A 230,686-nucleotide genomic window follows, 5' to 3' on the forward strand; every position below is an offset into this window, starting at 1 on the left:
TAAATCATTATCACATTTTAAATTTACAATTATTTTTCTTTTTTCTATATTTTTACTTAAAAATGCATCTACAGAATTATTTATTAAATTCAGAAATACTTGTTTTATTTCACTTTCAAAAGATAAAATTAAAAAACAATTTAAATCAAGTTTATGTGAATATTTAATTTCATACTCTATATTTTTATCTTTTAATCTAACTTCTGATAATTCAAAAGATTGGCTAACAGCATCTAAAAAATTAAATTCTGTTTTATTTTTAGAAGGTTTGAAAAAGTTTCTAAAATCATTTATTGTTTTTGACATATAATTTAACGTATTTTTTATATTTGTAGTTGCAAAATTAAATTGTTCATCATCTAAAATATTCATCTCTTTTTTTATTTCTATTTCTTGAATTAATACAGAAATTCCATTTAATGGTTGTCTCCATTGATGTGCAATCATCGCAATCATTTCTCCCATTGCTGAAAGTTTTGATTGTTGTAAAATAAATTTTTGTTGACTTTCTAATTCATCAAATAATTTTTTTGGTATTTTTGCTAAATAATAAGCCAAAATAAATGAGATAATAAATATTACAAAAATTAAAATAATAATTTTGCTATTTACAAATTCAAAAAAACTTAGAGCCCAATCTTTTGGAGTAAACCCAATATGTAAAACTTCATTATTTATATTATCAATTAATATATCTTCTAAAATAAATTTATCTTTTTCTAATATTGGAGTTTTTTCTAAATCTTTAGTCCATTGAGGTCTATTTTCAAAACTTGAAACTAAAACTTGATTATCTTGGTCAAAAACATCAACATTAAAAGTATTTGATTGGATAAGTTCTTGCAAAAATTTATTTGCAAAAATATTTACAATTAAAATTCCACGTCTTTTATTTTTATATACGATGGGTATAGCAAATCGCCAAACAGGTTTTATAGGTTTCTCTATTTTTCCATTTTCGATATTTAAATTTAGTTTTGAAACATATATCATATTTTGTTCTAAAGCCATCGTTTCTATGAAATAATCTCTCTTACTTTTATCTTGTAAAGATACTTCTGAAATTATATTTGGAATCTCACCATAAAAGTTTCTATCTATTCTAATCTTTTCTTTTCCTGTCTCATCTAAATATCTAAGTTGTGTAACCTCTGGTTTATCACTCATTAAAGTATCAAAAAGACTCAATAAATTCTCATGATTTTCTTCATTTGGATTTGTTAGATATTTAAGAAATATTGTATTTTCATCTAAAGAAATTAAAAATCTTTTATATTGTTCATAAAATTTTGTAATATTCTTTTTCTTTTGCTCAAATTCAAATTTTGCTTTATCTAGATTTGATAATTTTTGATAATTTGACAATTCTGCAAAAAGAATAAGAAGTATTAAACTAGATAAACTGATTCCTGCTAAAATGAATAAATAAGTAAATCTACTTAAATAATTAACTCTACTTAAAAATTTCATTTTTTCTCTTTTAATAATTCATCTAAAGATTTTGCTTCACTAAAATAGTAACCTTGGAAATAATCAACTCCTAAATTTTTCAAAATATTAAAAGTTTTTTCATCTTCAACAAATTCTGCAACAACTTTTATATCACATTTTTTACAAAAAGTAATAATTGATTCAATTAAAATAAAACCTCTATATTCACCAACTTTCTTTACCAAAGAACCATCTAATTTTATTTTATCAATAGGCAAAGATAGAAAATATTCATAATTAGAATATCCACTACCAAAATCATCAATTGCAATTCTTGCACCATAACTTTTCATTAATGTACAAAATTTTATAGTTTTTTCCATATCAATTAAACCTTCACTTTCTAAAAGTTCAATAGTTATAACTGATTTGTGTTCTTTTAATATTTTTTCTAAATAATCAATAATTTCTGGATTTATAATATCTTCATAAGAAAGATTTATTGAAATTTCTTTATGTAAAAGTGATTCTCCTTCCATAGCTTTTTTAATAATAATCTTTGTAAATTTTGTATAATTTTTGGAATGTTGAATATTATTTAAAAAAGAATAAGGTGTTAAAACTTTTTTTTCAAAACTATCATATATTCTTGCAAGAGCTTCGTATTTTATTATATTTTTATCTTTATCAACTATTGCTTGAAAATAAGTGATAATTTCATCATTTAAAAATGCATTTTTTATCTTTTTTTCAAGTTCAATATTTTTTTGAAAAGCTTCTCTGGAATCAGTAACATTTGAAAAATCAATATAGTTTAATTTTCTATCTTGAGCCACATCTTTAGCTATTAAAGCTTCTGTTAAAATGTCAAATTGTTCAAAATAAGCTCCACCAAAAGTAAACGATAAATCTAAATTTATCGTTTCATCTATCAAAAATGTTGAAGATTCTAAAAAACTCAATAATTCATTTGAAAGTTTTGCTAAATCTTGTTCTTTAATTTTTATTGAAGATTTTAGTAAAATTGCAAATTTATCACTATCTAATTTGAATAAATGTAAATTTTGTCTTTTATTTAATTTTATAAATTCTTCTAATTTAGAAGAGATATCTCTTAAAATCTTATCTCCAACTTCATAACCATACATTTTAATATATCTTCCAAAATTATCAATATCTATAATAATTAAAGAATTTAGAGAATCTTTACTCTCATTTATATTTTTAATTAAAGAAGATCTATTTTGAAGTTTAGTAATTGGTTCAAGATATAATGAATTTATTATCTCTTCTTTTTCTCTTACAACTAAACTTATATCTTTAAATATAAAACTAATTGAACTAATTTCATCATAATCAAATTCTAAAGCAAAAGCAGTCAAATTTACAATATATATTTTATTTTGAAAATTTATATTTATTGTTTTATTGTAAACTTCATACTTATTTACAAATTCATAAATTATTTTTAAATCTTTTTCATCTATTAAAGAAGAAATATGTTCTATTTTATATTTTGAAATTTGATCGCTTAAATCAGAGAATAAATCAAAATTTATATCTTTAATTAAACCATCTTTAGTTGTACTTATTATTAGATTGCTTTTACTAATAGCTTCTTTAAAATGTTCAATTTGAATTTTTTTTCTTTCTAGTTCCCGTTTTGTTTCTACTCTTTGAGAAATTTTTGAAACTGTCTGTAATAATTTTCGTAAATCTATAGGTTTTTCTATAAAACTCTCTATACTTAATTCTATAGCTTTTTTTAAATAATCTATTTCGTTAAAAGCTGTTGTAATTATTACAGGAATATCTAAATCTTTCTGCCTTAATTTTTCTACTAAATTTATACCATTTAGTTTTGGCATTCTAATATCAGTAATAATTATATCAATTGGATTTTTTTCTATGATACCTAAAGCTTCTTCACCATCATATGCTGTAAATATTTTTTGATTTAAAAGTTGTAAAGTCCTAGAAACAGAATCAGCCACTATTTTGTCATCTTCTATGTATAAGATATATATTTTTTCTGACATTTGAGATTCCTAAAATTAAAGAATTTATTTTAGATTATATGTTAATTGAAATAATAATAGTATAAAAGAAAAATTATTTTTAAATAATTTACGGAAGAATTTTAAGTGGAGGAGGTAGTCGGACTCGAACCAACGCATGTCGGATTTGCAATCCGAGGCATTACCAGCTTTGCTATACCTCCAACAAAATATTGGATAAGTTAAATCAAATAATGATAAAAAGTTAAATGATTTAATTTTAAAAAATGGCAGAGAGCAAGGGATTTTCTTTGTAATTCCTCAACAATCCCTAAAATAAGGGTTTCTCTATCATTGGCAGATAATGAAAGTATCATAAATAATCCTTAAAGTATCATAACCAGTGTTGGAATTATAGCACCAAAAACTTAAATTGCACTTATCTAGAATTATTCACTTAAAAGAAAGCTTTTATTTAATGTGTTTTAAAAACTTTCCATGCAGATATTAGTAATATTACACCTAATAAAATTGATATATATTGTGAATTTATATAGTTTAGTAATAATGAACCTATAAATACACCTATAAAAGAGCCTACAATCATAAATGTTAAAAATCTTTTTTCATTCATAATTTGATTAAATTGTTCACTTTTAGAATATCTAAAAAATGCCATTAACATTGTTGGTAAACTAATACATAAGGAAATACTTCCAGCTAATTTTGGGTCTAATCCAAATAATAAAATTAAAGTTGGAATAATAAATTCTCCACCAGCAACACCTAACACAGCAGCAATTATACCAATCAAAATTCCAGCTATAATGCCGACTACAAATAATAAAATTTGATTTTCAAAAAGAGGAGTTCCTCCAACTAAATAATTATGCCCCAATAACATTGATAATGCCAAAGTAATAAGCATAACAAGTATTATTTTATTTAAAAGATTTTGATTAATTCTCATTGCATAATTAGCACCAATATAAGCACCAAATAGGCTACCTATTAAAATATTCATAATAATAAAGGAATGAGGAATAATCTCTTCAAATCCAATAGTATTACTTCTAAAAAATATTGAAAATATAACAACCACTAAAGATACAATTTTATTAATTATAATTGCACTTAATGTTGTGAATCCAAAAAATCCAACTAAAATTGGAAGTCTAAATTCAGCTCCACCTAATCCAATTAATCCACCTAATGTTGCAACACTTCCACCAGTTAGGAAAGAATATAAATTCTTATTTTTCATTATTTACCTTTAAATATATAGTAATTCTATTGTATGCAATATTTATACCTTATTATAAAGTATAAATATATAAAAAAACGATAACAACTTCCTAAATTATTAAAGGAGCTTATCTTTTTTCTTTTCGTGTTTAGAGTCCCACTACGACCTGAAGGTCTTTCTACTTGCAGTAGAAGTGGTTTAAGGGTTAAAACCCTTAAAAACCCAAAAGAATGCTAAGCTCTCGAAAAGTTAAAAGGTAAGTTGTTATCTTTATCTTCTATTTTCCCAAAATTTTCAAAATTTTTATTAAGATTGTTTTGTAAAATAAAATCTTTGTATTTGTTATTTTCTTGTTCTATTTCTATAAATTTTGTCTTAAAATCTCCAAAATTCTTTACAAAATTCTCTTGTTGTTCTTTCAAAATTTTGTTTTCTTTTTCCAATTTTCGATTATCGTTGTCTAATGTTTCAATTACTTTTACAAGTTTTGTTTTATCATTCATTAATTCTTTTTCAAAATTTTTTATGTTGTTATAATCCATATTTTGAATGTCGATTTTTTTCATTTTTTCAAATTCAGAAATCAAATCTTTGAAAAGTTCATTTATATTTTCAACTTTAGTAATAGTTTCTTTTTTTAAAATTCCAAACTCTTCTTTTTTTAAATGTTTTTGTAAAACACTTTTTAAATTACTACTTATAAAACCTCTTTGTTCTTTGTCGTTTTCAAACTCAATTTTGTTTTTGTCGGCCCTTTCTTTTTCCTCTTGTCTAGCAACATTTAACAAATTTGTTAATTGTTCAAATTCGAACGAATCTCTTTCAAAATTTTGTCTTAAGTCTTTAATGTCATTTTTTACACTTTTAGCAAGATAATATTCTTCTTTTCTTCTTTTTTGTAATTGTTCCAATTCGATTTTTTGTTTTTGTAAAGCAAATTCTAATGTTTCCAAATGTTCTTTTTTAGTTATGTTTTTACTAATTCCTCTTTGAAAATCCAATTCAACTTGTTGAAAAGAAATCGCTGCTAAATCTTGCAAATCTCTAAAATCTTGTTTTGTAAAACTACCCAAGATTGATTTTTCTTTTTCCAGATGATAATTATATGCGATAATATGGTAGTGCAAATTTTTTTTTGCCTCATTTCCCTCATAGTGCCCCTCATCAAAATGCTCAGAATACATTAAAGTTTTTATTCCATAATTTTCGTTTAAATTCTCAATAAATTTTTCGATACCTGTACTTAAATCTATATCATTATCAAGATAATAATTCGATTGTTCTTCAGACAAAGCAACTACAAATTCAATTAAATGATTTTGAAGATAATCTCCAGAATTTTCTCTTTTACTTATTAGTTGTTGTCTTTGTTCTTCTAATTTATCCAAGTTCTCTTTCACTTGATTAAAACTCTCTAAATTGATGAATTCATCACCAATTAAGATTTTTGACCTATTCCCTAGACTATCCTCTTTATTTAATAAATAATCTATCTCTTGACCTTTTTTCAATCTATTTACATTATGCTCATAAATTAATTCCAAAAAATTTTTATTAACACCTCGAGAGGTTACAGAACTATAATTTCTCATCTATCAAATCCAAAAGTTTCTTCTTCTATTTCCAAACTTTTTACATTGTCATAAGACAATTTTTTCATTTTTTCAATTTGATTTTTAAAGTCGTTTAAATTAATTTCTTCAGCAACTTCAACAACTCTTGTTGTTTCTTCTTCTTCGATAATTTCGACTTTTTTTCTTCCATTTTTTGTAAATTTAGATTTATCTTCTTTAACTTCTTTTAAAGTTTGTTCAAATGCAGCCAATTCTTTTTTTAAATGATTGTATAACTTATCAATTTTATTTTGTACTTTTCCAATTTCAACCAAATGACCTTTAAATTCGTCATTAAGTTGTTTTAATGTTTTAAACTTTTCCATTAGTAAAACTCCTTGAAATCTTGGTTTTCTTGTTGTTTTTGTTTGTTAAGTTGTTTTTCTATTTCCAGAATAATTTTCTCATTTTCGATATTTTGAGATTTTTTTCTATCTTGATAATCTTCGAAATCTTCTTTATCTTTTTTTAAAAGTTCTTTTGCTTTTGCCAATAAAATTTTTTGTACTTCTTCTCTATTTTTTCCATTTTTTAACATTGTGTAAATTTCTAATAAAATTGATACTATCATTTAACACCACCTTCAAAATTTTCAATTCTCAACATTTTCATTTTTTGTTTTAAAGTTAAACTTTCATAATGTTTTTTAACTATTTCATTAACTAAATTTGATTTATTTCTACACTCAATTTTAGATAACTGCTCCAAAAAGTTTACGACACTTAATTCTAAATTCACACTTATAACTTTTCTCATTTTAGACCTTTATTTTTTTAGTGTTGATTTTTTAAACTTTATGTTAAAGATAACCAACAAACTTTATAATTTATGGAATGATAAGAACGACTTTGATACTTTATAAGGAGTATATGTTGTTGTATTCTATTTATAGAAACGACAAGATAGACGAGTTAGAAATATTAAAGCAACGATGAATTATCATTATTTAATTTGGGAATAAGTTTTTAATCTTTTTCCTATATCATTTAATTATAATAAGAAATTTTATTTTTATTAATTTTTATTAACTTTTGATAGGAAATTTTCTCTTTTCTTTAATTTCCCAACAAAAAGTTTTTAATTTGTTCTCTTTTTTAGTTAAATTTGTAACCAAATATTCTTCTTTGTCATATTTCAAAAGTGTTGTTGTGTCTATATGTTCAAAAATTTTTAAATCAATAACTCTATAAGAGCTAACATTTTTCACGCAGTTATGTAATGTAAATTCTAAATCTTTGAAAAATGTTTTGAAGTTAAAATCATCAATAAAATTTTTTACATAAAATTCATTAATAACTTTTAAAAATTTTCTATTTGTTCCAAATCGATTAAATGTAAATAAATCAAATTTACCTGTATTCAAAAAGCAATTATCAAAATCGTTTTTCTTAGCACACTTCCAAAAATCATTTTTTAAATAATCAACATAATCTTTTACTAAGTCTAACTCTTTTTTGTCTTTCGTTTGTACTCTCTCTTTTTTTACTTCAATCGAATATTTTGGACTTTCTACAATATGATTTTTGATTTTTACTTCTTTAGTCGTTTTGCATTTTGTTGTTATTTTAATATTACATTCGTTCAAAATCTTAACAATAGGATTTTCTTTCAAATCTTTAGTTATTGATGTGTTATTCTTAATTTTTTTATATAAAAATCTCTCTAATCCATTAAGAATAGAACAAGTAAAAATTCTAATTTTATGAGATTTTTTCCAACCATTAAAAACCCTAAATTTCTCACAATCTTCCACATTTGTATTTTTTCTAATGTATTTCAAAAGATAAGAACTAGAACGACTTAAATCTTTTATTTCTTCGATTTCGAAAGATTTTCCCAGAGAATTTTTCTTAATTGTGTTTTTAATATGTTGAATTAAATTCTCTTTAAATTCACTTTTTACATATAGAATACTATGAAGATGAGGAGTAAAATTTTTATGAGGTTCGAATACTTTTGAATAATATACTTTTTTAAATTCTCTATTAACTCTAAAATTTTTGTAAATATCTCTAAAACTTGAATTTAATAATTTGTATCCAGATTCGATTGTATTATTTTCGTCAAATTTAGGATTATATCTCTTAGTCGTTTTACTAAATTTGTGATAACTACTTGGTAAAGTTAATGTTAAAAATAGAGTTGAATATCCTTTTTCTTCGATGATTTTATTTTCCAAAATCTTTTGATTGTACATAAACCAATAATAATCATCTTTTCTAAATTTAGCTTCGTTATGTTCAAAACTAATTAAATCTTTTTGACCCATTTTTTCAACAATTAGAAAATTATTAAGAAAACGATTTATATCAATTTCTTTTTTAATAGAAAAATTTTTATATTCAATATTTTTAGTTTTTACATATCTCTCAAATTTAGTCATCAACAACCTTTTTATTATTGATTCTTAATTATAAGTTATATTTTTATTTTTAATAATTTTATTAATTTTTAATAGATGAATTTAATTATTTTAGATTATTTTTATATATTTAATTAATTTTTTAGTTAGATTTATTTGTTAGACACTTTTTTTATATAGAGTCAAGCAATCTCTAAAACTGCCATTTTAGAGATTGATAAAAAAAGCTTTAACATACTTTTTAAATTAAATTTAATTGAGTAAAATAAAGATGTTGTGTTGTTTGGTTATGTAAATATAGATAGTCTTAATTTGAAATTGAACTAATATTATTTATATTTTGTTTAAAATGTATTATTCATTAAAGAATTATATATTGGAAATATGAATCACAAATATGCTTAAATAAAACTTAAATGTTAAGCTATATTTCAGTTGTTTTATTATATAATTGCATTTAATTAAATATATCCAACTATATTTAAAGTTCTTTTTACATAATAGACTTTACTTTTTAAATAAAAGTATTTAACAATAAGATTATATATACAAAAAACACAGGAACTATAAAAGATGAAAAGCATAAACATAAAAGATTGTATATCACAACAAAGAAAAGAATATTTGATAAAATTGAATTATCAAATTGAAATAAATAAAAAACTATTACCAGAATTAATTGATTTATCTTCAAATGAAGTTGAAAAATTAATTCATACTACTAATAATAAAGATTTTATTAACAGATTAATTCTAAGCAATGATCAAGAACATTTAGTAAAACTATTAAAAAATCAAAATCTTACTAAAACCATACTAATTAAATTATATAACATATTTGAATCACTAGATAAAAAATATATGTATCAATATTATTTTTTACTTAATAAAAATACTCCATTATCAATTTTAAAATTAATTTTTAATTCTAATATATCTATGGGAGTAGGAACTAATAAATATTTAGAATATTTTATTTGTCATCCTAAAACTACAACTTCTTTTTTAAAACAAATTTATAAAAAATATCCAAAAGAATTTTTAAAAGATTTATTAACATCAAAAAATATATATCTATAATTAATGACATTGATTTCAATAAGCCTATAAAATAATTAATTATATTTCTTTAACAAAAAAAAATTTTATTCTTTAAAACTACCAAAAATGGAATATCAACCTTTTTAGATTGTTCTTCCATTTTTCTTAGTGTTTTCTTATTTATCTTTGGTGGTTTTGACATACCTAATAGCTCTTTTAGATAATAGAAATGCTATCTATAACCTCTTTTTTAACTTTTGTACTAAAACCTTTACCATAAATATTTAAAGTTAGTTTTTTATCATCATTTTTTGAATGTCCTACTATTTCTTGTATTAATTCCACTTTGTCTGGGTGTTGATTAATTAATTGACTAACAAAATTAGCTCTAAATGTATGTAATGATTTTGTACTATCTTTATCAATAACCATATATAATTGTTTTAACATTTCTTTATTAAAAGCATTATCAGTTTTAATTGATAATGGAAAATCTAACCCTAAAACCATATCTAAAATGTCTTTGTGAATTGGTATTTTTCTAACACCAGTTTCAGTTTTTGATTCTTTTAAATCAAAACAATAGATTTCATCATCTTGGATAATATCTTCTTTTTTAATACTCCATAGTTCACTAATTCTCATTCCAGTATGTGCAAGAATTTTTAGTATATTCTTATGATATGAACTATAATCATAGTTAAAAATATTTTCTAAATCTTTTTTAGTAAAGTTTTCTTTTTTCTTAGTTTCTTCTTTGATAGATACCATTTTAGAACAATTTTCACTTATTAATTTTTTAGATAGTGCGAAATCTAGGAACTTACTAACATAAATCATATTGTTATTAATAGTTTTTGGGTTTAAACCTTTGTTTTTTAAATGTGTTCTAAAATCTTGAAAATCATCATTGCTTAAATTATTAATATTAGTATCTTTAAAATAGTTTTTAAGCTTATCAAAAGTGGTAGCATAGGCTTTATAACTTGCTTGACTAACACTTCTATTAGTTTGTTCTTTTAATGTCTTTAAAGAGTCTATAAATTGTAATTCTAATAGTGCAAATGTTATATGTTCTTTTTTATCTCTACTATTTGTTAGAGCTTCATCAACTTTTGTATATTGTTTCTCTAGTGCTATAATTTCTTGATGTGTAGCAGTTGTAATAGCTAATTGTTCTCTTAATTCTTCAATAGTGTCATATTCAAAGATATAACTATAATCACCTAGTGTTAGTGTGTACAAAAAATCTTCCTTACTCATAATATCAAATAATTTTTTTCTTTGTAAACAAGTTTTTAAATTATTTGTGTGAAGTGATATTCTATACAATTTATTATTAATTTTTCTTCTGTAATAAAAAGTTTCATTTACTTTGTAAATTCTTTTAGTATCATAAGTTTTATCAAAAGTATCATAGAGCAATTTTTTTTGTTTGCCAAAAGACTTTGAAGCTTGATTTTTAGGGGATTGTTTGTCATTTGTAGGTAAATGGCAGAGAGCAAGGGATTCGAACCCTCGGAGGCGTGAACCTCGCCGGTTTTCAAAACCGGTACAATCGACCAACTCTGTCAACTCTCTACTCATTAATAATGGTGCGAATGATCGGAATCGAACCGATACTCCCAAACGGGAATTGGATTTTAAGTCCAACGCGTCTACCTGTTCCGCCACACTCGCTTTTTATAGGTAAGACAATTTAAGTCTTTTACTCAAATTGGACTGGAATTATAATAGGTTTTTTATTTATTGTCAAGAGTTTTTTGAATAAATTTCTAAATTTCTAAAAAATACCTCATTTTAATGGAAATTGAACAGCAATAAATGTATAATTTATTCATATAATTTACGTATATTTAAAAGGATAATACATTGAGAAGTGATGAAGTAAAAAAAGGGTTCGATAGAACACCTCATAGATCATTGTTAAGAGCAACAGGACTTAAAGATGAAGATTTTGATAAACCATTTATTGGTGTTGCAAACTCTTTTATTGAATTAATTCCAGGACATTTTTTCCTAGATAAAGTATCTGCTATCATAAAAGAAGAGATTCGTGCAAATGGGTGTGTACCATTTGAATTTAATACTATTGGTGTTGATGATGGAATTGCAATGGGACATGATGGTATGTTATTTTCTCTTCCTTCAAGAGAATTAATTGCAAATTCTATTGAAACAGTAATGAATGCACATAAACTTGATGCAATGATTGCTATTCCAAACTGTGATAAAATCGTACCAGGTATGATTATGGGAGCTTTAAGAGTTAATGTTCCAACTATTTTTGTATCAGGTGGACCAATGGAAAAAGGTTACACAAAAGATGGAACTCCAATTGACTTAGCGACTGCATTTGAAGCTGTTGGAAAACATGAAGCTGGACAAATGAGTGATGAAGAGTTAAAAGATATTGAGTGTAATGCATGTCCAAGTGGTGGTTCATGTTCAGGGATGTTTACAGCTAACTCTATGAATACACTTATGGAAGCTATGGGTATTGCACTTCCTGGAAATGGAACTATCTTAGCTTTAACGCCCCAAAGAGAAGAGTTATATAGAAAAGCAGCTAGAAGGATTTGTGAAATTGCACTTGATGCGTCATCAAGAGAAAAATATAAATTAAAAAATATTTTAAATGAAAATGCAGTTAAAAATGCTTTTGCTGTTGATATGGCAATGGGTGGAAGTTCAAATACAGTTCTTCATATGTTAGCTATTGCAAAAGAAGCAAATGTTGATTTTAATTTAGAAGATATAAATAGTATTTCAAAAAAAGTTTCTCATATTGCAAAAATTTCTCCATCATTAAGTACAGTTCATATGGAAGATATAAACAAAGCCGGTGGCGTAAATGCAGTTATGAAAGAGATGACAAAAAGAGGTGATGATATTTTATTAGATAACCTTACAATCTCTGGTGAAACTATATTAGAAAAAATCAAAGATGCTTATATCAAAGATACAAATATCATTCACACTATTGATAATCCATATTCACAAGTTGGTGGATTAGCAATTCTTTATGGTAACTTAGCAGAACAAGGTGCTGTTATTAAAACTGCTGGAATTACTGGTTCAAGAGTTTTCACAGGGAAAGCTGTTTGTTTTGATGGACAACCTGAGGCTATTAAAGGAATTGTTTCTGGAAAAGTAAAAGCTGGTGATGTTGTTGTTATCAGATACGAAGGTCCAAAAGGAGGACCTGGAATGCAAGAAATGCTTGCTCCTACTTCTTTAATCATGGGAATGGGACTTGGAGATAAAGTTGCGTTAATTACTGATGGAAGATTCTCAGGTGCAACAAGAGGTGCTTCAATTGGGCATGTATCTCCAGAAGCTGCTGAAGGTGGAATGATTGGATTATTAAAAGATGGTGATGAAATTCACATTGATGTTGACCAATATATTTTAAGTGTAAATCTTACATTTGAAGAGATTGCTCAAAGAAGAGATGAATTTGTACCTCTAAAAAAACCTCTTAACTCTTCTTGGTTAGGACAATATAGAGCACTTGTAACAAACGCAAGTTGCGGAGCAGTTCTAAAAACTGATTTATAATAAGTAGGGCTTTTGCCCTATTTTAAAATATTAACCCTCTATTAACCATTGATTGGAAAATAGTTTACTCTTATACTTTAGAATGTTAGAATAATAAATCGAAAAAAGGATATAAAAGTGAAGAAAAAACTTTTAATTATTTCTACAATAATTGCAACTCAATTATTTGCTAAAACTATAGATTTTGAGATGATGGATAAAAATCCAGTAAGAGTTACTCCTAATTCTACAACTGAGATTATGTCATTTAACAGCAGTATTAAAAATTCTTTAAATTCAATTGTTAATATTTCTGCTAAAAGACATGTGGATTCGACTTTAGATACTTTGCCTCTTCAAATGTTTAATGATCCATTCTTTAAAAGATTTTTTGGAGATCAATTTGGAAATCAACTAAAACAAAATAGAGTCCAAAGATCTTTAGGTTCAGGTGTAATTGTTTCGAAAGATGGTTATATAGTTACAAATAATCATGTTATTGAAAATGCTGAAGAAATAACAGTAACTATTGGTGATGATACAACAGAGTATAATGCAAAACTTATTGGTAAAGATGCAGATAGTGATATTGCTGTTATAAAAATTGAATCAAATGTTGCATTAAATCCTATAAAATTAGGAGATTCAAATAGTTTATTAGTAGGTGATGTAATTTTTGCTATTGGTAATCCATTTGGTATAGGAAGTACAGTTACTCAAGGTATCATTTCTGCACTTAATAAAAATAAAGTTGGAATAAATAGATATGAAAACTATATTCAAACGGATGCTTCTATAAATCCTGGAAATTCAGGTGGTGCATTAGTTGATAGTAGAGGGGCATTAATAGGTATTAACACAGCAATTATCTCTAAAAGTGGTGGAAACAATGGTATTGGATTTGCAATTCCAGTTGCAATGATAAAAGATGTTGTTGAAAAACTTGTAGCTGATGGAAAAATCACTAGAGGTTATTTAGGTGTTGCTATTGCTGATTTAGACAATGAATTATCAAAAGTTTATAAAAGAAAAGAAGGTGCATTAGTTTTAGATATATCTGCCGAAACACCTGCTGCTAAATATGGTCTAAAAAGAGGAGATTTAATTTATGCAATAAATGGAAAAACTATCAAAGATAGAAGTTCTTTACAAAATACAATTGCATCATTTAAACCTGATGAAAAAATTAAATTAGACATAGAAAGAGATGGAAAAGATATGTCATTAAACATTGTTTTAGGAGATAGAACAAGTTTAGTACAAATTCAATCAGACAACAATACTTTCCTAGGTGGTTTAAAACTTAGTCAAATTGATGCAGAAACACAAAAACAATTTAGATTATCTTCTGATATAACAGGAATTTTAATTTCTGATGTAGAACCAAAATCTAAAGCTGAAAAAGCTGGTTTCCAAGCTGGTGATGTTATTATTCAAATAGAAGATGTCGAAATTAAAAACTTTACAAATGTTGAAACAGCATTAAAAAGATATAATAATAAATATAAAAGAGTTTATGTAAATAGATATGGACAAACTATAATGTTTGTAATTCAATAAAAGGATAGACCATAATAAAAGTACTTATGATAGAAGATGATTTAGAGTTAGCCCAAATCATCACAGATTATTTAAAATCATTCGACATAGAAGTTATAAATACTGATAGTCCATATAATGGACTATCAATGCTTAATGTGCATAAAGATTATCAACTTATTATTCTTGATTTAACCCTTCCTGAAATTGATGGATTAGAATTAATCCCAAAAATTAGAGAAAAATCAAATATACCAATTATCATTAGTTCAGCTCGTGATGATATTTTAGATAAAGTTATGGGTTTAGAAAGAGGTGCTGATGATTATCTTCCAAAACCATATAATCCAAGAGAATTGCAAGCTAGAATAAAAACTATTTTAAAAAGAGTAGAATCAAAAGATGAACCTAAAAAAACTGAACAAAACTCTTTATTTGAAGTAAAAGATAGTGATATGCAAATACTTTTTAAAGGTGTTGCCTTAACTCTTACATTAGCTGAATATGATATTTTAAAACTATTAATTCAAAGAAATCATGGAGTTGTTGCAAGAGAAGATTTTATCTATGCAAGTGATAATATAGAAGATGATTCATCGCTTAAAAATATAGATGTAATTATTTCAAGAATTAGAACAAAACTATCAAAAATTGATGATAGTCAAACTTATATTAAATCAGTAAGAGGTATTGGATATCAGTTAATATGATAAAAAATATCTCTATTTCTACTTTTGTAAATATCATATTTACATTGGCTTTTATCTCTATTTTTATAACTTTTGCAATGTTTATTAATTACGATAAACAAAAACATGAACTATCACTTCAAAATAGATACGAACTAATTGCAGAAAATTTTTTAAGTTCATTCCAAAATCAACCAACTGTTGAATCACTTATAGCTTTATATAAAAAGTTCCAAGTTATGCCTATTGAAGATAGAGACAAAAAATTAGAAATTATTAAAAATGCTCAAGAGTTAACAATCACTCAAAACTATTTAGGAACTTATAGAGTTTATAAATATAATGACATATACTATATTTATGTTCAACAATATGGTTACAATCTAATGTTAAAAGACTCTGCAAACCACAACTATAGTATGGCTTTTATAATCGTTGGATTTGCTATATCTTTATTTACCTTTTTATTTTTATATGAAATTTTAAAAAGAAAATTAAGACCTTTAAATACATTAAATAAACAAATTATTGAATTTTCGAATGGAAATAAAGACATAAAACTAAACTATACAAGCAATGATGAAATTGGAACGATTGCTAGAAATTTCAATGAAGCTATAAACATTATAAACAATCAATCTAAATCAAAAGATTTATTTATGCGAAATATGATGCATGAATTAAAAACTCCTATCACAAAAGCTATGTTCATCGCTGAAACACTTGAAGATGATAAAACAAGAGAAAATCTTCAACGTGCATTTAAAAGAATGGATGATATTATCAAAGAGTTAGCAACTGTTGAAAAACTGACTTCTAAAAATACAATGATTTATAAAGAGGAAACTAACTTTTTTAATATTTACTCTAAAACTTTAGAATTAATGATGATAAATCCAGAAAATATTGCAGCTAAAATAAGAGACTTCAAATTTGATGTTGATATTTATATGATGTCAATTGCTTTAAAAAACTTAATTGATAATGCGATAAAATTTTCAACAAATAAAAAAGCAATAATCAATGCAAATAAAAAACATATCGAAATAATCTCTTTAGGTGAACCACTTAAAAATGAATTATCCTACTATACAGAAGCATTTTCACAAGAAGAAAAAAGAAGTGATGGTTTTGGATTAGGGCTTTATATTGTAAAAACAATAGTAAGTTTACATGGATTTAAACTTGAATATAAATACGAAGATGGGAAAAACTACTTTATCATAAATATGGAAAAGTAGTTTTCTAAGTTTCTAATTTCTCACATCTTTCATAACTTCAAACCAATTTCTATTAAAATGTTTTTTAATATATTTAGCTCTATGTGGCACTATACAACCTGAACAATTTTGATGAATATAATCCTCACCAATATATTGTGCTCCATCACGAGACTTGATATTACAAACTGAAAATAGAGTTTTTCCATCTTCTGTTTTTTCAAATCCATCCATTTTAAATCTAAAATTTGGACAGGCACATAAATAGCAATTTAAATCTTCCATATCATGACATTTTTTATTATCTTTATAAAGTGGACAAAAATCTGGTTCATTTTTTACCATATTTTCAAATCTAAAATACTCTATTACCTCATCAACTGATTTATCAGTTAATTTTTTCATTACATTTGCATGAAGATTACCCTGTTGGATAAACCACTCTTCATAAGTCATCATAAAACTCCTAAAACTAATACAATTATTATAAAAATATCTAAACGGTTTCTAAGAGATAATGCCTTTAATACATCATCTTTTTCTATTATCTCTTTTCCATCTCCAAAATATGGTTTATCTTTCAACTTACCAAAATATGAAGTAGGACCGCCAAGTTTAACATTTATAGCTAGTGCTAAAGCTGATATTGGAAGCCCAGCATTAAAACTATCATGTTTTTTCCCATATTTTTTAAACTCAAGCAATGCTTTTAAACTAAAAAATAGTATTGAGATTAAAATTGCAGTTATTCTTGCTGGAATAAAATTTAAAACATCATCAACTCTTGCACTAAATTTTCCAAATTTTTCATATTTCTCATTTCTATAACCAACCATAGAATCAAGAGTATTCACAGCTTTATAAATAAACGCTCCAACTATTCCAAAACATAAAAGATAAAATAGAGGTGCAATTACTCCATCACTAAGATTTTCTCCATAAGTTTCAATAGCTGCTTTATTTATATCACTATCACTTAATTCTTTAGTATCACGACTTACAAGCATTGAGATTTTTTCTCTTTTAATATTTATATCATCACTTGAAACTACATCTTTTACACTATCATAAAGTAATTTTGAAGACAAAGTAAAGGAAGCTAAAAATCCTTGAACTAAAATATTATCAAATAAAGATAATAGATATGAGACTATAAATACAATAAACAAAAGAGAAGAAGTAAGTAATACTCCTCTAAAAATAGAATCTTTATAAAAATATTTTTGAAACCAAGAGATATAATTCCCCATCAAAATAATAGGATGTTTAAAAAACTTCAATTCTTCAAACTCTCTAAAAACTCTATCTAAAATATATGCTATTAATGCTACTTCATAATACATTGAACTTACAAATCCTACGATTTTAATTTTTTAATAAATGTTATAATTTCTAAATAAAATGGAATAGTATCATAGTTTATTAAAAGGAGTCAAAAGTGAAAGTATTATTAACCGGCTCAACTGGATATATTGGAAGAAGATTAAAACAAAAACTTCTAGAAGATAAAAATATAGAATTAAAACTCCTTGTTAGAAATAAAAATAGTGTACGTTCAAACTTACAAAATAAAATAGAAATTATTGAAGGTGATACTTTTAACAAAGACTCTTTAAAAGAGGCTCTAAAAGATGTTGAAACTGCTTATTATTTAATTCACTCTTTAAGTAATGAAAACTATAAAGACCTAGATAAAATCTCTGCTCAAAACTTTTTAGATGTAGCTTGTGAATGTGGAGTAAAAAGAATTATTTATCTTGGAGGTTTAGGAGTTAAAAATAAAAATACAAGTGAACACTTATTAAGTCGTATTGAAACTGGTGAAATTCTAAGTTCAAATAAAAATGTTCAAACTATTTGGCTTCGAGCAGGAGTTATAATTGGTTCAGGAAGTGCAAGTTTTGAAATAATAAGAAATCTTACAGAAAAACTTCCAGTTATGACAACTCCCAAATGGGTAACTACAAAAGCACAACCAATAGCAGTAAATGATGTACTTTCATATTTATATAATGCATTATATTTAGAAAAAAAAGAAAATCTAATAGTTGATATTGGTAGTGAGCAATTAAGCTATAAAGATATGATGTTAAAAACTGCAAAAGTTTTAGGTTTGAAAAGATGGATAATTCCACTTCCTTTTATGAGTATAAACCTTTCATCTTATTGGTTAAATCTTTTTACTCCTGTTCCTTTTTCTATTGCAAAAGCTTTGATTGAAGGATTAAAATCAGAAGTTGTAATCCAAAATCAAAATGCTAAAAAATATTTCCCAAATATTGTTCCTATTTCCTATGAAGATGCTGTAAAAAATGCAATAAAAGAGATAGAAGAAAATCAAGTAATAAGTAGATGGAATGACAAAGGTGATGAAGTTTGGGATAAAATAGAGAATAAAGAGATTTCAAAAGCAATTTTTATAGATAGAAAAGAGGAAAATATTTCAGATATTGATGCCTCTAAAATTTATAAATCATTTATTAGTATTGGTGGAGCTAATGGATGGTTTGATTTTGACTTTTTGTGGGAATTAAGAGGAATAATTGATAAACTAATTGGTGGTGTTGGACTAAAACGAGGAAGAAGAAGCCAATGTGATTTAAGAATTAGTGATTGTTTAGATTTTTGGAAAGTTGTTGATTTAAAAGAGAATGAAAGACTTCTTTTATACGCACAAATGAAAATCCCAGGTGAAGCATGGCTTGAGTTTAAAATCAAAGATAATAAACTAATTCAATCTGCATATTTTTATCCTAAAGGAGTTTTAGGAAGATTGTATTGGTATGCTTTGATTCCTCTACACTATTTTGTATTTAATAACATGATAAAAAGTATAATCAAAAAAGCAAAAAGCTTTTAGCTTATACTTTTTACTAGATATTCAACATCTATCTTTTCTTTTAAAGTTGAGATAAAACTATCAACTGTTTGCTTTTTATAAAGTGCAAAATCAAATCCTATATAATCACTTTTTATAGATTTAAAATATTTTGTTCTAAACTCATCATTATCAAAAATCTTATGTACAAATGTACCTTTGAAGTTTTTTTTCTCATATGACAAAGGATATTTTTGACACATTCCATGATGTATTTCAAAACCCTCTATTTTTGTTCCAAATAACTCATAACTCTTTTTCTCTAAGATTTTCTCTTTTTCAAAAACTATCACATCATCAATCAAAGCAAAGCCATCTTCACTAATAGCTTCTTCATTTTCTAAAGAGTATCTATCTTCAAGGGTTTCAAACATCATCTCATATCCACCACAAATGGCACAAATATCTTTTTTGTAGTTTTTGATTTGTTCAAATAGACCAGTTTGCTTTAACCATAATAAATCTTTGATAACTAGCTTACTTCCTGGAAGAATCACTAAATCAAACTTTTCTAAAGAGACATTTGAACTAACAAACTCAACTAAAACTTCATCATCAGCAATCAATGGTTCAAAATCATTGTAGTTACTCATATATGGATATGAAATCACTGCAACATCTAGTTTTTTGTTTTTTGGATTTTGAACAAAATTTTTCAAACTTGCACTATCTTCAAACCCTAGATTAAATGGAATATATGGTAACACTCCTAAAACTTTGATTTTAAAATCTTCTTCGATTATTCTAATTCCCTCATCAAATAATGACAAATCACCTCTAAATTTATTTACTATTACACCTATTACATTTTTTCTAAGTTTTTCTGGTAGTAGATTATAAACTCCCCAAATTGAAGCAAAAACTCCACCCTTTTCTATGTCTGCTACAAGTATGATTTTTGTGTTGTATTCGTTTGCAATAAAAATATTTGATAAATCTTTATCCATTAGATTTAGTTCAACTGGACTTCCAGCCCCTTCTGCAACTATACAATCATATTTTTCATCAAGATAATCAAAACATCGCTTAACTGCAGGTTTCAACAAATCTAAATCCCTATAATATTCTCGCACATCTTTGGAAGTTACAACTTTTCCCTCAACTATAAGTGAAGCAGAACTTCCTCGACCTGATTTTAGTAAAATTGGATTTAGATGATATGAAGTTGGAACTTTTAAAACCTCTGCTTGAAAATATTGGGCGATTGCTATCTCACTTCCATCATCACAAACATGAGAATTATTTGAAACATTTTGTGCTTTAAATGGAACTACATTTACTCCTAAATCTTGAAGGATTTTAGCAATTACAAAAGTTATTGTTGATTTTCCAGCATCGCTTGAAGTTCCAAATATCGAGATATTATTCATTTATTTATTATCCTTATAATCTGATATACCATTATTTGCAATATTCTCAATGATTAATTTATCAAAAGGTTTTTTTAAATTATTTATGCAAAAAGTGTTTAACTTATTTCTTGAAAATTCTATTATTTTTAATAATTCATCTGAATAATAAACTTCATCTAAATCCTCAAACCAAAGAATAAAATGGGCAAATATTCTCAATTCCATTTCTTCAATATACCATTTTTCTGTTGGACAAATTTCTTCCATTAAATATTCAACTATATAATAAATATATAAAAGAATATAAGGCAATCTGCTATATAAATAAGCCCATTGAGTTAATTTTGAATTATCATCTGAAAAAATAAAGTTTATATTGAATTTATCCGTCTTTATTGCATCATGTTCTGTAAATAAATGCATCGCGTGATTACAAATTCCATCAAAATTATCTTCACATCTTTTGTTATATCTTAAATTAGCAAGATATGAAAATGAAAATAAACTAGTCAATTCTAATTTATCAAGTACAATATTTATTCTTTCTTCATGTCCTTTTATTCCAGTTTTTTTCATTGTTATACTAGGTCTTAATTCCAAAGGATTATTTGCTATACTTTTTCCAAACTCTGTTTCACTAATTAACATTGATTCTAATAGATATAAACTTTCTTGAATTGGTTTTCTTATTAACATATATGTGATATTTAATTTAGCCTTTTTTGATGAATTAAGTGCTTCATAAATACAATGTAAAGTATCACTTAATAATGCAGGTAAAATAATTGTTTTTAATACTTTATCCCGATGCTTATAAAATTTATTTTCATGAAGAAATAAAAGAATATCTTCATCATTTTCAAGATTATTTGTAATTTTTTCATCTAAACTAAATTCATAATCAAAAATATCCTGATTTTCACCACTTACTAATGTGTTTACTAATAAGTCATGAATAAAAAAGCATAAGTCATGTGCTGAAATAAATTTTTCTGGTAAAAAGTTATTCTTCATTTTAAATTTTCCATCAAAACTCCTAAACATAAATCATTTTTTTAGTCATTCCACCATCAACAACAAAATCACTTCCAGTTATAAAACCTTTATTTCTTAATAAAAATTTAACTACATCAACCACATCATCAGGAGTACCAACTCTTCCACTTGGATGTTGAAAATTATCATCTTTTGTTGGTAGATAATCTTCATTTGTATTTATCCAACCAGGAGTTATTGAGTTCACTTTTACATCTGGACTTAAAGAAATTGCTAAAGCATGAGTTAAAGAGCTAATTCCACCTTTTGAAGCACTATAAGCTTCTGTTCCAACTTCACTCATAATTGCTCTTGTCGAAGAGATATTTATAATATGTCCTTGAGACTCTTTTAAAAAATTTGAAAACTCTTTTGATAGAATATAAGGTGCAGTTAAATTTGTATTTATTATATTTTCCCACTCTTCGATAGTCTGTTTTTCTAAAATCTTTGAAGAAAAAATCGCTGCATTATTTACAAGAGCATAAAGTGAATCAATATTTGTTTTTATTTTTTCAATAGTTCTAAGAAGTTGTCCTTTATCTGATAAATCACATTTATAAAAATCTACTTTATCCATTTTATTTTCAACAATATCTATATTTATAATATGATATTTTTTTCTTAAATTTTTTGCTATAACTCTTCCAATACCATTTGAGGCACCAGTTATAATGATATTTTTCATTTAATCTCCTAAATATTATTTATATTCTAATTTATTAATTACTAATTTTTTATTTTGAAATGGGTCAACTATTGCTTCTATTTCATCTAATTTATATTTCAAAGGAAAACCTATTTTTGAGTTTGTTGCTGTACTTTCTAAGATGTAAAATTTTTCATCATTCACATATAAAGCTTTTCTTTTTAAATCTATTTTTTCAAGATTAATTATCACAAAAATATGTTCAGGAACTAAAACAAAATATATATCTTTGTAACCTTTTACTTTTAAAAGTGAAATTAAAAGATTTGATTTATCATCACAATCGCCAAAATTTTGTTCAACTACTTGTTTTGCACTTCTGGCAATACTTTCATTTATTTTATAAGGAATTCTTGTAACAAAATCAAGCATAGATTGTACTTCACAAATTTTGTTACTGTTACAATCTTTTGTTAGAAAATTTGCAAGTTTTATAGTATAGTCATCAGTTCTTACTTGGTTTACATAAGTTGCATCACAAATATCAATAAACTGATTTTTAACTATAAAAAAGGAACTAATAATCAGATAAATCACATAAGCAAGAAATATAAAAGATATAAAAAAAGAAAAATATTTTAAAAATCTATTTTCAATCAACATATCTCTTCAAGCGCCCTTTTTAGTACTTCATTTGCACTTGAAGATTTTACAGCAACTCTTATAAATCTATCATCTAAAAAATCAAAGTTTGAGCAATCTCTAACCATGATTTTAAATGGTTTTAATTTTTCTTGAAACTCTTTTGCATTTAGACTTTTTAGTTTTATTAAAACATAGTTTGCACTGCTTTCAAAAACTTTATCTATCAAATTAGAACTTTTTAGAATATTTTCTAACTCTATTTTATTTTTTATATTTATGGCTTTTGAAATAGATTTAAAAAGTTTATCATCAAGTGCAGCTTGCAAATAGTTCGAATCAAATTGTGATAATTTCCACATAGGTTCAAACTCTTTTAGCTTTTCTATATTTGCTTTTGTAGAAACAATAGTCCCTACTCTAATACCTGCACTTGAATAAAATTTTGTCATTGATTTTAAAATATATAAATTATCGTAAGTTTCTAGATATTTTATAGCACTAGATTTATCACAAAAATCTAAAAAACTCTCATCAATCAAAATCGTACAAGACTTTTCTATCCAAGTTTTCATCAACTCTTCTAAATCATAATATCTTCCATCAGGAGTTGAAGGATTTACAAAAATTACAAAACTATTCTCTTTTACTTCTTGATTAATATTTTCAAATCTATTTATTAGATTTAATTCATAGCCAAAATTTAAAGCAGCTTTTTTATACTCTAAATAAGCAGGCGAATAAATAGTACAAGTTTTTAAAGCTAAATGTCTAAATAGAGTAAAAATAGCGCTACTTCCACCATTAAAAAGCTCAATTTGAGAACTATTAACTCCATAATTTGAAGATATTTTTTTATATAACTTATCATAAGTTGGATATGAAGATATATCTAAAGTGTTAAAATCTATATTTATTTGAGGTTTTACAAAATTTATATTTGAGGATAAATCTATGATTTCATCAACTCTACAATTTAACTCACCTGCAAATTTTTCTATTTGTCCACCATGTTCAAAAGTTTTCATAATATTAAAAGTAATCCTATATTTAAAAGTATTAATTCAGTATGTTCAAGAGTAAATCCTAAACAATCTCCATTTACAAAGCCAAATTTATTGTTTAAAATTTTTAATACAAAATAAAAACTCAAAAGTGATAAAACAAATAAAACTAAAACATTTGTTCCAATAAAAAGTGCGATTATTAGATAAATCAAAGCAAAAAGTTTAAGTTGAGAAATCCCAGAATTTGCAAAGGCTAAAGATAAAAAACTATCTTTACTAAATTTAAAATATCCAAGAAGATAAATAAGATTTAATCTAGAAATTACACAAATAAGTAAAAATAGAACATACTGTTTTTCATATAAAACATAAGTAATTATTCCAACTTTTAAAAGTACAAATGAAAAACCATATAAAGCTCCAATTGCACCAATAGTTGACTCTTTCATTATCTTATAAGCATCTTTTCCACTATAAGATGCAAACCAAGCATCAACCACATCTATAATTGCTTCTGTGTGTATAAACCCATAAAGAGCAAGATAAATAACCGCACATACAAAAGATGCATATAAAGGATGGAAAAAATCAACTAATACATAATTTAAACCTATTACTATTGAAGCTAAAATCGCTCCAACAAGTGGCAATAAAACTAAAGTATATTTATAAGTTTCGTTGTTAATTTGCATATTTTTCACAAAAACTGGAATAATTGAAAAATATGAAAGAGCAAAGAAAAAGGCATTTAATAGTTGTTTCATTTTAATCTTCTTTCTAATCCAAATTTTACTTCATAAACCTCATCACAAAGTTTCACAAGCTCTTGTCCAATAAGTCCCGTAAAATCTACAAATTTTCGTGATTCTTTATCAAAAGGTATTATTCCATTTGATACATCATTTAAAATAAAAATTATATTTGCTTCTATTTTACAAATCTCTTGAAGTTGCTTTTTTAAAATCTCTTCATCAACTTCAAGATTATTAAAAAGCCACATAGAAACACAATCTATTAAATATGTATTATTCTTTTGTACAACTTTCTCTAAATTTTTTGCTTCTTCAATAGTGATAAAATTTTCTTCTCTTTCAAGAATGTGTTTATTTATTCTATTTTGCATAGAATCATCACCAAATGAATTATCATAAGTTGCCACATAATAAGGTTTTTTTTCACATGAGAGTTCTAGTGATTTTTTTATTCCAGCTTTTGTTTTGCCTGATTTTTGTCCACCAAAATATAATATCTTCATCATAATCCTAAAAAGTTTTTAATACCTGTAAATACAATTTGAGCTGAAAGTGCAGCAAGGAATAATCCAGTAATTTTTGAAATCACTAAAAGTCCATGTTTTCCTATGATTTTTTCTATGAAACTTGAACTATAAAGCATAATTCCTATTACTAAAACAGCACTAATTAAAGCTAAACTTCCAACTAACATTGAAGATGTATTTTCAAAAGTTGCACCCATTACAAGTAAGATACCAATAGTTCCAGGACCAATAGTAACAGGAATTGATAAAGGTACCACTGCAAGTTGCGAAATATCTTTATCTCCTACTTTTGTACTATCTTTATTTCCTTTTACTAATTCAACAGCTGTTATAAATAGTAATGCACCCGCACCTATCCTAAAAGCATCAAGAGTTATTCCAAATATTGAAAAGATATTTTTCCCAAAAAAAAGTAAAATCATACTCGCAACTACAACGGAAATAGTAACTTTTATAGCTAATGCTTTTCTTTGTTTTATTGTTGCTTCATTTGTAACAGTTAGAAAAACTGATAAAACAAAAAAAGGTGTCATAATGAAAAACATTTTCAAAAATGTAGAAATAAATAAATCCATAAAAATCCTAATTTAAAAATATTTTTTAATCTCTTTTGCCCAAAGTTCATAAGCTGAGCCATTTAAGTGCAAATCATCAAAAGTGAATTTTTTCTCTAATACTTTTTTTGGAGCAAAAATTGGATTTAGATTTATAAAAGTAATATGATTTTCTTTTGCATACTTTTCTAATCTTTTGTTTAACTCTTCAACTTTAAAGTTGAAATTTTCCATTCTTCTTTCACCAATAAAAAGTGTTGATTGAATATAAACTTTTATATTTTTATCTTTAAAAGTTTTGATGATTTTTAAATAGTTATTATAAACTTCATCTACTTCTTTTCCTCGCATAATATCATTTACACCAATCATTATAAAAACTTGTTTTATATTTTTATTTATTGAATCTAGTCGTTCTAACACACCGTTTGTTGTATCACCACTAATTCCCCTATTTTGTACTTTGTCATTATTAAGTAATTCATCCCAACGTCCTTCATCAGTTATAGAATCACCTAACATCATAGTTTCATATTTATCATTATTTTGTAACATTTCAAATTGACTCTTTTTATGTTTATAATATGGATCATCTTGTATTTGCCAAGCTTGTAACATCAAAACTCCACTAACTAATAATAAAATTAACTTTTTCATCTTTTATCCTAAAAAACTCTCAATTTTTTTTGTAACTACTTCTTTGGATAAGCCATTTATTGTTGCATAACAAAGTGCTCCACCACAACCAACACCCTCTTTTGCTTCACCTTCATCATAAAGTTTAAGTGCAGGATGATTTGATAAGCTAAAATCAAAATCACTTGCATAAGCATTTATTGGGAAATCTAATTGTTCTAATATTGCTTTTAGATTTGAATCTTTATCTTTATTTATCCATTTTGTTGTACAAAGTGCAAGATTTGAAGAATCAATTTCGCCATCCATACTTTGTAAAATAGAATTAACTACAAGTAAAACACAAGCCATTTGTGTTCCACCTGCAAGGATAACTTTTAAGTCATTTACTCTACTTCCTAAAATAAATCCCGCATTAAAAATAATCATATTATCACTAACTTTTGATAAGATTTCAAAAATATCATCATTTGTATCTAAATTTTCTAAAGCTTTATTTATTGTTTCATTTTTTATATCATTTGGAGAATTTTTAAATGAACTAGAAAAATATCCTTCACATTTGTATCCAAGAGCTTTTGCAGTTGCATTTGCTGTTGTAGTTCCAGCTGGAATTGTTTCAGCTATTATCACATAATCATCTTTTGTTTCAAAATTTTGACCAAATTCTATTCCTTTTTGAAATATTTCCATAGCAGGTATTTTTGCATTTTTATCAATACTTTCACTTGAATTTATATCAAAATTATAAATCTTAAAATAATCTATTTGAGGAATTACATCTAAGCCCAAATTTAAAATCTCGATATTTGAATATGGTTTTAATTCATGAATTGCTCTAGTTATAAGAGCAGGTGTTGGCACACCTTTTGGTGTTTGTGCAATATCAGGAAGTGAACGAACTTCTTTTGTACATAAAAATTCAGCATCAAGAGTGGGAGTAAGATAGAGTTTTCCAGGTATTCCAGCTTGCGAAATATTTGGTATTTCACATGTTTTTGTCACACTACAGCTAAGTAAAAAAGTTGCTCTTTTACCTCTTAAGAACTCTAAAAAATCAACTTTTCCTAAAATTGTTTCAAAATTCATTTGAAGCCTTTTTGTATAATTTTTGGGAAGTATAACAAATATTAGATAAATGCATATTTGTTTTAATTTTAGCTTATATTTATTTTGTAACTAAATTATATTATAATAACATTATAATTTCAAAAGGAGGATTTATATGTCAAATCAGACTATAAAATATATTGTCCCTGTTGCAGTATTATTGATCTTATGGTTCATTCCAGCACCAGAAGGTTTATCAGCTAATGCATGGCATTTTTTAGCAGTATTTTTTGCTGTTGTTGTAGGACTTATTATTGAGCCAGTTCCAGCTGCTCTTGTGGGTTTTACTGGTATTTCATTAGTTGCACTTTTAGGGTTAGTAGGAAATCCTAAAGAGAGTATTACATGGGCTCTTTCAGGATTTTCAAATAGTGTTATTTGGTTAATCTTTGCAGCTTTTATGTTTGCACTAGGTTATAAAAAAACAGGTTTAGGGAAAAGAGTTTCACTTATTATGATTAAATATATGGGAAAAAGTTCACTTGGTCTTGGATATGCAGTTGCATTTTCGGATTTAGTTTTAGCTCCATTTATGCCATCAAATACTGCTAGAAGTGCGGGATCTGTTTATCCAGTTGCTATTAATATTCCACATATTTTTGATTCTTATCCAGATAAAGATCCAAGAAAATTAGGTGCATATATCTCTTGGGTTGCAATTGCAACTACTTGTATTACAAGTTCTATGTTCTTAACTGCACTTGCTCCAAATTTACTAGCAGTAGATTTAATCGGAAAAAGTACAGGACATGTTATTAGTTGGGGAGAATGGGCAGGAGTTATGTTACCACTTATGATTCCATTATTCTTACTTACTCCTTGGTTAACTTATGTTGTTTATCCACCTACACAAAAAAAATCTCCTGAAGCTCCTGCTTGGGCAGCAGAAGAGTTAAAAAAATTAGGTGCAATTACTTTTAAAGAATATCTTATGGCAGGGCTTGCAACTGTTGCACTTGTTCTTTGGATTTTTGGTAAAGAAATTGGTGTAGATTCTACAACTGTTGCTATTTCTGTTGTATCAATTATGGTTTTAACAAATGTAATTACTTGGGATGATTTGATTTCAAATAAAGCTGCATTTAACGTACTTATTTGGTTTGCATCTTTAGTTGCTATGGCAGCTGGTCTTAAAAAAGTTGGTATTTTAGACTGGATTGGAGCAAATACACAAGAAATGTTAGCAGGTATGAGCCCAATTGCACTTATCTTATCATTACTTGTTCTTTTTTTCTTATTACACTACTTTTTTGCTAGTGTTACAGCTCATGTTACAGCTCTTGTTCCAATATTTATGACTATTGCTGCAAGTTTACTTGCACCTGAACAATTAGTTCCATTTACTGTTATTTTAGCTGGAAGTCTTGGGGTTATGGGAATTATTACTCCTTATGCTACTGGACCATCACCTATTTGGTATGGAGCAGGATATATTTCACAAGCTAGATGGTGGGGATTAGGTGCGATATTTGGTGCACTTTATCTTGCTGTTATTATCTTAGGTGCATTTATATTCATCTAAAAAATTTAAAAGAGGTTTTCCTCTTTTAAAAAATTGTTTGAATCACTAAAAAACAAGCAATTATAAATAAAACTACTTTTATAACTTTTCTATAAATTTTTTGTGGAATTATATTTTTTATTTTTAAACCTAAAAACATTGCTATTATAACTACTACTAAACTACTAAAAGATGTAAAAAGTAACTCTTGATTAAATGAACCATGAATTGAAAAAAGAATGATTTGAATAATTTTTCCAAATAAAAAACATAAATTTGTTGATTGGATTATCTCTTTTTTTGTATGTTTTGATTCAAGCGAATATATGATTAAAATCGAAGCCATAACATTTGTTAATCCACCAATAATTCCTGCAACTAAACCAAAAACTATCATAGAAAAAGTTTTTCTTTTTTGAATCCACAACATCTCAATTTTAAATTTTTGAATAAACAAATATAAAAATATAGATATAGCTAGCAAAAGTTTAAAAATCTCAGAATTACTATATATTAGTATTTGTGTTCCAATTGCACTTCCTATCATTCCAATAATTGCCAAAGGAAAAAATCTTTTTAATGCTTTAAGAAACTCTCCTTCACTAAATATACTTATTAAATTTATAAGCAAAGTAGGAATAGCTATATATAAAATAGCTGTTTTCATATCTGTAACCATAGCTAAAAGGGGAGTTGCAAGCATAGGAAAACCAAAACCGATACTTCCATGAACTAAGGAAGAGATAAAAAGTATAATGGAAAGAATAAGAAAGAAGTCTGAAGATGATTCCATAATAAATCCTAAAAAAGACTTATTATAGAAAAATTTGATTTAAGTTTAGAAGTTTTTATTTATTATTTCTAAAAACTCTTTTGGATTTTTATATCCAACAACTTTTGAAGATGTAACTTCATTTTTATCTTTATCCCAAAAAATTATCCCAGGAGGTCCTACTATTCCAAACATTTTTTGTAAAGCTTTATCATCATCATTATTTTGAGTTACATCTGCTTGTAAAAGTGTAAAACCTTGTAATTTTTTGATAACATCTTCATCTTTAAAAGTTATCTCTTCAAACTCTTTACAAGCTACACACCAAGAAGCCCAAAAATCTAAAATTACTGGTTTATCTGATTCTTTTATTGCTTGTTTTAATTCTTCAATATTTTTTATTTTTTTAAATACTAATTTTTCACTTGCAACTTGTGTAACGATTCCAGAAGTAAACTTTTCTAATGGATTTAAAGGATTAGTAGCTCCACTAATTGCTGCAATAAATAATATTCCACCTAAAAGGAATAAAACAACAGTTATTAATTGAGCAATAATATGTTGATAAATCTTTAAATATATAGCACTTCCAAGAAGTAATAATGCCCATAAATACATAATAATAGTTGCATCTAAAACTCTATCAAGAAGCCAAATTGCAACTCCTAACATCACTATTCCAAATATTCTAGTGATTCCTTCCATCCAACCACCAGGTTTTGGCATAAATTTACCTGCGCCTAAACCAATAAGAAGTAAAGGAACACCCATACCTAAACTCATAACAAATAAAGCCATTCCACCAAGAAGCGCATCACCTGTTTGACCAATATAAACTAAAGCTCCTGCAAGTGGTGGAGCAACACAAGGTCCAACAATTAATGCTGATAAGAATCCCATAATAGCAATTCCAACTATTCCTTGTTTTTCTTTTCCATCTGTTGTTTTATTTACTTTATTTTGAATAGCTTGAGGAAGTCTTATTTCAAAATAACCAAACATAGAAAAAGCTAGAGCTACAAATATTAAAGCAAAAACAACTAATACATAAGGATTTTGAAGTGCAACTTGTAAATTTGCGCCAAAAACTCCTGCAATAATTCCTGCAATAGTATAAGCAACACTCATAGAAAGTACATAAACTAAAGATAAAAAGAATCCTCGACTAGCTGTCATACTCTCTTTTTGTGAAGCACCTACAATTATAGAAGATAAAATTGGAATCATTGGGAAAACACATGGAGTTAAAGATAAAAGCAATCCGAATCCAAAAAATGTTGCTAAAACTAAAAGTAAATTCCCATCTTTTAAACTATTTGCAATAGTATCTGTTTCATTTAAATCTTGAGTATTAGAAACTTTTTGCTCAACCTCTTTTTTAACTTCTTCTTTTTTTGCACTCTCATCAAAAGTTAGAAGATATTTTTCACTAATTGGTGCATAACAAAGTCCTGCTTTTGAGCATCCTTGAAAATGAAGTTCAATTTCATATTTGTTTGTATCAATTTTTGATTTTAATAATTCAAATGGAATAGTTAAATTTAAACTATTAAAATGAACAATAAACTCTTCATAAGATATAGGTTCAGGAATATTTATATTTTGTGTAATATCAATTTTTTGTGGTTTTGATATAAATATTTTTATTTTATCATCATATAAATATATATTATCACCTAACTCCAATTTTATGTTTAAATTATCTTGATTTTTTATAAAAGTAGTTTTAAATGCCTCTTCAGGTTCTAAAATCTTCGGGTTTAAATCTAAAGAAAAAGAATAAACAAAAATCAATAAAAATAGTAAAATCTTTTTCATTTAAAATCTTCTTTTGTTGTTTGAAGTAACTCTTCTTTACTTAAAACTCCAACATATTCTTTTATTGCTTTACCATCTTTGAAATATAATAATGTTGGCAATTTTGAAACACCATATTTTTTTGCTAAAACCAGCTGTTCATCAATATCAACTTTATAAATTTCAATATTATCTGGTTTGATTACATCAAAATCTTCTAAATTATTTGCTAATATTTTACATGGTGGACACCAAGTAGCATAAAAATCTACAATTACATTTTTATCTTTTATTTTTGACTCAAAATTATCTATTGTCAAGTTTTCATATGCAAAAACTGAAATAGCACTAACTAATATTGATAAAACTACTTTTTTCATTATTTACCTTATTACTCTTAAAATTTTTGATTTATTATATTTAATCTTTATAAAGAGTTTGTTTATAAGAAATTTATAATTTTCTATTTATTATCACTTATAAGATTTTATTATAAATTTTATGTTAATATCCAATTTTAATAAAAGGAAATTTATGAATAATTTAGTAGATTTACAACCAAAAATTGTTGAAAAAATGATAAATGATAATATAGTTATGATAGATGTTAGACGACCTGATGAATGGGCAAGAACAGGCGTTATAAAAAATGCTCACTTATTAACTTTTTTTGATGAATTTGGTGATTATAATATAGAAAAATGGATGGAAGAGTTTGAAAAGCTTGTAACTTCTAAAGACCAAACTTTTGTATTAATTTGCGCTCATGCAAATAGAACTAGAAACATTGGAAATTTTTTGATAGAACAAGGATATAAAAACTGTGCTCATTTATTTGGAGGAATGGCTTTATGGGAGCAAGAACAAAGAGAAACTGTTCCTTATAAACTTTTTTCAAAATTAGGAGTTTAAAAAACTCCTATGCTCCAATATTATCTTTTTTAATTTTTCTTTTTTTAGGATTAATTGAGCATCTTGGTTTTATACTATTTTCAATATAATCCATTATTTTAGCTGCAATATTTATATTTGTAGATTTTTCTATTCCTTCAAGACCTGGACTAGAATTTACTTCCATTACAAGAGGTCCTCTACGTGATGGTATCATATCAACTCCACAAACTCCAAGCCCCATTGCCTTTGCTGCTGCAATTGCTGTTGCTTTTTCTTTTCTATTTAATTTATATGATGTTGCACTTCCACCTTGATGTAAGTTTGATCTAAAATCTCCTTCTGCACCTTGTCTTTTCATTGCACCAACTACTTCATTATTCACAACAAAAGCTCTAATATCTGCACCACCTGCTTCTTCAATATACTCTTGAACAAGTAAGTTTACATCCATTCCATAAAAAGCATCAAGAACTGATTTAGCAGCTTTTTCACTATCAACTAAAACTACTCCTACACCTTGTGTTCCTTCTAAAATTTTTAAAACTAAAGGTGCTCCACCACTTAAAGCTATTACATCTTTCGCATTTGATTTATTTGAAGCAAAAACTGTTCTTGGCATATCTACACCATTTCTTGATAAAACTTGTAAACTTCTAAGTTTATCTCTACTTCGTGTAAGTGCTAAATTTCCTGTTGTGCTAAATACATCTAACATCTCAAAGTGTCGCACCATTGCAGCACCATAATAAGTTCTACTTGCACCAATTCTAGGAATTATAGCATCAGGAGTTGGCAAAACTTTTCCTTCATAGTTTACAACTAATTCCCCTTTCATAATTTCAATTGTACATTTTAAATAATCTATTACTCTTACATCCCAACCTTTTATATTTGCTTCTTCAACTAATCTTTTTGTTGAAAATAAATCTTTATTTCTTGACAATATATAAATTCTCATATAATCCTCTTTTTATATAGCTTTTGTTAGATATTCTTTAGAAACATCAACTAAAAAACGGTTGGCTAAAAACTTTCTTCCTATTAACATCGGATATTTCATATCTGATCTATCAGTTAAGGATATATCTGTTTTATATTTTTTTCCAAAAAAAGAGACACTTACTTGGATAGTTGCTCTTAATTGAATAATTCCATTTGAACTTTTGACTTTTTTTATTTTGTAAAGTGGCATCTTTATTTTTTTGCCATGGTAAGCAGGATGAACTTTATCTAATAATGTAAAATAAACAAACTTATTGTCATTATCTATAAAAATATCATCACAGTGTAACGAATTTGAATCTGCACCAGTATCAATTTTAGCATCTAAGTCAAATAACTCTAAATCTAAAATATCAACTATTTCTCTTCTTCCTATAACTTTTTTTTGTGACATATTTTACCTCTTAAAAAGATAATTATATCACAAAAAAATTCCAGAAAAACTACAATAAATTACTTTTTGGCATCAAGTGCTTTTTGTAATATTGTAATCACCTCTTCTAAGTTTTCATAAGGGATATGTGATTTCCATTGAATATCTTGTCCATTTAATGAAATACCGATACTAATAATATCAGGAGTATCTTTTCCATAAGGTTCAGTCACATTAGATATAGAAATTTTTCCTTTTTTTGTACCTGCTAGTGCTAGTGTTCCTAATTCTGTAATAGTAGACATGTTAATCCTTTATTATTTTAATTTAAATTGTACTTAAATAAGCTTTTGATTAAGTAAAACTACTCAATTTTTAATGAAGGTTCACCTAAATAAAAACCTTGAAACTCATCAACACCTAAATCAAATAGAGTATTATAAACATCTTTTGAGTGTACAAACTCTGCAATTACTTTTATATTTAAAGCTTTTGAAAAATCTATAATTGATTTTACCATTTCATAAGAATTTTTGTCGTTATAAATATTTTTTATTAAAGAGCCATCAATTTTTATATAATTTGGTCTAATTTTCAAAATATGTGCAAAATTCGAATATCCTGTCCCAAAATCGTCAATCGCAATTTTTACACCTTGTTTTCTATATTTTAAAATAAACTCTTCTAATAAACTATAATCTGAAATATAATCACTTTCCAATATTTCAAAAACAACTTTTTCCCTATTTTCACTATCTAATTTATCAATATTTTTATCTAAAGAAATTATAAAATCTCCATCTAAAATATCTTTAAAACTTAAATTAAATGATATTTGTCTTTTTGTTTTTGATAAATCTGCAAATGCTTTAGATATTATTTGATTTGATAGTTGTAAATACTGTTTTGTTTTTACAGAAATATCAAGAAATAAATAAGGACTTAGATAAACAGTTTCACCTTTTTCATTTATATCTTTTATTCTCATCAAAGTTTCATATTTTACAATTTCATTATTTCTATTATAAATTGGTTGATAAAAAGGAATAACATCATCTTTTTCTATTGCTATTTTTATTTTTTCACGCCAATACATAGATTTTTTTATCATCTCTTTTGTATCAATTTCATTGTTATATACAAAAAACTTCATATTAGATTTTTTTGCTTTTTTTAATGCAATACTTGCAGCTTTTATAGGTTCTTCTTGAGCGATTGAGATACCTAAAGTTATATTTATAAATACATCTATATCTAACTCTTCAATATGTATTGCTCTATTTTTAAATATTTTACAAAGTTCACTTATAAACTCATCATATCTTGAAAAGCCCATCATTTTTTTATCTGCTAAACAAAAAACATTTCCATAAATTCTATATGGACTAACACTAAATTTTGTAGCAAATTCACTTAAAACTTTTGCAATTTCAATTAAAACTAAATTTCCTGTTGAAAACCCATAAAGTTCATTTATATCACCAAAAGAATCAACATCGATTAAAGCAATTGAAACAAAATCATTATCTTTTATATCATCTTCTAAAGCTGTTCTATTCTTCAAGTTTGTCAATTCATCATAATATAATCTATCTTGAATCTCTTTAGTTTTTACTTGAACTTGTTCTTCAAAATTTTTTCTATTATTTTCAACTTGATCAAGTAAGGTATTAAATTGAGTTGCTAAAAAACCTATTTCATCTTTTGATTTAACTGCATTTTCTAACTCATTTGATGGAACATTTGCTTTCTGAACTTCTTCAAACATTTTATTAATTGGTGTAATTATTTTAATTGTAATAAAAATACCAATCATTGATAAAACTATAAATAAAACCATAGAAATATTTAATATTAAAGAATTAGTTCCTTCAATAAAAGTATCAAAATCATCTTTATAAATATTTGAAACAATATACCAATCTAATTGTGGATTGTATTGTATCCAAGATAATTTTTTATAAGTATAATTATATGGATCATAAATTCTATTCCATTCATATTCAAAAGAGTCTTTTTTTAAATATGCTTTTTTTAGTTCCTCATATAAATATCTTTTTTCTAATCCAGGAATTACTATTTTATCAAACTCTTTTGATGAAAATTCACCACTAGGATCAAAAACAATTTTCCCTGTATTATCAAAAATGAAAGCATAACCAGCTTTACCTAAAGTAACTCCTGAAAGCAATAATTCAATTTCTTCTTTTAAGACTTCTTTATCAGTAAGTGTTCTAGATTTTTCATTTATTACTGAAACTATCTTATCAAATTGAATTTTTGTATTTTTTATTTCAGTTTCACTTAAAAAATTATTTATTTTAGGAGATAGAAAAAAAACTACAAAAACCAAATAAGTCAAAAGACCTAAAATAAACAACCAAGCAATTTTTAGAAAAATTTTTGTATTCATTACTTACTTCTTTAGAATTTACATTTTACCTATTCTCTGACCAAATTTAATATTTTTATTCAATAAATCATCTATTTGAACAGAATCTTTTTCCCAAAGCATAACAACAGTTGAACCCATTTTAAAATATCCTAAACATTCACCTTTTGTTATTTCAATATTATCATAATTATAAACTTTTATCTCTTTTGCATCAGTATTTGTTTCTACTCTATTTTCAAATTCAAAAACCATTTGTCCTACATTTAATGCACCTACAAAAACCATATAAAATAGTTTTCCATTGTTTTCACACTCTAAAATTACTCTCTCATTTTGAACAAAAAGTTCGAACTCTTTATTTAGATATTTTAAATTTACAGGATAAAGTTTCCCAGGAACATGAATTAGTTTATTTAATTTAAAATCACAAGGGGCATGATATCTGTGATAATCTTTTGGTGATAAATAAAAATTCATAAAAGAACCATTTTTTATTTTTTCAAAATTATCTGTACAGTAAAAAGTTAGTAACTCTTCAACACTATATTCCATACCTTTTATTTGTAAGGCTATATCTTCACTTAAAATTCCACATTCTGTGATTAAGCTATCTGCTGGAGAGATTATAATATCACTTGATTTATCAATTTCTCTTTTTAAAATTAATTCTCTAGTAAATAAATCATTCAACGATTTATAATACCTAGAATGTTTAAATTCACTCATATCAAGTCCCATTAATTTTACATAACTAGCATTTATTATTTTTTGAATAAATGTTGGGAACTCTTTTTTCGCAAATTTTCCAAAGTATTGAGAAATTAGATTTGTGATATGCATTATTTTCCTTTTTTAATCAGTTAAGTTATTATTTTATCCTTTTTTTCTTCTTAAATTGCTTTAATAAAAAATTAGCTACTCTTCCATAATAATTTATAAAATTTTTAAGGATATTTTTATGTATAAAATAGTTGTGGCAAATCAATGTTCTTGCTTCAAAGAGAGTAATTTAGAAAATAATTTAACTTTTGATTCAAAAGAGGAAGCATTAACAAAAGCAATTGAAATGAGAGATATAATGAATAGTAAATTTTGTAAAAAGCACTCTTTTGAACTTCAAGAGATGTTTAATAACTTTGTAATCTCATTTTATAAAGAAGAGCTAAAACCTGATTGTTGTGGAAATGGTTGTTGCATGTAAGCAACAACTATTTTTTAGGCATTAAAATATACATTTTTCCTTTTTCTTTCATTCTTCCTGCATACTCAAAAGCAGTTGAACCAAATCCCCAAAAGAAATCTGCTCTAATTTCACCTTTTATTGCGCCACCTACATCTGCTGCAACCATCAATTGATTTATAGGTTTTTTTGTTATAGGATTTTTTGTATTAATAAAAACAGGAATCCCAAGTGGAATATAACTTCTATCGACTGCTAAATTTCTTTTTGCAGTTAGTACACTACCAAGACTTCCTTTTGCCCCATCTTTAGAAATTTTGAAAAAAATATAACTCTCATTTATATTTAATACTTCATCTATTTTTGTAGGATTATTTATAAAAAATTTCTTCATACCTTGAATTGATAAATCATTTTTAATTAAATAGCCTTTTTCAAGCATATAATTACCAATTCCTGTATAAGGCCAACCATTTTGTTCTGCATAACCTATATTTATTAATTTTCCATTGTCAAGTTGAATTTTTCCTGAGCCTTGTATATGAAGAAAAAATAAATCATATTTATCATCAACATAAGCAATTACTTCTAAATTTGGATTTTTAGGATTGTCTTCTATCTCTTTTCTTGTATCATACGGAACTATCTTATTATTTACAATTTTTCCTCTAGATTTGTAATTTTGCAGATTTGGGTCATCAGAAACAATCAAATTTTTTGGAATTTTATAAACTGGATATTTATATCTTTTTGTTTTTTTCAAACTTCCATGTAAAAGTGGTTCATAATATCCTGTTATAGTACCTTCATCACTTGATTTACTATTATATAGTTTATAAGGCTGAAAATTTGTTATAAAAAATTCTTTTCCATTACTTTGAAATTCAGCTTTTTGACAAACTTCTTTAAATAATTCATATCTTTTTGATCTTTTACAATCTTTTTTAAAAATATCTAATGCATAATTTAAATCATCATCAAAAAAACCTTCAATTTCATTAAAAGATATTGGTTCTGTTTTATTTAAAACTTCTTTTTGGGGAGTTATTTCTTTTTTTTCAATTATCTCTTTTTTAGAAGAACATCCTGCTATTAGAATAAGTAAAAAAAATATAAATATAAAATTTTTCATTAACAACAAGATGAAGAGTTTATAGAATGAATTTCTTTTAGACCACAATTATTACAAGAATATTCTATTTCTACAACTCCTGAACAGCCATGATTTCTTAAAATTCTACTATTTATAACTTCTGAAGTAAAAGTTGTATTTGTATTTTTGTCAAAAAAAGTTTTTGTTTTTGCTTTACAAGTTGGACATTCTCCACTATTTAATAAATCTAATCTACTTTTTTTAGTTTTAAAATATAAAAGAACAGAAAAGATAGAAATAAGGAAAAGTATTAATATAAAAATAAGAGTTTGCATGAAGCAGAGTTTGTTACTCTACTTCTGCATCGATAACGTCATCGTCATCTTTTTTAGCTTTTTGATTTGGTTGACCTTGTTGTGCTCCACCTTGTTCTTTTGCATACATAGCTTCTGCTAATTTATGAGATTTTTCAGTTAAAGTTTTTAATTTTGCTTCAATCTCTTCTTTAGTTGCATTTTCATTTTTTAAAGTTTCTTCTAAATCAGCTGCAGCATCAATAATTGCTTTTTTCTCATCTTCAGAAACAGCATTTTCATTTTCTTCTAAAGTTTTTCTAGTTGAATGTAATAATGCATCTGCTTGATTTCTTACTTCAATTACAGCTTTTTTCTTAGCATCTGCTTCTTTGTTTGCTTCAGCTTCTTGAACCATTTTTTCAATTTCTGCATCACTTAATCCAGATGAACCTGAAATTGTAATTTTATTTTCTTTTCCAGTTCCTTTATCTTTTGCTGATACATTTAAAACACCATTTGCATCAATATCAAATGTTACTTCAATTTGAGGAACACCTCTTGGAGCAGCTGGAATATCAGAAAGTTCAAACATACCTAAAGATTTATTATCTTTTGCAAATTCTCTTTCACCTTGAACTACGTGAATTGAAACTGCTGGTTGGTTATCATCTGCTGTACTAAATACTTGAGATTTTTTAACAGGAATTGTTGTACCTTTTTCAATTAATTTAGTCATAACTCCACCTAAAGTCTCAATTCCTAAAGATAATGGAGTAACGTCTAATAATAATACATCTTTAACATCACCTTTTAAAACCCCTGCTTGAACTGCTGCACCAGCTGCTACAACTTCATCAGGATTTACACCTTTATTTAACTCTTTACCAAAGAACTCTTTAACTACTTTATTAGCTTTTGGAAGTCTTGTAGATCCACCAACCATAATAATTTCATCGATATCACCTTTATTTAATCCAGCTTCTTTTAATGCAATTTTAATATGGTCTAAAGTTTCATCAATTAAATGCTCAGTCATAGATTCAAATTTTGCTCTTGTTAAAGATTTAACTAAGTGAATTGGTCCTGCACTTCCCATAGAAATAAATGGTAAATTGATTTCTGTTGATTCAGCTGAACTTAACTCTTTTTTGGCGTTTTCTGCTGCATCTTTTAGTCTTTGTAATGCCATTTTGTCATTTTTAATATCAAAACCATTTTCGTCTTTGAACTCTTTTGCTAACCAATCAATGATTGCATTATCAAAATCATCTCCACCTAAGAAAGCATTTCCATCAGTAGCTAAAACTTCAAATGTTCCATCACCAATTTCTAATACAGTAACGTCAAAAGTTCCTCCACCTAAATCGTAAACTAGAACTTTTTCTTCACCTTTTTTATCTAAACCATATGCAAGAGATGCAGCTGTTGGCTCATTGATAATTCTTAATACATTAAGACCAGCAATTGTTCCAGCTTCTTGAGTAGCTTTTCTTTGTGCATCATTAAAATAAGCTGGTACTGTAATAACAGCATCAGTTACTGTTTGTCCTAAATATTCTTCAGAATCAGCTTTTAATTTTGATAAAATTTTTGCTGAAATTTCTTGTGGAGTATAAATTTTTCCAGCGATTTCAACTGCTGCTGCCCCATTTCTATCAACAATTTTATATCCAACTTTACCTTGTGCTTCTTGAGCATTTTTTTCATTCATCATAAGACCCATAATTCTTTTGATTGAATAAATAGTTTTTTCTGGATTTGTAATCGCTTGTCTTTTAGCAGGATCTCCTACTAATACTTCACCTTTATCTGTAAAAGCAACAATTGATGGAGTTGTATTTTTTCCTTCTTTATTAGGGATAATTTTTGCTTCCCCATTTTCATAAACTGCAACACAAGAGTTTGTTGTTCCTAAATCTATACCTATTACTTTACTCATTTTTAATCCTTTATCAAAGTTTTATTTTTAATTTAATTTATATTTTTTCAAATCTATCTAGTTTTATGACATCACGGTCAGAAAATTATCTAAGACTAATTAGCTATACTAACCATTGAAGGCCTTAATAACCTATCTTTTAACTTATAGCCTTTTTGTAATTCCTGAACAATCTGTCCTGATTCATGATTGTCACTATCTACTTGCATTACTGCATTGTGAACATTTGGATCAAACTCACCATCTGTTTCAACTTTTGTAATATTGTGTTTTTCAAAAGTAGTATTGAAATTTTTAATAGTAAGTTCAATTCCTTCTTTTAATTTTCTTAAAAGTTCAGATGCATCAAGTTCAGCATTTGCTGAATGTAAAGCCATTTCAAGAGTATCAATTGGAGCTAATAAATCTTTAGCAAATTTTTCACTTGCATAATCTATAGCTTGATATTTTTCTCTTTCAAGTCTTTTTTTGATATTCTCAAAATCTGCATGAACTCTTAGATATTTTTCTTCACTTTTCTTTAGTTCATCTTCAAGCCTTGCAACTTTTTCTTCTAAACTCTCTTCTTTTGAAACTGTTTCTTCTGTTGTTTCAACTGATGACTCTTCTTGTTGAATCTTTTCTTGTTCTACTAATTCTTCTTTTTTTTCTTCACTCACTGTTATCTCCTAAAAAGTTGTAATTTTTTCATAAAAAAATTCATAATCTTTGGGCAATTCACCAACAACCAACATCTTTACATCTTCATTGTTTATTTTACAATAATTACAAACACCTATGTAATTTATTGGCAATAAATTTTCAAAATATAATCCTTCTTTCAAATCATCTAATACTTGTCCCTTTAAAAAACTATTTATTGTATATTCATCAAAATTGTAATTTAAAGCCAAATTTAGAAATTCTCTATAATTAAAAATTTGAAAATCTGTATTTTGTATATTTTGGTTTATTGCTTCATAAACCTCATAAGCACCCACATCTTTTGAGATTTTTATAATATCTTTTAAATCTATATCTATCATATCTCTCAAAAATCTATAAAGAGCATCGGAATATTTAACACTAATTGCAAATGAAGAAAATTCTAATATCATATATTTATTTTCTACATTCAAAATATTTTTTAATATATCACTTTTTTCTTTTTTTATAAAAACAGACAGTCCTATTTGAGATGCAAAATATTCTAAAGCTCGTAAATTTATCCCTTTTAGCTTAAAATTAAGTTTTGATTTCCAATACTGTTTTAAAGCTTCACTTGTAGGAGTTCTTCCACTACTTATATGTTCTTGAGCTAAATATCCTTCTTCACCTAGTTTTTTAAAATAACCTCTAATAGTTGCAGGTGAATAAGTTATATCGTACATAGATTTTAATTGAGTTGAACCTATTGGCTCTAAATGCTCAATGTAAGCTCTAATAATTGATTGTAATAAAAACTCTTTTTTATCTAACATAAAATGTTACTCCAGTATTTTAGCACTCTATCTCTTAAACTGCTAAAGAATTATAACCTATTGAGTCAATATTTGTCAAGTATTTTTATATTATCTTTTAATTTTTTATTTAATTCTTAAAATTGAAAAGATTTTTAAAATTTATTCATAAAAAATTGCAATTTTTATGTAATTTATATATAATTTATACACTATTAATATAGAAATCATTTTATTTTAAAGATATAATTGTTTCGATATTAAATAAATTTAAAATATGGAGAGTAAATTATGAAATTTAATGGTAAAAAAATTGCAACTGCTACTTTGATTGGAATGTTATCAATCCCTGCATTTTCTGCTGAGTTTGTTACAATTGGAACAGGTGGAGTTACTGGAACTTATTATCCAACAGGAGGAGCAATCTGTAGATTAGTTAATCAATATAAAAAAGATACTAAATTAAGATGTTCAGTTGAGTCAACTGGTGGTTCAGTATACAATGTAAATACTATTAAAAATGGAGAATTAGATTTTGGTATTGTGCAATCAGATGTTGTTTATCAAGCAAGTAAAGGAGAAGGTGCTTTTGAAGGTGCTGCTATTCCAAAACTAAAATCAGTTATGGCTATTTATCCAGAATTACTTACTTTAGTTACTAGAAAAGATGCAAATATTAACTCTTTAATAGATGTAAAAGGGAAAAGAATTAATATTGGAAATCCTGGAAGTGGAAATGAAGCAACTGTTTTAGGATTATTTGAAGAGAGTGGAATCAAAAAATCTGACTTAAAATTTGCAGGTGCATTAAAAGCTTCTGAAATGCCTGATGCCTTAAGAGATAATAAAATTGATGGATATTTTTATATGGTAGGACATCCAACAGCAAATATCAAAGATGCATCAAACTCTGTTGATGTAAAAATTACTCCAATTGAAGGTGCAAATGTTGATTCTCTAATTAAAAGATATCCATATTTTGCAAAAGCAAATGTTCCTGGTGGAATGTATAAAGGAAATGATACTGATATTCCAACATTTGGGGTAAAAGCTGTACTTGTAACAAGTGATGATGTAAGTGTAAATGCTGTTTATACTGTAGTAAAAGCTATATTAGAAAATTTTGATGAATTTAAACAATTACATCCAGCTTATGCAAATATCACAAAAGAGTCTTTATTAGATGGATTATCTGCTCCATTACATGAAGGTGCAAAAAAATATTACCAAGAAATTGGATTAATAAAATAACTAAACTAAGGAGAAAACTCCTTAGTTTTTATTTTCATACTTCATTTAAAGAATTTTAGATGAAGTATGAGAACAAAAATATTATTTAAAATATACAAAGGATATAAACCTATGGCGATTTATGAAGAAAAACCCCATAAAATTTCCCAATTAGAAGTCGAAGAGGCTAATGAAACAGAAGCTAGATTAAATGAAATGGAAGGACAAAGGGTATTTGGAAGAGAACACTATGAATTTTGGTTAATTTCTATTATTGCTCTTGCTTGGTCTTTATTTCAATTATATATTGTTGTTGAGCCAACTAACTCTACAATAGTTAGATCAGTGCATCTATCATTTGCAATGATTTTAGCTTTTTTAATTTATCCAATGATAAGAAAACCATATTTTTTATTAAAAATTAGATGGTTTGGATATACATTAGCAACTATTGGTTTAGTTACTGCTGCTTATATTGCTTACTTTTATGAAGAGCTCTCGTTAAGACCTGGTGATTATACTTCTTTAGATATTGTTATGGCTGTTATTGCTGTTATAATCTTATTAGAAGCAGGAAGAAGAGTTTTAGGACTTGCTTTAAGTATAATTGCTATTTTTTTCTTAGCTTATGATTTATTAGGTCCATATATGCCTGAGTTAATTATTCATAAAGGTGCTAGTTTAAATAAACTTGCTGGGCATATGTATCTTACAACAGAAGGAATATTTGGTGTTCCTCTTGGAGTGTCTGCAGGATTTGTATTTTTATTTGTTTTATTTGGTTCTCTTTTAGATAAAGCTGGTGCTGGTGAATATTTTATAAATTTAGCATTTTCAATGCTTGGTAAATATAGAGGAGGTCCAGCTAAAGCTGCTATTGTAGCTTCTGGATTTACAGGAATTATGAGTGGAAGTTCAATTGCAAATACAGTAACAACAGGAACATTTACAATTCCACTTATGAAAAGAACAGGGTTTAGACCAGAGCAAGCAGGAGCAGTAGAGGTTGCAGGTTCAACTATTGGACAATTAATGCCACCTATCATGGGAGCTGCTGCATTTATTATGGCAGAATTTTTGGGTATGGCATATACAGATGTTATTATTAGTGCATTTATTCCTGCTTTTGTTTCTTATTTTGCACTATTTTATATAGTTCATTTAGAAGCTTTAAAACTAGGTCTAAAAGGTTTAAAGAAAGAGGATTTACCTGAAAAACTAAAAACTTTTTTACAAGGTATTCACTATTTAATTCCTATTTTTTTCTTATTATATACATTAGTTGTCTTAAGACAAAGTGCTGCTAGTGCTGCTTTTAATGCAATTATGCTTTTAATGATTTTAATGATTGTACAACATCCTTTTAGAGCTTTTTTAGCAAAAGAAAAGATTACTAAAGATATTTGGCTTTCAGGATTTGTTGATATTTTAGCTGGAATGATAAGTGGTGCTAAAAATATGATTCCAATTGCGATTGCAACAGCTCTTGCAGGAATAGTAGTTGGTTCAATAACACTTACAGGATTAGGACAAGTTTTACTTGATGTTGTAGAAACTTTAGCAGATGGAAATATTTTTGCAATTTTATTACTTGCTGCACTTATTTCATTGATTTTAGGTATGGGTCTTCCAACAACAGCAAACTATATTGTTATGGCTTCATTAACAGCACCTGTTATTTTAACACTTGCTGCTGATAATGGATTTTTAATTCCTGCAATTGCTGCACATCTATTTGTATTTTATTTTGGTATTTTAGCAGATGTTACACCACCTGTTGGGCTTGCAGCTTATGCAGCAGCTGGAATTGCAAAAGCAGACCCTATAAAAACAGGAATTATTGGATTTATGTATAATATTAGAACAGCAATATTACCATTTATGTTCTTCTTTAATCCAGAATTACTACTTATCTCAGGAGTTGATCCTTTAAATCCAAGTGATCCTCACGGTTGGATATGGATTACAAATCCAATTGATATAGCTGTTATTTTTACAACTGCATTTATAGGAATGATTTCTTTCTCTTCATTTATGATTGGATATTTTGTAACAAAAACTACATTATTAGAAAGATTATTATTTTTAGTTCCTGTTCCTTTTATGTTTTTACCAAAAGTAATAGAAACATATCTTCCAATACCAAACCATTATGTTTCATATTTAATTGGTATTGCTATCATCGTTGGAATTTATTTAGTTCAAAAAAGAAGAGTTAAAAAAGAGGCTTCTATATAAAAAAGAAAAGAGAAAAGAGAAATTCTCTTTTCTTTTTACTTCAATAACACTTTTTCTATTATATATCCATAACCTTTATGAGAAATAATAAAATCATTATCTTTTATTTTATCTTTTAATCTTTTCATTACTGTTCTAAAAGATGAATCATTTATTGAAATATCATTCCAAATTTCTTTTTTAAATCGTTCAATTGGGATTAATGTTCCAATATTTTTTATCAATACATCTAATACTTCTGATTCTTTTTTTGATAATTTAACAATTATATTATTGTTATATAATTTACTTGTTTCCATATCATACATATAACTATTATTCAATTTAATTAAATTACTTATTTCATTAAGAACTTTTGGTTGTTTATCCAAAAGAACTTCTTGTTTTGCTTTTTGAAGCATTTCCATCATATTGTCAATATTTAAAGGTTTTACAAAATATCCACTTACTCTTAAATTTATAAGCTTTAATAAATCTTCTTCATTTTTATGAGCACTTACAATGATAAATCTCTGATTTGGAATAAGTTTTAATATTTCATCAATCATCTGCATGCCATTTATATTTGGCATATTTAAATCTGTAATTACTAAATCGAAGTTCTCTTTATTATCAAAACTTTTTTGAATAATTTCAAGGGCATCTGCTCCATCACAAGCAACAATAACTTCATCAAAAATTGTATTAAGATAAAAAGCTAAAGTTTTTCTAGCTAACTCTTCATCTTCTACTAATAAAACTTTTGTTTTAAATTTCTGCATATTTTCTCTTTATTATGTATTATAAATAGATTATATCAAAATTGCTTTTAAGCATTTAGTTTTATTAAAAACTCTACTCCATCATCTTTATTTACAGCTTCAATTTTACCATTCATATTTTTTTCAATGATTACTTTTGTCATATAAAGTCCAATTCCTGTACCTTGATTTTCAAATTTAGTTGTAAAATATGGTTCAAAAATTCTTTCGATAATTGTTTCATCTATATTTCCACAATTATTAAAAATTGATATGAATATATTTTCTTTTTCTTTATAAATTTTTATTTCTATTCTTGCTTTAAACTTTATAGTTTTATCTTTTATAATTTTGGCATCAATTGCATTATTTAGAATATTTACAATTACTTGTTCAAACTCATTTTCATAGTTTTCTATTTCAATATTTATTGCATCTATAAGCAATTCTATTGAATTTTTTTCCAAAGATGATTTCACTATTTTTGAACTTTGAATAATTGAATCTTTTATATTAAAGACTTTTTTTTCTTTTGATGGTTTATAAAAATTTCTAAAATCATCAATTGTTTGTGACATAAAATCTATTTGTAATTTTGCATTTTTAATTGTTTCATTTAATTCATCTTTTGAAATCAATCCATAAGAATCTCGTATATAATAAATCAAAAGATTTATATTATTTAGTGGTTGTCGCCATTGATGAGCGATATTTCCAAGCATTTCACCCATTGAAGCTAATTTATTTTGCTGAACTAATAATCTATCTTTTTCAAGATTTTTTTCAACTTCTTCTTCAATTTTTTGTTTTAACTCTTCTTCATTCATTTTAAGTTTTGTTATATCATTTAAATAACCGTAAAAACCTATAACATTTGAATAATCATCTTTGATTAAAATAGCTCTTGTATAAACCCATTTTATATTACTTTGTTTATCTATAACTCTAAAAATACAATTAAATGAATCGCTGTCATCTTTTACTGCTTTTTTAATAACATCTTTTAATGGTTTAACATCATCTTTATAAACAAATTTAAAAAAATTGTTTTTATTTTCAAAATCATTTACTTCATAACCATAATCATTAATACTTTTTGAAACAAATTTGACAGTTAAATTTTCATCATTTTCCCATCTGAAAATTACAATTCTTCCATGTTCAGTTAAAAGGTCTACATCTCTTAATTCTTTTGTTAGTTTTACTCTATCATCAATATTCATTGACATCATTAAAACTCTATTTGAGTTAAAAACTTTTCCTCGAACTAAAATCCATTTATAATTATTCCATTTGTCTTTTAATCTGTATTCACAAATAAAATGCTCACTTTGTTTATTTATATGTTTTTCAAACTCCTTGATAACTTTTAATTTATCATCTTTATGTATTAAACTCAACCATTCTTCAAAAGTTTGAATATCATTTCTTTTATAACCAAACATCTCAAGCCATTTATTTGAAAAGAAAATTTCATTTGTTTCTAAGTCCATATCCCACAAACCATCATTTGAAGCAATGATTGCAAGCTCATATCTCTCTTTCCATTTTTTAAAAAGGAAATTTTTTCTCTCTAATCTTTTGTTGTATCTATTAAAAATTGTATTAATAAATTTTCCAAAAATATTAAAAGAAGTAATAAGTAATAAAGCAATAAATGTAACTAAAAGATAAAATCCAACAAGTTTTGTTTCATATTCTTCTTTTATATTTTTTAACTCTTGGTTCTTTTCACTTGTTCTTACAAAAATTTTATATTGATATTTAGGAAATGTATATGAAAAATCATTTGCACTTTTTTCTTCGAAATCTTTTATATCCTTTATATCTTCAATTTTTCCACTCATTTTGTAGTTAAAAACTCTATTTTCGTGAAAATCATAAAAATAGAAATATGAGTTATTTAAAGTTTTACTTTTTGCAATGATTGAATCAAAAATCGCTTTTTCTGTAAGAACTTTCATATCATCAATTTTTGAATAAGCTCCAATATAAATATTCAAAAAATCTATATATTTTATAAAACTTAATTGTATGTTTCTTTTTTGATTATCAACACTATACATTAAATTATTATCACCAATATATTCAATATTTCGTAACATATAATATTTAAATTTCGCTGTTTTATTTTCAGAATTTGTAAGTTCTGTTAAACTCTCTAATAATTTCTCACCATGTAATAATTTATAATTAATATTATCAAATAGTAAAAAATTTATATTTCTTTGTCTTTCTACTTCATTTAGATATGGTTCTAAAAAACTCATATTAAAAGGTTTTCCATCTTTTAGATTTGCTTTTATAAATCCAATAATCTCATAAATTGAATTACTTAAATCATTTTCAATATCATCAAAATTTGCACTTGTATTATATTTTATACTTGAAATATAAGTTTTTAAAACATCATTTTTATAAAAATTTTCATTTTGAATAAGAATATTTATCCTATTTTTTTTCTCATATTCTAAAAACAAAAATATAGAGATAAATGAGATAACAGAAAGAAATAAAACAAATATTAAAGGTGTATAAATTATCTTATTTTTTATATCTAAAAGTGTATAAAACTTCTTTTTCTTAAAAAACATTTTAACCCTTAGTATTTTATTTTAGCTAGGTATAATCCATTTGCCTTAATAGGAGTTTTAAATAAATTTTTCTCACAATTCAACTGTTTTTTCAAATCTTCGATAGTCAATCTTTTATCATTAATTGCTAATAAAAATCCAACCATTAATCTAATTTGAGAACGCAAATAAGAGTTTGCAACAAATTTAAAAACATAAATATCTTTATGTTTATAAAAAGCTGTTTCAAAAATTTCTCTTATTGTAACATCTTTATCACTTCCTGTTTTATGAAAATATTTAAAATCATAAACACCAATAAACTCTTTTATTGCTTCTTTTAAAAGTTTTTCATCTACAGATTTTACGAAAGTAATAAATTTATCATTAAAAGGTGTTGTTGGTTTAGTTGTGATTATATATCTATAAACTCTTTTTTTTGCATGAAATCTTGAATGGAAATCTTCATTTACTTTTACTATATGTCTTATTTGTATAGAACTAGGTAATCTTTTATTTAAAATTTCTTGTAATTTAAAAAAATCTGTCCAAAAATCTGGAATTACACAGTTAAAAACTTGTCCTGTTGCGTGAACTTCTTTATCTGTTCGCCCACTTAGAACTATTGAAGTATCAATATTTAGAGTTTTAAAAGCTTTAAGTAATTCATCTTCTATTGTATTTTTATTGGGTTGCTTTTGACTTCCTAAATATGAACTTCCATCATAAGCAACAATAAATTTTAAATTCATAAAAATCAATACTCTTTTTTGATTGTTTTTGAATATAAAATATATGTTCCTATAAGCCAAATAGTTGGAATTATATAAAGTGTATGTAAAAGTAATTTATCACCTATTGCTTTTATTAAAACATAATATAAAACAACAGCAATAAGAGAATAAACTATCGCTCTATTTTTTTCATATCTTGGATTAAAATATCCAAAAGTTATTACTAAAAATAGCGAAACTAAAGGGAATAATGAAGTTAAAATATAAAATGTCAAATCATCAATATCAATATTCTTTTTTATATTATTTTTCCAATATTCATAGGTATTTGTAAAAACTCCTATTTTACTATCTGCTATTGAATCATTTATATACATTGATTTATAATCAATTTGATTAAATTCATTTTCATCAATAATAAAAGCTTTTCCATTTAATAATTTAAAACTTAAGCTTCCTTTGTCATTATCTAAAATAGCTGTATCACTTACAATAAATTGGTCTTTTTTATCTTCTGTTTTAAATAATTTTACATTTTCATAAACTTTATCTTCTTTACCACTAATATAAATAAGCCAATCACCAAATTTTTGTCCAAATTCACTAGCTTTTATATTAAAATTTGCCTCTTTCTTTTTAACATCCAAAAACTGTTTTGTTAAAAATTTTGTTTTAGGAATAAGTCCAACAGAAACAATCAAGAGTAAAGCTGATAAAAGTAACGTAATAGGTAAAAATATTTTTAAAATATTTATTGGATTTAATCCAAAAGAAGTAATAACAGTCAGCTCATACTCACTTGCAAGTTTTGCTAAAGTTATAACTAATGAAATAAAAAAAGATATTGGCATAGTATAAAATATAATTTGAGGAACAACATAAGCATATAAAGTAAATAATTCAATAAAATTTATAGTAATGATTGATGTTAAAGATGCAATTTTAACTAAAAATACAATTGATGTGATAAAAAATAATCCTAAAAAAATAGGGAAAAACGTGACTGCTAACTGGGAATATAAATACTGGTTTAATTTCAAAAAAAGACCTTTATAAATGTTTTTAAATTAAAAAAATATTCAGTATAAAATCCCAAAACTAAATAAGGAATAAATGGAGTTTGAATATCTTTTTTTATTATATTTGAATAGATTGCAGGTATTATAGCAAAAAAAGCAGCTAAAAATATAGCAAATACACCTGCATCTCCAAGGATGACTCCAATCATTGCAATGATTGGAATATCTCCTTCTCCTAAAGCTTCTTGCGTTTTTAAACTTTCATCTTTTAAAAGTTTTGATTTTATATTTTGAATATAAAAAGTTATTACAAAATTTAGTAAAACAACTGCTCCACTAAATAAAAAAGCATTATAAAAAGCTTCTGTCATAGAAAAATTTGTGGCAAAAAAAGACAAAATTAAAGCCACTAAAAGTAGATAATCAGGAACTGCTTTGTATTTTAAATCAATAAAAGATAAAACAATTAACACATAAGATAAAATCATCACAAAAACAAATTCTAAATTTAATCCTAATTTTAAAAATAATAATAAAGTAATAATTCCACTTAACAATTCAACTAAAAAATATTGGAATGAGATTTTTACTCCACAATAAGCACAATGAGCTTTTAAAAATAAATAAGAGAATAATGGGATATTATGATACCAAAGAATTGTATGATTACATGAAGGGCATTTACTTCTAGTTTTTGTAAATATAGATTCATTTTTAGGAAGTTTTATGATTAAAACATTTAAAAAAGAACCTATACAGATACCAAAAATAAAACTAAATACCTCCAAAACGTCTCTCTCTTTTACTAAAATCACTTAAAATATCATCTAGTTCAGATTCAGTAAAATCAGGCCAATAAGTTTGAGTAAAAAACATTTCTGCATAAGCATTTTGCCATAGAAGATAGTTTGAAAGTCTAATTTCTCCACTTGTTCTTATTAAAATATCAACATCTCCCATACCTGCTGTATCAAGACAAGATTCTAAATTTTTTTCATTTATTTCAAGATTTAAATCATTTAACTTTTTAATAGCTCGAATAATTTCATCTTTTGAACCATAATTTAAAGCTAAAACTTGGGTTAAACCCGTGCAATTTGAAGTTTTTATTTCTGTTTCAGTTATCGTTTTTTGTAAATTCTTTGAAAACTTACTTAAATCTCCAATTGCTTTAAATCTTATATTATTTTCTAAATAAACATTTAATTCATTTTTTAAATATCTATCAAGAAGTTTCATCAAAAATTCTACTTCAAGTTTTGGTCTTTCCCAATTTTCAGTTGAAAAAGCATATAAAGTTAGATATTTTACGCCAATTTTTGCACAATATGAAGTGATTCTTCTAACTGTTTTAGCTCCTTCTTCGTGACCTGCTGTTCTATTAAATCCTCGTTCCGTTGCCCATCTTCCATTTCCATCCATAATTATTGCTATATGAGATGGAATTTTTATATCATTCATATTGGCTAAACTCTCTTTGTAAATTTTCTAAAATTTCTAAAGAAACATCTAATTTTGAACCTTTAAATTCATAAGAACTATTTTTTAAAATTAATTCTATATTATTATTATCACTTCCAAAACTATTTTCATCATTTAAAATATTTAAACATACACCATCAAGATTTTTATTTTCAAGCATTTTTGTAGCACTATTCATTGCTGTAGTTTCATCCATCTCTGCTTTAAATCCAATAGAAACAATCTCTTCTTTATCAAGTGATTTTAAAATATCCATATTTTGTTTTAACTCTAAATTCCATAGTGTTCCTATTAACTCTTTTTTTAGTTTCCCTTCTTGTGGATAAGAGGGTAAGTAATCACTAACAGCAGCTACCATAAATAAAAATGGTCGCTTCATAATCAAAGTAGGAGTTGAATTATCCATCAAAGTAGGTTTTGTAAGAACTCCTTTTTTAGCAACTCTTATTGAATCAACTAAATATTCATACATTTCATTTGAGCTTTGAACTTTTATTAGGTGAATATCTTTTGGTAAATTTTCATAACCTCGTGTGCTAACCAAGCAGACATCTGCACCTTTATAATACAAAGCTTTAGCCAAACTTGAAGCCATTTTCCCAGATGAAAAATTTGAAATATATCTAACATCGTCTATCTTTTCAACCGTTCCACCACCACTTAAAACAACTCTTCTATTTATCCAATACTCATCTTTTAAAAGTTCTTTACAAGTAACATCAAAAATATCAGTTGGCTCAGCCATTGCTCCATCACCAACATCTTTACAAACTAACTCTTTTGTTTGTGATGAAACAATCTCATAATTACAAAGCTTTAACATTTTTAGACTTGCTTGTGTAATTGGATTTTTTAGCATATTTGTATTTGCTGCTGGTGCTATTAGTTTCATTCTTGGATAGGCAAGCGCAGTTTGAAGTAAAAGATTTGTTCCAAACCCATTTGCTAAAGCATTAATTGTATTTGCACTAGCTGGCGCAATTACAAAAATGTCAGACCATTTTCCAATATCTATATGATTATAATCTTGACTTTTATCCCAACATTCACTACTTTCATCTAAAACTTTATTTTGTGAAATTGCTTCAAATGTGATTGGATTTATAAACTTCTTTGCACCCTCGGTCATAATAACTCGAACTTGTGCACCTGCTTTTACATAAAGTCTAATTAACTCTAAAGTTTTATAAATAGCAATTGAGCCACAAACTCCTACTAATATTTTTTTATTTTTTAAAAGCATTTTTTACTTCTTTTTACTTGAAAAATGTTTGTAAAAGTAACCATCAATAACTTTTGCTTTTGCACGAGTAAGATATAACTCACCTTTTTTTACATTTCCAGTTACTGTTGAGCCAGCACCAATTAAAACATCATCTTCAATATTTACAGGTGCCACAAATTGTGTATCACTTCCCACAAATACATTTTTACCAATAATTGTTTGATGTTTATTAACTCCATCGTAATTACAAGTAATTGTTCCACAACCAATATTTGTTCCCTCATCAATAGAACAATCTCCAAGATATGAAAGGTGTCCAGCTTTTACACCATTCAAAATAGCTTTTTTTGTTTCAACAAAATTTCCTATGTGAGTTTTATTAAGTTCACTTCCTGGTCGTATTCGTCCCATTGGTCCAACATCGCTATCTTTTACAATTGAGTCTTCAACAACACTGTTTGTTTTAATATGTGAGTTTATAATTTTTGAATTTCCTAGAAGTGAAACACCATTTTCAATAATAGATTCACCCTCAATTTGCACACCATCTTCTATATAAATAGTATCAGGTAATCTCATGATTACGCCAGCTTTCATAAACTCTTTTTTAATTCTATTTTGATGAATCACTTCAGCATCAGCTAATTCAACTTTTGAATTTACACCTTTAAAATTTTCTTCATTTACAACAAGTGGTTTTAAAACTTTTCCTTGAGAAATTGCCATTTCCACTAAATCAGTGATGTAATACTCTTTTTGAGCATTGTTATTGTTTAATTTTGGAAGATTTTCAAGTAAAAATTTTGTTTCAAATTGATAAATTCCTGCATTTGCAGTTGTTATTGCTAACTCTTCAGGTGTTGCATCTTTTTGTTCAACTATTTTTTTAACATTTCCATTTTCAATAATTACTCTTCCATATCCATCTGCGCTATCTAACTCTAAAACTGACATTACAATAGTTGCATTTATTTCAAATTTTTCTAATTCACTTGCTTGAATAAGTGGCATATCACCATTTAAAACCAAAACTTTTTCATATTTTGGAGTTATTCCCATAACTGCTCCACCAGTTCCAGGATAATTTTTATGGTCTTGAATTACAAAATTTATATTTGAAAAATATTTTTCAATCTCTGCTTTTACCTTTTCAAATTGATGGAATAAAACCACTGTAATATCATCACTTAATTTTAAAGCCTCTTTTATTGAATAATATAACATTGGTTTTCCAGAAATCTTATGTAATACCTTTGGAGTATCTGATTTCATTCTTGTACCTTGCCCAGCAGCAAGTATAATTATTGATTTATTAAACATTCTTTTCCTTCTTAAACTAAAGCTTCATTTATCTCTTTTTTTAAATTTTCTACAACTTCTTCTAAAGCATTTTTCATTTTTGTATCACTTATATTTGCACTTACCAATTTATCTAAATTTTTCTGTCTATCTTTGAAAAATTGTGCAACTTTTCTATTTTTTGGATTTCTATTATACATTAAAACTCCAGAAGCCACCAATGCTACAACCAATCTTGCATGTCCAAAAATTGCCGCATAATTAAGTAAAGTAAAACCTGAATTATCTGGTTGATTCATATCTGCACCAGCAGCAATTAACCAACGTGCAATTTTATAATTCCCATGCCATTGAGTATGATGAAGTGCTGTTCTTCCATGAATATCTTTAATCGTTAAATCTGCTTTTTTTGTAAGCAATTTTTCAACAACTGTTAAATCATTTGCAATTACAGCTTTATGAATAACTGTTCTTCCATCATTATCTTGAATATCAATGTTTATTCTATATTTTAAGAAATTTACTAATCTTTCAACAAAAGCTTCTCTATCTTTTTTATCTTTTAGTTTCAATCCTTCTTCAACCATATACATCAAAGGTGTACAACCATGTTTATCTGAAATATTTAAATTTACACCATAATTTATAATTGTTCTTAATGTATCAAAATCATTATATAAAACTAAATCAAATAAAATATTTTTTCCATCTAATCTCTGTGTTTCAATATTTGGTCGATAGGTTAGTACTTTTTTAAGTAAAACATCATACTTTTCATCTTCTTTTATATAAAGTGTTAATTGAGGATTTGGTTTTTTAAAACCTTTATTAATTGCAATAATTTCTACGATATCATCAACTACACTTTTTTCATCTAAATCTCTAGCATCAAGATTTGCACCTTTTAATACTAAGAAATCCATCATTTTGTAGTTTGAATAACCTTTTAAAATCTCTTTGTAAATGATATTTTTATTATTTTCATCACTTACATTTACATTTGCACCACAATTTACTAAAAATTCTGCATTTGAAAAATTCTTATTTTCTATTTCTCTTTGGAGTGTTGTTTTTCCATCTTCATGAATTTTATCAATTTCTAAACCGTTATCTATAAATAAAAGTGCTAAAGGTAAATAATCCTTATCAGGAGTAATTAATTTATATTTACCTTCTAAATCTTTAGGTCCATTTTTTTGTAAATCAACAATATGTAAAAGTTCATCAATAATATTTTTATTATGATTATCGACAATATTCATATTTATATTTTTTTTAGCAAGAAGTTCTATTAAAGGTATATTTTTAGCCCCTTGTAAAATAGCATTAAAAAGAACATTCTGTCCATCTTTATCTAAAAAATTTACATTGATACCATTTAAAATCAAAGTTGAAGATATATTTATATCATCTTTTAAAACTGCCCTGAAAAGTGCGGTTTGATGATTTTCATCCAATGTATTTAAACTGTCTAAGTTATTTACAACATCTTTTAAAATAGTTAAATTTTCACCTTCAACAGCATCAAATAAAACGGTTTTTCCATAACTATCTTTTATATCAAAATCAGGATTATATGTCATTAAGATTTGGAACATTTTTTGATTGCCAAGTAAAGCAATATCTTGTAAAATTGTTCTACCTGAACTATTTTTTCTATTTATATTAAAACCATTTTCAATTAAAAATCTAACCATCATACCGTCAGATCTTTCACAAGCTTCATCTAAAACAGTTTTTCCATAAGTATCTTCTAAATTTATATTTGCACCATTTAACAATAAAATTTTAATTGCATCTAATTTTTTCTTAGCAACTAATGAAAAAAGTATAGAACGCCCTTTTTCATCTTTTTTATTTAAATCAATTCCTCTATTTATGTATCTTTGAATTTTGCTAACATCTAAATTTTCAGAGAATAACTCTTTATAAAAAAGGTCTTCATTTACCTTAAAAAAATTAAACACTAAAATATTCCTTTATATCTTTGCAACTTTTATTAAACTTTACATTTTAGCTAATTTTTTATTAAATTGTTTTTCTACTTCTTGGTTTATAATTTTTTTTCATATTATTTTCTTTTTTCTCTTTTGTAAATCTTTTTTTAGGATATGATTTTTCAGAATTATCTTCTTCAATCAAATTTCCTTTTAAAGATTTTTCAATAAAACTATTAAACGAATTTCTTAAAATATAAGCTTTATCATGGTCTGGGAAAAGTTCAGGCATTTTATATGAAAGCCATAAATATAAAGAGATTTTTTTAACCTCATCTTCTACTAAAAGCAAATCCTTTTGAGTGATTGCTTTTTTGGGTAGTGTAATTGAAGGTTTATAATGACAAACTCTTTTTTTAATCACGCTTGCAATATATGATTCATAAGCTTGTAAAATAATTGTTGATTTTGTAGTGATTGGAGCTTGTGCAAGAAGATATTTATCTTCAAGTTTTAAATTAAATCTTGTATCAACTATCTTTGCAGCTTCAAGCATAGATGAAATATTAGCAGCTCTAAAAGGTCCTGAAAAATACATATTATCTGCAAAAAATTTTAATACTTTTGTTAAAGAATTAGTTTTTATATGACTTGCTAAGCTTTCTAGTTGATTGTTATTTATTTTTACTTTAAATGGCGGTTTTATAGTTCTAATTGGAGATTCAAATTCTTGAGCTATATAAGCTAAAACATCTCTTCTTGTTGCACCTAAATATCCAGCTTCAAAATGTCCATATCTTCCTGCTCGACCAGCTATTTGTACTATTTCATTAACTGTTATTTTTCTTCTACTCTTTCCATCAAATTTTTCATCTGTTGTAAATAAAATAGTTTTAATTGGAAGATTTAATCCCATTGCAATTGCATCTGTTGCAATTAGAATTTGTGTTTTTTTCTCTCTAAATCTTTTTGCTTCATCACGTCTTACTTCAGGAGATAAATTTCCATAAATAACAGAAACAGAATATTTCTTTTGCAATTTTTGTTTTAATTTTAAAACATCACTTCTTGAAAAAGCAATCAATGCTGTTCCATCTTCAAGTTTTTCTAAAGAAGTCCATTTTGGTAAAACTTTTAACTCATTTTTTCTTTGATGTTTTATGATTTCTAATTCTTCACCCAAATAAGTTGCAATTCTTTTTATAGCATCAAGAGCATTTACACTTCCTGTCATAATGATTTTTTTTGCAGGACATCCAATAATAGCATTTACCCATGCCCAACCTCTATCAGGGTCTTCTAGCATTTGAACTTCATCAATAACAGCAACATCAACATCTAAGTCAAAATCTAACATTTCAATAGTTGAACAAACATGTGCAGCTTCTTCATCTAACATTTGTTCTTCACCAGTAATAAGTGAAGCATTTATTTTTGATTCTTTTAAATCCTCATAACCTTCTAGTGCTAAAAGTCGTAAAGGTGCTAAATAAAGTCCAGAATTTGCCTCTTTTAATTTTTGCATTGCATTATATGTTTTCCCACTATTTGTAGGACCTACATAAAACTCTAGTTTTCGATTTAGACTTCTTGCTAATGGATATAAAGTTTTTAAATCACAGTTTAATAAGGTTTGTAGTTGTTCTTGCCAATTTTCTTTCATAGGCGTATTATATACAATAGAATATAATATCAGATTAAACAAAGATCTTAAGTGCAACTCGTTGCACTCTTTAGGATTTTGCTACTTTTAACAAAATTTATTTTTGTGTGAAAAAGTAGATAAAACAATATTGGTTCCCTTAAAATTAGGGAATCTAATTTTAAGGAACATAATGAATTGTAAATATTTTGGTATTTGTGCATCTTGTACACTTTTTGATAAAACTTATGAAGAACAACTAAACTACAAAATTCAAAGGAAAAAAGAGAGATTTTCTAACTTTACAACAATGGAATTTGATATTATCAAAAGTAGTGAGTCAAATTTTAGAAATCGTGCAGAGTTTAGAATTTGGTGGGAAAAAGATGCAGAGGGAAATGAGATTTTATCTTATGCTATGAATGACTTCAAAAAAAATATTTTAAAAATTGATTCATGTGAAATGGTAAGCCCTCATATAAAAGAGCTTATGCCAAAACTTATAACAAAGTTAGAAAGTGATTTAGAACTCTCTTATAAACTTTTTGCCGTTGAATTTTTAGGAAGTTCAACAAATGATATGTTAGTAACTTTGATTTATCATAAAAAACTTGAAGAGAATTGGATAACAAAAGCAAAAGAAATTGAGTCAGCATTAAATATAAAAATCATAGGAAGAAGTAGAAAACAAAAAATTGTTTTAACAAATGACTACATAAATGAAACTTTAAATATCACTAATCAAGATTTCTTTTTTGCTTATGAAGAAAATGGTTTCACTCAACCAAATACAAAAGTAAATATCCAAATGATTCAATGGGTTTTAAATAACACTCAAGCTTCAACAAAAGATTTATGTGAGTTATATTGTGGTGGTGGAAATTTTACAATACCCTTATCTACAAAATTTAGAAAAGTTTTAGCCACAGAAATTTCAAAAACTTCTATAAAATCAGCTTTGAGAAACTGTAAATTAAATAATATTTCAACTATTAGTTTTATACGTATGAGTGCCGAAGAGTTTGTACAAGGACTAAATAAAGTAAGAGTTTTCAATAGATTAAAAGATATAAATTTAGATGATTATGAATTTGATACTATTTTTATGGACCCACCGCGTTCAGGTCTTGATGATACAACAAGAGCATTAGCAAAAGATTTTTCTAATATTATCTATATTTCATGTAATCCAGAAACTTTACATAGAGACTTAGAAGAGCTAACAAAAACACATGAAATCGTAAGATTTGCACTATTCGACCAGTTTGCTTTTACAAATCATATTGAAAGTGGTGTGATTTTGAAAAGAAAATAGGAACTTGAAACTTGTTTCAAGCCCTATAACTTCAAAGCATTAAAAAATCTTCTAAAAGTATTTTATTTTATTCCTTACAAAGAAAAAAAACTATAAAATCTTCTTTATGAAAAAGAAACAACTACTAAAACAGATTATCAGAGATTTTCATTTAAGTGAAAATTTTGATGTAAAACCTAGAAATATACAACCACCAATTGATACAAAAAAAATAATTACCTTAATTGGTGTAAGAAGATGTGGTAAAACTTCAATTTTTTATCACATGATAAATCAACTTATCGAAAAAATAGAAAAAACAAAAATACTATTTTTGAATTTTGAAGATGAAAGATTTGAGTTAAATAGTGATGAATTAGATTTAATATTACAAGCTTATATGGAATTGTATCCATCATATAAACTAAGTGAGTGTTATTTTTTCTTTGATGAAATTCAAAATATTCCTAATTGGGAAAAATTTATTCGAAGAATGTATGACACTATTAGTAAAAATATTTTTATTACAGGTTCTAACTCAAAACTTCTAAGTTCTGAAATTGCAACTAGTCTAAGAGGAAGAACTTTAAACTTTGAGATATTTCCTCTCTCTTTTAAAGAATATTTATCTTTTAAAGATATAGAAGTAGATTTTTATTCATCAAAAAGTTTAGCCTTTATAAAAAATGCCCAAGAAAGTTTTCTGAAAAATGGCTCTTTCCCTGAAATTCTATTTTTAGAAGAGATTTATGCAAATAAAACTTTACAAGAATATTTTAATGTACTTTTATATAAAGACTTAGCCGAGAGATACAACATAACAAATACTGTAGCTTTAAAGTTTTTTCTAAAACGAATAATATCATCAAGTACAAAACAAATTTCAATTAATAAAATCTTTAATGAATTAAAATCAAGTGGAATTAAAATAGGTAAAAATACTCTATATGAGTTTTTAGAATATGTTCAAAATATATATTTAGCATTGACTTTACAAAAATATGACAATTCTTTAATAAACAAAGAATTGGGAGAAAAAAAAATTTATAGTATAGATATTGGATTAAATAATGCAACAGAATTTAGATTTTCTGATGATATTGGAAAATCACTTGAAAATGCTGTATTTTTAGAGTTGAAAAGGAAAGAGTTTGATATTTACTATTATAGAACTTCTAAAAGTGAATGTGACTTTTTGGTATTTGATAAAAACACTATCAGTGATGTTATTCAAGTGACATTTGATATGAGTGATGAAAATACAAAAAGTAAAGAAATAAAAGGTTTAATTGAAGCTTGTAAAAATTTTGATCTAAAAAGTGGAACAATAATCACTTTTGATAGTGAAGATGAACTAATAGAAAATGGTATAAAAATAAAAATCATACCTTTTTACAAATGGTCGATAATTTAATCTAATTTTAAGAAATGTTATACAATAATTCTCTTATAACTTTAGGGTTCAAGAGAATCCGAAAAGAGAAAAATTTTCTCTTTATGCTTGCTACTTTTATAAGGAACAAGAACGTTTAAGGCTGTGATAAACTCTTATCACAATGTGTCATAATCAAAAAGGATTTATTATGAGAATTAATACTAACGTTTCATCTTTAACAGCTCAAGAAGCTGCACAAAATACAACTAAAACTATTACAAGTTCATTAGAGAAACTTTCTACTGGTCTTAGAATTAACAAAGCTTCTGATGATGCTTCTGGTTTAGCAATCGCTGATAAGTTAAGAACTCAAGCAACTTCAATTAACCAAGGTATCTCTAATGGTAACTCTGCTGTTTCATTACTGCAAATTGCAGATAAATCAATGGCAGAGCAATCAAACATCTTAGATACAATTAAATCTAAATTAATTCAAGCTAATACAGCAACTACTTCAGATGATGGTAGAGAGTCTATTAGAAAAGATATTAGTAAACTTTTAACGCAGTTAGATAATATTGCTGGGCAAACAAACTATAATGGTACATATCTTTTACAAAGTGGTGCGGGAAGTGCAGGAAATGCTGCGTCTACAGCTTTAGAATTCCAAGTAGGGGAAAAAGCTGCAGATATAATAACAAATGAAGCTGTTCAGTCAAATACAACAGGATTAAGTCTAACTTCTCTAACTGCACTTACTACTAGTGGAAGTTTAACACTAGCATTAGCTAGTAGTGAGCAAACGACAATTGATAATGCGATTACAACACTAAATGGGTATAGAGGAAATATAGGTTCTACTCAAAACCAAGTTGAATCTGCGGTTAGAAACTTAATGACTCAAGCAACTAATGTAAAAGCTGCTGAATCTATCATTAGAGATGTTGATTATGCACAAGAGTCTGCAAACTTCAACAAACAAAACATCATTTCTCAAGCTGGTTCTTATGCAATCAGTCAAGCTAATGCTGTTCAACAAAATGTTTTAAGATTATTACAATAATTTTAAATATTAAATAAAGGAAGATTGAAAACAATCTTCCTTCTCTCTATTTTATAACTCTTTCTAAAAAAATTATATAATCTTTTACTAAATCACTTATTTGTTCTAGAAAAATTTTTTGTATTATTTTTGTTTTTTTAGTTTCTTCTTTTATTCTTTCATCGTTAAAACAATAATTTAAATATGGAAAAATAATATTATAATAATTTGTTAAAATATCAAAAAAAACAAAATCTTTTTGTTTATAAAAAATATTTATAAAATCTACAACTAAAGATAAAAAATCATCAAAGAATCTAATTTCATAATTTTCAAATTCTAAAATTTTTTGTTCAATCTTATTATTTAAAAAGTCCAAATGTAATTTAAAAATATCTTTATTCTTATCATTTAAATTTATTATTGAATATTCATTTAAAGAAGCAATCAATTTATCAGTATTTAAATTAAGTTTTTCTAATTCTTTTAATCTAGAATCAGTAATTTTTAATGGAATCGTTGAAACAAAGTAAGCTCCATGGATTGAAAGATTATATATATTTGTACTTATATTTTTTGTAGATAAAATATATTTTTCCAAAAAATTTATGCTAGTATTAAAAAGTGCTGTTGTAAAGACTTCATCTAAAAAATTACCCTTAACTTTTAAAATATTTTTTCTTAGTCCAAAAGTATTTCTATCTTCACTTGAATATAAATGGAAACTATCAATTCCAGAATTACTATTTTCTGAATGAGTTAATCCTGTATTCTGATTTAATGCCATATCTAAACCTATTAAATAAATATTTTTTGCATTCATTTTTATTAATATATCCAATGTAACCTCTCCTACACTTGGTCCATTAAAAGCTATATTGTCTTGAATTAATGAATGAAAAACTTCATATAAAAAAAGATTCTTTTGATTAAATTTTTTTAATACTCTTTCATGAGTCATCGTTGAAGCTAATATTATTGTATTTGAAGAAATCTTATTTATACTTTCATCATCAAATTGTAAATCATTTAATATAGACAATTGCTCATCTAAAGTTATTATCATATTAATGGCAATATCATTTTCAATTAATTTTTTATAAATTGCTCCAATTGTTACAATAAAGAATTTATTCTGATTTGTTCGAATCCATTCTAAATTATCATCTAATGATGGTCCTGCTGCTATATATAAAATTGGTTTATCTTCAAAAAAGTCAAAGTTTTTATTTATTTCATTGAAATTTAATATCTTGTAACTCTCACTAATATATTTTGTTGTTCGATTAAGATATACGTACATTTTTCTATTATAATCATATATGGATGATTTTTTTGATATTAATTCTAATAAGACCTGATCTATGAATTGTCCTATATTTATATTTGTTGTCGATACTTTTATTAGATAATTATCTAATTCATAAATATTACAAAAAAGTTCTATCTTTTTCTTTTCATCTTCTTTTTTATCCATAATAGAAAAGATTACTCCTCTTTTTGCTAAAACAGAATAATCAACACAAAATAAAGAAAGTCTAAATATTTCTAAGTTTCTTTCAAAAACTAAATACAATTTAGCATCTAATTTATTAGCAATTTTAGGTATATGTCTTCCTAATAAAGTCCCTGCAAAAATAAGTTTTTCAACTTTTTTTAATCTTTTTTTATTACCATTGGGGAAATCTTTTGTGATTTTTTGATAAGCTTTCATTTGATTATTTGTTAACAATAAAGACTGTTCTAAATTTTCTATATTAAATCTATTTTCTATATTTATGTTATTATCTTCTTTTATAGTAAAAAGTTCTTCTATATTAAAAATTGAATTTTTATTATCTTTTTCCATTTTTTTAACAAGTTCATCATTTATCTTTTTAGCTTTTCTATTATAAAGATACTTATTATTCAATATATCAAATATATCAAAATCTCCATTTTCCATTATAAATTCTAATACATATTTTTCTATATAAGTTCCATTTTCTATCATGCGTGACAACTCATCAATTCTATGATAAAGTTCATTATCATATTCACTTAAAAAAGCTAAATTAGCTAAAAAAGTTGTAGTAAGTGCATTTTGTAATTCCAATTGAGTTTGAGTCATAATTCACCTTTATTTGTAATTTAATTTTAGAATTGTTTAAATCAATAATCTTTATTATAGTATAATCTTATTATGATAATAGTACATGCAAAAGGCAATAGCCAATTAGGAATAGGAAATCTTTCCAGATCATATGAATTAATAAAATATTTATCTATTACTAAAGATGTTATTGGTATTTTTGAATGTGATGAGAATATTTTCAGAAGATATGATATAAATAATATCTATAGAGTAAATAATTTAAATGAAGCATTAGAATTAGTTACAAAATATAAATCTTTTATTTATATTAGCGATTTAGTATCTCCAAAAAAAGAATTAAGTTCATTTTTAAAAGAAAATGGAGCTAAACAAATTTTACATTTTAATGGAATAAATTCTGGTTTTGAACCTGATATTCTATTTGTGACTGATGGTTTTGACTATGAATTCTTTGATAATCGATTTAAAATTTATCGAGGATTCGAATACTATATTGTTGGAAATGAAGTAATTAAAAATAGAAAAAAAAAACTAAAGCATATCAAATCTATAAAAAACATTCTAATTTGTTTTGGTGGAGCAGATCCTGCTTTTTTTACTGAATATTTTGCTAAAAATATAAATGATTTTAAATATAATTATAAGATTGTACTAGGTCCTGCTATGCCTAAAAATCGAAAAGAAAATATTTTAACTATAAAAAAAAACAATATAGAATACATAGATAGCCCAAAAAATATGATTGAATTACTTTTAAATAGTGATTTATTAATAACTCTTGGAGGAATGACTACATATGAAGCAATGTGCTTAGGAGTTCCTGCAAGTGCTGTGAGATGGAACTATTTAGAATATATTGTAAAAAGTTTTGGAGAAAAAAATATGATTACAGATTTAGGAAATATAGATGAAGCTTATGAAAACTTATTAAATTTAAATTTAGATAATGTAAATAAAGTTTGTAAAAATGCCTATAATATAATCGATGGAAGTGCTTTAAAAAATATTGAAAAGGTTATTAATTCAATAAATGGAGAGAGTTTATGATAAAAATTGGTAGTAAAATAATCTCAAATGATAGTCCTACATTTATAGTTGCAGAAGTTGGAGCAAATCATAATGGAGATTTAGAACTTGCAAAAAAAAGTATAGATGCTGCAGTAGAGTGTGGGGTTGATGCAGTTAAATTTCAAACATATACAACAGAAGAATTATTGTCAAATGAAGATGACATTATAGGCTATGGTAAAGATGAAGAGAGTATCATAAGAGAACCTTTAAAAAATCTATTTGATAGAATATCTTTAAAAAGAGATTTTCACAAAGAGATCTTTAATTATGCAAAATCAAAAGGGCTTATTTGCTTCTCCACTCCATTTAGTACACAAGGAGTTATCTTTTTAGAAGAAATTGATAATCCAATATACAAAATAGCTTCATCAGATGTAAATTATGTAGACATGATAGAGGTTATTGGAGCTACAGAAAAACCAGTTTTTTTGTCTACAGGAAAATGTACGCTTTCAGAGATGGATATGGCTATTGAATTGTTACAAAAAAGTGGAACCACGGATTTGTGTCTATTGCACTGTATTGCAAACTATCCATCTAAGATGGAAAATATGAATTTAAATGTGATAAAAACTTTAAAACAGATGTACCCAGAGTGTATCATAGGATTTTCAGACCATTCATTAGGTATTACTGCTTCTTTAGGAGCTGTATGTTTTGGAGCAAAAATTATAGAAAAACATTTTACCATCGATAAAAATTTAGATGGTCCAGATCACTGGTTTAGTATGGATCCAAACGATATGAAAAATCTTGTTACTGAAATAAGAAATTTAGAAGTAGCATTTGGAACTCAAAGAAAATTTTTATCCCAAAATGAAGTACCAGAAAAGCATTGGGCTACAAGATCTTTACATGTCAATAAAAATTTAAAGGTAGGAGATATTATAAATAAAGAAGATTTGGATATGTTAAGACCAGGATATGGAATATCTCCTTTTGACAAAGATAAAGTTATAGGAATGAAGCTAGAAAAAGATATACAAGAAGGGACTGTATTAGAATGGACTCATTTCAAATAAAGGGTAAAATTGGAACTTATAGTTTGTAATAATAATGAAATAGGTATAAATAGCTATATTCTTAAAGTTGATAATAGAGTAGTAGTTATTGATCCTAATGACTATGAAGAAATTGTTCATACTATTGGTGAGTGTAGTTTAGATTATATTCTTTTAACTCATGAGCATTTTGATCATATAATGGCAGTTGATAAATTAAGAGATACGTATAAGGCTAAAGTGATTGCACAGAAATTTGCGAGTGAACATATACAGTTCGCATCAAAAAATTTATCAAAATTTTCTAATATCATATTGGATTTTATGAATAAGACTATTAGTTCTCCCATCAAAGAATTTGTAGTTAAAGAAGCAGATATTACATATGAAGATTTTTATGAGTTAAGTTGGGAAGGATATGATTTTTTATTTACCCATACACCAGGTCATACAAAAGGAAGTTCTTGTATATTAGTAAATAATTGTTTGTTTAGTGGTGATTCTCTTTTTGAATGTTGCGAGACTGATACAAAAGGAGTTGGAACTAGCAGAAAAGAATATGAACAAATAACTATATCTTTTTTTAAATCACTTGAAAATACTATAACTGTATATGCTGGACACTATCATAGTTTTATTTTGGAAGATAAATTAAAAGCAAGAGAAAAAGCTATTCAAATTTTTAAAAGTAGACCAAAATATACAAATTTATTTTTAAATTATAATGATTTTTTGAACATTCTAGATAATTCTAATTTTTTTGTCAGAAATGATAGTATTTTTATAATGAAGAAGTATTCTGGTTTTTACAAGTTTTATTACTTTGTAAATGATTATAAAAATTTAAATAATTTAAATGATTTTTTTGGTTTATATAAACAACCTGTTATTATTGAAATAATTTCATGTAGAGAAATAGATGAAGGTATTTATACAAAAATTGGATTTAAACCTTATAAAATTTATTCAAGATATAGAACAGACAAGAAAAATAAAAATTTTGATATAGTAAAAATAGCAAATATAGAAGATATGGAAGATATATCAACATTAATTAATGAAACTTTTGATCCTTTAGGTGATTATATTCCAAGTAATGATGAACTTATTGAGTTAATTTTAAAAAAAGAAGTTTTTATTATAAAAGTTGATAATAAGTTAGCAGGTGTATCAATTTATGAAAAAAGACATAAAAATTATTACTTTAGATTATCTTGTGTTCATCCTAATCATAGACCAGGATTAATAGGTTATATGTTGGCTTCAACTTCTCCAAAGGATGGAAATATCTATTCTGCTTGGGTTGATGATAAAAATTTAGAAGCCATAAAGCTAAATACTTTATTAGGTTATAAAATAGATGGAACTAAAAACTATATTTTTATTAAAAATAAGGAAACAATATGAGTTTAGAAAAAATTGAGAATATAATAATAGAATCTTTAAAAGAATATAATCAATCGTTAGGAAGTAGTGAATTAAAGAATTGTACAGCACAAACAAGACTTTATGGTGAAAAAAGTGTTTTAGACAGTATAGGTTTGGTTTATTTAATAACAGATATTGAAGAAAAAATATCAGATAAATTTTCAAAAAATATAGTATTAGCAGATGAGAAAGCGATGAGCCAAAGAACTTCACCTTTTAGAGATGTAGAGACTTTAGCAAAATACATTCAAAATCTTTTAGAAGAATGATATGAATAAAGTTGTAGTTATAACTGGTACAAGTAAAGGTATAGGTAAATTTTTAGTTCAATATTATTTATTAAAAAACTATATTGTAATTGGTTGTAGTAGAACAAAAAGTTCAATTAATGATAAAAACTATAGACATTTTGATTTAGATGTTTGTGATGAAAAAGCTATTGTTGAGATGATTAGAAGCATAAAAAAAGAGTTCGGGAAAATTGATATTCTGTTAAATAATGCTGGAATTGCTTCTATGAATCATTTTATAACAACATCATATCAAAGTGTACAAAATATTTTTGCTACAAATTTTTTTGGTACTTTTCTTTTTACAAGAGAAGTTTCAAAAGTAATGATGAAACAAAAATTTGGAAGAATAGTAAACTATACAACAGTTGCAAAACCTCTAAGACTTGAAGGTGAGGCAATTTATGCTGCAAGTAAAGCTGCTATTGAAAACTTTACTCAAACTATAGCTAAAGAAGTTGCTTCATATGGAATTACTGTAAATGCAATAGGTCCAACACCAATACAAACAGATTTAATAAAGGCTATTCCAAAAGAAAAAATAGCAGAGCTTTTAAATAAACAAGCTATAAAAAGGTTTGGAACTTTTGAAGATATAATAAATGCTATTGAATTTTTTTGTGATGAAAAAAGTGATTTTATAACGGGGCAAATAATATATTTAGGCGGAGTAAATAATTGATAAATTGGATTTTTGATAATTTTAAAATATTTGGAAATAAAATAGCTATAAACTATAAAAATAGAAGTTATACATATTTGCAACTTTTTTTACAAATTAAAAAAATAGAAAAAGAGATAATCTCAAATGTTGCTAAAAATGAAGTTATAGCAATAATTGGAGATTATTCTTTTGAATCCATAGCCGTACTTTTTGCTTTATCTAAAAATAGAAATATTATTGTACCAATTACATCTGTAGCAGAAAATGAGATAAAAGATAAAATTGAAGAGTCTTTTTGTGATAAGATAATAAGAATCGTTGATGAAAAATATGTTGTTGAAAATAATATTCCAAAAGAAAAGCATCAGATTATAAAAGATCTTCAAGAAAAAAACAGTTCTGGACTTATATTATTTTCAAGTGGAAGTACAGCTAAGCCAAAAGCTATGATACATGACTTTGATATCTTATTAAACTCTTACAAAAATAAAAAAAAGAAATCTCTTAATATGATTGTATTCCTAATGTTTGACCATATTGGAGGATTAAATACTTTATTAAATATTCTTTCAATTGGTTCTACTATGATAATTCCAGAAAATAGAAATCCTGATGATATTTGTAAATTAATTCAAGATTATAAAATTACAGTTTTACCCTCTAGTCCAACTTTTTTAAATCTTATTTTAATGAATAATTCACATAATAAATATGATTTAAGTAGTTTAAAAATGATTACTTATGGCACAGAAACTATGCCAGATAGTCTATTAATTAGATTAAAAAATAGTTTTCCTAAAGTAAAGTTTCTACAAACATTTGGCACAAGTGAAACAGGAATTGCAAATACAAAATCAAAATCTTCAAACTCTACTTTTATGAAAATAGAAAATCTAGATTTAGAGTATAAAATAGTAGAAAATGAGCTTTGGCTAAAAAGTAAAACTCAAATTTTAGGATATTTAAACTCATCAATGGATAGTTTTACTAAAGATGGTTGGTTTAAGACTGGTGATTTAGTAGAAACTTTAGATGATGGTTACATAAAAATAATTGGAAGAAATAAAGAAGTTATAAATGTAGGTGGGCAAAAAGTTTTACCAAGTGAAGTTGAGTCTGTTATTTTATATATGAAAGAGATTGAAGATTGTATAGTTTATGGAGAAAAAAATTTAATTACAGGACAAACAGTGATTTGTGATGTTGTATTAAAAGAAGATATATCAAATATAAAAGTTTTGATTAGAAAATTTTGTAAAGATAAACTAGATAATTACAAAATACCTACAAAAGTTAATATTGTAGATAAAATAAATTTTACAGATAGATTTAAAAAAATAAGAGGAAGTATTAAAAAATCTGTGTCAATCTGATAAAATATATAGGAAAATTTAACAGTCTATTTTCAATATCCAGAAAATATAAGAAAAGTAATTTACACAACAAATCTAATAAAATCAGTTCATAGACAATTTAGAAATTTGACTAAAACAAAATGTGGATTTCCAAATGATAATAGCTTAAAACTACTTTTTATCGGGATCCAAAGTACTTCAAAAAAGTGTACAATGCCAGTTAGAAATTAGAGTTTAACAATTTCTCAATCTCTCAATATACTTTTTGAAAGAAAACTAGATAAAACATTAAAAAATTACTAGATGCTGACACAAAATCTTGAACTCTCCCTTACTTAATACAGATTTTTAAACCGTCTCAAAAATAAAAAAAATAATCCTCTTACTTTGGAATAGCATAGATAATAGTCTCTTCTTGAGTACACTCATAATGTCGCATTATTAATCTGTATTCAGGTAACCACTGTTTTAATAAAAGAGGTATATTCCATAAATCATCAAATTTATGATAAATTGAGATTGCTAATTTAGGTTTATATTTTATAATATTATTTATTCCGCCTAATAGAGCTTGAATTTCAAAAGTTTGTATATCCATTTTTATAAAAGTTGGAATATGATTTATTGTTTCATCTATTGAGACAACTTCAGTTTTTCTATTTGTAACTTCATTCGTACAAGATACTCCAACTCCTTCTCCATGAAGATAAAAAGTTTTATTCTTATAGTAAGTTCCAGCATTAATTATTGTAATTTTATCTTTTTGTTCTAACGTATCTACATATCTTTTTAACTCTTCAAAAGTATTTTTTTCAGGTTCATAACTATATATATGTTTAAATTTTTCATTTGTAACTTTTAAAAAAGATGCTATTGTATCACCAGTATAAGCACCACAATCAATAAAAACTTCATCTTCACAAAGAGTTAAAACTTCTTTATCAAAATATTGTAATGAAGTATCATCTTTAACTAAAATTGGGTAAAAATAGTCTTCAGTCAATTTAAATTTTAAAATAGCAGCAAAAACCTCTTTTGACTTTTTATCTTCTAATAAATTGTATAGAGTTATGATATTTACTATTTCAGAAGCAGTAAATTTATGGTTTAATTTATTTAAATCATATTCATCAAAGCCTTTTTGTTTTTTTTCTATAAGATTTAATGATAGAAGGTTTTTTGCCAAACTTCTCATACAATACATATGTTTAAATCCACTTCTATAAAAAGTATGAGTAAGATATGCGTAAGAATCTGTATTAAGAAAAATTACAACATCATCAGGGTTTTCATAAAATTCTTCTTTACTTATTAATTTTACTTTATCTCTATATTTATAGTATTTTTCTAAATCTAAGTATTTATAATCTAAACTATTTGAAAATACTCCACTTTTAGTTTTTATCTCTTCTTCTACCCAATCATAAGCTCCATAAACATCAACACCAAAATTTAGTTTAAAATATTTTACTATTGATTTTAAATAGTATCCCGTTCCAAAAAAAATAAACTTTTTTGTTTTACATAACTGTTTAAATCTTTCAAGTTTCTCTTCTTCGAATTTATGGTCAAATTTTTCATTTTGTGTATCAAATAGAACTTCAATTATCTCATTAAAATTTTTATCAATATTTAACATCTAATTCCTTTTAAACTAAAAATTCTTTTAATCTATTCCTATCAATTTTACCATTTATATTTAAAGGCATTGCCTCAAGTAAAATAAATTTTGTAGGAAGCATATATTTTGGTAATTTACTATGAAGTTCTAATAATATGTCTCTTTGAGTATTTTTCATTGTAGACTCATAAATCAAAACTATATTTTTATTTTCATTATCATATAAAACACAAGCATTATCAACTCCATTTATAGCCAAAATTGCTGTTTCAATCTCACCTAACTCTATTCTATATCCCATATGTTTTATCTGAAAATCTTTTCTTCCTTTATAGATTAATTCACCTTTTTCATTGTAGTAAACAATATCTCCCGTTCTATAAATCTTCTCTGGATAAGCTTTATTTAATGGATTTTGAGTAAATGTAAGAGCAGTTTTTTCTGGATCATTATAATATCCAAGTGCTAAAGAGCTACCTCTTACACAAAGTTCTCCTATTTTATTTGCTTCTATTATAAGCTTATCTTCTTGGTCAAGAACTAAGATATCTGTATTTTTACAAGCAAAACCAATAGGAAGTGGTTCATCATCTTTAAAATCTCTATTCACTATAAAATATGTACAATCAACTGTAATTTCAGTAGGTCCATATAAGTTTACAAATAGTGCATTTGGAATATAATTTTTCCAATAATTCATTATTTTTGTTGGCATTACTTCACCTGCAAAACTTACAAATCTTAATTCTAAATTTCTATTTTTTAATAAATCTAAAGTAACAATATTGGCCATAATAGAAGGAACCCAAAAAATAAAATTAATTGACTCTTTTTCAAGATAATCAACTAATTTCACAGGAAACATAAATAGATTTTCTGGAATTAAATTCAAAGTAGCTCCAGTCGATAACATTAAATAGATATCAAGAACAGAGTTATCAAAAATAAATGGAGCTTGATTTCCAATTTTAAAACTACTATCTATTTTAAAAGTATCAATAGCCCAATCTATATAATCTATTATAGATTTATGAGAAACAACTACACCTTTAGGTGTGCCAGTTGAACCTGAAGTATTAATTATATACGCAGGATTTGTATCTATTGATAAATTATAATTTGTAAAATTAAACCCTACTTCATTTTCAATTTCAATATTATCCAATAAAATTATTTCTATATTAAGATTTAAATCTTTTAGTAATTTTGCACTATTTATATTTGTAATAACATATTTTATTTCTAATTTTTTTATAATGGCTTCAACTCTTGAAATAGGATTTTTTATATCTAAAGGTACATAGAAATCTCCATTATAAACTATTCCTAAAAATGATTTAATTGCTTCAATAGATTTTGGTAAAAATACACCAATTGGTAAATTTCGATCTATATTCTTTAATTGTAAATATGAAGCAATATTTTTAGATTGTTTTTGTAAACATTTAAAAGATATATTACCTTTTTCATCAATTATTGCTGTTTTATTTGGGTATGTTTTTACTGTATTTTCTAAATACTCCAAGATATTTGTTTTCATATATTTCCTTTTAAATTATCTCATCTTGGAATAGCATATATAACTGTCTCCTCTTGAGTAGAGCCATAATGTCTCATTTTAAATTTATAATCAGGTAACCACTGTTTTAATAAAAGTGGAATATTCCATAAATCATCAAATTTATGATAAATACATATTGCTAATTTTGGTTTATGCTCTTTTATATTTTTTATTGCTCCTAAAAGAGCTTGAATTTCAAAAGATTCTATATCCATTTTTATAAAAGTTGGAATATGATTTATTGATTCATCAATAGAGATAACTTCTGCTTTTTTATCTGTTATGGTTTCTGTACATGTTGTAGCCGAGCTTTGTCCACTTAAATAAAAAGTTTTATTTTTATAATAAACTCCTGCTTTAATTGTTGTAATTTTATCTTTAGATTCTAATGAAGAAATATAATCATTTAATTTTTTAAAATTAACCTCTTCAGGCTCATAACTATAAATATGTTTAAATTTACCATTTGTAAATTTTAGAAAAGACGCTATAGTATCTCCATTATAACCACCACAATCAATGAAAACTTCGTCATCACTTATATTTATAACTTCTTTATCAAAATATTGCGATGATGCTTTATCTTTTGTAGAAATAGTGTAAAAATAGTCTTCAGTTAATTTGAATTTTAATATATCCATAAAAACATTTTTAGATTTTTCATCTTCTAATAAATTATATAAAGTTATAATATTCGCTATTTCTGAAGTAGTAAATGAGTAATTTAATCTATTTAATTCAAATTCATCAAATTTTTGTTTTGTAAGAATTTCTATTGGCAAAAAATTTTTTAACAAATTTCTTATTGTATAGATATTTTTAAATCCTAAACTATAAAGAGCCATTGGAAGAGAAGGATAAATATCTGTATTTATAAATATTACAATATCTTCTGACTTTTCATAAAACTCCTCTTTTGATATTAATTTTACTTTATCTCTATATTTATAGTATTTTTCTAAATCTAGATATTGATAATCTGCAATATTTGCAAATTTACCTTCTTGTGTTTTCACCTCTTCTACCCAATCATAAACTCCATAAACATCAACATCAAAATTTAGTTTAAAATATTTTACTATTGATTTTAAATAATATCCTGTTCCAAAAACAACTAGTTTTTTTGTTTTACATAAGTTTTTAAATCGCTCAATCTTCTCTTTTTCGTATAAATTATCAAATTGATTATTTTGTGTATCAAATAAAACTTCAATCAAATTATTAAAATGTTCATTCCCAAACATAAATTACTCCTCGTATAATTAATTTTATGAATATATCATCTAGTTTTTAACTAAAAAATATATTCTTCTAAGATTGAAGTACTAACTTCAAATCTTTTACTTTTTACAGTCTATGACTTTAGATATAACAACATTTTTCTCCTTGTAGCAATGATGAATTAAATTAATATTTCTTCTAACCAAACTACATCATTTAAGCCTGTTGATATCTTTAGTTGTTAATCATTTATTAAAAGCTGTAGAGGTAGCTGTATAGCACTTACTACTTATAGATTAACGAGGCTGTGAATCTAGCTTAGGCTAGAACAACTAAAGATTATTATAAACTGAGGTATAAAAAGATGTATTATGTTGGAATTGATATTGCTAAAAATTTTCATGTTGTTACTATCATTGATGATAGTGAGAAAAAAATTACTACTAAACCTATAAGGGTTACAAATTGTATTGATGGATTTTCAAAGTTTATTGTTAAACTTGAAGCTATCTCATCAAATCCAAACGATTTTATAATTGGTCTTGAAGCAACTGGAATTTATGGTGAAAATCTTTTAGAGTTTTTAAATGCTCATGGGTTTAATGTTAAACTATTAAATCCATTTCAAACAACCAGATATAGAGAACAACACACAATGAAAAAAGTAAAAAATGACAATATTGATTCTTGGATTATTGCACTCTTCCTAAAAGATGGCAAATTTAGTTCAGGTTATGTAACTGATGATGAATATCAAAGTTTAAGAACTTTGTATCGTAATCGTGCTTCTATTCAATCAGATATGAAAGAGGTAAAAAAACGAATTATTACTCAAGTAACAGTTACATTTCCCGAACTTGAAAATTTTATTGATATATTTAGTATCACAGGACTTGCACTTTTGGATAAATATCCAACTGCACATCATTATAAACATAGTAGTGTTGATAGAATACTTAAGATATTTAGACATATTCAAGGAAATAGCTTTAATAGTGAAAAAGCCCTAAAAGTTTTAGAACTTGCAAAAAATTCTATCTATTCTGGTAAAGCCAAAGATGCAAGAGCCATAGCTATTAAAAGTTCTATTAGACTTCTTAAAATCTATCAAGATGAGTTATCTATTTTAGAAGATGAAATATTAGCTTTACTTGAAAACAATGGTATTAAAGAAGAAAAAGATGTTCCAACTAATTCATTGATTGAGAACTTAAAAACTATTCCAGGTGTTTCATCTAAAACTATTGCTGCAGTTATTAGTGAATGTGGTGATTTATCAAGATTTACAACACCTATTAAATTTATAGGGTATCTTGGACTATTTCCAACAGAAAATAGTTCAGGTAATTCTAAATCAACAGGTCATTTAAGTCGTAGAGGTTCATCACTAGCAAAACATGCTCTTTATATGGCAAGTGTAAGTTGTATGATACACAATAAAGAGCTCAAGCAATATTATGATACTAAAAAATCTCAAGGAAAATCTAAACAAGAAGGACTTATTGCTGTTTCAAGAAAACTAGCAACTATTATCTATTCCATTTTTAGATACAACACCCCTTATGATCCAGCTCGTGTTTTTTCTAAGTCATAAACAGTAAATTATAAAAGATCACAAGTTAGTACTAAAATCTAAAGATAGCATTCAAAAAAGCTATCACTATACTAATTGCCAACCAAACATTTAAACTTGTTTGATCATAGAAACACTACTAGCAAAATTCTAGATAATTGCATAAAAATAGTGCTTCCAAAATCAAACATCAGCAAGTTTTTTAAACTTGCAATGTTCTTAAAAAATACATTGTTAAAAAACTATTGTCTTTTTAAAATTTTCCTTTAATTTAAGTTATTCTTTATAAAAAGGCTTACAATTATTCTTTGTAGGATTGTAATATATTTTATATTATTTTGATATAATTAATTAAAAAATATTGGGGATTATAATGAATTTAGAACATAAAATAGAACTTTTAGCAGATTTATTTGAATTAGAAGTAACAGATTTTACTCCAGAAACTTTATTAGATGATTTAGAAGAGTGGGATTCTTTAGCTGCTATTTCCTATGTTGTTATGATGGATGAAGAATTTGGTGTAGTTGCTAATCCGAATGATATAAAAAACTTTAGAACTGTTCAAGATATATTAGATAGTATGAAATAATTAAAGAGATTAGATGTTTAATTTAGTAAATAAAAAAATATTGATTATGGGAGCAACTGGTTATATTGGTAAGCAAGTTGCACTTACTTTAGACAGTTTGGGAGCTAAATTAATACTTAGTGGGAAAAATGAAGCTATTTTAAATGAAATATTATTTGAGTTAAAAGGTAATGGACATTATCTTTTGCCATTTGATGTAGAAAATATAGATGATATTTCAAATTTTATGAAAAAAATTGTTGCGATAGATGGAAATAAATTATTTGGACTAGTTTACTGTACTGGTATTTTTCCAATAAGACCTTTAAAAAATACAAAAATAGATTTTTTACATAATTTAATGCTAATAAATTTTTACTCTTTTATCGAAATTGTTCGTTGTTTTAGTGATAAAAGAATTTGTGAAGAAAAAGCAAGTATAGTATCTTTATCCTCTATAGCTTCTATAAACGGAGAAAAAGGACAGTTAGCATACAGTGCAAGCAAGGGAGCTATGGATAGTAGTATAAAAGTTTTAGCAAAAGAACTTAGTTCAAAAAATATTAAAATAAATTCTATAAGACCAGCTGCTTTACTACCAGAAGATATACTTTTTGATAACTTACCAGAGGCTATACAAGATACAATAAATCGAATGCAAACAGGACCGATATCAAACAAAAGTATTGCTACACAAATTGCTTTTCTTTTAAGTGAATACTCAAATAATATTACAGGACAATGCTTTGATGTAAGAGGTTGTTTAATATGATATCTTTTAAAAATAAGAAAGTTTTAATTATAGGAAATAATTTAGGTTTTGAAAAAGATATAGCTATTAAATTAAATAATTTAGGAGCTAATATTTTACTGATAAATGAAAATGAAAGCTTAGCAAAAGAGATTTTATCTCTACTTCAAGGAGATAATAATAAATATTTGAATTTTACAAATATTAAAGATATAGAAAATTCAGTTGAAAATACTGATATTTATATACATTTTGCAGATGAACAAATTGATAATTTATACCTAATTGATCATAATAAACTTCAAAATATATTTAATAAAAATGTTACTTCATATATAAACTTTATTAAAGCTATATCTTCAAAAAAACAAAATATAAATAATTTATCTGTTTTATATATATCATCAAATTCAAATCAAATATCTGCTTTAAATATGTCAAAAACTTTATCTTTAGAGCTTTTTGAACAAAATATAAGAGTAAATAGCCTAGCTATTGACAATAAATATAAATATGATTTTAATGAAAATAGTAATGAATTGATGCAAAGGATTTCTTCTATGGCAAGTTATATAGTGAGTGAATATGCTAAATTTATAGTAGGAGAAATTTATAAAATAAATTGAACACAAAATAAGGAGATAAAAATGGAAAAAATAAGAGGAATATTGATTGATATTAGACCAGAATATGATTTTTTAGAAGATATAGATTTTATTGAAGCAGGTATGCTTGATAGTTTTGATATTATAACTTTAGTAACTGATTTGGAAGAGAATTTTGATATTAGAATAGATGGAAGCGATATATTGCCAGAAAATTTTTGTAGTATAAAAGCTATAGAAAATCTTATAGAAAAAAGTGGTGGAGTCTTATAATCATGATGGATAATAATGAGACTATAAAGATTAAGGATATTATTTCATCAAGGAATAAAAAAACAAATTGTTTTTCATTTTTTAATGAAATTTGTGATTGGATAGAAGATAGTAAAGCAGATTTTTATTTAATAAATACTTGTGTTTTTGTATTTTACAAAGCAAATAAATTTTATAAATTTTATTACTATGTTGATAATTTAGAAGATATAATATTTGCTAAAGATTTATTAAGGGAATACTCTTTATCTAATAAAGTAGTTTTAGAATTTACTACAAAAAATGATAAAGGATTAAGTCAGATATCAAATACTTTACTTGAAATAGGTTTTGAAATTTATTCTGAATTAGTAAGGCTTATTCAAGGTAAAATTATATTTAAAGAAGATAAAGAAGATAAAGAACAATATGAGCTAGCAACTTTAGATAATAAAGATCAACTTTTAGATATTATGCACAAAGAATTTGATATTTTAAAAGATGATATACCTACAGAAGAAGAGTTATTAAAGCTTATTTCCAATAAATCTATTGTTATCAAAACCTTAGATAATCAAATAATTTTAATACAGATTTATGAATATTTAAAAGGTGCTTTATATTCAAGAATGACTTGGATAAAAAAAGAGTATAGAAAGCCAAAATACACTATAGATATACACAAATCAATTGATAGCTATTTACAAGACTTAAATATAGAAAATTTTAAGAATTTCAAATCTTATGGTTGGATTGATAAATCAAATAGAAACTTAAAAGTAAATTTAAAAATGGGTGCAGTTCTAGATGGAATAACTTGTACAATATTTTTATATAAAAATAATTAGGAGTAAATCATGAAAACAACATTTTATGGTAAAAAAATATCTGGTATAGTTACTTTGTTACCTGAAACTGAATATACATTTGAAGATGATATGAAATATAATAACTTATCAGAAAAGCAGAATAGAAAGCTTCAAAAAACTATGGGTTACGATAGACATAGATTTTTTAAGCCTGATACATATCTTTCAAAAGTAGCAATTTATGGTTTAAAATTAATGTTTGAAAAAAAACTTTTAATTAAAGATGATATATCTGCAATAGTTGTTTCGACTTCTACCCCAGACTATTTAATGCCAGCAACTTCTAATTTAATAATGAGTGAATTGGATTTGGATAATAGTGTTTTTTGTATGGATACAAACCAACAATGTGCAGGTTTTGTAAATGGTTTATTACAAGCTTTTATGCTTTTAAATAATGATAATATGAAAAAAGTAGTTTTAATAACTGGTGATGTGATGGTTAGAAATCCTGATAGAAGTAATACAAGTGGATACCCACTTTCAGGGGATGCTATTTGTATAACGATAGTAGAAAATTGTGATAAAAAACTTCCTATTTACTATCATTCAATTGTTGATGCAAAATCTTATGATGCTTTAGTTTTTCCTGGCTTAGGATTTAGGGAAATAACGCCAGAAGATAAAATTAGATTTAGTAGTGAAAAATATAGTTTTAATAATAACTTAAATAGTATTCATATGGACGGTCAAGCTGTTTTTCAATATGTTATGCAAGATGTACCAAAATATATCAATGAAACTTTAGAATTAGCTCAAACCAACAAAGATGATTTAGACTACTACTTTTTTCATCAACCAAATAAATTTATGGTAGATAAATTAGCGCAAAAAATTGAAGTCTCTGAAAATAAAGTTCCAAGTAATGTGGTTACCTTTTATGGAAATTCTAGTAGTTCTACAATTCCAGTTTGTATTTGTCATAATGTAAAAGATACAATTTTAAAAAATAATTATAGATCTATGTTAGCTGGATTTGGTGCTGGATTATCTTATTCTGGAATAGTTATGAACTTAGGAGAATTTGATTTTTGTGAAATGATAGTAACAAATTTCTAAAATAATACTTTATATGGCTAGTATAAAAATACCTGTGTAAATTTATTTAAATGATTTACAATTAAATAAAGAAGAACTATGAAAACAAGTAAAAGAAGAGAAAAAATATCATTAGATAGTATTTTAGAAAAATTTACTTCTCATCTCGGTTATGAAAAATATCAAGAATCAAAAAATTCAAACTATGGAAATGGATATAATAAAAAATCACTCTTCTACTCTCCTTGAGAAATTATAAGCTCTTTAAGATTTGTATCTTTTAAAGGCAAAAAAGAAATTTTTCGTAATCTAAAAACAATTTATATTACAAAAACAGAAAAAGATGTACAATTATTACTGATAGAATTTAATGATATTTGATCCAAAAAAATATCCTCATATTTTACAATCTTGGTTAAATAATTAGAATGAATTAACTACATTTCTTAAATATCTCAAATTTATCCAAATAATAATTTATACTACAAATATTACAGAATCTGTTCATAACTGGAGCTTAATAATCTCTCAACTTGCTATATTTTTTGAAAGTAGATTAGATAGTGAACTTAAAATTTAAGTTCTGGTGTGATAGGATTTTTTCTATTAGAATTACTTTGAGATGGAATATTTAACGGTCTCAAATTTTTTTATACTCCTTCTATATTTGACAATCTTTTATATCATAAAGCTTGTCAAATAAAATTCTTGATTTAGAGTTAATGATGCTTTCATCATAAAAATTATCTACTACAACTCTTATCTCATTAAAGTCACTATTTTCACATCTGATAATTTCAATAGTTTTAACACCTCCTAATCTATTTCCCCTTGTATTATCTATAAGTTGCTTAGACTTTAAATATTTTATGTTCAATATAGTTGATATATAACTAATACAAATTCTATTTACTATTCCTCCCCCTTCAAATTTATACTCTTCTTTTACTAAATAATCTCCAATATAATAAGTATCATCTGTAATCTTTTTTAAACTAATAACCCCATAATCTTTTTCATTGATTGTAATTAGAAAAGAGAAATATTTATCTGCATTTTTTAATAATTCAAAATAATTTTTATGTTCTTCTTTACTTATAATATTCTTGTTAACAGATATTTTTCTAATAAATTCTTGATTTCTATACTCTAAGATTTGATTATATTTATCTTCATTTAAATATATAAAATTGATTATTCTTAATTCTCTTTTTTTCATAATATACTACTTGCTTCCTGATTTTAAAATAGCTTCATACATATATTCAGCTCTTACCCAATCTTCAAATGTATCTATGTCCTGTACCAAGTATCGTGGTAATATTATAGGTACAGAATCTTTTCCAAAAATAATCTCATCTGATTTGATATTTAAATTCGTCCAATAAAACTGCCCAGCATCTTGATAAGCTTCTTCTAGGTCTTGACTACGTTTCATAAAATTTTCAGGCCAAAACATTTCACATCTTTCATCTTGCGTGATTTTAAAAGTTCTTTGAATTGGAAATGGCATAGATGTACCTGAAAAAGCACTTTTTGCATTTGATTTTTTTAGTTTTTCAAAACCTTCAATCAAATATTTTTCATCTAAAAAAGGTGCTGTTGCATAAATAGTACAAATAAAATCGTAGTCTTCACCAACACTTTTTAAATACTCTAAAGCATGATTTACAACTGCACCTGTTCCTGTAAAGTCATCACTCAACTTTTTAGGACGTAAAAAAGGTACAGTTGCACCATATTTTTTTGAAATTTGTGCAATTTCTTCATCATCGGTTGAAACAATAACTTTATCAAAAAGATTTGATTTTAAAGCAACTTCTATGCTGTAAGCTATCAAAGGTTTTCCAAAAAAATCTTTTATATTTTTTCTAGGAATTCTTTTACTTCCACCTCTTGCTGGAATTATTGCAACACAACTATTTTGCAAAATATCCTCCTGTTTTTGGTATTCCTCTAAATTCTATTTTATTTTCATCTTTAAGTTGTTTAATGTATCTTTCTATCGTTCTCTGTGTTATTTGTGGAAAATAATTTGATATTGCCTTTGCTCTTATAGGTTGATTTTGTTTTATATACTCATATATTTCATTTACACCGACATTTACACCGACATTTACACCGACATTTATACCGACATTTATTGTTTTTCTATCAACTCTTTTATAAAAAGTTGTTCTAACAGCCTCCCACTCATACTCAAAAGTTGGTTTTGGAAGACCATATTCTAAACATTCATTTATAATATTTATAGTTCCTTTTCCCCAGTTTTCTATAAATCCACACTTGTAAAATACAGATGCCATAGTTGGATTAAATGGTTTTGATTGATGTGGTTTATCAAATTTTTCAATTGGAACTTCAGGATTTAATGTTGCACCATTATAAAGAACAAGTTTATCATCATAAACTCTTATTTGTAAATTTGAGGTATTTGTATAGTCTCTATGAATCAAAGCATTTATAACTGCTTCTCTTAAAGCTTCATAGGGATATTCTAGTTTTTCCCTTCTATGAACTCCCTCATAAGAGATATAAGCTTTTAGATATTTAAGTCTTAAAATATCAAGTATCATATCTACTTGATTTATCAAATTTCCCTCTACTATATCACTACTTTGTATATCTGTTTCACTTAAAAATCTTCCTATTTTTGAGTGTGATTGAATATAATACTGCTGTGGATTTTTAGAGAAAAGCAAAATAGCTGCTCTTTTTAGATAATTTCCCTCATATAAATTTAATTTTCGTAAAAGCTCTTCTAAATTATCTTCATTTATTATATCAGGAACTCTATCTTTTGCTAGTTTTTTAAACTTCTCAATAGTTTTTAAATCTATCTCATCTAAAGTAAATCTCTCTTCAACCACATCGTCCCAAGTTTTACCATACTTTTTGAGTAAAAAATTTGTAAGATTTCCACCATTTAACTCTATGGTATTACTTCCACTTCTTATATAAAATTTACCATTGTGTGAAATTGGTGCATAGGTTTTATTCACTTTTATTTCTAAATAATTCTTATTTTCTAAATTTTTTTGAAAAATATCTACAACTAATCCCAAACGATTATTTATTTTATTTGGAAGTATTTCTATTAATTCTTCTATATTTTCAATCCCTAAAACCACAGCAGCATCATTTAAACCGATATATAAAACTCCACCCTCACTATTTGCAAATGCACAAATTGTTTTTAGATATTCATCTTTCCATATTTGTTTAAATTCAACTGCTTGAGATTCTATAAGATTAATATTCACTTTAAGATTTCCAATATTTTTTCACAAACATAATTTTGTTCTTCATGGGATAAATTTGGATAAATAGGTAAACTTATAGCTTTTTTATAATATTCATCCATAACAGGAGTGATTTCATTTCCAAACCCTAAATTTTTATAATATGGTTGTTTGTTTATAGGAATATAATGAAGTTGTAAACCGATATTACTTTCTCTCATTTTTAAAACTAACTCTTTTTTATCTATATTAAATTTTTCAAAATCTATTTTTATTACATATAAATGATAAGCACTATTATTTGTAAATTCATAAAGAGGAATTATAAAATCTGTTTTTGAAAAAAAATCATCATATCTTTTTGCAATAGAACGTCTAAGATATAAAAAGCTATCAAGTTTTTTTAATTGAGATAAACCCAAGGCACATGAAATATCTGTTAATCTATAATTAAATCCAAGTTCAACCATATCATAATGCCAAGGAGCAATATCAGCTCTTGGACTCATACCATGTCCCCTTAAAAGAAGAAGTTTTTCATAAATCTCTTTTGAATTTGTAGTAATTGCACCACCCTCACCAGTTGTTATATGTTTAACAGGATGAAAAGAGAATATTGAACAATCACTGTTAGTGCAGCTCCCTGCTTTTATACCTTCAAAACTTGCACCTATACTATGAGCACAATCTTCTAATATTTTAATATTATATTTTTCTTTTAAATATTTTAATTTTAGTTGATTTACAGGATTCCCAGAAAAATGAACAACATAAATTGCTTTTATTGAAGAATCTTTCTTAAGTTCTTCTTCACACAAATCTAAATCTATATTTCCATCTTCTTTAATATCAACAAAAATAGGTTTTGCATTAACATATAAAATAGAGTTTGAAGTTGCTAAAAAAGAGTTTGGAGTTGTTAATACTTTATCATTTTCATTTAATAAAACTATTGAAGCTAAATGAAGAGCTACTGTTCCATTTGATACAGCAACACAATATTTTGCGTTGCAATAAGAAGCGATTTTTTCTTCAAACTCTTTTACTTTTGGACCTGTTGTCAAAAAATCAGATTTTAAAACTTCAACAACAGCTTCAATATCATTTTCACTAATTGTCTGTTTTCCATAAGGTATAAAATTCATTTATATCTCTTTTATTAGTTTTATTAACTCTTCTTTTTCTAACCACTCTTTATTATTTCCAGAGTTATATTCAAATCCTTGAGCTACTTTTTTACCTAATTCTTCAAGAATATTATGATCATAATCTCTTCTTTTTGTAAAAGTAATAGTTGGAGCTATTACAAAATGGTCATCAAATTCAAAAGTTAAATGACTATCATCAGCAGGACACATAATTTCATGAAGTTTTTCGCCAGGTCTAATTCCAATTATTTTTCTTTCTAAAGAAGGAGCCATAGCATCTGCTAAATCAACTATTTTCATAGATGGAATTTTTGGTACAAAAATCTCTCCACCTTGCATTCTCTCAAAATTTTTAAGTACAAAATTTACGCCATCTTCAAGTGTAATCATAAATCTTGTCATTTTCTCATCAGTAATTGGTAAAAAAGCACTTCCTTCACTAATAAGTTTTTGAAAATAAGGAACAACTGATCCCCTACTACCTATAACATTTCCATATCTTACAACTGAAAACTGAGTATCTTGAGTTCCAACAAGATTATTTGCTGCAACAAAAAGTTTATCAGAAGCTAATTTTGTAGCACCATAAAGATTCACAGGATTTGCAGCTTTATCAGTTGAAAGTGCAATTATTTTTGAAACTCCATTTTCTAGTGCAGCATCAATTACATTTTGAGCACCATAAATATTTGTTTTTATACACTCCATTGGATTATATTCAGCAATTGGTACATGTTTAAGTGCTGCTGCATGAATAACAAAATCCACATCTCTCATAGCTTTTTTTAATCTATCAGCATCTCTTACATCCCCAATGAAATATCTCATACATTTATCATCAAATTCTTGTGACATATCATATTGTTTAAGTTCGTCTCTTGAATAAATTATAATTTTATTTGGTTTATAATTTTCTAGCAAAATTTTTGTATATTTTTTACCAAAACTACCTGTTCCACCAGTTATTAAGATATTTTTATCATTAAACATCTGAAATACCTTTCTTATTCTAAATACTTAAGATTATAATATCAAACATTACATTTAATTAATATTTTAATAAAGTATATGTAATAATATTTTACAATTTTATAAAAAAGGTATTTTTAATTAATGCATGATTACACTATTCCACAAGATATTATTAAAATTCAGAAAAAACTTACAACTTTTGAAAAAGATTCTAGAAACTACAAAAAATATACAAAAATTTTAGCAAAACATATAAAATCATATACAATGAAAAAAAGAGTTAATGCTCATATAAAAACTATTGAAACTATTGAAAAAATTGAGCAAGAAGGAATTGAAGATATTTTAAAATAAAAATATTACAAATTGTAATAAAAATTAAGACTTTAAAAAAAATCTGCTAAAATCCCAACATAAAATATAACAAATCAAATCAACATAGGAAATATTATGGATGAGAATCAAAAAAAATCTTTAGAATTAGCTATCAAACAAATTGATAAAACATTTGGGAAAGGTACACTTATTAGACTTGGTGATAAAGTTGTTGTTCCTACTGAAACAATTAGCACAGGTTCTTTAGGACTTGATTTAGCACTTGGAGTTGGTGGACTTCCTAAAGGTAGAGTTATAGAAATTTATGGGCCAGAAAGTTCAGGAAAAACAACATTAACACTTCATGCAATTGCAGAATGCCAAAAAGCTGGTGGAGTTTGTGCATTTATTGATGCTGAGCATGCTCTTGATGTTAAATATGCAAAAGATATTGGAGTAGATACAGACAATTTACTTGTATCTCAACCAGACTTTGGAGAACAAGCATTAGAAATTCTTGAAACAGTTATTAGAAGTGGTGCAGTTGATTTAGTTGTTATTGACTCTGTTGCAGCTCTTACTCCAAAAGTAGAAATAGATGGAGATATGGATGATCAACAAGTTGGTGTTCAAGCTAGACTTATGAGTAAAGCTTTAAGAAAAGTAACTGGTTTATTAAATAAGATGAATTGTACAGTTATTTTTATCAACCAAATAAGAATGAAAATAGGAATGACTGGATATGGAAGTCCTGAAACAACAACTGGAGGGAATGCCCTAAAATTCTACTCTTCAGTAAGACTTGATATTAGAAGAATTGCTACACTTAAACAAGGTGAAAATTCTATTGGGAATAGAGTAAAAGTAAAAGTTGTAAAAAATAAAGTGGCAGCTCCTTTTAAACAAGCAGAATTTGATATTATGTTTGGAGAAGGTATCTCAAAAACTGGTGAATTAGTTGATTATGGTGTAAAACTTGATATTGTAGATAAAGCTGGTGCTTGGTTTAGTTATGGTGATTCAAAAATTGGACAAGGAAGAGAAAACTCAAAAGTATTCCTAAAAGACAACCCTGAAATAGCACGTGAAATTGAAAATAAAATTCTTGAATCTATGGGAGTTAATGATTCAATCATTAGTAGTAGTTCAGATGATTTAGATGATACAGCTGATTTAGACGACTAAAAAATCAAAGGAAACTTTTCCTTTGATAAACAAAATACAAAAATTACTCTCTTTAAAAAAATACAAAAGCAAATAACAAATCTTTTTTAGCTATAATCATCTAAATTATGAAATATAGGAGATCTAAGTGGTATTTATTGATAATATTTACGCTGATGAAGTATTAGATTCAAGAGGAAACCCAACTGTAAGAGCTACAGTTATATTAAGTGATGGTACAAAAGGTAGTGCAATAGTACCAAGTGGTGCAAGTACAGGAAAAAGAGAAGCTTTAGAATTAAGAGATGGTGATAATAGATTTTTAGGGAAAGGTGTTTTAAATGCAGTTGAGAATGTAAACACTACAATTGCAAATGAATTAATCGGATTAAGCCCTTATAATCAAGCTGAAGTTGATGCAACAATGAAAGATATTGATGGAACACAAAATTACTCAAATTTAGGAGCAAATGCTGTTCTTGGTGTATCTATGGCAGTGGCTAGAGCTGCTGCTAACTCTTTACAAATTCCATTATATAGATATTTAGGTGGAGCAAATGCTATGACTATGCCTGTACCTATGTTTAATATTATTAATGGTGGAGAGCATGCAAATAACTCTGTTGATTTCCAAGAATATATGATTATGCCAACAGGATTTGAAAATTTCAATGATGGATTAAGAGCTGTTGCAGAAATCTATCAAAACTTAAAAAAAGTTATTGATGCAATGGGTGAAAGTACAGCAGTTGGTGATGAAGGTGGATTTGCTCCAAACTTAAAATCAAACGAAGAACCAATTCAAGTTATCATGACAGCTATTGAAAAAGCTGGATATAAAGCTGGTGAACAAATCTCTATTGCATTAGACGTTGCTGCTTCTGAATTAATTGATGAAAGTACAAAAAAATATGTTCTAAAAGGTGAGAATAGAGAATTAACATCAGCTGAATTAGTTGAATACTATGCTGATTTATGTTCTAAATATCCTATCGTTTCTATTGAAGATGGATTAAGTGAAGATGATTGGGATGGATGGAAAATTTTAACTGAAAAATTAGGTTCAAAAGTTCAATTAGTTGGAGATGATTTATTTGTTACAAATGCATCAATTGTTGCTGAAGGAATTAAAAAAGGTATAGCAAATGCTGTATTAATTAAACCAAATCAAATTGGATCAGTTTCTGAAACAATGCAAACAATCAGACTTGCTCAAAGAAATAACTACAATTGTATCATGTCTCATAGATCAGGTGAAAGTGAAGATGCATTTATTGCAGATTTTGCGGTGGCATTAAATTGTGGACAAATAAAAACTGGTTCAACAGCAAGAAGTGACAGAATTGCAAAATACAACAGACTTCTTGAAATTGGAGCTGAAATTGCCTATTCTGAATATTTAGGGAAACAACCTTTCTCTAAAAAATAGTGGTATATGAAAAAATTTAGCGCTTATAAGAAATTTATGTTAGTAGTAATCATATCTTTGATTGCTACTATCTTTTTATCTTATAATGCAGTTATAATTCTTTTTGGAGATAACTCTTTGCAAGTTTATAATTCACTAAAATATAAAAAAGAGTATCTAGAAAGTGAAATATTAAGATTACAAAGAGAAAATGCTTATTTACAAAAAGAGTATTTTGAACTTAAAAATTTGGAGCCAGAAGAATGAAAACTTTATCTTTATTTACATTAACTGTCATTTTAGCAATAGGTTTAAATGCAAGAGAAAATCCATTTGAAATGATGAATACTTTTGAAGAAGAAACTGGGAAGATGATTGAAATGAATGAAAATCCAGTTACACCTGAAGATATGCAAGAAGCTCAATATATAAGAGAAATGCAACAAAAAATGTCAGATGTAAATAAAAATAAAGTTAATGATGCTGTAAATAAAATTGTTCCAACTATAAAAGAAAATAAACCTGTACAAAAAACTTATTCTAAACAAGAAGTGGATTCATTACTTCAAAAAACAAAAAAACAAACTGAACAAAAAACAAAAGAAATTGTAAAAAAAGAACTTGCAAATACTAAACCTGCAGAACCAGAACAAATTGTTTATGTAAAACCTAGACCTGACATAACTGATGATGATACTTTAGTTGCTAAAACCCTTTTACCGTTCCTAAAAATTGAATTTAGTGATAATAAACTAATTATTCATACAGATTACAAAGTTTCTAAAAAATTCTCAATTATAAAAGAAAATAAACTAATTATTGATTATAAAGCAAAAGTAAACTTCAATACAAAAAAAGATGATTTAGATTCAAAAAACTTTAAAAGAATTACTGTAGGAAATCACAAATCAGAAGGATATTTCAGAGTTGCACTTGAATTGATTGATAAACCTTCTAATTACAATGTATCATATAAAGATGATTTAATTACTATCTCTAAACTTAATTAGAGAAGTAATTATCCTAATTATAACCATTACAATTAATACTTCTAATATAGCTGCTAATATTAAAGCATAATAAAATTCTTGTGTAATAGAGTGATTATTGTATGCAATAGTTGTAACTGCAATTAAAAGTGTTAATGGCATTGAATGAGATAGCCCAAGCATAAAAAATTTATTCCACCCCATCTCTTTTACAAATAATAAAGAAGCTAATAATCTAATAGCAATCATTGCAACTGTAATTAATAATGCTTTTATAATCAAATCCCAATTTAATAATGCATCTATTTCAAGAGAAGCACCAACAGAAATAAAGAAAATTGGAACTAACCAACCAAAACCAAAATGTTCTAACTTATGAGGTAATTGTTTATTATGTTCTTCAAAGAATGTTGTAATAAAAATTCCTGCAATAAATGCACCAAAAGCAATCTCTAAATGTAGATACATCATTACAGTTATCATTAAAAAGAATATAGCCATTGAAATTCTTATATCTTGTTCCTGATGATCTTTTTCTGGCATTAAATAATTCTTTATTTCAGGAAACCACCAAATAAGATTGTGAAAAAGTTTGTACACAATTATCATTGCTATTAAAAATAAAACAAATAAAGCCATAATTTTATAAAAATCAAATCCAATTCCATATTCTAAAACAGCAGATACAGTTGTTAATGCAAAAATAGAAACAATTTCACCTATTAATCCAACAATAAATGCTATTCGAATCCAGTCTGTATCTCCATACTCTTTTTTAAGAGCAGCTAGTACTCCAATTGAAATCAAAGGTAAAATTACAATAAAAATTTTTCCCAAATCAAAATATAGAGTTATTAAAATTGAACTTGAGAATAATATAACATTATATAAAAGTGATTTTTTTAGCATTGTTGGTGAAATAGATAAAAGTTTTTTTAAATCTATTTCTATTCCAGCTAAAAACATTAGATATAAAAAACCCAATTCAGCAACTAAATGAAAAATTGGATGATCAACAATAAATGCAAAATATGCAGCTATTGCACCTAACATAATTTCTACTGGAATTGTAGGTAGTTTTAATAATTTCGATACTAATGGTGAAGTAAATATTATTAAAGATATTGAGATAATTATTAATATTTCTTCACTCATTCGTTTACCTTATTAATCTCTTTCTCTTTTTATTTTATAACCATGTTTTTCAAGCTCAGCAATATCATCAGCAGGAGTTTTTCCAGCAGTTGTTAAATAATCACCAATAACAAATGCATTAGCACCTTTTTCAAAGATTTTATACTGCTCATCACCAAACATTACTTCACGTCCACCAGCAACCATTATTTTCATTGCATTTGGAATCATCTTTCTAGCAAGTGCTATAAGTTCAAAAGCTTCTTCTCTTGTAATTGTATTTTTTACAATTGGTAAAGCCTCATTTGGATGGAAAAAGTTTAAAGGAACATTCATAGGCTCTAATGATGCAATTGACTCCAGCATTGAAATTCTTTGCTCTTGAGTCTCTCCCATTCCAAAAATTCCACCACATACAAGTCTTAACCCAACTTCTTTTACATTTAAACAAGTTTGATATCTATCATCCCAAGGATGAGTTGTACAAATCTCATCATAAAAATCTCTAGCTGTTTCTAAGTTGTGATTATATGCATCAACTCCTGCATCTTTTAAAGTTTGAAGGTCTTCAACTGTTGCAATACCATTACATGCAATTAAAATTAAACCTAAATTCTCTTTTTTAATTGCACGTGCTGCTTCACATACATACTCTAATCTTTTTGGAGTTAGTCCTTTTCCAGCTGTTACTAAACAAAATCCATTTGCATTATTTGCTCTTGCTCTTTTTGCTTCTTCGACAATTTGAGCAATCTCTTTTTGTTTATATCTTTGAATATCTGCTTTATATTTTACACTTTGTGTACAGAATTTACAGTCTTCATTACATGTTCCACTTTCAATATTACAAATGGCGCATAAAAAAATTTCGTCATTATTTTTCATAAATTATCTCTTCTTTTTTAAAATTTTTTTCATTAATCTTTTTAAAACAACGTGTGATTATATACTCATTTTCATTAATCCCTAGTTGTACGCACTCTATTAAAGGTTTTTCTCTTGCACACACTTCTCCAGGATTTATAAAAAGTGTTTTATTTTTATAATCTGATTCAAAGATGTGAGTGTGTCCAAAAATCACCACATCACAATCAGGTGTTAAATGATAAGGAAGGTGCATAAGTTTAAACTTTATATCTTTTATTTTAAAATAATATGGTTCTGATTTAATATTATATTTTGAAGCAAGAGAGAACAAATTTCTATCATTATTTCCAAAAACTGCTATATATTTAAGCCCAGAATTTTCTAAAAGTTCAAGATTTTTTTCAATACATAAATCACCTGCATGAATTAAATATTCACAATTTTCATTTTTGAAAAAATCTATCACCTCTTTTGTATAGTCACTTTTTAAGTGACTATCGGACAAAATGCCTATTTTCATAACTATTTGTCAGCACTCTTTTTAGTAGTTTTTTTTGCTGTAGTTGTTTTCTTTTTTGTCTCTTTTTTTTCTGTAGTTGCTTTTTTTGTCGAACTTGTTTTTGTTTTAGAATCTTTTGCAATTATTTCAAGACATTGCTCTAAAGTTAAATCTTTTGCTTCAACACTTTTTGGTATTTTGAAATTTTTTCTTCCTTGTTTTATATATGGACCATATTGACCAATTAGGATTTGAATTTTTTCTTTATCAAAAGTTTTAATAGTAGATTTTTCTTTTGCTTCATCTGTTTCTTTGATAATTTCTAAAGCTCTATTTAAATCAACTGTATAAGGATCATCAGTTTTCAATGAATAAAATTTTGTTTTAACTTGTAAATATGGACCAAATCTTCCAATATTTGCTTTAATTTCATCTCCACTATTATCAAGTCCTACAACTCTTGGAAGTGTAAATAAAAACAGTGCTTCATCTAATGTAATTGTATCCATATTCAAATTATCAGGAATTGCAACAAATTTTGGTTTTTCTTCATCATCTTTTGTTCCAATTTGAATAAATGGTCCAAATCTCCCAACTCTAGCACTTACTGGTTTCCCTGATTTTGGATCTATTCCTATTTCTCTAGATTGTAAATAATCTTCTTTGTGAACACTCTCTTCTTTTTCATCAATTGTTTTTTTAAAATTTCCATAAAAATCTTTCATTACTTGTTCCCAAGCAATCTTTCCAAGAGCTATTTCATCAAACTCTTCTTCAATTTTAGCTGTAAAACCTAAATCTACAATATCTGAAAAATGATCAACTAAAAAGCTATTTACAATTTCACCTGTTTGAGTAGGAATTAACTTTTTATCTTCAGTTTTTGTTACATACTCTCTTGCTTGAATAGTTGAAATTGTTGGTGCATAAGTTGATGGTCTTCCTATTCCTTCACTCTCTAGTTTTTTAACTAAAGAAGCTTCTGTATAACGAGCAGGTGGTTTTGTAAAATTTTGTTCACTTTCTAATTTTTCTAACTCTAAAACTGTTCCAACTTTGATATTTGGCAAGATTTTTTCAGTACTATCAAGTGCAGCTTCTGGATTATCACTACCTTCTGTATAAGCTTTCATAAATCCAGCAAAAATGATTCTTTGCCCTTTAGATTGAAATTCAAACTCTTTATCACGTCCAGCTTCGATTTTATACGTTGTATTTGCAATTTTTGCTTGTGCCATTTGAGTAGCAAGGGTTCTTTTCCAAATTAAACTATACAATTTATATTGAGCTGGTTCAACAAACTCTTTAATCATACTTGGTTTTAATGCAAGATTAACTGGACGAATCGCTTCATGCGCTTCTTGTGCACCTTTAGCAGTTGATTTATAAACTCTTGGTTTACTTAATGAATACTCTTTTCCATACTCTTCTTCAATTACAGCTTTAGCTGCACTTGTTGCAACTGTTGAAAGATTTAAAGAGTCTGTTCTCATATATGTGATTAAACCACCTGTATGATTTGGAATATTTCCTACATTTCCTTCATAAAGTTGTTGTGCAATAACCATTGTTTGTTTTACTGAAAGACCAAGTTTTCTACTTGCTTCTTGTTGGAGTGTAGATGTTGTAAAAGGAGCTGCAGGATTTCTTATACTCTCTTTTTCTTCAATACTTGCTAATTTATAAATTCCTTGATTAAGTGAAGATTCTATATTTAAGGCTTGTTCTTCATTATCAACTTTTGCTGTTTTTGCAGAAATTTTTGCAAGTTCAGCTTTTAATTCGGGATTTATAAAATCAGCTTTTACTTTCCAATATTCTTCAGGAACAAATGCTCTTATTTCATTTTCTCTATCAACTATAATTCTAACAGCAACACTTTGAACACGTCCAGCACTTAATCCATATCTAACTTTTTTCCATAATAAAGGAGAAAGTTCATAACCAACTGCTCTATCTAAAATACGTCTTGCTTGTTGAGCATCAACTAAATGTTGATCAACATCTCTTGGATTTTCCAATGCTTTTAAAATTGCATCTTTTGTAATTTCATGAAAAACAATTCTTTTTATAGGATTTTTTTCTATTTTAAGTGCAGGAATCAAATGCCATGCAATGGCCTCTCCCTCTCTATCTTCATCGGCTGCTAGGTAAATTGTGGTATCTTTAGAAATGTGTTTTTTCAAATCACTTATAACTTTTTTTTTATCTGCAGTAACCATATATTTTGGTTTAAAATTATCACTTGGGTCAAACCCTAAACTAGACTTTGGTAAATCTCTTACATGCCCCATTGAAGCCATTACGGTATAGTCACTACCTAGAAATTTCGATATTGTTTTTGCTTTTGCTGGGGACTCCACTATTACTAAATTCTTCACTAAAAGTACCTTACATTTTTTTGGAGTTTGCATTCTAACATAAATTAATTAATATTACTTATAAATAATTATCTCTTCTTCTATATCTATATCAAACTCTTTTTTTATTTTTTCTTTTGCAAGTTTTATTAAATAAACTGCATCTTCAAATGTTCCTTTATCATAATTTACTAAAAAATTTGCATGTTGTTCAGAAAAGCTCATATCACCTTTTTTCATTCCTTTTAAACCAACAGCTTCTATTAATCTTCCAGCAAACTCACCTTTTGGATTTTTAAAACAACTTCCTGCACTTGCAATATGAGGTTGATTATCTCTCATTTTTGTAAACTCTTTCAATCGCTCTTTTGAGAATCCATACTCTATATTAAATACAACTTCATAAACAACAGTATCTATTTTTGTATGTCTATATGAAAAAGATACATTCTCTTTTTTTATATAGCCATCTTTTGTTTTTATACTATTAATATAATTAAAAACTTCCCAAGATTTTAATCCTGCATTCATTTTTACTAAACCACCTAAATTTCCTGGTAATTTTGCTAAAAATTCTAAATTTCCTATATCATGTTTTTTTGTGTAAGTTAAAAGTTTTCCTGAGGTTGTAGCACATCCTACATATAATAAATTCCCTTCTTGTCTTATATAATCAAACTCTTCACCTAAAATAGCAAATTTTTTATTCGTATTAGGTGAAATAAGTAAATTATTAGCTCGTCCAATTATTTGATAATCACTATAATCACCTATTTCATTTATTACTAATACATCCAGTGTTGGACCTATATTAATTGAAGAATATCTTTTAAAATCAATTGTTCTAATACTATTTTGCATAAATTATTTTGCTCTTAATTCTTCATATTCACTTGGAATTAAAAAATCTTCTGCTTTTATCAAATTTTGATAAAAGCCATGTTTATATCCAAGTTCAAATAATTTATCTAATGCTTTATATTGAATTTCACTCATTTTAACTGAGTTATCGTTTGCATATAAATCTAAATATTTATCTAATGTTGGTGCATCAACTCTAATTAATCCCTTTTCTAAAAGCATTGGTGCTAAAACTTTTCTATTTTTATTAGCAACTTCAACAGCTTTTATAAGTGTATTCTCATAATTAATCGCACTATGAAGAGGAATTGAACGACGTAAGCACATTCCTCCAAGTGGTAAAGGTAATCCTCCACCACTTAATTCCAACCAAACATCCCACATTTCACGTTCAACTTCTAATTTTTCATCATAAGTTAATATTGATTCATGAATTAATACACCTGCATCTACTGTTCCCTCAAGAACTGCTTTTTCAATATCTAAAAAATTCATATATATAATTCTTGCATTAGGATAAGCAATTCTAAATAAAAGTGCATTTGTTGTAAATTCTCCACTAAGAGCTACTTTAAAATTTTTCTTTAAAACAGTTTCTTTTTTCTTTATAAGTTTTGGTCCATAACCTTCACCAAAAGATACTGCTGTTTTTAAAAGTGCATAGTCATCTTTAACAAAAGGATATAAAGCAAAAGAGATTGCACAAATATCATATACCCCTTTTAAACAAGCTTGATTTAATGTTTCAATATCTAAAGCTATATTTTCAAATTTTGCATCATCTGGAGTCACCCAACCAAATTTAATTGCATAATACATAAATATATCATCTGCATCAGGTGAATGTCCTACACTAATATTTTTCAAATTCATTCCTTTATTTTTGCTAGAGGATTTTAACAAGTTATGGTTTAAAGTTATAAGTTATATTCAAACCTTAGTTTTTTTATAATATCAAATATTGAATCAGCATAAAGAACTCCCGTTGTACTTGAATATCTCCAACCTGCGTTATAACTTGCCCAAACTCTAACCCAATTTTCTTTATGTACTTTTCTCCAATAATCAATTTCAACTATTGCATTTGCAGTTGAAAAAGCCACATCTTTTAAAAGTTTATTAGCAAAATATTTTCTATTATAATAATTATCTTCTACTCTTTGTCTTTTCATTACACTTTTTATATTGGACTGAAAAAGCCCATAATCATTACTAAAATCATTGATTTGTTTTTTTCCAATTGAAGATTCTTTAATTGCAATAGCCATTAAAGTATATTTCATCATTGTATTATCAGTTAGAGATTTAATTTTTTTCAGAATAATTAAATCTACATTTGTTAATCCTAAAGAGTTAGAAAAACAAAATGTATGAATGAGTAAAAATAGAAATAAGATTTTTTTCATAAATGAAGTTTACAATAATTCTAATCATTTTTCAAAATGACTAGAATTATTTGAGATTAAAATCCTGAATTAGATACGTATAATTCTATTATATTTAATAAAGGTTCTATTAATAAAATTGAAATGATTGTCAAAAACACAACAAAACCAACAACTGATTTCATAGGAGTTGAAGCATTTTGCATAAATTTAGTATTCATTCCCTCTTCTGGATTTCTTAAGAACATATAAGAAACTGGTCTTAAATAATAGTATGCTGCTATAACTGAGTTTAAAACAATAATAATAGCTAAAGCGATATGTCCTGCATTTACAGCACTTCCAATAAGATACATTTTTCCCCAGAACAGAGCAAAAGGAGGAAGACCAGTTAGTGCGAAAAAGAACATTCCTAAAATTGATGCTGTAAATGGTGAAATCTGAACTAATCCTGAGAATTTTTTAAATGTATAAGGAGAGTTATAATCTGCATACTCTTTCCCTCTATTTAACCATAACATTCCAAAAGCACCAAAATTTGTTATTGTGAATAAAATCCAATACAAAAATAATGCAACTGTTGCTTGATGTGTACCTATAACTATTGCAGCCATTGCCATACCTGCATTTGATATTGATGAATAAGCTAGCATTCTTTTTATATCTTTTTGTTGTAAAGCAATTAAATTTGGAATTGTCATTGTTAAAACTACAGTCACATAAAGTAAAGTTTGAATAATTGGATCTTGTAAATGAATGAACATTTCAAAAAATCTTAGTGCTACAACAAATCCTGCCATTTTAGGAATTACAGATAAAAATCCTGCCATTGCTGATGTTGATCCTTGATAAACATCTGGAACCCAAATATGATAAGGAAATAAAGACAACTTAAATCCAAGTGCAGCAAACATAAATACAAATCCAACTAAAATCAATACATAGTTAGAATAATTTAATGTACTTAAATATCCTTCTTGAGATAATACTTGTGCCATTTGTGCTAATTCTAAAGTTCCTGTTGTTGCATAAAAAATCATTGACCCAAATACGAAAAATGCAGCTGCTAAAGCTCCCATTGTAAAGTATTTTACAGCAGCTTCAATAGAAACCATTCTATTATGCATTGCTATCATTGTATATAAAGCTAAAGAAGAAGTTTCAAGACCTACAAAAATCAATATTAATGAATCGGAACTTACCATAAATTGGAATCCAGCAACAACTAATAAATATAAAGCAAAATATTCAGCATATCTAAATTCTTGGAATCTTAATTTTGATAATCCTAATAAAACAAATAATATTGAACCACAAATTATTATACATTGAGATAGAACTGATATCCCATCTAATAACATAACATCAAACATTCCTCTTTCATCACCATTAAAAGCTAAAAGAGTAAATAAATCAAAAATTAAAAATAACACAACTAAAATTACATATAAAGATTTGTGTTTATTTTTATTAAATACATCAGTTAATAAAATACCTAACGCACCAATAATTGCTATTGACATTGGTGCTATTGTTCCTAGGTTTAGAGATTCTAAACTTATTTTAATAGGTTCAAGCATTATTTAACCTCCCCAATAGAGTTTAAAGCTCTTAATTTTTCTTTTGTATCTTCATTAACTGCTTTTATTTCCATTACTTTTGTAAGTTGTGAAACAGATGTATTTAATGGGTCTAAAATTAATTTTGGATAGATTCCTAATGATATAATTAAAACTACCAATAAACCAAGTGCTACTAATTCTCTACCAAAAATATCTTTTAATACTTTATTTTCAGGTTTTACTAATTTTCCAAAAAATGTTCTTTTATACATAGCTAGCATATATACTGCACTTAAAATAATTGTCAATGCGCCTATAAATGTTAAGATAGGAGAGAATTTAAAGAACCCTAGTAAAGATAAAAATTCACCAATAAATCCAATAGTTAAAGGTAATCCAATAGATGCCATTAATACAATTGCATAAACAGTTGCAAAAACTGGCATATTATGGGCTAATCCACCAAACTCTTTTATCATTTTAGTATGTCTTCTATCATATAAAACTCCAACACTCATAAATAGAGCTCCTGAAACAATACCATGACCAATCATTAAATAAACAGCACCTGAAATACCTTCGACATTTAAAGCAAATACTCCAAGAGTAATAACTCCCATATGTGAAATTGATGAATATGCTATCATCTGCTTCATATCTTCTTGAGCATAAGCTAACATCGCTGTATAAATAATTGCAATTAATCCTAAAGTTGCCATAAATCCAACAAAATATACACTTGCATCAGGGAATAATGGTAAAGAGAATCTAATAAATCCATAAGTTTCCATTTTTAATAATACAGCTGCAAGCATTATTGAACCAATTGTTGGTGCTTGTCCATGAGCTAATGGTAACCAAGTATGAAAAGGAAACATTGGAACTTTTACTGCAAATCCAAAGAAGAAAGCTATAAATAACCAAAGTTGTAAATCAAATGGCAATACTACACTATTCCAATCCATTAAACTAAAGCTCCAAACTCCTGTTGTTTCATGATATACATACCCAAAATAAAGCATACCAACTAACATCACAAGTGAACCTATGAATGTATATAAAAAGAATTTAATTGCCGCATAAAATCTTTTTTCTGCTCCCCAAAAACCAATAACATAAAACATTGGAATAAGTGTTAATTCCCAGAAAATATAAAACATAATTACATCTAAAGATACAAAAACTCCAACCATTGTCATTTCTAAAAATAACATAGTTATGATTAGATTTTTCACATCTTTTTTTTCTGTTAAACCAATTAAAGCTACCATTGTCATAAACGTAATCATAACGATTAAAAACAATGAAACTCCATCAACACCCACTGTATAATTGATACCATAAGAACTTATTAAAGGCAAACTCTGAACAAATTGCATACCCGCAACATTTGAATCAAAGTAATACCATAGAAGTAGTGACAATACAAACTCAACTACTGTAACCACAACCCCAAATTGTCTCATTGAATCTTTGTGAATTAAAAATCCAACAACTGCTGCAGCTGCAGGAAAAAATATCAACATAGATAAAATATTTTCCATTTACATTACCTTCCTTAAAGTACCGATAAGACTAAAGCAAATACTAATCCTAAGATTAGTCCAAAAGTCATTAGTCTTAATGATGATGATAGATTTCCCGATTGAATTGGTCTAAATCTAACTCCCATTTTATTAACGAAATGTGCTAAACCATCAATTGATGCATCAATAAATTTAATTTCAATTACTTTCCATACCCAAACTGATATTGCATAATATGGTTTTGTAATACAAACTTCATATATTTTTGGGATATAGTATTGATTACTTAATAATTTATAAATAAACGTATCTTCCCAAGATTTACTAAATCCATCTCTTTTATATTTAAATACTGCAACAGCTATACCAAAAATTGCAATTGCACTTGTAACTAAAATCAATTTCCAAGCTGTTGAGTGTTCTAAGTTCGTTGTTTCCCAAGTTGGTAATATTTTTGTAACAAATTCTACAAATGAATGTTCAAACCAACCAGCTATAACAGCTAAAATTGCAAGAGGTATCATTGCAGCAATTACAAAACTTTTTGCTTCATGAGGATGTAACTCTTCACTATAATTTGCTTTTCCAAAAAAGATTTTCATTACAAGTCTAAATGAATAAAACGCCGTAAGTCCAGCTGTTATCCATAATATTGCCCATAAAACTGTCGCATCAGAATAAAATGCAGCTTCTAAAATTTTATCTTTTGAAAAGAATCCTGCAAGGGGGAAAATACCTGCAAGTGCTAAAGAAGCAATAATCATAATATATGAAGTGGCCTTCATCTCTTTATGAAGTCCACCCATTTTTCTAATATCTAATTCATCATGCATTGCATGCATAACATTTCCAGCTCCAAGAAATAATACTGATTTAAAGAAAGCATGTGTTGCTAAGTGAAATAATGCTATCCAATAAGCTCCAAGACCAGCTGCAACAAACATATATCCTAATTGAGATAGTGTTGAATATGCAATAATTCTTTTCATATCATTATTTACTAAAGCCATTGAAGCTGCAAATATTGCAACAAATGCTCCTAAACAAGCAATTGCATAACCAACCTCAGGAATTAAAGAATACAATTCATTTGAACGAACTACTAAATAAACTCCGGCAGTTACCATTGTTGCAGCATGAATAAGTGCTGAAACTGGTGTTGGTCCTTCCATTGCATCTGCAAGCCAAGTATGTAAAGGAAACTGTGCAGATTTCCCCATAGCTCCTAAGAATAGTAAAGCGCCAATCCAAATAAGTGTTGAAGTTTCAAGTGTTGAAAATTGTGCAAATACAATATCATATTGTAAACTTCCAATATTCCAATAAATTAAAAACATTCCAAGTAATAATCCTAAGTCTCCTATTCTATTCATAATAAAAGCTTCATTTGCTGCCCAAGTTGCAGATTCTTTGTGGTACCAAAATCCAATTAGTAACCAAGAACAAACTCCAACTCCTTCCCAACCAATAAATAAAACAGCAAAATTATCACTCATTACTAAAACTAACATTGAAAAAACAAAAGCTGATAAATATGAAAAATATCTATTAAAACCTTTATCGTGTTCCATATATCCAATTGAATGAATGTGTACCATTGTTGAAACAACAGTAACAACACTCATCATTACTACACTTACATGATCAACCACAAACCCAAAAGGAATATCTAAATTTCCTATTACTATCCAATCAAATAAAACTATATGTAAAGATATATCTTCTGTATAAACATAATATAACAGATTTAAAGAAGCATACATCGAAACAGCTAACATAAATGAAGTAAACCAACCTGTGAATACCATTTTAGACTGAGTTGAAAACAACGCAGCTATTAAAGAACCAACTAAAGGGGCAAAAAGTGCAATATATATAAATTTTTCCATTCTTATCCCTTCATTCCTGCAATATCATCTAAATTGATAGAACCTGTTCTTTTGTACCAAAGAATTAAAAGTCCCAAACCAATTGCAACTTCACTTGCAGCAACAGCAATAATAAAAAATGCAAACATTTGCCCTGTTAAATCTCCATGAAATTTAGAAATTGCTGCAAGTCCAACATTTACAGCGTTTAGCATAATTTCTGTTGAGAAAAAAAGCATTAATACATTCTTTCTTCGAATAACTCCAATTAAACCAATTGAAAATAAAACTGTTGAAAGTATCAAATAAGCATTAAGTGTCATTTAACATCCTTTGTAGATGATTCTTCAAGTCTGATTTTTTCATCTATCTCTTCTTCTTTCATTTCTGAATATGATTCATTCATTTTTTTTCCTGCCAATACAATTCCACCTACCATTGCAACTAGAAGCATAAGTGCAGCAAGTTCAAAAGGAAGTAAATATTTTGTAAATAATACAAGACCTACATCTACTGTATTCCCATATTCAGGATGAACAGGAAATTCTGCTTTAATATTTTTTCCAATAATTGGAGCAATTAAAACAACTACAACTATTAAAGCTATCACTCCAGAAAGTAAAAATACTAACCTTGGATTATTAATTTTTTCTTTAACTTCAGATAAAGAATCAAAAAACATCATTCCAAAAGCATATAAAGACATAACAGCACCTGTATAAACTACAATTTGAACTGCACCTAAAAAATCAGCATTTAACAAAAAGAAAAATCCTGAAATAAAAATCATCCCAGAGGCTAATGCACTTAAAGCATAAAGTGAATTATTAGTTAAAACTACTATACTAAACATACCAATAGTTAAAATAGAAAATATTATAAAAGCTATAATTTCAAACATTCAATCTCCTTAGTATGATAATGGTGTTTTTTTGATTTTTTTATCTGCATCAGGAGATACTGAACCATAACCATCAAATTCAAGTTGCGTTCCTAAACCATTTGCAGAAGTTAAAATATCTTCTTTAAGTGAAAAATGTGCTCTTTGCTCACTTGAATTTTCATATCTTCCACCATGAACAATTGCTAGTTCTGGGCAAACCTCAGCACAGTATCCACAGAAAATACATCTTCCCATATTAATTGTATATTGCATAACTTCTTTTCTAGAATTTTCATCAATTCTTGTTTCCATTCTAATACAATTTGAAATACAAATTTTTTCACAAAGTCCACAACCAATACATCTCTCTTCTCCTGATTCTAATAATCTAAGAAGTTTATGTACGGCTCTATATCTTGGACCAATTGGAAGTTTTTCTTTTGGATATTGAACAGTTGCCATTTCACCTTTAAATAATGCTCTATACATTATTCCAAAAGTAATTCTCATTCCAACAAATAATTCACCTTTGATTGAACGAGATAAAACTTGTTTGAACATATCCCAGTTAGTTTTAGGGTAATTATCCTCTTGAACTACAATATAATCTTCACTAATATTTCTATTTTTAAACTTTTTTAGTTCCATAACTAACTCCTAAAACATCATCACAAAACCAGTTACTAAAACATTTAGTATGGCAAGTGGCATTAAAATCTTCCAACATAACCACATTAACTGGTCAGGTCTAATATGAGGCCAAGAAGCTCTTGTCCATAAGAAAACAAAAATTAAAAACATAACTTTTAAAACTATTGCTAGTCCACCAGGTATAAACCATAATGGCTCAAATCCACCTAAAAAAATCAATGCAATTAAAAAAGAAATTGTAAATAAATTTGCATATTCTCCAATAAAAAACATTCCCCATCTCATTCCTGAATATTCAGTTGCATATCCAGCAACTAACTCTGCTTCATGTTCAAGTAAGTCAAAAGGAGTTCTATTTGTTTCAGCAAAACCTGCCATAACAAATAATAAAAAAGCTAAAGGTTGGGACCAAATAATCCAATTTGAAACTCCACCTGCTTGGTAATTATTAATATCAATTAAAGATAAACTTCCTACCATCATTAAAGGTGCTAAAAGTGAAAGTCCAGATACAACTTCATATGATAAAAGTTGTATTGCTGTTCTTGCACCTCCAAGTAATGCCCATTTATTAGCACTACTCATACCACCTAAGAGTGGTCCATAAAGTCCAACTGCTCCAACAGACAATACAAATAAAACTCCAACATTAATATCACTAATAATTGGTCTTACTGTATATCCAAACATCTCAAATTCTGGAAAAAATGGAACTGCACTCATAGCTATAAAAGCTGTAGATGCTGTAATTAATGGTGCAACCATAAATATTTTTTTATTTACATTTGCAGGTATAATATCCTCTTTACAAAATAATTTGATTCCATCTGCAACGATTTGTAATAATCCATAAGGTCCAACGTTTGTAGGTCCTAATCTTCTTTGCATAAAAGCTAGAATTTTTCTTTCTATATAAGTTGTAAATCCAGCAAGTGCTGAAAAAACTGCAAGTACAACTACTACTTTTACAATAGTTTCTATAATAATACTTGTTTCCATATTATACCTTTGCCACTTTTGCTTTATTAAATCTATAACTATTAAATAGAGCATTTGAAGAACTATTTTTCATAAATGTAGAAACATAAGAAATGTTTCCTTTTATTTGAATATCAACATATGCGTTTAAAGTCAATTCTTGATTATTTGCATTTACTTTTACTTTATCACCTTCAACTAAACCTAAATTCTCAAAAGATTCTTTTGAAAAGAATATTCCATCTTGAAGTTTTTCTTTAAATTCATGGGCAATTGCTGTAAATTCATTAAATTGATTAATTGGATTCGCTTTATAAATTACAATCTCATTTTCTTCTAAAACTAATCTTTCAGTATTAGCTTCTTTTACCCTCTCTTTTTTTAATACTTCAAAAGAGTTAATTTCATATCCTCTGTATTCAACTTGGTCATTTCCAAAATGATTTGATAAATCATCAAACTTAACAGTTTTATAACCTTTGTTTATTGGAAGTTTAACTGTATAATCAATAGTATATTCTACATCGCAACCTAAAACTTCATTTGCAACTTCATTTAAAGTATAACCTTTAAACTCTAAAGCAGCATTCGTAGGAATTACTTTTTTATCAATATTTGTAAAAGTTCCTTCTTGTTGATTAAGAGCTGGTACATCTAAATCACCATCACCTAAAGCAGAAAGTTCAAAATCAGCTTTCATGTTATAACCAACACTTAAACCATCAACTTCACTTGAAAGTGTACAAATTTGGGCAACACCTAAAGTATTTGTTTGTGATGGAATAATTACTACATTAAAATCTGTATAAGCATCAATTAATCCACATAATTTTGCTAAATTTTCACTATTTGGATGAGTTATTAAATCTTCTCCAACTATTAAAGAGAAGGCATCTTTTTTAGCTAACATTTCATCAACTAAATCAAGGAATTTTTCATCTCTTCCAAAATCTTCAACAAATGAAACCATTTCATATGAAACTTCTGTTGATACATTTTTAGAAACTACTTTTTTAACCTCTTTTTCTTCACCCGTTGCTTCATCAACAACCATCTCAACAACGTTTTCTTTTACAACTTCAGTTACAGTTTTTGTTTTAATCTCTTTTTTAGAATCTATATATGATTGAACTTCAGCTGGTAAATTTTTTCCAAATTTATATAAGATGAAATATAAGATTGACTCTTCAACCATTGGAGCATGATAGATAAAATCTGTTGTTTTCCCAATTTTCCCAATTTTTTCCATAACTGGATCAGCTACTGGATGAAAATATAATCCTGCACCTTTATTCATAACAACTGAATTATTAAAGGCATATCTTGCATTTGGTAAATCTGATTTTAAATAAGCCCCAACAGAAATTACAAAGTTTGAGTTATGTACATCTGAAAGTTTTGAAGAATATAAAGTTTTTCCAGAAATTTTAGAATAATTTTTCAAAAATTCTTGGTATCTTCTTGCATCTTCATTTACAAGTTTTGCACCTGTAAATTCCGAAATTTTTTGTAAAATCAATGCTTCTTCATTTGTAATATATGAATTAAATTTAATATTTCTTGCACCTTTAAATGCTTCTACAGCTTTATCAAATGCAGCTTTATTTTTTTCTTCAACTTTATTTTCAAAATCATAAGCGAATCTTCCTGCACCATTTACAGTTGAATAATGAGGTTCGCTATTTACTCTATATATTCTTTTTGTTCTATGATTATCAATTGAATCATGTTTAATTTCATAATACATAAAAGCACAGTCAGAAGAGTGAGGATTAGCAGCTGGTATTTTTTTTAACTCCCAAGCATTTGAAGTATATTGGAAATCGTGAGATACAAGTGCACCAACAGGACAGGCACTTATACACTCACCACAGTTGGTACAGGCATCAGCATCATAACCAATAAGTGATTTATTAAGTTTATTCCACATAGCATATGCATCTTTTGGCATTTCATCTTTAAATACTTTATCAATATTATCTGAATCTCTTTTTACTGTACTAAGAGCACTTGATCCAACCATATCTTTACATACAGTTACACATCTTTCACAAACAATACATAAAGCTGGATCATAATTCATAACTCCCCAATGTTGAGTTGGTCTATGAATATCTTTTATACTGTAACTTTGAGAATCTACTTTCATATATAAAGAGTAATTTTGTAATTCACACTCTCCACTTTGGTCACAAACACCACATTGTAATGGATGGTTTACATCATAAACCTCCATAATAGCTCTTCTTTCTTTACTAATATTCTCTGTAATAGTTGAAATATCCATTCCATCTTTTACTTTAGTATTACAGCCATAAACTTGTTTCCCATCAGCTTCAACCAGACATAATCTACAGGCTAAAGTTGGAGAACATCTAGTCAAATAACAAACAGCTGGAACAAAAACATTATTTGCTCTTGCTACATTTAATATAGATTCACCCTCTTTTGCAGCAATAGATTTTCCGTCAATTGTTAGTGTAATCATATCACTCATTATATTTCTACCTTTTCAATCTTTACTTGCTTATATCTATAACCATTTAAAATATCATCACTATTTTCAACTTTTAAAATTGCAATTGTTCCTGTTAAAGAATCATCAACTTTTAAAATTTTCATAATTTTTTCATCTTTAAAATTTATATATATTTTATCTCCATCTAAGACTTTTGATATATTTGAAAATGTTTTACTAGCTAATAATTCATCACTATTCTCGCCTATTAATTTATAAACTAAAGTTCCATTAAATGATTTTAATTCTTCAATTTCATCTAAATTAAAATCCGAACATGAATAAATTCTTTTTGATAACTCGTCATCTAATACAACTAAATTGAAATCTGTATATTTTTTTATTAATGCCAATAATTTTATAATATTTTCAACTCTTTGGTGATTTTTTATATCATTACCAATTATTAAAATTTTTGATTTAGCATCATTAGAAGTTTCAAATGCTTCTGCAAACTCTTCTTCTCCTGCACTACTTTCAGCAGAAATGTATCCTAAATCTAAATTATTAATATATTCTTTTGTTTTCTCATCACAGTTTTTTACAAAAGTATCTAATAATAAAGCGCAGATTCCTTCTTCACTACCAACTTCATATTTGATAAATTGAGTATAAAAAGGTTTTAAACTTACATTATCAATAGGAAACATATAAACAAATTTACTTCTATTATTTTCAATTGAAGTTAACACTGATTTTTTTATTTCTTGATTATCTTCAAAAAAAGTTCCAAAAGATAATATAAAATCACTTTTTAAAATCATTTCTGTATTATTCATTTGATTCACTTTCTACTGATTCAACTATAACTTTAGGCTCTGGTTTTACTTTTTTAACCACTAAAGTCCAATCTACTTCATTGAATTTGATTGAATTCATCAAAGTATAACCAGCTTCATAAATTACATCTGCAGATTTTTGGATATTTGAAAAATCTCCAATTTCAAACATAATAATTGCTGTTTCTTCAGCAGCTATTTGTTTATCAAGTAGTTCTAACATTCTGTCATAAAAGTCATTTTTTAAAAATCTTAAATCAAATCTTTTCATCTGTCAATCTCACCAAAAACTATATTTAAATTACCAATTATTGTAACAACGTCAGCTAATTGACATCCAACTAACAACTCTTCTAAAATTGCAGTATGTTGGAAACTAGGAGTTCTTAATTTTAATCTATAAGCATAAGGACTTCCATCACTTACAACAAAATATCCTAATTCACCTTTTGGTGATTCAGTAGCAACATATACTTCACCAACTGGTGGTCTCATACCTTGAGTTACAAGTACAAAGTGTTGCATTAAAGAGTAATTTTGTGTCATTATTTGCTCTTTTGGAGCTGAAATATAATTTGGAGCATGTGCCATAAGTTGAGAATCCGATTCTGGATACATTAAAAATAATTGTTCTAAAATTTTTGCTGATTCTTTTATTTCAGCAATACAAATTTTGTATCTTCCATATGCATCACAAGTATTTGATACGGGAATATCAAATTTTAATTCTGGGTATAATCCATAAGGCATTTCTTTTCTTAAATCCCATTTGATTCCACTACCTCTTAAAGCGACACCAGAACAAGCCCACTCTTTTGCCATTTTTGGAGTAATAACTCCAACATTTTCAAGCCTCATTTTCCAAATTCTATTTTCAGTTAGAAGACCTTCATAAGTTTTTAATTCTTTAGCTAAAACTTCTAAAAACGATTTACAATCATCAATCCAATTTGCTGGTAAATCTAAAGGAACACCTCCAATTCTTACTGCACTATGAGTAAGTCTAGCTCCACAATAATCTTCTATTAAGTCCATTGCATATTCTCTTTCTCTAAAACAGTAAAGGAACATAGACATTGCACCTACATCAAGAGCATGGGTTGCAAGCCAAAAAAGATGTGAAGTAATTCTATTTAATTCAAGTAACATAGTTCTAATAATTTCTGCACGTCTTGGAGCTTCGATACCTAAAAGTTGCTCAATTGCTAAAGCATATCCATAGTTATTTGAAGTTGCAGCTATATAATCCATTCTATCTGTTGTTGGCAGAAATTCGTTATAAATCATATTTTCCGCCATTTTTTCCATACCTCTATGAAGGTATCCAATCATTGGTCTAGATTTTACAACTTCTTCTCCTTGAAGTTCAAGTACAAGTCTTAACTGACCATGAGCTGATGGATGTTGTGGTCCAAAATTCACCATCATAGTATTATCTTCACGTTCAAAATGAATATTTTCAAAAAAAGGTTTTAATCTATTTGGTTGTTGCATATTTTCTTACCTTCTTCTTTTTAAAACAACTGATTCTTCAGGTTTTAATTTTTTCAATAATGGAGCATTTTCTTCTTGATAAGAGATTGGTGTTTCTGGTTCAAATTCTGAAATATCAACTCCATTTGGAACTTCATGACCAAGTCTTGCAAATCTTGTAGTATCATATCTATCAATTGCAGCAGGATCTCTTTGCTCAGGTCCTATAATATCTCTTGCTTCTTTTCCAAAAATTTTGTCAACTTCATACCAAGCTGCAACTTCATCACCTTGTAATGGATAAGTTTTTTTCAATGGATGGTCATACCAATCATCAGGCATAATAATTCTTTTCATATTTGGATGATTTACAACTTTTACACCTAACATATCATACATTTCTCTTTCTGACCAATTTGCTGATTTATAAAGTGAAGTAACAGACTCAATAGTTTCATCTTTTTGCACAAAACATTTAACTCTTAATCTTTTATGTTTACTTAAAGATAACATTTCATAAAAAACTTCATATCCATCTTTTGAAGCTAAATAATCAATTGCAGATAATTCCATTAACATTTCATATTTCAATTCATTTTTTAAATATGTCATCATTTTTACAATATCATTTTTATTAATATATAAAACTAAATGAGTATGCTCAATATAAGAATCTATAATTGTTAGTTCACTAGAAATTTTCTCAAAATCTTTTGCAAAAATTTCATCTTCATTTATTTCATATCTTGGAACATTTGGACTCACAAAAAATCTATCTGAAAAATAAGCTTGTCTTTGAACATTATCTTTTGGTGTATATTTTCTCATTACACTAACCTCTTTTTCTTATGAGCTCTGAAAATTGATTCTTTTCTAATTTTTTGTTGGAGTGTCATAAGCGCATATTGAAGAGTTTCAGGTCTAGGAGCACAACCTGGAAGATATATATCTACAGGAATTATTCTATCTGCACCTTGAACAGTTGCGTATGTATTAAACATACCACCTGTATTTGCGCAACTTCCCATAGAAATAACCCATTTTGGATCTGGCATTTGATCATATAATCTTCTCATAAATTCTGCATGTTTTTTAGTCAAAGTTCCTGCAATGATTAGAACATCTGATTGTCTAGGACTTGCTCTAAAAATTGTTCCAAACCTATCAAAATCGTATCTTGAGGCACCTGTTGCCATCATTTCAATAGCACAACAGGCAAGTCCATAAGTCATAGGCCATAAAGAGTTACTTCTACCAAAATTAACTAATTTATCAATTGTAGTTAATTTTACAGCCGCACCACTATCTTGTAAATAGTTTATTTTATGCTGTGCCATTCAAGCGCTCCTTTTTTCCAAGCATATACAAATCCAATTGCTAATAAAATGATAAATAAAATCATTTCACCAAAAACATACCATGCTAATCCAAAACTTACAAATTGTTTATAAACTATAGCCCACGGAAACATAAAAATGATTTCCACATCAAATAAAATGAACAATAATGCCGTTAAATAGAACTGTGCTGAAATTCTATTAGGTTGTTTTGTAACCTCAGGTCCACACTCATAAAGTGTTGTCTTTAATTTTTCTGTATCTAATCTTGCAATTTTTCTACTTATATATCTTGCAAGCCATACAGTTGCACCAAAGGCACCAAACGTAACAAGAAACATCACAAATGCACCAAAATAAGGATGGGCAAATTCCATATGTGTCATTTAATTTTTCCTTTAAAAGCTAAAAAGTACTATTTTATCACAAATTATGCAGATATTTGAAATAAAAATAGTTGTTCTAAATGTTAAAAATAATATTAAAACCTAATAAAAAATAAGCTTTAAATTTAATGTCTATCTAAGGATAAGATTGAAATTGGTACAAAAAGAAACACCAAATCTAAACTTGGATCATTAATAAAATTATTAACGATTCTTTTTACTTAAATATTGTTTAAAATAAAAATGTAATTATATCTTTTAAATATAAGATAAAGATAAAAGAGTATTCAATATTTTGAACAGCTCTTTTATGTCAGTTTAATTTTCTAATCTTTGATTAAAAAAATCCTACTTTAGTCTCACTATCAAATTGACCTTTTTTCTCTTTTGTAATTTGTTCTTTAAAGTCTTCTAATTTAAATAATGGCTCGTCACTAACGGCAATCTTATAAGCAGTATTTTTTATTACTAACTCTATTTGACCACCTGTTAATTCATATTTTGCTAGTTCTTCAATATCAAAATCTTTTTCTAAAGGAAGATTTGCAGGAATTAATTTTTTCCAAAGTTCTATTCTTTGAGCTTTGTTTGGTTTTATAAACTCTATCTTATAATTAAATCTTCTAGAAAAAGCTTTATCTAAATTCTCAAGTAAATTTGTAGTTGCAATTAATATTCCATCAAATCTTTCAATCTGTTCTAAGAAAATATTTTGCATTTGATTATGCATTTTATCACTACTGCTAACACCACCTGAAGCTCGTGAACTTAAGAATTGATCTGCTTCATTTAAAAGTAAAACTGGTTCTGATTTTGTTTGAGCTCTTAACTCATAATATTTATCAAAAATATTTCTTACATTTTTTTCACTTTCACCAATATACATTGATAAAATTTTAGAACAATCAAAACTTAATACATCTTTTTTAAGAGATTTTGCTAAGGCTAAAGCTGTTAAAGTTTTACCCGTTCCTGCAACTCCATAAAAGATAATTTTTGCTTCAATTCCCTTTTTCTTATCTTTTATTCCCCATTGTTTTAATCTATTTATTACATTTTTATCAACTTGTTTTAAAAGTGCATCTAAAGTCTCTTTTGTTTTTTCATTTAAAATAACATCATCTAAAGTTTTTGTTGTAGAAATCAATTCAAACATATCCTGTTCTTTAATAACCGTATCAAGTTTTATTTTTCCAACATTTGCACTTTTTTTAGTTGGATGAGAAATTTTATATAAAACCTCATCTGGAATATAAAAATTTCTATTTATCCCACCAAATGGAGTTAAAACTTCATCATAATCTATCAATGCTTTTGACACAAGAGTTGAACTCTCTTCAAGTAAACTTCTATATTTTATCTTTTCATAATCATCACTAGAAATTAATTCAATTAAAGAGTTCATATCTCTTAAACTTCCATCTCCACCAGAATATTCCTCTTTTAATAAAGCTAAAAATAGAGTTTGTTCTTGTTCATTTAAACCATTGTCTTTAAAAAAGTCTTCAAGCATTATAGAGTTGTTTGTAACTTTAATTCTCTCTTTTATTCTATTTTCAAGTAAAATTAATTTTGATTTCAATCTATTTGAACTTGGACTATTAACATCAAAATTTTTTCTTACAACATTTAACTGTTGAGCTAAATCAATTCTAAAAAATTGATCTTGTAAATATTCTAAATGGTCACTATAATTTTTAATTTCTGGAAGAACAAAATCATTAGCACCATTTTCTAACATTTTTAAATATGCACTAGAAAGAGAAACACTAGAATTTATAAGTTCAAGTTTTGAAACTTCACTCAATTTTACTTGATCAAAAGAGACTTGAATTAACCAACCATATTCTAAAAGTGATTTAATCAAATCTAATTTTTCTAAATGTTTATAATTTTTTACATCATAAAATTCAGCTAAAATATCTATCACTCCTAAAGTATCGCGTCCATTAACAAACTCTTTTGACATAAATTGTAAAATTTTTGCCTCTTCTGCTGTACATTTTAATTGTGCAAAGAAACTTGTCGTTTCAACATTCTGTGCTTTTATAAAATCAATTACTTCTTTCATTCTTCTCCTAAAATCTTACTTATTCAATTTTTCTTTTAATTTTTCATTAAATAAATTTAAATCATTTTTATCTGCAAATTCTAAAACATAATCATCAATCAATATTTTCAACTCTTTTATTTCTAATTTTTTAATATCATCATACTTAATAATTTTTGAATTTTTCTCAACATCTACAATAAAACTATTACTTACATCTATTAAGTAATCTTTACACAAAGCTTTATATGAACCTCTTGAATAAACATAATTATTACAATCAGTTTTTTTTAAATATTCTTCAATTTTGTGCAAATTAGAGTGGTTATGAATATTCAAAGATATAACTACAATTGCAATTAATAAAAACAATCCTATAAAAATCATTTAAACTTCCTTTAAAATTAATATGATACAGCAATATCTCTTAACTACATATGAATAAAAAAATGCTAAAATATTTGGAAATTATAAAAGCAAACAAAAAAAGGAATACAATGTTTAAGCAAATTGCATCTTTTACAAAATTGTCATTACTTCTTTTTCTACTAAATGGTTGTACTAACTATAATGAAGCAATGAAAGTTTTGCCCAATGAATTATCTATTGCTGATGATTGTAGAAATAACAATAAACAATTTGAAATGGATTGTTATGATTTAATTTCATATAAAAATACTTTCGCCCAATTAAGACTAGGAATAAATGCTCAATATAGAGGAAATTTCCAAGAAGCATTTCATCGATTTGTGCTTGCAAAAGAAAAAGGTAATTTTTACGCAAATGCATTAATTGCTGATTTATATAACAATGGTTATGGTGTTGCACAAGATGAAAATAAAATGCTTGATTTATTAAAAGATGTAAAAGAAGTTGATCCTATTGCAGCATATAAACTATCTTTTTATTATCTTTCAAAAGATGATTTTGCAGAAGTTATAAAATTACTCACTTATGCAGCTGAAAATGGAGTAAAAGATGCACAAAATCAGTTAAGTATTCTTTACTCAAATGGTCAATATATTGAACCAGACTTTGAAAAAAGTTCTTTTTGGCATATTCAATATGAAGAAGGAACTGAAAACTTTATAAATAAAATATATGGAATATAGATGTTAAAACCAATTATCCTTTCAATTAGTGCTGTTTTTTTATTTACAGCTTGTTCTTTTAAAATACCAAGTTTTGATTGGTTCTCTTTTTCTGATTCTGATAAATATGCAGATATTTTACAAGAAGCAGATAATTGCCAAAAAGTTGAAAATGAAGATTCTAAACTTAGTTGTTATAGAAATATAGAAAATACAAATTCATTTGCACAAATAAGATTAGGAACTTATTATGCAAATAAAAAAGATTATAAATCTGCCTTAAAATATTTAAATCAAGCAAAACAAAATGATAATATTTATGCAAATCTTCCTTTAGCTTTTTTATACTATAAAGGAGAAGGTGTTCAAAAAGATTTAAATAAATCTTTTGAGCTTTTAAAAGAATCAAGTGATATTGACCCAACAGCAGCCTATCAACTTTCTAGATTTTATCTTCAAGGTATAAATACTAAGATTGATAATGAAAAAGGTATAGAATTGTTAAATTTTGCAGCATCAAAAGGCGTATCTGCAGCTCAAGAAATACTTGTTAATACTTATAAAAATGGTTTATTTGAACAACCAAGAGATCAAAAGAAAGTAGAATTTTGGCAAAATAAACTGAAAGAAGAAGTTGAAGATGTAAATCACAAGATTTACAGACTTTAAAGTAGTATTACTTTTTTTCCAAACCATGGAAAAAAAGTTCTATTGTATCTTTTACAATATTTCTTGTATCATATTTTTCAATCAAATAACTCTCTATAAATCCATCTGATAATTTTTTAAATAGTGTTGATATATGTTTATAATTTATATCTGAATTTGGATAAAGCTTTTTAAATTGCCTTATTAAGTAATCATAAATTTCATCAACAATTTGATGATTTGAAATATCTAATTTATGAAAAAAATAAGGATCATTTGTCAAAGTTTCATCTGGATTATTATCAATTTGTATAAATATTTCATATTTACATGATAAATAAAGTTCTAAATTTTTTTTAGGGTCTGAAGTTTCATTTTCTTTTAAAGTTTCCATAAACTTTTGAAGTTTAAAAATCAAATATTCTAAGTATAAATCATCTTTAGAATTAAAAAGATTATAAATTGTTCCAACAGAAGTTTCCAACTCTTTTGCGAGATGTGAGATTTTAAAATTTTTATAACCACTTTTATCAAAATAGTTAGCAGCGGCTTTTAAATATAAATCTTTTTTTACTTTGTTTAATTCATCATTTATTCTATTTTTCATTCTTTTCCAGATTTTTCTTATGATTATAATTTAATTATTATTAAAAGCACGAAATGAACAATTACAAATATTTTGAACTTAATTCATTATTAAGTTTATTTGATTTAAAATCCACTTCACTTTAAAAACCTAGGATTCTAATGAATTTAAATCCACACATAAAAATCAAACTTTTAAGGGATATAAAAACAGATGCCCTTTTAATCTACATAAAAACTGTCATTGAAGAACTTTTAGAAAATATAAAAAATGAAACTTATAAAATTGACTTAGGATATCAAGAATTTAATAATGAGATAGAAGAAAATATAAGAAAATTAAACGAAGAATTAAGCCTTACAATAATAAATGCCTATGAACTAAAAGCTTTTATTTCTTATCAACAGGTAAAAAATAGGAATCAAAAACTTTTGCCAAATGATGAAGCTTTAATTTTTTATTATAATTCTTTAGTCAAACAAATAGAAACTCAATTATTATCAGGTGAGTTATGGATTCCTGAACAAATTATTTTATCTCTTTTAAGTGAATGGATTTTGGAAGAAGAAAAATCAACTGAATTTTATCCTTTTTTAAAAGAGTTTAACTATTTAAAACTATTAAGTTATTATGAAATTGCTCGAAACAATGAAAATAATAAATTATTAAAAGAAAATATAAATAAAATGTACAAAATCTCATCTTCGATGATTAAAAAATTAAAAACTTCAAAATATAAAATCAACAATACTAGGAAATCTAAGGCAAGAATGAAATGAAAAATAATATTTTATCAGGATTAACTGTTGGAATTATAGCTCTTCCTTTATCAATGGCATTAGCAATTGCCACAGGCGTTCCACCTCAACTTGGACTTTATACTGCAATTATCGCAGGAATTTCTGCTGCTATTTTTGGAAGTAGTAAAATAAATATTTCTGGACCAACTGCAGCTTTTGTAGTTATTCTCATACCAATTGTGCAAGAGTTTGGTATAACTGGATTATTACTTTGTGGATTACTCTCTGGAATTATCTTAATTTTTATAGGTATTTTAAAGTTGGGTACATTAATTGAACTTATTCCATATCCTGTAACTGTTGGATTTACATCAGGAATTGCTGTTGTTATTGCTACTTTTCAAATAAAAGATTTTTTTGGATTAACTATTTCAAATTTTGAAGGAAGTTATTTAGATAAAATATATTTGTTATCTACTTCATTTCATACTATTGATTTTGCTGAATTTACAATAGGATTAATGACTCTTCTTCTACTAATTTTATGGCAAAAAACAAAAAGTAAAATACCAGCTGCTTTAATTGCACTTACTTTTACAACAATTATTGTAGCTTTTTTAAATATTTATATTCCAACCCTTGACATTTCAACTATCTCATCAACTTTTCACTATAAAATCGGAGATTTAGAAGGAAATGGTATTCCTCCTATTCCATTACAATTTTCACTTCCTTGGGGAAATTTAAATATACAAGATATAAATCTTGATTTATTATATAAACTCTTTCCTCATGCAATTGCAATTGCAATTTTAGGGGCATTAGAATCGCTTTTATGTGCAGTTATTTCTGATGGGATGACAGGAAATAAAACTGATCCAAATAAAGAGTTAATAGGTCAAGGAATTACTAATATTATTGTTCCATTTTTTGGTGGGATTCCTGCAACTGCGGCAATTGCAAGAACAGTTGTAAATATTAAATCAGGCGCAAACTCTAAAATATCTTCGATAATTCACGCTTTATTTATTTTGGTAGCTATAACTTTCATATCAACTTATCTTTCATATTTACCAATGGCTTCTCTTTCAGCTTTATTATTGATGGTTGCTTGGAATATGTCAGAAGTAAAACACTTTGTAAATATTATAAAAGTTGCTCCTAAAAATGATGTTTATGTTTTATTAACTTGTTTTATTTTAACAGTTTTAATAGATATGCAAGTTGCTGTTGCTGTTGGAATTGGACTTGCTTCTGTTTTATTTATAAAAAGAACTATTGATTTATACTCTATTGAATTAGTTAATACTCAAAATCTTACTGTTCATCCTGATATTCCAGAAAATATCTCTATTTATGATATAAATGGACCAATGTTCTTTGGAGCAGCTCAAAATGCTTTAAAAACTCTTTTAAATACAAATGAAGATACAAATATTGTAATTTTAAATATGAAAAATGTAACAATGATAGATATCACAGCTATGGTTGCATTAAAATCAATAATTGATAATTTTAAAAATCATGATAAAAAACTAATTTTTTCAGGTTTAAATACAAGAATATTAAAAAAATTAACAAAAGCAAATTTTAAATTTGATGAGAATAATTTAAAAAATTTTATTGATATAGATGAAGCTATTGCTTATTCAAAAACTGTAATATAAAAGTATTTTTTACTTTTATATTACAGCATCAACTTCAAAATGGAAGTAATCTTCAATGTTACTTGAAAAGAAATCGACATAATCTTTTGATATTATTTCGTAATTTAAAGCTAGCAACTCATTCAAAAGACTAATCTTTTTATAATCTTGAGTTAATAACTTCGGGAATTTTTGACTTAATTCTTTTACTGTAATTACACTATCTAAATAATCATTTGGATTAAATGGCTTTTTCATTAATTTACCTTAAATTTTAAAAAGCCTATACATTTCCTATTCCCTAAATTAATTTTCCACTAAATCATATAAAGCTTTAATCTCTTGTGCCCAAATCTCTTCATTTATTGTTTCAAGAACTAACGGTATATCATCCATTCTATCATCATTCATAATAAATTTAAAAGCATCCCATCCAATTTGTCCACAACCTAAACTATCATGTCTATCTACTCTACTTCCAAGTTCAGGTTTTGAATCATTTATATGCATTCCCATTAAATAGTTTCTACCTACAATTTCGTCAAAAAGAGCCCAAGTTTTATCATAAGTTTCTCTTGTTCTTATATCATAACCAGCAGTAAACATATGACAGGTATCAATACAAACACCAACTCTACTTTTATCTTCAATTTTATCTATTATGTAAGCTAAATGTTCAAACTTATATCCAAGATTACTTCCTTGCCCTGCTGTATTTTCAATCACAAGTTTTACATCTTTTGTAGCGTCAATTGCTCTATTCATAGATTCTGCAATATTATTTAAACACTCTTCTTCAGATATTTTTCGTAAGTGTGAACCTGGATGAAAATTTAATCTATCTAAACCTAAAATTTCACATCTTTCTAATTCTAGAATAAAACTATCAAGAGATTTTGCTCTTGCATCAGTTTCTGGATGACCTAAATTTATTAGATAACTATCATGAGGTAAGATATGTTTTGGTTGGATTTTTGATTTTTCTAGCTCTTTAAACCATTTGTCTATGGTTTTAGTATCTAACTCTTTTGCTGTCCATTGTCTTTGATTTTTTGTAAAAAGAGCAAAAGCTTTTGCCCCAATTTCAACTGCATTAATTGGTGCATTATAAACTCCACCACTTGCACTTACATGAGCTCCTACATATTTCATAATTTTTCCTATTTCTTTTTAATAATTTTGTAATATTTTTTTACGAATATTTATCCATAAGTTTTTATGATTTTATTTAAAAGTAACATTTATAAACATCTATGAATAAATTTATCCAACTTTACTGCGTTTTTATATTATCCTAAAAAGCCTAAGTATAGAATTATCAATAATTTACTGTATGCTATATCAAGGCTATAAATATTTTGTAGAATTTCGTACTAAATATGTTTAAAATACTATTATAATGGAATAAAATATGCAAAAGTTACTATTTTGCGCTAAATTAAAATTGTTAAAAGGTGAGTTTTTATGAAGAAAGTCGTTATTATCGGTGGTGGATATGCAGGAATATATGCATTAAGAGAGTTGGTTAAAAATAAAAATATTAAAATTACATTAATTGATAAACACACTTATCATAATTTGCAACCCGAAGTTTATGATTTAATTGCGAATAAATCTACTTTTGCAGATGTTACAATTGATTTAACTACTTTATGTAGAGGTTTTAATCATAATCACTTAGAATTTAAAAATTTAAAAGTTAGAAAAATTGACCAACATACAAGAAAAATATATACAGAAGAACAAGAAATAGTAGAATTTGATTATTTAATCATGGCAGCAGGAACTAGAACATTCTTTCCTTCAAGTATTCCAGGTCTTAACAATGCAGATGACATAAAAAAACTTCATAGAGCAATTACATTTAAACAAAGTTTTGAAAGACAACTTTTTGAAAAAATTAGAGATGAAGCAAAACAATGTGCAGATACACATATTGTTGTAGTTGGAGCTGGACTTTCAGGAGTTGAAATTGCAGCTGAAATGGCTTACTATTCAAATAAATTTTTCCAAAGGGGAAATTTCTCTTGTGACAATTTAAAAATCTCTTTAATTAGTAGTTCAGCATCAATTCTTCCTGGTTTAAAACCTGATCTTATAAATATTTCTCAACAAAGATTAAGAGCATTAGGAATAAATATCATTACAAATACAAAACTTCAAAAAGTTGAAGATGGATACTGCATCTTATCAAATGGAACAAAAATTAATCACTCATTTGTTGTATTCACAGGAGGAGTTGAAGCTTCAACTATTACATCAGAGCTTGAAGATGTAGCTAAAAATGGTAGAGGTCAAATTATTGTAAATGAATTTATGCAATCAGATAAATATGAAAATATTTTTGCCGTTGGAGACATTGCAGAAGTTAAAAACCAACAAGGTGAAATTATGCCACCAAACGTTACAATTGCTAGAATCAGTGGTGCAAATGCAGGTAAAAATGTTTTAAATATGATAAATGGTAAATCTTTACAAAAATGTGATCCAAAACTTGATGGTATTTTAATTGCTCTTGGTGGACAATATGCAGCAGGTGATATTTATGGATTATTAACTGTAAAAGGTAGACTTGCTTACGAAATCAAAAAATATGTATTTAGTTCATATAGAAAACCTTTAATTAAATTAATTAAAAAAGGTTATGCAAAACTAAAAAAACTGTAAAACTTTTTATTTAAAAGGCAAAGTTCATTATCAATATAAAGTTGATAATACTTGCACTTTTTTAAACTTCTAACTTCTCTTAAGCATTCTAAAATTCAATAAATTATACAAAAATTATACATTTCATTCCAAAGATTAAAAAAATTAGTGATAAAATCTATATTATATAGTTTTTAAAGAAAGGTAATTATGCATAAAAATAGATTTACAAGAATTGGATTTATTCTTGCAGCTGCGGGAAGTGCGGTTGGACTTGGGAATATTTGGAAATTTCCTTATATTACAGGTGAAAATGGAGGAGGAATTTTTGTTCTTGTTTATTTAGCAACTGTTTTTTTCATAGGAATGTCAATATTTATTGGGGAAGTTTTAATAGGTAGTCTTCAAAATAAAGATGCTGTTAGTACAATTGAGAATCTTGCCCCTACAAATAAAAAGTATTGGAAATATACAGGATTTACTTTTTTAACTGGTATTTTTATATTAACTTTTTATCCTGTTGTAATTGGTTGGATTTTTAATTATATTGTTTTATCAATTAACTCTTTACCTTCAAATTTTAAAGAATCTGAAACGCTTTTTATGACTTTTCTAAAGAATGATATTTTTACCCAAATCTTTTATTATACTTTAGCCTTTATTGTTATTGCTTATACAATTTCAAAAGGAGTAAAAAAAGGTATTGAAAAATTAAATAATATATTAATGCCATCTTTAATAATTATTCTAGCAATTCTACTTATTTACACTGTTCAACTTGATGGTTTTTCTAAAGCAATAGAATTCATGTTTTATCCAAATTTTGAAAAATTTAATTCAAGTTCAATTATAGTTGCAGTAGGACATGCTTTTTTTACTCTATCTATTGGGATGGCAACAATTATAACTTATTCGGCTTCATTAGATAAAAATGTAAATATAGTAAAAGCTTCAATAACTGTTGTTATTATGGATACACTTATTGCTATTGTAGCAGGGATTATAATATTTTCTATAATTTTTACAGCTTCTCAAGAACCTAGTAAAGGTGCAGGTTTAGTATTTATAACTCTTCCAGCAATCTTTTATCAAATGGGAACAATTGGTATTTATTTAGCTATTTTGTTTTTTATTGCCTTAGCATTTGCTGCAATTACTTCTGCAATTTCAATTCTTGAACCAACAGTTATGTATTTGGTAGAAAGAAAAAATATGCCAAGAAAAAATGCTACATATAGTGTTGCTTTTATAGCTTATGCCTTAGGTCTTCTTGCTTTATTATCAAATACTGACTCTTTTTCAACAAATTTGACTTTAGGTTCAAAAAATTTATTTGATTGGTTTGATTTTATAAGTTCTGCTATTTTAATGCCAATTGGAGGAATACTATTAGCAATATTTATTGGATATATAATGGATAAAAAACTTTCTAAAAATGCACTTGTTCCTTTTATGGGAGAGACTTATTATAAAATTTGGTTATTTATTATGAGATTTGTAGCACCTATTTCTATTTTTATTTTAATGTTAAATGAAATAGGAATTATTAAATTTTAAATAAGAGATTAGTTTTTCTAATCTCTTATTATTTTTATGAAAACTCCATTCTCTTTATCCTTGAAAAAAACTTCCTTTTCATTTCTTTCAAATAACTCTTTTAAAAAATTATCAGCATATGTCGAAGATAAATTTTCTTTATTAAAAGTTTTTAAATCTTGACACTTAAAAGTACTTCTACAAATTTTATCATCATAAATTTTCATATCTAAGATTGCTGTTCCTGCATTAAATATTTGAACTTGTGTATACTCTTTATATTTAAAAATAAAACCTTTATCATAAAATTTCATTTGAGGCGTTTTTAATAAAATAGTTGCACTTGAAGTTAATTGTGGTTGATTTGAACTAAAACAACCCGTAAATAATATTAGTGAAAAAATCACAAAAAATAAATTTTTAATAGCTAATCCTTTGTTTTGAAAACTTTTACTATAATTATATCAAATTATATAATTAAAGGAATTTTTTGTTAGTTCATATTTGTTGTGCAGTTGATAGTCACTATTTTTTAGAAAAAATACAAGAAGAATTTCCAGATGAAAAATTAGTTGGTTACTTTTATGACCCTAATATTCATCCATATAATGAATATAGACTTAGATATTTAGATGTAGAATACTCGTGTAAGAAATTAGGAATTCCATTACTTGAAGGTCCTTATAACCTTGAAGAATGGTTAAAAAAAGTAAAAGGGATGGAACATCTTCCTGAAAAAGGTGATAGATGTACTGTTTGTTATGATGATAGACTTGATGTGTCAGTTCAAAAAGCAATAGAATTAGGTCATGATAAATTTACAACTTCACTTTTAATTTCACCAAAAAAATCTCAAGAAAAATTAGAAAAAATTGGAGAAAAATTAACACAAGAAACGGGTGTAAATTTTATATTTAGAGATTATAGAAGTGGAAATGGTGGACAAGGTCAAGGGGATAGAGTAAAAGAAAACTCTTTATATAGACAAAATTATTGTGGATGTTTATTTGGATTAAGTGCTCAAAGAGAGATTCAAAAAAAGATTATGGATGAGATGTTTAATCCTATTTCAAATCAAATAATGCCTGAATCAATTGAAGAAAGATTAGAACTTTATCAAAAAAGAAATGATTTAGAAGATGCAAGAGAAAAGTACAAACTTATAAAACAAAGATTTTTGAACTATAGACTATTAGGTGGGAAAGTTAGTATTGCAAAAAAAATCGTTCCTTCATATATTATGTGTTATTCAACTATAAATAGAAATAATACAAATGGAAGAATAGAATACACTAAAGATAGCATAAATTATCTTAATCGTGATGAAGTAAAAATTATAGATATACAAACGTTTAATCTATTTGCAGGAACTTCATATAAAGATGTAAAAGAGTTAATGTATAACCCACTTGATTTTTATAAAGAATTAGAAATCAGAAATCTAATTATAAAAAATCCTTATGATTTAAGTGCTTTAATTGTTCTTGATGAAATAATTGATGATAAATATGAAATAGAAATAAATGCTACAACTTATGAAGATATAAAAGAAGAGATAATATGAAACTATTAGTTTGTGCCATGGAAGCTTCATCAAATGTTCATTTAAAGGAATTAAAAAAATATTTAAATTCTGATGTTGAACTTGTTGGAGTTTTTGATAAAGAGTTGGGAAATCCACTTTATGATTTAACTTCATTAGCTATCATGGGATTTGTTGATGCTTTAAAGAAATTAAGATTTTTTTTCCGACTTCGAGATGAATTAGTAGAGCTTGCGTCATCTTGTGACAAAGTTTTACTAATGGATAGTTCAGGATTTAATCTTCCTCTTGCTAAAAAATTAAGAGAAACATATCCAAATAAAGAGATTATTTATTATATTTTACCACAAGCTTGGGCTTGGAAAAAAGGAAGAGTTAAAAAACTTGAAGCTTATTGCTCAAAACTTTGTTCAATTATTCCTTTTGAGAGTGAAATTTATAATGATAAAAATAAAATCACTTACGTAGGACATCCTCTTTTAGATGAAATAAAAGAGTTTAAAACACAATTTCAAGAAACAAATAAAATTGCTTTTATGCCAGGAAGTAGAAAAACAGAAATTACAAATCTAATGCCGATTTTTAAAGAATTAATAAAAAAAATCCCAAATAAAGAGTATATTTTGATAATTCCAGCAAAATTTGATGATGCATATATAAAAAAAATTTATGGAGATATTTCAAATTTTACAATTTCAAGAAATACTCATCAAACTTTAAAAGAGTGTGAATATGCATTTATTTGTTCTGGAACTGCAACTCTTGAAGCAGCACTTATAGGAACACCATTTACACTTTCATATATTGCAAAAAAATTCGATTTTTTTATTGGAAAAATGTTTGTAAAACTAAATTTTGTTGGACTTGCAAATATTTTCTTTGAAAAAATGGGTAAAAAACCTCTTCATAGTGAATTTTTACAAGAAGATGTAAACGTAGAAAATCTTTTAAATGATTATGAAAATCTTGATAAAAAATTATTTTTTGAAAATTCAAAAATTTTAAGAGAGTATCTAAAAAATGGAAGTTCACAAAATGTAGCTCGGATAATTCAAAACTAATTTTTTTTTAGATATAATAATTGCCACTTAATAAAAAAATCAGGATATTATATGTTAGACATTATGCAAATTCAAGAAATTCTTCCTCATAGATACCCATTATTACTTGTGGACAGAATTACAGATATGGAATTAAAAAAATCTATTAAAGGTTTTAAAAACATCTCTATTTCAGAACCTGCGTTTCAAGGACATTTCCCAGGTCATCCAATTTATCCAGGTGTACTTATTTTAGAAGGAATGGCTCAATGCGGTGGTGTTTTAGCACTAAAAAGTTCTGATATGTCAGATGAAGAGATGAAAAATAAAGTAATCTATTTTATGAGTATTGATAAAGCAAAATTTAGAAATCCTGTAAGACCAGGAGATAGATTAGATTATGAATTAGAAGTTGTAAGAATGAAAAGTTCATTAATGACTCTTATTGGAAAAGCTTATGTTGATGGAAAATTAACAGCAGAAGCTGAACTTAAAGCTATGATAGTTGATAAATAACAAATAGGCAAATAAATGAATAACATTCACAAAACAGCAATAATTGAAGATGGAGCTACTTTAGGAGACAATATCACAATTGGAGCATACACAATTATTGGTAAAGATGTAAAAATTGGTGATGGAACAATTATTGATTCACATACAGTTATTGAAGGAAAAACTACAATTGGTAAAAACAATCATATTTTCTCACATGCAACAATTGGAACAATTCCTCAAGATTTAAAATTTAATGGTGAAGATGTTGAATTAATTATTGGAGATAACAATAAAATTAGAGAATACACTTTATTTAATCCAGGGACAATTGGTGGTGGTTCAATTACTAAAATAGGAAGTAACAACTTATTTATGGGATATACTCACGTTGCACATGATTGTATTATTGGGGATAATTGTATTTTTGCAAATGGTGCTACACTTGCTGGTCATGTTGAATGTGCAGATTTTGTTGTAATTGGTGGATTAACTCCAGTGCATCAATTTTGTAAAATTGGAACACAAGTTATGGTTGGTGGAGCATCAGCTGTTGCACAAGACATCCCTCCATTTTGTTTAGCAGAAGGCAATAAAGCAGTTCTTAGAGGATTAAACTTAACTGGTTTAAGAAGAAGATTTGAAAATAGAGAAGATATTGATGCTATAAAATTTGCGTATAAAGAACTTTTCGAATCAGGAAAACCTTTGCAAGATGTAGCACATGAGTTATTTGAAACAAATGAAAATAAATATGTAAAAGAATTAGCTAGTTTTGTATTAAATACAAAAAGAGGTATTCCTTTCAATAGAAAATAAACGAGTAAAATATGAGTAAAATAATATGTGATTTTTGTGGTGCAACAGATACAAAAGATAATCCAGTAATTGCTGGTGACAATGCTTGTATTTGTAGAGCTTGTGTAAATGCTGCACATGAGATAATGAATGGTAATCTTCCAATTGAAGAAAATAATAAAATTGAAGCAAGTGAACTAAAAGAAATAAAAATAAAAACTCCAGCTGAATTAAAAAAAATACTTGATGAATATGTAATTGGTCAAGAAAGAGCAAAAAAAGTTTTATCAGTTGCAGTTTATAACCACTATAAAAGAATATTTAGACATCATGAAATAGATGATGATACAGAATTAAATAAATCAAATGTTTTATTAATTGGACCAACAGGTTCTGGAAAAACTCTTTTAGCTCAAACTATTTCTAAATATTTAGATGTTCCTTTAGCAATTGCTGATGCAACAAGTTTAACTGAAGCTGGATATGTAGGTGATGATGTTGAAAATGTTGTTACTAGACTTGTTCAAGCAGCAGATGGTGATATCAAAAAAGCTGAACGTGGAATTATTTTTATTGATGAAGTTGATAAAGTTGCACGTATGAGTGAAAATAGAAGTATTACAAGAGATGTTTCAGGAGAAGGAGTTCAACAAGCTTTATTAAAAATTGTTGAAGGAAGTGTTGTAAATGTTCCACCAAAAGGTGGAAGAAAACATCCTGGTCAAGATGCACTTCAAGTTGATACGACAAATATTTTATTTATTTGTGGTGGTGCCTTTGATGGACTTGAAGATATTATCAAGAAAAAAGAAGGTGCAAATATTCTTGGATTTAATCAAGATAAAAAAACAAAAAATGACCAAGATAAAATTATTTCAAAAGTCGAAACAGATGATTTAGTAAAATATGGATTAATTCCAGAATTAATTGGAAGATTACATATGATTGCAACTTTAAATGAAATAACTGAAGATGATATGGTTCATATTTTAACAGAACCTAAAAATGCTCTTATCAAACAATATATAAAACTCTTTGAAATGGATGAAGTTAAATTAGAGTTTGAAAAAGATGCATTAAAAGAGTTAGCTAAACTTGCAATTGCTAGAAAAACAGGAGCAAGAGGATTAAGATCAATTTTAGAAGATATTATGCTTGATATTATGTTTGATCTTCCAAAATATAAAAATAAAACAGTAACCATAACAAAAGAAGTTGTTCAAAAAACTGAAGAACCAAAAGTAGCATAAAAAGGATATAAAAGTGTTTTTAGATAAATTAATAGGTCTCTTTTCAAATGATATGGCGATTGATTTGGGAACTGCAAATACAATCGTTTCTGTTCGAGGTAAAGGAATTATAATCAATGAACCATCAGTTGTTGCAGTTCAAAGTGATAGACAAGGTAAAGATAGAATTTTAGCTGTTGGACAAGAAGCTAAACAAATGATTGGAAAAACTCCTTTAAATATTCAAGCTGTTCGACCAATGCAAGATGGTGTTATTGCAGATTTTGAAATGACTGAAAGGATGATTAGATACTTTATTGAAAAGGCTCATTCTAGAAAATCTTTTATTCGTCCTAGAATTATTATTTGTATCCCATATGGTATTACTCAAGTTGAAAAAAAAGCTGTTGAAGAATCAGCTATGAGTGCAGGAGCAAGAGAAGTATTTTTAGTAGAAGAACCAATGGCAGCTGCAATTGGTGCTGGAATTCCTGTATCAGATCCATCTGGTTATGTCGTGGTTGATATAGGTGGAGGAACTACAGAAATTGGAGTAACATCTTTAGGTGGTTTAGTTTTATGTAAATCAATTAAAGTTGCAGGTGATAAATTTGATAAATCAATTATGGAACATGTAAGACAAAACTATAATTTATTTATTGGTGAAAGAACTGCTGAAAATATTAAAATAGAAATTGGTACAGCTATAAAACTTGATACTGAGCTAAAAATGAAAGTAAAAGGAAGAGATAATTCTGGTCTTCTTTCAACTATTGAACTTGGAAGTGAAGGTGTAAGAATTGCAATAAAAGAACCACTAAAAGAAATTGTATCTGCTATTAAAAGTGTTCTTGAAAATATGCCACCTGATTTAGCGAGTGATATTGTGGATAATGGTGTTATTATCACTGGTGGGGGAGCATTAATTCGAGGTTTAGATACTTATTTAGCTGAAATTATTAAACTACCTGTAAAAGTTGCAAATGAACCTTTATTATCAGTAGCTTATGGAACAAGTCAAGTTCTTGATGAACCGGAATTATTAAAACTTATTACAAATAACTAATGCGTAAATTTGTATTTATTTTTTTATTTGTTGTAGCAAGTTTATCTTATATTTTTGAGATAGATGAGCTACTTGTTAAAAAATTTACTTTTTTTAATGATTTAAAAATATCTTACATAAATAAAGTTATAAATATATCAACTAATATTGAAAAACATTTTAATCAAGCAAAAACAATAGAAGATTTAAGAGCTGAAAATAATGAGTTAAAAGAGTATAAAATTCTTTATAATACAACTCAAAAACAATTAGATGCAATAAAAGAATTTTTAGTTCATGTTGAAGTAACAGAAATTAAACCAGAAATTGAACTTGTAAAAGTTTTATCTTATATAAATTTTAATGACTTTACTAAAGTTTGGCTAGATAAAGTTCCTCAAGATGACAAAATCTTAGGTTTAATCACTGAAAACAATGCTGCTGGAATTGTAGTAAATAAAAATGGAAGAGCTGTTGGTTTATTAAATGGTAATAAAGATTGCTCTTATGCTGTATTTATTGGTGAAGGTAAAAATCCAGGTATTATCACAGCAGGTGAAACTCCAGATGAATTACTTATAAAATTTATTCCTATTTGGTCTGAAATTAATAAAGGAGATGAAGTAATAACTTCAGGAATGGATAATATCTTTTATGAAGGATTAAAAGTAGGAAGAATCATAGAAATTACAAATTTACCTGATATGAAAATAGCAACAGTAAAACCTTATGTAAATGTTTTAAAAAAGAAATACTTCTATACTTATAAAAATATCAATAATCTAGAAAATAAAGAAGAAAACTCAAAAAAAACCAATGAGATAGAAAAATCGCCTAATAATTAGCCATTATTCTATCTACATCATTCCATGATAATCCAGCTTTTTTATCACTATTAATATTAAACATATTATAAATATATCTTGCAAACATATCTGTTTCAAGATTTACTTTTGTACCTATTTTATATCTTTTAAATATTGTATTTTCAATTGTATGAGGGATAATTGTAAGTCTAAAACTGTCTTTTAAAACTTCATTTACAGTAAGTGAAACTCCATCTATTGTAACACTTCCTTTTGGAATAATATATTTTAAATATTCAGATGGTAAAGCAATAAAAAAATCTGTTGAATTTCCATTTTGTTTTATTGATTTAACTGTTCCTAAACAATCTACATGACCTTGAACTATATGACCTTCAAATCTATCACCCATCATCATTGCAGGTTCCATATGAACCTCATCTTTATAGTTTTCCATTGCAAGAATTTTTTGCGATTCTGGTGAAAGTTCAACTGTAAATGTATCACTTGTAACTTTTACAACTGTTAAACATGCTCCATTAATAGCAATAGAATCTCCAGTTTTTGGATGATATTTTGCATGTAAAGTTAAAAAATTGTTTTTAAAACTAACAACTTTTGCCAATTCTCGTATAAGTCCTGTAAACACTTAAAAAACCTTTTGTTAAAATTTAGGTATAATATCGAAAAAATGTTGAGAAGCTAATTTTAACTTACTTTACTATAAAACTTAAAAAGATACAGTTGATTTATAAAAAATTCAAAATATAATTTTCTCTTAATCAAAAGGAATAAAATGGATTATGATGTAATTGTTGTTGGAGGTGGTCATGCAGGAATTGAAGCCTCACTAGCAAGCGCAAGAATGGGTAAAAAAACTCTTCTTATTACAATGTTAGTTGAACAAATTGGAGCTGCTAGTTGTAACCCAGCAGTTGGTGGTCTTGCAAAAGGACACTTAGTTAGAGAACTCGATGCAATTGGTGGAGAGATGGGTCTTTGTACTGATTATGCTGGTATTCAATTTAGAATACTAAATGCTTCTAAAGGTGCAGCTGTTCAAGGGAGTCGAGCTCAAATTGATATGGATAAATACAGAACTTACATGAGAAAAGTTTGTCATAATACTCCAAATCTAGAAGTTTATCAAGATGAAGTAACTGCATTATTAGTAAAAAATGAAAATGAAATATATGGTGTAAAAACAAAATTAACTGAAGAGTTTACAGCAAAAAAAGTTATTTTAACAACAGGTACATTTATGCGTGGACTTGTTCACATTGGTGAAAACAAATACGAAGCAGGACGTGCGTGGGAACTTCCATCAACTACTTTATCAACTCAGTTAAAAGAGTTAGGACTAAGAGTTGGTAGATTAAAAACTGGTACTCCATCAAGAATTGATGCAAATTCAATAGATTTTTCAGTTATGGATATGCATGGTGGAGATGTAAATCCAGCACCATTTTCATTTAGAACAGATAAATCTAAATTTGCTCCAACTCAATATCCTTGTTATATAACTTATACAAATGAAAAAACTCATGAAATTATTTCATCAAACTTTTATAGAGCTCCACTTTTTACAGGACAAATTGAAGGATTGGGACCTAGATATTGTCCAAGTATTGAAGATAAAGTAAATAGATTTGCTGAACGAGATAGACACCAATTATTTTTAGAACCACAAACAGCTATGTGTACAGAATACTATATTAATGGTATGTCAAGCTCACTTCCTATTGATGTACAAAAAGAGATGATTCACTCTGTTAGAGGTTTGGAAAATGCAAGAATTATAAGATATGGGTATGCTATTGAATATGATTATATTGATCCAACAGAATTAAAACATTCACTTGAAACTAAAAAAATAAAAAATTTATATCTTGCTGGACAAATAAATGCAACAACTGGTTATGAAGAGGCTGCAGCACAAGGTCTAATAGCAGGAATAAATGCTTGTTTAGCAATAGATGAAAAAGAACCTTTTATTTTAAGACGAGATGAAGCATATATTGGTGTTTTAATAGATGATTTAGTAACTAAAGGTACTAATGAACCATATAGAATGTTCACGAGCAGAGCTGAATATAGACTTCTTTTAAGAGAAGAGAATGCTGATTTAAGATTAAGTCAATATGGATATGAATTTGGTTTGATAGATGATGAAACTATGGCAAAAGTTGAAAATAAAAGAAAAACTTTAGATGATTCAATAGAATTTATGGCAAATGAATGGTTAACATCAAAAAAAGAGACTTTAGAACTTTTAGAATCAATAGGTGAAGAGAAAATTAATGATAAAGTTCTACTTGTAGATTTAATAGGAAGAAATACTATAGACTCAACAAAATTTGATAAATTAGTTCCTAGTTTAACTCAAATTGATGAATATTTAAAAGAACAAATTATAATTGAAGCAAAATATTATAGATATATCCAAAAACAACAAAAACAAATTGAAAAAATGAAAAAAATGTTAAAAACTACGATTCCTGATGAGTTTAATTATAAAGGATTACCAGGTTTATCAAATGAAGTAATTGAAAAGCTTCAAAAACACAAACCACCAACTCTTTTCAATGCAAGTTTAATATCGGGAATTACGCCAGCAGCACTTGATATAATACACTTAAACTTAAATTTATTCAATAAAAAATCATAAATAACACTTCTTATGAAGTGTTATTTTCTTCTATTCTCCAAGATTTATATTAATTCCTTTTTTCAAAAGTTCCTCTTGTCTTACTTTTAAATAATCCAAATAACTTTTTGGATATTTTTCATAATATTTTCCACTTACATATCTTAGTAATTCTTTGAAATGGAAAGGATATAAAAGTGCATCAATTGTTGAAATTAATTTTTTATTATCATAAAGTAAAATTCCAGGTCTATAATCTAAATTAATCGTTTGAGCCCATTGTTTTGCCGTTGTTTTATTTCCATCGACATCAATAATTTCATCATTACTATTTGTATCAAATCTCACTATTGTAAATTTCTTAAACTCATCCATAACATCTTTATTTTTTAATACTTTATCATGAAAATAATCACATTGAGTACAACTACCATCTTCAAAAACAACAGCTAATGGTGTTTTTATTTTTGATAAATCTTTGATATTTTTAAACATTTTATTATCTTTAAACGTATAAAGATTTTGTTTTTCTATTTTATTTACATATTCAGTTAAACTCATTTTTTTATAATGTTCACCTTGAACATACTCCAAGATATATTTAAAATCTGATGGATTTCTATAACCATTAACTCTTACAATTATCTCTTTTTTATCATCAAAAAATAAAATTGTTGGACTATATTGGATTTCAAGCTTTTCTGCTAATTCTTTTTCTGTTAAAGTTGTATTTTCATCCCAAGTAACTTCCCTACTCCCTTTTACATTTAACTCAATTACATCAAAATATTTTTTAATAAAATCACTTGTTTTATTTTCATTAATAAAACTTTCTTTTAACATCTTTGCACAATATGGACATCCTTCTAAATCCATAAAAATCATATAATGTTTATTTTTTGCTTTAGCCTCTTCAATATCTTCTTTGATATCTAAAAAGCTCTCTTTAAACCAACTAGGTATTTCATGCATTGAACCACCTATAACTTTTCCTTCTTGAGCATTTACATTAAAATTAAAAAATGTAACTATTAAAAAAGATAAAAACATAACTCTTTTAAATGATGATTTCATAAATTTTCCTTATCATAATTTTATACATTTTAATAAATTATGCTTTAATATTTATTATAAAATATCTTATTAAAAGAAAATCTTCTAGTAATTTTCATTTGGATACAATTTTTACTTTTAAGGCGCTTATTTATTTTATTTTTATAAAATAAAACTAATTTTAATAATTAATTTTTTTTAAAGGTTTATAATATGCAAATTTATTTATATGCAAAAAGTGGTCATACAATTGGATTAGAAGCGACAAAAAGATGTGCAGCCATTGCAAATTTATTAAAAGAGTTTAATCCCATATTATGTACAAGTGATTTTAGAGCAGGAGCTTTTGCAAAAGATAATTTAGAAATAAAAAAATATGTAAATATTGATGTAATAAGAAATCTTCCTAATATTATGCAAAGAAAAGATATTTTGATTTATGATTCAAATGAAACAAACGAAGAGATGAGAAAAGAGATGGAAGAGTTTTGTTCTTTGTTATATGAAATTAAAAATGATGATATCATAGTTGATACTACTCTTTATAAAAAAAGTGAAAATAGCATTTTTGAAAAAACTCTTTTTTTTGGAGATGATGATTATAATAATTTACTGTTAGATTTATTAAAAGATTCAAAAAAATTTGATTTAAATCTTCTAATGGGACATTATTTCTTTTTGGGAAATGAAAAAATATTTCAAAATCACTTTTCAAATGTTATTGATGAAGAAGAGTATGTTCAAACTATACAAAATTCAAAATATCTTCTTACAAGTTCAACACAAACTGCTTATGAATCGCTATCATGTGGTAATTTTCCTGTTTTATTTAAAAGAGAAGATAAAAGTTATAATGATAAATTAATTTCTAAATTAAATATTCCAGTAATCAAATATTCAAATATTGATGAACTTATAAATAATTTTGAATCAACTATAAAGGATTATCCAACTATCACAAATTTTGAAATAAAGAAACTTGATGATATGATTTTAGAGGTGAAAGAAAAAATTGCTTTATTTAATAAATTAACTCAATTATAATAACCTTAAATATTTTAATATAACTAATTCTTATAATTATTTATGCAAATCATAAGGTTAGTTTATATAAAATTTTAAAAAAATCATAAAGGTTTTAAAATGAAAGAGAATAATGAGTTTTTAAATAAAACTCCATTTAGGATTAAAAGATATTATGGATACATAATTGCAACAATTGTTGCATTAGGAATGCCATTTATTAGAATTGATGGTAATCATATTTTTTTACTATCTTTTGATAAAAAACAGTTACATTTATTAGGAACAGCATTTGATATGCAAGAGTTATATCTAATGCCTTTTTTATTAATGCTTTTATTTTTAGGAATTTTTGCTGTAACTTCACTAGGTGGAAGAGCTTGGTGTGGGTGGGCATGTCCTCAAACTATTTTCAGGGTAATATACAGAGATTTAATTGAATCTAAACTTTTAGGTTTAAGAAGAATTAAAAACAAACAAAAAGAACCAGACTTATCAAAAGCAGAGAACAAAACAAAAAAAGTTATAGGTATCATCATTTGGGCTTCTTTAGCACTTATTGCAGCGGCTGATTTTATGTGGTATTTTGTTCCTCCTGAAGATTTCTTTGCTTATTTACAAAATCCAACTGAACATTTATTTTTAATTGGATTTGTTTTAGCAATAGCAGCTTTTTTAATCTATGATGTAGTATTTTTAAAAGAAGATTTTTGTGTTTACATATGTCCTTATTCAAGAGTTCAATCTGTTTTATATGATAATGATACATATCAAGCAATTTACTCTACAAATAGAGGTGGACAAATCTATAATGAGAATAAAGAAAAAATCATTTTTAAAGCAAAAGATTTACCAGAACAAACAAACGAATGTACAACATGTGAATCATGTGTAACAGTTTGTCCTACACATATAGATATTAGAAAAGGTTTACAACTTGAGTGTATCAACTGTTTAGAGTGTGTTGATGCCTGTACAACTGTTATGGGAAAATTAGGAAAACCTTCACTTGTTCAATGGTCAAGTACTAATGCAATTAAAAATGATATTCCTACAAAGATGGTTAGAAAATCAACTATTATGTATTTTGTAGCTTTATTAGTTGTTATTGGTCTTTTATTTGTAATGGGTGGAGAGAAAGAGCATATGCTTTTAAATATCAATAAAACAACTCAACTTTATAAAGTAAAAGAAAATAATGTAGTTGCAAATAATTTTGTATTACTTTTCCAAAATACAGAAGCAGTTCCGTTAACATATGATATTGAAGTAGTAGATCATCCAGACATTAAAATTACAAGATTTGAACCATTTACTTTAAGTCCTGGAAAACTTGCAAAAAAAGTTGTGATTTTAGAAACTGATAAAGTTTTAGTTAGTGATAATACTAAGGATACACCTATTACTTTAACATTAAAAGCTTTTGCAAAAGAAGATCCAGAAAAAGTAAAAGTATTTAGAAAAGCTGTATTTATCTATCCAAGATTAGATAAACTTAAATAGAAATTATATGGAGATAAGAACTTTCTTATCTCTAAAATTGAATACATTAATTAACTTACTTATCAACAAAACTTAGATACAATCGCGATTATATATTTATCAACAATTTTATGGAGTATTTTTTATGACAAAATTCATTTTTGTAACGGGTGGGGTTCTTAGTTCTCTAGGAAAAGGTATAACTTCTGCTTCTATTGCAACAATATTAAAACAATCAGGATTTAAAGTAAGTATGCTTAAAATTGACCCGTACTTAAATGTAGACCCAGGAACAATGAGTCCACTTGAACATGGGGAAGTTTTTGTTACTGCTGATGGTGCTGAAACAGATTTAGATTTAGGAAACTATGAAAGATTTATTGATAAAACTTTAACTAAAAAAAATAGTTTTACGACAGGTCAAGTTTATCAAAGTGTAATAAAAAGAGAAAGAGAAGGTGGATATTTAGGTAAAACTATCCAAGTAATTCCTCACGTTGTTGATGAAATAAAAAGTAGAATTTATGCTGCTGCTGATGACCATGATTTTTTAATAATAGAACTTGGTGGGACAGTTGGTGATATCGAAGGACTTCCATTTATGGAGTCAATTCGAGCAATTAGACATGAGCAACCAAAAACAAATACTATGAATATTCATGTAAGTTTAATTCCTTATATAAAAGCAGCTGGTGAATTAAAAACAAAACCAACTCAACACTCTGTTCAAGAATTAAGAAGAATAGGAATTACTCCTCATATGCTAGTTTGTAGAACTGAAAAAGAGTTACCAAAAAATCTAAAAGATAAATTAGCTCTATCTTGTGATATTGATAGAAATGCAGTTATTGAAGCTGGTGATGCGCAGTCTATTTATCAAGTTCCTCTTCATTTTATAAAAGAAGGAATTTTAAATCCTTTATCAGAACATTTTAATATTAAAATCAAACCAAATATGGAAAGATGGGACACTTTAGTAAAAAATATTTTAGTTCCTCAAGATGAAGTTACAATTGCATTTGTAGGAAAATATTTAGGATTAAAAGAATCATACAAATCACTTATTGAAGCTTTAATTCACGCAGGTGCTCACTTAAATACAAAAGTAAATATTCACTGGTGTGATAGTGAAAGAATAGAAGATTCTGGTGTTTATGAGATCATTGGAAATGCTGATGGTATTTTAGTTGCTGGTGGATTTGGACATAGAGGTGTTAAAGGAAAATTAGAAGCTATTAAATATGCAAGAGAAAATAAAATACCTTATTTAGGAATTTGTTTAGGAATGCAACTTTCAATTATCGAATATGCTAGAAATGTTTTAGGAATTGAAGATGCAAACTCAATTGAGTTTAATCCTGAAACACCAAATCCATTAATTTATTTAATTGATGAATTTATAGACCAAAGTGGAAATAAACAATTAAGAACTCATGAATCACCAATGGGTGGAACTATGAGATTAGGAGAATATCCATTTGAACCACTAAAAGGTTCTAAATTACAAAAAGCTTATGGAAATGATGAAATATACTATGAAAGACACAGACATAGATATGAAGCAAATCCTAAATATAAAGAACAATTAGAAGCTGCTGGTATGATTATATCAGGTCAATCAAATGGTCTAATTGAAGCAGTTGAAATAAAAGATCATCCTTGGTTTGTGGGAGTACAATTTCACCCAGAATTTACATCTCATTTAGAGACTCCTAATCCAATTATTTTAGAGTTTGTAAAACAAGCAAATAAAACAAAGTAATGTCTAAAATAACAAAAAATAGACTTTTTGAACTTCTTTCTGCGAGACATTTGAATAATCCTTATTCAAAACTTGCAGATTTACCTTCACCTGAAAATTTCAAAGATATTCAAATTGCTAGTAAACGAATCAAAAAAGCAATATTAGATAAAGAAACTATCACTATTGTAGGAGATTATGATGTTGATGGTGTTGTATCAACATCTATAATGCTTGATTTTTTTAAAATAATTAACGTAAAAGTTAATCACATCATTCCAAATAGATTTGAGCATGGATATGGATTATCAACAAAAATTGTTGATTTAATTGATGAAGGTTTAGTAATAACAGTTGATAATGGAATCTCAGCTTATGAAGCTTCTTTAAAATTAAAAGAAAAAAATATTGACTTAATCATTACTGACCACCATACAGTTGGTGATAAAATTCCCCTCGCACTTGCAATAATCAATCCAAAACAAAAAGAGTGTAATTTTGAGTTTAAGGATATTTGTGGTGCACAAGTTGCTTGGTATTTATGTGCAGCTATAAAAAAAGAGATGAATTTAAATGTAAATATGGCTGAATTTCTTGACTTGCTTTGTGTTGCAATTATTGCTGATATTATGCCTATGACGACACTTAATTACACAATTGTAAAACAAGGATTAAAAAAAATAAAATCATCACCAAGAGAAGCTTTTAAAAAATTAAATGAAATAATGGCAAAAGACTCTTTAGTTTCTGATGATATTGGATTTTTTATTGCACCTAAATTAAATAGTGCAGGAAGAATGGACGATGCAAGTATTGCTTTAGATTTTTTACTTTCTGAAAACTCTCACAATGCAAATGAAACTTTAGCGTTATTAGATGAGTTAAATAATTATCGAAAAACTTTACAAGAAGAAATATCAAAAAAAGCAGATTCTAAAACAAATAAAGAGGATAATGCCGTTGTAGTTTGGGGAGAAAATTGGCATGAAGGAGTTATAGGAATTGTTGCATCAAAACTTTCTAATTCTTATAAAAAACCAGCTTTTATTTTTTCTATTCATAATGGAATAGCAAAAGGAAGTGCAAGAGCAAATGCAAATATAAATCTTTATGATTTAATTACTAAAGCTTCTCATCTTCTAATAGGTTATGGTGGACATAAAAATGCAGCTGGATTATCATTAAAAGAAGAAAATCTTGAAGAATTTAAAACTATAATAAATAAAGAATTAGAAAATTTCAAAAACGATTTACATATTGAACCAATTACCTTAGGTGAATTAGATGTTGAAGCAGTTGATTTGGAATTTTTATCAATACTTGAACAATTTGAACCTTATGGTTTAGAAAATCATAGACCAATTTTTAAGATTTCAAATACATCATTAGTCAAATATGATTTAATTGGACGTGATAAAAATCACTTAAAACTAACTCTAAATAGTAATGGAATTATCTTTGAAGCTTTAAAGTTTAATGATTCAAATACAAATATATCATCAACTTTAAATTTAATAGTTTCTATTGCAAAAAATGAATTTAGAGGAGAAATAACTCCTCAATTCTTAATTCAAGATATTTTATAAAAAAAGATAAGGTCTTTGAGGAGGTAAAACTTTTTTATCTAAAGTCCCTTCCAAGCCTAAAATTTCTTCATCAATATCTGTTCTTCCATAAGAAGAAGATAAGATATTTCCTGTTTGAATATCAATCAATTTTATAAACACATTTAAACTTCTACTAGAAATTGAATATGTACCCACAACTGCATATTTTGATTTAACTTTATTTGTTACAATTTTATCTTTTTCTCTTGTTAAAAGATTAAATCCAGATGGACCAAATTCAAACTCTTTTCCTAGTTCAATCTCTTTTACAATTATATCAAGTGATGATAATTTATCTTTTAACATACTAGACAATAAAAAACCTAATTGTGATTTATTTTTTAATTTATCTAAATTAACAAAATCTGATACTAAAACAACTTCACCATTTGAAACATTTTTTTTGATTTTATTAGCTGATTCATCAACCATTCCAGAAATTAAAGAATGAAAATTATTAGAACCACTTATTGGATTTTTATAAGAACATGAAGTAAAAAAAAGTGTTAAGAAAAAAGAAACTAAAAAGAGTTTCGAAATTCTTAATAATTTAAATACCATAAATTATCGCTCTTTTATAATATTTATAGTTCTTGCAGGGGCACAATCTCTAAACATCATACAATCATTCGTTAAACCATGATTATAAGTTGATCTTGCACTTGAAATAATTTTACCTGTAACATTATCAATAACTCTAGCATTTAAAATAATTCTTCCAACTTGTCTTGAATATGTTCCTACAACAACATAAGTACTTGGTACTTTATTTTTGATTTCGTGGGGTTTTCTAGAAATAAAATATTCACCTTGTTCATTTATAGAAACAGCCATTTGCCCTCTATATTCAATAATATTAAAACCTCTGTTTGAAAGTTCATTTATCAAACTCTCTCCTATAACTCGTCCAAACTCAGATGTTTCTTTTAATTGATCTAATCTAACAAATGATGTTATAAGTACAGGTTTATTTGTATCTAGTTTTCTATTTTGCATAATTTGAGTTGCAAGCGATGCAATTGTAGCTTCTAGCGAATTTTGTGTAGTTACATTTTTTTGCATATCTTCTGCAACTTCTAGATGTTGCTTTGCCGTTTGCACTTTACTATATTCTTTTATTACATCATCACTAACAGCAGTATTTGAAACTATCTTTTTATAAGAACATCCTGAGATGAAAAATAGAAGTAAAGTTGCTAAAAAACCTACTTTAGAAATATTTTTAAACATAAAAACCCCTTTTTATAATTGCTTAGATTTTATTTAAAATTTGCTTATATATCCTTGAATAATACGCTATTAAAAGCCTTTAAAATTATTTATTTTTTAGAATTTTAAATTTCCTTTGTATATAATATTTACAATAAATCAAAAAGGCAAAAAAATGGCAAAAATTATAGTTCCTATTTCAAATGGTTTTGAAGAAATTGAAGCAATATCAATTATTGATATTTGTAGACGAGCAAATATTGAAGTTACAATAGCAGGTGTTGAAAATATTCAAACTATTGGAGCACATAATATAAAAATTGAAGCTGATTGTAAAATTGAAAATATAAATTCTGATGATTTTGATATGATAGTTTTACCTGGTGGTCTTCCAAATGCTTATACTCTGGCAAAAGACAAAAATGTTCAAAATCTACTAAAAGAATTTAAAGAAAAAAATAAACATATTGGAGCAATTTGTGCAGCACCTTTTGCTCTTCATGAAGCGGGTGTTTTAAATGAAAATTATACTTGCTATCCAAGTTTTGAACAAAAAATTAGATTAAATGGCTACCACAAAAATGATGCAATAGTAATTGATGACAATATAATAACTTCAAGAGGTCCAGCAACAGCAATGAGTTTTGCATTAGAGATTGTAAATATTCTTTGTAATGAAGAAACATATTTAAATGTAAAAAATGGTTTATTAGCAGTTTAAGAAATCAAATTGTAATTAAAAGGATTTAAAATGCTTTTATGAAATATAAAAGCATTTTTATCTCCGACATACACTTAGGAACTCGTTTTTCTAAGGCAAAAGTTCTTCTAAATTTTTTTAAACATAATGAGTGTGAACACCTTATTTTAGTAGGTGATATTATAGATGGTTGGGCAATAAAAAGGAAGTTAATTTGGCCGCAAGAACACTCAGATGTTATTCAAAAGATTCTCAAAAAAGCAAGAAAAGGTACAAAAGTTACATTTATAACTGGTAACCATGATGAATTTCTAAGACCTTTTGTCCCTTTAATTTTAGGTAACACTATAAATATCTCAAATGAACTTGAATATGAAAGTATAAATGGAAAAAAATATTTCATAACCCATGGTGATTTTTTTGATTCAATTACTATGACCAAAAAATGGTTAGCTGTATTGGGTGATTATGGATATGATTTACTTCTTCATTTAAATTCTGTTTTAAATTTTTTTAGAAAAAAATTTGGTATAAAAAAATATTGGTCACTCTCAAAATATGTAAAAGATAGTGTAAAATCTTCTGTTTCATTTATCAATGATTTTGAACAAGTTTTATCAAGTCATGCAAAAAATAAAGGTTTTGATGGTATTATTTGTGGACATATTCACAAAGCTGAAATAAGATATATCAACGAAATTGAATATCTAAATTGTGGCGACTGGGTTGAGTCTTGTACTGCAATTGTTGAAACTTTTGATGGAGAATTTAAAATTATTGATTGGTTAGATAAACATGAATCAAAATAATATTGCATTTGTTCTAGGTGGTGGAGCAGCACGCGGAGCTTTTCATCTAGGAGTATTAGATTTTTGTGAACAACATAATATTGATATAAAAGCTTATAGTGGTTCTTCAATTGGTGCTATTATTTCAGCTTCTCATGCAAGTGGTATAAGTGCAAAAGAACAATTAAAAATCTTCGCATCAAAAGATATAAAACAAACTCTAAAATTCAACTTCTTTAGAAATGGTTTATTGAAAATTGACTCTTCAAATAAAATCATCAAAGAACTACTTCCTATTGAAAAACTTGAGTATATTCCAAAACCAGTTTATGTTTGTGCTTATGATATAAAAAAAAATCAACTTCACTATTTTAATAGTGGTGATACTATTACTTTGTGTATGGCATCAAGTGCATTAATTCCTTTGTTTAAGCCAGTTACTTATGAAAATATGTATTTAATCGATGGTGGTTTATTTGACAATTTACCAATAAAACCTTTAGAAAATAAAGGTTATGAAATTCATACTTTAGATTTATTTGCAAAAAATATAGAAAATCCCAAAAAAAGAATAAATCCAATAAAAAATGCAAAAAAAATTTTATTTAAACAACTACACACAAATCATAAATATACAATAGAAAATACTAACCATTATATAGGAACACACCACATAAAAGAGTTTTCACTTTTTACCTTTAAAGAGATGCAAGAGTGTTTTAATCTTGGACTTAAAGAGGCTCAAAAACATTTTTTAGATATACTATAAATAAAAAATACAAAGATTTATATTATGTCACAAATACCTCAATTTACCCATCTACATTTACATACAGAATTTTCATTACTTGATGGTGCAAATAAGATTAAACCACTAGCTAAAAAAGTAAAAAAAATGGGAATGACAAGTGTTGCCATGACAGACCATGGAAACATGTTTGGAGCCATTGCTTTTTATAATGCTATGAGAGATGAAGGAATAAAACCAATTATTGGAATGGAAGCATACATTCATAATAGTGATGATATTGGTGATAAAACCAATAGACAAAGATATCACTTATGCTTATATGCAAAAAATGATATTGGATATAAAAATCTTATGTTTTTGAGCTCTCAAGCTTATATGCATGGTTTTTACTATTATCCAAGAATTAATAAAAAACTTTTAAGAGAAAACTCTGAAGGTTTAGTTTGTAGTGCAGCTTGTTTGCAAGGGGAAGTAAACTGGCATTTAAATACACAAAATGAAAGAAATGTAAAAAACGGTGCAAAAGGTTATGAAGAAGCAAAAAAAATTGCACTTGAATATAAAGAGATTTTTGGTGACGATTTTTATTTAGAAATTATGCGTCATGGAATTTCTGACCAACACTTTGTTGATGATCAAATCTTAAGAATTTCACAAGAAACTGGAATAAAAGTTGTTGCTACAAATGATACACACTACTTAGAACAAAAAGATGCCGATGCACATGAAGCATTTATGTGTATTGCAATGAATAAACTTTATGATGATCCAAATAGACTAAGACATAGTGTTCATGAGTTTTATCTAAAATCGCCAGAGCAAATAGCAAAACTTTATGCAGATATTCCTGAAGCTATTGAAGCTACACAAGAAATAGCAGATAAGTGTAATCTAACTATAAAATTAGGAAATCCTACTCCTCCAAATTTCAAATTTACAAGACAAAAATCAGCGGAAGCTGGTTTAACACTACCTGAACCTGAACTTGAATATTCTCTTGAAAATGACAAAATTTTATTTATGCATGAATGTCGAATGGGATTAGAAGATAGATTAAAAATAGTTCCTGAGGAGCATCATCAAGAGTACAGAGATAGACTTGAAGTTGAAATAGAAATTATCAATAATATGAAATTCCCAGGATATATGCTTATCGTTTGGGATTTCGTTATTGTTGCAAAAAGAATGGGTATTCCAGTTGGTCCAGGACGGGGTTCAGCAGCAGGAAGTTTAGTTGCCTTTTCTTTAAAAATCACAGATATTGACCCTATTCCTTATGGTTTACTTTTTGAGAGATTCCTAAATCCAGAAAGGGTATCCATGCCCGATATTGATATGGATTTCTGTCAAAGTAGAAGAGGAGAGATTATAGATTATGTTGTTCAACAATACGGTCGAGCTAACGTTGCTCAAATTATCACTTTTGGTAAGCTTTTAGCAAAAGGAGTTATTAGAGACGTTGCAAGAGTTCTTGATATGCCTTATGCAAAAGCTGATGCCATGGCAAAACTAATACCTGATGAATTAGGAATTGATTTAAAAAACTCTTGGGAAAAAGAACCAAAAATAAAAGAACTTTGTGAAGCTGACCCACAAGCTGCAAGGGTTTGGGAATATGCTTTAGCATTAGAGGGACTAAATAGAAATGCAGGAACTCACGCAGCTGGAGTTGTTATTTCAAATGAACCTTTATGGAAAAAAACTCCACTTTTTAAACCTAGTGGTTTGGATACTTTAGCAACTCAATATAATGGAAAATATGTAGAAGATGTTGACTTAATTAAATTCGACTTTTTAGGTTTAAAAACTCTAACTGTTATTGAAGAAGCAAATAAACTAATCGAACAAAGACATGGAAAACGTGTAAATTTCATCACAACAGATGTAAATGACAAAGGTGTTTATGACCTAATTCAAACAGGAAATACAATTGGACTATTCCAAATAGAGTCTGATGGTATGCAAGATTTATGTAAAAGATTAAAACCATCAAACTTTGAAGATGTTATCGCCGTTCTTGCACTTTATAGACCAGGTCCAATGGAATCAGGAATGCTTGATGACTTTATTGATAGAAAACATGGTCGAGCGCAAATAAACTATTTCTATGATGAGTTTGATGGTCCATTAAGACCCATACTTGAAACGACTTATGGAGTTATTGTTTACCAAGAGCAAGTTATGCAAATCGTACAATCTATTGGAGGTTTCTCACTTGGAGGAGCCGACTTAGTTAGACGGGCTATGGGTAAAAAAATCAAAGAAGAGATGGATAGACTAAAAGGTGAGTTTGCAGATGGTGGAGTTAAAAAAGGATTTGTAAAAGAGCATTGTGAAGAACTATTTGACCTGATTGTAAAATTTGCTGGATATGGATTTAATAAATCTCACTCAGCAGCCTATGCACTTGTAACATTTTATACTTCATATTTAAAATGCTACTATCCAGCTGAATTTATGGCAGCACTTTTAACACTTGAAAAAGATAATACTGATAAGGTTGTAAAATATGTCGATGAAGTAAAAAGATTAGGACTTGATTTATTTCCACCTGATATCAATAAATCTGATTTAGTTTTCTCAGCAAAACAAATTGATGGAAAAGAAGTTGTTATGTTTGGAATGGGAGCAATTAAAGGGGCAGGAGATGTAGCTATAAAATCTATATTAAATGCAAGAAATGATGGTCCATTTACTGATTTAGCAGATTTTATTTCAAGAATTGATGGAAGTAAAGTAAATAAAAGAGTTATTGAGTCTCTTACAAAAGCAGGAGCTTTTGATAGTTTTGGATACTCAAGACGTGCACTTCTTGATCAAATTGAGAAAATTGTTGAAACAGTAGGTAAAGCTGCAACTGCAAAAAAAATGGCAACAGGTTCACTTTTTGGAGATAGTGATGAATTAACAAAAATTGATATAGAACTTGAACATATTCCTGAATTTGACCCAAAAGATATTTTAGAACTTGAAAAAGCATCTTTAGGTTTTTATGTTTCAGGACATCCACTTGATGAATATAGAGAACAAATTGATAAAATCAACTATACTCTATCATCTCAAATTGATGAACTTGATGATGGTAGTCAGGCTTTATTTGTGGGGAAAATTGAAAATATAACTGAAAAAATATCTAAAAAAGGCAATAAGTTTGGAATTGCAACAATTATGGATTTCCATGGAACAATCGAACTTATGCTTTTTGAAGATAGATTAAAAGAGTTAAAAGAATCATATAACCTTGAAGAACCTATTGCTTTTAAAGTAAGAATTTCAAAAGATGAAAATTTTACAAGAATGAATATCTTAAAAATTGAAACTATTTTAGATGCTCAAAAAGAAAAAGTAAAAACAAAACAAAAAGAGATTCAAGAACCACCATTGACAATAGCATTACCTTTTTCAAATGATGAAAATACAATATACAAACTACTAGAAATTGTAGTTGAAAATCAAGGGAAAAGAGAATTAAAACTTCTAATAAAATCAAAATTAGCAGACCTAGAACTTGAAACAGGTTTCAAAGTAACATCAAATATAGAAAATTTAATATACAAAATAGAAGGAGCTTATATAGTAGATGAAACAGATACTACTAACAAATGATGACGGATTTGATGCAGTTGGATTAAAAGCTTTAATTGAAGCTTTAAGTTCTATTGCAAAAATTATAGTTGTAGCTCCGGCAAAAAATAAATCAGCATGTGGGCACTCTTTAACTCTAGATAAACCACTTAGAATGGATTGTTTAAAAGATGATTTTTATAAAATAGATGATGGAAGTCCAACTGATTGTGTATTTATTTCAATTAGTAATCTATTTAAAGAAGGTTATAAACCTGATTTAGTAATAAGTGGAATAAACATAGGTGCAAATATGGGTGAAGATATAACTTACAGTGGAACTGCAGCTGGAGCAATGGAAGCAGTTATTCATGGAGTTCCAGCAATTGCAATTTCTCAAGTTTGCCGTGATAGATGTCAAGATATACAAAATAATTGGGATTTTGAATTAGCTAAAAAAACTATTATAGAACTTGTTACAAAGATTTTTAGCAACAATTTTCCATTAGATGAAAGAAAGTTTTTAAATGTTAATATTCCACCAATCAAAGCTGATGAATGTAATGGAATAAAAGTTACAAAAGCTGGATATAGAGAATATGGTAATGATACACATAGACATCTTAATCCAAGAGGAGAAGAGTTTTATTGGATTGGTTTGCATCCACTAATTTGGAGAGAATCACAAAATAAAGATTGTGACTTTGAAGCAATAAAAGCTAATTATGTATCAATTACACCTGTTATGCTTGATATGACTTCTTATAATGATATAAAATCAATGGAAAATTGGTTAACTAAATAAAAGGGAATTTTATGAATTTTACAGAATCTTTATTAAAACATATTGATAAACTTGTTGGAACATTAAAACCAGAGGATGAATTACAAGAAGTTCTAAAAAGAAAATTTACTAAAAAAGAGTACAAAGTTTTTGTAGCTTTTGAAGAAGGAAAATCACTTGATGAAATAAAAACTTTAATAAAAGATGATGATGACAAGATCAACGAACATTATAAAGTTGCAAAAAAGAAATTAAATCAAGAAAAAATCAAAAAAGAGTTAGTATCTTTTGAATAAAAGATACTAATTTATATCATAAAACCATTTTAATATTAGAATGGTCACCTAACATTTTATAAATCTCTTTTCTATCATCTTCATTGTGTACTAACATTTCTAAAGTATAACTTTTATATTTTCCCTTACTACTAACTTTCGATTCATTTACTTTATGTTCTCTATCTAAAATAACATCTTTTACAGTAGATTTTATATTTATATGTTCTAAAACAATAAGTTTATATTCCCAATTACATGGGTAATTTAATTCCAATTTTTCTTTACTTAAATCAATCATATTTGCTCTCTTTTAAAATTTCCACTTTTTCCACCTGATTTACTTTCTAATTGAATGTTAGAAATAATCATTGATTTATCAATTGCTTTTACCATATCATAAATAGTTAATAAACCAATAGAAACGCCTGTTAATGCTTCCATTTCAACACCAGTTTGTCCATTTAATTTTGCTGTAACAATTAACTTAAATCCTGGTTTACTTGGTTGTTCTTCAATATCACAATTAATACCACTTAATAATAAAGGATGACACATAGGAATTAAATCTGATGTTTTTTTCACACCCATTATAGCAGCTATTACAGCTGTTTGTAAAACTGGACCTTTTTTTGTATTATTTGAAATTATTGCATCATAAGCTTCTTTAGACATTTTTATTTCACCAGAAGCAATTGCTACTCTTTTTGTTTCATTTTTATCTGAAACATCAACCATTTTTGGTCTATTATTATTATCTAAATGAGTTAATTCCAAGATTTTCCTTTATTCTAAAAGTTTATTCTATTCAAAAATAAGTTAAATAAGAATTAAGTAAACTTTAAATATAATCAACACCTAAATTTAAAAAGAAAGAGGGTGATTTTAGTGCCAGGCATTAAAGTTAAAGATAGCGAATCTTTTGACGAAGCTTATAGAAGGTTTAAGAAACAATGTGATAGAAATCTTATTGTTACTGAAACTAGAGCTAGAAGATATTTTGAGCCAATGACAGAGATCAGAAAAAAACAAAAAATATCTGCTAGAAAGAAAATGTTAAAAAGATTATACATGCTAAGAAGATACGAATCAAGATTATAATATTTTGATTTGTAAAGAAGAAGGGGGAGGAATGAATAATTTCTTCCCTTTTTTTATGTAAAAATATAAAAATATAAAAGACCTCCAAATAATAAATAAATCCCTAACAAATATAAGAAGTAAAAAAAGTACTCCTAAAAGAAGAAATACCCTTCTAAGCTAAATATAGTTCATCTAGAACTAAATAAAATCTAAAAAATAATGCATTGTAAAATAAATAAAATGGAAATAAGTATTATGTAATGAGGAAATAAACAAACCAAATAAAAGGATAAAAAGCAACAAAGGCTGGAAGGATAGAGGGGTAAAAAAAAAGCTTTTGCTAAGAGGAACTGTAAAGAAGTTCAAATTAGTAAAAGCTTGGTAAATAAAAAACTCAAGAGCTGGCAGCGGCCTACGTTTCCACCAGGGGACCCGGCAGTATTATCGGCGATGAAGTGCTTGACTTCCAGGTTCGGAATGGGACTGGGTATTTCCACTTCTCTATAGCCACCAGCAAAGTTGAGTGAAAAAAGTAAGAAGAAACATAAAGAAAGATTCAATATGTAAATACTCTTTACACTCAACTCATAAAGGAGTTAAGAAAAAATAATGTTAAAGTCTTTTCACAATATATATTAAATATAAGAAATATATTTAATAAGATAGTAAACCAAAGAATTGTTTAAAATAAGCCAAACGTTCTATTAGTACTGGTCAGCTAAACGCCTTACAACGCTTACACATCCAGCCTATCAACCAGCTAGTCTTGCTGGGAACTTCAGGGAAAGTTAATCTTAGAGTTGGCTTCGAGCTTAGATGCTTTCAGCTCTTATCACATCCGTACGTAGCTACCCAACGATGCTCTTGGCAGAACAATTGGTACACCAGTGGTACGTTCATCCCGGTCCTCTCGTACTAGGGACAAATCTCTTCAACTTTCCTACGCCCACGGAAGATAGGGACCGAACTGTCTCACGACGTTCTGAACCCAGCTCGCGTACCGCTTTAAATGGCGAACAGCCATACCCTTGGGACCTACTTCAGCCCCAGGATGCGATGAGCCGACATCGAGGTGCCAAACCTCCCCGTCGATGTGAGCTCTTGGGGGAGATCAGCCTGTTATCCCCGGCGTACCTTTTATCCTTTGAGCGATGGCCCTTCCACACAGAACCACCGGATCACTATGACCGACTTTCGTCTCTGTTCGACTTGTATGTCTCACAGTCAAGCTAGTTTATGCCATTATACTCAACTGGCGATTTCCATCCGCCATGAACTAACCTTTGTAAGCCTCCGTTACTTTTTAGGAGGCGACCGCCCCAGTCAAACTACCCACCAGACATTGTCCTGATACAAGATAATTGTACGCAGTTAGTAACTCAAATATTCAAGGGTGGTATCTCAAGGATGGCTCCATATGTACTTGCGTCCATATATCATAGCCTCCCACCTATCCTGCACATGAATATCCAAGCTACAGTGTCAAGCTGTAGTAAAGGTGCACGGGGTCTTTCCGTCTTTCCGCGGGTAGGAGGAATTTTCACCTCCACTACAATTTCACTGGATCCCTGGTTGAGACAGCTCCCATCTCGTTACGCCATTCATGCAGGTCGGTATTTAACCGACAAGGAATTTCGCTACCTTAGGACCGTTATAGTTACGGCCGCCGTTTACTCGGGCTTCAATCAAATGCTTCGCTTGCGCTGACATCATCAGTTAACCTTCGAGCACCGGGCAGGCGTCACACCTTATACATCCACTTACGTGTTAGCAAAGTGCTGTGTTTTTGGTAAACAGTCGGGAGGGACTCTTTGTTGCAACCTCTATCGCTTTTTGGAGCAAGTCCATATACAATAGTAGGCACACCTTATACCGAAGATACGGTGCTAGTTTGCAGAGTTCCTTAACCAGGGTTCTTCCACGCGCCTTAGAATACTCATCCCACCCACCTGTGTCGGTTTACGGTACGGGCAACATATAATATACTTAGTGGCTTTTCTTGGCACGACAGTATCATCGATTCTCCATCTCCTCCGAAGAGTGTCAAGAGCCTGTAAGATCTCGGCCTAACGTTACCCGGATTTGCCTAAGTAACAGCCTACGTCCTTCGAGCCACTATTCCATCAGTGACCTCGATTAACTCTATGCGTCCCCACATCGCGCTTATATGTTGGTATTGAAATATTAATCAATTTGCCATCGTCTACCCCTTTCGGACTCGACTTAGGTCCCGACTAACCCTACGATGACGAGCATCGCGTAGGAAACCTTGGGTTTTCGGCGTTGAGGATTCTCACCTCAATTATCGCTACTCATGCCTGCATGCTCACTTCTATCCGCTCCAACGCTCCTTACCGGTACATCTTCTACGCTGAATAGAACGCTCTCCTACCACTCAATTAAAATTGAATCTAAAGCTTCGGTGTACATCTTAGCCCCGTTATATTTTCCGCGCAGAATCACTAGACCAGTGAGCTGTTACGCTTTCTTTAAAGGATGGCTGCTTCTAAGCCAACCTCCTGGTTGTCACAGTAACTCCACATCGTTTTCCACTTAGATGTAACTTAGGGACCTTAGCTGTTAGTCTGGGTTGTTCCCCTCTCGACGATTGATTTTATCACCCACCGCCTGACTCCTGTGATTCCACATATGGTATTCATAGTTTGATAGGGTTTGGTACCGCGGTAAGCAGCCCTAGCCCATTCAGTGCTCTACCCCCATATGCTACAACACAAGGCTATACCTAAATATATTTCGGAGAGAACCAGCTATCACGAAGTTTGATTGGCCTTTCACCCCTATCCACAAGTCATCCGGAGACTTTTCAACGCCTATCGGTTCGGTCCTCCACTGGCTCTTACACCAGCTTCAACCTGCTCATGGATAGATCACTTCGTTTCGGGTCTGCAGCATCTGACTAATTCGCCCTATTAAGACTCGCTTTCGCTACGGCTTCGTACTTGACTTAACCTTGCCAGATACCACAACTCGCAGGCTCATTATGCAAAAGGCAGTCCATCACCCTGATAAATCATAGGGCTCTGAATGATTGTAAGCTAATGGTTTCAGGTTCTATTTCACTCTCCTCGCTGGAGTACTTTTCACCTTTCCCTCACGGTACTTGTTCACTATCGATCTGTAAGTAGTATTTAGGATTGGAGGGTGGTCCCCCCAGTTTCAGTCAAAATATCACGTGTTCCGACCTACTCAGGATACCATTAGAGCTATTGAGAATTTAAATTACAGGAGTTTCACCTTCTATGCTACACTTTTCCAAGTATTTCATCTATCCTCTTTAGTCTCACATTATGGTCCTACAACCCCCAATGCAAGCATTGGGTTTGTCCTAATCCGCTTTCGCTCGCCGCTACTGACGGAATCTCGTTTGATTTCTCTTCCTCTGGCTACTGAGATGTTTCACTTCACCAGGTTAGCTCCCCGTAGGGTAATATATATCTCTATATACTGGGTTGCCCCATTCAGAAATCCCCGGATCAAAGCTCTTTGGCAGCTCCCCGAGGCTTATCGCAGCCTAATACGTCTTTCATCGCCTCTTACAGTCTAGGCATCCACCATTAGCCCTTAATAGCTTATTAATAAATAGAGTTAAACTCTATCGCTTTTTGATAATATTCTTTGGCTACTATCTTATTAAACATATTATTTAAAATATATCCAATAAAATAATGTTGTGTTCTATCTAATTTCTTAGATATGAAATTTTTTTTGTTTTAAATTATTTAACATTTCTGTTATCTAATTCTTACGAAAAAATTAAAGACTTTAACATTATATTTTTAAATATCATTTTGATTCGAAAATCAAATATAAATTCAATATCCTTTGAACTTATATTTAACTTCTTTATCACTCTATAAATTAATTATTACGCATTTACTCTTAATAGGTGGTGGAGAATAGCGGGATCGAACCGCTGACCTCCTGCGTGCAAAGCAGGCGCTCTCCCAGCTGAGCTAATTCCCCAACCTAAATTAATCTTTCTAGATTATTTAATGGTGGGCCTATCAGGACTTGAACCTGAGACCTCACGATTATCAGTCGAGCGCTCTAGCCAGCTGAGCTATAGGCCCCTTTTACTACCTATTTAAATAATCTTTATAAACCGAATATAAAAACTCTTTCTTTTTAGTTTTAAGTTAAGAATCGAATCTTAACTTAATTCTCTGAAAGGAGGTGATCCAACCGCAGGTTCTCCTACGGTTACCTTGTTACGACTTCACCCCAGTCGCTGAATCCACTGTGGAAGGTAGCTACTTTAGCATCCCCGCTTCGAATGAGTTCAACTCCCATGGTGTGACGGGCGGTGAGTACAAGACCCGGGAACGTATTCACCGTAGCATAGCTGATCTACGATTACTAGCGATTCCAACTTCATGTAGTCGAGTTGCAGACTACAATCCGAACTGGGAGATATTTTTGAGATTTGCTCCACATCACTGTATTGCTGCTCTTTGTATACCCCATTGTAGCACGTGTGTAGCCCTGGACGTAAGGGCCATGATGACTTGACGTCGTCCTCACCTTCCTCCTACTTGCGTAGGCAGTCTCATTAGAGTTCTCAGCCGAACTGTTAGCAACTAATGACGAGGGTTGCGCTCGTTGCGGGACTTAACCCAACATCTCACGACACGAGCTGACGACAGCCGTGCAGCACCTGTATATAAGTTTCTGCAAGCAGACACCAATCTATCTCTAGAAAGTTCTTACTATGTCAAGTCCAGGTAAGGTTCTTCGTGTATCGTCGAATTAAACCACATGCTCCACCGCTTGTGCGGGTCCCCGTCTATTCCTTTGAGTTTTAATCTTGCGACCGTACTCCCCAGGCGGTACACTTAATGTGTTAACTGCATTACTGCAAGGTCGAGCCTCACAACAACTAGTGTACATCGTTTAGGGCGTGGACTACCAGGGTATCTAATCCTGTTTGCTCCCCACGCTTTCGCGTCTCAGCGTCAATAATGTTCCAGTAGATCGCCTTCGCAATCGGTATTCCTTCTGATCTCTACGGATTTTACCCCTACACCAGAAATTCCATCTACCTCTCCCACATTCTAGGTATACAGTTTCAAAAGCAGTTCAATAGTTAAGCTATTGGATTTCACTTCTGACTTATATACCCGCCTACACGCTCTTTACGCCCAGTGATTCCGAGTAACGCTTGCACCCTCCGTATTACCGCGGCTGCTGGCACGGAGTTAGCCGGTGCTTATTCATATAGTACCGTCATTATCTTCCTATATAAAAGGAGTTTACGCACCGAAATGTGTCATCCTCCACGCGGCGTTGCTGCATCAGACTTTCGTCCATTGTGCAATATTCCCCACTGCTGCCTCCCGTAGGAGTCTGGACCGTGTCTCAGTTCCAGTGTGACTGATCATCCTCTCAAACCAGTTAGGCGTCATTGCCTTGGTGAGCCATTACCTCACCAACAAGCTGATACCATACAGACCCATCCTCTAGCACTAAAGCGTTTCCCTTGCATACTTATGTATTAAAGGCATATAGGGCATTAGCAGACGTTTCCATCTGTTATTCCTTTCTAGAGGGCAGGTTATCTATACATTACTCACCCGTGCGCCACTTAGCTGACAATTATAGCAAGCTATAATCCGTTCTCGTTCGACTTGCATGTGTTAAGCACGCCGCCAGCGTTCACTCTGAGCCAGGATCAAACTCTCCATAAATTATAGAGCTTTTGAAACTGACAAATTTTATAACTCTTCAATTACAAAATTATCACTCAAATTTTATAGACAAGCATTTGTTTTACCAAATTCTCTTGTTTTTATATTTTTATTTAACATTTATTCTTATTTTTAATCTAAACAAACATAGATTTTTATAAGAGTCTCATATTCGGTTTATAAAGATTACTTTACAAACGTTTATAATTATTTTTAAAGATCATTCCCTCTCGATTGAAGCGTATCTCTTCTCACTTTTCGTTTGAAGCGTTCCAGTCAAATTGGACGGGAATTATAATAGATTTTTATTAGCTTGTCAATACCTTAACGCTGAAATGTAGCTTAAATTTTTAAATTTATCCTCTTTTTATCACTTTTACTTCTTTTTACTATCTTTTTATCGCTTTTTCTTGGGTTTTTCTTGGGTTTTCATTATTTTATGTTATTTATTAATCATCTATTTACTTTTCTTGTTTAATATATATGCTTAAATATAACTATAATATTTCAAACTTATGTTATATTATTAGTAAATTATAAAAAAGGAAAGAAAAATGTATAATAGAGATTATCTATCAAATCAATCATCTCAATATGCACAAGAATCATCTCAAGTTCAATTAATGAGCTTTTTAAAAGCAACTTATCAATTATTTGCTGGTTCATTATTAGCAGCAACAGCTGGTGCATATATTGGATTAGGAATTGTTTCTATATTAATGGGACCAATGAAATGGGTTCTATTTGCAATTGAACTTGGATTAATATTTTTTGTTATTCCAAGAGTAAAACATACTCCAGGCGTTAATTTAGCTGTATTATTTGCATTTACATTTATTACAGGATTAACAATTGCTCCATTATTAGCTTCAATTTTTGCAATGCCTAGTGGTGCATCTATTGTTGGTCAAGCATTTTTAATGACTTCTGTTGCATTTGGTGGAATTTCAATGTTCGCAATGACAACTAAAAGAGATTTTTCTGCTATGGGGAAATTTTTATTTATTGCTTTAATCATTATGATTGTTGCTGGTATCTCAAATATCTTCATTCAATCTTCAATGATGCAATTAGCAATAGCTAGTGTGGGAGCATTATTATTCTCAGCATTCATATTATATGATACACAAAACATTATCAAAGGTAATTATGATTCACCTATTGAAGCAGCATTATCTTTATATTTAGATTTCTTTAATCTATTTATTTCATTATTACAAATTCTTGGAATTATGAATAGTGGAGACAGAGAGTAAGACTTTTTGTCTTACTCCATTTTTTATGACAAATACTTTAAGACTTATTGATGCCAATTTAAATAGATTACGAGAAGGTATTCGAGTAGTTGAAGATATCTTTAGATATATGTACAATGATAAAGAAACTGCTTTAAAATTAAAATCCCTTAGACATTTAGCAAGATTAGATAACTATATAGAATTACTTGAAACAAGAGATGTAAAAAATGATGTTTTAAGAAGTTCAATAAAAAGTGAACAAAATCGAACTGATTTATATTCAATATTAATTGCAAATTTTAAAAGAGCTCAAGAAAGTGCTAGAGTTTTAGAAGAATTTACAAAATTAACTTCAATAAAAGATAGTGAAAATTTCAAATATATAAGATATGAACTTTATAATTTAGAAATTGTTTTAACAAAAATCACTTCAAATTCTAAATAATTATAAGGATACTCTTTATATAGTTTTTTTGAATCACTATAAGAAAGAGATTTCTCTCCACTTACACCTGATTTTTTTATATAATCAAATAAACCTTTTTTATTATCAAATTCTAATTTATATAATATAGTTTCAAATTCACAATTAAAAAATTTTAAGAATGAATTTTTTATAGAATCTTCATCTAATATAGGTGATTTAGTATTTGTAATTTCCTGAATTGTTTTAAATGTATTTGATGTAAATAAAACTGCATTAATCTCTTTAGTTATAGATGAAAGCTGTTCTATTATTCTTGATAAATTATTTGACCATTGAAGAGCTGAAGATGACAACACAATGTCATAACTGTCATTTTTAATTTCATTGATAAACTCATCAGTATCAAAATTTAGACATTTAACTTCTATATTATTTGCTTTTGGATGTAATTCACACATTGAAGATGAAGCATCTATTGCTTTATAAAATTCAACTTCCCATGAAATGTGATTAAAAACCTGACCTGAACCACAACCTAATTCTAAAATTCTTTTTGGTTGAAATTTTAATTCACGAACAAGAGATTTTGCAACAATTTGTTGAATGATATTATGATTTTTATACTCGTTTGCGTATTTTGAGAATTGATTTTTTACTGACAATTTTACTCTTTATAAAATGACTGAAATCATGTTTTAAAATTCATTTTAACTTAATTTTAATAAGTATTAGATAAAATGATTACCATTTTTTAAAAAGGAAATAGATAATGACATCTACACTTTTAATCGTTCAGTTTGTTTTAGCAATCTTATTAACTATAATCATTTTACTTCAAAAAAGCTCAAGCATTGGTCTTGGAGCATATAGTGGAAGTAATGATTCATTATTTGGTGCTAAAGGTCCAGCAAATTTCTTAACAAAAGCTACAATGGCTTTAGGATTAGTTTTTGTTATAAATACTGTTGCATTAGGATATTTATATAATCAACAAAGAAATCAAAGTGCTGTTGACACAATAAAAACTGATTCTTTAATCCCAACAACACCAACAACTCAAACTGATTCAGCTCCTGCTGCTCCAACAGCAACACCTGTTCCAACAGCTCCTGAAAATAAATAATACAAAGAATAAAGAAATATGAAGTATTTCTTACTTCTTTGTTTATCTTATCTTTATTTAAATGCAAATGCTCATGTTTTTGTTTACCATCGATTTGGTGATTCAAAACATGAAAGTACAAATACATCTTTACAAGAATTAAAAAAAGAGTTTGAATATTTCAAAACTAATAATTATAAAGTTGTAACTGTTTCAAAAATTGTTGAGAAACTAAAAAATAAAGAAAAAATACCAGATAATTGGATTGCATTTACAATTGATGACGCGTACAAAAGTTTTTATCAAAATGGTTTAGAATTATTTAAAAAATATAACTATCCATTTACTCTTTTTGTTTATGTTGAAGCAACTCAAAAAAAATATCCTGATTTTATGACTTGGGATGAAATAAAAGAGGCTTCAAAATATGGAGAGATTGAACTTCACTCATATTCACATAAGCAACTTGTAAAATTAACTAATGAAGAAATTAATAAAGATACTAATTTAGCATTAGAAATATTTGAAAAGAATTTAGGATTTAAACCAAAAGCATACTCTTATCCTTATGGTGAATATGATGAAAGAGTAAAAAAAGAGATAAAAAATTTTGGTTTTGAATATATTATGAATCAAAATAATGGTTCAGTAAATGAAAAAAGTGATTTATTCGATTTAAATAGAATAGCACTTGTTGGAAAAATAAATTTAGAAGAGAAGATAAAATATAAAACTCTTGAAGCAAACTGGATAGAACCTCAAGTTTATCCAAAAGATGGAATACTAAAACATGTAAAAGTTGAAGTAAATAAAGATATAAAAGATGCAAAATTGTTTATATCAACTTATGGATGGCAAGATATCAAAGTTAAAAATGGTATAATAGATATCAAATTAGATAAAAAACTAAATCTAAATAGAAATAGAATAGCTATAAGTACTGACTATTACACTATTTCAAATAAATTACTAATCAAATAAAGGAGAATAAATGTTAGAAGAAGTATATGCTCAAACTAAAGAACATATGGACAAAGCTATCGATGCATTAAAAAGAGATTACAAATCTTTAAGAACGGGAAAAGTTAGCACAAATATTTTAGATGGTATTAAAGTTGATTATTATGGAACACCTACTGATTTAAGTCAAGTTGGTTCTGTTTTAGCACCAGATGCTACAACTATTACTATTAGCCCATGGGAAAAAAATCTTTTAGGACCAATTGAAAAAGCTATTCAAACTGCAAATATTGGTGTTAATCCAAATAATGACGGTGTAATTATTAAACTATTCTTCCCACCAATGACTGTTGAACAAAGACAAGAAACAGCTAAACAAGCTAAAGGTATGACTGATCATGCAAAAGTTGCAATTAGAAATATCAGACAAAATTCTAATACGAAAATCAAAAATCTGTTAAAAGATAAAGCTATTACTGAAGATGAAAGTAAAAAAGCTCAAGACGAAATTCAAAAAATCACTGATTCTTATGTTTTAAAAGCTGATGATACATTCAAAGCTAAAGAAGCTGAAATTTTAAAAGTATAATCATGAACGTAGCACAAATATATAAAGACGCTTCTGCCCTACTTGAAGGTCATTTTAAATTAAGTAGTGGAAATCATTCAAAATTTTATTTACAATCTGCAAAAGTTTTAGAAGATCCTAAAACTGCTAAATTATTAGCTGATGCACTTGCAGAACAGATAAAAAAATCTGGATTAAAAATTGATGCTGTTTGTTCTCCTGCACTTGGTGGATTAATAGCTGGATTTGCACTTGCAACTGCACTTGATGTAAGATTTATTTTTGCTGAAAGAGCTGATGGTGAAATGACTATTAGAAGAGGTTTTGAAGTAAAAGAAGGTGAAACTTATATCGTTTGTGAAGATATTATCACAACTGGTGGAAGTGCACTTGAAGCTGCACGTGAAATCGAAAAAGCTGGTGGAATTGTAGTTGCTTATGCTGCTTTAGCAAATAGAGGTTTCTGTGAAAGAGTTGGAAGTTCTATTGAAAGAAAAGACAACTGTAAATTACCTTTAGATAAACCACTTTTTGCTTTAGAAGATTTTGCATTTGAAATGTATTCTCCTGAAGAGTGTCCTATGTGTAAAGAAGGAAGTATTGCTTACAAACCAGGAAGCAGAGGAAACTAATGTCTAAATGGAGAGATGTAAAACATAATAAAGTTCAAAATAAAACAAATGAACTTAAAACTAAATCATTAAAAAGTGATTTAACATCTCTTCCTTCTAGATTTAAAGCATTTTTAACAGATGCTTTTTTGATTACAACTCCAATCACATACATTGTTATGTATCTAATTTTAGGTGGAGGCACTGCCTTTGCTGAAAATAGAGTTTTAGGTTGGAGTCTGATTTTAGGTGTTAGTGCATTTATAATTGTCTTTTTTTGGTATGTAAAATCTCAAACACCTGGAATGAAAGCTTATGGAATGAAAATAGTTAATTCTTTAACAAAACAAAGAGTTTCATTTTTTCAAGTTTTTATTAGATATTTTGCAACTTTATTTGCAATTATCTCTTTCTTCTTACTTTTTGTTCCTTATTTCAACAAAGATAAAAAAACTTTTCAAGATATAATTTCTAACACTACTATAATTAACGAAAAATAATGCTTTTTTTTAATCTTTCAGCATTTTATTTTTTTTATTTTGCTGCTGTTGGTGTTTATATAATATTTTTACCAAAGGTACTTCATGATATTGGATATAGTACTTTTGATATAGGTATTATTTTTGCCCTTGCACCTTTAATGAGATTTATTACACCTTTTTTATTTTTAAAACATATTAAACTTGATCAAAAGATGTTTAAATCTGCACTTTATATTTCAGTATTTTCATCTGCATGTTTTTATTTAACTATTGAGAACTTTTTTCTTTTTATGATAAACAATGCTATTTTAGCTGCTTGTTTATCTTTGATTTTACCTTACCTTGAAGTTACAGCAATTTCTACATTAGGAAAAGAGAAGTATGGAAAATCAAGACTTTATGGTTCTATTGGATTTATGATAATTTCTTTAGTTTTAGCAAAATTTTTAACTCAACCATTTATTGCTATTCATTACTATTTAGTTTTAAATGTTTTAACTGTTATATTTGCCCTTTTACTTTTAAAATATGATGTACAAAAAGTTGAAAGTGAAAATAAAGAACCTTTTTCTTTTTTAAAATATTGGCCACTTTGGATTAGTCTATTTTTCATGCAAATGAGTTTTGGAGGTTTTTATAACTTCTTTACTATTTATGAAACGGAACACAATATCTCATTAGAAATGACTTCATATTTATGGTCTTTTGGAGTAATTTGTGAAATTCTAATGTTATATTTCCAAGCACCTCTACTAAAAAACAATCTTTTAAATCTTATAAAAATTTGTGTTGGAATAACTATAGTTAGATGGTTTTTATTATATTTATATCCTGATTCATTAACAATTACATTTTTCACTCAATCACTTCATGCCTTTTCATTTGGACTTTATCACAGTACAGTAATTATTTATTTATATACACTTTATGAAAATAAAAAATTAGCTCAACAATTTATGTATGGTGTTGCATATGGCTTAGGTGGATTTATTGGTGCATTTGTTGCAGGTGCAGTTTATGGAGAATTTTTATTTTTATTTAGTGCATTATTTGCTCTTTTATCTTTTATTTCACTATATTTCATAAAAAAATAGTAAAATTCCATTTTTTAAAAGGATTATAATGAGAATAGTATTTTTGATTTTATTTTTAATTTCAAATATTTTTGCAATTGCAATAGATAAAAGTTGGTATGAAGGAACTAATGAAAATTTAGATAAGTTATATCAAGATCAAATAAAAAAAATTGATTCTTTAAAAACAACTGCTTCACAAGAAGAAAAAGAGCAACTTGATTATCAAAATCTACTCCTAAAAAAACTCTCAAATTTTATAAAACAAGATAATCAATTTACATTAAAAGATGTGGTTCAAATCGAAAATTTAGATGATTATATAAAAAAAATCAAAGATTATTTGAAAATTGAATCAGATTTTACAAATAAAAAAGATGAATATGAAGAGACATCTAAGAAAATTGAAATTTTAGAAGAACAAATCAGTAAATTAACAGAAAAAGATGCTTATCCCACTATAAATTCTCAACTCTTATATGCCTTTTATATTTTAAAAAATAAACAAAATAAAACTATTATAGAAGAGTATATAAAATATCAAAAGAATTTTAAGAAGAAACTATTAGATAGTTTAAATAGTCTAAAAATTGTGACAAATGAAGATTTAGCAATAAAGTTATCAAAAATAGAAACTAACTATAATCAAATATTAAAGGAAGAAAAAAGATTATTATTAGCTTTAGATAAAGCTCAAATAAGTGAAAATGAATCAAAAATCAATTCTTTAGAAAATGATATTAATCAACTTAAAAATGAAAAATCAAAAGTTATTGACAATATAATTTATACAAAGATTGAAGAGTTATTACCATCTTTAAAAAATAAAAAATCACAATATTTTGATTTTAGTAAAAATTTACAGGAATTTATTCAATCTAGTAATGAAGATTACAGCTCTTTAATTGAGTTATTAAAATATTTATCAAGGGAACATCTAGGAGTTACAAAAACAACTTTTGCTGATACAAAAGAAAGTTTTATTGATATGATTAAATATACATGGCAAGAGATAAATAATCCTGTTATTCCTATTGGAGAAGGTATTTCTATTTTTGCAATTACAAAATTCTTGTTAATTTTTATAATTGGATTTTCAATTGCAACATTTTATAAAAGAAAAATTTCAAATGCAACTACACACTATTTGAAAACAACTTCTATTGCAACAAGAACAATGCTTGCAAATCTTGGATATTACTTTTTAGTTGCTATTACTTTTATCTTTGGATTAAATGCAATTGGAATAGATTTATCATCTCTTACTATTTTAGTTGGGGCATTATCAGTTGGTATTGGATTTGGCTTACAAAATATAGTTTCAAATTTTATTTCTGGAATTATTTTGATATTTGAGAAATCTATTCAAGTTGGTCACATTATAGAGATTGAAGCTGGATTAAGAGGAAAAGTGACACAAATAAATATGAGAAGTAGTGTTATTACTACTTTTGATAATATTGATATTATCATTCCCAACTCAACCCTTATCCAAAATAATGTAATAAATCTTACATTTTCAGATGATATTAGAAGATTAAATGTTCCTTTTGGAGTAGCTTATGGCTCGAATATTGAAGAAGTTATAAAAATAATTCTAAAATCTTTACAAAATAGTTCATTAATGTATATACGAAGTAGCCCTGAAAAAATGGCAAAAGTTAGAATGACAGGGATGAATGCAAGTTCGATTGATTTTGAGTTACTTGTTTGGATTAGTGAAAATCCTGATGAGAATGGTGTTGGTTCATCAAATATGTCAGATTTTTTAATATTTATTTATAATACTTTACAAGAACATAAAATAGAAATACCTTTTCCACAAATGGATGTTCATTTAAGAAGAAATTAGATTTTTAAATCCATTTCTTCTTTTTAAAAATTATAAATTGAATAGTAACAACGATAATCAATAAAAAAGAGAATATTAAAAAAGCATTATCATCTTTTGCACCAGGAATTCCACCTATATTTATACCTAAAAGTCCAGTTAAAAATGTAAGTGGTAAAAAAATTGCAGAAATGATAGATAATACATACATCTTTCTGTTCATCTGCTCACTTACACTGTTTGCTAACTCTTCTTGAATCAAAATTACTTTATCGCGAATTGTATCTAACTCTTCAATATGTCTCATAAGTTGGTCATTTGTCTCTCGTAATTCTATTCTTTGATATTCATCTATCCAAGATATTTTTTCATTATATAATTTGATTAAAGCATCTTTTTGAGGAGATAAATATCTTTTTAGAATTATTGTTTCTCGTCTTATTGCTAAAATTTCGCTTCTAAATTCTGCGTCAAAATTTTCTATCAAAATCTCTTCTAAAAAATCTGTTCGTTCTTGTATTTGATCAATAACATCATCCATTCTATCAGTAACTCTTAGTGTTAATTCAACTAAAAATTCTGAAGAACTTTTAACTCCTGAACCTTTTTTTAGATTATCAATTATTTCACCAACAGATAATAAATTTCTTTTTCTTGTACTTATTATTAAATTTGGTGAAATAAATAATCTAATAGAAATCATATCTTCAGGTTTAGAATTTGGATTTAGATTCACACCTCTTAATGCAATCAACAAAGCTTCACCTAAAACTGTTGTTCTAGGTCTTGTTTCTTCTGTTAGAAGTGCATCAATAGCAACTGAATCTATTCCACTTTTATCTGTTATCCACTCTTTTGCTTCATTGCTTGAATAATCAAAATGTACCCATAATATTTTATTTGTTGAATCAACATTATTTAATTCTTCATAACTTAATTCTAAAGCACCACCCTCTTTATCTAATAAAAAAGCTTGCATTGGACTATCAAAAATCATTTTTCACCTTAAATAATAGAATAAACTATTTCAGTTTTTAATTTCTGTTTTTTTATCTCTTGGATTTTTAAATTTTCTATTTGCATATTCATAAGTTCGTCTATTGTTTTTATCTCATTTTTTGCAAGAAGTTTTAAAATTATTCCTCGATATGCTTTAGCCCAATGACTTACAACTTTTCCATCTTTTATAAATTTCATTGTTGTATATGGTTTATCTATTTTGTAAAATTTTTCGTAAAACCCTGCTCTTAAATCAATAATATCTTCATTTTCTAAATATTCATCTAAAACTTTTGAAAAATTATCCATATAGAATTTCTCTATTTTTAAGCTATCAAATGTTTCACCTTGTTTTAATTTATAATCAGGAAGTCCACTATTTCCAGCACTTAAAGGTCCAAAAAGATTTGAAAAGATTATCACATTTTCATCTATATAACTTTTTTCTTCTTTATTTAATTTTCCATATTCCAAATAATCAAATGCAACACCTTCATATCTTTCTACTACTTTCATTGTTGGTGTTTCAAAAATATCTTTTTTATATTGTTCAAGTACATCATCTTTTTTTGTTCCAAAAAGTTTTATTAGTTCATCTTTTGTTGCTTTTTTTATAAAACTATTATAAGCGTTTACTATTTGCATTCTTTTTTCAAAAAGTTCTGGAAAAATAAAAGAATTATTATCAAATTTTGTTGTAATTCCACCAGAATTTTTTGTTTCACTTGGAGAAAAAAGTATTTTCATATCTATCCTTAGTTTAAAAAATTTCCATCTACATATTTCCAAATACCTTCAACTTTTAAAAATCTGCTTTTTTCGATAAATGAAATATCTTCTTTACCTTGAATAAGTGTAGCTTTAAAAGTTACAAAACTCTCTATTTCATCATCAATAAACTCTAAGATTTCTAGCTTTTTAAATTCTGTATTATTTGAAAAATTTAAAATATCTTTACTCCAAGATTTTATCTCTATTGTAAAATCAGGATTATTTTCATGAGTTGTAAAAATAATATAATCACTATTAGATACAGCAAAAGCAGAAAATCTTGATTTCATAAGTTCAAGTGCAGTTTTTGGAAAAGTTATTTTGTCATGGAAAAGTTTACAACACTTTTTATATTTTTTTAAACTTCCACAAGGACAAAAATCATTGACAGAGAATTTCAAAATTTACCTTTTTATAATTTTTAAAAGATTCTATCATAAATGTAGTAAAAAAATTAAAGTAGGTTTCCCTACTCTAACTTTCTATTTTTGAAGAGTTTTAATCGCTTTTTCTTCTACTTTTTTATTAAGTTTTTCTTTACTTTCTTTTAACTCTTTTTTCTTTTCTTTTTTTGTTTCTTCAAATGTTTTTTCAGCTTTATCTTTTACTGTTACATTTTTTTCAACATTTGTAACTATACTATCTCCAAAACCTTTGATATTTTTTAAATCTTCAGGAGATTTTATCTTATTTGTTTTTCTATATTCGATTATTTGTTCAGCTTTTTTCTCACCAATTCCTTTGATACTCATAAGTTCTTCTTTACTTGCTGTTTGTAAATTTATTGCACCAAACAATAAACTTCCACATAATGCAAATAATGCAACAATTTTTTTCATATTTTCTCCTTGAAATAATTTTTTAAATTATATAATAAAACATTATAATTTCTTATTAAATAAATTCTTATATATAATTATGCTAATCTAAAAACAAAATTTAAAAGGTGAAAAATGAATCAAATGCCTCCTGAGATTATCTCAAATATTGTTTCTATTATTCTTGTTGTAATTTTAGTTGTTTCTTATTTAAGACATAAAAAAAGAATTGATGTTATAAAAAAACTTGATGAGTTAAAAACAGAAAAAAAATTAACTCAAGAAGATAAAAATTATATAACTCAAAATGAAAAAGAATACAAAGAAAAAAGTGAAAAAACTGAAATTTTTGCAAAATTCTTAACTCCTGTTTTTATTTTAATTTCTGGAATTTTATTTATATATTTACCTTTGACAGAAGCAATGATACATTTCAATGTAATTATAGTTGCAATTATATATGTTCAACTAAATAGAATAAATAAAAAGAATACTTATATATTATTAAAAGAATTAAAAAAAGATGCATGAAATTGAAAAATAATAGAACAAATTCAAATATCTCTTTATTCGAGGCAAAATAAATATAATTGACAATTTTTTATTTTTGTTATACAATTCTTAATATTAGTTTAAAAAGGATTTATTATGATTATAAAAAATTCTCAAATTTTGCTTAGTTCTCAATCACAATATGCTTTTAAACATTCATCAAGTACAAGTGTACAATTACATTATGGGGAAAAAACTCAAGATGAAAAACAAACAAATCAAGCATTTGTCTTAAATTTCCAACAAGCTTATGCTTCTTCTATTCAATATGAACGTGTTGCATATAATTATGAAGATAATATGAGTTTGGAAGATAGAATAAAAAAGTTAATAATTGAAAAACTTCTTGAACGTTTAAATAATGAAAAAAAAGTATCTTTATATCCAAATAAAAAGATTGTTTCTAATCTTAAAGAAAATATAACTATGCCTTTAAATCCATATAAAGATAACCAAAAAACCCTAGAACTCAAAGCTATGGTTTTTCAAACACAAGAAAACTACTATCAAAAACAAAGTGTTGATTTTTCTGCTTCTGTTAAGTTCCAAACACCAAATAATACTTATGAAATGAATCTAAATATCTCATTTTCAAAAGAATTATATGAAGCAAGTTCTTCTCAAATAATAATAGGAGATAAAAATTTTGTTGATCCATTGATTATAAATTATGGAGAAGATATCAATCCTTTTGAAAATATTAGTTCATTACGATTTGCCTTTGATTTAGATAATAATGGTGAAACAGAGATGATTCCATATCTAAAAAATGGTGCAGGATTTTTAGCTTTGGATAAGAACGATAATGGAAGTATAGACAATGGAAGTGAACTTTTTGGTCCAAAAACTAATAATGGATTTAAAGAACTTGCTATGTATGATAGCGACAATAACAATTTCATAGATGAAAATGATATGATTTTTAATAAATTAAAGATCTGGAGTATTGATGAATCTGGAAATAGTTCACTTATTTCTCTTTTAGATGCTAATGTTGGAGCTATTTATTTAGGTGATGTACAAAGTGGATTTTCATATCAAAATAGTATTGAATCAAAACAAGCTGTTCAAAAAAGTAATGGTATTTTTATAAAAGAAGATGGTTCAGGATTGGGAGTTGTAAATTCTATTGATATAGTAGTTTAAAAAACTACTATATTTTAGTTATTTATATAATTTTTTAATTTTTCATGGTTTAAAATTTTTATGTAACCTTTATCATTTTGAATAATATTATCTTTTTTTAATTTTGCAAGTTTTCTTGAGAATGTTTCAGGAGTTATATTTAAAATTTGAGCGATTTTTACTTGTTTTAGATTTATCAAAATTGCTTCATTATCATATAAAAATTTTGCAATTTTTTCTAAACTATTTGAACTGATATTATAGTTTATAAAGCTCTCAAGAGCTTTTATTTTTTTTGTTAAAGATTTAATAAAAAACATTGATATTTCAGGTTTTAATAAGAACTCTTTTTTAAATTTATCATAATCAATTAATAATACTTCTGCTTTAGTTTCAAAAGAACAATTTGCAGGAAATTTCAATTCTTCATAATTTACAATTTCTGCAATCAAAGATGGTCCCATTAGATTATGGATAATTACTTCATTATCTTTATGATCATAAGTATAAAGTTTGGCTATTCCTTTTAAAAGGAGATGAAGATATTTTGCTTCATCTCCTTTATAAAATAAAATTTCATCTTTATTGAAATATTTTTTTATAGAAATTTCTTTTAATCGTAATAAGTCAGTTTCATTTAGAAAATTAAAGAAAGAAAAATCTTCTAACGTTTTATTTATCATTTGTACTCTTTTCTTGATTATCATCAATGTTTAATTCTGTATTTTATGTAAATATTTCAAAAAAGAAAATTAATTAAGATAATATCTATCTTAATTTGAAAAGACATAAAATGACATTTGAAAAATATGAGATAGAAATACAAACACTAAAAAGATTTTATGAATTATATTGTAATGACAAACATTTAAATCAAAAATCTTATACTATAAATCTAATATATAAAGAGAAATCTGTTGAATTAAACCTTCATTTATGTGAAGAGTGCAAAGAAGCTATAATTTACTCTTTTGAAAGATTAAATAATTGTCCACATGAAATAAAACCTAGATGCAGAATTTGTCCAAATCCTTGCTATGAAAAAAAAAGATGGAAAAACATTGCAAAGATTATGAAATATTCTGCAATAAAATTATCCTTAAGTAAAATAAAATCTAAAATTTTCAATCTTTTTGATTAATCACCAAGTTATCTCTTCTTTTCCTAAACTTTTTAGTATTTCATTTGTTTTTGAAAAATGTTTACAACCAAAGAATCCTCTATAAGATGAAAGTGGACTTGGATGTGGTGCAGTTAAAATATGATGTTTTTTCTTATCAATTAATTTTGATTTAGAAATAGCTGGACTTCCCCAAAGAATAAAAATTACATTCTCTTTATTGTCACTAATAAATTTAATTATATTATCTGTAAAAGTTTCCCAACCTAAATTATGATGAGACTTTGCTAAGCTTTCTTGAACTGTTAAGATTGTATTTAAAAGTAAAACTCCTTGTTTTGCCCAAGGTGTTAAATCTCCATCTTCACAAACAGATTTTTTACCTAAATCATCATTTATCTCTTTTAAAATATTTACCATTGAAGGTGGATTTTTTATATTTTTTGGTGTTGAAAAAGCCAAACCTTGTGCCTGACCAAAACCATGATAAGGATCTTGTCCTAATATTACCACTTTTAAATTATCCAATTTTGTAAGAGAAAAAGCATTAAAAATATTTTTCTTTTCAGGAAATACTCTTGTATTTTCATATCTTTTATCTATTTCATCTTTTAAAAATTTATAATATGGTTTTTCTTTTTCTATATTTATTACATTTTCCCAAGTCATTCTTTATCCCTAATTTTTTTAAATAAAAAAAGCTAAGGCTTTCACCTTAGCTTTAAAAGAATCATAAATCAAAAATTATAAAACTGGTGATTTAATAACCATCATTTTTTGATTTTGCATTTCAGCCATAGTATCAGGAATTCCACCTAATCCAAGACCTGAAGTTTTTGCTCCACCAAATGGCATCCAATCAACTCTAAATGCTGTATGATCATTTACCATAACAGCTGTTGCATTTAATCTTTTTACAGTTTTTAAAGCTGTATCAATATTTTTTGTAAATACTGCTGCTTGGAAAGAAACATCTAGTTGATTTGCTCTTTTAATTGCTTCATCTAAAGTTTTATATGGATAAACAACTACAACTGGTCCAAAAATCTCTTTTTGAGAGATAATTGCATCATCACTTGGATTGAAAATAACAGTTGGCTCATAACAAGAATCAGAAATTCTTTTCCCACCAGTTAATATTTTTCCACCTTTTGCAACTGCATCATTAACCCACTCTTCAACTCTATTTACTTCGTTGTGATTAATTAATGGTCCAACTTCAGTTTTAGGATCTAATTGATTTCCAACTACAAGTTTTGAAGCTTTTTCAGTAATTTTTGATGCAACTGTATTTGCAATTGATTCATGTACAAAAATTCTTTGAACAGAAACACAAACTTGACCTGCATGGTAGAATCCACCTTTTACAAGATCTGGTATCATTGATTCAATATCAGCATCTGGTTCAACAATAACAGGCGCAACACCACCATGTTCTAATGCACTTCTTGTTCCTGCACTAGCTTTTGAGTTTAAATACCAACCAACAGGACCTGAACCAATAAATGAAAAGAATGCTGTTTTAGGACTTGTAACTAAAAGTTCTCCACCTGCTCTATCACAAACTACTGCTTGTGCCCAACCTTCAGGTAATCCAGCTTCTTTTAATAATTCCACTAATCTTACAGCAGACATTGGAGTTTGAGTTGCTGGTCTAATAATAACTGGACAACCTACTGCAAGTGCTGGAATTACTTGGTGAATTGCTAAATTTAATGGGTGATTAAACGCTGAAATTGATACAACAACTCCAATTGGTTCTTTCATAGTATAAGCTATTCTATTTGTACTTGTTGGAGTATGTCCCATTGCAATTTCATGACCTTCTTGAAGTCCTATTTGTTCGATTGCTATTTTTACACCATTAATAGCTCTTAGTACTTCTACTTTTGAGTCCATATATGGTTTTCCACCTTCACTTGCGCAAAGAATTGTTAACTCTTCAACTTGTGAAGACATAATCTTCATCAAGTTTTCTAAGATTTCCACTCTTTTATATTTTGGAATCCAGTTATCAACATCTAAATATCTTTCGTATGCAGTGTCGATAGCTTTTTGTACTCCTTCAACTGTTGTGAATGGAACTGTTCCAACTACTTTTCCGTCAAATGGTGATGTTACTTCTATTGTACTCATATTTTTCCTTTCAAATTTTCATATTAAACATTGTTTTTTAGCTAATAACTCATTTAAAATTGAGTGATTTAAAGAATAATCAACTGCTAAATCTATTAAATGAACACCTTTTCCATTTACACATTTGTCTAGAGTTTCTTCAAATTCTTCAACACTTTGTGGTCTATGTCCAGTTGCTCCATATGCTTCTGCATATTTAACAAAATCAGGATTATCTAAATCTAAACCAAATGTTTCAAATCCCATTCCTGTTTGTTTCCATTTAATCATACCGTATGCATTATCATTTAAAATAACAACTGTTAAATCAAGTCCTAATCTTACTGCTGTTTCCATTTCTTGTGAATTCATCATAAATCCACCATCACCACAAACTGCAACAACTTTTTTATCAGGATTTACCATTTTTGCAGCCATTCCAGATGGAAGTCCTGCTCCCATAGTTGCAAGTGCATTGTCTAATAATAATGTATTTGGTCTTGCACATCTATAATTTCTTGCAAACCAGATTTTATAAACTCCATTATCAAGTGTTACAATATCTTCTTCGTCTAAAGTTTTTCTAATAGCTCTTACTGCTCTTTGTGGTAAAATAGGGAATCTATTATCACCAAAATATTTAGATAATCTTGTTCTAATATCTTCTGCTAATCTTACATAATAATCAAAATCCCAATGCTCTTGTTTAGAAATAGCTGCTGTCATTTGAGAAACATTTGAAGCAATATCACCAACTACATCTAATTGAGGGAAATAAGTATCATCAACTTCTGATGGGAAGAAATTTACATGAATAACTTTTGTTGCATTTGGTTTATTTTCCATAAAAAATGGTGGTTTTTCAATAACATCATGTCCAACATTGATGATTAAATCTGCTCTTTCAATCGCGCAGTGAATAAAATCATCTTTTGAAAGTGCAGCTGTTGACAAGCAAAGTTTATGATTTTCATCAATTACACCTTTACCCATTTGTGTTGAGAAGAAAGGGATTCCAGTTTCATTAACAAAATCAGTTAAAGCTGTACCGATTCTTGTTCTATTTGCACCAGCACCAATAAGTAATAATGGTCTTTTTGCTTTTTCAATCATACCAACTGCATCTGCAATTGCTTCTTTTCCTGCTTTTGGATATTTAAAAGGTTTAACTGGATAAATATTAAATTCTACTTCTTCTGCGGCAATATCCTCAGGTAACTCAATATGAACAGCACCTGGTCTTTCAGTAGTTGCAATTTTAAACGCTTCTCTTACCATTGAAGGAATATTATTTCCATTTACAACTTGTTTCGCATATTTTGTCATTGGTTTCATCATACCAACAATATCAACGATTTGGAATCGTCCTTGTTTAGATTTTTTAATTGGTTTTTGCCCTGTGATCATCATCATCGGCATTCCACCAAGTTGTGCATAAGCCGCACTTGTAGCAAAATTTGTAGCACCAGGGCCTAAAGTAGAAATACAAACTCCAACTTTTCCTGTTAGTCTTCCATAAGTTGCTGCCATAAATCCAGCACCTTGTTCATGTCTTGTTAAAATTAGTTTAATATTTGATGTCCTTAGTGCTTCAAGAAAATCAAGATTTTCTTCACCAGGAATACCAAAGATATACTCAACACCTTCATTTTCCAATGCCTTTACAAATAGTTCTGATGCATTCATTTTATTTCTCCATTATTTTTTATAAAATATAATTGATAATCATATTCAATATCTATTTAATTTCTCTTAATTTATTAGTTTTATTTCGAATATGAATAATTTTGTTACTGTTATTTTACAACTGCGAATTATAGTTGATTAACACTTAACATTATAACCATTTTAAAACTGTAAGTTTAGATAAAATTAATAATATTTTGAATACTATATTTCATATTTAACGAAAGGTTACACTATGAAGAAAATTTTATTAATTTTGGCACTTATTATCATCATTCCTTTTACATATTTAATTGTTACAAATTACAACAATATTCCAAAACTTGACGAAAATGTAAAAGAAAAATGGTCGCAAGTACAAAATCAATACAAAAGAAGAGCAGACTTAATTCCAAATTTAGTTGAAACTGTAAAAGGTTATGCGGAACATGAAAAAAGTACATTTGTTGAAGTTACAGAAGCAAGAAGCAAAGTTTCTCAAATGAATATAAATGCTGAAACATTAAATAATCCTGCCCTTTTACAACAATTTGATAGTGCACAAGCTGGATTAAGTAGTGCTTTATCAAAACTAATGGTTGTTGTTGAAAAATATCCTGAATTAAAAGCAAATGAAAATTTTATGGCTTTACAATCACAACTTGAAGGAACTGAAAATAGAATCACTGTTGCTAGACGTGATTTTATTGAAGCTGTTAAACTTTATAACTTAGAATTAAGAACAATGCCTGGGAAACTTGTAGCTGCAATTGTTCATCCAGAAGCTCAAATCAAAGAAACTTTTAGTGCAAATCCAACAGAGCAAGATGCTCCAAAAGTAAAATTTTAATGCTTCTAAACGACAAAGAAAAAGAGCTTATTTCAAAAGAGATAGAAAATCTTGAGAAATTAAGTTCTGCTGAATTAGTTGCAGTAATTACACAAAAAAGTTCTGATTATAAATATGCCTCTTTAATGATTAGTGTATTTTTTGTTTTTTTAATTTCTTTTCTTCTTTTTTTTATAAAAGACATATCTACTTTAGAACTATTACAATATCAACTTTTAATATTTGTAGGAATAAATCTTTTCTTTGAAAAATTTGATAATTTGATTTTAAAAATAGTTCCTCTAAGTTATAAACATCAAAAAGCCTCTTCAAATGCTAAAGAACAATTTAACAATTTAGGATTAAATAGAACAAAAACTAGACAGGCAATTATGTTTTTTGTTAGTTTCGATGAAAGGTATGTTGAAATTATAACAGATAGTGAAATATCTAAAAAAATCCCAGATGAATTTTGGCAACAATTAGTTTATGAATTTACATTAGATGTAAAAAAAGAAGATTTTTTAAATGGTTATTTAAAAGCTATAAAAACTTCAAAAGCTATTTTGATAAAACATTTTCCAATCCAAGAGAATGATGAAAATGAACTATCAAATGAAGTAATCGAGTTAAAATGAAAAAAATTATAATTTTCTTACTTTTTGCTTTTTCTTTATTAAATGCAGATATTACGCAATATTTTCCAAAATTAGACGGAAGAGTTATTGATCAAGCGAATCTACTTTCACCAGCTGTGAAAAAAGATATAGATTTAATATTACAAACAGAAGAAGAAAAGACATCAAATCAAATAGTTGTTGTTATTCTAAATTCTTTAAATGGTTACACAATAGAAGAATACTCTTATCAACTTGGTCGTTTTTGGGGAATAGGACAAAAAGATAAAAATAATGGTGTTTTACTTGTTGTTTCGATGGAAGAGAGAAAAATACGAATAGAAGTTGGTTATGGACTTGAAGGAGTATTAACAGATAAAATTGCCCATGAAATCATAAACTACACAATAAAACCCAACTTTAAAGCAAATCAATATGAACTTGGAATATTAAAAGCCGTAAATGAAATAATTGCTTCTATAAAAGGTGAATATGTTGCAAAAGCTAAAAACAATGATTTTAATGGAGCTATTAATGCCCTTGTACCTTTAGGATTTTTTGCTTTGATATTTTTATCAATGATAGCAAATACTATTTCAAGAAAAGTAAAAAGTCAATTTTTATATAAAGTTACAAAATCCTCAATATCTTCGTCATTTTTTGCTTTTTTCACGTTTATTATGTCTCAAATATTTACCACATATAACTTGTTTGCTGCATTAATTATGTTTATAGTAATATTTGTTTTCAATTTTATCACTTCAAAAAATGTAGATTTTGACAAACTATCAAAAATTAGTTATTCAAATAGCTCAAGAAATTCAGGTGGATTTGGTGGTTTTGGCTCATCTTCATCTTCAAGTGGTGGATTTGGTGGATTCTCTGGTGGCGGAGGAAGTTTTGGAGGAGGAGGCGCAAGTGGCGGCTGGTAAAAAAACAATTATATTTGATTTAGATGGAACACTTTTAGATTCAATTGAAGATATTGCTATATCTATGAATAAAGTTTTAAAAGAATTAAATCTTCCTATTCATAAAATAGAAGATTATAAATATTTCGTAGGAAGTGGTGTTGATGTTTTAGTGGAGAATGCTTTAAAAGAGTCTTCACAAGATATGAAAAAAGAAGTATCTACAAGATTTAAAAAAGAGTATGACCAAAAACTTCATGAAAATACAAAACCTTATGAAGGCATTTATGAGTTATTAGATGAACTTAAAAAACTTGATTATAATCTTGCTGTTTTATCAAATAAACCTCATGATTTTACAGTGCAATATGTAGATTATCTATTTAAAGATTATGGCTTCAAAGAGGTTCATGGACAAAAAGTTGAAGTTCCAAGAAAACCTGATCCAATTGGTGCAATTAATATTGCTAAAGCATTAAATATTCCTTGTGAAGAGATATTTTTTGTGGGAGATACCTTGGTTGATATGAAAACTGCAAAAAGTGCAGGAATGAAAGCAATTGGTGTTTTATGGGGATTTAGAGATGAAAAAGAGCTAAATGAAAATGGGGCAGATTTCATAGTAAAACATCCTTTGGATATTTTAGAGATTGTAAAGAAGTAAAAACTTCTTTACTCTTTTTGATAACCTAATTTAGTTAAAATATCCATTACACTCATATCATATTGTTCTGCAATATTTTTAAACTTATCATCTTTTTTTGCTTCAATTCCTAACTCTTTTAATTTTAAAATAAACTCATCAACTGAAATATTTAAAGTTGAAGCAACTTCTTCAATAGATTTTTTGCCTAATCCTGTCAATGGAATAGTTTGATTACTATTTTTTAAATTTTTCTTTAATAATTCATAAATAAAACTAGGACTTGTATCATTTTGTTTTGCAATTTGTGATAAACTATTTTCTTCTTCAAATATTATGTTATTTTTTTGTAATATAATTTTTGATTCTTCCAAATCAAAACCTATTTTTTTTGTGAAACTTTTCAAAGAAGATAATTCTGCATGGGCATATGGTGCCGTTCCTGCTTGTTTTTCCCAAGAATTTTTTACTTTATCTCCAAAATCTAAAAAAGTTGAAAAAGGAAAAAATCCAAAAGCTGTTCCACATATAAAAAGAACAAAAACAATCAAAGAAACTATCATCTCTTTTGTAAAAAAGACAAATTCTCTTAAACTATTTTTCATATAACTAAGCATTGGTTTTATATTATAAAAAATATGTAAAATCGTTGCAACTATAAATAACACCATAAAAGTAGTATGAAAATTGGCTATTAAATCTTTTGTTAATCCTAAAATTTCCCAATTTGACCAATTTGCAACTCTTCCAGGAGGTGTAATAAAAAGTAAAATTCCTGTAAATGTCATCACTAACATTGATAAAAGCATTGTTAATGAAGTGATTTTTTTCAAACTCATAAAAACTCCTTATCCAATAATTATAACATTTATTTATAAATTAAATAACTAATTTATTTCAGCTATAATCTTCAAAAAAAGGATTTAAATGAGTGATAAATATATTCCTATAAATTGCCATCTTTATGACCAACTTGAAGAATTTGCAGTAAAAAAATCAAAAGTACAAATAACTTATCTTGATAATTATGAAGAAAAAGTTATTGAAGATATGATTATTGATTTTAGAACAAAAAATAAAGAAGAGTATTTGATTCTTTCAAATAAACAAGAAATTAGATTAGATAAAGTTTTAAAAATTCATACTATTTAAATTTAAGTATTACAAAAGGTTGTATATGCAACTATTGCGTATACAATTAAAGGATTAAAATGTCTTATGAATTAGAAAAATCTATTGGCTTCAAAATAAACCAAACTGCAAATAAAATCAATAATAAATATATTCAATTACTTCAAACTTTTAATATAGCTCCAGAACAAAGAGCAACATTAGAAATTATAAAATACCAAGAAAATGTCAATCAAACAAAAATTGCAAATATTTTAGGTAAAGATAAAACAACTATAAGTAGAACTTTATCAACTTTAGAAAAAAAAGGTTTTATTCAAAAAAAACAATTAGATAAAAGAACAAATCTTATTAAACTCACAGATCTTGGTGATGAAATTTTAAATAAAAGTTCTAATCTTGTGAAAGAGTTTCGTGATTCTTTATTTAATAATTTAGAAAAAAATGAAATAACTTTATTACTAAACTTACTTGAAAAAGTAGCATTAAATGTACAAGAACAATAATGAAAAAACCTATTAATCACATTTATTTAATAGTTTTACTATCTGTTTTATCATCTGCTGCACCAATGGGAACAGATACATATCTTCCTTCAATTCCAGAAATTGCAAAATCATTTGGTGTTAGCATTGATAAAATTGAGTTATCTTTATCAATATTTTTGATTGGATTTTCTGTTGGGCAAATTTTCGGAGGACCAATTTCTGATAGATATGGAAGAAGAGTGAGTTCAATATTTGGACTTTTAGGTTTTGCTCTATTTAGTTTCATCATTATTTTTATAACAAATATCTATGAATTATGGATTTTTAGATTTTTAGAAGCATTTTTTGGTGGAATTGTTGTAGTAAATGCAGCAGCAGCTGTAAGAGATAGATTTCATGGAGCAGAAGCGGCTAAAGTATTTTCCTTGATTGGAATAGTAAGAAGTTTAGCTCCTCTCTTAGCACCAGCAATTGGTGCAGCAATTATTCATTTTTTTAATTGGGAAGCTGTTTTTATATTTTTAACACTTTATGCTTTGATTGTTACATTTTTTGTTTATAAGGATTTACCAGAAAGTTATACATATATAAAACAAAATATTTTTGAATCATATAAAATCGTTTTATCCCATAAAACAGCGATGAAAGCTATGTTAACACTTGGATTTAGTTTTGGTGGATTTTTTATAATTATTGCAAAGACTTCATTTATATATATTGAACATTTTGGAATTTCAACTGATTATTTCCCTTTTTTCTTTGGAATTAATTTCATATTTTTAATTATTATGATTAAAGTAAATATAAATCTACTGAAAAAATATGAAGATTTGCTTTTAGTAAAAACTGCCATTTTAGTTCAAATTATAGTTGGTTTAATTTTTATACTCCTTCAAAAAGATATACATCTGGTTACTATTATGATTTTAATTGCTTCTTATATGTGTATGATGCCATTTATCTTTGGAAATTGTATGGCATTGGCATTGGAGTTTTTCCCAAAAAATGCTGGAGTTGCATCTGGTGTAATTGGCGTTTTACAATTTGGTTTAGGTGCAATTATCTCTTCAGTTGCACTAAGTTTTCATAATAATACTTTTTTACCAATTGCACTAAGTATTACAATTATTTCAATAATCTCATTTTTGATTATTAGAACTTACAAATAAAAAGGATTTTGATGTTAATAAAAAGAAAATATGAAAGAATTGTTTTTGCTTTTGTTATGAGCTTTATTATGAGTTTCATAATGAGCTTTGTGATTACTTTTATAAATCTTGGTTTCATAGATGGATTTATATTAATTTGGCTTGAAGCATGGATAAAAGCATTTTTTGTAGCCTTCCCAGTAATCACTATCATCTCACCCTTAGTAAAATATTTAGTTCATAAGCTATTAAAAGATTAGGATTTATCCTAATCTTTATTCTATCCTACTTAATAATTTAATACAAATTAATATTTTTCTTGAATAAAAAGTGTCATTTTTTATATATTATTTTAGATTATAATTTATCCATTTAATCCCCTTAATTTACTAAAGGTTGATCTTTTTGTATAGATATTTTTTATATTTGATTTTCCTACCAATACTTTTAATTGCAAATGAGCATTTAGAAAAAATTTCTCTACAACTATCTTGGTTTAATCAATTTCAATTTGCTGGTTACTACATTGCCAAAGAAAAAGGTTTTTATAAAGATTATGGATTGGATGTTGATATTAAATATTTTAATTTTAATATAGATGTTGTAAAAGATGTAAATGAAAACAAAAGTGATTTTGGAATTGCAAGAGAGACATTAATTCCTGAAAGAATCAATAATTATAATAATCTAGTTGCATTATATGCCCTATTTCAAATTTCACCTTTAGTGCTTATTTCAAAGAAAGATTCAAATATAAATGAAATAAAAGAATTTTATAATAAAAGAATTATGCTTACTGATAATGATTATATTCAAGCTTCAATAAAGGCCTTGCTTATTGCAAATAAAGTTGATTTAGATTCAATAAAATTCTTAAAGCATACTCATAATGTAAATGATTTAGTAAATAACAACACAGATATTATAAGTGCATATATTTCAAAAACACCATATTTTTTGGAAAAAAACCATATTCCTTTTAATATTTTTTCACCAAAAGATTTAGGTTTTGACTTTTATAGTGATTTTTTATTTACTAATAAAACTCTTATAAAAAAAGATGAAGACAAAGTAATTGCTTTTAAAAAAGCTTCTTTATTAGGTTGGCAATATGCCTTTAACAATATAGAAGAGAGTGTTGATATAATTTTAAAAAAATACAACTCTCAAAATCTTACAAAAGATGAATTAATTTATGAAGCTAATGCTCTAAAAAAATTATCTTACTATAAAAACAATCCTCTTGGAGATATAGATGAAAATAAATTAAAAAGAATTTATGATATCTATTATTTAATGGGTTATATCAAAAATTCTACCTATCCTTCTGATTTGGTATTTGATGAATATAAACCAATTTTTAGTGAATATGAGAAAGAATTTTTAAAAGATAAAGATACTTTTAAAATGTGTGTTAGAAAGAATTTTTTACCATATGAAGCGATTATAGATGGGAATATTATTGGAATAAATTCTGAATATTTAAGAATATTTGAGAAGAAGATTGGTAAAAGTATAACATTAGTTCCTGTGAATACTTTAAAAGAATCTATATCTAAACTAAAAAATTATGAATGTGATTTTTTCTCTTTCTTTGATGAAAGTAATATAGAAGATAAAGATATATTATTTACAAAATCTTATATGGAATTGCCTTTTGTTTTAGTAACCACAGGAAAAGACTCATTTATTACAAACTTTGAACAACTAAAAAACAAAAAAATATTTGTTGAAAATAATATTAATTTATTCCAAACTTTAAAAAGAAACTATCCTTATATTCACTTATATACTACATATAATCCATCTTATGCTTTCAAGAAAATTTCAGAAAATAACTCAGATGGCTACCTTGGGAATATTGCAAATGTCGTTTATAACTTGCAAAAGGAGTATAATACTGATGTGAATATTACAGGAAATTTTGATTATAAAACGAATATTCTTTTAGCAATAAATAGCAAAAATTTTTTATTGCAAAATATTTTAAATAAGGTAATTAGTAATATCTCAAAAGAAGAAAAAGAGTTAATTTTAAATAATTACACCTTATTAAAGTATAAGGAAGTTAAGAATTATAAAACTTTATTTATTGTTTTAATAAGCTCTTTTTTGGTTATAAGTTTACTTACTATTGTTTATGTAAGAGAAAGTATATTAAAAAATAAAATACAAAAATTAAATGAAAACTTAGAAAAAAGAGTTTTAGAAGAAAGTTTGAAAAATAGAAAAAAAGATGAAATGCTATTTAAACAAACAAAATTAGCTGCAATGGGAGAGATGATAAATAATATAGCTCATCAATGGAGACAACCATTAAATAGAATTAACTTATCTGTTCAAATAATTGAAAATATTTTGAAAGAAAATAAAAATTTATTGGAACAACAAGATTTAAATATCATTGATAAAAAAATTTTACACGTAAATAAAAATATAATTTATATGTCAAATACAATTGAAGATTTTATGAACTTTTTTCACCCTAATAAAGAAAAAAATCTTTTTAACTTATCAAAATTAATCATGAAAGCAATCATTTTAATTCAAAGTAAGGATTCAGATATATATTTTGAAATCAATGTTGATAAAAAAATTAATATTTTCAACTTTGAAAATGAATTATTACAAGTTATTTTAGTCATTTTAGAAAATGCTATTGATAATTTTGAATTAAACTCTTCAAAAAATAAATATCTTGGTATTTTTGCAAAAAAAGAGAAAAAGAAAATTACTTTAACAATAAGAGATAATTCAGGAGGCATTCCCTCATCTATTATTGATAAAATATTTGAACCTTATTTCACAACAAAATTTAAAAAAGAAGGCTCAGGGATTGGTTTATACATGGCTAAAATTCTAATAGAACAAAGCATTGGAGGGAAACTTGATGTTAACTCTGATAATTCTTTTACAAACTTTATAATAACCCTACAAAAGGAAAATAAATGAATAGATTGAATTTATTATATGTTGAAGATGATGAAGAAACAGTAGAAAGTATAGATTTCTTTTTAAAAAGACACTTTAATGAAATATATATTGCACAAGATGGTGAACAAGCTTTGTCTTTTTTTGAAGAAAAAGATCCAGATATTATTATTTTAGATATAAATATTCCTAACTCAACTTTCGCACATAAAACCTAACTGTTTTTTGGTGTAAACCCTTAGCATATGGATAATCTGTTCTAAATCTTTATTTCTCTTGACAATTTGAGCTGATTGTATCAATTGTTCTAATATTTTTAGGAATATTTCCATTGATATAGCTAAAGTTTCAAGTTGGCACTCCAAATCTCTAAAAAGATTACCAAGAGTTTGTGGTTCATTATTGATTCGGTTAATGTAGCTTGTTAGATTATAAGCAAGGAATGATAGAGTTATTCTAGCTATTAAAGCTTCATAAATTCGATTCTCCTCTTTACCAAATTGAAAATATTCTCTCAAATCTTTATATCCTTGTTCTATATTCCATCGTTTTTTGTATGTATTGATAATTTCTATATCTGATAAAATTATATTTGTAGAAATTATTGGTATAAGATTATCTTTTGTTTTTATAAAAACTATTTTGATTTTTCCAAGTGTTTTATGAGTAACAATAGCAGAAACATAGCTATATTTGATAGAATTATAGTTACCTAGTTTTGAACATTTATGATGTTTAGCTTGATTATAAAGTGATTCAAGGGTTTTTGAATTCCCTATAAATTGCCAAATTTTGTTTGATTTTGAAACTCTTGCAATCACATCAAGACCATTTTGTTTGACTTCATTGATAAAATTTGGTTTTGCATACCAACTATCTACAAGAAGATAATCAGCATATATTCCTGCATTCAAAGCTCTATTTATCATATTGATAGCTTGTAAGTTTTTACCATTAATCCCTTCAATCCTTCGTTTGTAAGCATTACTTGAATGATGAATTGTTGTATCTGTAAAATCTACAATCTGATTTTTATTATAATTTAGTGAAAAATCTAGCATTAAATCAGTATATGAATCACTGTAATTGATTGACACAATATTCAACCCCTTAACAACTCTTTTTTCTTTATTGCTCCAAAGATTTTTACAACTACCCTCTATATACTTACCTCGTTTGATTTCAACTGTATCATCGATAATAAGAACTTTTGTATCTGTAGAATTTTGAAAATATACAAGTTTAGATAAGAGTTTTACAGATGTTAAAAGTAATAGTTTTCTCCAATTATAACGACCGTCTATAATAGACATCTTTTTTATAACTATCGCTACTGTATTTCATAAAAGTTGATATTTTTTTATTGATAATGAACATATATAAAAATTGTAAAATTATCATATATGGTTTTACACCTATATCACGCTTTTTAAAATTACTTTGCTTAAGAATACTACTAAAATTTATATCCCTTAAAACTTCAACTATTGGATTTTTTAATACTTTATTCATAGCTGTTTCGATAAAATTGTCAAGTCCCATAAAAAAGCCCTATGTAATGGTGTTTTGGTCAATGTTATTATAGCTAAAAGTGCCTATTTATGGGATTTAAGGAAGCTTTTTTATATAGGAAATTTATGATTTTCTATGTGCGAAAGTTGAGTTAAAATATATAAAAATAAAAAAATATAGTAATTATGTTTATAATTACTATAAAAATTAAATTAATAGCAACCTATAATAAACTATTATTTATTATTAAGATGTTAAAATCAAAAAAATAATAACTGAAATAAATATAAATCTTTATTCAAACAATTTGTCAAGTATGCTAATATGGGGAAGCTATGAATTTTTTTAAGATAAACTTAAATATAAAGAATTTTACTTATGGTTGGTTTATCTTCTCCATACTGTTTATAATCTTACTAGCATCCCTACAAGCTTATTTTGAGTATAAAAGAGCGATTGAGAATACTAAAATTTCTACTAGTAATTTAACAATGCTTTTAACTAAAAAGCTTGAAAATGATTTTGAACAATCAGAAAATATACTTAAATTAGCAGAATATGTTATTTTGACTCTTCCAAAAGAGAATAACAATTTTTATTCATTTAGTTTTGACCAAAAAAAGAAAATAGTAAATGATAAATTTAGATTTTTACTTAGTAACTTTAGCAATGTAAGTGTTATAAATTTTGCAAATAAAGAAGGTGATATTTTATACTCATCAAATAGTTTAAATTCTCTTGTTAATATTTCAAGTAGAGAGCATTTTCAGATGCTGAAAAATAACAAAGACTTAAATACAACATTTTCGGATGTTCTTTTTTCTTTTACTTCTAGTTCCTACTCTATTATCCAAGCTAGAGCAATTCGAGATGAGAATAAAGATTTAGTAGGTGTATTAACAGCACTAATAGATATTTCAACAATAAACAATACTTTAGCTTCTATAAATACTGGAAAAGAGGGAGTTGTTCTTATTAGAAATAGTGATACAAGTAGTTTAATTGCCAGATATCCAGAAGTTGAAAATGTTAATGTAAATAGCAAATTACCCAATTCAAATGCAACTATTTTAAAGATTAAAAATGGTGAAAAAAGTGGAAGTTTTGAATATATAGCATCAACAGATAGTGAGAAAAGAATAGGTAGTTTTTTAGTAATGGATAAATACCCTTTTTATATTCAAACTGCAATTTCAGAAAAAAATTATTTATATCTATGGAAAAGAAACCTTATAATCTCAACTATTTTAATCGTACTTTTTATAATAGCTTCTTTTTTATTATTTAGAACTATGAGAGCAAATTATTTTAAAGAGTTAAAACTTTCAAAAGAGATTAAAATAGTTAAAAATAGATTTGAAAATATGTTTAAAGTTCACTCAGCAATAATGCTTCTAATAGATGTTAAAACTGGAAATATTATTGATGCAAACATTAGTGCTTGTAAATTTTATGGCTATACACTAGATGAGTTTAAAAAATTAAATATCTCAAATATAAATGTTTTATCAAAAAAAGAGATTCAAGATAAAATTGAAGAGGCTAAAAATCTTAATAATAATACTTTTATATTTCCTCATATATTAAAAAGTGGTGAAATAAAAACTATTGAATCAAATACTTCACCAATAGAGACAGAAAAAGGAAAAATTCTTTTTTCAATAATAAAAGATATAAGTAAACATCTAGAGTTAGAAAAAGAGATTGAGGAAGAAAAAGAGAGATATAAAAATCTTACTAACTACTCATCGGATGCTATTTTTATTGTAAATATAGAAGATGGGAAATTAGTTGAGTTTAGTAAAAGAGCAAAAGATTTACTTGGATATGATAATAATGAGATGAAAAATCTCTCAATTTTTGATTGGGATACTAATATTAATAGTTTTGAAGAGTATCAAGATGTTGTTTCAAAGATTAATCAAACACCTATTTATATTGAAAGAGTTCATAAAAGAAAAGATGGTAGTGAATATCAAGCTGGTATTACCTCTGTAAAGATAAAATTAGGAGGGAAAGAGTATTTTTATGCTTCTGCTAGAGATATTACTGAGCAAAAAGAGATTGAAGCAAAAATTCTTGATACAACTTTAAAACTAGAGTTAGCAACTACAGCTTCAAAACAAGGTATTTGGAGATTAAACTTTGCAACAAATAGTTTAGAGTTAGATGACAATATGTATAAAATCTATGGAATAACTCCACAAAAAGATATAAATAATTATGAACTTTTTAGAAATAGAATTCTTAAAGAAGATTTACCTATTGTAGAAGAAAAAATAAATATTGCCAAAGATACAAATGGTACTTTTGATACTATATTTAGAATAAAAAGATTTGATAATAATGAAATAAGATATATTAAAGTATCAGCAATTTGTCAATTTGATGAAAATGGAGATAAAGTTGCTATGGTTGGTTCAAGCATTGATGTAACCGAATTAGAAATTGCTAAAATAAATGCTTTAAAAGCAAATGAGGCAAAATCTAAATTCTTAGCTAATATGTCTCATGAGATTAGAACTCCTCTTAATGGAACAATTGGACTTATAAATTTAGTTTTAGATACTCCTTTAAATCCTTTACAAAATGATTATTTAAATAAAGCTATTCAAACTTCAAACTCTCTTTTAAATATTATTAATGATATTTTAGACTATTCAAAAATAGAGATAGGAAAATTAGATATTTTAAAAGAGCCATTTTATTTAAACCAACTTTTGGAAAATATATCTAATATTTTTGGTTACAAAATTTATGAAAAAGGTTTAGAATTTAGCTTTACTGTTGATCCTAAAATAAATAATAGTCTAATTGGGGATAGTTTAAGATTAACTCAAATATTAAATAACTTTATTGGAAATGCTATTAAGTTTACTCAAAAAGGTAATGTTCATGTGGATATAAATCTTATTAGAAAAAATGAAAATAAACTTCTTTTAGATTTTAGTGTAAAAGATACAGGAATTGGAATAGCTTTAGAAAATCAAAGTAAACTTTTCAAAGCATTTAATCAAGAAGATAGTTCAACAACAAAAAAATTTGGTGGAACGGGGCTTGGTCTTGTAATAGCAAAACAACTTGTAGAATTAATGGATGGAGAGGTATATTTTAACAGTATAAAAGATAAAGGAAGTACTTTTGGTTTTAAAATTGAGCTTGAATATATAAAAGATACTATGTTTATAAAAGAGAATTTAAAAACTTATATTAATTCTAATTTCTTAATAATAGATGATAGTGAGATAGATAGAGAATATTTGAAAAAAATATTATCATCATGGGAAATAGACTCTTTGAGTGCATCTAATGGTTTAGAAGCTTATGAAATAATAACTCGTGAAAAAATAGATTACATAATAGTAGATTGGCATATGCCAGAACTAAATGGCTTAGAACTTCTAAAAAAACTTCAAGATAATAATATCAATATACCTAACATTTTAATGATAACTGCTCATAATAAACAAGAGCTTCTTAATGAGGCACAAAATAGTAATATTTATATTGAAAAAATTATTGAAAAACCTTTTACTCCATCTTCTTTATATAATACAATTTTTGATAAAAAAATAGAGAGTAAAAAAGTAGAAAGTGAAAAAATGAAATTAACCTCTTTAAAAAAAGCTTTAGTTGTTGAAGATAATGAGATTAATCAAATTGTCTCAAGTAAAATGCTAGAAAGTATTGGTTTTGATATAGATATTGCAAATGATGGTCTTGAAGCTGTAGATATGGTAAATAAATCTCATTATGATATTGTTTTTATGGATTTACAAATGCCAAATATGGATGGTTTTGAAGCGACTAAAAGAATTAGAGAGTTTAATAAAAACACTCCTATTGTAGCACTTAGTGCTGCTGTTATGGATAAAGATAAAGAGCTAACTTCATTAGCAGGTATGAATAACCATCTTGCAAAACCTTTAATTCGAAGTGAGCTTGAATCAATATTAAAACAATATTTTGAGATGGAATCAATAGATAATGAGTTAAATAAATCTAGTGCTATTTTTATAAAAGGTATAAATATCTCATCTGTAATTGAAAACTACAATACAGATATAAATGATATTTACAGAATGTATGAAAAATTTTATAAAGAGTATAAAGATATAGATAAAGATTTAGAATCTTTGAAAAATAGTGAAAAAGAGTACTTTGAATATCTTCATAAATTAAAAGGAGTTAGTGGTAACCTTCATATTCAAGAAGTTTTTGAGACTTCTAAAAAGATTTATGACAATAAAGAACTCTCATTTTCTAATCATCTTATTGAAATTACTAAAAATATTTGTGAGAATATAGAGAACTCTATTCTTCCAATATTAAAAAGTAGTCAAAAAGATATAAAATCTTTAGATTTAAAAGAGTTAAAAAATGGTATTGAAAAATTAATTGTAGATTTAAAAGATTATGAATATATATCTAGTGATAAGATTGGTTTACTTTTAGATAATTTAAAAACTCTTTTACCAAAAAAAGATATTGATTTATTAAATAAATCATTTGAAAAGAGTGATAATGAAACAGTTATCTCTTTATTAGAAAATATTTTAAAGGATTTTGATGCAAAATAAAAATACTATTTTAGTTGTTGATGATCAATCTATTAATATTGATTTTATTGTTACTAATTTTAAAGATAAATATAATATCAAAGTAGCATCAAATGGCGAAATGGCTTTGAAGGTTTTGGATAAATTTGAGATAGATTTAGTTTTATTGGATATTCAAATGCCAATCATGGATGGTTATGAAACTATTAAAGAGATTAAGAAACAAGATAGATTCAAAGATTTACCTGTTATTTTTTTAACAGCAAAAACAGATAGTGACTCTTTAATAAAAGGGTTTGAATTAGGAGCAAGAGATTATATAAGAAAACCTTTTAATACTAAAGAGTTGAATGTAAGAGTAAACAATCATTTAGAGACATATAAATTAATTAAAAGATTAGAACTATCTTATAAAAACCTAGAAAAACTATTAGATACTCAAGCTAATATTGTGATTTTAACAAATGGTGAAGAGTTGAAGTTTGCTAATCGTAAATTTTTTGAGTTTTTAAATTTTGAGAATTTGGAAAAATTTAAAGAAAAACATAAATGTATTTGTGAATTTTTTATAGAAGATAACAATTTTTTTCATCTAAAAAAGATTAAAGAAGGTTCAAACTGGTTACATGAAATAAACTTACTAGAAGATTCACAAAGAGTAGTGTTAATTAAAAATGAGACAAAAGAGTTGGCTTTCTCTGTATCAATAAATCAATATGATATAGATACAATGATTGTAAATTTTACGGATATATCTGAAACTTTTAACCAAAAAATGAAATTAGAGAAAAAAATTCTTCATGATAAACTAACAAATGCTTACAATAGAGAGTTTTTTGATCAAAATTATAAAAAGTTTATATCAGAATATAGTAGTTCAAACTCAAAACTAGCAATAGCTATGTTAGATATAGACCACTTTAAATTAGTAAATGATAATTATGGTCATGATATTGGAGATCAAGTATTAATTCAATTTGTAGATACTCTTAATAAAAACACTAGAAAAAATGATATTTTAGTTCGTTGGGGTGGAGAAGAGTTTATAATGATTTTAAAAATAGATGAAGCCTCTAATCTTCAAAAAATATTAGAATCTTTAAGAAAATCTATAGAGTCTTTTGATTTTAATATAGTTGGACATAAAACTTGCTCTATAGGTGGAACTATTTACTTAGAAAATGAAGATATATTAAAAACCATAAAAAGAGCAGATGAGGCAGTTTATAAAGCAAAAGAGTTAGGAAGAAATAAAGTTGTAATTGTTTAATTTTTTTATTGATAATGAACATATATAAAAATTGTAAAATTATCATATATGGTTTTACACCTATATCACGCTTTTTAAAATTACTTTGCTTAAGAATACTACTAAAATTTATATCCCTTAAAACTTCAACTATTGGATTTTTTAATACTTTATTCATAGCTGTTTCGATAAAATTGTCAAGTCCCATAAAAAAGCCCTATGTAATGGTGTTTTGGTCAATGTTATTATAGCTAAAAGTGCCTATTTATGGGATTTAAGGAAGCTTTTTTATATAGGAAATTTATGATTTTCTATGTGCGAAAGTTGAGATTCCTAAATTAAATGGAATTAAATTAGCAACAAAAATAAGAGAAAAAAATAAAAAAGTACCTATTATCTTTTTAACAGCATATAGTGATAAAGATAACCTCTTGCAAGCAATACATCTTCATGCTTTCTCATATTTAATCAAGCCATTTAAAATAAATGAATTAATAGAAACTATTGACAAATGTAAAAAAGAATTTTTCTGTGAATATTCAAATCCAAATCTAAAGAAATTGAGTCAGAATCTCATTTGGAATAAATTAAAAAAAGAGTTATATTTTAATAAAGAAAAAATCTCATTAACTAAAAATGAATTATCTCTTATAAATCTTTTTGTGGAAAATGATTTTAAATTTTTTACACCTGAAGAAATAAATGAATATATCTTCTTAAATCATGACCTAAAAAATAATTCAATAATTCAACTTATTTCACGATTAAAGAAAAAAATTACTGAAATAACAAGTGATTCTGAATTTTTTATCGAAAATATTTACAATAAAGGCTATAGACTGAAATAATTTGCTTCTAAAAGTAACAAAATAATTTTTTGCTAAATTTAGCTTAACATGAATTAATTATTTGTCATTTTTCTACTACAAAGTTGTACTATACTCCTTTATAAAAAAGGGAAGCAAAGGATGTGAAATGTTAAGTAGTCTCAACACGAAAAAGAAATTATTTTTATTTCCTATTCTATTTATTTTAATAGTAATAGGTTCGGCATTAGTGTATCAACACTATAATAATTTATCAACAGCAAGAAATAATGCTGCTATTTCAACAGAAATATTTATCCAAAAAAATCTAAAGGGTAGAATTTCAGTTTATCAATTTCTATCAGAACCAACAGAAATAAAAGATAATAAAGTTCGAAGTGATTTTAAAGAATTAGTAGAAAGTGTTACTCAAGCTAAATTATCTTTTTCTTTAAAAAGAAATAGAGAATTATGTGATGAAATAATAAATTCAATAGAAAACTATTTAGATTTATTTGGCTCTCTTGCAAAAGAAAAAATAAAAAGTTCTACTACAGGTGTAGAATCTCCTGATATAAAAACTATTTCATCAAAAATGGCAGAAATTGGACTAAAAGTTGAAGATAAAATTCAAGAAATAAATAAAAATGCAATTGATTTAAGAGATGAAGCATTTAATTCATTAAATACTGCATTAATTATTCTTGCTGTTGTTGCAATTTTAATCTTTATTTTAATATCTATATTTATCTCAAATGTTATTGTAAATTCATTGACATCATTTAAAAATGGTTTATTAATATTTTTCTCTTATTTAAATAGAGAATCAAGTGAAGTTTCACTTCTAGATGACACTGCAAAAGATGAATTTGGAGAAATGTCAAAAGTTGTAAATGAGAATATAGCAAAAACTAAAAAAGGTATTGAAGAAGATAGAAAACTAATTGATGAAACAATTACTGTTTTAGGAGAATTTGAACAAGGTGATTTGTGTCAGAGATTAAATATCAATGTTTCTAATCCTGCTTTAATGCAATTAAAAGATGTTGTAAATAATATGGCAAATAATCTTGAATCAAACATAGACAATGTTCTTCATATTTTAGAAGAGTATTCTTCTTATACTTATTTAAATAAAATTTCAACAAATAATTTAAAAGAGCATTTATTAAAACTTGCAAATGGAGTTAATACTCTTGGAGATTCTATTACTGAAATGTTGATAGAAAACAAATCAAATGGATTAACGCTTGATCAAAGTTCAAATATTTTACTTACTAATGTTGATAAACTAAATATAAGCTCAAACGAAGCAGCTTCATCTTTAGAAGAAACAGCTGCGGCTATTGAAGAGATTACAAGTAATATAAGACATAATACTGAAAGTATTGCAAAAATGGCAAATTTCTCAGAAAATGTAACTGCCTCTGCAACACATGGTGAAAAATTAGCAAATCAAACAAATGTTTCAATGGATGAAATAAACGCTCAAGTTACAGCAATCAATGAAGCAATTACGGTAATTGATCAAATTGCATTCCAAACAAATATTTTATCATTAAATGCAGCTGTTGAAGCAGCAACTGCTGGAGAAGCTGGAAAAGGTTTTGCAGTTGTAGCTCAAGAAGTTAGAAATCTTGCTAGTAGAAGTGCTGAAGCAGCTAAAGAGATAAAAGAATTAGTTCAAAATGCTACGCAAAAAGCAAACCAAGGTAAAGAAATAGCTGGAAATATGATAGAAGGATATATTCAATTAAATGAAAATATTTCTCAAACTATCAACCTAATTTCAGATATTCAAAATGCTTCAAAAGAGCAACTTTTAGGAATTGAGCAAATAAATGATGCTGTTAATCAACTTGACCAACAAACACAACAAAATGCAATGGTAGCAAGTCAAACGCATGATGTTGCTATTCTAACAGATGAAATTGCTAAATTAGTTGTAAGTAGTGCAGATGAAAAAGAATTTGCAGGGAAAAATGATGTAAAAGCTAGAAATATAGATAAAGCTACTCACCATAAACCAACAACAAAATCTACTACAAAAAGTACAGCAAAAAAAGAAGATACTAAAATAGTATCTAAAAAAATTAATGATGAAGAGTGGGAAAGTTTTTAATCCCACTTTTAAATTATTAAAAACAAATAACTAAATCTTGTACATTATAAATAGTGTCAAGAAAAAGAGGTTAAGTAAGTATGTATATTTTGAATTATCATTACAAAAATAAAATTCATTTAAAGAATTTTTTACAAAAAAACCATATTAAAAATTCAAATAAACTTTTTATTCAAATTTTACATACTGGAAAAGATTTAAAAAAAGTTTTAAAAATAAAAGATTTTTTAGAAAGAATCTTTTCAAAAGCCTCTATTTTAGGAACTGTAAGTTCAGGAATAATTTCAAATGAAGAGATAATAGATGATGATATTATCATCTCTTTTTCTATTTTTAAAGCCTCTAAAACTTTATCTAAAGGATATAAAAATATAGATTTAGAAGATATCTTAAATGATTTATCTCAAAATATTATAAAATCAAATACTAAACTTCTTATTGCTTTTACAAATGTTTTTGCTTTTGATTCTTCAAATTTCTTAATGAAACTTAATGAAAAATTTCCAAATCTTGTTATTGCAGGGGGAAATACGGGGAATTATTATGAACAAATAAATCCAAATATTTTTACAAAAGATATTTTGGATTGTGATTTAGTAGTTACAACCATAAATTCTGACGTTTTAGAAGTTAAAACAGATTATCTATTTAACTGGGAAACTATAGGTGAAGAGATGATTATCACAAAATCAGATAAAGCCACAGTTTATACAATAGATAACAAAAAAGCAATTAATGTTTACAAAGAGTATCTTGGTGATGAAATTACATCAAATTTACTTGAAAATGCTGGACAATTTCCTTTAATTTATACAGATTCAAATGTGGAGATTGCAAGGGGAATTATAGATTATGATAATGAAAACGGATCTATTACTTTTGCAGGGGAGATTCCTCAAAAGAAAAAAGTAAAATTTGGGTTTGCAAATATTGACTCTATTAAACTACACAATAAACAAAAACTTTTATCTTTATATAAAAATAAACAAGAAGGTGTCTTTATCTATTCTTGTGCAGCAAGACGTGAAATGCTTGGTACATATTTTGAAAAAGAGATGAAAATCTTAAATTGTTTAGGACCTAGTAGTGGTTTAGTTCTTTTTGGCGAATTTTTCCATAATAAAACGTGTAATTGTAATAATTTATTAAATATCACTTCAACCTTTGTAACATTAAATGAGAAAGAATTAGAAGAAGAAATATCATTTAAAGATATAAAAATCAAAACATCAAAAAAAGATATAAAGCTAAACGCACTTACAAATCTTATAAAAAAAACAAGTGAAAAACTTGATGAAAACAACTATTATCTAAAACAATTTAAAGAATTAGTTGAAGAATCTTCTATTTATTCAACAACAAATGAAATGGGTGAAATTACTTATGTAAATGAAAACTTTGAAAAATCAAGTGGTTTTAGTAGAAAAGAACTTATCGGACAAAATCATAATCTTGTTAGACACCCTGAAAATAAAAGTTCACAATTTATCAATTTATGGGAAACTATAAGTAAAGGTAAAACTTGGCATGGGCTTATAAAAAATAAAAGAAAAGATGGAAGTTCATATCATGTTTTATCAGATATTGCACCAATTTATTATAAAAATGGTGATTTTAGAGAATATCTTGGAATTAGACATGATGTTACTGAACTTGAAGAATATAAAATACTTTTAAAATATGAACTTGATAATACAAGTAAAACTTTAGCTGATAATCTTAATTATACAAAACAATATGAAAATGCTGTTAATACTTCTGTTGCAATTATAAAAATTGATAAAAATCTTATAATCACCTATACAAATGATAAATTTTTGGAATTAACTCAATATAAAGAAGATGAGTTATTAGGTCTTTCTTGGGATAAATTACTTGATATAAAACATAAAAACAATGGTGATTTCGAGAATATTTCTAAAAGATTAAATGAAGGGGAAGTTGTAAATTATATTTTAAATAAAGTAGGAAAAAATGGAGAAACTTTTATCACAAGATCTAACTTTTATCCTATTACAAATTTAAAAAATGAAACTATTGAATATATAAATGTTTTAACTGATGTAACTGATATATTCAATTTAAATGAAGAGATAACAAACACACAAAAAGAAGTTGTATTTACAATGGGTGCCATTGGAGAAACAAGATCTCAAGAAACAGGACTTCACGTAAAAAGAGTTGCTGAATACTCTTATTTACTTGCTATTTTATCTGGATTAAGTGAAGAAGATGCAAATTTATTAAGACAAGCAAGTCCTATGCATGATATAGGAAAAGTTGGTATTCCTGATAATATCCTAAATAAACCAGGCGTTTTAACTCCTGAAGAATTTGAGATTATGAAAACTCATGCTCAATTAGGTTATGAAATGCTAAAACACTCAAAAAGAGAGATTCTAAAAGCATCAGCTATAGTTGCAAGAGAACATCATGAAAAATGGGATGGAAGTGGTTATCCAAGAGGGTTAAAAGGCGAGAACATCCATATTTATGGAAGAATAACTGCAATAGCTGATGTTTTCGATGCCTTAGGTCATGATAGAATTTATAAAAAAGCTTGGCCTTTAGAAGATATTTATAAACTATTAAAAGAAGAAAAAGGCAAACATTTTGACCCAAATTTAATAGATGTATTTTTTAATAATTTAGATAAATTTTTAGAAATCAAAGAACTTTTAGATGATTAAAGTATAAAAGAATTTATCTTTTATACTTCTAATTCAAAAAATGATTCATCAACTTTTTCATATTTTGCAACTGAACAAGTGATTTTTACTGCATTTTCATAATCTTTAAACTCTTCAACAAATAATTTTTGTAATTTTTCTATTTCTACAGCTCTAAATATAAAATATCCTAAAACTTCAGTTCCTCTTGAGCCTGTTTTTTCTATTCCAAAGCTGTCAAATTTCCAATCAATACCTCTTGTAAAAAAGAAAACTTCTGTAATTCTACTTTCTAACTCTTCTCTTACTTTATTATCATATGCTTTTAAATGTACATAAAAAGCTACATTTGTATTAAATTTAGATTGAACTAACTTTTCTTGCTCAATTGTTGTTGGTTTTTCTATTATGTTTATATTGCTCATTTTTAAATGCTTCCTAGTTTTTTGCGTATTATAGTAAAGTTTTTTGAAATAAAACTTGTAAAATCTACTTAAACAAATTATTTTTAGCTATTTTTCAAGTTAATAAAAATAATAAAATTCTTTTTACTCTTATTTTTATTATTTTATTATATAATTTTTTTTTATAACAAAGGTATCTTATGAATTATATATTAAATAGTAATACTTCAATTATTTGGAAGTCTGAATATAACATCAATAATTTAAAAATTGATAGAGAACATCAACATTTATTTGCAATTGCAAGAGAAGCACTAAATATCTCAAAATTTAAAAAAAATAATGAACAAATTGATAAATTAAAAAAAATAATAACAAAACTTTTTGATTATGTTGGAACACATTTTAGTAATGAGCAAAAATATATGGAAAAAATAAAATATCCTGATTTAGAAAAACACAAACTTCTTCATAAAAATATGTTAAATATGCTTACAAAACTTGTTTCAGAACTAAATAATATGGAAATAGAAGAAATTCAAAAGTCACTATATGATTTTATTGAAGAGTATTTTATAAGACATATTATATTAGAAGATAAAAAAATTCAACTTTGGAATACAAATCTTGAAGACTTAAAAAAGAATTTTGGATGGAAAGAGATTTATAGTGTTAATAATACCAAAATTGATGCAGAACATAAACGACTTTTTGATATTGCCCAAGAGGCTTTTATTGAAGTTGATGAGGAATTAAAAGCTTCAAAAATTAAAACTATTTTGACTAAATTGTATGACTATATGAAAACTCATTTTAAACATGAAGAACACTATATGCAAGAGATAAATTATCCTTACATAAAAGAGCATAAAAAACTACATGCAGAAATAATTTTGACAATAAATAATTTTGTAAAAAAACTTCCAGATTTAAATGATACTCTTTTTGAAAAAGAGTTAGCAAAGATAATAGATATTGCATTAGTTCATCATATAATTCAAGAAGATAGAAAAATTATCAATTGGGCAAGGAATAATTAGAAATTATCTTATTTTTTACTTAACAAAGGCTAAAAGATAAATTTTATTATCAACATTTTTATGTTATTATTCTTTCTATTTTATTTTTAATAATTCACTCTTTTAATATAGGCAAAATAATCATGAATAAATATTTTATTAATCTTTTAAAAAAGAAAAAAGAAGTATCTTTAAAAAGTACTGTTTTATCTATTTTTTCTTTGGTAACCATAATCTTGATTATTGTACTTGGTTCTCAACTTTTTTATTTTAGTAAAAAATTATCTCTTGAAAGTATAGATTTACAGCTTAATGGTTTAGTTCAAGATATAAGAACATCTATTAAAAGCAATGAAACTCTTAATTTTAATATGATTGAAATGTTAAGCCTTATGAAAGATAAAAATAATTTTGAATTATATATAAATATATTAGCAACTTATCCCTCTTTATACGCAATTTATACAGGTTATGAAGATGGTAGTTTTTATGAAATTATCAATTTAAATAGCAATAAAAGCCTACCTCAAATTTATAATGCAGAATCCACAGATAAATGGTTACTTATAAAAATTTCAGGGCAAGATATAAATAAAAGAGAAATTTATTTATATAATTCTGATTTAAAATTAACAAGTTCAAGAATAAGCGATAATAACTATAACCCAACAACTAGACCTTGGTATAAAATGGCTATTAGTAGTAACTCTTCTATAAAAACTCCACCTTATAAATTTTCTCATATTGATTCAACTGGAATTACTTATGCAAAACAGATATCTAATAGTAAAAATATTATTGCCATTGATGTATTAATAAATGATTTTAGAAGTATTTACAAAAATCATATAAATAGTGATTATATAGATGTTTATTTATTTAAAAAAGATAATACTATTATCTCATCTTTATCGGATAATACAAATTTGTTTAAAGAATTTTTCAAAGAAAATATAATTATAACAGATTTTACAAAACCAAAAATCATCAAATTAAATAAGAAACAATATGTGGTTCAAATAGTACCTCTTAATGAACAAAACAATGAAGAAAATATCATATTATTAGCAGAATATGATAAGATTATTGAACCTTATCAAGTACAAATATTAAATTTATTATTAACTTTTATTATCACTGTACTTTTAATGATTCCTATTATTATATATTTTTCAGGGATTATTGTAAAACCTATTTATGAATTGGTAAAACAAAGTATTAAAGTAAAAAAAAGAAAATATAACACTATTACAAAGGTAGAAACTTCAATACTTGAAGTTGCTTTACTCTCTTCTTCTTTAGAAAGTATGTCTGAATCAATTTATAACTATCAACACTCACTAGAAGAAAAAGTAAAACAAAGAACAAAAGAATTATCTTTAAAAAATGAAGAGTTACTTAAATTATCTATTAATGATAAATTAACTTCACTTTACAATAGGGAAAAACTCGATAAAACACTTCAACATGAAATGAACAGAAGTTTACGTTATGGTGTTGTTTTTTCTGTTATTATAATTGATATAGATTTTTTTAAAAAAGTTAATGATGAATTTGGGCATCAAGTAGGTGATGAAGTTTTAGTTGAGAGTGCTAATATTCTTAGAAATTCAATTAGAAATGTAGATGTTTTAGGAAGATGGGGAGGTGAAGAATTTTTAATTGTTTGCCCACAAACTGATTTAGAAGGTGCTCAAAAACTTGCAAAAAATATAAACAATGCAATAAAAAATCATATTTTCTCAACTTATCCAAAAACTATAACTATGAGTTTAGGTGTTGCTTCTTATAATGAAAATATTTTTAAAGCTGAAGAGATAGTTTCAAATGCAGATAAAGCACTATATAAAGCCAAAGAAAATGGAAGAGATCAAGTTGTAATTTTTAGATAAGAATCTGCATTTTTTGGTATTTTTATTAATATAACATTAATATTAATTGAATAAAATTTAACAATTTTTAGTTAAGGATCTATTTTGATAAAAATATCTAAACTCTCTTTTTTTATTTTAACTATTCTTTTTATTTTATCAGGTTGTGAAGAAAAAAATTCACAATCAGCTCAAACAAAACAATCAATAGAAGTTGGTACAATAACTATAAAAGAACAACCTATTGCTTTGCAACAGGAATTATCAGGAAGAGTAAAAGCAAAATTAGTTTCTGAAGTAAGACCACAAATCAATGGAATAATAGAAAAGCAACTTTTTATAGAAGGTAGTAAAGTAACTCAAGGTGATATACTTTATCAAATAGATTCTTCAAGTTATGAAGCAATTTATAATCAAGAAAAAGCTGCTTTACAAAGTGCAAAAGCAACTTTACAAAGTGCAAAATTAAAAAGTCAAAGATATGATGAATTACTAAAAGTTGATGGTATTTCAAAACAAGAAACAGATGATGCAAAAGCTTCTTATTTAGAAGCTCTTGCTTTAGTTGAAGAAAAAAAAGCAGCACTTGAAAGTGCAAAAATTAACCTTGAAAGAACAAAAATAAAAGCTCCTATTTCTGGATATATTGGTATTTCAACTATCACTCAAGGTGCCTTAGTATCTGCAAATCAAACAACAGCTCTTACAACAATAAGAGATACAAATACCGTTTATGTTGATTTAAACCAATCTCAAACTCAACTTTTAGCACTAAAAAAACTTTTAACAAAAAAGAATATAAAAGAAGGCAATACTAATGTAAGCCTAATTTTAAGTGATGAAACACTTTATTCACATAAAGGAACTTTACAACTTCAAGAAGTTTCAGTTGATGAAAATACAGGTTCTGTTACTTTAAGAGCAATTTTTCCAAATGATGAAAACATCTTGCTTCCAGGTATGTTTGTAAAAGCAACTATCGAAGGAGCAATTGATACAAAAGCATTTTTATTACCTCAGCAAGCTGTATCAAGAGATGAAAAAGCAAATCCTATTATTACTGTTGTTCAAGATGATAACAGTATAAAAAGACGACAAATTACAATAGAAAGAGCAATAGGTAATAAGTGGGTTGTTACAAGTGGAATCAACAATAATGATAAAATTATTATTGAAGGTTTAAATAAAATCAATATGAAAAGTAAAGTAAATCCTATTGATGTTACAAATAAATATATTCAAGAGGATTAAAAAAATATGCTAGCTCGTTTTTTTGTTAATCGTCCAATTTTTGCATGGGTTATCTCTTTAGTTATTATGATTGCAGGAACTGTATCTTTATATACTCTTCCTGTTGAACAATATCCAGATATTGCTCCTCCACAAGTTAATATTTCTACAACATATACAGGAGCATCTGCCCAAACTGTTGAAAATAGTGTAACTCAAATTATTGAGCAACAACTAACGGGTCTTGATGGAATGATATATTTTTCTTCAAGTAGTAGTTCATCTGGTAGTTCAAGAATTACAGTAACTTTTGAACAAGGAACTGATCCTGATATTGCTCAAGTTCAAGTTCAAAATAAAGTAGAACAAATTCTTTCAAGACTTCCTGATGATGTTCAAAGACAAGGAGTAAGAGTTGTAAAATCTCAAAGTGACTTTTTACTTTTAGCCTCTTTATATGATTCAACAGGAAAAGCAGAAAAAATTGATATTGCAGATTATATGGTAAGTAATTTACAAGATAGTATCGCAAGAATTGATGGAGTTGGAGAAGTTAGAGTATTTGGTGGTCAGTATGCTATGAGAATATGGCTTGACCCTACAAAGCTTGATGCTTATAAACTTATGCCATCTGATATAAATTCTGCTATTGAGGCTCAAAACTCTCAGGCTTCAGCAGGAAGACTTGGAGGAATGCCTGTTATTGATAATCAACAATTAGCAGTTACTGTTACAGCTCGTTCAAAATTTCAAACAGTAAAAGAGTTTGAAGATATAGTTGTAAAAAGTAATAGTGATGGTTCGCTTATCAAACTAAAAGATGTTGCAAGAGTTGAGTTAGGTTCACAATCATATAACAATATAACAAATCTAAATGGCTACCCTTCATCAGGGATTGCAATTCAACTAGCTTCAGGAGCAAATGCTATAAAAACTGCAAATGCTATAAAAGAGTTTTTAAACAAATATGAACCAAATCTACCAGAAGGTTATAAGATAGATTATCCAAGAGATTCAACTTTATTTATTAAAGCTTCGATATATGAAGTTATAAAGACTCTTTTGGAAGCTATTTTATTGGTAGTTTTAGTTATGTATCTTTTCTTGAAAAATTGGAAAGCTACTTTAATCCCTGCTATTGCTGTTCCTGTTGTTCTTCTTGGAACTTTTGGGATTTTAAATATCTTAGGTTATTCAATAAATACTTTAACTATGTTTGGTATGGTCTTATCAATAGGTTTATTAGTTGATGATGCTATTGTTGTAGTAGAAAATGTTGAAAGAAATATGAGAGAACAAAATCTTGCACCTAAAGAAGCAACTATTCTTTCAATGCAAGAAATCACAAGTGCTTTAGTTGGAGTTGCAACTGTTTTATCAGTTGTATTTTTACCTATGGCATTTTTTAGTGGTTCAACTGGAGTTATATATAGACAATTTTCTATAACTATTGTCTCTTCAATGATTCTTTCAGTTGTTGTTGCACTAACCTTAACACCAGCTTTATGTGCAACTATTTTAAATCCAATAAAACAAGAAGAACAAAAGAAAAATGGTTTTATTAATTGGTTTGGAGAGATGTTTAATTCTCTTTCTTTAAAATATAAAGCTACATTAAATAAGATTTTACTAACTCCAAAACGTTGGATGTTTATCTATGTATTAATTATTGGTTTATTAGGTTTTGTATTTATAAAACTTCCTACAAGTTTCCTTCCAAAAGAGGATCAAGGTACAATTATGATTCAATATACTCTACCTGAAGGAGCTATAACCTCAAGAACAGTAGAAGTTGCAGAGAAAATCAAAGATTATTTCTTGGTTGAAGAAAAAGAAAATATGGATTCTATTTTTACTATTTCAGGATATAGTAGTAGAAGTAGTGGTCAAAATGTAGGAACAGCTTTTGTCTCTTTAAAAAGTTGGGATTTAAGAAAAGGTGTAAATAATCGTTCTGATATGATAGGACAAAGAGCTTCAAAAGCTTTTGCAAATTCAAAATCACCTTATTTTATCAGAGATGCAAGAGTAATTGCAATGAATCCACCAGTAATTCAAGGTTTAGGTCAAAGTGATGGATTTGAATTTCAACTTCAAGCAGATGCTGGAACAACAAGAACTAAACTAGCAGAAGTAAAAGATAAAATCTTAGAAGAGGCATCATCAAATACTAATATAGATTCCGTAAGAGCAGATGGTACAGATAGTACACCTCAATTAAAAGTCAATTATGACATAAATAAAGCTTTGGCTTTAGGACTTAGTTTAAATAATATTGATTATACACTTAGTGCTGCTTGGGGTGGAATTTATGTAAATGATTTTATTGATAGATCAAGAGTAAAAAGAGTTTATATTCAAGGTGATGCTCCTTTTAGATCAAAACCTGAAGATTTATATAGTTGGAAAGTTCGTAATTCTGCTGGAGAAATGACTTCATTTTCAGAATTTGCAACTACAAAGTGGGAATTTGGACCAGAAGAACTTACTCGTTATAATGGATTTGCTTCATTTGAGATACAAGGTTCAGCATCAAATGGTGTAAGTTCTGGTGTAGCTATGGATGAAATGGATAAAATCGCCAATAAATATTCATCAGGAACTATGCATGAATGGAGTGGATTATCTTATCAAGAAAAAATATCAACTGGTCAATCTGGATTATTATATACAGTATCAATCTTAGTTATATTTTTATGTTTAGCTGCTTTATATGAAAGTTGGTCTGTACCTTTTTCTATTTTGATGGTGGTACCTTTAGGAATTATCGGAGCTGTTTTAGCTGTATATTTTAGAGGATTAGACAATGATGTATATTTTCAAGTAGCTCTTCTTACAACTATTGGTTTAGTTTCAAAAAATGCTATTTTAATTGTAGAATTTGTTGACACATCGTATAAAGAAGGAAAACCTCTAATCCAAGCAGCTGTTGAAGGTGCAACTTTGAGATTAAGACCTATAATTATGACTTCTTTAGCTTTTATTGCAGGTATTACACCTCTAGCTTTATCTACAGGAGCTGGAGCAAATAGTAGAATTTCTATTGGTACAGGAATTATAGGTGGAACTTTAACTGCAACCGTTCTTGTTATTTTCTTTGTTCCACTATTTTTTGTTTTGATTAAAAAAATTACATCAAATAAAAACTTAACAAATGAGGCAAACTAAAATGATTAAAACAAATATATCAATATTTTTATTAATAGTTATTTTTAGTGGTTGTGTCTCTTTAGAGCCAAAACTTGAGCCTTTAGATTCAAAAGTTATACCAAAAGAGTGGAAAACAAATATTGAAAATAATAGTAATGATTTAGCTTTAATAAAACCATCTTGGGAAGATTTTGTAAAAGATGAAACACTAAAAAAAGTTGTATCAAAAGCAATTGAAAATAACAAAGATTTAAAAATTGCACTTTTAAATATTGAAGCAGCAAGGGCAACTTATCGAATTTCAAGAGCTGACCTTTTCCCTAATATAACTGGAAATATGGATATATCTCACTCAAAAAGTTTAAATTCATCAAATAACTCAACAATTTCTCATAATTACAATGCAAATATAGCAGCATCTTATGAATTGGACCTTTTTGGAAAAATAAAAAGTTTAAATGAAAATGCACTAAACAGCTATTTATCAACTCAATTTGCAACAAATGCAACAAAAATTTCTCTTATTAGTGAAACTATAAATGCTTGGATTATTTTAGCATCAAATATGGAGCAACTAGAACTCGCAAAACAAACAGCAACAAATCTTCAAAAAGTTTATGAACTTACCCAAAAAAGATTTACAGCTGGTGTAGTTTCAAAAAATGATGTTTACGATGCAAATGCTTCACTAAAAGAGAGTGAATTAAATGTAATTTCATATTCAAAAAAAGTTGAAGAAAATAAAAATGCACTTGAGTTACTAATAGCAGAACCTTTAAAAGAAGATTTTTTACCAAAAGATTTTGAAAGTTATAAAAATAGTTTAATGATAGTAAAATCAGGAGTTTCTTCAAATATTTTACTTTCAAGACCTGATATTATGGAAGCAGAATATAATCTAAAAGCTAAAAATGCAAATATTGGAGCAGCAAGAGCTGCTTTTTTTCCATCTATTTCACTAACTGCAAGTTCTGGATTAGCAAGTAGGTCTTTATCTTCGTTATTTGATGGTGGAGCAAAAAGTATTTGGTCTTTTTCTCCAAATATTTCTATTCCAATTTTTAATGCAGGAGAAAATCAAGCAAATCTTGATTACTCTTATGCTCAAAAAGATATTGCATTGTTAGAATATGAAAAAAGTATTCAAACTGCATTTAAAGAAGTATCTGATACTTTAATCACAAGAGCTACAATAAAAGAGCAAATCCAAAAACAAAAAGAGTTAGTTGATTCTGTTTCTAAAAGTTATGATATATCTTTAAACTCTTACAAAATTGGTGTTGGTTCATATTTAAATGTTCTTATTGCTCAAAGAACTTTGATAAGTTCACAACAAGCCTTAATAAATACATATTTAGAAGATTTGACAAATAGAGTTTCCTTATATAGTGTTTTTGGTGGAAATGAGAAAGTTGAATAATTTAATCTCTTAAAAAGTTTTTTAAAGAAAGAACGGATACAATTCGCAACTTTATTTTAAGGATTAATATATGAAAAAAATCATTTTAGCAACAGCTTTATCAATTTCAGCACTTTTAGCTTTTGATATTGGTGGGGCATTAAAAAATGCTGGTACAGCTACTGGAACTGCTGCATTAAATGGAGATACTGATGTAAAATCTCTTTCAAAAACAGCTGCTGAATCAGCTGGATTAACATCAGAAGCTTTAGGTGAAAAACTAGCAACTGCTGTAAAATCAAATAATACTGCTGTTTCTTCTATGGATAAAGCAAAAGAGTTATGTTCTCAAGCTTCACAAATTCAATCTTTTGCAAATATTAGCAGTGATATTGTTAAAAAAGCTATCACTGTTTGTACAGAAAAAGTTTTAGAAACTAAATAATTATTTATAAAAAGAGGAAAGATTTATATTTTCTCTTTTTATAAAAATCTCAAATACTTCACATGAATATCGAATATAAATTTCTACAAAAAGCAATCAATGATAAAAATTATATTAGTTTTAGTTATGAAAATAAAAGTTATAAAAATATCAAACCTCTAAAACTAGATAATGAGAATAGACTTTATAGTGATAAAGGTGTTTTTGAGTTTGAAAAGATTAAAAAGTTGGTGGTTTTGAGGGAGAAGTTTTAAAAAGTTATTTTAAATTATTTATTATATACTTTTACACAAATATGAATGAGGTAAGAAATATGATAAACAAAGAAGAGATACTTCAAAATGCCAAATTATGGTTTAAAGAATCAATTGCAAAGCAACATATCAAGAATACTAAAAAACTTTCAAATATAAAAAAATTCCAAATTAACCCTTTTTTAATCACTTATCTTTCAAATTTCTTAGAAGGTAATAACGAACCTATTAGTATCGCAAAAGCTTTAATTCTTCCAAAAGTTTTAGGAACATCAATAAATACATCTTTTGGTACTCAAATACAAAAATTTACATCAAATGTTCTTTCATCTTTTGCAAGTACAACAAGTGGAATTGATATAGAATTTATTGATCAAATTGATGGTGAAAAAAAATATTGCCAACTAAAATCTGGTCCAAATACAATAAATAAAGATGATGTTGAAACTATTGCAGGGCATTTTAAGAATATTATAAATTTAGGAAAAACAAATAATCTAAAACTTGGTTTTCATAACTTGATTGTAGGTGTAATCTATGGTGAGAAAGAAGAATTAAGTTCCCACTATAAAAGAATTTCTAAAGATTACAATTATGAAGTAATAGTTGGTGAAGATTTTTGGCATAGATTAACAGGAGATAAAGATTTTTATTCTGATTTGATTAAATCAATTGCTGAAGTAGCTGTTGAAGCAAATTTTAAAAATGAACTTAATGAGATTATAATTGAGCTATCAAAATCTGATTATATTCAAGAACTATCTAAAGAATTAAATTCATAAAATATTGCAATATGCAATATTTCTTATGTTTTATCAAAATATATTCTATAATTTAAAATACATTTTAGTATAATAACCATGTTTAATGTTGTATAAGGTGGGTATATGAATCAACGCATTTTTTCACTTAGTGAAACTGCTGAAATTTTAAATGTAGATAAAGAAACGCTAAGAAGATGGGATAATCTAGGGAAATTAAAAAGTATTAGAAATCCAATAAATAATTATAGAGAATATAGAAAAGAGGATATTGTACTTTTTGAAAAAGGAAAGATATATTTTAATGAAAAACCTTCTTCTATTATCAATACAAAAAAGATTTATAAAAGTATAGAATTATTTGCAGGTGCTGGTGGTTTAGCTCTAGGACTTGAAAAAGCGGGTATAGAACACATACTTTTAAATGAAATAGATAAATATGCTGTACAAACTTTAAAACGAAATAGACCTCATTGGAAAATTGAACATAGTGATGTTTCAAAAATAGATTTTACTCCTTATAAAAATAAAATAGATTTATTAACAGGTGGTTTTCCTTGTCAAGCTTTTAGTTATGCTGGAAAGAAATTAGGATTTGAAGATACAAGAGGAACACTATTCTTTGAATTTGCTAGAGCTTTAAAAGAGACAAATGCACCTGTATTTTTAGCAGAAAATGTTAGAGGATTATTAAGCCATGAAAAAGGTAAAACGCTTGAGATCATGATTAATGTTTTAAATGAACTTGGTTATCACGTATTTAAACCACAAGTTCTAAAAGCCATCTATTACAAAGTCCCTCAAAAAAGAGAAAGATTAATCATTGTAGGCATAAAAAAAGAATTTATGGGAAAAATAAATTATTCATATCCTGAACCAAATGAAAAAATATATACTCTAAAAGATGCCCTAAAAAAAGGAGAACTTTTTGATAAAGATGTTCCAAAATCATCAGGTCAAAAGTACCCAAAAAGAAAAAAGGAAATTTTATCTTTAGTACCTGCTGGTGAATATTGGAGAAGTCTTCCTCTTGAAATACAAAAAGAATATATGCAAAAAAGTTTTTATTTAGGAGGAGGAAAAACTGGAATGGCTAGAAGAATAAGTTGGGATGAACCATGTTTAACACTAACTTGCTCTCCAGCTCAAAAACAAACTGAAAGATGCCATCCAGAGGAAACAAGACCTTTTGAAATTAGAGAATACGCAAGAATACAGACTTTTCCTGATGATTGGATATTTGAGGGTTCTCAAAGTCAACAATATAAACAAATAGGAAATGCTGTTCCTGTTAATCTTGCGGAAGCGATTGGTTACTCTATCATAAATTTATTAAATGATATAAATTTAATTAAAAAATAATTAAAAGTTATTGGAAATTTATTTTTCCAAAACTCTTCCCAACCAAATACCCACTCGCCCAAGCAAAATGAAGATTAAAACCTCCCCTATTCCCAACTATATCTAAAACCTCTCCAGCAAAATAGAGATTTTTCACTAACTTACTCTCATAAGTTTTGTTATCAACTTCGATAGTTCTCACTCCTCCACCACTTGCTTCTGCATGACCAAAACCTTGAGTATCTATGATTTTCATTTTCCAAGAATTTAGTTGATAGGCTATTGCTTTTATCTGTTTTGCATTTATTTCATTTGCTTTTGTATCAAGACTGATTTTACAAATATCAAGTAACACAGGAGCTATTTTATTTGAAACCATTCCAGTTAAGATATCTACAACTTTTTGAGTTGGTACAGTTTTTAACAAACTTTGTATTTGGTCGGCTAAGTCATTTTTATTGATTTTTGGGAAGAAGTTTATTGCTATTTTCACATCTTGATATGAGCTTAGATTTAAAACAGCAAGTTGTGAGATATCAAGTATTGCAAAACCTGAAACTCCATAACTTGTAAAAAGTACATCTCCAAATATCTCTTGCTCTAAATTATTGTTTACAAATAGACTTACTAAACACTCTTTTTTTACCCCTTGAAGTTTTCCATTGTAGTTATTATCAGTTTGAAGTCCCACAAGTGAAGGATAAGTTGGATTATATGTGTGTCCAAATTTTGAAGCAAAGTCCAAACCACTTTCATTAGCGTTTAGTTGGGGAGCTGCACCTAAACCATTTGAGATTAGAACTTTGTCATAGTTTTTATATTCAAATTCAGCTGTTTTTACTACAAATTTATCTTCAATTTTTTCTATATCTTTTATGAAATGTTCTAAATATAGTTTTATATCCAACTCTTTTAAAGCAAGCTCCAAAAGATTTGTTACAGATTTTGCTTCATTTGAAAGAGGATAAACTTTTCCACTCTCTTTAATATCTAGTAAAAGTCCGATACTTTTACAAAACTTTTCAAAAGCTTTGAAATCAAACTCTTTTAAAGCAAAATTTACAAACTCGGGATTTTCTCCAATATAGTTTTTTGAAGTTATCTTGCTATTTGAGATATTGCATCTTCCATTTCCTGAAGCTAAGATTTTTTTTCCAATACCTTTATTTGCATCAAACATATCTATTTGTAAATTTTTATTTAATCTTTTAGCTGTAATTGCAGCCATAATTCCAGCTGCTCCACAGCCAATAATCGCTATTTTCAATACTATTTCCTAAATCATTTTTTTGATTATAGCCAATGAACTCTTTTAGACTCTTTCAAAATATGAGGAACGTTATTTGCATTACTTCTCCCATAAATAAAGGATAGTTTATGAATCCACAAAAAATAAAACGTTCAGTTGAACACTTATGTGAGCGAAAAGTACCTATATTTTTATGGGGACCTCCAGGTATTGGAAAATCATCAATAATCTCTCAAATAGCACGTGAAAAAGGCATAGCTTGTATAGATTTAAGACTTTCTTTACTTGACCCAACAGACTTAAGGGGTATTCCATTTTTTGACTCTTCTAATCAAACAGCTATTTGGGCTCCTGCTTCATTTTTACCTGATGGTAGTATCAAAGAGGGAATTTTATTTTTAGATGAGCTTAATACTGCTGCTCCTATGGTTCAAGCTTCTGCTTATCAACTTATCTTAGATAGAAAAATTGGAGAATACAAACTTCCAGACGGTTGGGCGATAGTTGCTGCTGGAAATAGAGAAAGTGACAAAGGTGTAGTTTTTAGAATGGCTGCACCACTTGCAAATAGATTTATTCACCTTGATATGGAAGTAAATGTTGATGATTGGAAAAGTTGGGCAAGAGTCGCAAATATAGATTTATCAATAATCTCATTTATCTCATATAGACCTGATGCACTATTTACTTTCAACACTAATAGTGATTCAAAAGCCTTTGCGACTCCCCGAACTTGGGCTTATGTAAATGAGATTTTACTATCAACACCTGAAGATGACCTACTTATGCCACTTATTAGTGGAGCAATTGGTGAAGAGTTAGCTGCTTCATTTTTAGGCTTTAAATCTGTAGTTAAAGATTTACCAGATATGAACGCAATTTTTGAAGGAACTACAACTGAAACTCCAACTGATACTTCTGCTTTACATATTTTATGTACTGCTTTAACTTTAAAAGTAAATGATGAAACAAGAACAAAAGAGTTAGACAATCTTGTAACTTACTCTTTAAATCTTCCAGGAGAGTTTGCAGTTATGATTATCCAAGATTTAAGACAAAGAAATATTGAACTAGATTATCTAAAATCTTGGCCTTTATGGATGAAAAAATTTAACTCTTTGCTTAGATAAATTATGAGCGCAGATATTTTACTAATAAAAGCAAAAAGCCAACTAACTACCAAACATCCATATTTTGGTATGTTAGCTTCAAGACTAAAACACGAAGAAAATGAAAGCATAAAAGCATATGCAAGTAATGGAAAACGATTTTTATATAATCCTTCTTTTGTGGAGAGTTGTAGTATTGAAGAGTTGTCTTTTGTTTTAACTAACTGCGTTATGCATCATATTTTATCTCACCAACAAAGAAAACTAAAAAGAAAAGGTTTTCTTTGGCAACTTGCAACTGATTTTGCAATCAATAATCTCCTTTTTAAAAATGGAGTAAAAATCCCAAAAGGTGCAAATTTTGATAAAAAATACAAAAATATGTACGCTGAAGAGATTTATGAAGAGCTAAAAAAAGAGAGAATTGAAGCTGGACTTGATGCTTATGAAGAAGATCTCAATGAAAAAGAGCAAGAACAAAATGATGAAAATAAATTTACTAAAGTAAAAAACATAGAAGAAAATCTTGATGAACGAGATGAAGAACAGTGGGAATATGCTTCAACTTTGGCAAAAGAGGTAGCTATACGAAAATCTCTTATGCCTTTGGGATTTGAAAGATTAGCAAAAAAAGTTGAAGCAAAAAATATCGATTGGAAATTTGAACTATACAATGCTATCAATCGGCATATGAGAAATAATTACGCTTTTATGCCACCAAATAAAAAACATCTATATCGAGGTTTTGCTTTGCCATCACTAACAAGTGATACTTTAAGTCTTATAGTTGCTATTGATACATCTGGTTCAATTCAAGAGGAGATTTTAGCAGCTTTTGTTGAAGAGTTTAAAACTATCATGCAAAACTTTCCAGCAGTAAATATAGAACTTCTAATAGCTGATGCAAAAATACAAGGTCACTATAGTTTTAAAAATGCTCAAGATATTGATTTTGTTCTAAAAGGTGGTGGAGGAACTGACTATCGTCCAGTATTTGACTACATAGATGCAAATTTTCCAATGAGTAGTATGCTTTTATATTTTACTGATGGAGATGGAATTTTTCCAAGAATTCCACCCTCATATGAAGTGCTTTGGGCACTTTCAAATAGAAAAGATAGAATTCCTTTTGGAAGGTCAATTGTGATTTTTTAGTTAGAAACTAATCTTCTATATTTTCTTGAATAATTATTTTCATACTTGGAAACTCAAAAGCACACAACCTTGGATTTGGCATTTTATCTTTTGCATAACAGCCTAAATCAATATTTGCATTATACTCATTTAGATAAACTTCATCTAAAATCGTGTGTCCATAAACATTGAAAATTTCACTATTGTTACAATGTCTATTTCTACTCCATAGAACTTGGGTTTCAAACTGCTCTTTATCTTCTTCATTTATTGAATCTTTCAAATTCCAGGCTTTTCCAACACTTGAGTGACTAATCACCAAATATCTTCCATTTTCATCTTGGATATTTTTGTACTCAATATATAAAGGTAGTGTTTTTAAAAAATTTACATCTTCAATCATATCTTCTTTGTTTTGATAATTTTTGATAGTGCTCATTGCACCACCTTTTTCAATCCATCTTCTTAATATTGAATTTTCATTATTTGTATTTATATGTTCAAATGAATCTATCATCATTTTTTCATGATTTCCCAAAATACAATCGTAATGATTATTTCTTATAAACTCTATAACATCTCTAGAATTTTTTCCTCTATCAATCAAATCTCCAACAAAAGCGATTTTAGCATTTTTATTTGGTAATTTATCAATCAATGCCAATAAAGTTTTATAACAACCATGAACATCACCAATAATATAAATCAATTTTTCTTCCTTTTTTAATAAAAAACTGTAAACCAAATAGTTGGCTCTGTTTGGCTTGTAAATTTTACTCTATGTTTTTGCATAGCTTTTATATTTAAACAATCACCTTTTTTTAACTCAACTTCAAAATCACCAAATTCAAGTATAGCAAAACCCTCAAGAAGTAAAATATATTCACTTTGTTCTTGCTCATACCAAAAATTTTCAGGTGAATTTTGACCATTTGAAACAATCTTTTCTATTTTTATCTTCTCATTTTTAAAAATTTCAAAAAATTTTTCTTCACTTTTATCTATTGGAATTTCATCAAAGATATTATATTTTTTCATATTTATTTTGACCTAAAATATTGATTTTTTGGTATTTTACCCAAATTCATATTATGATGTGATATAATCTTGATTGATTTAATCAAGTTATATAAACACACCTTATTTAAAGGTAATTATATTAAATTTGATTAAACTACTTGACTTTATAAAAAAAATTGTCTATAATTTCAACATATTTAAAGTTGATTAAATTAAAAAGGATTAACATACATGGAAAAAGAAACAATTGCAATACATGCAGGATATAATAAAAAACAAGGAAATGGAGAAATGGCAGTTCCAATTTCTCAAACGACAGCTTATGCGTTTAGAGATAGCGAACACGCTGCAAACTTATTTGCTTTAAAAGAACTTGGACCAATTTATACAAGATTAACAAATCCAACAACTGATATTTTAGAGCAAAGATTTGCACAACTTGAAGGTGGAGCAGCAGCTATTTGTACATCATCAGGACAAGCAGCATCATTTTTTGCAGTAGCAAATGTAGCAGAAGCTGGAGATAACATCATCATCTCTGATAAATTATATGGTGGTTCAGTTTCACTTTTTACATATACTTGTAAAAGATTTGGAATTGAAACAAAAATATTTAATAGTGATGATGCATCAAATTTAGAAGAGTTAATTGATGATAAAACAAAAGCTATCTATTTTGAATCATTATCAAATCCACAAATTGCTATTCCAGCTCTTGAAAAGATTGTTGAAATTGCAAAAAAACATGGTGTTTTAACTATTTGTGATAACACTGTTGCAAGTGCTGCATTATTCAACCCTATTTCATGGGGAGTTGATGTTGTAGTTCACTCAACAAGTAAATACACAAGTGGACAAGGAACAGCTTTAGGAGGAATCATAGTTGAAAGAGATGGTTTAGCAGAGTTTTTTAAAGCAAATTCTAATAGATATTCTCATTTCACAACTCCTGATGAATCATATCATGGATTAGTTTATACAGATGTTCCTCTTCCAAACTTTTGTTTAAGAATTAGATTATCACTATTGAGAGATATTGGTGCAACACCTGCTCCATTTAACTCTTGGCTTTTAATTCAAACATTAGAAACTTTAGGATTAAGAGTTGATAAACATTCTGATAATGCTTTAGAAGTTGCAAAATTTTTAGAATCACATCCAAAAGTAAAAGCAGTAAATTATCCAGGGTTAAAATCAAATAAATATTATGATAGAGCACAAAAATATTTTAAAAATGGAAAAGCTTCTGGATTAATTTCTTTTGATGTAGAATCATTTGAAGATGCAAAAAAAGTAATTGATAGCGTTAAATTATTTAGCGTTGTTGTAAATATCGGTGATAGCAAATCACTTATCACTCACCCAGCTTCAACAACTCACTCTCAAATGACGGAAGAAGAGTTATTAAAAGCTGGCGTAAATCCGGTAACTGTTCGATTATCTATTGGTTTAGAAAATCCTATTGATCTTATTGAAGATCTAACTCAAGCATTAAACTAAAAATGCCTTTAATATCAACAAAAGGTGTATATGGATTAACTGCCATGTACGAGTTAAGTAAGCATCAAGAAGATAGTCCCATGCAAATTAAGGAAATATCTGCAAATGCAAACATACCTCAAAATTACTTGGAACAGCTTTTAAGCAAACTAAGACGAGCTGAGCTTGTAAAAAGTATAAGAGGAGCAAGAGGTGGATATATTCTTGCAAAAAGTCCTGATGAAATCAAAGTAGTTGATATTTTGATTGCATTAGAAGATGACATAAAAATAACAGATACAAAAGCGGATAATCCAATTTTGAATATCTTTTTTGATGAGTCAAAGAATAGTATGAAAAAAATTTTTGATATAAAATTATCTAAACTAGATGAATATCAAGAAAAATATAATGAATTTTTACATTACAACATATAAAGGATAAAAGATGAAATATGCAAATAATATAACAGAATTAATTGGTAACACACCTTTAGTAAAATTGCAAGGTGCAAGTGAAGCAAGTGGAGCAACAGTTTTAGGGAAATGTGAATTTATGAATCCTTCACATTCAGTAAAAGATAGAATTGGTACAAATATGATAAACACTGCTTTAAAAGCAGGATTAATCAATAAAGATACAACAGTAATTGAACCAACAAGTGGAAATACAGGAATTGCACTTGCTTCAGTTTGTGCAGCACTTGGAATAAAACTAATTCTTACAATGCCAGCATCAATGAGTATTGAAAGAAGAAGATTATTAAAAGCATTAGGAGCTGAACTTGTGTTAACTCCACCAGAAAAAGGAATGAAAGGAGCTATTGAAAAAGCTGATGAGATAAAAGAGAATACACCAAACTCTTTTATTCCTCAACAATTTGCAAATGCAGCAAACCCAGAAATTCATAGACTTACAACTGCAAAAGAGATTTTAGCTGACACTGATGGAAAAGTTGATATTTTCATTGCAGCAGTTGGAACAGGTGGAACATTAACTGGAACTGGAGAAGTTTTAAAAGCTCATAATCCAAATGTACAAATTATTGCCGTTGAACCTGAAGCAAGTCCAGTATTAAGTGGTGGAAAACCAGGACCTCATAAAATTCAAGGAATTGGAGCAGGATTTGTACCAGATGTATTAAATACAACAATTTATGATGAAGTAATTCAAGTAGCAAATGATGATGCAATTGAAAGTTCAAGAAAATTAGCACAAAATGAAGGACTACTTGTAGGAATCAGTGCAGGTGCTAACGCTCATGTAGCAGCATTAGTTGCAGCAAGACCAGAAAACAAAGGTAAAACTATAGTTACAATTTTATGTGACACAGGTGAAAGATACTTAAGTTCTGGTTTATACAATTATGATGAAGAGTAAGAACTCTTTATCATAAGGTTCAATTAAAATAGGGAAATTACATGCACGAAAAACCTTATAGGTCAGTTGTAAAGGCAATATCTTGGCGAACAGTAGGAACACTTGATACGATGATTGTTTCTTATTTTGTCACAGGGAATTTAATAATGGCTGCTTCTATTGGCTCAATAGAAGTTATAACAAAAATGATTTTATACTATTTTCACGAAAGAGCTTGGAATAAGTTATCTTTTGGAAGAGTAAAACCAGCAGAAAATGATTATCAAATTTAGGTTAATTTATGAGTAAAAAAGAGTTAATAGAAAATTTAAATAAAGAACTTGAAAATAAATCAACAAAAGAAGTTGTTACTTACTTTTTAGATAATTTTAAAAATGTGGCTTTAAGTTCAAGTTTAGCAGTAGAAGATCAAGTTTTGACAGATTTACTACTTAAAAAAGATAAGAATGCAACGATATTTACATTAGATACAGGAAGATTACATCCTGAAACTTATGATGTAATGGATGCAACAAATCTAAAATATGGTGTAAAAATCGATGTATTTTTTCCTGATAATAAAAAAGTACAAGAGCTTTATCAAACTCAAGGTGTAAATGGTCATTATGAAAGTATTGAAAAAAGAAAAAACTGCTGTAATATCAGAAAAATTGAACCGTTAAAAAGAGCTTTAAATGGTGTTGAAGTTTGGATTACAGGATTAAGAGCATCTCAAAGTATTACAAGAGTTGATATGCCTTTAGTTGAATGGGATGATAGCTTTAAAGTTATCAAAGTAAATCCTTTAATCAACTGGAGTGAAAAAGATGTTTGGGATTATATAAAAGAAAATAGAGTTCCATATAACAAACTTCACGATAAAGGATATCCTAGTATTGGATGTGCTCCTTGTACAAGAGCTATAAAAGAAGGTGAAGATATAAGAGCAGGAAGATGGTGGTGGGAGAACCCAGAACATAAAGAGTGTGGTTTACACAAAAAATAAAACTTAGACAAATTCAAACTTTTAATTTGAGCTCGTCAAAAATTAATGGAGAAAGAAAAATATGATAAGTAAAGATAGATTAACGCATCTAAAACAACTAGAAGCAGAATCAATGCATATTATGAAAGAAGTTGTAGCAGAATTTAGTAATCCAGCGATGTTATATAGTGTTGGAAAAGATAGTTCAGTTATGTTACATCTTTTACAAAAAGCATTTTATCCAGCACCTCCACCGCTACCTTTAGTTCATGTTGATACAACATGGAAATTTAAAGAGATGATTGAGTTTAGAGATAAAAGAGCTAAAGAAGTTGGTATGGAACTTTTAGTTTATATCAATCCAAAAGGAGCAGAAATGAATATCTCTCCTTTTACTCATGGTTCAGCTTTACACACAGATATCATGAAAACTGAAGGTTTAAAAAATATGTTAAACATTCAACAGTTTGATGCTGTATTTGGTGGAGCAAGAAGGGATGAAGAGAAATCAAGAGCAAAAGAGAGAATCTACTCTTTTAGAGATAAAAACCATAGATGGGATCCAAAAAATCAAAGACCTGAACTTTGGAATATCTATAATGGAAGACACACAAAAGGTGAATCTATTAGAGTTTTCCCATTATCAAACTGGACAGAACTTGATATTTGGCAATATATCTATTTAGAAAATATCTCTATTCCAGATTTATACTTCGCAAAAGAAAGAGAAGTAGTAGAATATATGGGTACAAAAATCATGGTAGATGATGATAGAATGCCTGAAGAATTAAGAAAAACAGCTAAAAAAGAGATGGTAAGATTTAGAACTTTAGGTTGTTATCCATTAACAGGTGCAGTAAATTCAACTGCTACAACATTACCTGAAATTATTCAAGAGATGCTTATTTGTACAACAAGTGAGAGACAAGGAAGACTTATAGACTCTGATGGTGACGCATCAATGGAGAAAAAGAAACAAGAAGGATATTTTTAAGATGGCACATCAATCAGATTTAATTTCACAAAATATTGAACAATATTTAAAAGAACACGAAAACAAAGAAATCTTAAGATTTATTACTTGTGGTTCAGTAGATGACGGTAAATCAACTTTAATTGGAAGATTATTATACGATTCAAAAATGATTTTTGAAGACCAATTAGCTGCTATTGAAAAAGATAGTAAAAAAGTTGGAACAACTGGTGATAAAATTGACTTAGCACTTTTAGTTGATGGATTAGCAAGTGAAAGAGAACAAGGTATTACTATCGATGTTGCTTATAGATTTTTCTCAACAGAAAGAAGAAAATTCATCATAGCGGATACTCCAGGTCACGAGCAATATACAAGAAATATGGCAACTGGAGCTTCAACTGCTGATTTAGCAATTATCTTAGTTGATGCAAGACAAGGTATTTTAACACAAACTAAAAGACACTCATATATTGCAAGTCTTTTAGGAATTAAAAACCTAATTGTTGCTATTAATAAAATGGATTTAGTTGACTTTAGCCAAGAAGTATTTGAAAAGTTTAAAAGTGATTACAATGAAATTATTGAATATCTTCCTCATAACAAAGATTTAAATATTCAGTTTATTCCAATTTCTGCACTTGATGGAGATAATATTTTAACTATTTCACCTAAATGTTCTTGGTATAAAGGGCTTCCTTTAATGGAATTATTAGATACTACACCTATTAATAAACAAGAGTCATCTTCATTTAGATTACCTGTTCAATATGTGGTACGTCCTCACTTAAACTTTAGAGGATTTAGTGGAACAATAGCAAGTGGTGAAATCAAAGTTGGTGATGAGATTACAGTGTTACCATCAAGAAAAACATCAAAAGTTAAATCTATAGTATCAAATGAGATTAAAGATTTAAGACCAATTGGAAAAGATGAAACTGTTGAAACTATAGATAGAGCATTTGCTCCAATGGCGACAACAATTACACTTGAAGATGAGATTGATATTTCTAGAGGTGATATGATTGTAAAATCAAGTGATATTCCAAAAGTATCAAATCACTTATCTTGTATGGTTGTATGGATGGATGAAACTCCTTTAAAACTGAACCAAAACTATATTATTAAAAGAGCAACTTCTGTATTAAATGGTGCGTTTAATGCTATTGAATTTAAAAAGAATATCAATACATTTGAAGAGATTGATACAACAGAATTAGCACTTAATGATATTGCAAAATGTACTTTATCATTAGATAGAGAAATTGCCGTTGATCCATACCATGAAAATAGATATACAGGAAGTTTCATTATCATTGATAAATACACAAACTCAACTGTTGGTGCAGGAATGATCATATCTTCTATTGAAGGTTTTGCAAAACTTGAAGAAAATAAAAAAGTTTATACTAAAGCAGAAGTTGAATTAAATGAATTTATTAGAAGAAACTACCCTGAATGGGAATGTAAGGCTATATAATGTCTAATAACTTAGCATTTAATATGGAAAAAATAAAAAAAGAGAAAAGTGGAGTAGATGTCTTAGCGGACATCTACTTCTATGCAGTTTTTGGTGAGAAAATGAGCCTTGAAGATTTGGAGAGATTCAAATGGTATGGACTTTATACACAAGATGAACAACAAAACTATTTTAAACTAAGAATCCCATTATCTATGGGAGAATTAAATTTAATCCAATTAAAAACTCTTAGTTTGATTTCTAAAAAATATAGTAATAATACATTAATCTTTTCAGATGAACAAAAAATAGAACTTACAAATTTAAAAATTTCTGATTTGCCAGAGATTTTCAAACTTCTTCAAGAGATAAATTTAAACACTTATTTTGAAGCGGGTCATACAGTAAGAAGAGTTTTAACTTGTCCAGTAAATGGAATAGACCATACGCAACTTTTAGATGTTGAACCACTTGCTAATAAGTTAAATGAAACATTTATTGGGAATAAAAATTTTGAAAATCTTCCAAATAAACTTCAAATCGCAATTAGTGGTTATGAAGAGGGTTGTGATGTAAGATTTACTCCTGATGTTAGTTTTAATGCAACAAAAGATGAAAAAGATAAAATAGTTTTTGCAGTTAAAATTTTAGACAAAATTATAGGATATATCACACCTGCACAAGTTATAAAAACTGCAATTGCAATTGCTAATATTTATAAAGATTTTGGTGATAGAGAAAATTCAAGAAGAAGTACATTTGAATATCTTGTAAATAATTGGGGATTTAACAAATTTTCTGATATTTTAAATTCAACTGTAAATTACAAAATTCAAAGAAATATAAATAAAAGCGGAAATATCATACCAAGAAAACCTAGACTTGGAATTAATAAAAGTAAAATTGAAGGTCAAAGTTATATAGGTTGTAGAGTGAAATCTTCAACTATTTCTAGTACAAATATTGACACATTATCAACTTTGCTTGAAAAATATGAAGCAAATAGAGTTAAAATCACTCACAAAGGGAATATTATTATTTTAAATGTTCCTACAAATAGTGCTGAAAACTTGGCAAAAGAGTTAGAAAAAATAAATTTTAATCCTTTTATTTAAAAAAGAGCTTTTTATTAAGCTCTTTTTATTGAAGCCAACTCTTATAGTAAATAACTTAAAATTATAAAATAGATAACAATAACTAATTATAAAGAGTAAAAATTTATGGATAAAAATATTTTTAGACCTTTTTTCAATGAACATACAGATTTATTAAACTTTATTAGATACAACACTATTGGAAAACATAAAAAAGAGTATTTTGATTACACAGCTTCAGGACTTGCATTTAGACAAATAGAAAATAGAATTTTTGATGTTTTAGAAACTTATGCAAATACTCACTCAAAAGAAGCTTCAAATGCTGATACTACATCAAATTATTATGAAGAAGCCAGAAAAAATCTAGCAAAATCTTTGGAATTAAATGATGAATTTGCAATACTTCCTAGCGGTTGTGGAACAACTGCTGCTATAAAAAAATTTCAAGAATTATTAGGAATATATATTCCTCCTGCAACAATTAAAAGATTTGGAATAACAGTAGCTAAAAAGAAATTACCCCTTATCATCGTTGGACCTTATGAACATCACTCAAATGAAGTAAGTTATAGAGAAGCTTTATGCGAAGTTATAAGAATAAAACTAACAAGTGATGGATTGGTTGACCTTTTTCAATTAAAAGAAATTTTGCAAGAAAATGCTCATAGAGAAATAATTGGTTGCTTTTGTATTGCTTCAAATGTATCTGGAATTATTACGCCTTATGAAGAAATATCAAAGCTTATTAAACGTTATGGTGGGAAAGTTTTATTTGATGCGGCTGCATCAAGTCCATATATAAATGTACCTTGTGAATTATATGATGCATTAGTTTTATCTCCGCATAAACTTCTTGGAGGTCCTGGAAGTTGTGGATTATTAATTATTAGAAAAAATCTTATTGATACATCAATTGCTCCTACTTTTGCTGGTGGTGGAACAGTTGAATATGTAAATAAAGATTCACAATATTATCAAAAAGATATAGAAGCTAGAGAAGATGCTGGAACTCCACCTATTTTGCAATTTATTCGAGCAAGTCTTGCATATCAACTAAGAAATGAAATAGGTTTTGATTTTATAAAAGATAGAAAAAATGAATTAAAAGAGTATTTTATAAGTGAATTAAAAAATATACCAAATTGTGTAATCTATGGAAATCAAGAAGTTGAAAATATAGGAATTATTTCTTTTAATATAAAAGGTTTAAGTCCTTATGATTTATGTAACAATTTGTCTTCAACTGATAATTTTCAAACTAGAGCTGGATGTTCATGTGCTGGACCTTATGGTCATGATTTACTTGGGATAAAAGAACTTGATATAAATAATCGTCCAGGATGGGTTAGAATTTCTATTCATTTTTCACAAACAAAAGAAGATATTAAAAATTTAATTGTGAGTATTAAAAAAATTGCAAATTAAACAAACTCTAAACACTCTATTTAAAATTCATTAACTAAGAAAGCATACAATCCAAAATGAGTTTTATAATATTTTTTTCAGTTTTTATGATTGTTTTTGCTTTTCAAACATTGATAATAAAAAAACGTCTTATAAATAAACTAGATTTTAATTATAAGACTAGAAAATATCTTAGCTTATTTTTATATCTAACATTTTTTGGGGTACTTATGTATCCAATAGCTAGATATTTTCCCTTAGTGCCCAACTGGCTCTATTTTCTCCTTTCTTTACCAATTGGGGTGATTTTTTTAACATTTATTATTACTTTATTTCATGAAATCATCTCTCTTGGAATTTCAAAAACAAAATATACTAAAAATCGACGAGAATTTTTTAAAAAAGGTTTAGATATAGGTATTATTTCAGCTGTAATTGCAACAAATGCAAAAGCTATGGATAATGCAAGACATATCGAAATTGAAGTAGTTGATGTTAAGATAAATAATTTAAATAAACCTTATACTATTTTACAACTAAGTGATATTCACATTGGTGGATTAATTACAAAAGATTTTATAAAAAATCTTGTAAAAAAAGTAAATATTCTAAATCCTGATGTTGTTGTAATAACTGGTGATTTAGTTGATACAAAACTTGAATATGCAAAACCTGCTTTGGATGAATTAAAAAATATAAACTCTAAATATGGAACATATTTTATTGTAGGGAATCACGAATATTTTCATGGTGTAAAACCAATTATTAATTATGTAAATTCATTAGGAATTAAAACTTTAGAAAATGAAAATATTTATATAGGGGAAAAAGATAAAGGTTTTTATCTTTGTGGAGTTTATGATAGATTTGGTGAAAGATATGGCTCTTACAAACCAAATATAACTCAAGCTTTAAAAAATAGTGAAGATAAACCAACTATTCTTTTAGCCCATCAACCAAAATATTTAGAAGAAATAGAAACAAAAGGTATAGATTTAGTTCTTTGTGGACACACACATGGTGGACAAATTTTTCCATTTAATTTTTTAGTAAAACTTCAACAACCTTATGTAAAAGGTTTACATCAACACAATGAAACTACACAAGTTTATGTTAATAAAGGTACAGGATTTTGGGGACCACCTATGAGATTAGGGGCTTCAAGTGAGATAACTATTTTAAAGTTATCTTAATAAATTTTTTTTATTTATGAAATAAAAAAAATGAACTTAAAATAGATATAGTATAAATACTCATTAAAATAATATAATCAATCTTATTTGTTTTATTCTTATTCATTTAAATCTCCTTTTTTAAGAAGGAGTAAACTCCTTCTTTTTATTTAACTGTTATTGTTTTTTTAGTAGTTTCATCTTTAAGTTTTGGGATAATTACCTCTAAAACTCCATTTTCACTACTTGCTTCAATATTTTCAATATCTGCATTATCTGGAAGAGTAAAACTTCTTGAAAATTTTCCAAAATATGTCTCTACTTTGTAGTAATCTTCTTCTTTTACTTCATCTTTGATTTTTCTCTCACCACTGATCGTTAAAATACCCTTGTTTATGTCTACTTTTATATCTTCTTTTTTTACACCAGGTAAATCAATATCGACGTGATAAGCAAACTCCCCTTCCCTTGTGTTCACTACAGGGACGAAAGCATTTACACCTTCACTATTAGTTTGATTATATAAATTTTTTTCAATTTCTCTTATTTGTTTAAAAGGATCAAATTTTGTTAAAAGCATTTCTAACTCCTTAAAAATTTTTAATCTTGATAGTATTTATATCAAGTCTTGGAATATTAACATATTTTTTAGCACTTGTCAATACTAATTGCTAATTTTAGAAATATACTCGTTATTATTGTATTTATATTTATCACTTCTTTACTTAGTATGCTAATTTATACAGTACATCACTTTATATACAATATTTAATTTTTATTATTTGCTTATTTCTGTATAATGATTTTTATCAAAATAAAAGGATTCAAAATGTCTTTAAAAGTAGTAATTTCTCATAAAACTCACTACAAATACGATAGAAAGATTTCATTATCTCCACATATAATTAGATTAAGACCGGCTCCTCATAGTAGAACTCCAATTGAAGCTTATTCATTGAAAATCAAGCCAGAAAATCACTTCTTAAATTGGCAACAAGATCCATTTGGAAACTATTTAGCAAGATTGGTTTTTCCTGAAAAAACTGATGAATTTTGTATTGATGTAGAAATCATAGCTGATATGATTACTATTAATCCTTTTGATTTTTTTGTTGAAGATAGTGCAAAAAATTACCCATTTGAATATAAAAAAGATTTAAAAAAAGAGTTAAAACCTTATTTAAAAATTGAAGAAAAGAATAAAATATTAAAAGATTTTATAAATAGTATTGATAAAAAAGAAAAACCTATTATTGATTTTCTAGTCGAAGTAAATCAAAAAATAAATCAACACCTAAACTACACTGTAAGACTTGAACCAGGTGTTCAAACTTGTAAAACAACACTAGAAAAGAAACTTGGAAGTTGTAGAGATTTTGCTTGGTTGTTTGTTCAAGTATTACGACATCTTGGACTTGCTAGCCGTTTTGTATCTGGATATTTAGTTCAATTAACAGCCGATGTTAAATCATTAGATGGTCCAAGTGGTCCTGAAGCTGACTTTACAGATTTACATGCTTGGACAGAAGTCTATGTTCCAGGAGCAGGATGGATTGGGCTTGATAGTACAAGCGGACTTTTTGCAGGAGAAGGTCATATTCCACTTGCTTGTACACCACATTATAACTCTGCTCACGCTATTGAAGGATTTAGTGATAAATGTGAAACTAAGTTTGATTACGAAAATAAAGTAACAAGAATTTTTGAATCACCAAGAGTTACAAAACCATACAAAGAAGAACAATGGGATGCTATTTATAACTTAGGTTTTAAAGTTGATGAAGATTTAGTTAAAAATGATGTTCGTTTAACTATGGGAGGAGAACCTACTTTTGTATCTATTGATGATATGGAATCTGCTCAATGGAATAGTGAAGCAGATGGTGAACATAAAAGAGAATTAGCAAATAATCTTGCAAGAAGATTACTTGAAACAAATACAAATGGTGGACTACTTCATCACGCTCAAGGAAAATGGTACCCAGGAGAACCACTTCCTAGATGGCAAACAACTATCTTTTGGAGAAAAGATGATAAACCTATTTGGAAGAATCCAGATTTATTAGCTGATATGAATAAAAGCTATTCGTATACGACAGCTGATGCAAAAGAGTTTATTTCAACACTTTCTTTGATTTTAGGTATAAGTGATGAAAATGTAATTCCAGCTTTTGAAGACCCAATTTATTATATTATGAAAGAAGCAGAACTTCCTATTGATATTGACCCTTTAAAATATGATTTAAAAGATCCTTTAGAGCGAAAAACTATTGCTCAAAAGTTAACTCAAGGATTAAATAGTGAAGTAGGATATGTTCTACCTATTAATTTTGGAACAACAAAATGGATTACATCAAAATGGGAATTTAGACGTGGTCATCTATTTCTAAGTGCAGGAAATTCGCCAATAGGATTTAGACTTCCTTTAGAATCATTAATCGTAAAACCACAAGTTGAATTAGAGCAAGATTTTCAACCAGATTTATTTGCCTCATATCCTGCGCTTGGTGATTATATAAGTGCAGTTGAAAAACGTGCTAAAAAAATGAGTAAAAAAACTACTCTTAAAAATAAATATACAGCTTTTGTTAGAACAGCATTAAGTATTGAGATAAGAGATAACAAACTTTGTATTTTCCTTCCTCCAATTGAAAAAACTGAAGTATTTTTAGACTTAATTGCTTCTATTGAAGAAACAGCTACTAGATTAAATATGGCTGTTATAATTGAAGGATATGAACCTCCTTATGATTTAAGAACAGATAGAATAAAAGTTACTCCAGACCCAGGTGTTATTGAAGTAAATATTCAACCAACAAGCTCATGGAAAGAGTTAAGTGATAATATTTTAAGTCTTTATGAAGATGCTAGAGTTTGTCGTCTTGGAACTGAAAAATTTATGATAGATGGTAGACACACAGGAACTGGTGGGGGAAACCATGTAACTATTGGAGCTATGGAGCCTAGCGATTCGCCACTATTAAGAAATCCTAATTTATTACGAAGTTTAATTACTTTCTGGCAACATCACCCTGGACTTTCATATCTATTTAGTGGAGCATTCATAGGTCCTACTTCACAAGCTCCAAGAGTTGATGAAGGAAGAGTTGAGAATCTTTATGAATTAGAAATTGCCTTTTCTCAAATACCTGAAAGTGGAGATGTTCCTTATTGGCTAACAGATAGATTATTTAGACATATGTTAACAGATATTACAGGAAATACACATAGAAGTGAGTTTTGTATAGATAAACTATACTCACCAGATACTGCAAGTGGAAGACTTGGAATTTTAGAATTACGTGCTTTTGATATGCCACCTCATTCACAAATGGCACTTTTACAAATGTTATTAGTTCGAGCTTTAGTTTCATGCTTTTGGAAAAGACCATATAAACATAATCTTATTCGTTGGGGAACAAGACTTCACGATAAATTCTTACTAGAGCACTATGTAAGAGAGGATTTAAAAAGTGTAGTTGAGTATCTAAATGATGAAGGATATGAATTTAAATTAGACTGGTTTGATCCATTTTTTGAGTTTAGATTCCCATTATATGGTATGACAACCATTGAAGGAATGCATGTTGAAATAAGAGCTGCTATTGAGCCTTGGAATGTTTTAGGAGAAGAATCTGGAAGTCAAGGAACAGCAAGATATGTTGATTCATCACTTGAAAGACTACAAATTAAAATCCAAGATTTCAATGAAGAAAGATATGTCATAAGTTGTAATGGAGTTCAAGTTCCTCTTAGTAAAACAAATGTTGAAGGAGAATATGTAAGTGGTGTTAGATATAAAGCTTGGCAACCTTGGTCGGCCTTGCATCCAACCATTAAAGTTGATACACCTTTAACTTTTGATATAATAGACAAATGGAATACAAGATCAATTGGTGGATTTAACTATTTTGTTTCACATCCTGGTGGAAGAAGTTATGATACATTCCCTGTAAATTCTTATGAAGCTGAATCAAGAAGAATAAATAGATATTGGGACTTTAACCATTCACAAGGAGAAGTAACTCCAATTGAACCTAAAATTACTGGTGAAGCAAACTCTGTTTTTGCAGTTGAAGCATCAAGAGTTATGACAAGTAAAACTGGAAGTAAAAAACTATACTTCCATGAAATGCCAAAAAATAAAGAGTATCCTCATACATTAGATTTAAGACAAAGGTGGATGAAAAATTAGATGTCAATTTTTGATAGTTGTAGGTTAGAATCATCATTTGATGAAATGTTTGATAATGAATGTAATATTAGACCTCACTGGAAAGATATTATAGCTGGACTTGAAAATGCTGGAATCAAACAATTAGAACAAAAACAACTAGAAATTGATTGGCGACTTGAAGATAATGGAGTTACTTACAATATCTATAATGATCCAGAAGGAAATAATAGAAGATGGAATCTTGATCCTATTCCTTTAGTTATAACTTCACAAGAATGGGAAGAGGTTTCAAAAGGTTTAAAACAAAGGGCAAAACTTCTAAATCTTATTTTTAAAGATTTATATACTGAACAAAAACTTATAAAAGAAGGAATTATCCCTGCTGAAATAGTTTTCGGTCACAAAAGTTTTATTCCTGAAGTTTTTAATTTTCATAATCAAGACTACTATTCTCTAAGATTTTATGCAAGTGATATAAGTAGAGGCCCAGATGGTAAATTTTGGGTTATTAATGATAGAACTCAATCCCCATCAGGTCTTGGATATGCTATAGAAAATCGTCTTACTATGAACTCTATTTCAAATGATTTATATCCAAATGTTGAAATAAAAAAAATGGCTAAATTTATAGAAGGTTATAAAGATATGCTTAAATCTTTATCTTCTTCAAATCAAGATAATCCTTTAATTGTACTTTTAACTCCTGGACCATTAAATGAGACTTATTTTGAACACTCTTATCTTAGTTCATATTTAGATTTAACTTTAGTTCAAGGAGAAGATTTACTTGTAAAAAACAATCACCTTTGGCTAAAAAGTCTAAAAGGATTAAGACGTGTTGATACTTTAATAAGAAGAGTTGATGCCCAATATTGTGACCCACTTGAATTAAAAAACAATTCTCAATTAGGTGTTGCAGGTCTTGTAAATGTTGTTAGAGAAGATAACTTATCTATGATTAATCCAATTGGAGTTGGAATACTTGAAAATATTGGATTAAATCCTTTTATGAAAAATATTGCAAAATTTTTATTAGATGAAGAATTAATTCTTCCTCAAATTGCCACTTGGTGGTGTGGACAAAAAAAAGAACTTGACTTTGTACTTGCAAATCTGAAGAATCTAATAATAAAAAAGATTGATAGAACTGATAATATCGAAGTATATTTCGCAAATAAACTTGATGAAAAACAACTTCTTGATTTAACAGAAAAGATAAAAAAAGCACCTCATTATTATGTAGGTCAAGAAATCATAGATTTTTCAACTACACCCTCTTTTTCAAAAGGAAAAGTTGAGCCTAGAAATACTGTAATTAGATCTTTTTCCTATCTACAAGGAGAGGATTATAATGTCTTACAAGGTGGTTTAATTCGTGTTTCTCCCTCTAAAGATTCATTAGTTGTTTCTAATCAAAAAGGAGGAGCTAGTAAAGATTTATGGATTTTAGGAAAAGATGAAGAATATGTAGGAAATAATATATTTAAAAATAGAGCTTTTTTTGATTCTAGGCTTGAAAATATCTCTACAAAAAGAGCTGAAAATCTCTTTTGGATGGGAAGATATTTAAGTAGAGCTATTACAACAGCAAGAATGATTAGATTTAATTTAAAATCTATGTTAAATATCAACAGATATGATGATAACATAAGTTCAAAACAAACAACAAAGATTTTAAATAGAGCATTAACTCATCTTACAATGTGTTATCCAGGATTTTTAGATGAAAAATTAAAACAACCTCTTACAGAAATAATTTCACTAATAAAAGATAAAAATAGAGTTGGAAGTCTCTCTTTTTCTCTTAGTTTACTCTCAAATTTAAATGCTAGTGTAAAAAATCTTCTAACAATGGAAGCATGGAGAATCTACGAAAAACTCCAAAAAGAGTGGAATAGTTATAATAAAAGAGAAGTAATTTCATATAAAGACCATATAAATGAACTTGATAAACTTTTGATTTATTTAATGGCTTACAAAGAATTGATTGATGAAAGTATATTTAAAGAGCAAGGTTTAATTTTATATGACATAGGATGTAAAATAGAGATTTCTCAATTGCTTATTTCTAAATTACGTTCTTTACTCACTTTAAAGCTTGATAAACTTTTAGAATATGATGTTTTGGATTCTATGCTTAACTCTTATGAAAGTTATAACTCTTATAGAGCTTATTATAAATCATCTTTAGATTTAAAAAATGTATTAGATTTTTTATTATTCAACAAAAAATATCCAAAATCTCTGATTTACATAATAACTCAGTTGTTAGAAGATTTAAAAGAGTTACCAAAAAATATTGATAATTCAAGATTAAGCAACTTTGAAGAGCCTATATTTAAAGTCTTTTCTATGTTAACACTTGCAAATACAAATAAACTTTTAGAAACAAAAGAAGATGAATACATCTACAAAGAGCTTGAAAGTTTTCTTTCTGTAATTTCTGATTTACTAAGTCAAACTTCAGAAGAATTAACAAAAACTTATTTTTCACACTACAACGAGTAATTTAATGATTTATGAAATATATCACGAAACAAAATTTGATTATGCTGCAATTGTAACTTTTAGCCATAATATAGCTAGACTAAAACCCAAAGACATAAATACTCAAAGACTTTTAGAATATTCTTTACATATTGAGCCAACACCTTATGAAACAAATGAATTTATTGATTATTTTGGGAATACAAATAATTTTATGCTAATAAGAGAATCACATAGAACTTTAAAAGTAATTGCAAAATCAAAAGTTGAAAGATTAGAAGAAGAGATAAATAAAGAAATTGAAACTCTTAAAAATATTTCAATTACAGTAAAAGAAGCAAAAGCTAGATTAAATAAATATTATAAAGATGATGTATTAGCAAAACTATTTTTATTTGAAACAGAATCTATTCCCATGCCATCAATTCAAATAAAAGATTATATTTTAGAATCATTTAGTGATGATAGAAATTTATTTGAAGCTACAAATGAATTTATGGGAAGAATCTTTAATGATTTTGATTTCGTTTCTGGTTTTACAGATATTACAACTCCTATTGAAGTAGTTTTCAAAGAGAAAAAAGGTGTATGTCAAGATTTTGCTCAATTTGCTATTTCAGCGTTAAGAAGTATTGGAATACCAACAAGATATGTAAGTGGTTATATTCAAACTATTCCACCAGAAGGAAAAGAAAAACTTTTTGGTGCAGATGCTTCTCATGCTTGGTTTTCTATATATATTCCTACTTTTGGTTGGGCAGATTTTGATCCAACAAATAATAAAATCCCAAATGAAGAGTATATTATCCTTGGATATGGAAGAGATTATTTAGATATTTCACCTTTAAAAGGTGTTGTTCAAAGTAGTGGAGGAAGTACCTTAAAAGTGAAAGTAAATGTTGAGGCTATAAAAGAGAAGAAGGAAGTTTAAAAACTTTCCCACTCATCATCATTTGATTTTGTTGATGATACTACTTTTGTCTCTTTTCTAGTTGAAGTTGTTTCTTGTTGTTTTGATGTTGATTTTTTTGCAACAACAAAATTCTCTTTTTTAGCTGTATTGAGATTCATATCCTTAGCTTTAACCTCATTTTTACCATTAAACTCTTTTTCATTTGCATTACTTACAACTAATTTCGCTATTTGGTCTGTTATTACTGCTACATCATGTGTTTGACTTGCCACCATCGCATTTTGTTGTGTTTGTTGGTCTAACTGGGTTACTGCATCATTTATTTGCTCTATTCCTAACAATTGCTCTTTTGAGGCATTTTGTATATCAGAGATTAGATTTATTGTATGTTGGATGTTTTCATTTAATTGTTTATATCCATCTATCATATGTCCTGCTATTTGTTTCCCTTGATCTGCTTTACTTGTTGCATTTTCTACTATTGCTTTTATCTCTTTTGCAGCTTCTGCCGATCTTGATGCTAGGTTTCTCACTTCTGCTGCTACAACTGCAAATCCTTTTCCTGCTTCACCTGCTGTTGCTGCTTCTACTGCTGCATTAAGTGAAAGTATATTTGTTTGGAATGCTATTTGATCAATTACAGTTATTGCTTCATTGATTAGATTTACTTGATTATTTATTTCATCCATTGACTGAGTTGTTTGGTTTGCAAGTTTTTCTCCATCATTTGCTGATTTTGTTACTTGATTTGAAAGCATTGCCATTTTTGCAATATTCTCTGTATTATTTCTTACATTACTTGTTATCTCTTCTATTGCTGCTGCTGTCTCTTCTAAAGACGCTGCTGCTTCATTTGAACTTAGATTTAATTTATCTACATTTATAAGTAATATATCTGAACTTGCATCTAATGTTAATCCATTTGTTTTATTATCTATTAACATTTGTGTAATTGAATCTTGTAGGGTATTAATTCCTACTACTAATCTTTCAAACACTCCACCTTTTTCATCATTTGGATGCATTTTTAAAGCTTTTCTATAATCAAGTTTTGAGTACTCTTCTAAGATTTCATCTACTTCTTCAAATCTTTTTCTAGTACTTTCAATCATTTTATTTACATTATCTCTAAACTCTTCTAAAGAGGCATTTGAAGTTGATTTTTCTATAAACTGACCATACCAACCATTATTAACTCTAGTCATTACAACTTTAGCATCTTCTATTAGAGCTGTATCTTGATTAATAGTTTTTTCAATTTGTTTAATATTATCATTAACAAATTTAGCCATTTCCCCAAATTCATCTTTTGAAGAATCATCTAATAATGAAATATCTTTTGAGCTTCTATTTAGATATGAAAAAAATGATATTAATCCTATTTTGAAGTTGTCTAAAGAAGTTATAACTATTTTTGAAATTATTAGTGAAATCAAAATAAAACTTATTATAGCAACTATAGCTAATGCAATTAAAATATTATTTAGAGAATTATGTGCTTCTTGTTTTAGATCTAAAGCACTTTTATTTATTTCTCTAATCTTAACTTCTAAGATTTCACCAGATTTTACCATATCATTAAGAGTTGCTTTTAAAGACTCTGTTTCTTCTTTATCTTTACTATAATCTTTTGAGAATGCTTCAAAATCTTCCATATAGTTTTTAGAAGATTCAATTATTTCATCACATAAGATTTTGTTTCTTTCAACAGAAACAGCCTCTTTTAAATCTAAAACTTTTTTATCTAATGCACTGAAATTATCTCTAACTTTTTGAATATTTTCTGCATTTTGATTTCTTAAAAATTGATATACTGATATTCTTCCTTTTAAAAGGTCTTGTACAAAACCTTCTGTTTCTAGTGCAACTTCATTTCTTTTTTCAGCTAAATTACTATAATTTAAATAGATTAATACTGATACAAAAACAATAACTACAAACATAAAAGGAAACAATAAAAGTTTCATTTTTGTATTTAAGTTCTTTAACATAAGTTTTCCTTATTTACAAGTTATTTACTATCGCGTACTTTACTAAATAATTTATTACATAAGACTTACATAATTAGATTAATCTATCCATTTTATGGAGTATATTCTTTATATTATATTTATAAATAATCTTATAATGAAGTTTTATATTCCTGCCCCATCTTCAAATGTTCTTAAAGTTCTTGGACGAATACCTACAAGATTTCCTTTTTGAATATTTTTCTCTTTAAACTCAGAGTGTGATATCTCAACCATCAAAGTTTTTGTTTCATCATTTAGATGACTTAAATCTATTTTCACAAAAGAACCTGCAAGTTGAATATACTTTACCTTTGCTTGTAAAATTGCTTCTTTATCATTTACTGAAATTATTTCTAACTCATGGGGTCTAATCAAATATTTATTATCTGAGCTATCTTCAAGATTTAACTTTCCATCATCAACTCGCCCATGAAATAGATTTACATTTCCTAAAAAGTTTATTACAAACTCATTTTTTGGATTGTGAAATACCTCTTCAGGAGTTCCAACTTGCTCTATTTTTCCTGTACTGATTACTACTATTCTATTTGCAACTTCAAGTGCTTCTTCTTGGTCATGTGTTACTAAAATAGTTGTAATTCCAAGTTCTTCTTGAAGCTCTTTTAACCATCTTCTTAAATCAGTTCGCACTTTTGCATCAAGCGCACCAAAAGGTTCATCTAAAAGTAAAACTTTTGGTTCAACAGCAAGTGCACGTGCTAGTGCAACTCTTTGTCGCTGACCACCAGACAATTGCCAAGGGAAACGAGAAGCAAAACCATCAAGTTGAATAAGTTTTAAAAGTTTATTTACTTTTTCTTCAATCTCTTTATTTGAAAGTTTTTGTTTTTTAGGTTTTACTCTAAGTCCAAAAGCGATGTTTTCAAAAACTGTCATATGACGAAACAAGGCATAATGTTGAAAAACAAACCCGATATCTCGTCCACCAATATCTTTTTTTGCAACATTTATACCATTAAATAAAATTTCTCCACTATCTTTATCATCAACTGTTTCAAGTCCAGCAATCATTCTTAAAAGAGTTGTTTTCCCACTTCCTGATGGTCCTAAAAGTGCCAATAATTCACCATCAACAATATCTAAATTTATATTTTCGAGTGCTACAAAATTTCCAAAGTTTTTTGTTAAATTTTTTACTTCAATCTTCATATTTTTTCCTATAAATTATTCTTCGTTTTCTAATTTTTTTGCTCTTTTTTGTACTTTCCACTCTAAAATATATTTTAAAACAAGAGTTAATAAGGCCAAAATTGCTAAAAGTGTTGAAACTGCAAAAGCTGCTACAAAGTTATATTCGTTATATAAAATCTCAACTTGCAAAGGCATCGTATTTGTCACCCCTTGAATATGTCCTGAAACAACTGAAACTGCTCCAAATTCTCCCATTGCTCTTGCATTACATAAAATAACTCCATATAAAAGTCCCCATTTTATATTTGGTAAAGTAACTTTTAAAAATGTTTGAAAACCACTTGCTCCAAGTAAAAGTGCAGCTTGTTCTTCATCATTTCCCATCTCTTGCATCAAAGGAATTAACTCTCTTGCAACAAATGGAAAAGTTACAAATATAGTTGCTAATACAATTCCAGGAACTGCAAAAATAATCTGTACATCATTTTCAATCAGCCAAGAACCAAACCAACCTTGAGCTCCAAACAATAAAACATAGACAAATCCTGAAATTACAGGACTTACAGCAAAAGGTAAATCAATCAAAGTTATCAAAAAACTTTTCCCAAAAAAAGAGTATTTCGCTATTGCCCAAGAAGCTGCAAGCCCAAAAACTAAATTTAAAGGAACAGCAATAATTGCAGTTATAAATGTGAGTTTAATTGCACTTAAAACATACTCATCTTCAAAACTTAAAAAATATGCTTCAACTCCTTTTCTAAAAGCTTCTGCAAATATTGTAATCAAAGGAACTACCAACATAACAGCTAAAAATGCTATCGCTGTTGTTATTAGTAAATATTTAACTACTTTTGATTCACCTTGTGAACTTTTTGAATTATTAAAAGTTTTCATATAGCCTCCATTCCTCTTCTTCTTGAGCTCCATCTTTGAAGAATATTTATTAAAAGTAACATTACAAAAGAGATTAATAACATTACAACCGCAATCGCTGTTGCTCCTGCATAATCATATTGTTCAAGTTTTGTAATAATCAAAAGTGTACTAATCTCTGTTTTCATTGGCATATTTCCAGCTATAAAAACAACTGAACCATATTCACCTAAAGCTCTTGCAAAAGATAAAGCAAATCCAGTTAAAAGTGCTGGAAAAATAGTAGGAAGTATCACTTTATAAAATGTTTGCCATCTACTTGCTCCCAAACTTGCACTTGCTTCTTCTTGTTCAACTTCTAACTCTTCAAATGCTGGTTGAATTGTTCTTACAACAAAAGGAAGACCAATAAAAATCAAAGCTATTGTTATTCCAATAGGAGTAAAAACAACTTTTATTCCAAATGGTTGTAAAATTTGTCCAAACCAACCTTGTGATGAATAAAGTGTTGTAAGAGCAATCCCTGAAACAGCTGTGGGTAAAGCAAAAGGTAAATCAACAATCGCATCAAAAACTCTTTTTCCAAAAAAGTTATATCTAACTAAACACCAAGCAACAATAAGTCCAAAAAAAGTATTTATAAGTGCTGCTATTAAAGATGTAAAAAAAGTTAGTTTATAACTTGCTATTACTCTATCATTTGTAGTTGCATCCAAAAAAGCTTGCCATCCCAAACTAAAAGCTTCTGTAAACAAAGCTATAAGTGGAATAAT

At 27.1% G+C, this 230,686-nt stretch carries 216 protein-coding genes, 5 tRNA genes, 3 rRNA genes and 1 pseudogene (2 of these 225 only partly in view); 109 read left to right on the plus strand and 116 right to left on the minus strand.

The window, feature by feature from the left end; all coding sequences use genetic code 11:
- The 10 genes from ADFLV_RS13850 to ADFLV_RS13890 form a co-directional block, all read right to left on the minus strand.
- On the minus strand, positions 1-1,470 hold the 5' portion of the coding sequence (locus tag ADFLV_RS13850) for a sensor histidine kinase (protein ID WP_129010830.1). It extends 219 nt beyond the left edge of the window; the window shows 1,470 of its 1,689 coding nt (coding positions 1-1,470); its start codon is at positions 1,468-1,470; its stop codon lies beyond the left edge, outside the window.
- A complete protein-coding gene (locus tag ADFLV_RS13855) occupies positions 1,467-3,470 on the minus strand; it encodes an EAL domain-containing protein (RefSeq protein ID WP_129010829.1) in 2,004 nt (667 codons plus the stop codon). The genes ADFLV_RS13850 and ADFLV_RS13855 overlap by 4 nt, the downstream gene beginning before the upstream one ends.
- 106 nt (positions 3,471-3,576) lie before the next feature.
- A tRNA-Cys gene (locus tag ADFLV_RS13860) sits at positions 3,577-3,652 on the minus strand.
- A gap of 18 nt (positions 3,653-3,670) precedes the next feature.
- Complete coding sequence (locus tag ADFLV_RS15270; protein ID WP_268812259.1) at positions 3,671-3,805, minus strand: hypothetical protein; 135 nt, start codon at positions 3,803-3,805, stop codon at positions 3,671-3,673.
- Positions 3,806-3,903: 98 nt separating this feature from the next.
- The gene (locus tag ADFLV_RS13865; protein WP_129010828.1) at positions 3,904-4,692 is read right to left on the minus strand and encodes a sulfite exporter TauE/SafE family protein; all 789 of its coding nucleotides are present in this window, start codon (positions 4,690-4,692) and stop codon (positions 3,904-3,906) included.
- A 215-nt stretch (positions 4,693-4,907) separates the two neighbouring features.
- A complete protein-coding gene (locus ADFLV_RS13870; RefSeq protein ID WP_129010827.1) occupies positions 4,908-6,266 on the minus strand; it encodes a hypothetical protein in 1,359 nt (452 codons plus the stop codon).
- Positions 6,263-6,613 (minus strand): hypothetical protein, encoded by a 351-nt coding sequence (locus ADFLV_RS13875; RefSeq protein WP_129010826.1) that lies wholly within the window; start codon positions 6,611-6,613, stop codon positions 6,263-6,265. Before ADFLV_RS13875 ends, ADFLV_RS13870 begins: the two co-directional genes overlap by 4 nt.
- Positions 6,613-6,858 (minus strand): hypothetical protein, encoded by a 246-nt coding sequence (locus tag ADFLV_RS13880; RefSeq protein WP_129010825.1) that lies wholly within the window; start codon positions 6,856-6,858, stop codon positions 6,613-6,615. The genes ADFLV_RS13875 and ADFLV_RS13880 overlap by 1 nt, the downstream gene beginning before the upstream one ends.
- The gene (locus ADFLV_RS13885) at positions 6,855-7,043 is read right to left on the minus strand and encodes a hypothetical protein (protein WP_129010824.1); all 189 of its coding nucleotides are present in this window, start codon (positions 7,041-7,043) and stop codon (positions 6,855-6,857) included. Before ADFLV_RS13885 ends, ADFLV_RS13880 begins: the two co-directional genes overlap by 4 nt.
- 268 nt (positions 7,044-7,311) lie before the next feature.
- Positions 7,312-8,670 (minus strand): replication endonuclease, encoded by a 1,359-nt coding sequence (locus ADFLV_RS13890; protein ID WP_129010823.1) that lies wholly within the window; start codon positions 8,668-8,670, stop codon positions 7,312-7,314.
- Between the two features lie 552 nt (positions 8,671-9,222).
- Here ADFLV_RS13890 and ADFLV_RS13895 point away from each other — a divergent pair.
- Complete coding sequence (locus ADFLV_RS13895; protein WP_129010822.1) at positions 9,223-9,729, plus strand: hypothetical protein; 507 nt, start codon at positions 9,223-9,225, stop codon at positions 9,727-9,729.
- 177 nt (positions 9,730-9,906) lie between these two features.
- Here ADFLV_RS13895 and ADFLV_RS13900 read toward each other — a convergent pair whose 3' ends face one another.
- From ADFLV_RS13900 to ADFLV_RS13910, 3 genes are all read right to left on the minus strand, one after another.
- The gene (locus ADFLV_RS13900; RefSeq protein WP_164968491.1) at positions 9,907-10,935 is read right to left on the minus strand and encodes a tyrosine-type recombinase/integrase; all 1,029 of its coding nucleotides are present in this window, start codon (positions 10,933-10,935) and stop codon (positions 9,907-9,909) included.
- A gap of 247 nt (positions 10,936-11,182) precedes the next feature.
- A tRNA-Ser gene (locus ADFLV_RS13905) sits at positions 11,183-11,271 on the minus strand.
- A 12-nt stretch (positions 11,272-11,283) separates the two neighbouring features.
- A tRNA-Leu gene (locus ADFLV_RS13910) sits at positions 11,284-11,370 on the minus strand.
- A 192-nt stretch (positions 11,371-11,562) separates the two neighbouring features.
- Here ADFLV_RS13910 and ilvD point away from each other — a divergent pair.
- From ilvD to ADFLV_RS13930, 4 genes are all read left to right on the plus strand, one after another.
- Positions 11,563-13,251: a dihydroxy-acid dehydratase gene (ilvD, locus tag ADFLV_RS13915; protein ID WP_129010820.1), complete on the plus strand. Its 1,689-nt coding sequence runs from the start codon at positions 11,563-11,565 to the stop codon at positions 13,249-13,251.
- Between the two features lie 117 nt (positions 13,252-13,368).
- Positions 13,369-14,790: a Do family serine endopeptidase gene (locus ADFLV_RS13920; protein WP_129010819.1), complete on the plus strand. Its 1,422-nt coding sequence runs from the start codon at positions 13,369-13,371 to the stop codon at positions 14,788-14,790.
- A gap of 11 nt (positions 14,791-14,801) precedes the next feature.
- On the plus strand, positions 14,802-15,479 hold the full coding sequence (locus ADFLV_RS13925) for a response regulator transcription factor (protein WP_216833238.1): 678 nt from the start codon (positions 14,802-14,804) through the stop codon (positions 15,477-15,479).
- Positions 15,476-16,699, plus strand: coding sequence for an ArsS family sensor histidine kinase (locus ADFLV_RS13930; protein WP_129010818.1), 1,224 nt, complete (start codon positions 15,476-15,478; stop codon positions 16,697-16,699). Before ADFLV_RS13925 ends, ADFLV_RS13930 begins: the two co-directional genes overlap by 4 nt.
- 12 nt (positions 16,700-16,711) lie before the next feature.
- Here ADFLV_RS13930 and ADFLV_RS13935 read toward each other — a convergent pair whose 3' ends face one another.
- Together ADFLV_RS13935 and cbiB are read right to left on the minus strand one after the other, a co-directional pair.
- The gene (locus tag ADFLV_RS13935) at positions 16,712-17,134 is read right to left on the minus strand and encodes a hypothetical protein (RefSeq protein ID WP_129010915.1); all 423 of its coding nucleotides are present in this window, start codon (positions 17,132-17,134) and stop codon (positions 16,712-16,714) included.
- Complete coding sequence (cbiB, locus tag ADFLV_RS13940) at positions 17,134-18,021, minus strand: adenosylcobinamide-phosphate synthase CbiB (RefSeq protein ID WP_129010817.1); 888 nt, start codon at positions 18,019-18,021, stop codon at positions 17,134-17,136. Before cbiB ends, ADFLV_RS13935 begins: the two co-directional genes overlap by 1 nt.
- Before the next feature lie 95 nt (positions 18,022-18,116).
- Here cbiB and ADFLV_RS13945 point away from each other — a divergent pair, with 95 nt between their 5' ends.
- Positions 18,117-19,538: an SDR family oxidoreductase gene (locus tag ADFLV_RS13945; protein ID WP_129010816.1), complete on the plus strand. Its 1,422-nt coding sequence runs from the start codon at positions 18,117-18,119 to the stop codon at positions 19,536-19,538.
- Here the strand turns inward: ADFLV_RS13945 and ADFLV_RS13950 are convergent.
- From ADFLV_RS13950 to cobT, 10 genes are read right to left on the minus strand one after another with little or no spacing between them, the layout of a single operon-like run.
- Positions 19,535-20,926, minus strand: coding sequence for a cobyric acid synthase (locus ADFLV_RS13950; protein ID WP_129010815.1), 1,392 nt, complete (start codon positions 20,924-20,926; stop codon positions 19,535-19,537). The two genes, ADFLV_RS13945 and ADFLV_RS13950, sit on opposite strands and share 4 nt — an antisense overlap.
- Positions 20,927-21,922 (minus strand): hypothetical protein, encoded by a 996-nt coding sequence (locus ADFLV_RS13955; protein WP_129010814.1) that lies wholly within the window; start codon positions 21,920-21,922, stop codon positions 20,927-20,929.
- Positions 21,923-21,944: 22 nt separating this feature from the next.
- Entirely contained in the window at positions 21,945-22,631 is a 687-nt protein-coding gene (locus tag ADFLV_RS13960; RefSeq protein WP_129010813.1) for an SDR family oxidoreductase, read from the minus strand.
- A gap of 15 nt (positions 22,632-22,646) precedes the next feature.
- The gene (locus ADFLV_RS13965) at positions 22,647-23,255 is read right to left on the minus strand and encodes a hypothetical protein (RefSeq protein ID WP_129010811.1); all 609 of its coding nucleotides are present in this window, start codon (positions 23,253-23,255) and stop codon (positions 22,647-22,649) included.
- The gene (locus ADFLV_RS13970; RefSeq protein ID WP_129010809.1) at positions 23,249-24,262 is read right to left on the minus strand and encodes an aminotransferase class I/II-fold pyridoxal phosphate-dependent enzyme; all 1,014 of its coding nucleotides are present in this window, start codon (positions 24,260-24,262) and stop codon (positions 23,249-23,251) included. The genes ADFLV_RS13965 and ADFLV_RS13970 overlap by 7 nt, the downstream gene beginning before the upstream one ends.
- A complete protein-coding gene (locus ADFLV_RS13975; RefSeq protein ID WP_129010808.1) occupies positions 24,259-25,005 on the minus strand; it encodes an adenosylcobinamide-GDP ribazoletransferase in 747 nt (248 codons plus the stop codon). The genes ADFLV_RS13970 and ADFLV_RS13975 overlap by 4 nt, the downstream gene beginning before the upstream one ends.
- Positions 25,002-25,496 (minus strand): bifunctional adenosylcobinamide kinase/adenosylcobinamide-phosphate guanylyltransferase, encoded by a 495-nt coding sequence (locus ADFLV_RS13980; RefSeq protein ID WP_129010806.1) that lies wholly within the window; start codon positions 25,494-25,496, stop codon positions 25,002-25,004. The genes ADFLV_RS13975 and ADFLV_RS13980 overlap by 4 nt, the downstream gene beginning before the upstream one ends.
- Positions 25,496-26,095, minus strand: coding sequence for a MarC family protein (locus ADFLV_RS13985; RefSeq protein ID WP_129010804.1), 600 nt, complete (start codon positions 26,093-26,095; stop codon positions 25,496-25,498). Before ADFLV_RS13985 ends, ADFLV_RS13980 begins: the two co-directional genes overlap by 1 nt.
- 12 nt (positions 26,096-26,107) lie before the next feature.
- A complete protein-coding gene (locus ADFLV_RS13990) occupies positions 26,108-26,731 on the minus strand; it encodes a GDSL-type esterase/lipase family protein (RefSeq protein ID WP_014475353.1) in 624 nt (207 codons plus the stop codon).
- Positions 26,732-26,734: 3 nt separating this feature from the next.
- Complete coding sequence (gene cobT / locus ADFLV_RS13995; RefSeq protein ID WP_129010802.1) at positions 26,735-27,799, minus strand: nicotinate mononucleotide-dependent phosphoribosyltransferase CobT; 1,065 nt, start codon at positions 27,797-27,799, stop codon at positions 26,735-26,737.
- Between the two features lie 136 nt (positions 27,800-27,935).
- Here cobT and ADFLV_RS14000 point away from each other — a divergent pair, with 136 nt between their 5' ends.
- Positions 27,936-29,342 carry a DASS family sodium-coupled anion symporter gene (locus tag ADFLV_RS14000; protein WP_014475355.1) on the plus strand — a complete coding sequence of 469 codons (1,407 nt, stop codon included), beginning with the start codon at positions 27,936-27,938 and terminating at the stop codon, positions 29,340-29,342.
- 25 nt (positions 29,343-29,367) lie between these two features.
- Here the strand turns inward: ADFLV_RS14000 and ADFLV_RS14005 are convergent, their stop codons facing one another.
- Genes ADFLV_RS14005 through trxA form a run of 3 tightly spaced genes read right to left on the minus strand, consistent with a single transcriptional unit; the run spans position 29,368 to position 32,270 of the window.
- Positions 29,368-30,114 (minus strand): sulfite exporter TauE/SafE family protein, encoded by a 747-nt coding sequence (locus tag ADFLV_RS14005; protein WP_129010800.1) that lies wholly within the window; start codon positions 30,112-30,114, stop codon positions 29,368-29,370.
- 45 nt (positions 30,115-30,159) lie between these two features.
- Positions 30,160-31,911: a protein-disulfide reductase DsbD gene (gene dsbD / locus ADFLV_RS14010; RefSeq protein ID WP_129010798.1), complete on the minus strand. Its 1,752-nt coding sequence runs from the start codon at positions 31,909-31,911 to the stop codon at positions 30,160-30,162.
- Entirely contained in the window at positions 31,908-32,270 is a 363-nt protein-coding gene (trxA, locus tag ADFLV_RS14015; RefSeq protein ID WP_129010796.1) for a thioredoxin, read from the minus strand. Before trxA ends, dsbD begins: the two co-directional genes overlap by 4 nt.
- A gap of 154 nt (positions 32,271-32,424) precedes the next feature.
- Between trxA and ADFLV_RS14020 the strand changes: the two genes are divergently transcribed.
- Positions 32,425-32,802, plus strand: a complete 378-nt coding sequence (locus tag ADFLV_RS14020) for a rhodanese-like domain-containing protein (RefSeq protein WP_014475359.1) — start codon at positions 32,425-32,427, stop codon at positions 32,800-32,802.
- A gap of 7 nt (positions 32,803-32,809) precedes the next feature.
- Here ADFLV_RS14020 and rimK read toward each other — a convergent pair whose 3' ends face one another.
- From rimK to ADFLV_RS14045, 5 genes are read right to left on the minus strand one after another with little or no spacing between them, the layout of a single operon-like run.
- Positions 32,810-33,742 carry a 30S ribosomal protein S6--L-glutamate ligase gene (rimK, locus tag ADFLV_RS14025; protein ID WP_014475360.1) on the minus strand — a complete coding sequence of 311 codons (933 nt, stop codon included), beginning with the start codon at positions 33,740-33,742 and terminating at the stop codon, positions 32,810-32,812.
- Positions 33,743-33,754: 12 nt separating this feature from the next.
- A complete protein-coding gene (locus tag ADFLV_RS14030) occupies positions 33,755-34,180 on the minus strand; it encodes an ATP-dependent zinc protease family protein (RefSeq protein ID WP_014475361.1) in 426 nt (141 codons plus the stop codon).
- Between the two features lie 59 nt (positions 34,181-34,239).
- Positions 34,240-34,464, minus strand: a complete 225-nt coding sequence (locus ADFLV_RS14035) for a hypothetical protein (protein ID WP_014475362.1) — start codon at positions 34,462-34,464, stop codon at positions 34,240-34,242.
- A gap of 59 nt (positions 34,465-34,523) precedes the next feature.
- Positions 34,524-36,572 (minus strand): sensor domain-containing phosphodiesterase, encoded by a 2,049-nt coding sequence (locus ADFLV_RS14040; RefSeq protein WP_014475363.1) that lies wholly within the window; start codon positions 36,570-36,572, stop codon positions 34,524-34,526.
- Between the two features lie 18 nt (positions 36,573-36,590).
- Entirely contained in the window at positions 36,591-37,394 is an 804-nt protein-coding gene (locus ADFLV_RS14045; RefSeq protein WP_014475364.1) for a phosphatidylserine decarboxylase, read from the minus strand.
- Positions 37,395-37,512: 118 nt separating this feature from the next.
- On the opposite strand from ADFLV_RS14045, the gene ADFLV_RS14050 reads away from it, so the two are divergent.
- A complete protein-coding gene (locus tag ADFLV_RS14050; protein ID WP_014475365.1) occupies positions 37,513-37,755 on the plus strand; it encodes a hypothetical protein in 243 nt (80 codons plus the stop codon).
- 7 nt (positions 37,756-37,762) lie between these two features.
- Here the strand turns inward: ADFLV_RS14050 and mltA are convergent, their stop codons facing one another.
- The 5 genes from mltA to ADFLV_RS14075 all read right to left on the minus strand — a co-directional run bounded on the left by mltA (position 37,763) and on the right by ADFLV_RS14075 (position 42,522).
- On the minus strand, positions 37,763-38,866 hold the full coding sequence (gene mltA, locus ADFLV_RS14055) for a murein transglycosylase A (protein ID WP_014475366.1): 1,104 nt from the start codon (positions 38,864-38,866) through the stop codon (positions 37,763-37,765).
- The gene (locus ADFLV_RS14060) at positions 38,866-39,162 is read right to left on the minus strand and encodes a hypothetical protein (RefSeq protein ID WP_041654931.1); all 297 of its coding nucleotides are present in this window, start codon (positions 39,160-39,162) and stop codon (positions 38,866-38,868) included. The genes mltA and ADFLV_RS14060 overlap by 1 nt, the downstream gene beginning before the upstream one ends.
- Before the next feature lie 13 nt (positions 39,163-39,175).
- The gene (gene dnaK / locus ADFLV_RS14065) at positions 39,176-41,062 is read right to left on the minus strand and encodes a molecular chaperone DnaK (RefSeq protein ID WP_014475367.1); all 1,887 of its coding nucleotides are present in this window, start codon (positions 41,060-41,062) and stop codon (positions 39,176-39,178) included.
- Between the two features lie 95 nt (positions 41,063-41,157).
- Entirely contained in the window at positions 41,158-41,721 is a 564-nt protein-coding gene (gene grpE, locus ADFLV_RS14070) for a nucleotide exchange factor GrpE (protein WP_014475368.1), read from the minus strand.
- A 9-nt stretch (positions 41,722-41,730) separates the two neighbouring features.
- Entirely contained in the window at positions 41,731-42,522 is a 792-nt protein-coding gene (locus tag ADFLV_RS14075) for a heat-shock regulator (RefSeq protein ID WP_014475369.1), read from the minus strand.
- Between the two features lie 270 nt (positions 42,523-42,792).
- On the opposite strand from ADFLV_RS14075, the gene ADFLV_RS14080 reads away from it, so the two are divergent.
- Together ADFLV_RS14080 and ADFLV_RS14085 are read left to right on the plus strand one after the other, a co-directional pair.
- Positions 42,793-43,752 (plus strand): TAXI family TRAP transporter solute-binding subunit, encoded by a 960-nt coding sequence (locus ADFLV_RS14080; RefSeq protein ID WP_014475370.1) that lies wholly within the window; start codon positions 42,793-42,795, stop codon positions 43,750-43,752.
- Between the two features lie 111 nt (positions 43,753-43,863).
- Positions 43,864-45,969 carry a TRAP transporter permease gene (locus ADFLV_RS14085; protein ID WP_129010914.1) on the plus strand — a complete coding sequence of 702 codons (2,106 nt, stop codon included), beginning with the start codon at positions 43,864-43,866 and terminating at the stop codon, positions 45,967-45,969.
- Positions 45,970-46,004: 35 nt separating this feature from the next.
- Here ADFLV_RS14085 and ADFLV_RS14090 read toward each other — a convergent pair whose 3' ends face one another.
- From ADFLV_RS14090 to ADFLV_RS14135, 10 genes are all read right to left on the minus strand, one after another.
- A complete protein-coding gene (locus ADFLV_RS14090; RefSeq protein ID WP_014475372.1) occupies positions 46,005-46,730 on the minus strand; it encodes a response regulator transcription factor in 726 nt (241 codons plus the stop codon).
- A 47-nt stretch (positions 46,731-46,777) separates the two neighbouring features.
- Positions 46,778-49,303: a PAS domain-containing sensor histidine kinase gene (locus tag ADFLV_RS14095; protein WP_129010794.1), complete on the minus strand. Its 2,526-nt coding sequence runs from the start codon at positions 49,301-49,303 to the stop codon at positions 46,778-46,780.
- 8 nt (positions 49,304-49,311) lie between these two features.
- A complete protein-coding gene (gene truA / locus ADFLV_RS14100) occupies positions 49,312-50,034 on the minus strand; it encodes a tRNA pseudouridine(38-40) synthase TruA (RefSeq protein ID WP_129010793.1) in 723 nt (240 codons plus the stop codon).
- Positions 50,035-50,039: 5 nt separating this feature from the next.
- Positions 50,040-51,056 (minus strand): LptF/LptG family permease, encoded by a 1,017-nt coding sequence (locus tag ADFLV_RS14105; RefSeq protein ID WP_041654932.1) that lies wholly within the window; start codon positions 51,054-51,056, stop codon positions 50,040-50,042.
- Positions 51,053-51,823 carry a prepilin peptidase gene (locus ADFLV_RS14110; protein ID WP_129010792.1) on the minus strand — a complete coding sequence of 257 codons (771 nt, stop codon included), beginning with the start codon at positions 51,821-51,823 and terminating at the stop codon, positions 51,053-51,055. The genes ADFLV_RS14105 and ADFLV_RS14110 overlap by 4 nt, the downstream gene beginning before the upstream one ends.
- Positions 51,810-52,496: a di-trans,poly-cis-decaprenylcistransferase gene (locus ADFLV_RS14115; RefSeq protein WP_129010790.1), complete on the minus strand. Its 687-nt coding sequence runs from the start codon at positions 52,494-52,496 to the stop codon at positions 51,810-51,812. Before ADFLV_RS14115 ends, ADFLV_RS14110 begins: the two co-directional genes overlap by 14 nt.
- On the minus strand, positions 52,489-53,760 hold the full coding sequence (coaBC, locus tag ADFLV_RS14120; protein ID WP_129010788.1) for a bifunctional phosphopantothenoylcysteine decarboxylase/phosphopantothenate--cysteine ligase CoaBC: 1,272 nt from the start codon (positions 53,758-53,760) through the stop codon (positions 52,489-52,491). The genes ADFLV_RS14115 and coaBC overlap by 8 nt, the downstream gene beginning before the upstream one ends.
- 3 nt (positions 53,761-53,763) lie before the next feature.
- Positions 53,764-55,062 (minus strand): bifunctional UDP-N-acetylglucosamine diphosphorylase/glucosamine-1-phosphate N-acetyltransferase GlmU, encoded by a 1,299-nt coding sequence (gene glmU, locus ADFLV_RS14125; RefSeq protein WP_129010786.1) that lies wholly within the window; start codon positions 55,060-55,062, stop codon positions 53,764-53,766.
- An 11-nt stretch (positions 55,063-55,073) separates the two neighbouring features.
- Positions 55,074-57,008, minus strand: a complete 1,935-nt coding sequence (locus tag ADFLV_RS14130; protein WP_129010784.1) for an ankyrin repeat domain-containing protein — start codon at positions 57,006-57,008, stop codon at positions 55,074-55,076.
- A 61-nt stretch (positions 57,009-57,069) separates the two neighbouring features.
- A complete protein-coding gene (locus ADFLV_RS14135) occupies positions 57,070-58,641 on the minus strand; it encodes a helicase-related protein (protein ID WP_014475381.1) in 1,572 nt (523 codons plus the stop codon).
- Between the two features lie 172 nt (positions 58,642-58,813).
- On the opposite strand from ADFLV_RS14135, the gene trmA reads away from it, so the two are divergent.
- From trmA to ADFLV_RS14150, 3 genes are all read left to right on the plus strand, one after another.
- Positions 58,814-59,935, plus strand: coding sequence for a tRNA (uridine(54)-C5)-methyltransferase TrmA (gene trmA, locus ADFLV_RS14140; RefSeq protein WP_129010782.1), 1,122 nt, complete (start codon positions 58,814-58,816; stop codon positions 59,933-59,935).
- A 106-nt stretch (positions 59,936-60,041) separates the two neighbouring features.
- On the plus strand, positions 60,042-61,328 hold the full coding sequence (locus tag ADFLV_RS14145; RefSeq protein ID WP_129010780.1) for an ATP-binding protein: 1,287 nt from the start codon (positions 60,042-60,044) through the stop codon (positions 61,326-61,328).
- Positions 61,329-61,497: 169 nt separating this feature from the next.
- On the plus strand, positions 61,498-62,352 hold the full coding sequence (locus ADFLV_RS14150) for a flagellin N-terminal helical domain-containing protein (protein ID WP_129010778.1): 855 nt from the start codon (positions 61,498-61,500) through the stop codon (positions 62,350-62,352).
- A gap of 46 nt (positions 62,353-62,398) precedes the next feature.
- On the opposite strand, the gene ADFLV_RS14155 is transcribed toward ADFLV_RS14150, so the two are convergent.
- Positions 62,399-64,441 carry a 6-hydroxymethylpterin diphosphokinase MptE-like protein gene (locus ADFLV_RS14155; RefSeq protein ID WP_129010777.1) on the minus strand — a complete coding sequence of 681 codons (2,043 nt, stop codon included), beginning with the start codon at positions 64,439-64,441 and terminating at the stop codon, positions 62,399-62,401.
- Positions 64,442-64,513: 72 nt separating this feature from the next.
- Here ADFLV_RS14155 and ADFLV_RS14160 point away from each other — a divergent pair, with 72 nt between their 5' ends.
- The 7 genes and pseudogenes from ADFLV_RS14160 to ADFLV_RS14190 form a co-directional block, all read left to right on the plus strand.
- Positions 64,514-65,473: a hypothetical protein gene (locus ADFLV_RS14160; protein WP_129010775.1), complete on the plus strand. Its 960-nt coding sequence runs from the start codon at positions 64,514-64,516 to the stop codon at positions 65,471-65,473.
- Positions 65,470-66,519 carry an N-acetylneuraminate synthase family protein gene (locus ADFLV_RS14165; RefSeq protein WP_129010773.1) on the plus strand — a complete coding sequence of 350 codons (1,050 nt, stop codon included), beginning with the start codon at positions 65,470-65,472 and terminating at the stop codon, positions 66,517-66,519. Before ADFLV_RS14160 ends, ADFLV_RS14165 begins: the two co-directional genes overlap by 4 nt.
- Before the next feature lie 9 nt (positions 66,520-66,528).
- Positions 66,529-67,905 carry an MBL fold metallo-hydrolase gene (locus ADFLV_RS14170; protein WP_108527276.1) on the plus strand — a complete coding sequence of 459 codons (1,377 nt, stop codon included), beginning with the start codon at positions 66,529-66,531 and terminating at the stop codon, positions 67,903-67,905.
- A complete protein-coding gene (locus ADFLV_RS14175; RefSeq protein ID WP_046998365.1) occupies positions 67,902-68,195 on the plus strand; it encodes a hypothetical protein in 294 nt (97 codons plus the stop codon). Before ADFLV_RS14170 ends, ADFLV_RS14175 begins: the two co-directional genes overlap by 4 nt.
- Before the next feature lies 1 nt (position 68,196).
- Positions 68,197-68,898, plus strand: coding sequence for an SDR family NAD(P)-dependent oxidoreductase (locus ADFLV_RS14180; RefSeq protein ID WP_108527275.1), 702 nt, complete (start codon positions 68,197-68,199; stop codon positions 68,896-68,898).
- On the plus strand, positions 68,895-70,253 hold the full coding sequence (locus ADFLV_RS14185) for an ANL family adenylate-forming protein (RefSeq protein WP_228712366.1): 1,359 nt from the start codon (positions 68,895-68,897) through the stop codon (positions 70,251-70,253). Before ADFLV_RS14180 ends, ADFLV_RS14185 begins: the two co-directional genes overlap by 4 nt.
- A 12-nt stretch (positions 70,254-70,265) precedes the next feature.
- Positions 70,266-70,538: pseudogene (locus ADFLV_RS14190) on the plus strand (transposase); the annotation flags it as partial.
- 79 nt (positions 70,539-70,617) lie between these two features.
- Here the strand turns inward: ADFLV_RS14190 and ADFLV_RS14195 are convergent.
- The 3 genes from ADFLV_RS14195 to ADFLV_RS14205 are packed head-to-tail and all read right to left on the minus strand — an operon-like array spanning position 70,618 to position 74,661.
- Positions 70,618-71,874: an FkbM family methyltransferase gene (locus ADFLV_RS14195; protein ID WP_129010772.1), complete on the minus strand. Its 1,257-nt coding sequence runs from the start codon at positions 71,872-71,874 to the stop codon at positions 70,618-70,620.
- A gap of 10 nt (positions 71,875-71,884) precedes the next feature.
- The gene (locus tag ADFLV_RS14200; protein ID WP_129010770.1) at positions 71,885-73,396 is read right to left on the minus strand and encodes an amino acid adenylation domain-containing protein; all 1,512 of its coding nucleotides are present in this window, start codon (positions 73,394-73,396) and stop codon (positions 71,885-71,887) included.
- A gap of 20 nt (positions 73,397-73,416) precedes the next feature.
- A complete protein-coding gene (locus tag ADFLV_RS14205) occupies positions 73,417-74,661 on the minus strand; it encodes an FkbM family methyltransferase (protein WP_129010768.1) in 1,245 nt (414 codons plus the stop codon).
- 341 nt (positions 74,662-75,002) lie between these two features.
- Between ADFLV_RS14205 and ADFLV_RS14210 the strand changes: the two genes are divergently transcribed.
- From ADFLV_RS14210 to ADFLV_RS14245, 8 genes are all read left to right on the plus strand, one after another.
- Entirely contained in the window at positions 75,003-76,232 is a 1,230-nt protein-coding gene (locus ADFLV_RS14210; protein ID WP_129012243.1) for an IS110 family RNA-guided transposase, read from the plus strand.
- 352 nt (positions 76,233-76,584) lie between these two features.
- Positions 76,585-76,803: an acyl carrier protein gene (locus ADFLV_RS14215; RefSeq protein WP_129011914.1), complete on the plus strand. Its 219-nt coding sequence runs from the start codon at positions 76,585-76,587 to the stop codon at positions 76,801-76,803.
- Between the two features lie 13 nt (positions 76,804-76,816).
- Positions 76,817-77,554 carry an SDR family NAD(P)-dependent oxidoreductase gene (locus ADFLV_RS14220; protein ID WP_129011913.1) on the plus strand — a complete coding sequence of 246 codons (738 nt, stop codon included), beginning with the start codon at positions 76,817-76,819 and terminating at the stop codon, positions 77,552-77,554.
- Positions 77,551-78,159, plus strand: a complete 609-nt coding sequence (locus ADFLV_RS14225; protein WP_129011912.1) for an SDR family oxidoreductase — start codon at positions 77,551-77,553, stop codon at positions 78,157-78,159. The genes ADFLV_RS14220 and ADFLV_RS14225 overlap by 4 nt, the downstream gene beginning before the upstream one ends.
- 21 nt (positions 78,160-78,180) lie before the next feature.
- Positions 78,181-78,411, plus strand: a complete 231-nt coding sequence (locus ADFLV_RS14230) for an acyl carrier protein (RefSeq protein ID WP_129011911.1) — start codon at positions 78,181-78,183, stop codon at positions 78,409-78,411.
- A 2-nt stretch (positions 78,412-78,413) separates the two neighbouring features.
- Positions 78,414-79,238 carry a hypothetical protein gene (locus tag ADFLV_RS14235; RefSeq protein ID WP_129011910.1) on the plus strand — a complete coding sequence of 275 codons (825 nt, stop codon included), beginning with the start codon at positions 78,414-78,416 and terminating at the stop codon, positions 79,236-79,238.
- Positions 79,239-79,247: 9 nt separating this feature from the next.
- Positions 79,248-80,318 (plus strand): 3-oxoacyl-[acyl-carrier-protein] synthase III C-terminal domain-containing protein, encoded by a 1,071-nt coding sequence (locus ADFLV_RS14240; protein WP_129011909.1) that lies wholly within the window; start codon positions 79,248-79,250, stop codon positions 80,316-80,318.
- A gap of 78 nt (positions 80,319-80,396) precedes the next feature.
- Complete coding sequence (locus tag ADFLV_RS14245; RefSeq protein ID WP_164968539.1) at positions 80,397-80,546, plus strand: hypothetical protein; 150 nt, start codon at positions 80,397-80,399, stop codon at positions 80,544-80,546.
- 412 nt (positions 80,547-80,958) lie between these two features.
- Here the strand turns inward: ADFLV_RS14245 and ADFLV_RS14250 are convergent, their stop codons facing one another.
- Genes ADFLV_RS14250 through pseB form a run of 5 tightly spaced genes read right to left on the minus strand, consistent with a single transcriptional unit; the run spans position 80,959 to position 85,677 of the window.
- Positions 80,959-81,516 (minus strand): hypothetical protein, encoded by a 558-nt coding sequence (locus ADFLV_RS14250; protein ID WP_129011908.1) that lies wholly within the window; start codon positions 81,514-81,516, stop codon positions 80,959-80,961.
- 6 nt (positions 81,517-81,522) lie between these two features.
- Entirely contained in the window at positions 81,523-82,227 is a 705-nt protein-coding gene (pseF, locus tag ADFLV_RS14255; RefSeq protein ID WP_206731476.1) for a pseudaminic acid cytidylyltransferase, read from the minus strand.
- The gene (locus tag ADFLV_RS14260; protein WP_206731475.1) at positions 82,217-83,560 is read right to left on the minus strand and encodes an RNA-binding domain-containing protein; all 1,344 of its coding nucleotides are present in this window, start codon (positions 83,558-83,560) and stop codon (positions 82,217-82,219) included. Before ADFLV_RS14260 ends, pseF begins: the two co-directional genes overlap by 11 nt.
- On the minus strand, positions 83,557-84,684 hold the full coding sequence (gene pseC, locus ADFLV_RS14265) for a UDP-4-amino-4,6-dideoxy-N-acetyl-beta-L-altrosamine transaminase (protein ID WP_129011906.1): 1,128 nt from the start codon (positions 84,682-84,684) through the stop codon (positions 83,557-83,559). The genes ADFLV_RS14260 and pseC overlap by 4 nt, the downstream gene beginning before the upstream one ends.
- Positions 84,685-85,677, minus strand: coding sequence for a UDP-N-acetylglucosamine 4,6-dehydratase (inverting) (pseB, locus tag ADFLV_RS14270; protein ID WP_129011905.1), 993 nt, complete (start codon positions 85,675-85,677; stop codon positions 84,685-84,687).
- 123 nt (positions 85,678-85,800) lie between these two features.
- Between pseB and ADFLV_RS14275 the strand changes: the two genes are divergently transcribed.
- The 5 genes from ADFLV_RS14275 (at position 85,801) to ADFLV_RS14295 (ending at position 89,556) form a co-directional block, all read left to right on the plus strand.
- Positions 85,801-86,013 carry a hypothetical protein gene (locus ADFLV_RS14275; protein WP_129011904.1) on the plus strand — a complete coding sequence of 71 codons (213 nt, stop codon included), beginning with the start codon at positions 85,801-85,803 and terminating at the stop codon, positions 86,011-86,013.
- Positions 86,014-86,109: 96 nt separating this feature from the next.
- On the plus strand, positions 86,110-87,159 hold the full coding sequence (recA, locus tag ADFLV_RS14280; RefSeq protein WP_129011903.1) for a recombinase RecA: 1,050 nt from the start codon (positions 86,110-86,112) through the stop codon (positions 87,157-87,159).
- 127 nt (positions 87,160-87,286) lie between these two features.
- Positions 87,287-88,567 carry a phosphopyruvate hydratase gene (gene eno, locus ADFLV_RS14285; RefSeq protein ID WP_129011902.1) on the plus strand — a complete coding sequence of 427 codons (1,281 nt, stop codon included), beginning with the start codon at positions 87,287-87,289 and terminating at the stop codon, positions 88,565-88,567.
- A 36-nt stretch (positions 88,568-88,603) separates the two neighbouring features.
- Positions 88,604-88,813, plus strand: coding sequence for a hypothetical protein (locus tag ADFLV_RS14290; protein ID WP_014475394.1), 210 nt, complete (start codon positions 88,604-88,606; stop codon positions 88,811-88,813).
- Positions 88,810-89,556 (plus strand): AMIN domain-containing protein, encoded by a 747-nt coding sequence (locus ADFLV_RS14295; protein WP_014475395.1) that lies wholly within the window; start codon positions 88,810-88,812, stop codon positions 89,554-89,556. The genes ADFLV_RS14290 and ADFLV_RS14295 overlap by 4 nt, the downstream gene beginning before the upstream one ends.
- On the opposite strand, the gene ADFLV_RS14300 is transcribed toward ADFLV_RS14295, so the two are convergent.
- The 23 genes from ADFLV_RS14300 to ADFLV_RS14410 form a co-directional block, all read right to left on the minus strand.
- Positions 89,530-90,690 carry a cation:proton antiporter gene (locus tag ADFLV_RS14300; RefSeq protein ID WP_129011901.1) on the minus strand — a complete coding sequence of 387 codons (1,161 nt, stop codon included), beginning with the start codon at positions 90,688-90,690 and terminating at the stop codon, positions 89,530-89,532. The two genes, ADFLV_RS14295 and ADFLV_RS14300, sit on opposite strands and share 27 nt — an antisense overlap.
- Before the next feature lie 12 nt (positions 90,691-90,702).
- Positions 90,703-91,554 (minus strand): biotin synthase, encoded by an 852-nt coding sequence (locus tag ADFLV_RS14305; protein ID WP_129011900.1) that lies wholly within the window; start codon positions 91,552-91,554, stop codon positions 90,703-90,705.
- On the minus strand, positions 91,544-92,056 hold the full coding sequence (locus ADFLV_RS14310; protein WP_129011899.1) for a YfcE family phosphodiesterase: 513 nt from the start codon (positions 92,054-92,056) through the stop codon (positions 91,544-91,546). Before ADFLV_RS14310 ends, ADFLV_RS14305 begins: the two co-directional genes overlap by 11 nt.
- Positions 92,057-92,058: 2 nt before the next feature.
- Positions 92,059-94,416 (minus strand): type I DNA topoisomerase, encoded by a 2,358-nt coding sequence (gene topA / locus ADFLV_RS14315; RefSeq protein ID WP_129011898.1) that lies wholly within the window; start codon positions 94,414-94,416, stop codon positions 92,059-92,061.
- A gap of 54 nt (positions 94,417-94,470) precedes the next feature.
- Complete coding sequence (locus ADFLV_RS14320; RefSeq protein WP_014475400.1) at positions 94,471-95,256, minus strand: UDP-N-acetylmuramate dehydrogenase; 786 nt, start codon at positions 95,254-95,256, stop codon at positions 94,471-94,473.
- 3 nt (positions 95,257-95,259) lie between these two features.
- On the minus strand, positions 95,260-96,123 hold the full coding sequence (locus ADFLV_RS14325) for a menaquinone biosynthesis family protein (protein WP_014475401.1): 864 nt from the start codon (positions 96,121-96,123) through the stop codon (positions 95,260-95,262).
- Between the two features lie 50 nt (positions 96,124-96,173).
- Positions 96,174-96,662, minus strand: a complete 489-nt coding sequence (locus ADFLV_RS14330) for a transglycosylase SLT domain-containing protein (protein ID WP_014475402.1) — start codon at positions 96,660-96,662, stop codon at positions 96,174-96,176.
- 56 nt (positions 96,663-96,718) lie between these two features.
- Positions 96,719-98,221 (minus strand): NADH-quinone oxidoreductase subunit NuoN, encoded by a 1,503-nt coding sequence (nuoN, locus tag ADFLV_RS14335; protein WP_014475403.1) that lies wholly within the window; start codon positions 98,219-98,221, stop codon positions 96,719-96,721.
- On the minus strand, positions 98,221-99,747 hold the full coding sequence (locus ADFLV_RS14340) for an NADH-quinone oxidoreductase subunit M (RefSeq protein ID WP_014475404.1): 1,527 nt from the start codon (positions 99,745-99,747) through the stop codon (positions 98,221-98,223). Before ADFLV_RS14340 ends, nuoN begins: the two co-directional genes overlap by 1 nt.
- A 14-nt stretch (positions 99,748-99,761) precedes the next feature.
- Complete coding sequence (gene nuoL / locus ADFLV_RS14345) at positions 99,762-101,618, minus strand: NADH-quinone oxidoreductase subunit L (protein WP_129011897.1); 1,857 nt, start codon at positions 101,616-101,618, stop codon at positions 99,762-99,764.
- A 2-nt stretch (positions 101,619-101,620) separates the two neighbouring features.
- The gene (nuoK, locus tag ADFLV_RS14350) at positions 101,621-101,920 is read right to left on the minus strand and encodes an NADH-quinone oxidoreductase subunit NuoK (RefSeq protein ID WP_129011896.1); all 300 of its coding nucleotides are present in this window, start codon (positions 101,918-101,920) and stop codon (positions 101,621-101,623) included.
- Positions 101,917-102,498 (minus strand): NADH-quinone oxidoreductase subunit J, encoded by a 582-nt coding sequence (locus ADFLV_RS14355; protein ID WP_014475407.1) that lies wholly within the window; start codon positions 102,496-102,498, stop codon positions 101,917-101,919. Before ADFLV_RS14355 ends, nuoK begins: the two co-directional genes overlap by 4 nt.
- 9 nt (positions 102,499-102,507) lie before the next feature.
- The gene (nuoI, locus tag ADFLV_RS14360; RefSeq protein WP_129011895.1) at positions 102,508-103,128 is read right to left on the minus strand and encodes an NADH-quinone oxidoreductase subunit NuoI; all 621 of its coding nucleotides are present in this window, start codon (positions 103,126-103,128) and stop codon (positions 102,508-102,510) included.
- Between the two features lie 9 nt (positions 103,129-103,137).
- Positions 103,138-104,130, minus strand: coding sequence for an NADH-quinone oxidoreductase subunit NuoH (gene nuoH, locus ADFLV_RS14365; RefSeq protein WP_014475409.1), 993 nt, complete (start codon positions 104,128-104,130; stop codon positions 103,138-103,140).
- A gap of 1 nt (position 104,131) precedes the next feature.
- A complete protein-coding gene (locus tag ADFLV_RS14370; protein WP_129011894.1) occupies positions 104,132-106,606 on the minus strand; it encodes an NADH-quinone oxidoreductase subunit G in 2,475 nt (824 codons plus the stop codon).
- The gene (locus ADFLV_RS14375; protein ID WP_129011893.1) at positions 106,606-107,406 is read right to left on the minus strand and encodes a hypothetical protein; all 801 of its coding nucleotides are present in this window, start codon (positions 107,404-107,406) and stop codon (positions 106,606-106,608) included. The genes ADFLV_RS14370 and ADFLV_RS14375 overlap by 1 nt, the downstream gene beginning before the upstream one ends.
- Positions 107,399-107,677: an NADH-ubiquinone oxidoreductase subunit E family protein gene (locus ADFLV_RS14380; protein ID WP_014475412.1), complete on the minus strand. Its 279-nt coding sequence runs from the start codon at positions 107,675-107,677 to the stop codon at positions 107,399-107,401. The genes ADFLV_RS14375 and ADFLV_RS14380 overlap by 8 nt, the downstream gene beginning before the upstream one ends.
- A complete protein-coding gene (gene nuoD, locus ADFLV_RS14385; RefSeq protein WP_014475413.1) occupies positions 107,674-108,900 on the minus strand; it encodes an NADH dehydrogenase (quinone) subunit D in 1,227 nt (408 codons plus the stop codon). Before nuoD ends, ADFLV_RS14380 begins: the two co-directional genes overlap by 4 nt.
- A gap of 6 nt (positions 108,901-108,906) precedes the next feature.
- Entirely contained in the window at positions 108,907-109,707 is an 801-nt protein-coding gene (locus ADFLV_RS14390) for an NADH-quinone oxidoreductase subunit C (protein WP_129011892.1), read from the minus strand.
- Complete coding sequence (locus ADFLV_RS14395; RefSeq protein WP_129011891.1) at positions 109,707-110,216, minus strand: NuoB/complex I 20 kDa subunit family protein; 510 nt, start codon at positions 110,214-110,216, stop codon at positions 109,707-109,709. The genes ADFLV_RS14390 and ADFLV_RS14395 overlap by 1 nt, the downstream gene beginning before the upstream one ends.
- Positions 110,198-110,602: an NAD(P)H-quinone oxidoreductase subunit 3 gene (locus tag ADFLV_RS14400; protein WP_129011890.1), complete on the minus strand. Its 405-nt coding sequence runs from the start codon at positions 110,600-110,602 to the stop codon at positions 110,198-110,200. Before ADFLV_RS14400 ends, ADFLV_RS14395 begins: the two co-directional genes overlap by 19 nt.
- A 337-nt stretch (positions 110,603-110,939) precedes the next feature.
- Positions 110,940-112,673, minus strand: a complete 1,734-nt coding sequence (locus ADFLV_RS14405; RefSeq protein WP_129011889.1) for an ATP-binding protein — start codon at positions 112,671-112,673, stop codon at positions 110,940-110,942.
- 15 nt (positions 112,674-112,688) lie between these two features.
- Entirely contained in the window at positions 112,689-113,039 is a 351-nt protein-coding gene (locus ADFLV_RS14410) for a hypothetical protein (protein ID WP_164968538.1), read from the minus strand.
- Positions 113,040-113,149: 110 nt separating this feature from the next.
- Here ADFLV_RS14410 and ADFLV_RS14415 point away from each other — a divergent pair, with 110 nt between their 5' ends.
- Complete coding sequence (locus ADFLV_RS14415; protein ID WP_014475419.1) at positions 113,150-113,764, plus strand: tetratricopeptide repeat protein; 615 nt, start codon at positions 113,150-113,152, stop codon at positions 113,762-113,764.
- Positions 113,765-114,412 carry a tetratricopeptide repeat protein gene (locus ADFLV_RS14420; protein ID WP_129011888.1) on the plus strand — a complete coding sequence of 216 codons (648 nt, stop codon included), beginning with the start codon at positions 113,765-113,767 and terminating at the stop codon, positions 114,410-114,412. It abuts the gene before it with no gap.
- A 7-nt stretch (positions 114,413-114,419) separates the two neighbouring features.
- Here ADFLV_RS14420 and ADFLV_RS14425 read toward each other — a convergent pair whose 3' ends face one another.
- Complete coding sequence (locus ADFLV_RS14425; RefSeq protein ID WP_014475421.1) at positions 114,420-114,998, minus strand: TetR/AcrR family transcriptional regulator; 579 nt, start codon at positions 114,996-114,998, stop codon at positions 114,420-114,422.
- A 140-nt stretch (positions 114,999-115,138) separates the two neighbouring features.
- On the opposite strand from ADFLV_RS14425, the gene ADFLV_RS14430 reads away from it, so the two are divergent.
- Positions 115,139-115,756 carry a hypothetical protein gene (locus ADFLV_RS14430; protein ID WP_129011887.1) on the plus strand — a complete coding sequence of 206 codons (618 nt, stop codon included), beginning with the start codon at positions 115,139-115,141 and terminating at the stop codon, positions 115,754-115,756.
- A complete protein-coding gene (gene dauA / locus ADFLV_RS14435) occupies positions 115,753-117,384 on the plus strand; it encodes a C4-dicarboxylic acid transporter DauA (protein ID WP_129011886.1) in 1,632 nt (543 codons plus the stop codon). Before ADFLV_RS14430 ends, dauA begins: the two co-directional genes overlap by 4 nt.
- A gap of 15 nt (positions 117,385-117,399) precedes the next feature.
- Here the strand turns inward: dauA and ADFLV_RS14440 are convergent, their stop codons facing one another.
- Positions 117,400-117,621, minus strand: coding sequence for a hypothetical protein (locus tag ADFLV_RS14440; RefSeq protein WP_014475424.1), 222 nt, complete (start codon positions 117,619-117,621; stop codon positions 117,400-117,402).
- A 48-nt stretch (positions 117,622-117,669) separates the two neighbouring features.
- A complete protein-coding gene (gene nfo / locus ADFLV_RS14445; RefSeq protein WP_129011885.1) occupies positions 117,670-118,515 on the minus strand; it encodes a deoxyribonuclease IV in 846 nt (281 codons plus the stop codon).
- Between the two features lie 312 nt (positions 118,516-118,827).
- Between nfo and ADFLV_RS14450 the strand changes: the two genes are divergently transcribed.
- Positions 118,828-120,030, plus strand: a complete 1,203-nt coding sequence (locus ADFLV_RS14450) for an NAD(P)/FAD-dependent oxidoreductase (protein WP_014475426.1) — start codon at positions 118,828-118,830, stop codon at positions 120,028-120,030.
- 189 nt (positions 120,031-120,219) lie between these two features.
- Positions 120,220-121,566, plus strand: a complete 1,347-nt coding sequence (locus ADFLV_RS14455) for a sodium-dependent transporter (RefSeq protein WP_129011884.1) — start codon at positions 120,220-120,222, stop codon at positions 121,564-121,566.
- Positions 121,567-121,583: 17 nt separating this feature from the next.
- On the opposite strand, the gene ADFLV_RS14460 is transcribed toward ADFLV_RS14455, so the two are convergent.
- Entirely contained in the window at positions 121,584-121,952 is a 369-nt protein-coding gene (locus ADFLV_RS14460) for a hypothetical protein (RefSeq protein ID WP_228712404.1), read from the minus strand.
- An 83-nt stretch (positions 121,953-122,035) separates the two neighbouring features.
- Here ADFLV_RS14460 and ADFLV_RS14465 point away from each other — a divergent pair, with 83 nt between their 5' ends.
- From ADFLV_RS14465 to mreC, 7 genes are read left to right on the plus strand one after another with little or no spacing between them, the layout of a single operon-like run.
- Positions 122,036-123,109 carry an epoxyqueuosine reductase QueH gene (locus ADFLV_RS14465; protein WP_129011883.1) on the plus strand — a complete coding sequence of 358 codons (1,074 nt, stop codon included), beginning with the start codon at positions 122,036-122,038 and terminating at the stop codon, positions 123,107-123,109.
- The gene (gene lpxB, locus ADFLV_RS14470) at positions 123,106-124,149 is read left to right on the plus strand and encodes a lipid-A-disaccharide synthase (protein ID WP_129011882.1); all 1,044 of its coding nucleotides are present in this window, start codon (positions 123,106-123,108) and stop codon (positions 124,147-124,149) included. The genes ADFLV_RS14465 and lpxB overlap by 4 nt, the downstream gene beginning before the upstream one ends.
- A gap of 51 nt (positions 124,150-124,200) precedes the next feature.
- The gene (gene fabZ / locus ADFLV_RS14475) at positions 124,201-124,644 is read left to right on the plus strand and encodes a 3-hydroxyacyl-ACP dehydratase FabZ (RefSeq protein WP_014475431.1); all 444 of its coding nucleotides are present in this window, start codon (positions 124,201-124,203) and stop codon (positions 124,642-124,644) included.
- Between the two features lie 15 nt (positions 124,645-124,659).
- Positions 124,660-125,442 (plus strand): acyl-ACP--UDP-N-acetylglucosamine O-acyltransferase, encoded by a 783-nt coding sequence (gene lpxA, locus ADFLV_RS14480; protein WP_129011881.1) that lies wholly within the window; start codon positions 124,660-124,662, stop codon positions 125,440-125,442.
- A gap of 11 nt (positions 125,443-125,453) precedes the next feature.
- The gene (clpX, locus tag ADFLV_RS14485; RefSeq protein ID WP_129011880.1) at positions 125,454-126,671 is read left to right on the plus strand and encodes an ATP-dependent Clp protease ATP-binding subunit ClpX; all 1,218 of its coding nucleotides are present in this window, start codon (positions 125,454-125,456) and stop codon (positions 126,669-126,671) included.
- 13 nt (positions 126,672-126,684) lie between these two features.
- Positions 126,685-127,716 carry a rod shape-determining protein gene (locus ADFLV_RS14490; RefSeq protein ID WP_129011879.1) on the plus strand — a complete coding sequence of 344 codons (1,032 nt, stop codon included), beginning with the start codon at positions 126,685-126,687 and terminating at the stop codon, positions 127,714-127,716.
- Entirely contained in the window at positions 127,716-128,540 is an 825-nt protein-coding gene (gene mreC, locus ADFLV_RS14495) for a rod shape-determining protein MreC (protein ID WP_014475435.1), read from the plus strand. The genes ADFLV_RS14490 and mreC overlap by 1 nt, the downstream gene beginning before the upstream one ends.
- On the opposite strand, the gene ribE is transcribed toward mreC, so the two are convergent.
- Positions 128,530-129,150 (minus strand): riboflavin synthase, encoded by a 621-nt coding sequence (gene ribE / locus ADFLV_RS14500; protein ID WP_129011878.1) that lies wholly within the window; start codon positions 129,148-129,150, stop codon positions 128,530-128,532. The genes mreC and ribE overlap by 11 nt on opposite strands.
- Positions 129,151-129,297: 147 nt before the next feature.
- On the opposite strand from ribE, the gene mnmG reads away from it, so the two are divergent.
- On the plus strand, positions 129,298-131,169 hold the full coding sequence (gene mnmG, locus ADFLV_RS14505; RefSeq protein WP_014475437.1) for a tRNA uridine-5-carboxymethylaminomethyl(34) synthesis enzyme MnmG: 1,872 nt from the start codon (positions 129,298-129,300) through the stop codon (positions 131,167-131,169).
- Between the two features lie 30 nt (positions 131,170-131,199).
- On the opposite strand, the gene ADFLV_RS14510 is transcribed toward mnmG, so the two are convergent.
- Positions 131,200-132,222 carry a thioredoxin family protein gene (locus ADFLV_RS14510; protein ID WP_014475438.1) on the minus strand — a complete coding sequence of 341 codons (1,023 nt, stop codon included), beginning with the start codon at positions 132,220-132,222 and terminating at the stop codon, positions 131,200-131,202.
- A 192-nt stretch (positions 132,223-132,414) separates the two neighbouring features.
- Here ADFLV_RS14510 and ADFLV_RS14515 point away from each other — a divergent pair, with 192 nt between their 5' ends.
- The 4 genes from ADFLV_RS14515 (at position 132,415) to recJ (ending at position 138,033) form a co-directional block, all read left to right on the plus strand.
- Complete coding sequence (locus tag ADFLV_RS14515; protein WP_129011877.1) at positions 132,415-133,245, plus strand: hypothetical protein; 831 nt, start codon at positions 132,415-132,417, stop codon at positions 133,243-133,245.
- A gap of 99 nt (positions 133,246-133,344) precedes the next feature.
- Positions 133,345-134,727 (plus strand): cytochrome c oxidase accessory protein CcoG, encoded by a 1,383-nt coding sequence (ccoG, locus tag ADFLV_RS14520; RefSeq protein WP_129011876.1) that lies wholly within the window; start codon positions 133,345-133,347, stop codon positions 134,725-134,727.
- Between the two features lie 124 nt (positions 134,728-134,851).
- Positions 134,852-136,468 (plus strand): CTP synthase, encoded by a 1,617-nt coding sequence (pyrG, locus tag ADFLV_RS14525; protein WP_014475441.1) that lies wholly within the window; start codon positions 134,852-134,854, stop codon positions 136,466-136,468.
- Positions 136,468-138,033: a single-stranded-DNA-specific exonuclease RecJ gene (gene recJ / locus ADFLV_RS14530; protein WP_014475442.1), complete on the plus strand. Its 1,566-nt coding sequence runs from the start codon at positions 136,468-136,470 to the stop codon at positions 138,031-138,033. Before pyrG ends, recJ begins: the two co-directional genes overlap by 1 nt.
- Here recJ and ADFLV_RS14535 read toward each other — a convergent pair.
- Positions 138,028-138,615 carry a FlgO family outer membrane protein gene (locus tag ADFLV_RS14535; protein WP_014475443.1) on the minus strand — a complete coding sequence of 196 codons (588 nt, stop codon included), beginning with the start codon at positions 138,613-138,615 and terminating at the stop codon, positions 138,028-138,030. The genes recJ and ADFLV_RS14535 overlap by 6 nt on opposite strands.
- Before the next feature lie 3 nt (positions 138,616-138,618).
- The gene (locus tag ADFLV_RS14540; RefSeq protein ID WP_014475444.1) at positions 138,619-139,284 is read right to left on the minus strand and encodes a FlgO family outer membrane protein; all 666 of its coding nucleotides are present in this window, start codon (positions 139,282-139,284) and stop codon (positions 138,619-138,621) included.
- Between the two features lie 154 nt (positions 139,285-139,438).
- Between ADFLV_RS14540 and ADFLV_RS14545 the strand changes: the two genes are divergently transcribed.
- From ADFLV_RS14545 to ADFLV_RS14570, 6 genes are read left to right on the plus strand one after another with little or no spacing between them, the layout of a single operon-like run.
- Positions 139,439-139,984, plus strand: coding sequence for a DJ-1 family glyoxalase III (locus tag ADFLV_RS14545; RefSeq protein WP_129011875.1), 546 nt, complete (start codon positions 139,439-139,441; stop codon positions 139,982-139,984).
- A gap of 38 nt (positions 139,985-140,022) precedes the next feature.
- Positions 140,023-140,772 (plus strand): UDP-2,3-diacylglucosamine diphosphatase, encoded by a 750-nt coding sequence (locus tag ADFLV_RS14550; RefSeq protein ID WP_014475446.1) that lies wholly within the window; start codon positions 140,023-140,025, stop codon positions 140,770-140,772.
- Complete coding sequence (locus ADFLV_RS14555) at positions 140,759-141,520, plus strand: patatin-like phospholipase family protein (protein WP_129011874.1); 762 nt, start codon at positions 140,759-140,761, stop codon at positions 141,518-141,520. Before ADFLV_RS14550 ends, ADFLV_RS14555 begins: the two co-directional genes overlap by 14 nt.
- Before the next feature lie 24 nt (positions 141,521-141,544).
- Positions 141,545-145,108 (plus strand): DNA polymerase III subunit alpha, encoded by a 3,564-nt coding sequence (gene dnaE / locus ADFLV_RS14560; RefSeq protein ID WP_129011873.1) that lies wholly within the window; start codon positions 141,545-141,547, stop codon positions 145,106-145,108.
- Complete coding sequence (surE, locus tag ADFLV_RS14565) at positions 145,083-145,871, plus strand: 5'/3'-nucleotidase SurE (RefSeq protein WP_129011872.1); 789 nt, start codon at positions 145,083-145,085, stop codon at positions 145,869-145,871. The genes dnaE and surE overlap by 26 nt, the downstream gene beginning before the upstream one ends.
- A gap of 11 nt (positions 145,872-145,882) precedes the next feature.
- A complete protein-coding gene (locus ADFLV_RS14570; RefSeq protein ID WP_129011871.1) occupies positions 145,883-146,146 on the plus strand; it encodes a hypothetical protein in 264 nt (87 codons plus the stop codon).
- Positions 146,147-146,162: 16 nt separating this feature from the next.
- Here ADFLV_RS14570 and ADFLV_RS14575 read toward each other — a convergent pair whose 3' ends face one another.
- Positions 146,163-146,426, minus strand: coding sequence for an HP0495 family protein (locus tag ADFLV_RS14575; RefSeq protein ID WP_014475451.1), 264 nt, complete (start codon positions 146,424-146,426; stop codon positions 146,163-146,165).
- Positions 146,423-146,902: a cyclic pyranopterin monophosphate synthase MoaC gene (gene moaC / locus ADFLV_RS14580; protein ID WP_129011870.1), complete on the minus strand. Its 480-nt coding sequence runs from the start codon at positions 146,900-146,902 to the stop codon at positions 146,423-146,425. Before moaC ends, ADFLV_RS14575 begins: the two co-directional genes overlap by 4 nt.
- Positions 146,903-147,013: 111 nt before the next feature.
- On the opposite strand from moaC, the gene rpsU reads away from it, so the two are divergent.
- Positions 147,014-147,226, plus strand: a complete 213-nt coding sequence (gene rpsU / locus ADFLV_RS14585) for a 30S ribosomal protein S21 (RefSeq protein WP_041655391.1) — start codon at positions 147,014-147,016, stop codon at positions 147,224-147,226.
- Positions 147,227-147,607: 381 nt separating this feature from the next.
- On the opposite strand, the gene rrf is transcribed toward rpsU, so the two are convergent.
- The 5 genes from rrf to ADFLV_RS14610 form a co-directional block, all read right to left on the minus strand.
- Positions 147,608-147,723 (minus strand): 5S ribosomal RNA (gene rrf, locus ADFLV_RS14590).
- A gap of 168 nt (positions 147,724-147,891) precedes the next feature.
- Positions 147,892-150,804, minus strand: a 23S ribosomal RNA gene (locus ADFLV_RS14595).
- A 312-nt stretch (positions 150,805-151,116) separates the two neighbouring features.
- Positions 151,117-151,192: transfer RNA gene (locus ADFLV_RS14600), tRNA-Ala, on the minus strand.
- A 30-nt stretch (positions 151,193-151,222) separates the two neighbouring features.
- Positions 151,223-151,299, minus strand: a tRNA-Ile gene (locus tag ADFLV_RS14605).
- A gap of 96 nt (positions 151,300-151,395) precedes the next feature.
- Positions 151,396-152,913: ribosomal RNA gene (locus tag ADFLV_RS14610) — 16S ribosomal RNA — on the minus strand.
- Together the 16S, 23S and 5S rRNA genes with 2 tRNA genes alongside form the textbook arrangement of a ribosomal RNA operon.
- Positions 152,914-153,467: 554 nt before the next feature.
- On the opposite strand from ADFLV_RS14610, the gene ADFLV_RS14615 reads away from it, so the two are divergent.
- Complete coding sequence (locus tag ADFLV_RS14615; RefSeq protein WP_014475454.1) at positions 153,468-154,169, plus strand: Bax inhibitor-1/YccA family protein; 702 nt, start codon at positions 153,468-153,470, stop codon at positions 154,167-154,169.
- Between the two features lie 25 nt (positions 154,170-154,194).
- Positions 154,195-154,596 carry a thiamine-phosphate pyrophosphorylase gene (locus tag ADFLV_RS14620; RefSeq protein ID WP_129011827.1) on the plus strand — a complete coding sequence of 134 codons (402 nt, stop codon included), beginning with the start codon at positions 154,195-154,197 and terminating at the stop codon, positions 154,594-154,596.
- Here the strand turns inward: ADFLV_RS14620 and ADFLV_RS14625 are convergent.
- Positions 154,548-155,240 carry a methyltransferase domain-containing protein gene (locus ADFLV_RS14625; RefSeq protein WP_129011828.1) on the minus strand — a complete coding sequence of 231 codons (693 nt, stop codon included), beginning with the start codon at positions 155,238-155,240 and terminating at the stop codon, positions 154,548-154,550. The two genes, ADFLV_RS14620 and ADFLV_RS14625, sit on opposite strands and share 49 nt — an antisense overlap.
- Before the next feature lie 107 nt (positions 155,241-155,347).
- Here ADFLV_RS14625 and secG point away from each other — a divergent pair, with 107 nt between their 5' ends.
- From secG to ADFLV_RS14660, 7 genes are read left to right on the plus strand one after another with little or no spacing between them, the layout of a single operon-like run.
- Positions 155,348-155,701, plus strand: coding sequence for a preprotein translocase subunit SecG (gene secG / locus ADFLV_RS14630; RefSeq protein ID WP_014475457.1), 354 nt, complete (start codon positions 155,348-155,350; stop codon positions 155,699-155,701).
- 18 nt (positions 155,702-155,719) lie between these two features.
- Entirely contained in the window at positions 155,720-156,661 is a 942-nt protein-coding gene (locus tag ADFLV_RS14635; protein WP_129011829.1) for a polysaccharide deacetylase family protein, read from the plus strand.
- A gap of 10 nt (positions 156,662-156,671) precedes the next feature.
- A complete protein-coding gene (frr, locus tag ADFLV_RS14640; RefSeq protein ID WP_014475459.1) occupies positions 156,672-157,229 on the plus strand; it encodes a ribosome recycling factor in 558 nt (185 codons plus the stop codon).
- Positions 157,230-157,231: 2 nt separating this feature from the next.
- On the plus strand, positions 157,232-157,840 hold the full coding sequence (gene pyrE / locus ADFLV_RS14645) for an orotate phosphoribosyltransferase (protein WP_129011830.1): 609 nt from the start codon (positions 157,232-157,234) through the stop codon (positions 157,838-157,840).
- Entirely contained in the window at positions 157,840-158,319 is a 480-nt protein-coding gene (locus ADFLV_RS14650; RefSeq protein WP_014475461.1) for an RDD family protein, read from the plus strand. Before pyrE ends, ADFLV_RS14650 begins: the two co-directional genes overlap by 1 nt.
- Entirely contained in the window at positions 158,319-159,395 is a 1,077-nt protein-coding gene (locus ADFLV_RS14655; protein WP_129011831.1) for an MFS transporter, read from the plus strand. The genes ADFLV_RS14650 and ADFLV_RS14655 overlap by 1 nt, the downstream gene beginning before the upstream one ends.
- Before the next feature lie 28 nt (positions 159,396-159,423).
- On the plus strand, positions 159,424-161,226 hold the full coding sequence (locus ADFLV_RS14660) for a mechanosensitive ion channel domain-containing protein (RefSeq protein ID WP_129011832.1): 1,803 nt from the start codon (positions 159,424-159,426) through the stop codon (positions 161,224-161,226).
- Between the two features lie 4 nt (positions 161,227-161,230).
- Here the strand turns inward: ADFLV_RS14660 and ADFLV_RS14665 are convergent, their stop codons facing one another.
- The 4 genes from ADFLV_RS14665 to ADFLV_RS14680 all read right to left on the minus strand — a co-directional run bounded on the left by ADFLV_RS14665 (position 161,231) and on the right by ADFLV_RS14680 (position 163,814).
- Positions 161,231-162,202 (minus strand): zinc transporter ZntB, encoded by a 972-nt coding sequence (locus ADFLV_RS14665; protein ID WP_014475464.1) that lies wholly within the window; start codon positions 162,200-162,202, stop codon positions 161,231-161,233.
- Positions 162,203-162,210: 8 nt separating this feature from the next.
- A complete protein-coding gene (locus ADFLV_RS14670) occupies positions 162,211-162,951 on the minus strand; it encodes a YaaA family protein (RefSeq protein WP_129011833.1) in 741 nt (246 codons plus the stop codon).
- Positions 162,952-162,959: 8 nt separating this feature from the next.
- Complete coding sequence (locus ADFLV_RS14675; RefSeq protein WP_129011834.1) at positions 162,960-163,376, minus strand: YchJ family metal-binding protein; 417 nt, start codon at positions 163,374-163,376, stop codon at positions 162,960-162,962.
- Between the two features lie 81 nt (positions 163,377-163,457).
- Positions 163,458-163,814, minus strand: a complete 357-nt coding sequence (locus ADFLV_RS14680; RefSeq protein ID WP_014475467.1) for a ComEA family DNA-binding protein — start codon at positions 163,812-163,814, stop codon at positions 163,458-163,460.
- A 114-nt stretch (positions 163,815-163,928) separates the two neighbouring features.
- Between ADFLV_RS14680 and ADFLV_RS14685 the strand changes: the two genes are divergently transcribed.
- Both ADFLV_RS14685 and ADFLV_RS14690 read left to right on the plus strand, forming a co-directional pair.
- Positions 163,929-164,324, plus strand: a complete 396-nt coding sequence (locus tag ADFLV_RS14685; RefSeq protein WP_014475468.1) for a hypothetical protein — start codon at positions 163,929-163,931, stop codon at positions 164,322-164,324.
- Between the two features lie 117 nt (positions 164,325-164,441).
- Positions 164,442-165,491: a hypothetical protein gene (locus ADFLV_RS14690; protein ID WP_129011835.1), complete on the plus strand. Its 1,050-nt coding sequence runs from the start codon at positions 164,442-164,444 to the stop codon at positions 165,489-165,491.
- A gap of 14 nt (positions 165,492-165,505) precedes the next feature.
- On the opposite strand, the gene ADFLV_RS14695 is transcribed toward ADFLV_RS14690, so the two are convergent.
- Positions 165,506-166,153: a Crp/Fnr family transcriptional regulator gene (locus tag ADFLV_RS14695; protein WP_129011836.1), complete on the minus strand. Its 648-nt coding sequence runs from the start codon at positions 166,151-166,153 to the stop codon at positions 165,506-165,508.
- Positions 166,154-166,263: 110 nt separating this feature from the next.
- Between ADFLV_RS14695 and ADFLV_RS14700 the strand changes: the two genes are divergently transcribed.
- On the plus strand, positions 166,264-166,611 hold the full coding sequence (locus ADFLV_RS14700; protein ID WP_129011837.1) for a nitrous oxide-stimulated promoter family protein: 348 nt from the start codon (positions 166,264-166,266) through the stop codon (positions 166,609-166,611).
- Here ADFLV_RS14700 and ung read toward each other — a convergent pair whose 3' ends face one another.
- From ung to ADFLV_RS14715, 3 genes are all read right to left on the minus strand, one after another.
- A complete protein-coding gene (ung, locus tag ADFLV_RS14705; RefSeq protein WP_129011838.1) occupies positions 166,612-167,259 on the minus strand; it encodes a uracil-DNA glycosylase in 648 nt (215 codons plus the stop codon). It lies immediately after the preceding gene.
- Positions 167,260-167,334: 75 nt separating this feature from the next.
- Positions 167,335-168,726, minus strand: coding sequence for an aldehyde dehydrogenase family protein (locus tag ADFLV_RS14710; RefSeq protein WP_129011839.1), 1,392 nt, complete (start codon positions 168,724-168,726; stop codon positions 167,335-167,337).
- 18 nt (positions 168,727-168,744) lie between these two features.
- Positions 168,745-170,391: an acetolactate synthase large subunit gene (locus ADFLV_RS14715; RefSeq protein ID WP_129011840.1), complete on the minus strand. Its 1,647-nt coding sequence runs from the start codon at positions 170,389-170,391 to the stop codon at positions 168,745-168,747.
- A gap of 235 nt (positions 170,392-170,626) precedes the next feature.
- Between ADFLV_RS14715 and ADFLV_RS14720 the strand changes: the two genes are divergently transcribed.
- Genes ADFLV_RS14720 through ADFLV_RS14735 form a run of 4 tightly spaced genes read left to right on the plus strand, consistent with a single transcriptional unit; the run spans position 170,627 to position 173,391 of the window.
- Positions 170,627-171,220 (plus strand): LemA family protein, encoded by a 594-nt coding sequence (locus ADFLV_RS14720; protein ID WP_129011841.1) that lies wholly within the window; start codon positions 170,627-170,629, stop codon positions 171,218-171,220.
- Positions 171,220-171,837, plus strand: a complete 618-nt coding sequence (locus ADFLV_RS14725; RefSeq protein ID WP_129011842.1) for a TPM domain-containing protein — start codon at positions 171,220-171,222, stop codon at positions 171,835-171,837. The genes ADFLV_RS14720 and ADFLV_RS14725 overlap by 1 nt, the downstream gene beginning before the upstream one ends.
- Positions 171,834-172,748 carry a TPM domain-containing protein gene (locus ADFLV_RS14730; protein ID WP_014475477.1) on the plus strand — a complete coding sequence of 305 codons (915 nt, stop codon included), beginning with the start codon at positions 171,834-171,836 and terminating at the stop codon, positions 172,746-172,748. The genes ADFLV_RS14725 and ADFLV_RS14730 overlap by 4 nt, the downstream gene beginning before the upstream one ends.
- Complete coding sequence (locus ADFLV_RS14735; protein WP_129011843.1) at positions 172,735-173,391, plus strand: HAD family hydrolase; 657 nt, start codon at positions 172,735-172,737, stop codon at positions 173,389-173,391. Before ADFLV_RS14730 ends, ADFLV_RS14735 begins: the two co-directional genes overlap by 14 nt.
- Positions 173,392-173,399: 8 nt before the next feature.
- Here ADFLV_RS14735 and ADFLV_RS14740 read toward each other — a convergent pair whose 3' ends face one another.
- Positions 173,400-174,209 (minus strand): DUF4405 domain-containing protein, encoded by an 810-nt coding sequence (locus ADFLV_RS14740; protein WP_129011844.1) that lies wholly within the window; start codon positions 174,207-174,209, stop codon positions 173,400-173,402.
- An 88-nt stretch (positions 174,210-174,297) separates the two neighbouring features.
- On the opposite strand from ADFLV_RS14740, the gene ADFLV_RS14745 reads away from it, so the two are divergent.
- The 6 genes from ADFLV_RS14745 (at position 174,298) to ADFLV_RS14770 (ending at position 179,286) form a co-directional block, all read left to right on the plus strand.
- Positions 174,298-174,522, plus strand: coding sequence for a Rho-binding antiterminator (locus ADFLV_RS14745; RefSeq protein WP_014475480.1), 225 nt, complete (start codon positions 174,298-174,300; stop codon positions 174,520-174,522).
- A gap of 59 nt (positions 174,523-174,581) precedes the next feature.
- The gene (locus ADFLV_RS14750; RefSeq protein WP_014475481.1) at positions 174,582-175,007 is read left to right on the plus strand and encodes a MarR family winged helix-turn-helix transcriptional regulator; all 426 of its coding nucleotides are present in this window, start codon (positions 174,582-174,584) and stop codon (positions 175,005-175,007) included.
- A complete protein-coding gene (locus ADFLV_RS14755) occupies positions 175,007-176,158 on the plus strand; it encodes a multidrug effflux MFS transporter (RefSeq protein WP_014475482.1) in 1,152 nt (383 codons plus the stop codon). Before ADFLV_RS14750 ends, ADFLV_RS14755 begins: the two co-directional genes overlap by 1 nt.
- Before the next feature lie 11 nt (positions 176,159-176,169).
- Complete coding sequence (locus ADFLV_RS14760) at positions 176,170-176,397, plus strand: DUF2798 domain-containing protein (RefSeq protein ID WP_014475483.1); 228 nt, start codon at positions 176,170-176,172, stop codon at positions 176,395-176,397.
- A gap of 145 nt (positions 176,398-176,542) precedes the next feature.
- Positions 176,543-179,089, plus strand: a complete 2,547-nt coding sequence (locus tag ADFLV_RS14765; RefSeq protein ID WP_164968535.1) for an ABC transporter substrate-binding protein — start codon at positions 176,543-176,545, stop codon at positions 179,087-179,089.
- On the plus strand, positions 179,086-179,286 hold the full coding sequence (locus tag ADFLV_RS14770) for a response regulator (RefSeq protein ID WP_129011846.1): 201 nt from the start codon (positions 179,086-179,088) through the stop codon (positions 179,284-179,286). Before ADFLV_RS14765 ends, ADFLV_RS14770 begins: the two co-directional genes overlap by 4 nt.
- Here the strand turns inward: ADFLV_RS14770 and ADFLV_RS14775 are convergent.
- Positions 179,263-180,381, minus strand: a complete 1,119-nt coding sequence (locus tag ADFLV_RS14775; protein ID WP_129011847.1) for a transposase — start codon at positions 180,379-180,381, stop codon at positions 179,263-179,265. The genes ADFLV_RS14770 and ADFLV_RS14775 overlap by 24 nt on opposite strands.
- Positions 180,356-180,610 (minus strand): hypothetical protein, encoded by a 255-nt coding sequence (locus ADFLV_RS14780; RefSeq protein WP_129011848.1) that lies wholly within the window; start codon positions 180,608-180,610, stop codon positions 180,356-180,358. Before ADFLV_RS14780 ends, ADFLV_RS14775 begins: the two co-directional genes overlap by 26 nt.
- A 305-nt stretch (positions 180,611-180,915) precedes the next feature.
- On the opposite strand from ADFLV_RS14780, the gene ADFLV_RS14785 reads away from it, so the two are divergent.
- The 5 genes from ADFLV_RS14785 (at position 180,916) to ADFLV_RS14805 (ending at position 192,006) form a co-directional block, all read left to right on the plus strand.
- On the plus strand, positions 180,916-185,160 hold the full coding sequence (locus ADFLV_RS14785; protein WP_129011849.1) for a response regulator: 4,245 nt from the start codon (positions 180,916-180,918) through the stop codon (positions 185,158-185,160).
- The gene (locus ADFLV_RS14790) at positions 185,150-186,409 is read left to right on the plus strand and encodes a diguanylate cyclase (RefSeq protein WP_129011850.1); all 1,260 of its coding nucleotides are present in this window, start codon (positions 185,150-185,152) and stop codon (positions 186,407-186,409) included. Before ADFLV_RS14785 ends, ADFLV_RS14790 begins: the two co-directional genes overlap by 11 nt.
- A gap of 278 nt (positions 186,410-186,687) precedes the next feature.
- Complete coding sequence (locus ADFLV_RS14795) at positions 186,688-187,236, plus strand: response regulator transcription factor (protein WP_228712403.1); 549 nt, start codon at positions 186,688-186,690, stop codon at positions 187,234-187,236.
- A gap of 127 nt (positions 187,237-187,363) precedes the next feature.
- On the plus strand, positions 187,364-189,316 hold the full coding sequence (locus ADFLV_RS14800) for a methyl-accepting chemotaxis protein (protein WP_041654947.1): 1,953 nt from the start codon (positions 187,364-187,366) through the stop codon (positions 189,314-189,316).
- Between the two features lie 80 nt (positions 189,317-189,396).
- Positions 189,397-192,006: an HD domain-containing phosphohydrolase gene (locus ADFLV_RS14805; protein WP_129011852.1), complete on the plus strand. Its 2,610-nt coding sequence runs from the start codon at positions 189,397-189,399 to the stop codon at positions 192,004-192,006.
- A gap of 20 nt (positions 192,007-192,026) precedes the next feature.
- On the opposite strand, the gene ADFLV_RS14810 is transcribed toward ADFLV_RS14805, so the two are convergent.
- Positions 192,027-192,410, minus strand: coding sequence for a hypothetical protein (locus ADFLV_RS14810; protein WP_129011853.1), 384 nt, complete (start codon positions 192,408-192,410; stop codon positions 192,027-192,029).
- Positions 192,411-192,589: 179 nt separating this feature from the next.
- Between ADFLV_RS14810 and ADFLV_RS14815 the strand changes: the two genes are divergently transcribed.
- From ADFLV_RS14815 to ADFLV_RS14850, 8 genes are all read left to right on the plus strand, one after another.
- Positions 192,590-193,429 carry a bacteriohemerythrin gene (locus ADFLV_RS14815; RefSeq protein WP_014475489.1) on the plus strand — a complete coding sequence of 280 codons (840 nt, stop codon included), beginning with the start codon at positions 192,590-192,592 and terminating at the stop codon, positions 193,427-193,429.
- A 122-nt stretch (positions 193,430-193,551) separates the two neighbouring features.
- Positions 193,552-195,300: a sensor domain-containing diguanylate cyclase gene (locus tag ADFLV_RS14820; RefSeq protein ID WP_129011854.1), complete on the plus strand. Its 1,749-nt coding sequence runs from the start codon at positions 193,552-193,554 to the stop codon at positions 195,298-195,300.
- Between the two features lie 84 nt (positions 195,301-195,384).
- Positions 195,385-196,530, plus strand: a complete 1,146-nt coding sequence (locus tag ADFLV_RS14825) for an efflux RND transporter periplasmic adaptor subunit (RefSeq protein WP_129011855.1) — start codon at positions 195,385-195,387, stop codon at positions 196,528-196,530.
- A gap of 6 nt (positions 196,531-196,536) precedes the next feature.
- Positions 196,537-199,677, plus strand: a complete 3,141-nt coding sequence (locus ADFLV_RS14830) for an efflux RND transporter permease subunit (protein ID WP_129011856.1) — start codon at positions 196,537-196,539, stop codon at positions 199,675-199,677.
- A gap of 1 nt (position 199,678) precedes the next feature.
- Positions 199,679-201,079: an efflux transporter outer membrane subunit gene (locus ADFLV_RS14835; protein ID WP_129011857.1), complete on the plus strand. Its 1,401-nt coding sequence runs from the start codon at positions 199,679-199,681 to the stop codon at positions 201,077-201,079.
- Positions 201,080-201,149: 70 nt separating this feature from the next.
- Entirely contained in the window at positions 201,150-201,503 is a 354-nt protein-coding gene (locus ADFLV_RS14840; RefSeq protein WP_014475494.1) for a hypothetical protein, read from the plus strand.
- Positions 201,504-201,816: 313 nt separating this feature from the next.
- On the plus strand, positions 201,817-202,539 hold the full coding sequence (locus ADFLV_RS14845; protein WP_014475496.1) for a PmeII family type II restriction endonuclease: 723 nt from the start codon (positions 201,817-201,819) through the stop codon (positions 202,537-202,539).
- A 105-nt stretch (positions 202,540-202,644) separates the two neighbouring features.
- Entirely contained in the window at positions 202,645-203,880 is a 1,236-nt protein-coding gene (locus ADFLV_RS14850; protein WP_129011858.1) for a DNA cytosine methyltransferase, read from the plus strand.
- 7 nt (positions 203,881-203,887) lie between these two features.
- Here ADFLV_RS14850 and ADFLV_RS14855 read toward each other — a convergent pair whose 3' ends face one another.
- Positions 203,888-205,126: a BaiN/RdsA family NAD(P)/FAD-dependent oxidoreductase gene (locus tag ADFLV_RS14855; RefSeq protein WP_014475498.1), complete on the minus strand. Its 1,239-nt coding sequence runs from the start codon at positions 205,124-205,126 to the stop codon at positions 203,888-203,890.
- A gap of 110 nt (positions 205,127-205,236) precedes the next feature.
- Here ADFLV_RS14855 and ADFLV_RS14860 point away from each other — a divergent pair, with 110 nt between their 5' ends.
- On the plus strand, positions 205,237-206,238 hold the full coding sequence (locus ADFLV_RS14860) for an AAA family ATPase (RefSeq protein WP_129011859.1): 1,002 nt from the start codon (positions 205,237-205,239) through the stop codon (positions 206,236-206,238).
- 3 nt (positions 206,239-206,241) lie between these two features.
- Positions 206,242-207,372 (plus strand): vWA domain-containing protein, encoded by a 1,131-nt coding sequence (locus ADFLV_RS14865; RefSeq protein WP_129011860.1) that lies wholly within the window; start codon positions 206,242-206,244, stop codon positions 207,370-207,372.
- 7 nt (positions 207,373-207,379) lie between these two features.
- On the opposite strand, the gene ADFLV_RS14870 is transcribed toward ADFLV_RS14865, so the two are convergent.
- Both ADFLV_RS14870 and ADFLV_RS14875 read right to left on the minus strand, forming a co-directional pair.
- Positions 207,380-208,060, minus strand: a complete 681-nt coding sequence (locus tag ADFLV_RS14870) for a metallophosphoesterase (protein ID WP_164968536.1) — start codon at positions 208,058-208,060, stop codon at positions 207,380-207,382.
- Between the two features lie 14 nt (positions 208,061-208,074).
- On the minus strand, positions 208,075-208,389 hold the full coding sequence (locus ADFLV_RS14875; RefSeq protein WP_129011862.1) for a cupin domain-containing protein: 315 nt from the start codon (positions 208,387-208,389) through the stop codon (positions 208,075-208,077).
- 213 nt (positions 208,390-208,602) lie between these two features.
- Between ADFLV_RS14875 and ADFLV_RS14880 the strand changes: the two genes are divergently transcribed.
- The 10 genes from ADFLV_RS14880 to ADFLV_RS14925 all read left to right on the plus strand — a co-directional run bounded on the left by ADFLV_RS14880 (position 208,603) and on the right by ADFLV_RS14925 (position 218,320).
- Positions 208,603-209,871 (plus strand): O-acetylhomoserine aminocarboxypropyltransferase/cysteine synthase family protein, encoded by a 1,269-nt coding sequence (locus tag ADFLV_RS14880; protein WP_014475503.1) that lies wholly within the window; start codon positions 208,603-208,605, stop codon positions 209,869-209,871.
- 2 nt (positions 209,872-209,873) lie between these two features.
- Entirely contained in the window at positions 209,874-210,287 is a 414-nt protein-coding gene (locus tag ADFLV_RS14885; protein ID WP_014475504.1) for an RrF2 family transcriptional regulator, read from the plus strand.
- Between the two features lie 10 nt (positions 210,288-210,297).
- Positions 210,298-211,230, plus strand: a complete 933-nt coding sequence (gene cysK / locus ADFLV_RS14890) for a cysteine synthase A (protein WP_014475505.1) — start codon at positions 210,298-210,300, stop codon at positions 211,228-211,230.
- Positions 211,231-211,271: 41 nt separating this feature from the next.
- Entirely contained in the window at positions 211,272-211,502 is a 231-nt protein-coding gene (locus tag ADFLV_RS14895) for a DUF2061 domain-containing protein (RefSeq protein ID WP_041654950.1), read from the plus strand.
- Between the two features lie 8 nt (positions 211,503-211,510).
- A complete protein-coding gene (locus ADFLV_RS14900; RefSeq protein WP_129011863.1) occupies positions 211,511-212,215 on the plus strand; it encodes a phosphoadenylyl-sulfate reductase in 705 nt (234 codons plus the stop codon).
- Positions 212,216-212,276: 61 nt separating this feature from the next.
- Positions 212,277-213,188, plus strand: a complete 912-nt coding sequence (gene cysD / locus ADFLV_RS14905; RefSeq protein ID WP_129011864.1) for a sulfate adenylyltransferase subunit CysD — start codon at positions 212,277-212,279, stop codon at positions 213,186-213,188.
- A 1-nt stretch (position 213,189) separates the two neighbouring features.
- Positions 213,190-214,647, plus strand: a complete 1,458-nt coding sequence (gene cysN / locus ADFLV_RS14910; protein ID WP_129011865.1) for a sulfate adenylyltransferase subunit CysN — start codon at positions 213,190-213,192, stop codon at positions 214,645-214,647.
- A complete protein-coding gene (locus tag ADFLV_RS14915) occupies positions 214,647-215,741 on the plus strand; it encodes a sulfite reductase (protein ID WP_129011866.1) in 1,095 nt (364 codons plus the stop codon). Before cysN ends, ADFLV_RS14915 begins: the two co-directional genes overlap by 1 nt.
- Before the next feature lie 105 nt (positions 215,742-215,846).
- Positions 215,847-217,148, plus strand: a complete 1,302-nt coding sequence (locus ADFLV_RS14920; protein ID WP_129011867.1) for an aminotransferase class V-fold PLP-dependent enzyme — start codon at positions 215,847-215,849, stop codon at positions 217,146-217,148.
- Between the two features lie 281 nt (positions 217,149-217,429).
- On the plus strand, positions 217,430-218,320 hold the full coding sequence (locus ADFLV_RS14925; RefSeq protein WP_228712401.1) for a metallophosphoesterase: 891 nt from the start codon (positions 217,430-217,432) through the stop codon (positions 218,318-218,320).
- Positions 218,321-218,465: 145 nt separating this feature from the next.
- Here the strand turns inward: ADFLV_RS14925 and ADFLV_RS14930 are convergent, their stop codons facing one another.
- Complete coding sequence (locus ADFLV_RS14930; RefSeq protein WP_014475513.1) at positions 218,466-218,879, minus strand: Hsp20/alpha crystallin family protein; 414 nt, start codon at positions 218,877-218,879, stop codon at positions 218,466-218,468.
- Positions 218,880-219,128: 249 nt separating this feature from the next.
- Here ADFLV_RS14930 and ADFLV_RS14935 point away from each other — a divergent pair, with 249 nt between their 5' ends.
- The 3 genes from ADFLV_RS14935 to ADFLV_RS14945 are packed head-to-tail and all read left to right on the plus strand — an operon-like array spanning position 219,129 to position 225,894.
- On the plus strand, positions 219,129-222,494 hold the full coding sequence (locus ADFLV_RS14935; protein ID WP_129011868.1) for a transglutaminase family protein: 3,366 nt from the start codon (positions 219,129-219,131) through the stop codon (positions 222,492-222,494).
- Complete coding sequence (locus ADFLV_RS14940) at positions 222,495-224,984, plus strand: circularly permuted type 2 ATP-grasp protein (RefSeq protein ID WP_014475515.1); 2,490 nt, start codon at positions 222,495-222,497, stop codon at positions 224,982-224,984.
- 4 nt (positions 224,985-224,988) lie between these two features.
- A complete protein-coding gene (locus ADFLV_RS14945; RefSeq protein WP_129011869.1) occupies positions 224,989-225,894 on the plus strand; it encodes a transglutaminase family protein in 906 nt (301 codons plus the stop codon).
- On the opposite strand, the gene ADFLV_RS14950 is transcribed toward ADFLV_RS14945, so the two are convergent.
- The 4 genes from ADFLV_RS14950 to cysT all read right to left on the minus strand — a co-directional run.
- A complete protein-coding gene (locus ADFLV_RS14950) occupies positions 225,891-227,867 on the minus strand; it encodes a methyl-accepting chemotaxis protein (protein WP_172658813.1) in 1,977 nt (658 codons plus the stop codon). The two genes, ADFLV_RS14945 and ADFLV_RS14950, sit on opposite strands and share 4 nt — an antisense overlap.
- A gap of 144 nt (positions 227,868-228,011) precedes the next feature.
- Entirely contained in the window at positions 228,012-229,058 is a 1,047-nt protein-coding gene (locus ADFLV_RS14955) for a sulfate/molybdate ABC transporter ATP-binding protein (RefSeq protein ID WP_129011382.1), read from the minus strand.
- Positions 229,059-229,073: 15 nt separating this feature from the next.
- A complete protein-coding gene (cysW, locus tag ADFLV_RS14960) occupies positions 229,074-229,934 on the minus strand; it encodes a sulfate ABC transporter permease subunit CysW (RefSeq protein ID WP_014469544.1) in 861 nt (286 codons plus the stop codon).
- Positions 229,931-230,686, minus strand: partial view of a sulfate ABC transporter permease subunit CysT gene (gene cysT, locus ADFLV_RS14965; protein ID WP_129011383.1) — the 3' portion only. 99 nt of this gene lie beyond the right edge of the window; the window shows 756 of its 855 coding nt (coding positions 100-855); its start codon lies off the right edge, out of view; the stop codon is at positions 229,931-229,933. The genes cysW and cysT overlap by 4 nt, the downstream gene beginning before the upstream one ends.

It is taken from the genome of Arcobacter defluvii (genome assembly GCF_013201725.1).
In the GTDB taxonomy this organism is placed as follows: domain Bacteria; phylum Campylobacterota; class Campylobacteria; order Campylobacterales; family Arcobacteraceae; genus Aliarcobacter; species Aliarcobacter defluvii.

What these genes read in the sequence shown, in the direction of transcription:
- ADFLV_RS13855 (WP_129010829.1), bottom strand. Translation starts at nt 3,470, where the DNA reads ATGTCAGAAAAAATATATATCTTATACATAGAAGATGACAAAATAGTG.
- ADFLV_RS15270 (WP_268812259.1), bottom strand. Translation starts at nt 3,805, where the DNA reads ATGATACTTTCATTATCTGCCAATGATAGAGAAACCCTTATTTTAGGG.
- ADFLV_RS13865 (WP_129010828.1), bottom strand. Translation starts at nt 4,692, where the DNA reads ATGAAAAATAAGAATTTATATTCTTTCCTAACTGGTGGAAGTGTTGCA.
- ADFLV_RS13870 (WP_129010827.1), bottom strand. Translation starts at nt 6,266, where the DNA reads ATGAGAAATTATAGTTCTGTAACCTCTCGAGGTGTTAATAAAAATTTT.
- ADFLV_RS13875 (WP_129010826.1), bottom strand. Translation starts at nt 6,613, where the DNA reads ATGGAAAAGTTTAAAACATTAAAACAACTTAATGACGAATTTAAAGGT.
- ADFLV_RS13880 (WP_129010825.1), bottom strand. Translation starts at nt 6,858, where the DNA reads ATGATAGTATCAATTTTATTAGAAATTTACACAATGTTAAAAAATGGA.
- ADFLV_RS13885 (WP_129010824.1), bottom strand. Translation starts at nt 7,043, where the DNA reads ATGAGAAAAGTTATAAGTGTGAATTTAGAATTAAGTGTCGTAAACTTT.
- ADFLV_RS13890 (WP_129010823.1), bottom strand. Translation starts at nt 8,670, where the DNA reads ATGACTAAATTTGAGAGATATGTAAAAACTAAAAATATTGAATATAAA.
- ADFLV_RS13895 (WP_129010822.1), top strand. Translation starts at nt 9,223, where the DNA reads ATGAAAAGCATAAACATAAAAGATTGTATATCACAACAAAGAAAAGAA.
- ADFLV_RS13930 (WP_129010818.1), top strand. Translation starts at nt 15,476, where the DNA reads ATGATAAAAAATATCTCTATTTCTACTTTTGTAAATATCATATTTACA.
- ADFLV_RS13935 (WP_129010915.1), bottom strand. Translation starts at nt 17,134, where the DNA reads ATGACTTATGAAGAGTGGTTTATCCAACAGGGTAATCTTCATGCAAAT.
- cbiB (WP_129010817.1), bottom strand. Translation starts at nt 18,021, where the DNA reads ATGTATTATGAAGTAGCATTAATAGCATATATTTTAGATAGAGTTTTT.
- ADFLV_RS13950 (WP_129010815.1), bottom strand. Translation starts at nt 20,926, where the DNA reads ATGAATAATATCTCGATATTTGGAACTTCAAGCGATGCTGGAAAATCA.
- ADFLV_RS13955 (WP_129010814.1), bottom strand. Translation starts at nt 21,922, where the DNA reads ATGAAGAATAACTTTTTACCAGAAAAATTTATTTCAGCACATGACTTA.
- ADFLV_RS13960 (WP_129010813.1), bottom strand. Translation starts at nt 22,631, where the DNA reads ATGAAAAATATCATTATAACTGGTGCCTCAAATGGTATTGGAAGAGTT.
- ADFLV_RS13965 (WP_129010811.1), bottom strand. Translation starts at nt 23,255, where the DNA reads ATGTTGATTGAAAATAGATTTTTAAAATATTTTTCTTTTTTTATATCT.
- ADFLV_RS13970 (WP_129010809.1), bottom strand. Translation starts at nt 24,262, where the DNA reads ATGAAAACTTTTGAACATGGTGGACAAATAGAAAAATTTGCAGGTGAG.
- ADFLV_RS13975 (WP_129010808.1), bottom strand. Translation starts at nt 25,005, where the DNA reads ATGAAACAACTATTAAATGCCTTTTTCTTTGCTCTTTCATATTTTTCA.
- ADFLV_RS13980 (WP_129010806.1), bottom strand. Translation starts at nt 25,496, where the DNA reads ATGAAGATATTATATTTTGGTGGACAAAAATCAGGCAAAACAAAAGCT.
- ADFLV_RS13985 (WP_129010804.1), bottom strand. Translation starts at nt 26,095, where the DNA reads ATGGATTTATTTATTTCTACATTTTTGAAAATGTTTTTCATTATGACA.
- ADFLV_RS13990 (WP_014475353.1), bottom strand. Translation starts at nt 26,731, where the DNA reads ATGAAAAAGTTAATTTTATTATTAGTTAGTGGAGTTTTGATGTTACAA.
- cobT (WP_129010802.1), bottom strand. Translation starts at nt 27,799, where the DNA reads ATGAATTTTGAAACAATTTTAGGAAAAGTTGATTTTTTAGAGTTCTTA.
- ADFLV_RS14000 (WP_014475355.1), top strand. Translation starts at nt 27,936, where the DNA reads ATGTCAAATCAGACTATAAAATATATTGTCCCTGTTGCAGTATTATTG.
- ADFLV_RS14005 (WP_129010800.1), bottom strand. Translation starts at nt 30,114, where the DNA reads ATGGAATCATCTTCAGACTTCTTTCTTATTCTTTCCATTATACTTTTT.
- dsbD (WP_129010798.1), bottom strand. Translation starts at nt 31,911, where the DNA reads ATGAAAAAGATTTTACTATTTTTATTGATTTTTGTTTATTCTTTTTCT.
- trxA (WP_129010796.1), bottom strand. Translation starts at nt 32,270, where the DNA reads ATGAAAAAAGTAGTTTTATCAATATTAGTTAGTGCTATTTCAGTTTTT.
- ADFLV_RS14020 (WP_014475359.1), top strand. Translation starts at nt 32,425, where the DNA reads ATGAATAATTTAGTAGATTTACAACCAAAAATTGTTGAAAAAATGATA.
- rimK (WP_014475360.1), bottom strand. Translation starts at nt 33,742, where the DNA reads ATGAGAATTTATATATTGTCAAGAAATAAAGATTTATTTTCAACAAAA.
- ADFLV_RS14030 (WP_014475361.1), bottom strand. Translation starts at nt 34,180, where the DNA reads ATGTCACAAAAAAAAGTTATAGGAAGAAGAGAAATAGTTGATATTTTA.
- ADFLV_RS14035 (WP_014475362.1), bottom strand. Translation starts at nt 34,464, where the DNA reads ATGTCTACTATTACAGAATTAGGAACACTAGCACTAGCAGGTACAAAA.
- ADFLV_RS14040 (WP_014475363.1), bottom strand. Translation starts at nt 36,572, where the DNA reads ATGAATACAAAAATTTTTCTAAAAATTGCTTGGTTGTTTATTTTAGGT.
- ADFLV_RS14045 (WP_014475364.1), bottom strand. Translation starts at nt 37,394, where the DNA reads ATGCATATCACAAATCTAATTTCTCAATACTTTGGAAAATTTGCGAAA.
- ADFLV_RS14050 (WP_014475365.1), top strand. Translation starts at nt 37,513, where the DNA reads ATGTATAAAATAGTTGTGGCAAATCAATGTTCTTGCTTCAAAGAGAGT.
- mltA (WP_014475366.1), bottom strand. Translation starts at nt 38,866, where the DNA reads ATGAAAAATTTTATATTTATATTTTTTTTACTTATTCTAATAGCAGGA.
- ADFLV_RS14060 (WP_041654931.1), bottom strand. Translation starts at nt 39,162, where the DNA reads ATGCAAACTCTTATTTTTATATTAATACTTTTCCTTATTTCTATCTTT.
- dnaK (WP_014475367.1), bottom strand. Translation starts at nt 41,062, where the DNA reads ATGAGTAAAGTAATAGGTATAGATTTAGGAACAACAAACTCTTGTGTT.
- ADFLV_RS14075 (WP_014475369.1), bottom strand. Translation starts at nt 42,522, where the DNA reads ATGTTAGATAAAAAAGAGTTTTTATTACAATCAATTATTAGAGCTTAC.
- ADFLV_RS14080 (WP_014475370.1), top strand. Translation starts at nt 42,793, where the DNA reads ATGAAATTTAATGGTAAAAAAATTGCAACTGCTACTTTGATTGGAATG.
- ADFLV_RS14085 (WP_129010914.1), top strand. Translation starts at nt 43,864, where the DNA reads ATGGCGATTTATGAAGAAAAACCCCATAAAATTTCCCAATTAGAAGTC.
- ADFLV_RS14090 (WP_014475372.1), bottom strand. Translation starts at nt 46,730, where the DNA reads ATGCAGAAATTTAAAACAAAAGTTTTATTAGTAGAAGATGAAGAGTTA.
- ADFLV_RS14095 (WP_129010794.1), bottom strand. Translation starts at nt 49,303, where the DNA reads ATGTTTTTTAAGAAAAAGAAGTTTTATACACTTTTAGATATAAAAAAT.
- truA (WP_129010793.1), bottom strand. Translation starts at nt 50,034, where the DNA reads ATGAATTTAAAATTTATTGTTGCTTATGATGGAAGTTCATATTTAGGA.
- ADFLV_RS14115 (WP_129010790.1), bottom strand. Translation starts at nt 52,496, where the DNA reads ATGAATGATATAAAAATTCCATCTCATATAGCAATAATTATGGATGGA.
- coaBC (WP_129010788.1), bottom strand. Translation starts at nt 53,760, where the DNA reads ATGCTTTTAAAAAATAAAAAAATATTAGTAGGAGTTTGTGGCTCAATT.
- glmU (WP_129010786.1), bottom strand. Translation starts at nt 55,062, where the DNA reads ATGTTTAATAAATCAATAATTATACTTGCTGCTGGGCAAGGTACAAGA.
- ADFLV_RS14135 (WP_014475381.1), bottom strand. Translation starts at nt 58,641, where the DNA reads ATGAAAGAAAATTGGCAAGAACAACTACAAACCTTATTAAACTGTGAT.
- trmA (WP_129010782.1), top strand. Translation starts at nt 58,814, where the DNA reads ATGAATTGTAAATATTTTGGTATTTGTGCATCTTGTACACTTTTTGAT.
- ADFLV_RS14145 (WP_129010780.1), top strand. Translation starts at nt 60,042, where the DNA reads ATGAAAAAGAAACAACTACTAAAACAGATTATCAGAGATTTTCATTTA.
- ADFLV_RS14150 (WP_129010778.1), top strand. Translation starts at nt 61,498, where the DNA reads ATGAGAATTAATACTAACGTTTCATCTTTAACAGCTCAAGAAGCTGCA.
- ADFLV_RS14155 (WP_129010777.1), bottom strand. Translation starts at nt 64,441, where the DNA reads ATGACTCAAACTCAATTGGAATTACAAAATGCACTTACTACAACTTTT.
- ADFLV_RS14160 (WP_129010775.1), top strand. Translation starts at nt 64,514, where the DNA reads ATGATAATAGTACATGCAAAAGGCAATAGCCAATTAGGAATAGGAAAT.
- ADFLV_RS14165 (WP_129010773.1), top strand. Translation starts at nt 65,470, where the DNA reads ATGATAAAAATTGGTAGTAAAATAATCTCAAATGATAGTCCTACATTT.
- ADFLV_RS14175 (WP_046998365.1), top strand. Translation starts at nt 67,902, where the DNA reads ATGAGTTTAGAAAAAATTGAGAATATAATAATAGAATCTTTAAAAGAA.
- ADFLV_RS14180 (WP_108527275.1), top strand. Translation starts at nt 68,197, where the DNA reads ATGAATAAAGTTGTAGTTATAACTGGTACAAGTAAAGGTATAGGTAAA.
- ADFLV_RS14195 (WP_129010772.1), bottom strand. Translation starts at nt 71,874, where the DNA reads ATGTTAAATATTGATAAAAATTTTAATGAGATAATTGAAGTTCTATTT.
- ADFLV_RS14200 (WP_129010770.1), bottom strand. Translation starts at nt 73,396, where the DNA reads ATGAAAACAAATATCTTGGAGTATTTAGAAAATACAGTAAAAACATAC.
- ADFLV_RS14205 (WP_129010768.1), bottom strand. Translation starts at nt 74,661, where the DNA reads ATGTTTGGGAATGAACATTTTAATAATTTGATTGAAGTTTTATTTGAT.
- ADFLV_RS14210 (WP_129012243.1), top strand. Translation starts at nt 75,003, where the DNA reads ATGTATTATGTTGGAATTGATATTGCTAAAAATTTTCATGTTGTTACT.
- ADFLV_RS14215 (WP_129011914.1), top strand. Translation starts at nt 76,585, where the DNA reads ATGAATTTAGAACATAAAATAGAACTTTTAGCAGATTTATTTGAATTA.
- ADFLV_RS14220 (WP_129011913.1), top strand. Translation starts at nt 76,817, where the DNA reads ATGTTTAATTTAGTAAATAAAAAAATATTGATTATGGGAGCAACTGGT.
- ADFLV_RS14225 (WP_129011912.1), top strand. Translation starts at nt 77,551, where the DNA reads ATGATATCTTTTAAAAATAAGAAAGTTTTAATTATAGGAAATAATTTA.
- ADFLV_RS14230 (WP_129011911.1), top strand. Translation starts at nt 78,181, where the DNA reads ATGGAAAAAATAAGAGGAATATTGATTGATATTAGACCAGAATATGAT.
- ADFLV_RS14235 (WP_129011910.1), top strand. Translation starts at nt 78,414, where the DNA reads ATGATGGATAATAATGAGACTATAAAGATTAAGGATATTATTTCATCA.
- ADFLV_RS14240 (WP_129011909.1), top strand. Translation starts at nt 79,248, where the DNA reads ATGAAAACAACATTTTATGGTAAAAAAATATCTGGTATAGTTACTTTG.
- ADFLV_RS14245 (WP_164968539.1), top strand. Translation starts at nt 80,397, where the DNA reads ATGAAAACAAGTAAAAGAAGAGAAAAAATATCATTAGATAGTATTTTA.
- ADFLV_RS14250 (WP_129011908.1), bottom strand. Translation starts at nt 81,516, where the DNA reads ATGAAAAAAAGAGAATTAAGAATAATCAATTTTATATATTTAAATGAA.
- pseC (WP_129011906.1), bottom strand. Translation starts at nt 84,684, where the DNA reads ATGAATTTTATACCTTATGGAAAACAGACAATTAGTGAAAATGATATT.
- pseB (WP_129011905.1), bottom strand. Translation starts at nt 85,677, where the DNA reads ATGTTTAATGATAAAAATATCTTAATAACTGGTGGAACAGGTAGTTTT.
- ADFLV_RS14275 (WP_129011904.1), top strand. Translation starts at nt 85,801, where the DNA reads ATGCATGATTACACTATTCCACAAGATATTATTAAAATTCAGAAAAAA.
- recA (WP_129011903.1), top strand. Translation starts at nt 86,110, where the DNA reads ATGGATGAGAATCAAAAAAAATCTTTAGAATTAGCTATCAAACAAATT.
- ADFLV_RS14290 (WP_014475394.1), top strand. Translation starts at nt 88,604, where the DNA reads ATGTTAGTAGTAATCATATCTTTGATTGCTACTATCTTTTTATCTTAT.
- ADFLV_RS14295 (WP_014475395.1), top strand. Translation starts at nt 88,810, where the DNA reads ATGAAAACTTTATCTTTATTTACATTAACTGTCATTTTAGCAATAGGT.
- ADFLV_RS14300 (WP_129011901.1), bottom strand. Translation starts at nt 90,690, where the DNA reads ATGAGTGAAGAAATATTAATAATTATCTCAATATCTTTAATAATATTT.
- ADFLV_RS14305 (WP_129011900.1), bottom strand. Translation starts at nt 91,554, where the DNA reads ATGAAAAATAATGACGAAATTTTTTTATGCGCCATTTGTAATATTGAA.
- ADFLV_RS14310 (WP_129011899.1), bottom strand. Translation starts at nt 92,056, where the DNA reads ATGAAAATAGGCATTTTGTCCGATAGTCACTTAAAAAGTGACTATACA.
- ADFLV_RS14320 (WP_014475400.1), bottom strand. Translation starts at nt 95,256, where the DNA reads ATGCAAAATAGTATTAGAACAATTGATTTTAAAAGATATTCTTCAATT.
- ADFLV_RS14330 (WP_014475402.1), bottom strand. Translation starts at nt 96,662, where the DNA reads ATGAAAAAAATCTTATTTCTATTTTTACTCATTCATACATTTTGTTTT.
- nuoN (WP_014475403.1), bottom strand. Translation starts at nt 98,221, where the DNA reads ATGCTTGAACCTATTAAAATAAGTTTAGAATCTCTAAACCTAGGAACA.
- ADFLV_RS14340 (WP_014475404.1), bottom strand. Translation starts at nt 99,747, where the DNA reads ATGGAAAATATTTTATCTATGTTGATATTTTTTCCTGCAGCTGCAGCA.
- nuoL (WP_129011897.1), bottom strand. Translation starts at nt 101,618, where the DNA reads ATGGAAAAATTTATATATATTGCACTTTTTGCCCCTTTAGTTGGTTCT.
- nuoK (WP_129011896.1), bottom strand. Translation starts at nt 101,920, where the DNA reads ATGACACTTAATGCTTATTTGATACTTTCAACAGTTTTATTTTCAATT.
- ADFLV_RS14355 (WP_014475407.1), bottom strand. Translation starts at nt 102,498, where the DNA reads ATGTTTGAAATTATAGCTTTTATAATATTTTCTATTTTAACTATTGGT.
- nuoI (WP_129011895.1), bottom strand. Translation starts at nt 103,128, where the DNA reads ATGGAACTAAAAAAGTTTAAAAATAGAAATATTAGTGAAGATTATATT.
- nuoH (WP_014475409.1), bottom strand. Translation starts at nt 104,130, where the DNA reads ATGGAAACAAGTATTATTATAGAAACTATTGTAAAAGTAGTAGTTGTA.
- ADFLV_RS14370 (WP_129011894.1), bottom strand. Translation starts at nt 106,606, where the DNA reads ATGAGTGATATGATTACACTAACAATTGACGGAAAATCTATTGCTGCA.
- ADFLV_RS14375 (WP_129011893.1), bottom strand. Translation starts at nt 107,406, where the DNA reads ATGAATAATACAGAAATGATTTTAAAAAGTGATTTTATATTATCTTTT.
- ADFLV_RS14380 (WP_014475412.1), bottom strand. Translation starts at nt 107,677, where the DNA reads ATGAAAAGATTTGATTTAAGATTTTTAAAAAATGACTTTTATGACAGA.
- nuoD (WP_014475413.1), bottom strand. Translation starts at nt 108,900, where the DNA reads ATGCAACAACCAAATAGATTAAAACCTTTTTTTGAAAATATTCATTTT.
- ADFLV_RS14390 (WP_129011892.1), bottom strand. Translation starts at nt 109,707, where the DNA reads ATGAGAAAATATACACCAAAAGATAATGTTCAAAGACAAGCTTATTTT.
- ADFLV_RS14395 (WP_129011891.1), bottom strand. Translation starts at nt 110,216, where the DNA reads ATGGCACAGCATAAAATAAACTATTTACAAGATAGTGGTGCGGCTGTA.
- ADFLV_RS14400 (WP_129011890.1), bottom strand. Translation starts at nt 110,602, where the DNA reads ATGACACATATGGAATTTGCCCATCCTTATTTTGGTGCATTTGTGATG.
- ADFLV_RS14405 (WP_129011889.1), bottom strand. Translation starts at nt 112,673, where the DNA reads ATGAAAGAAGTAATTGATTTTATAAAAGCACAGAATGTTGAAACGACA.
- ADFLV_RS14410 (WP_164968538.1), bottom strand. Translation starts at nt 113,039, where the DNA reads ATGATTTTTATAGGATTGTTTTTATTAATTGCAATTGTAGTTATATCT.
- ADFLV_RS14415 (WP_014475419.1), top strand. Translation starts at nt 113,150, where the DNA reads ATGTTTAAGCAAATTGCATCTTTTACAAAATTGTCATTACTTCTTTTT.
- ADFLV_RS14420 (WP_129011888.1), top strand. Translation starts at nt 113,765, where the DNA reads ATGTTAAAACCAATTATCCTTTCAATTAGTGCTGTTTTTTTATTTACA.
- ADFLV_RS14425 (WP_014475421.1), bottom strand. Translation starts at nt 114,998, where the DNA reads ATGAAAAATAGAATAAATGATGAATTAAACAAAGTAAAAAAAGATTTA.
- ADFLV_RS14430 (WP_129011887.1), top strand. Translation starts at nt 115,139, where the DNA reads ATGAATTTAAATCCACACATAAAAATCAAACTTTTAAGGGATATAAAA.
- dauA (WP_129011886.1), top strand. Translation starts at nt 115,753, where the DNA reads ATGAAAAATAATATTTTATCAGGATTAACTGTTGGAATTATAGCTCTT.
- ADFLV_RS14440 (WP_014475424.1), bottom strand. Translation starts at nt 117,621, where the DNA reads ATGAAAAAGCCATTTAATCCAAATGATTATTTAGATAGTGTAATTACA.
- nfo (WP_129011885.1), bottom strand. Translation starts at nt 118,515, where the DNA reads ATGAAATATGTAGGAGCTCATGTAAGTGCAAGTGGTGGAGTTTATAAT.
- ADFLV_RS14450 (WP_014475426.1), top strand. Translation starts at nt 118,828, where the DNA reads ATGAAGAAAGTCGTTATTATCGGTGGTGGATATGCAGGAATATATGCA.
- ADFLV_RS14455 (WP_129011884.1), top strand. Translation starts at nt 120,220, where the DNA reads ATGCATAAAAATAGATTTACAAGAATTGGATTTATTCTTGCAGCTGCG.
- lpxB (WP_129011882.1), top strand. Translation starts at nt 123,106, where the DNA reads ATGAAACTATTAGTTTGTGCCATGGAAGCTTCATCAAATGTTCATTTA.
- fabZ (WP_014475431.1), top strand. Translation starts at nt 124,201, where the DNA reads ATGTTAGACATTATGCAAATTCAAGAAATTCTTCCTCATAGATACCCA.
- lpxA (WP_129011881.1), top strand. Translation starts at nt 124,660, where the DNA reads ATGAATAACATTCACAAAACAGCAATAATTGAAGATGGAGCTACTTTA.
- clpX (WP_129011880.1), top strand. Translation starts at nt 125,454, where the DNA reads ATGAGTAAAATAATATGTGATTTTTGTGGTGCAACAGATACAAAAGAT.
- mreC (WP_014475435.1), top strand. Translation starts at nt 127,716, where the DNA reads ATGCGTAAATTTGTATTTATTTTTTTATTTGTTGTAGCAAGTTTATCT.
- mnmG (WP_014475437.1), top strand. Translation starts at nt 129,298, where the DNA reads ATGGATTATGATGTAATTGTTGTTGGAGGTGGTCATGCAGGAATTGAA.
- ADFLV_RS14510 (WP_014475438.1), bottom strand. Translation starts at nt 132,222, where the DNA reads ATGAAATCATCATTTAAAAGAGTTATGTTTTTATCTTTTTTAATAGTT.
- ADFLV_RS14515 (WP_129011877.1), top strand. Translation starts at nt 132,415, where the DNA reads ATGCAAATTTATTTATATGCAAAAAGTGGTCATACAATTGGATTAGAA.
- ccoG (WP_129011876.1), top strand. Translation starts at nt 133,345, where the DNA reads ATGAAAGAGAATAATGAGTTTTTAAATAAAACTCCATTTAGGATTAAA.
- pyrG (WP_014475441.1), top strand. Translation starts at nt 134,852, where the DNA reads ATGACAAAATTCATTTTTGTAACGGGTGGGGTTCTTAGTTCTCTAGGA.
- recJ (WP_014475442.1), top strand. Translation starts at nt 136,468, where the DNA reads ATGTCTAAAATAACAAAAAATAGACTTTTTGAACTTCTTTCTGCGAGA.
- ADFLV_RS14535 (WP_014475443.1), bottom strand. Translation starts at nt 138,615, where the DNA reads ATGGTATTTAAATTATTAAGAATTTCGAAACTCTTTTTAGTTTCTTTT.
- ADFLV_RS14540 (WP_014475444.1), bottom strand. Translation starts at nt 139,284, where the DNA reads ATGTTTAAAAATATTTCTAAAGTAGGTTTTTTAGCAACTTTACTTCTA.
- ADFLV_RS14545 (WP_129011875.1), top strand. Translation starts at nt 139,439, where the DNA reads ATGGCAAAAATTATAGTTCCTATTTCAAATGGTTTTGAAGAAATTGAA.
- ADFLV_RS14550 (WP_014475446.1), top strand. Translation starts at nt 140,023, where the DNA reads ATGAAATATAAAAGCATTTTTATCTCCGACATACACTTAGGAACTCGT.
- ADFLV_RS14555 (WP_129011874.1), top strand. Translation starts at nt 140,759, where the DNA reads ATGAATCAAAATAATATTGCATTTGTTCTAGGTGGTGGAGCAGCACGC.
- dnaE (WP_129011873.1), top strand. Translation starts at nt 141,545, where the DNA reads ATGTCACAAATACCTCAATTTACCCATCTACATTTACATACAGAATTT.
- surE (WP_129011872.1), top strand. Translation starts at nt 145,083, where the DNA reads ATGAAACAGATACTACTAACAAATGATGACGGATTTGATGCAGTTGGA.
- ADFLV_RS14570 (WP_129011871.1), top strand. Translation starts at nt 145,883, where the DNA reads ATGAATTTTACAGAATCTTTATTAAAACATATTGATAAACTTGTTGGA.
- ADFLV_RS14575 (WP_014475451.1), bottom strand. Translation starts at nt 146,426, where the DNA reads ATGATTGATTTAAGTAAAGAAAAATTGGAATTAAATTACCCATGTAAT.
- ADFLV_RS14615 (WP_014475454.1), top strand. Translation starts at nt 153,468, where the DNA reads ATGTATAATAGAGATTATCTATCAAATCAATCATCTCAATATGCACAA.
- ADFLV_RS14620 (WP_129011827.1), top strand. Translation starts at nt 154,195, where the DNA reads ATGACAAATACTTTAAGACTTATTGATGCCAATTTAAATAGATTACGA.
- secG (WP_014475457.1), top strand. Translation starts at nt 155,348, where the DNA reads ATGACATCTACACTTTTAATCGTTCAGTTTGTTTTAGCAATCTTATTA.
- ADFLV_RS14635 (WP_129011829.1), top strand. Translation starts at nt 155,720, where the DNA reads ATGAAGTATTTCTTACTTCTTTGTTTATCTTATCTTTATTTAAATGCA.
- frr (WP_014475459.1), top strand. Translation starts at nt 156,672, where the DNA reads ATGTTAGAAGAAGTATATGCTCAAACTAAAGAACATATGGACAAAGCT.
- pyrE (WP_129011830.1), top strand. Translation starts at nt 157,232, where the DNA reads ATGAACGTAGCACAAATATATAAAGACGCTTCTGCCCTACTTGAAGGT.
- ADFLV_RS14650 (WP_014475461.1), top strand. Translation starts at nt 157,840, where the DNA reads ATGTCTAAATGGAGAGATGTAAAACATAATAAAGTTCAAAATAAAACA.
- ADFLV_RS14655 (WP_129011831.1), top strand. Translation starts at nt 158,319, where the DNA reads ATGCTTTTTTTTAATCTTTCAGCATTTTATTTTTTTTATTTTGCTGCT.
- ADFLV_RS14660 (WP_129011832.1), top strand. Translation starts at nt 159,424, where the DNA reads ATGAGAATAGTATTTTTGATTTTATTTTTAATTTCAAATATTTTTGCA.
- ADFLV_RS14665 (WP_014475464.1), bottom strand. Translation starts at nt 162,202, where the DNA reads ATGATTTTTGATAGTCCAATGCAAGCTTTTTTATTAGATAAAGAGGGT.
- ADFLV_RS14670 (WP_129011833.1), bottom strand. Translation starts at nt 162,951, where the DNA reads ATGAAAATACTTTTTTCTCCAAGTGAAACAAAAAATTCTGGTGGAATT.
- ADFLV_RS14680 (WP_014475467.1), bottom strand. Translation starts at nt 163,814, where the DNA reads ATGAAAAAAATTGTTGCATTATTTGCATTATGTGGAAGTTTATTGTTT.
- ADFLV_RS14685 (WP_014475468.1), top strand. Translation starts at nt 163,929, where the DNA reads ATGAATCAAATGCCTCCTGAGATTATCTCAAATATTGTTTCTATTATT.
- ADFLV_RS14690 (WP_129011835.1), top strand. Translation starts at nt 164,442, where the DNA reads ATGATTATAAAAAATTCTCAAATTTTGCTTAGTTCTCAATCACAATAT.
- ADFLV_RS14695 (WP_129011836.1), bottom strand. Translation starts at nt 166,153, where the DNA reads ATGATAAATAAAACGTTAGAAGATTTTTCTTTCTTTAATTTTCTAAAT.
- ADFLV_RS14700 (WP_129011837.1), top strand. Translation starts at nt 166,264, where the DNA reads ATGACATTTGAAAAATATGAGATAGAAATACAAACACTAAAAAGATTT.
- ung (WP_129011838.1), bottom strand. Translation starts at nt 167,259, where the DNA reads ATGACTTGGGAAAATGTAATAAATATAGAAAAAGAAAAACCATATTAT.
- ADFLV_RS14710 (WP_129011839.1), bottom strand. Translation starts at nt 168,726, where the DNA reads ATGAGTACAATAGAAGTAACATCACCATTTGACGGAAAAGTAGTTGGA.
- ADFLV_RS14715 (WP_129011840.1), bottom strand. Translation starts at nt 170,391, where the DNA reads ATGAATGCATCAGAACTATTTGTAAAGGCATTGGAAAATGAAGGTGTT.
- ADFLV_RS14720 (WP_129011841.1), top strand. Translation starts at nt 170,627, where the DNA reads ATGAAGAAAATTTTATTAATTTTGGCACTTATTATCATCATTCCTTTT.
- ADFLV_RS14725 (WP_129011842.1), top strand. Translation starts at nt 171,220, where the DNA reads ATGCTTCTAAACGACAAAGAAAAAGAGCTTATTTCAAAAGAGATAGAA.
- ADFLV_RS14730 (WP_014475477.1), top strand. Translation starts at nt 171,834, where the DNA reads ATGAAAAAAATTATAATTTTCTTACTTTTTGCTTTTTCTTTATTAAAT.
- ADFLV_RS14740 (WP_129011844.1), bottom strand. Translation starts at nt 174,209, where the DNA reads ATGAGTTTGAAAAAAATCACTTCATTAACAATGCTTTTATCAATGTTA.
- ADFLV_RS14745 (WP_014475480.1), top strand. Translation starts at nt 174,298, where the DNA reads ATGAGTGATAAATATATTCCTATAAATTGCCATCTTTATGACCAACTT.
- ADFLV_RS14750 (WP_014475481.1), top strand. Translation starts at nt 174,582, where the DNA reads ATGTCTTATGAATTAGAAAAATCTATTGGCTTCAAAATAAACCAAACT.
- ADFLV_RS14755 (WP_014475482.1), top strand. Translation starts at nt 175,007, where the DNA reads ATGAAAAAACCTATTAATCACATTTATTTAATAGTTTTACTATCTGTT.
- ADFLV_RS14760 (WP_014475483.1), top strand. Translation starts at nt 176,170, where the DNA reads ATGTTAATAAAAAGAAAATATGAAAGAATTGTTTTTGCTTTTGTTATG.
- ADFLV_RS14770 (WP_129011846.1), top strand. Translation starts at nt 179,086, where the DNA reads ATGAATAGATTGAATTTATTATATGTTGAAGATGATGAAGAAACAGTA.
- ADFLV_RS14775 (WP_129011847.1), bottom strand. Translation starts at nt 180,381, where the DNA reads ATGTCTATTATAGACGGTCGTTATAATTGGAGAAAACTATTACTTTTA.
- ADFLV_RS14780 (WP_129011848.1), bottom strand. Translation starts at nt 180,610, where the DNA reads ATGGGACTTGACAATTTTATCGAAACAGCTATGAATAAAGTATTAAAA.
- ADFLV_RS14785 (WP_129011849.1), top strand. Translation starts at nt 180,916, where the DNA reads ATGAATTTTTTTAAGATAAACTTAAATATAAAGAATTTTACTTATGGT.
- ADFLV_RS14790 (WP_129011850.1), top strand. Translation starts at nt 185,150, where the DNA reads ATGCAAAATAAAAATACTATTTTAGTTGTTGATGATCAATCTATTAAT.
- ADFLV_RS14800 (WP_041654947.1), top strand. Translation starts at nt 187,364, where the DNA reads ATGTTAAGTAGTCTCAACACGAAAAAGAAATTATTTTTATTTCCTATT.
- ADFLV_RS14805 (WP_129011852.1), top strand. Translation starts at nt 189,397, where the DNA reads ATGTATATTTTGAATTATCATTACAAAAATAAAATTCATTTAAAGAAT.
- ADFLV_RS14810 (WP_129011853.1), bottom strand. Translation starts at nt 192,410, where the DNA reads ATGAGCAATATAAACATAATAGAAAAACCAACAACAATTGAGCAAGAA.
- ADFLV_RS14815 (WP_014475489.1), top strand. Translation starts at nt 192,590, where the DNA reads ATGAATTATATATTAAATAGTAATACTTCAATTATTTGGAAGTCTGAA.
- ADFLV_RS14820 (WP_129011854.1), top strand. Translation starts at nt 193,552, where the DNA reads ATGAATAAATATTTTATTAATCTTTTAAAAAAGAAAAAAGAAGTATCT.
- ADFLV_RS14830 (WP_129011856.1), top strand. Translation starts at nt 196,537, where the DNA reads ATGCTAGCTCGTTTTTTTGTTAATCGTCCAATTTTTGCATGGGTTATC.
- ADFLV_RS14835 (WP_129011857.1), top strand. Translation starts at nt 199,679, where the DNA reads ATGATTAAAACAAATATATCAATATTTTTATTAATAGTTATTTTTAGT.
- ADFLV_RS14840 (WP_014475494.1), top strand. Translation starts at nt 201,150, where the DNA reads ATGAAAAAAATCATTTTAGCAACAGCTTTATCAATTTCAGCACTTTTA.
- ADFLV_RS14845 (WP_014475496.1), top strand. Translation starts at nt 201,817, where the DNA reads ATGATAAACAAAGAAGAGATACTTCAAAATGCCAAATTATGGTTTAAA.
- ADFLV_RS14850 (WP_129011858.1), top strand. Translation starts at nt 202,645, where the DNA reads ATGAATCAACGCATTTTTTCACTTAGTGAAACTGCTGAAATTTTAAAT.
- ADFLV_RS14860 (WP_129011859.1), top strand. Translation starts at nt 205,237, where the DNA reads ATGAATCCACAAAAAATAAAACGTTCAGTTGAACACTTATGTGAGCGA.
- ADFLV_RS14865 (WP_129011860.1), top strand. Translation starts at nt 206,242, where the DNA reads ATGAGCGCAGATATTTTACTAATAAAAGCAAAAAGCCAACTAACTACC.
- ADFLV_RS14875 (WP_129011862.1), bottom strand. Translation starts at nt 208,389, where the DNA reads ATGAAAAAATATAATATCTTTGATGAAATTCCAATAGATAAAAGTGAA.
- ADFLV_RS14880 (WP_014475503.1), top strand. Translation starts at nt 208,603, where the DNA reads ATGGAAAAAGAAACAATTGCAATACATGCAGGATATAATAAAAAACAA.
- ADFLV_RS14885 (WP_014475504.1), top strand. Translation starts at nt 209,874, where the DNA reads ATGCCTTTAATATCAACAAAAGGTGTATATGGATTAACTGCCATGTAC.
- cysK (WP_014475505.1), top strand. Translation starts at nt 210,298, where the DNA reads ATGAAATATGCAAATAATATAACAGAATTAATTGGTAACACACCTTTA.
- ADFLV_RS14895 (WP_041654950.1), top strand. Translation starts at nt 211,272, where the DNA reads ATGCACGAAAAACCTTATAGGTCAGTTGTAAAGGCAATATCTTGGCGA.
- ADFLV_RS14900 (WP_129011863.1), top strand. Translation starts at nt 211,511, where the DNA reads ATGAGTAAAAAAGAGTTAATAGAAAATTTAAATAAAGAACTTGAAAAT.
- cysD (WP_129011864.1), top strand. Translation starts at nt 212,277, where the DNA reads ATGATAAGTAAAGATAGATTAACGCATCTAAAACAACTAGAAGCAGAA.
- cysN (WP_129011865.1), top strand. Translation starts at nt 213,190, where the DNA reads ATGGCACATCAATCAGATTTAATTTCACAAAATATTGAACAATATTTA.
- ADFLV_RS14915 (WP_129011866.1), top strand. Translation starts at nt 214,647, where the DNA reads ATGTCTAATAACTTAGCATTTAATATGGAAAAAATAAAAAAAGAGAAA.
- ADFLV_RS14920 (WP_129011867.1), top strand. Translation starts at nt 215,847, where the DNA reads ATGGATAAAAATATTTTTAGACCTTTTTTCAATGAACATACAGATTTA.
- ADFLV_RS14930 (WP_014475513.1), bottom strand. Translation starts at nt 218,879, where the DNA reads ATGCTTTTAACAAAATTTGATCCTTTTAAACAAATAAGAGAAATTGAA.
- ADFLV_RS14935 (WP_129011868.1), top strand. Translation starts at nt 219,129, where the DNA reads ATGTCTTTAAAAGTAGTAATTTCTCATAAAACTCACTACAAATACGAT.
- ADFLV_RS14940 (WP_014475515.1), top strand. Translation starts at nt 222,495, where the DNA reads ATGTCAATTTTTGATAGTTGTAGGTTAGAATCATCATTTGATGAAATG.
- ADFLV_RS14945 (WP_129011869.1), top strand. Translation starts at nt 224,989, where the DNA reads ATGATTTATGAAATATATCACGAAACAAAATTTGATTATGCTGCAATT.
- ADFLV_RS14950 (WP_172658813.1), bottom strand. Translation starts at nt 227,867, where the DNA reads ATGTTAAAGAACTTAAATACAAAAATGAAACTTTTATTGTTTCCTTTT.
- ADFLV_RS14955 (WP_129011382.1), bottom strand. Translation starts at nt 229,058, where the DNA reads ATGAAGATTGAAGTAAAAAATTTAACAAAAAACTTTGGAAATTTTGTA.
- cysW (WP_014469544.1), bottom strand. Translation starts at nt 229,934, where the DNA reads ATGAAAACTTTTAATAATTCAAAAAGTTCACAAGGTGAATCAAAAGTA.